182 protein-coding genes and 6 pseudogenes are annotated in these 186948 nt (G+C 72.0%); 93 read left to right on the plus strand and 95 right to left on the minus strand.

What is annotated here, in order from left to right; translation table 11 throughout:
* The first annotated feature begins 66 nt into the window (after positions 1-66).
* Both ACZ7DY_RS04100 and ACZ7DY_RS04105 read left to right on the plus strand, forming a co-directional pair.
* Entirely contained in the window at positions 67-876 is an 810-nt protein-coding gene (locus ACZ7DY_RS04100; protein WP_471129674.1) for a class I SAM-dependent methyltransferase, read from the plus strand.
* Between the two features lie 217 nt (positions 877-1093).
* The gene (locus tag ACZ7DY_RS04105; protein ID WP_471129676.1) at positions 1094-2293 is read left to right on the plus strand and encodes an acyl-CoA dehydrogenase family protein; all 1200 of its coding nucleotides are present in this window, start codon (positions 1094-1096) and stop codon (positions 2291-2293) included.
* Between the two features lie 39 nt (positions 2294-2332).
* Here ACZ7DY_RS04105 and ACZ7DY_RS04110 read toward each other — a convergent pair whose 3' ends face one another.
* Entirely contained in the window at positions 2333-3079 is a 747-nt protein-coding gene (locus ACZ7DY_RS04110; RefSeq protein WP_471130224.1) for a hypothetical protein, read from the minus strand.
* Between the two features lie 165 nt (positions 3080-3244).
* Here ACZ7DY_RS04110 and ACZ7DY_RS04115 point away from each other — a divergent pair, with 165 nt between their 5' ends.
* The 8 genes from ACZ7DY_RS04115 to ACZ7DY_RS04150 all read left to right on the plus strand — a co-directional run bounded on the left by ACZ7DY_RS04115 (position 3245) and on the right by ACZ7DY_RS04150 (position 12140).
* Complete coding sequence (locus ACZ7DY_RS04115) at positions 3245-3532, plus strand: hypothetical protein (RefSeq protein ID WP_471129679.1); 288 nt, start codon at positions 3245-3247, stop codon at positions 3530-3532.
* Positions 3533-3698: 166 nt separating this feature from the next.
* Positions 3699-3857 carry a DUF5993 family protein gene (locus tag ACZ7DY_RS04120; RefSeq protein ID WP_471129681.1) on the plus strand — a complete coding sequence of 53 codons (159 nt, stop codon included), beginning with the start codon at positions 3699-3701 and terminating at the stop codon, positions 3855-3857.
* A gap of 13 nt (positions 3858-3870) precedes the next feature.
* Positions 3871-4476, plus strand: a complete 606-nt coding sequence (locus ACZ7DY_RS04125) for a disulfide bond formation protein B (RefSeq protein ID WP_471129684.1) — start codon at positions 3871-3873, stop codon at positions 4474-4476.
* Positions 4477-4569: 93 nt separating this feature from the next.
* Positions 4570-5508: an oxygenase MpaB family protein gene (locus tag ACZ7DY_RS04130; protein WP_471129687.1), complete on the plus strand. Its 939-nt coding sequence runs from the start codon at positions 4570-4572 to the stop codon at positions 5506-5508.
* Positions 5490-7727 carry a serine/threonine-protein kinase gene (locus tag ACZ7DY_RS04135; RefSeq protein ID WP_471129689.1) on the plus strand — a complete coding sequence of 746 codons (2238 nt, stop codon included), beginning with the start codon at positions 5490-5492 and terminating at the stop codon, positions 7725-7727. The genes ACZ7DY_RS04130 and ACZ7DY_RS04135 overlap by 19 nt, the downstream gene beginning before the upstream one ends.
* Positions 7728-7821: 94 nt before the next feature.
* Positions 7822-9372, plus strand: coding sequence for a phytoene desaturase family protein (locus ACZ7DY_RS04140; RefSeq protein WP_471129691.1), 1551 nt, complete (start codon positions 7822-7824; stop codon positions 9370-9372).
* Between the two features lie 93 nt (positions 9373-9465).
* A complete protein-coding gene (locus ACZ7DY_RS04145) occupies positions 9466-10593 on the plus strand; it encodes a nitronate monooxygenase (RefSeq protein WP_471129694.1) in 1128 nt (375 codons plus the stop codon).
* A complete protein-coding gene (locus tag ACZ7DY_RS04150; protein ID WP_471129695.1) occupies positions 10590-12140 on the plus strand; it encodes an acyl-CoA synthetase in 1551 nt (516 codons plus the stop codon). Before ACZ7DY_RS04145 ends, ACZ7DY_RS04150 begins: the two co-directional genes overlap by 4 nt.
* Positions 12141-12223: 83 nt before the next feature.
* Here ACZ7DY_RS04150 and ACZ7DY_RS04155 read toward each other — a convergent pair whose 3' ends face one another.
* Both ACZ7DY_RS04155 and ACZ7DY_RS04160 read right to left on the minus strand, forming a co-directional pair.
* The gene (locus ACZ7DY_RS04155; protein ID WP_471129697.1) at positions 12224-14632 is read right to left on the minus strand and encodes a penicillin acylase family protein; all 2409 of its coding nucleotides are present in this window, start codon (positions 14630-14632) and stop codon (positions 12224-12226) included.
* A gap of 230 nt (positions 14633-14862) precedes the next feature.
* The gene (locus ACZ7DY_RS04160; RefSeq protein ID WP_471129699.1) at positions 14863-15228 is read right to left on the minus strand and encodes a helix-turn-helix transcriptional regulator; all 366 of its coding nucleotides are present in this window, start codon (positions 15226-15228) and stop codon (positions 14863-14865) included.
* A gap of 252 nt (positions 15229-15480) precedes the next feature.
* On the opposite strand from ACZ7DY_RS04160, the gene ACZ7DY_RS04165 reads away from it, so the two are divergent.
* The gene (locus ACZ7DY_RS04165) at positions 15481-16206 is read left to right on the plus strand and encodes an ANTAR domain-containing protein (protein WP_471129702.1); all 726 of its coding nucleotides are present in this window, start codon (positions 15481-15483) and stop codon (positions 16204-16206) included.
* A gap of 32 nt (positions 16207-16238) precedes the next feature.
* On the opposite strand, the gene ACZ7DY_RS04170 is transcribed toward ACZ7DY_RS04165, so the two are convergent.
* Positions 16239-17030: a sigma-70 family RNA polymerase sigma factor gene (locus ACZ7DY_RS04170; RefSeq protein WP_471129705.1), complete on the minus strand. Its 792-nt coding sequence runs from the start codon at positions 17028-17030 to the stop codon at positions 16239-16241.
* A gap of 174 nt (positions 17031-17204) precedes the next feature.
* On the opposite strand from ACZ7DY_RS04170, the gene ACZ7DY_RS04175 reads away from it, so the two are divergent.
* A complete protein-coding gene (locus tag ACZ7DY_RS04175) occupies positions 17205-17972 on the plus strand; it encodes an SDR family oxidoreductase (RefSeq protein WP_471129707.1) in 768 nt (255 codons plus the stop codon).
* Between the two features lie 36 nt (positions 17973-18008).
* Here ACZ7DY_RS04175 and paaK read toward each other — a convergent pair whose 3' ends face one another.
* Entirely contained in the window at positions 18009-19301 is a 1293-nt protein-coding gene (gene paaK / locus ACZ7DY_RS04180) for a phenylacetate--CoA ligase PaaK (RefSeq protein ID WP_471129710.1), read from the minus strand.
* 201 nt (positions 19302-19502) lie between these two features.
* Between paaK and ACZ7DY_RS04185 the strand changes: the two are divergent.
* Both ACZ7DY_RS04185 and ACZ7DY_RS04190 read left to right on the plus strand, forming a co-directional pair.
* Positions 19503-20336 (plus strand): annotated as a pseudogene (locus ACZ7DY_RS04185) (alpha/beta fold hydrolase); the annotation flags it as partial.
* A gap of 150 nt (positions 20337-20486) precedes the next feature.
* The gene (locus ACZ7DY_RS04190; RefSeq protein WP_471129713.1) at positions 20487-21113 is read left to right on the plus strand and encodes a chorismate mutase; all 627 of its coding nucleotides are present in this window, start codon (positions 20487-20489) and stop codon (positions 21111-21113) included.
* Here ACZ7DY_RS04190 and yczE read toward each other — a convergent pair.
* A complete protein-coding gene (yczE, locus tag ACZ7DY_RS04195; protein WP_471129716.1) occupies positions 21096-21755 on the minus strand; it encodes a membrane protein YczE in 660 nt (219 codons plus the stop codon). The two genes, ACZ7DY_RS04190 and yczE, sit on opposite strands and share 18 nt — an antisense overlap.
* A gap of 151 nt (positions 21756-21906) precedes the next feature.
* Here yczE and yczR point away from each other — a divergent pair, with 151 nt between their 5' ends.
* The 3 genes from yczR (at position 21907) to ACZ7DY_RS04210 (ending at position 24809) form a co-directional block, all read left to right on the plus strand.
* Entirely contained in the window at positions 21907-23397 is a 1491-nt protein-coding gene (yczR, locus tag ACZ7DY_RS04200; RefSeq protein ID WP_471129718.1) for a MocR-like transcription factor YczR, read from the plus strand.
* Positions 23398-23584: 187 nt separating this feature from the next.
* The gene (locus tag ACZ7DY_RS04205; protein ID WP_471130227.1) at positions 23585-24517 is read left to right on the plus strand and encodes a LysR family transcriptional regulator; all 933 of its coding nucleotides are present in this window, start codon (positions 23585-23587) and stop codon (positions 24515-24517) included.
* Positions 24518-24644: 127 nt separating this feature from the next.
* A complete protein-coding gene (locus ACZ7DY_RS04210; RefSeq protein ID WP_471129721.1) occupies positions 24645-24809 on the plus strand; it encodes a hypothetical protein in 165 nt (54 codons plus the stop codon).
* Positions 24810-24832: 23 nt separating this feature from the next.
* Here the strand turns inward: ACZ7DY_RS04210 and ACZ7DY_RS04215 are convergent, their stop codons facing one another.
* Complete coding sequence (locus ACZ7DY_RS04215) at positions 24833-26446, minus strand: acyl-CoA synthetase (protein ID WP_471129723.1); 1614 nt, start codon at positions 26444-26446, stop codon at positions 24833-24835.
* Positions 26447-26656: 210 nt separating this feature from the next.
* On the opposite strand from ACZ7DY_RS04215, the gene ACZ7DY_RS04220 reads away from it, so the two are divergent.
* The 6 genes from ACZ7DY_RS04220 (at position 26657) to ACZ7DY_RS04245 (ending at position 32293) form a co-directional block, all read left to right on the plus strand.
* Positions 26657-27457 carry a crotonase/enoyl-CoA hydratase family protein gene (locus ACZ7DY_RS04220; RefSeq protein ID WP_471129726.1) on the plus strand — a complete coding sequence of 267 codons (801 nt, stop codon included), beginning with the start codon at positions 26657-26659 and terminating at the stop codon, positions 27455-27457.
* Between the two features lie 70 nt (positions 27458-27527).
* Positions 27528-28532, plus strand: a complete 1005-nt coding sequence (locus ACZ7DY_RS04225) for a Zn-ribbon domain-containing OB-fold protein (RefSeq protein WP_471129728.1) — start codon at positions 27528-27530, stop codon at positions 28530-28532.
* Positions 28533-29612, plus strand: coding sequence for a thiolase domain-containing protein (locus ACZ7DY_RS04230; RefSeq protein ID WP_471129731.1), 1080 nt, complete (start codon positions 28533-28535; stop codon positions 29610-29612).
* A complete protein-coding gene (locus ACZ7DY_RS04235) occupies positions 29609-30787 on the plus strand; it encodes a thiolase domain-containing protein (RefSeq protein WP_471129733.1) in 1179 nt (392 codons plus the stop codon). The genes ACZ7DY_RS04230 and ACZ7DY_RS04235 overlap by 4 nt, the downstream gene beginning before the upstream one ends.
* A gap of 108 nt (positions 30788-30895) precedes the next feature.
* Complete coding sequence (locus ACZ7DY_RS04240; RefSeq protein ID WP_471129735.1) at positions 30896-31138, plus strand: DUF397 domain-containing protein; 243 nt, start codon at positions 30896-30898, stop codon at positions 31136-31138.
* A 174-nt stretch (positions 31139-31312) separates the two neighbouring features.
* The gene (locus ACZ7DY_RS04245) at positions 31313-32293 is read left to right on the plus strand and encodes a universal stress protein (protein ID WP_471129737.1); all 981 of its coding nucleotides are present in this window, start codon (positions 31313-31315) and stop codon (positions 32291-32293) included.
* A gap of 13 nt (positions 32294-32306) precedes the next feature.
* Here the strand turns inward: ACZ7DY_RS04245 and ACZ7DY_RS04250 are convergent, their stop codons facing one another.
* Positions 32307-33032 carry a leucine-rich repeat domain-containing protein gene (locus ACZ7DY_RS04250; protein WP_471129739.1) on the minus strand — a complete coding sequence of 242 codons (726 nt, stop codon included), beginning with the start codon at positions 33030-33032 and terminating at the stop codon, positions 32307-32309.
* A 187-nt stretch (positions 33033-33219) separates the two neighbouring features.
* On the opposite strand from ACZ7DY_RS04250, the gene ACZ7DY_RS04255 reads away from it, so the two are divergent.
* Both ACZ7DY_RS04255 and ACZ7DY_RS04260 read left to right on the plus strand, forming a co-directional pair.
* A complete protein-coding gene (locus ACZ7DY_RS04255) occupies positions 33220-33720 on the plus strand; it encodes a hypothetical protein (RefSeq protein ID WP_471129741.1) in 501 nt (166 codons plus the stop codon).
* 160 nt (positions 33721-33880) lie between these two features.
* A pseudogene (locus ACZ7DY_RS04260) lies at positions 33881-34018 on the plus strand (hypothetical protein); the annotation flags it as partial.
* Positions 34019-34117: 99 nt separating this feature from the next.
* On the opposite strand, the gene ACZ7DY_RS04265 reads toward ACZ7DY_RS04260, so the two are convergent.
* The 5 genes from ACZ7DY_RS04265 to ACZ7DY_RS04285 all read right to left on the minus strand — a co-directional run bounded on the left by ACZ7DY_RS04265 (position 34118) and on the right by ACZ7DY_RS04285 (position 39161).
* On the minus strand, positions 34118-36109 hold the full coding sequence (locus tag ACZ7DY_RS04265; protein ID WP_471129744.1) for an N-acetylmuramoyl-L-alanine amidase: 1992 nt from the start codon (positions 36107-36109) through the stop codon (positions 34118-34120).
* Between the two features lie 229 nt (positions 36110-36338).
* A complete protein-coding gene (locus ACZ7DY_RS04270) occupies positions 36339-36563 on the minus strand; it encodes a hypothetical protein (RefSeq protein ID WP_471129745.1) in 225 nt (74 codons plus the stop codon).
* A gap of 211 nt (positions 36564-36774) precedes the next feature.
* Entirely contained in the window at positions 36775-37047 is a 273-nt protein-coding gene (locus tag ACZ7DY_RS04275) for a hypothetical protein (RefSeq protein ID WP_471129748.1), read from the minus strand.
* Positions 37034-37891, minus strand: a complete 858-nt coding sequence (locus ACZ7DY_RS04280; RefSeq protein ID WP_471129750.1) for a 2-phosphosulfolactate phosphatase — start codon at positions 37889-37891, stop codon at positions 37034-37036. The genes ACZ7DY_RS04275 and ACZ7DY_RS04280 overlap by 14 nt, the downstream gene beginning before the upstream one ends.
* A gap of 37 nt (positions 37892-37928) precedes the next feature.
* Positions 37929-39161 carry an MFS transporter gene (locus ACZ7DY_RS04285; RefSeq protein ID WP_471129753.1) on the minus strand — a complete coding sequence of 411 codons (1233 nt, stop codon included), beginning with the start codon at positions 39159-39161 and terminating at the stop codon, positions 37929-37931.
* 261 nt (positions 39162-39422) lie between these two features.
* Here ACZ7DY_RS04285 and ACZ7DY_RS04290 point away from each other — a divergent pair, with 261 nt between their 5' ends.
* Entirely contained in the window at positions 39423-39908 is a 486-nt protein-coding gene (locus tag ACZ7DY_RS04290; RefSeq protein WP_471129755.1) for a winged helix-turn-helix transcriptional regulator, read from the plus strand.
* 42 nt (positions 39909-39950) lie between these two features.
* Here the strand turns inward: ACZ7DY_RS04290 and ACZ7DY_RS04295 are convergent, their stop codons facing one another.
* Positions 39951-40793: an alpha/beta fold hydrolase gene (locus tag ACZ7DY_RS04295; RefSeq protein WP_471129758.1), complete on the minus strand. Its 843-nt coding sequence runs from the start codon at positions 40791-40793 to the stop codon at positions 39951-39953.
* A gap of 232 nt (positions 40794-41025) precedes the next feature.
* Positions 41026-42045, minus strand: a complete 1020-nt coding sequence (locus ACZ7DY_RS04300) for a dihydrodipicolinate synthase family protein (protein ID WP_471129761.1) — start codon at positions 42043-42045, stop codon at positions 41026-41028.
* A gap of 70 nt (positions 42046-42115) precedes the next feature.
* Between ACZ7DY_RS04300 and ACZ7DY_RS04305 the strand changes: the two genes are divergently transcribed.
* The gene (locus ACZ7DY_RS04305) at positions 42116-43063 is read left to right on the plus strand and encodes a LysR substrate-binding domain-containing protein (protein WP_471129763.1); all 948 of its coding nucleotides are present in this window, start codon (positions 42116-42118) and stop codon (positions 43061-43063) included.
* 44 nt (positions 43064-43107) lie between these two features.
* Here ACZ7DY_RS04305 and ACZ7DY_RS04310 read toward each other — a convergent pair.
* A pseudogene (locus ACZ7DY_RS04310) lies at positions 43108-43587 on the minus strand (cytidine/deoxycytidylate deaminase family protein); the annotation flags it as partial.
* 366 nt (positions 43588-43953) lie between these two features.
* Between ACZ7DY_RS04310 and ACZ7DY_RS04315 the strand changes: the two are divergent.
* A complete protein-coding gene (locus ACZ7DY_RS04315; protein ID WP_471129766.1) occupies positions 43954-44541 on the plus strand; it encodes a hypothetical protein in 588 nt (195 codons plus the stop codon).
* 34 nt (positions 44542-44575) lie between these two features.
* On the opposite strand, the gene ACZ7DY_RS04320 is transcribed toward ACZ7DY_RS04315, so the two are convergent.
* Positions 44576-45295, minus strand: a complete 720-nt coding sequence (locus ACZ7DY_RS04320) for a TetR/AcrR family transcriptional regulator (protein WP_471129769.1) — start codon at positions 45293-45295, stop codon at positions 44576-44578.
* 147 nt (positions 45296-45442) lie between these two features.
* Here ACZ7DY_RS04320 and ACZ7DY_RS04325 point away from each other — a divergent pair, with 147 nt between their 5' ends.
* The 4 genes from ACZ7DY_RS04325 (at position 45443) to ACZ7DY_RS04340 (ending at position 50497) form a co-directional block, all read left to right on the plus strand.
* Positions 45443-46933 carry an APC family permease gene (locus ACZ7DY_RS04325; RefSeq protein WP_471129772.1) on the plus strand — a complete coding sequence of 497 codons (1491 nt, stop codon included), beginning with the start codon at positions 45443-45445 and terminating at the stop codon, positions 46931-46933.
* A 58-nt stretch (positions 46934-46991) separates the two neighbouring features.
* The gene (locus ACZ7DY_RS04330) at positions 46992-48644 is read left to right on the plus strand and encodes an amidohydrolase (protein ID WP_471129775.1); all 1653 of its coding nucleotides are present in this window, start codon (positions 46992-46994) and stop codon (positions 48642-48644) included.
* A 106-nt stretch (positions 48645-48750) separates the two neighbouring features.
* The gene (locus ACZ7DY_RS04335) at positions 48751-49815 is read left to right on the plus strand and encodes a sodium:calcium antiporter (RefSeq protein ID WP_471129778.1); all 1065 of its coding nucleotides are present in this window, start codon (positions 48751-48753) and stop codon (positions 49813-49815) included.
* A gap of 76 nt (positions 49816-49891) precedes the next feature.
* Entirely contained in the window at positions 49892-50497 is a 606-nt protein-coding gene (locus tag ACZ7DY_RS04340) for a dihydrofolate reductase family protein (protein WP_471129781.1), read from the plus strand.
* A 277-nt stretch (positions 50498-50774) separates the two neighbouring features.
* Here the strand turns inward: ACZ7DY_RS04340 and ACZ7DY_RS04345 are convergent, their stop codons facing one another.
* Positions 50775-51992, minus strand: a complete 1218-nt coding sequence (locus tag ACZ7DY_RS04345) for an erythromycin esterase family protein (protein WP_471129783.1) — start codon at positions 51990-51992, stop codon at positions 50775-50777.
* A gap of 58 nt (positions 51993-52050) precedes the next feature.
* On the opposite strand from ACZ7DY_RS04345, the gene ACZ7DY_RS04350 reads away from it, so the two are divergent.
* From ACZ7DY_RS04350 to ACZ7DY_RS04365, 4 genes are all read left to right on the plus strand, one after another.
* A complete protein-coding gene (locus ACZ7DY_RS04350) occupies positions 52051-52803 on the plus strand; it encodes a TioE family transcriptional regulator (RefSeq protein WP_471129785.1) in 753 nt (250 codons plus the stop codon).
* Between the two features lie 205 nt (positions 52804-53008).
* A complete protein-coding gene (locus tag ACZ7DY_RS04355; protein WP_471129788.1) occupies positions 53009-53287 on the plus strand; it encodes a polyprenyl synthetase in 279 nt (92 codons plus the stop codon).
* A complete protein-coding gene (locus tag ACZ7DY_RS04360; protein WP_471129791.1) occupies positions 53277-54332 on the plus strand; it encodes a polyprenyl synthetase family protein in 1056 nt (351 codons plus the stop codon). The genes ACZ7DY_RS04355 and ACZ7DY_RS04360 overlap by 11 nt, the downstream gene beginning before the upstream one ends.
* 73 nt (positions 54333-54405) lie before the next feature.
* Positions 54406-55569: an oxygenase MpaB family protein gene (locus ACZ7DY_RS04365; RefSeq protein ID WP_471129793.1), complete on the plus strand. Its 1164-nt coding sequence runs from the start codon at positions 54406-54408 to the stop codon at positions 55567-55569.
* A 14-nt stretch (positions 55570-55583) separates the two neighbouring features.
* On the opposite strand, the gene ACZ7DY_RS04370 is transcribed toward ACZ7DY_RS04365, so the two are convergent.
* The 5 genes from ACZ7DY_RS04370 to ACZ7DY_RS04390 form a co-directional block, all read right to left on the minus strand.
* A complete protein-coding gene (locus tag ACZ7DY_RS04370) occupies positions 55584-56525 on the minus strand; it encodes an MBL fold metallo-hydrolase (protein ID WP_471129796.1) in 942 nt (313 codons plus the stop codon).
* 74 nt (positions 56526-56599) lie between these two features.
* The gene (locus ACZ7DY_RS04375; protein ID WP_471129799.1) at positions 56600-57004 is read right to left on the minus strand and encodes a RidA family protein; all 405 of its coding nucleotides are present in this window, start codon (positions 57002-57004) and stop codon (positions 56600-56602) included.
* Between the two features lie 53 nt (positions 57005-57057).
* On the minus strand, positions 57058-57417 hold the full coding sequence (locus tag ACZ7DY_RS04380; RefSeq protein ID WP_471129800.1) for an STAS domain-containing protein: 360 nt from the start codon (positions 57415-57417) through the stop codon (positions 57058-57060).
* Positions 57414-58766, minus strand: coding sequence for a PP2C family protein-serine/threonine phosphatase (locus ACZ7DY_RS04385; RefSeq protein ID WP_471130229.1), 1353 nt, complete (start codon positions 58764-58766; stop codon positions 57414-57416). The genes ACZ7DY_RS04380 and ACZ7DY_RS04385 overlap by 4 nt, the downstream gene beginning before the upstream one ends.
* Entirely contained in the window at positions 58766-59575 is an 810-nt protein-coding gene (locus ACZ7DY_RS04390; protein WP_471129802.1) for an alpha/beta fold hydrolase, read from the minus strand. Before ACZ7DY_RS04390 ends, ACZ7DY_RS04385 begins: the two co-directional genes overlap by 1 nt.
* Before the next feature lie 141 nt (positions 59576-59716).
* Here ACZ7DY_RS04390 and ACZ7DY_RS04395 point away from each other — a divergent pair, with 141 nt between their 5' ends.
* The 3 genes from ACZ7DY_RS04395 (at position 59717) to ACZ7DY_RS04405 (ending at position 61605) form a co-directional block, all read left to right on the plus strand.
* Complete coding sequence (locus ACZ7DY_RS04395; RefSeq protein WP_471129805.1) at positions 59717-60166, plus strand: VOC family protein; 450 nt, start codon at positions 59717-59719, stop codon at positions 60164-60166.
* Positions 60167-60334: 168 nt separating this feature from the next.
* Positions 60335-60853, plus strand: a complete 519-nt coding sequence (locus ACZ7DY_RS04400; protein ID WP_471129807.1) for a methanogen output domain 1-containing protein — start codon at positions 60335-60337, stop codon at positions 60851-60853.
* Positions 60850-61605, plus strand: a complete 756-nt coding sequence (locus ACZ7DY_RS04405) for a PAS domain-containing protein (RefSeq protein ID WP_471129810.1) — start codon at positions 60850-60852, stop codon at positions 61603-61605. Before ACZ7DY_RS04400 ends, ACZ7DY_RS04405 begins: the two co-directional genes overlap by 4 nt.
* A gap of 77 nt (positions 61606-61682) precedes the next feature.
* Here ACZ7DY_RS04405 and ACZ7DY_RS04410 read toward each other — a convergent pair whose 3' ends face one another.
* The gene (locus tag ACZ7DY_RS04410; RefSeq protein WP_471129813.1) at positions 61683-62870 is read right to left on the minus strand and encodes an aminoglycoside phosphotransferase family protein; all 1188 of its coding nucleotides are present in this window, start codon (positions 62868-62870) and stop codon (positions 61683-61685) included.
* A 234-nt stretch (positions 62871-63104) separates the two neighbouring features.
* Between ACZ7DY_RS04410 and ACZ7DY_RS04415 the strand changes: the two genes are divergently transcribed.
* Entirely contained in the window at positions 63105-64598 is a 1494-nt protein-coding gene (locus ACZ7DY_RS04415) for a DNA-binding protein NsdB (RefSeq protein WP_471129816.1), read from the plus strand.
* Positions 64599-64602: 4 nt separating this feature from the next.
* On the opposite strand, the gene ACZ7DY_RS04420 is transcribed toward ACZ7DY_RS04415, so the two are convergent.
* The 8 genes and pseudogenes from ACZ7DY_RS04420 to ACZ7DY_RS04455 all read right to left on the minus strand — a co-directional run bounded on the left by ACZ7DY_RS04420 (position 64603) and on the right by ACZ7DY_RS04455 (position 71587).
* Positions 64603-66021 carry a PP2C family protein-serine/threonine phosphatase gene (locus ACZ7DY_RS04420; protein ID WP_471129818.1) on the minus strand — a complete coding sequence of 473 codons (1419 nt, stop codon included), beginning with the start codon at positions 66019-66021 and terminating at the stop codon, positions 64603-64605.
* 406 nt (positions 66022-66427) lie between these two features.
* Positions 66428-67072 carry a LuxR C-terminal-related transcriptional regulator gene (locus ACZ7DY_RS04425; protein WP_471129820.1) on the minus strand — a complete coding sequence of 215 codons (645 nt, stop codon included), beginning with the start codon at positions 67070-67072 and terminating at the stop codon, positions 66428-66430.
* 12 nt (positions 67073-67084) lie between these two features.
* A complete protein-coding gene (locus ACZ7DY_RS04430; protein ID WP_471129823.1) occupies positions 67085-68446 on the minus strand; it encodes a sensor histidine kinase in 1362 nt (453 codons plus the stop codon).
* 15 nt (positions 68447-68461) lie between these two features.
* Positions 68462-69289: an ABC transporter permease subunit gene (locus ACZ7DY_RS04435; protein ID WP_471129826.1), complete on the minus strand. Its 828-nt coding sequence runs from the start codon at positions 69287-69289 to the stop codon at positions 68462-68464.
* Positions 69290-69372: 83 nt separating this feature from the next.
* Positions 69373-70011 (minus strand): annotated as a pseudogene (locus ACZ7DY_RS04440) (ABC transporter ATP-binding protein); the annotation flags it as partial.
* Between the two features lie 158 nt (positions 70012-70169).
* The gene (locus tag ACZ7DY_RS04445; RefSeq protein ID WP_471130232.1) at positions 70170-70565 is read right to left on the minus strand and encodes an iron chaperone; all 396 of its coding nucleotides are present in this window, start codon (positions 70563-70565) and stop codon (positions 70170-70172) included.
* A 186-nt stretch (positions 70566-70751) separates the two neighbouring features.
* Complete coding sequence (locus tag ACZ7DY_RS04450; RefSeq protein WP_471129829.1) at positions 70752-71201, minus strand: pyridoxamine 5'-phosphate oxidase family protein; 450 nt, start codon at positions 71199-71201, stop codon at positions 70752-70754.
* Between the two features lie 29 nt (positions 71202-71230).
* Positions 71231-71587, minus strand: coding sequence for a VOC family protein (locus ACZ7DY_RS04455; protein ID WP_471129833.1), 357 nt, complete (start codon positions 71585-71587; stop codon positions 71231-71233).
* Between the two features lie 146 nt (positions 71588-71733).
* Between ACZ7DY_RS04455 and ACZ7DY_RS04460 the strand changes: the two genes are divergently transcribed.
* The 4 genes from ACZ7DY_RS04460 to ligD all read left to right on the plus strand — a co-directional run bounded on the left by ACZ7DY_RS04460 (position 71734) and on the right by ligD (position 77764).
* The gene (locus ACZ7DY_RS04460) at positions 71734-74541 is read left to right on the plus strand and encodes an ATP-binding protein (protein WP_471129835.1); all 2808 of its coding nucleotides are present in this window, start codon (positions 71734-71736) and stop codon (positions 74539-74541) included.
* A gap of 279 nt (positions 74542-74820) precedes the next feature.
* Positions 74821-75951 (plus strand): FAD-dependent oxidoreductase, encoded by a 1131-nt coding sequence (locus ACZ7DY_RS04465; RefSeq protein ID WP_471129837.1) that lies wholly within the window; start codon positions 74821-74823, stop codon positions 75949-75951.
* 184 nt (positions 75952-76135) lie between these two features.
* Positions 76136-76687 carry a hypothetical protein gene (locus tag ACZ7DY_RS04470; protein WP_471129840.1) on the plus strand — a complete coding sequence of 184 codons (552 nt, stop codon included), beginning with the start codon at positions 76136-76138 and terminating at the stop codon, positions 76685-76687.
* Between the two features lie 129 nt (positions 76688-76816).
* Positions 76817-77764: a non-homologous end-joining DNA ligase gene (ligD, locus tag ACZ7DY_RS04475; protein WP_471129843.1), complete on the plus strand. Its 948-nt coding sequence runs from the start codon at positions 76817-76819 to the stop codon at positions 77762-77764.
* Positions 77765-77818: 54 nt separating this feature from the next.
* Here ligD and ACZ7DY_RS04480 read toward each other — a convergent pair whose 3' ends face one another.
* Positions 77819-78247: a hypothetical protein gene (locus tag ACZ7DY_RS04480; RefSeq protein ID WP_471129845.1), complete on the minus strand. Its 429-nt coding sequence runs from the start codon at positions 78245-78247 to the stop codon at positions 77819-77821.
* A gap of 247 nt (positions 78248-78494) precedes the next feature.
* Here ACZ7DY_RS04480 and ACZ7DY_RS04485 point away from each other — a divergent pair, with 247 nt between their 5' ends.
* Entirely contained in the window at positions 78495-82244 is a 3750-nt protein-coding gene (locus tag ACZ7DY_RS04485; protein WP_471129848.1) for an nSTAND1 domain-containing NTPase, read from the plus strand.
* 143 nt (positions 82245-82387) lie between these two features.
* Here ACZ7DY_RS04485 and ACZ7DY_RS04490 read toward each other — a convergent pair whose 3' ends face one another.
* Positions 82388-82939, minus strand: coding sequence for an RBBP9/YdeN family alpha/beta hydrolase (locus ACZ7DY_RS04490; RefSeq protein ID WP_471129851.1), 552 nt, complete (start codon positions 82937-82939; stop codon positions 82388-82390).
* A 123-nt stretch (positions 82940-83062) separates the two neighbouring features.
* Here ACZ7DY_RS04490 and ACZ7DY_RS04495 point away from each other — a divergent pair, with 123 nt between their 5' ends.
* Positions 83063-83551 carry an Lrp/AsnC family transcriptional regulator gene (locus ACZ7DY_RS04495; RefSeq protein WP_471129854.1) on the plus strand — a complete coding sequence of 163 codons (489 nt, stop codon included), beginning with the start codon at positions 83063-83065 and terminating at the stop codon, positions 83549-83551.
* A gap of 77 nt (positions 83552-83628) precedes the next feature.
* Here the strand turns inward: ACZ7DY_RS04495 and ACZ7DY_RS04500 are convergent, their stop codons facing one another.
* A complete protein-coding gene (locus tag ACZ7DY_RS04500; protein WP_471129857.1) occupies positions 83629-84129 on the minus strand; it encodes a YfbM family protein in 501 nt (166 codons plus the stop codon).
* A gap of 94 nt (positions 84130-84223) precedes the next feature.
* Positions 84224-84427 (minus strand): annotated as a pseudogene (locus ACZ7DY_RS04505) (AraC family transcriptional regulator); the annotation flags it as partial.
* Positions 84428-84753: 326 nt separating this feature from the next.
* On the opposite strand from ACZ7DY_RS04505, the gene ACZ7DY_RS04510 reads away from it, so the two are divergent.
* Both ACZ7DY_RS04510 and ACZ7DY_RS04515 read left to right on the plus strand, forming a co-directional pair.
* Positions 84754-85221 carry a DUF2269 family protein gene (locus tag ACZ7DY_RS04510; protein ID WP_471129859.1) on the plus strand — a complete coding sequence of 156 codons (468 nt, stop codon included), beginning with the start codon at positions 84754-84756 and terminating at the stop codon, positions 85219-85221.
* A gap of 2 nt (positions 85222-85223) precedes the next feature.
* Positions 85224-85520 carry a DUF3817 domain-containing protein gene (locus tag ACZ7DY_RS04515; protein ID WP_471129861.1) on the plus strand — a complete coding sequence of 99 codons (297 nt, stop codon included), beginning with the start codon at positions 85224-85226 and terminating at the stop codon, positions 85518-85520.
* A 127-nt stretch (positions 85521-85647) separates the two neighbouring features.
* Here the strand turns inward: ACZ7DY_RS04515 and ACZ7DY_RS04520 are convergent, their stop codons facing one another.
* Entirely contained in the window at positions 85648-86082 is a 435-nt protein-coding gene (locus ACZ7DY_RS04520; RefSeq protein ID WP_471129864.1) for an Rrf2 family transcriptional regulator, read from the minus strand.
* Between the two features lie 123 nt (positions 86083-86205).
* Here ACZ7DY_RS04520 and ACZ7DY_RS04525 point away from each other — a divergent pair, with 123 nt between their 5' ends.
* The gene (locus ACZ7DY_RS04525) at positions 86206-86961 is read left to right on the plus strand and encodes an SDR family NAD(P)-dependent oxidoreductase (protein ID WP_471129867.1); all 756 of its coding nucleotides are present in this window, start codon (positions 86206-86208) and stop codon (positions 86959-86961) included.
* An 84-nt stretch (positions 86962-87045) separates the two neighbouring features.
* Here the strand turns inward: ACZ7DY_RS04525 and ACZ7DY_RS04530 are convergent, their stop codons facing one another.
* Positions 87046-87780 carry an alpha/beta fold hydrolase gene (locus ACZ7DY_RS04530; protein ID WP_471129870.1) on the minus strand — a complete coding sequence of 245 codons (735 nt, stop codon included), beginning with the start codon at positions 87778-87780 and terminating at the stop codon, positions 87046-87048.
* A gap of 178 nt (positions 87781-87958) precedes the next feature.
* Here ACZ7DY_RS04530 and ACZ7DY_RS04535 point away from each other — a divergent pair, with 178 nt between their 5' ends.
* A complete protein-coding gene (locus ACZ7DY_RS04535; RefSeq protein WP_471129873.1) occupies positions 87959-88594 on the plus strand; it encodes a nucleoside deaminase in 636 nt (211 codons plus the stop codon).
* A gap of 106 nt (positions 88595-88700) precedes the next feature.
* Here the strand turns inward: ACZ7DY_RS04535 and ACZ7DY_RS04540 are convergent, their stop codons facing one another.
* The 5 genes and pseudogenes from ACZ7DY_RS04540 to hemC all read right to left on the minus strand — a co-directional run bounded on the left by ACZ7DY_RS04540 (position 88701) and on the right by hemC (position 93375).
* Complete coding sequence (locus ACZ7DY_RS04540) at positions 88701-89267, minus strand: type 1 glutamine amidotransferase domain-containing protein (protein WP_471129875.1); 567 nt, start codon at positions 89265-89267, stop codon at positions 88701-88703.
* 520 nt (positions 89268-89787) lie between these two features.
* Positions 89788-90081 (minus strand): annotated as a pseudogene (locus ACZ7DY_RS04545) (response regulator); the annotation flags it as partial.
* Positions 90082-90243: 162 nt separating this feature from the next.
* A complete protein-coding gene (locus ACZ7DY_RS04550; RefSeq protein ID WP_471129877.1) occupies positions 90244-91467 on the minus strand; it encodes an acyltransferase family protein in 1224 nt (407 codons plus the stop codon).
* 3 nt (positions 91468-91470) lie between these two features.
* Positions 91471-92280: an SGNH/GDSL hydrolase family protein gene (locus ACZ7DY_RS04555; RefSeq protein ID WP_471129878.1), complete on the minus strand. Its 810-nt coding sequence runs from the start codon at positions 92278-92280 to the stop codon at positions 91471-91473.
* A 159-nt stretch (positions 92281-92439) separates the two neighbouring features.
* The gene (gene hemC, locus ACZ7DY_RS04560; RefSeq protein WP_471129881.1) at positions 92440-93375 is read right to left on the minus strand and encodes a hydroxymethylbilane synthase; all 936 of its coding nucleotides are present in this window, start codon (positions 93373-93375) and stop codon (positions 92440-92442) included.
* Between the two features lie 263 nt (positions 93376-93638).
* Between hemC and ACZ7DY_RS04565 the strand changes: the two genes are divergently transcribed.
* Positions 93639-94115 (plus strand): GNAT family N-acetyltransferase, encoded by a 477-nt coding sequence (locus ACZ7DY_RS04565; protein ID WP_471129883.1) that lies wholly within the window; start codon positions 93639-93641, stop codon positions 94113-94115.
* A 27-nt stretch (positions 94116-94142) separates the two neighbouring features.
* Here the strand turns inward: ACZ7DY_RS04565 and ACZ7DY_RS04570 are convergent, their stop codons facing one another.
* The 4 genes from ACZ7DY_RS04570 to ACZ7DY_RS04585 form a co-directional block, all read right to left on the minus strand.
* Positions 94143-95675, minus strand: coding sequence for an MFS transporter (locus tag ACZ7DY_RS04570; protein WP_471129886.1), 1533 nt, complete (start codon positions 95673-95675; stop codon positions 94143-94145).
* Positions 95676-95686: 11 nt separating this feature from the next.
* Complete coding sequence (locus tag ACZ7DY_RS04575) at positions 95687-97210, minus strand: MFS transporter (RefSeq protein ID WP_471129889.1); 1524 nt, start codon at positions 97208-97210, stop codon at positions 95687-95689.
* A 132-nt stretch (positions 97211-97342) separates the two neighbouring features.
* Positions 97343-97948 (minus strand): sigma-70 family RNA polymerase sigma factor, encoded by a 606-nt coding sequence (locus tag ACZ7DY_RS04580; protein ID WP_471129892.1) that lies wholly within the window; start codon positions 97946-97948, stop codon positions 97343-97345.
* 116 nt (positions 97949-98064) lie between these two features.
* On the minus strand, positions 98065-98772 hold the full coding sequence (locus ACZ7DY_RS04585; RefSeq protein WP_471129894.1) for a hypothetical protein: 708 nt from the start codon (positions 98770-98772) through the stop codon (positions 98065-98067).
* Positions 98773-99028: 256 nt separating this feature from the next.
* Between ACZ7DY_RS04585 and ACZ7DY_RS04590 the strand changes: the two genes are divergently transcribed.
* Positions 99029-99877 carry an alpha/beta fold hydrolase gene (locus ACZ7DY_RS04590; RefSeq protein ID WP_471129896.1) on the plus strand — a complete coding sequence of 283 codons (849 nt, stop codon included), beginning with the start codon at positions 99029-99031 and terminating at the stop codon, positions 99875-99877.
* A 58-nt stretch (positions 99878-99935) separates the two neighbouring features.
* On the opposite strand, the gene ACZ7DY_RS04595 is transcribed toward ACZ7DY_RS04590, so the two are convergent.
* From ACZ7DY_RS04595 to ACZ7DY_RS04625, 7 genes are all read right to left on the minus strand, one after another.
* A complete protein-coding gene (locus tag ACZ7DY_RS04595) occupies positions 99936-101210 on the minus strand; it encodes a cation:proton antiporter (protein ID WP_471129898.1) in 1275 nt (424 codons plus the stop codon).
* Between the two features lie 4 nt (positions 101211-101214).
* Complete coding sequence (locus ACZ7DY_RS04600) at positions 101215-101700, minus strand: cation:proton antiporter regulatory subunit (protein WP_471129901.1); 486 nt, start codon at positions 101698-101700, stop codon at positions 101215-101217.
* A 110-nt stretch (positions 101701-101810) separates the two neighbouring features.
* The gene (locus ACZ7DY_RS04605; protein WP_471129903.1) at positions 101811-102197 is read right to left on the minus strand and encodes a hypothetical protein; all 387 of its coding nucleotides are present in this window, start codon (positions 102195-102197) and stop codon (positions 101811-101813) included.
* 140 nt (positions 102198-102337) lie between these two features.
* Positions 102338-103882, minus strand: a complete 1545-nt coding sequence (locus tag ACZ7DY_RS04610; RefSeq protein WP_471129906.1) for an ATP-dependent DNA ligase — start codon at positions 103880-103882, stop codon at positions 102338-102340.
* Positions 103883-103965: 83 nt separating this feature from the next.
* Positions 103966-104940 carry a GNAT family N-acetyltransferase gene (locus tag ACZ7DY_RS04615; RefSeq protein WP_471129908.1) on the minus strand — a complete coding sequence of 325 codons (975 nt, stop codon included), beginning with the start codon at positions 104938-104940 and terminating at the stop codon, positions 103966-103968.
* A 64-nt stretch (positions 104941-105004) separates the two neighbouring features.
* Positions 105005-105523: a cupin domain-containing protein gene (locus tag ACZ7DY_RS04620; RefSeq protein WP_471129911.1), complete on the minus strand. Its 519-nt coding sequence runs from the start codon at positions 105521-105523 to the stop codon at positions 105005-105007.
* A 361-nt stretch (positions 105524-105884) separates the two neighbouring features.
* Positions 105885-106028 (minus strand): hypothetical protein, encoded by a 144-nt coding sequence (locus ACZ7DY_RS04625; protein ID WP_471129914.1) that lies wholly within the window; start codon positions 106026-106028, stop codon positions 105885-105887.
* Positions 106029-106260: 232 nt separating this feature from the next.
* Here ACZ7DY_RS04625 and ACZ7DY_RS04630 point away from each other — a divergent pair, with 232 nt between their 5' ends.
* Positions 106261-106674, plus strand: coding sequence for an SsgA family sporulation/cell division regulator (locus tag ACZ7DY_RS04630; protein ID WP_471129917.1), 414 nt, complete (start codon positions 106261-106263; stop codon positions 106672-106674).
* Positions 106675-106706: 32 nt separating this feature from the next.
* On the opposite strand, the gene ACZ7DY_RS04635 is transcribed toward ACZ7DY_RS04630, so the two are convergent.
* The 6 genes from ACZ7DY_RS04635 to ACZ7DY_RS04660 all read right to left on the minus strand — a co-directional run bounded on the left by ACZ7DY_RS04635 (position 106707) and on the right by ACZ7DY_RS04660 (position 111551).
* Positions 106707-107723: a Gfo/Idh/MocA family protein gene (locus tag ACZ7DY_RS04635; protein WP_471129919.1), complete on the minus strand. Its 1017-nt coding sequence runs from the start codon at positions 107721-107723 to the stop codon at positions 106707-106709.
* Between the two features lie 22 nt (positions 107724-107745).
* Complete coding sequence (locus ACZ7DY_RS04640; protein WP_471129921.1) at positions 107746-108948, minus strand: D-alanyl-D-alanine carboxypeptidase family protein; 1203 nt, start codon at positions 108946-108948, stop codon at positions 107746-107748.
* Between the two features lie 200 nt (positions 108949-109148).
* Positions 109149-109874, minus strand: a complete 726-nt coding sequence (locus ACZ7DY_RS04645; RefSeq protein ID WP_471129924.1) for an alpha/beta hydrolase — start codon at positions 109872-109874, stop codon at positions 109149-109151.
* A 112-nt stretch (positions 109875-109986) separates the two neighbouring features.
* Positions 109987-110151 carry a hypothetical protein gene (locus tag ACZ7DY_RS04650; RefSeq protein WP_471129926.1) on the minus strand — a complete coding sequence of 55 codons (165 nt, stop codon included), beginning with the start codon at positions 110149-110151 and terminating at the stop codon, positions 109987-109989.
* A 107-nt stretch (positions 110152-110258) separates the two neighbouring features.
* Positions 110259-110747, minus strand: a complete 489-nt coding sequence (locus tag ACZ7DY_RS04655; protein ID WP_471129929.1) for a glutathione peroxidase — start codon at positions 110745-110747, stop codon at positions 110259-110261.
* A 27-nt stretch (positions 110748-110774) separates the two neighbouring features.
* Positions 110775-111551 carry an ABC transporter permease gene (locus ACZ7DY_RS04660; protein ID WP_471129931.1) on the minus strand — a complete coding sequence of 259 codons (777 nt, stop codon included), beginning with the start codon at positions 111549-111551 and terminating at the stop codon, positions 110775-110777.
* A gap of 208 nt (positions 111552-111759) precedes the next feature.
* Between ACZ7DY_RS04660 and ACZ7DY_RS04665 the strand changes: the two genes are divergently transcribed.
* The 3 genes from ACZ7DY_RS04665 to ACZ7DY_RS04675 all read left to right on the plus strand — a co-directional run bounded on the left by ACZ7DY_RS04665 (position 111760) and on the right by ACZ7DY_RS04675 (position 114358).
* Positions 111760-112845 (plus strand): S-(hydroxymethyl)mycothiol dehydrogenase, encoded by a 1086-nt coding sequence (locus ACZ7DY_RS04665; protein ID WP_471129934.1) that lies wholly within the window; start codon positions 111760-111762, stop codon positions 112843-112845.
* Complete coding sequence (locus tag ACZ7DY_RS04670; RefSeq protein WP_471129936.1) at positions 112845-113501, plus strand: MBL fold metallo-hydrolase; 657 nt, start codon at positions 112845-112847, stop codon at positions 113499-113501. The genes ACZ7DY_RS04665 and ACZ7DY_RS04670 overlap by 1 nt, the downstream gene beginning before the upstream one ends.
* 143 nt (positions 113502-113644) lie before the next feature.
* Positions 113645-114358, plus strand: coding sequence for a DUF2470 domain-containing protein (locus ACZ7DY_RS04675; protein WP_471129939.1), 714 nt, complete (start codon positions 113645-113647; stop codon positions 114356-114358).
* On the opposite strand, the gene ACZ7DY_RS04680 is transcribed toward ACZ7DY_RS04675, so the two are convergent.
* The gene (locus ACZ7DY_RS04680) at positions 114323-114610 is read right to left on the minus strand and encodes a DUF1232 domain-containing protein (protein ID WP_471129941.1); all 288 of its coding nucleotides are present in this window, start codon (positions 114608-114610) and stop codon (positions 114323-114325) included. The genes ACZ7DY_RS04675 and ACZ7DY_RS04680 overlap by 36 nt on opposite strands.
* 54 nt (positions 114611-114664) lie before the next feature.
* Here ACZ7DY_RS04680 and ACZ7DY_RS04685 point away from each other — a divergent pair, with 54 nt between their 5' ends.
* Positions 114665-115267, plus strand: coding sequence for a cysteine hydrolase family protein (locus ACZ7DY_RS04685; RefSeq protein WP_471129944.1), 603 nt, complete (start codon positions 114665-114667; stop codon positions 115265-115267).
* On the opposite strand, the gene ACZ7DY_RS04690 is transcribed toward ACZ7DY_RS04685, so the two are convergent.
* Both ACZ7DY_RS04690 and ACZ7DY_RS04695 read right to left on the minus strand, forming a co-directional pair.
* Positions 115254-116660, minus strand: a complete 1407-nt coding sequence (locus ACZ7DY_RS04690) for an ankyrin repeat domain-containing protein (RefSeq protein WP_471129946.1) — start codon at positions 116658-116660, stop codon at positions 115254-115256. The two genes, ACZ7DY_RS04685 and ACZ7DY_RS04690, sit on opposite strands and share 14 nt — an antisense overlap.
* A 104-nt stretch (positions 116661-116764) precedes the next feature.
* A complete protein-coding gene (locus ACZ7DY_RS04695) occupies positions 116765-117565 on the minus strand; it encodes an inositol monophosphatase family protein (protein WP_471129948.1) in 801 nt (266 codons plus the stop codon).
* 119 nt (positions 117566-117684) lie between these two features.
* On the opposite strand from ACZ7DY_RS04695, the gene ACZ7DY_RS04700 reads away from it, so the two are divergent.
* Positions 117685-118458, plus strand: coding sequence for an SDR family NAD(P)-dependent oxidoreductase (locus tag ACZ7DY_RS04700; RefSeq protein ID WP_471129951.1), 774 nt, complete (start codon positions 117685-117687; stop codon positions 118456-118458).
* Between the two features lie 35 nt (positions 118459-118493).
* Here the strand turns inward: ACZ7DY_RS04700 and ACZ7DY_RS04705 are convergent, their stop codons facing one another.
* Entirely contained in the window at positions 118494-119723 is a 1230-nt protein-coding gene (locus ACZ7DY_RS04705) for a lactonase family protein (protein WP_471129954.1), read from the minus strand.
* Positions 119724-120127: 404 nt separating this feature from the next.
* Between ACZ7DY_RS04705 and ACZ7DY_RS04710 the strand changes: the two genes are divergently transcribed.
* The 5 genes from ACZ7DY_RS04710 (at position 120128) to ACZ7DY_RS04730 (ending at position 123757) form a co-directional block, all read left to right on the plus strand.
* Entirely contained in the window at positions 120128-120760 is a 633-nt protein-coding gene (locus ACZ7DY_RS04710; protein ID WP_471130234.1) for a TNT domain-containing protein, read from the plus strand.
* 84 nt (positions 120761-120844) lie between these two features.
* A complete protein-coding gene (locus ACZ7DY_RS04715; RefSeq protein ID WP_471129957.1) occupies positions 120845-121078 on the plus strand; it encodes a hypothetical protein in 234 nt (77 codons plus the stop codon).
* Positions 121079-121159: 81 nt separating this feature from the next.
* The gene (locus tag ACZ7DY_RS04720) at positions 121160-122086 is read left to right on the plus strand and encodes a TipAS antibiotic-recognition domain-containing protein (protein WP_471129962.1); all 927 of its coding nucleotides are present in this window, start codon (positions 121160-121162) and stop codon (positions 122084-122086) included.
* Positions 122083-123294: a glycosyltransferase gene (locus ACZ7DY_RS04725; RefSeq protein ID WP_471129965.1), complete on the plus strand. Its 1212-nt coding sequence runs from the start codon at positions 122083-122085 to the stop codon at positions 123292-123294. The genes ACZ7DY_RS04720 and ACZ7DY_RS04725 overlap by 4 nt, the downstream gene beginning before the upstream one ends.
* Positions 123295-123439: 145 nt before the next feature.
* A complete protein-coding gene (locus tag ACZ7DY_RS04730) occupies positions 123440-123757 on the plus strand; it encodes a hypothetical protein (protein ID WP_471129968.1) in 318 nt (105 codons plus the stop codon).
* 42 nt (positions 123758-123799) lie between these two features.
* Here ACZ7DY_RS04730 and ACZ7DY_RS04735 read toward each other — a convergent pair whose 3' ends face one another.
* From ACZ7DY_RS04735 to ACZ7DY_RS04745, 3 genes are all read right to left on the minus strand, one after another.
* Positions 123800-124816, minus strand: a complete 1017-nt coding sequence (locus ACZ7DY_RS04735; protein ID WP_471129971.1) for a glutathione S-transferase family protein — start codon at positions 124814-124816, stop codon at positions 123800-123802.
* Positions 124813-125112, minus strand: a complete 300-nt coding sequence (locus ACZ7DY_RS04740; protein ID WP_471129974.1) for a hypothetical protein — start codon at positions 125110-125112, stop codon at positions 124813-124815. The genes ACZ7DY_RS04735 and ACZ7DY_RS04740 overlap by 4 nt, the downstream gene beginning before the upstream one ends.
* 85 nt (positions 125113-125197) lie before the next feature.
* The gene (locus ACZ7DY_RS04745) at positions 125198-126697 is read right to left on the minus strand and encodes a cytochrome P450 (RefSeq protein WP_471129977.1); all 1500 of its coding nucleotides are present in this window, start codon (positions 126695-126697) and stop codon (positions 125198-125200) included.
* 108 nt (positions 126698-126805) lie between these two features.
* On the opposite strand from ACZ7DY_RS04745, the gene ACZ7DY_RS04750 reads away from it, so the two are divergent.
* Positions 126806-127414, plus strand: a complete 609-nt coding sequence (locus ACZ7DY_RS04750) for a TetR/AcrR family transcriptional regulator (RefSeq protein ID WP_471129980.1) — start codon at positions 126806-126808, stop codon at positions 127412-127414.
* A 36-nt stretch (positions 127415-127450) separates the two neighbouring features.
* On the opposite strand, the gene ACZ7DY_RS04755 is transcribed toward ACZ7DY_RS04750, so the two are convergent.
* A complete protein-coding gene (locus ACZ7DY_RS04755) occupies positions 127451-128932 on the minus strand; it encodes a hypothetical protein (RefSeq protein ID WP_471129983.1) in 1482 nt (493 codons plus the stop codon).
* 33 nt (positions 128933-128965) lie between these two features.
* Positions 128966-129919 carry an aldo/keto reductase gene (locus ACZ7DY_RS04760; RefSeq protein WP_471129986.1) on the minus strand — a complete coding sequence of 318 codons (954 nt, stop codon included), beginning with the start codon at positions 129917-129919 and terminating at the stop codon, positions 128966-128968.
* A gap of 157 nt (positions 129920-130076) precedes the next feature.
* Here ACZ7DY_RS04760 and ACZ7DY_RS04765 point away from each other — a divergent pair, with 157 nt between their 5' ends.
* On the plus strand, positions 130077-130895 hold the full coding sequence (locus tag ACZ7DY_RS04765) for a DUF1963 domain-containing protein (protein ID WP_471129989.1): 819 nt from the start codon (positions 130077-130079) through the stop codon (positions 130893-130895).
* Position 130896: 1 nt separating this feature from the next.
* Entirely contained in the window at positions 130897-132498 is a 1602-nt protein-coding gene (gene murJ / locus ACZ7DY_RS04770) for a murein biosynthesis integral membrane protein MurJ (protein ID WP_471129992.1), read from the plus strand.
* Positions 132499-132532: 34 nt separating this feature from the next.
* Here the strand turns inward: murJ and ACZ7DY_RS04775 are convergent, their stop codons facing one another.
* From ACZ7DY_RS04775 to ACZ7DY_RS04790, 4 genes are read right to left on the minus strand one after another with little or no spacing between them, the layout of a single operon-like run.
* Positions 132533-133921: a GH1 family beta-glucosidase gene (locus ACZ7DY_RS04775; RefSeq protein ID WP_471129995.1), complete on the minus strand. Its 1389-nt coding sequence runs from the start codon at positions 133919-133921 to the stop codon at positions 132533-132535.
* A gap of 29 nt (positions 133922-133950) precedes the next feature.
* Positions 133951-134853, minus strand: a complete 903-nt coding sequence (locus tag ACZ7DY_RS04780; protein WP_471129998.1) for a carbohydrate ABC transporter permease — start codon at positions 134851-134853, stop codon at positions 133951-133953.
* Positions 134846-135841 (minus strand): carbohydrate ABC transporter permease, encoded by a 996-nt coding sequence (locus ACZ7DY_RS04785; RefSeq protein WP_471130001.1) that lies wholly within the window; start codon positions 135839-135841, stop codon positions 134846-134848. Before ACZ7DY_RS04785 ends, ACZ7DY_RS04780 begins: the two co-directional genes overlap by 8 nt.
* 10 nt (positions 135842-135851) lie before the next feature.
* The gene (locus ACZ7DY_RS04790) at positions 135852-137171 is read right to left on the minus strand and encodes an ABC transporter substrate-binding protein (RefSeq protein ID WP_471130004.1); all 1320 of its coding nucleotides are present in this window, start codon (positions 137169-137171) and stop codon (positions 135852-135854) included.
* Between the two features lie 175 nt (positions 137172-137346).
* On the opposite strand from ACZ7DY_RS04790, the gene ACZ7DY_RS04795 reads away from it, so the two are divergent.
* Entirely contained in the window at positions 137347-138675 is a 1329-nt protein-coding gene (locus ACZ7DY_RS04795) for an ROK family protein (RefSeq protein WP_471130006.1), read from the plus strand.
* A gap of 49 nt (positions 138676-138724) precedes the next feature.
* On the opposite strand, the gene ACZ7DY_RS04800 is transcribed toward ACZ7DY_RS04795, so the two are convergent.
* The 3 genes from ACZ7DY_RS04800 to ACZ7DY_RS04810 form a co-directional block, all read right to left on the minus strand.
* Positions 138725-139699 (minus strand): epimerase, encoded by a 975-nt coding sequence (locus tag ACZ7DY_RS04800; RefSeq protein ID WP_471130008.1) that lies wholly within the window; start codon positions 139697-139699, stop codon positions 138725-138727.
* A 143-nt stretch (positions 139700-139842) separates the two neighbouring features.
* A complete protein-coding gene (locus ACZ7DY_RS04805; protein WP_471130011.1) occupies positions 139843-142032 on the minus strand; it encodes an ATP-binding protein in 2190 nt (729 codons plus the stop codon).
* A gap of 225 nt (positions 142033-142257) precedes the next feature.
* Entirely contained in the window at positions 142258-143052 is a 795-nt protein-coding gene (locus ACZ7DY_RS04810) for an SDR family oxidoreductase (RefSeq protein WP_471130013.1), read from the minus strand.
* Between the two features lie 173 nt (positions 143053-143225).
* Between ACZ7DY_RS04810 and ACZ7DY_RS04815 the strand changes: the two genes are divergently transcribed.
* Positions 143226-145127, plus strand: a complete 1902-nt coding sequence (locus ACZ7DY_RS04815) for an ABC transporter ATP-binding protein (RefSeq protein WP_471130015.1) — start codon at positions 143226-143228, stop codon at positions 145125-145127.
* Positions 145128-145273: 146 nt separating this feature from the next.
* The gene (locus ACZ7DY_RS04820) at positions 145274-146086 is read left to right on the plus strand and encodes a maleylpyruvate isomerase family mycothiol-dependent enzyme (RefSeq protein ID WP_471130017.1); all 813 of its coding nucleotides are present in this window, start codon (positions 145274-145276) and stop codon (positions 146084-146086) included.
* A 36-nt stretch (positions 146087-146122) separates the two neighbouring features.
* On the opposite strand, the gene ACZ7DY_RS04825 is transcribed toward ACZ7DY_RS04820, so the two are convergent.
* Positions 146123-146506 carry a VOC family protein gene (locus ACZ7DY_RS04825; protein WP_471130020.1) on the minus strand — a complete coding sequence of 128 codons (384 nt, stop codon included), beginning with the start codon at positions 146504-146506 and terminating at the stop codon, positions 146123-146125.
* Positions 146503-146838 (minus strand): ArsR/SmtB family transcription factor, encoded by a 336-nt coding sequence (locus tag ACZ7DY_RS04830; protein WP_471130023.1) that lies wholly within the window; start codon positions 146836-146838, stop codon positions 146503-146505. Before ACZ7DY_RS04830 ends, ACZ7DY_RS04825 begins: the two co-directional genes overlap by 4 nt.
* A 237-nt stretch (positions 146839-147075) precedes the next feature.
* Between ACZ7DY_RS04830 and ACZ7DY_RS04835 the strand changes: the two genes are divergently transcribed.
* Together ACZ7DY_RS04835 and ACZ7DY_RS04840 are read left to right on the plus strand one after the other, a co-directional pair.
* Positions 147076-150330 (plus strand): PLL family lectin, encoded by a 3255-nt coding sequence (locus ACZ7DY_RS04835; protein WP_471130025.1) that lies wholly within the window; start codon positions 147076-147078, stop codon positions 150328-150330.
* A 102-nt stretch (positions 150331-150432) separates the two neighbouring features.
* The gene (locus ACZ7DY_RS04840; protein WP_471130027.1) at positions 150433-150642 is read left to right on the plus strand and encodes a hypothetical protein; all 210 of its coding nucleotides are present in this window, start codon (positions 150433-150435) and stop codon (positions 150640-150642) included.
* A gap of 67 nt (positions 150643-150709) precedes the next feature.
* On the opposite strand, the gene ACZ7DY_RS04845 is transcribed toward ACZ7DY_RS04840, so the two are convergent.
* Positions 150710-151315 carry a flavodoxin family protein gene (locus tag ACZ7DY_RS04845; protein ID WP_471130030.1) on the minus strand — a complete coding sequence of 202 codons (606 nt, stop codon included), beginning with the start codon at positions 151313-151315 and terminating at the stop codon, positions 150710-150712.
* A gap of 109 nt (positions 151316-151424) precedes the next feature.
* Positions 151425-152315 carry a PhzF family phenazine biosynthesis protein gene (locus tag ACZ7DY_RS04850; protein WP_471130032.1) on the minus strand — a complete coding sequence of 297 codons (891 nt, stop codon included), beginning with the start codon at positions 152313-152315 and terminating at the stop codon, positions 151425-151427.
* Positions 152316-152461: 146 nt separating this feature from the next.
* Between ACZ7DY_RS04850 and ACZ7DY_RS04855 the strand changes: the two genes are divergently transcribed.
* The 3 genes from ACZ7DY_RS04855 to ACZ7DY_RS04865 all read left to right on the plus strand — a co-directional run bounded on the left by ACZ7DY_RS04855 (position 152462) and on the right by ACZ7DY_RS04865 (position 157396).
* On the plus strand, positions 152462-153280 hold the full coding sequence (locus ACZ7DY_RS04855) for an ArsR/SmtB family transcription factor (protein WP_471130035.1): 819 nt from the start codon (positions 152462-152464) through the stop codon (positions 153278-153280).
* Positions 153281-153724: 444 nt separating this feature from the next.
* Positions 153725-155821, plus strand: coding sequence for an elongation factor G (gene fusA / locus ACZ7DY_RS04860; protein WP_471130037.1), 2097 nt, complete (start codon positions 153725-153727; stop codon positions 155819-155821).
* Positions 155822-156106: 285 nt separating this feature from the next.
* Positions 156107-157396 (plus strand): serine hydrolase domain-containing protein, encoded by a 1290-nt coding sequence (locus tag ACZ7DY_RS04865; RefSeq protein WP_471130040.1) that lies wholly within the window; start codon positions 156107-156109, stop codon positions 157394-157396.
* A gap of 187 nt (positions 157397-157583) precedes the next feature.
* Here the strand turns inward: ACZ7DY_RS04865 and ACZ7DY_RS04870 are convergent, their stop codons facing one another.
* Positions 157584-158456, minus strand: coding sequence for a helix-turn-helix transcriptional regulator (locus ACZ7DY_RS04870; protein WP_471130043.1), 873 nt, complete (start codon positions 158454-158456; stop codon positions 157584-157586).
* Between the two features lie 109 nt (positions 158457-158565).
* Here ACZ7DY_RS04870 and ACZ7DY_RS04875 point away from each other — a divergent pair, with 109 nt between their 5' ends.
* The gene (locus ACZ7DY_RS04875; protein WP_471130046.1) at positions 158566-159303 is read left to right on the plus strand and encodes an SDR family oxidoreductase; all 738 of its coding nucleotides are present in this window, start codon (positions 158566-158568) and stop codon (positions 159301-159303) included.
* Positions 159304-159352: 49 nt separating this feature from the next.
* Here the strand turns inward: ACZ7DY_RS04875 and ACZ7DY_RS04880 are convergent, their stop codons facing one another.
* On the minus strand, positions 159353-159967 hold the full coding sequence (locus tag ACZ7DY_RS04880; RefSeq protein WP_471130048.1) for a TetR/AcrR family transcriptional regulator: 615 nt from the start codon (positions 159965-159967) through the stop codon (positions 159353-159355).
* 109 nt (positions 159968-160076) lie between these two features.
* Here ACZ7DY_RS04880 and ACZ7DY_RS04885 point away from each other — a divergent pair, with 109 nt between their 5' ends.
* Positions 160077-160337: a hypothetical protein gene (locus ACZ7DY_RS04885; RefSeq protein ID WP_471130050.1), complete on the plus strand. Its 261-nt coding sequence runs from the start codon at positions 160077-160079 to the stop codon at positions 160335-160337.
* A gap of 182 nt (positions 160338-160519) precedes the next feature.
* Here ACZ7DY_RS04885 and ACZ7DY_RS04890 read toward each other — a convergent pair whose 3' ends face one another.
* Both ACZ7DY_RS04890 and ACZ7DY_RS04895 read right to left on the minus strand, forming a co-directional pair.
* Positions 160520-160945 carry a tautomerase family protein gene (locus ACZ7DY_RS04890; protein ID WP_471130052.1) on the minus strand — a complete coding sequence of 142 codons (426 nt, stop codon included), beginning with the start codon at positions 160943-160945 and terminating at the stop codon, positions 160520-160522.
* Between the two features lie 35 nt (positions 160946-160980).
* The gene (locus ACZ7DY_RS04895; RefSeq protein WP_471130055.1) at positions 160981-161682 is read right to left on the minus strand and encodes an SDR family oxidoreductase; all 702 of its coding nucleotides are present in this window, start codon (positions 161680-161682) and stop codon (positions 160981-160983) included.
* 94 nt (positions 161683-161776) lie between these two features.
* On the opposite strand from ACZ7DY_RS04895, the gene ACZ7DY_RS04900 reads away from it, so the two are divergent.
* The 3 genes from ACZ7DY_RS04900 (at position 161777) to ACZ7DY_RS04910 (ending at position 163997) form a co-directional block, all read left to right on the plus strand.
* Positions 161777-162265 carry a winged helix-turn-helix transcriptional regulator gene (locus ACZ7DY_RS04900; protein WP_471130058.1) on the plus strand — a complete coding sequence of 163 codons (489 nt, stop codon included), beginning with the start codon at positions 161777-161779 and terminating at the stop codon, positions 162263-162265.
* A gap of 241 nt (positions 162266-162506) precedes the next feature.
* Positions 162507-163403 (plus strand): MBL fold metallo-hydrolase, encoded by an 897-nt coding sequence (locus ACZ7DY_RS04905; protein ID WP_471130059.1) that lies wholly within the window; start codon positions 162507-162509, stop codon positions 163401-163403.
* 66 nt (positions 163404-163469) lie between these two features.
* Positions 163470-163997 carry a ferredoxin gene (locus tag ACZ7DY_RS04910; RefSeq protein WP_471130062.1) on the plus strand — a complete coding sequence of 176 codons (528 nt, stop codon included), beginning with the start codon at positions 163470-163472 and terminating at the stop codon, positions 163995-163997.
* A 137-nt stretch (positions 163998-164134) separates the two neighbouring features.
* On the opposite strand, the gene ACZ7DY_RS04915 is transcribed toward ACZ7DY_RS04910, so the two are convergent.
* A complete protein-coding gene (locus ACZ7DY_RS04915; RefSeq protein WP_471130064.1) occupies positions 164135-164686 on the minus strand; it encodes a GNAT family N-acetyltransferase in 552 nt (183 codons plus the stop codon).
* 448 nt (positions 164687-165134) lie between these two features.
* On the opposite strand from ACZ7DY_RS04915, the gene ACZ7DY_RS04920 reads away from it, so the two are divergent.
* From ACZ7DY_RS04920 to ACZ7DY_RS04945, 6 genes are all read left to right on the plus strand, one after another.
* Positions 165135-165998, plus strand: coding sequence for an aldo/keto reductase (locus ACZ7DY_RS04920; protein ID WP_471130067.1), 864 nt, complete (start codon positions 165135-165137; stop codon positions 165996-165998).
* Between the two features lie 91 nt (positions 165999-166089).
* Complete coding sequence (locus tag ACZ7DY_RS04925; RefSeq protein ID WP_471130069.1) at positions 166090-167001, plus strand: aminoglycoside phosphotransferase family protein; 912 nt, start codon at positions 166090-166092, stop codon at positions 166999-167001.
* A gap of 12 nt (positions 167002-167013) precedes the next feature.
* A complete protein-coding gene (locus tag ACZ7DY_RS04930) occupies positions 167014-167364 on the plus strand; it encodes a hypothetical protein (protein WP_471130072.1) in 351 nt (116 codons plus the stop codon).
* Positions 167365-167536: 172 nt separating this feature from the next.
* Positions 167537-168400, plus strand: a complete 864-nt coding sequence (locus tag ACZ7DY_RS04935; RefSeq protein WP_471130075.1) for a substrate-binding domain-containing protein — start codon at positions 167537-167539, stop codon at positions 168398-168400.
* Positions 168401-168459: 59 nt separating this feature from the next.
* Complete coding sequence (locus tag ACZ7DY_RS04940) at positions 168460-168789, plus strand: DUF952 domain-containing protein (RefSeq protein ID WP_471130078.1); 330 nt, start codon at positions 168460-168462, stop codon at positions 168787-168789.
* 157 nt (positions 168790-168946) lie between these two features.
* Complete coding sequence (locus ACZ7DY_RS04945; protein ID WP_471130081.1) at positions 168947-169540, plus strand: hypothetical protein; 594 nt, start codon at positions 168947-168949, stop codon at positions 169538-169540.
* 42 nt (positions 169541-169582) lie between these two features.
* Here the strand turns inward: ACZ7DY_RS04945 and ACZ7DY_RS04950 are convergent, their stop codons facing one another.
* Positions 169583-170161, minus strand: coding sequence for a CGNR zinc finger domain-containing protein (locus tag ACZ7DY_RS04950; protein WP_471130083.1), 579 nt, complete (start codon positions 170159-170161; stop codon positions 169583-169585).
* A gap of 141 nt (positions 170162-170302) precedes the next feature.
* Here ACZ7DY_RS04950 and ACZ7DY_RS04955 point away from each other — a divergent pair, with 141 nt between their 5' ends.
* Complete coding sequence (locus ACZ7DY_RS04955) at positions 170303-171475, plus strand: epoxide hydrolase family protein (protein WP_471130085.1); 1173 nt, start codon at positions 170303-170305, stop codon at positions 171473-171475.
* A 90-nt stretch (positions 171476-171565) separates the two neighbouring features.
* Complete coding sequence (locus ACZ7DY_RS04960; RefSeq protein ID WP_471130087.1) at positions 171566-172291, plus strand: MgtC/SapB family protein; 726 nt, start codon at positions 171566-171568, stop codon at positions 172289-172291.
* Between the two features lie 112 nt (positions 172292-172403).
* On the opposite strand, the gene ACZ7DY_RS04965 is transcribed toward ACZ7DY_RS04960, so the two are convergent.
* The 4 genes from ACZ7DY_RS04965 to ACZ7DY_RS04980 all read right to left on the minus strand — a co-directional run bounded on the left by ACZ7DY_RS04965 (position 172404) and on the right by ACZ7DY_RS04980 (position 176707).
* Positions 172404-173123, minus strand: a complete 720-nt coding sequence (locus ACZ7DY_RS04965; RefSeq protein ID WP_471130090.1) for a helix-turn-helix transcriptional regulator — start codon at positions 173121-173123, stop codon at positions 172404-172406.
* The gene (locus ACZ7DY_RS04970) at positions 173120-174124 is read right to left on the minus strand and encodes an alpha/beta hydrolase (RefSeq protein ID WP_471130093.1); all 1005 of its coding nucleotides are present in this window, start codon (positions 174122-174124) and stop codon (positions 173120-173122) included. The genes ACZ7DY_RS04965 and ACZ7DY_RS04970 overlap by 4 nt, the downstream gene beginning before the upstream one ends.
* A 169-nt stretch (positions 174125-174293) precedes the next feature.
* Positions 174294-175322 carry a tetratricopeptide repeat protein gene (locus ACZ7DY_RS04975; protein WP_471130094.1) on the minus strand — a complete coding sequence of 343 codons (1029 nt, stop codon included), beginning with the start codon at positions 175320-175322 and terminating at the stop codon, positions 174294-174296.
* Positions 175323-175501: 179 nt separating this feature from the next.
* Positions 175502-176707, minus strand: coding sequence for a hypothetical protein (locus tag ACZ7DY_RS04980; protein WP_471130096.1), 1206 nt, complete (start codon positions 176705-176707; stop codon positions 175502-175504).
* A 254-nt stretch (positions 176708-176961) separates the two neighbouring features.
* Between ACZ7DY_RS04980 and ACZ7DY_RS04985 the strand changes: the two genes are divergently transcribed.
* Positions 176962-178929, plus strand: coding sequence for a M13 family metallopeptidase (locus ACZ7DY_RS04985; protein ID WP_471130098.1), 1968 nt, complete (start codon positions 176962-176964; stop codon positions 178927-178929).
* A 90-nt stretch (positions 178930-179019) separates the two neighbouring features.
* Here ACZ7DY_RS04985 and ACZ7DY_RS04990 read toward each other — a convergent pair whose 3' ends face one another.
* Complete coding sequence (locus tag ACZ7DY_RS04990) at positions 179020-179778, minus strand: PIG-L deacetylase family protein (protein ID WP_471130237.1); 759 nt, start codon at positions 179776-179778, stop codon at positions 179020-179022.
* Between the two features lie 132 nt (positions 179779-179910).
* Here ACZ7DY_RS04990 and ACZ7DY_RS04995 point away from each other — a divergent pair, with 132 nt between their 5' ends.
* Positions 179911-180585: a DNA alkylation repair protein gene (locus ACZ7DY_RS04995; protein ID WP_471130100.1), complete on the plus strand. Its 675-nt coding sequence runs from the start codon at positions 179911-179913 to the stop codon at positions 180583-180585.
* Between the two features lie 47 nt (positions 180586-180632).
* Here the strand turns inward: ACZ7DY_RS04995 and ACZ7DY_RS05000 are convergent, their stop codons facing one another.
* Entirely contained in the window at positions 180633-181250 is a 618-nt protein-coding gene (locus ACZ7DY_RS05000; protein WP_471130101.1) for a TetR/AcrR family transcriptional regulator, read from the minus strand.
* Positions 181251-181385: 135 nt separating this feature from the next.
* Here ACZ7DY_RS05000 and ACZ7DY_RS05005 point away from each other — a divergent pair, with 135 nt between their 5' ends.
* The 3 genes from ACZ7DY_RS05005 to ACZ7DY_RS05015 all read left to right on the plus strand — a co-directional run bounded on the left by ACZ7DY_RS05005 (position 181386) and on the right by ACZ7DY_RS05015 (position 184287).
* Entirely contained in the window at positions 181386-181892 is a 507-nt protein-coding gene (locus tag ACZ7DY_RS05005) for a nuclear transport factor 2 family protein (protein ID WP_471130104.1), read from the plus strand.
* A gap of 23 nt (positions 181893-181915) precedes the next feature.
* Positions 181916-182761, plus strand: coding sequence for an SDR family oxidoreductase (locus ACZ7DY_RS05010; RefSeq protein WP_471130106.1), 846 nt, complete (start codon positions 181916-181918; stop codon positions 182759-182761).
* Positions 182762-182931: 170 nt separating this feature from the next.
* On the plus strand, positions 182932-184287 hold the full coding sequence (locus ACZ7DY_RS05015; RefSeq protein WP_471130108.1) for a phosphatase PAP2 family protein: 1356 nt from the start codon (positions 182932-182934) through the stop codon (positions 184285-184287).
* A 46-nt stretch (positions 184288-184333) separates the two neighbouring features.
* Here the strand turns inward: ACZ7DY_RS05015 and ACZ7DY_RS05020 are convergent, their stop codons facing one another.
* Complete coding sequence (locus ACZ7DY_RS05020; RefSeq protein ID WP_471130111.1) at positions 184334-185425, minus strand: alpha/beta fold hydrolase; 1092 nt, start codon at positions 185423-185425, stop codon at positions 184334-184336.
* A gap of 129 nt (positions 185426-185554) precedes the next feature.
* On the opposite strand from ACZ7DY_RS05020, the gene ACZ7DY_RS05025 reads away from it, so the two are divergent.
* The gene (locus tag ACZ7DY_RS05025; RefSeq protein ID WP_471130113.1) at positions 185555-186127 is read left to right on the plus strand and encodes a helix-turn-helix domain-containing protein; all 573 of its coding nucleotides are present in this window, start codon (positions 185555-185557) and stop codon (positions 186125-186127) included.
* A 33-nt stretch (positions 186128-186160) separates the two neighbouring features.
* On the opposite strand, the gene ACZ7DY_RS05030 is transcribed toward ACZ7DY_RS05025, so the two are convergent.
* Positions 186161-186526 (minus strand): hypothetical protein, encoded by a 366-nt coding sequence (locus ACZ7DY_RS05030; protein ID WP_471130116.1) that lies wholly within the window; start codon positions 186524-186526, stop codon positions 186161-186163.
* A gap of 5 nt (positions 186527-186531) precedes the next feature.
* Positions 186532-186948, minus strand: a 417-nt coding sequence (locus tag ACZ7DY_RS05035; protein ID WP_471130119.1) for a cbb3-type cytochrome c oxidase subunit I, incomplete at its 5' end; no start/stop codon positions are given.

Here is a 186948-nt window from a genome sequence, read left to right on the forward strand (position 1 = left end):
TGGTTGGAGTCACCGGACAGAGAGACCTGATTGACATAGTGGGCAAGCGCCCACTACGGTCAATCCATGGTGAATGGGAAGCTCGGCGGCGAACTCCATCAACAGCGAAGCGTGGCCGAGGCGTATGGCGTGGACGCCGAACGCTACGACCGGACTCGACCGTCCTATCCAGATGATTTGGTGAATCGAGTCAAGTCGTCATGCCCCGGCGTCGACCTCTTGAATGTCGGCGCAGGAACGGGAATTGAGGCACGTCAATTCCAGGCGGCCGGGTGTTCGGTGCTCGGCGTGGAACCGGACGCGCGCATGGCGGAATTCGCGCGCAGCCGTGGAACCGAAATCGAAATCGCGCGCTTCGAGGAATGGGATCCGGCGGGACGTCGCTTCGACGGCCTGATCTCGGGACAGGCGTGGCACTGGGTGGACCCCGTGGTGGGAGCCGAGAAGGCGGCGTCGGTACTGCGCCCCGGTGGACGGTTCGCCGCCTTCTGGAACGTCTCGGAACCCCCCGCGGAGGTCCGCGAGGCCTTCGGGAAGATCTACACCGAGGTGGTGCCGGACGCACTGGCCACCCGCGCCTACAGCATGCCGCCTCCGCCGACGAACAACTCCCCGCTGCTCACCAAGACCACGGAAGGCATCGTCCGGTCCGGCGTCTTCAGCGAGCCCGAGCAGTGGCAGTTCGAGTGGGAGTACGTCTACAGCGAGGACGAGTGGCTGGACCAGGTGCCCACGCTGGGGGACCACGGTCAGTTCCCGCCCGGGAAGCTGGAAAAGGTACTGGCGGGTGTTGCCGACGCCGTCGACGCCATGGGCGGCAGCTTCAAGATGAAGTACACGGCGGTCGTGGTGACCGCGACGCTCCCCACATCCTGAACGCAGCGCCACGGCCGGCTGTGCCCTCAACTGCCCGGCGTCGACTCCGCCTTGCGCGGAGTTTGGCGCCGGGCAGTTGCTGCGTGAAGACCCGGCGGACGGAGGTCTCCGTCGGCCGTCGTCGCCATTCCCAATTTCTGAAACGGGTTCTACTGTGTGCGCCGTCGGATCCGGGACCGGACCGAGCAGTGCCCAAGTGCGTAGACCTGGAGGGGCCGTGCACCTCGAATACACGCCTGAGCAGCAGCAGTTGCGCACCGAGCTGCGCGCGTACTTCGCCGAGCTGGTGCCGGACAACGCCTACGCCCGCTACGGCGAACCAGCCGCCCAGAAACGGTTCTACCGAGAGACCGTCCGTCGCCTCGGCGCGGACGGCTGGCTCGGCGTGGGCTGGCCGAAGGAGTACGGGGGGCGCGGGCTCTCGCCCATGGAGCAGTTCATCTTCTTCGACGAGGCGGCGCAGGCGGGCGTCCCGCTGCCCCTGATGGCGCTCAACACCGTGGGCCCGACGATCATGCAGTTCGGGACGGACGAGCAGAAGGCCTACTTCCTGCCGCGGATCCTCTCCGGCGAACTCGACTTCGCCATCGGCTACAGCGAACCCGACGCCGGTACGGACCTCGCCTCCCTGAAGACGAAGGCCGTCCGAGAGGGCGACGAGGAAACCGGTCACTACACGGTCAACGGGCAGAAGATCTGGACCACCAACGGCGACACCGCGGACTGGGTCTGGCTGGCCGTCCGTACCGCAGACCCGGAACCAGGCGTCCCGCCGCACAAGGGCATCACCATCCTGCTGGTCCCGACGAGCGACCCCGGCTACTCCTGCACCGTCATCAACACCCTGGCCTCGCACGACACCACCGCCAGCTACTACGAGAACGTCCGCGTCCCCGTCTCGCGCCGCGTCGGCGAGGAGAACAAGGGCTGGCGCCTGATCACCAATCAGCTCAACCACGAGCGCGTCACGCTCGCCGCCCACGGCACCATGGCGATCCGCGCCTTCCACGACGTGCAGCGCTGGGCCATGGACACCAAGCTGGCCGACGGCCGTCGCGTCATCGACCTCGGCTGGGTCCGGCAGCGCCTGGCGCAGACCCACACGAAACTCGACGCGATGAAGCTCCTCAACTGGCAGATGGTGAACGCCGTCCAGGAAGGCACCCTCACCCCGCAGGACGCCTCGGCCGTCAAGGTGTACGGCTCCGAGGCGCGCAGGGACGCGTACGCCTGGCTCATGGAGATCGTCGGCGCGGCCGGCGCCCTGAAGGAGGGCTCGGCGGGCGCGGTGCTCCACGGCGAACTGGAGCGGGGCTACCGCTCGGCCGTGATCTTCACGTTCGGCGGCGGCAACAACGAGATCCAGCGCGAGATCATCTCCTGGATCGGCCTGGGAATGCCCCGCGTCCGCCGCTAGGCCGCTTCGATTGGATCATCAATGCGCCAGGCGGGCGGCTCAGGCGCAGGAGCGGAGCGCGTCGTCCCAGGCACCAGGGCTGCGGTAGTGGTTCTTGTGCCCGGCGGCAAGTACGTGGCGCAGTTCGGCGACGTGCCGGGTGTCCGTGGGGAGATCCAGCCGTTCCAGGATGGTCAGTGCGGCAGCCGGCTCCAGGTCGCCGTAGACGTCGTGGAAGCTCGCCAGAAGGCCGCGGAAGAGGGCCGGGTGCAGGGCAGGAAGCCGCATGGCGGTGCGGTACGTCGGTTCCTTCACCGTCCAGCGCACCGGTCCCGAAGACTCCAGGACCCGACGGGCCCGGCGCAGCAGGGCTTCCGATCGCTCGGCCACCACCCGGTCGATGTCGTTACCGAGGACCTCGGCGAAGGCCGTCGCAGACGTGGCGTGGTCCTCGAACCAGTCCACCCACAGCGAGTAGGTGACGGCCTCGGCGTCCCGGTCCGCCTCCAGTCGCCGACGGTAGCCGTCCCACAGCACGTCGGCCGGCAGGGAGCTCTGCGCGTCCTCATGCGCGAACCGGATCTCGCACGTGACCCAGTACTCGTCGAGAAGGTCGAGCAGCCCAAAGGCCAACCTCACCTGGTCGGCCGCGTCCAGGTTTTCGGCGAACACATCACTGGCCCAGGAGTGCGCCACCTCGTTCGCGGTGAGCAACACTTCCGGCTTCTCATCGCTCACCCACCCGTCGCGCACCTGCCTGACGCCCTGATCGGCCAGCCACCGCCGCGCTGCCTCCTCGGCCCGCATCTCCACCCGGGCAGTATGACAAGCCTCGCAATCCGGCGACATGGCCGCCTGCTGCGGCCTGCCCGAAAAGCGATGCTGCCTGGTCGGCCACCGGGTATCTCTTCCTGTGGCGTCCCCCGACCCGCACGGACATCCCGCACGGACACCCCGCACGGAAGGCTCACCGTGAACGCTCCCACGCCGGCCCGCCGCTCCGTCGGCCTGGCAATCGGTGCCGTGCTTGTCGTCGTCATCGCGGGCGTCGTCGTCATGGTCGCGCTCGCCGTGTTCGGTGGCAGCGGCACGCCCGACTCCGAATCGCCCCATCCGGCTTCTGCCCGGCCGACCGAGTCGGTCGACGCCCCGAAGACGAACGGGCCGAGCACGGGCCCATCGCCCGAGGCGAGTTGCCTGCTCTACGACTTCGAGTGCCAGGCCGAAGGCGGCTCCGGCGTCATCTCTCCTACTGGTTAACCGCCTCGCCGTCGTCGCCTTCCAACTCCTGGCGGTAGGTACGCAGGTGTCGCCCAGCGCGGTCAGGGCCGTGACATCACCTACCGCCGGCTCCGCGCCGGCGCAAATGGCGGAGGGGTGCGCGTGCCGCGGGGAGTGGCCCGGGCCGTCGCTCTAATCTGCCGCCGTGGACACGCTGATCCTGCTCCTCATCCTCGCCGGGCTGCTCTCCGTCGCCTTGGACCGGCCGCGCGGCTGGACCGTAGGGCTGCTGCTGGCCTCGACGGTGGCCGCGCTGCTGATGTTCAACCACCACGTGACCGACTCGCTCGGCTACTCCTACTGATGGGCGCCGCGTCATGAGCAACCTCAGCAACCCCTCCGCAACCGCCGCCCACGGCCGCCCGAGCAACCGCATCGGTTTCCTTCTCGCGCACCTCTTCGTCCTCGCGTACTGCGGGATCCTCCTCACCAGCCTCGGGTTCCAGACCATCGACGGCGACATGCCCTGCCCGCTCTGCGTGGTGCAGCGCATGGCCATGCTGCTGTGTGCGGGCTCGGCGGCCTACGTCGTGGTGCGGTCCCGGTCGGGGGAGATCAGCAAGGTCGACTACATGACGGGGTACGGCCTCGCCACCGTCTCCGCCGTCGCCGGCATGGTCATGGCCGCACGTCAGGTGATGCTGCACCTCGACGACAAGAAGGGGTATGGGCCCGCCGTCCTCGGCCTGCACATGTACACCTGGGCCCTGGTGACCTTCCTCGTCGTCATCGTGTTCTGCGCGCTCAGCTTCGTCTTCGCGCCGCACCTCATCCCGAGGGGAGTCACGTACGGGATCGCCTCCAGGGCCACCGTATGGCTCGTGGTCGTCATCGCCGCGGTGATCGCCGTGCTGACCTTCGCGGAGGAGGGCTTCCACTTCACGCTGCCCGACGACCCGCAACGTTACGAGCTCTTCGGCTGAGGGCGGGGCGGCAGCTGGTGTCGGACGGCACATCGTGGTCAGACTGGAAAGCCAGTAGCCGGCCCCCATCCACGCCCCCAGGAGATGGTCCCCATGCCCGAGCACATATCCGCGCCCGACCCCGGGCTCTTCGGGCCGGACTCGGTGACCTGGCAGGCCCACTCCGACCCCATGATGTGGGTCGCGGGCATCCGCGCCCTCTACCTCCAGGCCCTCCACCCCCGCGCGGTCCGCGGCGTCATGGAGAATTCGGACTTCCGCAAGGACGCGTGGGGCCGCCTCATGCGTACCGCCCACTTCGTGGGGACCACGACCTACGGCACGACCGAGCGGGCCGAGAAGGCGGGCGCCCGGGTGCGGAAGATCCATACGATGCTCAAGGCCACCGACCCGGAGACGGGGGAGCGCTACGGCGTGGACGAGCCCGGACTGCTCCTGTGGGTGCACTGCGCGGAGATCGACTCCTACCTCCACGTCGTACGCCGCTCGGGGTTCCGCCTCACCGACGCGCAGGCCGACCGGTACGTCGACGAACACCGCCAGAGTGCCCGCCTGGTGGGGCTCGACCCGGCCGACGTTCCCGCTTCGACGGCCGAACTCGCCGCCTACTTCGAGAAGGTGCGGCCCGAGCTGTCCGCCGGAGCCGACGCCCGCGCCGTCGACGACTTCCTGCGGCGCCCGCCGACGCACCCCCTCCTCGTCCCGGCGCGCGCCCTGCTGTGGCGGCGCGTGGCCGATCTGGCCTACGCCTCCCTGCCGCCGTACGCCCATGAGCTGTACGGCAGGCCCGCCCCACCCCCCGCTTCCGTCACCCGCCGCCTCGTCCTCACCGGCACCCTGCTGCGCACCGTGCCCGCGCGTGTGCGCTGGCAACTTCCGCCCAAACACATCCTCAGCGCCATGGCCAGACTCGGGCCCGGCAGCCGCCCGGCCCCGTACAAACTCCACAGACGGGACGCCATACTGGACGGGCCGGGGAGGGCGCAGCGAGGCAACGGGGGCGACAGCGGGAGATGGCGGACACCAGGCTGATCCAGGGCCGTTACCGGCTCCTGGATCTGATCGGCCGTGGCGGCATGGGCGAGGTGTGGCGGGCGCGCGACGAATCGCTCGGCCGCCGGGTCGCCGTCAAATGCCTCAAGCCGATGGGGCCCCAGCACGACCAGTCCTTCACGCGCGTGCTGCGCGAGCGCTTCCGGCGCGAGGCGCGCGTCGCGGCGGCGCTCCAGCACCGCGGCGTCACCGTCGTCCACGACTTCGGCGAGCACGAGGGCGTGCTGTACCTGGTGATGGAGCTCCTCGAAGGCCGCAATCTCAGCCAGCTCCTGGAGGACAACAAGCAGCACCCCCTGCCGGTCGCCGATGTCGTGGAGATCGCCGACCAGGTCGCCGCGGCCCTCGCGTACACCCATGAACAGGGCATCGTGCACCGGGACCTGAAGCCGGCGAACATCATGTGGCTCGCCGACGGCACGGTGAAGATCTGCGACTTCGGCATCGCCCGCCTCGGCGCGGACATCGGCTTCACCTCGCGCCTGACCGGCACGGGCATCGCGATGGGCACACCGCACTACATGTCGCCCGAGCAGATCAGCGGCGACCCCGTCGACCAGCGCAGCGACCTGTACTCCCTCGGCTGCGTGCTCTACGAGATCGCCACCGGCGCCCCGCCCTTCGACCTGGAGGACGCCTGGGCCGTCCTGGTCGGACACCGCGACACCGAGCCCGAACCGCCCCGCGGACACCGCGGCGAACTCCCCGGTTACTTCGACCGGATCATCCTCGACCTGCTCGCCAAGGAGCCCGACGACAGGCCGCGCGACGCCCGGGAGATCTGCCGCCGCGTCGCCGAGGGCCGCGGTTCGGTCGCGTACGTACCGACCGTCGCCACGTCACCCCTGCGGGCCCCCGGGCAACTGCCGTCCCACGAGCCGCGCCTGCCCGCCTGGACCCGCGGCATGACCACCGGACACAAGGCGAGCGGCGCCTCCGTGCTGCGCGCCACCCCTCCCGACGCGGCCGCGGGCCTGACCGGCGAGTGGATACCGCGCGCCGACGCGCGCCGGGCCGCGGCCGAGCGCCCGGCCGAACGCCCCGTGCCACCACCGGAGGTGGTCGCCGCTCTCACCAGCCGGCACAACGCCGGACTCAGCCTGGGACGGCTGGGCCGCTGGGCCGAGGCGGGGGAGGTGCACCGCGCCGTCGCCGCCGAGCGGGAGTACGCCCTCGGCCCCGACCACCCGGACACGCTCGCCAGCCGGTACGAGGTGGGCTTCACCCTCTCCCGCACCGGCCGCGCCGCCGACGCGCTGCGCGAGTACGGCCGCGTCGCGAAGGGGCGGGAGCGCACGCTCGGCCCCGAGCACCCGGAGACGCTCGCCGCCCGCCAGGAGATGGCGTACGTACTGGGCCAGCTCGGGCGGCACTTCGAGGCGCACCAGACGTACACCTCGGTGCTCGCCGCCCGGGAGCGGACGGCGGGACCCGACCACCCCGACACCTTGCGCTGCCGCCACAACCTCGCGTACAACCTGAGCCGTCTCGGCCGTCTCGAGGACTCCTACCGGCTGGCCGAGGAGGTGGCGGCGGCCCGCTCCCGGGTGCTCGGCCCGAGCCATCCGGACACGCTCGTCACACGGTACGAAGTGGCGTACGCGCTGGGTCAGTTGGGGCGCTGGCACGAGGCCCTGCAGACCTACCGCGAGGTCGCCGAAGCGCGGACGCGGGCCCTCGGCGCCGACCATCCCGACACCCTCGCCGCCCGCTACGAGGTCGGCATCAGCCTCGGCAGGCTTGGCCGCAGCGGGGAGGCGCTGGAGCTGTACCGCGAGCTGATCGACGACCGCACCCGCGTCAACGGACCCGCCGACCCCGAGACGCTGCGGGCACGGCACGGCCTCGGCGTGAACCTCGGACGGCAGAACCGCTGGGAGGAGGCGCTCGCGGAGGCGCGGGACGTGTGCGCCATCCGCGAGCGGGTGCTGGGCCCCGACCACCCGGACACCCTGGTGAGCCGCCGCGAGGTCGCGGTGGGCCTCGGCTGGCTCGGACGGTGGGCGGATGCGCTCGCCGAGTACCGCAGGGTCGCCGCGGCCCGCGAGCAGGTCCTCGGCGCCGACCACCCCGACGCGCTCGCCAGCCGCAACGACGAGGCGCACTGCCTGGAACAGCTGGGGCGCGGCACGGAGGCCGTCGAGCTGTACCGCCGCGTCGCGGCACTCCGCCAGAGGTGGGCCACCGGCGGGCACTGAGCGGTGCCCGCCGCATGCCCTGAGCGGCCGTCCCCGGCGCCACGCCTGCCGCCGACACGCCCCTCGACCCCGCGCCACCGTGCTAGGAAGAGCCATGCCTGATCGCGATGCGTACGATGCCGTCATCGTCGGTGGTGGCCACAACGGTCTTGTCGCCGCCGCCTATCTCGCCCGCGCCGGACGGTCCGTGCTGCTCCTCGAGCGGCTCCCCGCGACCGGTGGTGCCGCCGTCTCCAGCAGGCCCTTCCCCGGGGTCGACGCACGGCTCTCCCGCTACTCGTACCTCGTCAGCCTCCTGCCCAAGAAGATCGTCCGGGACCTCGACCTGAACTTCCGCGTGCGCACCCGCACCGTCTCCTCGTACACCCCGGCCGAGCGGGCGGGCCGCCCCACCGGACTGCTCGTCGGCGGTGGCGAGGCCCGCACCCGGCAGGCGTTCGCGCGGCTCACCGGTGGCCACCGCGAGTACGAGTCCTGGCGCGCCTTCTACGCCATGACCGCGGAGGTCGCCCGCCGCGTCTTCCCCACCCTCACCGAACCCCTGCCGAGCCGCGCCGAGCTGCGCGCCCGCGTCGACGACGCCACCGCCTGGCGCACCCTCTTCGAGGAGCCGATCGGCGCCGCGATCGAGGAGCACTTCGACGACGACCTGGTGCGCGGCGTGGTCCTCACCGACGCCCTCATCGGCACGTTCGCCGACGCCCACGACCCCTCCCTGCGCCAGAACCGCTGCTTCCTGTACCACGTCATCGGCGGCGGGACCGGCGACTGGAACGTGCCCGTCGGCGGCATGGGCGCACTCACCGGCGCCATCGCCGACACGGCCCGGATGGCGGGCGCGCGGCTGCGCACCGGCTGCGAGGTGACGCGGATCGCCACCGACGGGCAGCACGCCGAGGTGACCTACGTGACGGAGGACGGCGAGCGGACGGCCGCAGCCCGCCACGTCCTGGTCAACGCGTCCCCGCAGGCTCTCGCCGATCTCCTCGGCGACGCACCGCCCCCGCCGGCCGAGGGCGCCCAGCTCAAGGTCAACATGCTGCTCAAGCGGCTGCCGAGGCTGCGCGACACCTCCGTCGACCCGCGCGAGGCCTTCGCCGGGACGTTCCACATCGCCGAGGGGTACGGGGAGCTGGCGGCCGCGTACGCCCAGGCCGCCGCCGGCACGCTGCCCGCCGCGCCGCCCTCCGAGATCTACTGCCACTCGCTCACCGACCCGACGATCCTCGCCCCCGACCTCGTCGAGAGCGGCCACCAGACGCTCACCCTCTTCGGACTGCACACGCCCGCCCGGCTCTTCGCCCGGGACAACGACGCCGCACGCGCCGAACTCCTCAAGGCCACCCTCGCCCGGCTCGACGCGCACCTCGCCGAGCCGATCGCCGACTGCCTGGCACTCGACTCCGACGGCCGCCCCTGCATCGAGGCGAAGACCCCGCTCGACCTGGAACGCGACCTGCGCCTGCCGGGCGGCCACATCTTCCACGGCGACCTCTCCTTCCCCCACGCCCAGGAGGGCGCGGGGCGTTGGGGCGTGGAGACCCGGCACGCCAACGTCCTGCTGTGCGGCGCGGGCGCGGTGCGCGGCGGCGGCGTCAGCGGCATCCCGGGCCACAACGCCGCGATGGCGGCACTGGACGCCTGACCGGCCGTACGCCCCGGCCGTATGGGGGCATCCATCTGACACTGCATCAGAAAGTCTCTTCCCTCGTACAGGCCGCTGCGGCATCCTGCGCCCATGCAGACGGAGTTGAGCAAGAGACTGGGGATCGAGCACGCCATCTTCGGCTTCACGCCCTTTCCCGCGGTGGCCGCCGCCATCAGCAGGGCGGGCGGGTTCGGGGTGCTCGGCGCGGTCCGCTACACGGCGCCGCAGGAGCTGGCCACGGACCTCGACTGGGTCCAGGAGCACGTCGACGGCAGACCCTACGGGCTCGACGTCGTCATGCCCGCGAAGAAGGCCGAGGCCAAGGACGGGCAGCCGCTCACGGAGGCCGACGTCGAGGCGATGATCCCCGAGGGGCACCGGCAGTTCGTCAGGGAAACCCTCGCCAAACACGGCGTGCCCGAGCTCGACGAGGGCGAGGAGTCCGGCTGGCGCATCACCGGCTGGATGGAACAGGTCGCCCGCAGCCAGCTCGACGTCGCCTTCGACTACCCGATCAGACTCCTCGCCAACGCGCTCGGCTCGCCGCCCGCCGACGTGATCCGGCGCGCCCACGACCACGACATCCTCGTCGCCGCCCTCGCCGGCAGCGCCCGGCACGCGCGCAAACACGCGGAGGCCGGCATCGACGTCGTCGTCGCCCAGGGGTACGAGGCGGGCGGCCACACCGGCGAGATCGCCTCCATGGTGCTCACGCCCGAAGTCGTCGACGCCGTCTCCCCCCTGCCGGTACTCGCCGCCGGGGGCATCGGCAGCGGCCGGCAGGTCGCGGCCGCGCTCGCGCTCGGCGCCCAGGGCGTCTGGCTCGGCTCCCTGTGGCTCACCACCACGGAGGCCGACCTCCACTCGGCCGCCCTCACCCGGAAACTGCTCGCCGCCGGTTCCGGCGACACGGTCCGCTCCCGTGCCCTGACCGGCAAACCCGCCCGCCAGCTCCGCACGGAGTGGACCGACGCCTGGGACGACCCCCAGGGGCCAGGGCCGCTGCCGATGCCGCTGCAAGGGCTCCTTGTCGCCGAGGCCGTCTCGCGCATCCAGAAGTACGAGGTGCCGGAGCTGCTCGGCACCCCGGTCGGACAGATCGTCGGCCGGATGAACAGCGAACGCAGCGTCCAGGCCGTCTTCGACGATCTCACGCGCGGCTTCGAGAAGGCCGTCGACCGTGTCATCCGCATCGCGGAAAGGGGAAGTCAGTCGTGAGCACACCCCCCAACGGCTTCTGGGCCCAGGCCACGGCCGACCCGGGCCGCACCGTCCTCGTGGCGCCCGGCGGTGAGGAGTGGACGGCGGGCCGGCTGCACGGTGAGGTCAACCAGCTGGTGCACGGGCTGCGCGCCGCCGGCCTGGAGCGCGGCGACGCGTTCGCCGTCGTGCTGCCCAACGGCACCGAGTTCCTCACCGCGTATCTGGCCGCCTCCCAGGCCGGCTTCTACCTCGTCCCCGTCAACCACCACCTGGTCGGGCCCGAGATCGCCTGGATCGTCGCCGACTCAGGCGCCAAGGTGCTGATCGCCCACGAGCGGTACGCCGACGCCGCGGTGGCGGCGGCCGACGAGGCGGGCCTCCCGGCGAGCCACCGCTACGCCGTCGGCGACGTGCACGGCTTCCGCCCGTACCGTCAACTCCTGGACGGGCAGAGCGAGTCGGTGCCCGCCGACCGCACGCTCGGCTGGGTCATGAACTACACGTCGGGCACCACGGGGCGGCCGCGCGGCATCCGGCGCCCGCTCTCCGGCAAGCTCCCCGAGGAGTCCTACCTGGGCGGCTTCCTCGGCATCTTCGGCATCAAGCCCTTCGACGGCAACGTCCACCTGGTGTGTTCACCGCTCTACCACACCGCCGTGCTCCAGTTCGCGGGCGCCGCCCTGCACATCGGCCACCCGCTGGTCATCATGGACAAGTGGACGCCCGAGGAGATGCTCCGCCTCATCGACGCGCACAAGTGCACGCACACCCACATGGTCCCGACCCAGTTCCACCGCCTGCTCGCGCTCCCGGACGCCACGAAGGCCGCCTACGACGTCTCCTCGATGCGGCACGCCATCCACGGCGCCGCGCCCTGCCCCGACCACGTCAAGCGCGCCATGATCGAGTGGTGGGGAGAGTGTGTCGAGGAGTACTACGCGGCCAGCGAGGGCGGCGGCGCGTTCGCCACCGCGCAGGAGTGGCTGAAGAAGCCGGGCACGGTCGGAAAGGCCTGGCCCATCAGCGAGTTGGCCGTCTTCGACGACGACGGCAACCGGCTGCCGCCCGGCGAGCTCGGCACCGTCTACATGAAGATGTCGACCGGCGGATTCTCGTACCACAAGGACGAGACGAAGACGAGGAAGAACCGCATCGGGGACTTCTTCACCGTCGGTGACCTCGGCCTCCTCGACGAGGACGGGTACCTCTTCCTGCGTGACCGCAAGATAGACATGATCATCTCCGGTGGGGTCAACATCTACCCCGCGGAGATCGAGTCCGCCCTCCTCACCCACCCCGCCGTCGCGGACGCCGCCGCCTTCGGGATCCCGCACGACGAGTGGGGCGAGGAGGTCAAGGCCGTCGTCGAGGTGGCCGAAGGGTGGAGCGCCGACGATGCGCTCGCCGCCGAGATCCTGGCCCACTGCGAGCGCCGGCTCGCCGGCTACAAGCGGCCGAAGAGCGTCGACTTCATCGGGACGATGCCGCGCGACCCGAACGGCAAGCTGTACAAGCGGCGGCTGCGCGAACCGTATTGGGAGGGACGCGACCGCGCCGTGTGACATCCGGGGAGCCGGGGCCGGGGGAGTCGCGGCGGGCACGGGAGCCGTCACACGCCCCCGTGCCCGCCGCCGGACGCGGGCGCTCAGCGGCGCTCGCGCACCCGCACCACCTTCAGCGCCGGATCGCCGAGGATCTCCTTCTCACAGAAGCGCGATGTCACCCACCGCTCTTTCGCGTACAGCTTCGTCTGGTCGCTGTAGTGCGCCGAGTTGGGGTTGGAGGACTGGGAGTACGACAGGAGCGTGCGCGCCTCCGGGCAGGCGCCGCCGTCCCAGCCGACGGCCTGGATGTGGCTCGATCCGTGCACGACCTCGGTGTAGCCCTCGCCGGCGTCCCAGTCGGCCTCGATCTTGTTCCAGACGCCGAGGGACTCCGTGCCGCCGGAGACGGGCAGGCGCTCGCCGCCGCGCACCACGTACTGGTTGGCGCCCAGCGGGGCGTCCAGGGCGATGTTCGCCGCGGTCAGCTCCCGCACCGCGTCGGCCAGCGCGGTCCTGAACCCCGGCAGCGCGGTGTCGAGGGTGTTCGGGGTGCGCACCGGGTCGGCCGCCGAGAACGGCACCTTCCAGAGCTGCGCGTTGGGGACGGCCGCCGTCAGCTTCCGCCAGAAGCGGTCGAAGAGCAGGGCGCCGCGGCTCCCGCTGTCCATGCTGTGGTCCCAGCGGGCCAGCACCCGGCAGGCCCCGGACACGTCGACCGCCTTGCCGTCACTGCCCGTCGCCGTCCCGCCCGGCAGGGCCGCGCAGGCCTTCGCCGTGTCGTCCGCGGCGAGGTCCGCCGCGGGGACACGGTTGGCGAACTGCCGGCGCTGCAGGTCGCGGACGGTCAGGCCGCCCTTCTCCGCCATCGCCGACACGTCCTCGATGGCCCCGCGCGTACGCATCGAGCGCTGGGTGCCGATCGTGCCGAAGACCCGTTCATAACCGGTGACCGGCCGGTCGGCGTTGGTCAGCCAGGCGCTGTCGTTGGAGTTCTCCGCGTAGGGGGCGTCCTTCACGGTGGGCATCCGGGAGGGCCCGAAGGTGCCGGGCTGCACCGCGTCCTTGTCCGCGCCGAGGTCGCATGCCCGGCGCGAGCCGTCGAGGACGGCGACACCCGACGCCGGGTAGGTGACCTTGCCGAGGGCGGTGCTGCAGCGTTGCGCCAGGTCGTCGGTGATCCGGGGGAGCACCTGGGACTGGGTGAGCAGCGAGTGGCCGTGGCGGTCGGCGGCGACGGTGTTCACCCACGGCAGTCCCTGGGTGTCGCGCAGGGCCTTCAGGACGCCCGCGGTGGAGCGCGCCTTGCCGAAGCCGAGATCGGTGTCACTGCCGCGCAGGTTCACGGCGTTGGGGTCGTTCAGCGCGTACGCCGTGGTCGAGGACCAGGGGAGCGGGAGCTGGGGGCCGAGTCCGGTGACGACCGGGCCGTAACGAGTCCACCACTGGGTGCGGGTGACCGCGGCACCGTCCTTGACGGGCACCGTGACCGTGCGCTTGGTCATCTTCCGCCGCTCGCCGTCCACCAGATAGGTGGTCGGGTCGGCCGGGTCCAGGGTGAGCTGGTGCAGATTGAGGGTGACGCCGGTCGCCACCGTGTGGCTCCACGCCACATCGCCGTTGAAGCCGATGTTGACGACGCTCGTGCCGAGCAACGAGCCGCCGGAGACGTTCAGTTCGCCGGGAATGGTCTGCTGCGACTGCCAGAAGCGGCGGCCGCCGTGCCAGGGGTAGTGCGGATTGCCGAGCAGCAGCCCCCTGCCGTTCGCGGTGGTCTCTCCGCTGAACGCGACGGCGTTGGACCCCATGTCGGCGTCCTGCGCGGAGAACAGCTCGCGGGCCGCCTTCGCCGTGCGCCGCGGGTCGGGCGCGCGGTGGTCGGTGGCCGTGGCCGGTGGCGTGGCGGCCGTGATGCCGTCGATGCCGCGCCCCTGCCCGCCGAGCACCTGCACGGCGTAACCCTGGCTCGCCACGTCCAGCACGGTGATGGGGCGCACCCAGGCGGCCTTCGCGCACGCCGGGTCGGTGATGCGGTTCTGCTTGAGCCACGCGTTGTACCCGGCCGCGAAACCGCGCATGAGTTCCTTGGTCCGCCGTCCGGGGCCGGCGGGTGCGGGTTTCGCCAGGAGCTTCTGCACGGTCCGGGCCTCTCGTACGCCGCGGAAGTACAGGTCGCTGCCGAGGTTGGTGGAGGCGGACGACAGCGCCCCGCCGGGGGAGGCGTCGGCGCCGAAGTAGCGGGAGCGTTCGCCGCGGACGGTCACGTAGCCGTCGGCGAGCGTGCACACCTGATCGGCGGCCTGTGCCCAGCCGGTCCCGAAGCCGAGGTTCTCGTAATCCTTGGCACGTATGTGCGGAATGCCGTACTCGGTGTAGCGGATGGTGGCGTGCAGGCCGCCGTCGGACGGGTGGGCGTCCCGGGGCGCGGCTCCCGCGCCGGTCGACGGCAGCAGGGCCGCCGCCGTCAATAGGGCGATTCCCGCGGCCGCCCGGCCTCTTGTGCGGATGCGCATCGTGCCTCCCAACTGGAGTGAGGGAAGGAGCGGTTGAGCGTACCAAGCGGTCGGTCACTTTCGTGGTCGCTTGGTCACCGCGGTGGTGCGCGGGGAGGCTGTCGGGGCGGCGCGGAAACCGGACTCATCGCCGGTGCGAGAAGAACCCCGCCGATGGCGAGGTCCTGGGAAGAGAGCTGCGGGACCGCTTCGGCACGGACTGGCGTGCGGGGCGGTCCCGGTGGCAGGGGTCAGGCTCTGGCGTGGTGTCGCTCGCCGTTCTCGGGCGAGCCGGTGTCCGACGGCTCCGCGCGGTCGGCTTCGTCCCGGACCAGCAGGGAGAGCAGCGAGGCCACGGCCAGACCGGACTCGGCGGGGTGGCGGAGCACCTTACTGGGGTCGATGCGGTACGTGTTGGTACGTCCCTCCCTGGTGTGGGAGAGGTAACCATCCTGCTCGAGGTCGGCGATGATCTTCTGGACAGCCCGCTCCGTCAGCCGGCAATGGGCTGCGATGTCGCGGATCCGGGCGTTGTGGTTGTCGGCAATGGCCGCCAGCACTCTGGCGTGATTGGTCAGAAACGTCCATCCGGTGTGTGGCTCGGGCACTCCATCCATGCGCCAACTCTAGGACGAGACATACGCGATTTCAAAAACACGTACGTTAGTTCCGGTATTAGTTGACGTATGTGGGGGGTTGCGGGCAGCCTAGGGGCGGCGATAGGCGCAACTAGAGGAGAGGTCATGCCGGAGCCCGCGTTCTCTCGGGAGTCCTCTACGGGGGGCGGAGATCATCATGGCCGCACATCAGTGCCCTTGCCGTCCCCTCCGCCATCCCTGCCACCGCCGCAGCGGAGCGGCAGGGAGCCGGTGCGCGCCCGGGCGAGGGTCGTCCTGCGGGGCGACCTCGACCTCGACACCGCCCGACGGCTGCGCCCCGAGCTGTACGACACCCTCAGCCAGGCACCCGGCGGCATCGACCTGGACCTGGCGGACGTGGACTTCTGCGACTGCTCCGGCCTCAACCTCCTGCTCCGCCTCCGCCACCACGCCGTGAAGCAGGGCAAGACCATCGCCATTGCCGCCGGCAGCCCTGCGGTGGAGCGGCTGTTCGAGCTGACCGGGACCCGTGGGTTGTTCGCGCGCCCGGGCCAGGAACGCGACCAGGGCCCGCAGGACCCCGCCGAGGCCCCCGCCACCCACGAGGCCGCCCGGGAACCGGACGGCGAGGCCGCCCGCGTCGATGCGCACGCCGGCGCCCTCGAAGCGGACGACGCGTCGGAACCGGGCGAGGACTCCGTCCAGGGGCTGCGCACCGTGGTGGCCCAGTTGCGCCGGGCCATGCAGACGCGGCCGACCATCGACCTCGCCCGGGGCATCCTCATGTCCTCCTTCAGCCTGAGCCCCGAGGCGGCGTGGGAGGTCCTGGTCACGGCCTCGCAGAACACCAACACCAAGCTGCACCTGCTGGCCCGGGACGTCGTGGGCGCCGTGCACGGCGGCGCCCTGCCCGACGGCGTACGCAAGCAACTGGAGGCCGCGATCGCCAAGGCGAACGGGTCGGCGCCCGTGCCGTCGCCGCCCCCGTCCCCTTGACCGGCGGCCTCCGCGACGGGGCCGTGCCGGCGTCAGCGGACCACCGTGGCCGGGCGCTTCACGCGTGACGGCTTCCTGGGCCGGCGCACGTGACAGAGGCCGACCGCACAGCTGCTCCCGCGATGCTCCGTCCGCGTGTCGTCGCCCTCCGTCTCCAGGGCGGCCACGTCCGGCGCCAGGATGTCGAGCAGACGCTGCAAGTCGCCGGTGGCGACCGCCTGTTGGAAGGCGTGGAAGGCGATCCGGGCCTCGTCCCTGGTGACGGGGGAGCACGGTCGGCGCGCGGCGACGTGGGACCGCGCCCGGTGGGCGATCTGGCGGACGGTGACGGGGTTCTTGCCGACGGCCCCGGCGATCACGTCGTAATCCACGTCGAACACCTCGCGCAGCACGAACACCGCACGTTCGGTCGGCGCCAGCGTCTCGAGGACCAGCAGCATCGCCATCGAGACGCTCTCGGTGAACTCCACCCCCTCGGCGACGTCGGGCGCGACCAGTGACGGCTCCGGCAGCCACGGCCCGACGTAGGCCTCCTTGCGGCGGCCCAGCGCGCGCAGCCGGTCCAGCGCCAGGCGCGTGACGATCCGCACCAGGTAGGCGCGTCTGTCCCGCACCGTGTCGAGTTCGACCCTGGCCCAGCGCAGCCAGGCCTCCTGCAGTACGTCCTCGGCGTCGGTGACCGAACCGAGCATCTCGTGGGCGACGGTGAACAACAGGTTGCGATGGAGCAGGAACACCTCGGTGCCGGGGTCCACGGACCCCGGCGGGTCGGCACGGGCGACCGTCTCGGCCGTACCCGCGTCTCGTTCCCTGCCTGCTCTCATGTCCGGCTCCCGCCTGCTCGTCCCCAGTGCTGCCACATGCACAAGACCTCGCGGCCCCACCGTTCTGTGACACATGCGCCGTGATGCGCGTCACACAGGTCTCCTGTCACAGGGTTCAGGGGGGCGACGTCTGATGTTCATCAGGGGCGCGGCGTGGAGAGAAGGGCACGGAAAATGGGCAGCAGCAAGTTCGCGGTGGCGGGAGCAACGGGGCGTCTGGGACGCCATGTTGTCGACGTCCTGACCGAACGGGGGCACGAGGTCGTTCCGATGTCCCGGGCCCACGGCGTGGACATCATCACCGGCAAGGGCCTGGCGGACGCCCTCACCGGAGTCGACATCATCCTCGACGTCGCCTCGTGGCACTCCCTCGACCAGCAGGAGGCGACGGAGTTCTTCGGCACCGCGACCCGCAACCTCCACGAGGCGGGCCGGGAGGCCGGGGTCGGCCAGGTCGTCGCCGTGTCCGTCATCGGCGTCGACGGCTCCACCGTCGGGTTCGGCGTCGCCCAGCAGGTGCACGAGCTGGCCAATCTGTGCGGCGTCCTGCCCGCCCGCATCCTGCGGGCCGCGCAGTTCCACGAGTTCGTCGGGCAGCTCCTGGACTGGCAGCACGGCGACGTCGCCTACATCCCGACCTGGCCGAGCCAGCTCGTGGCCGCCCGCACCGTGGCCGAGGCGATGGTCGACCTGGCCACCGACCCCGACGTGCCGGACCAGCCGGACCCCCGGGCGGCGTTCCCCGAGATCGCCGGGCCCCGCGAGGAGACCCTGGCCGGAGCGGCGAAACTCCTCGGCGCCCGCCGCAACATCGAGGTCGTCGCCGTCGACCAGTCCGCCGACTCCGACGTCGGGGCGGCCGCCAGGGGCTGCCTCCTGCCCAGCGCACACGCCAAACTCGCCGGACCCACCTTCCAGGAGTGGCTCGACGCCCAGCCGTGACGCGCGCGGACCGGGGCGGTCCTCCCGACCGCCCACTCAGTCCCGCAGATCCACGATCCGTTTGAACTTGCCCACCGACCGCTCCAGCGTCTCCGGATCGACGATCTCCACACCCACCGAGACCCCGATGCCGTCCTTCACCGCCGCCGCGATCTCCCGGGCCGCCGCGTCGCGCCGAGTGGACGGCGTGTCCGCACGGGCCTCGGCCCGCACCGTCAGGGCGTCCATACGGCCCTCGCGCGTCAGCCGCAGCTGGAAGTGCGGGGCGATCCCGAGGGTGCGCAGCACGATCTCCTCGATCTGGGTGGGGAAGAGATTCACGCCGCGCAGGATCACCATGTCGTCGCTGCGGCCCGTCACCTTCTCCATCCGGCGGAAGATCCGTGCTGTGCCGGGCAGGAGCCGCGTCAGGTCACGCGTGCGATACCGGATCAGCGGCATGGCCTCCTTCGTCAGCGCGGTGAAGACCAGCTCGCCGTGGTCACCGTCCGGCAGCGCCTCCCCCGTGATCGGATCCACCACCTCGGGGTAGAAGTGGTCCTCCCAGATGTGCAGCCCGTCCTTGGTCTCCACGCACTCCTGCGCGACCCCGGGACCGATCACCTCCGAGAGCCCATAGATGTCCACGGCGTCGATCGCGCACCGCTCCTCGATCTCCCGCCGCATCTCCTCGGACCACGGCTCCGCGCCGAAGATGCCGACCCGCAGCGACGTCGTACGGGGGTCCACGCCCTGCCGCTCGAACTCCTCCAACAGGGTGAGCATGTACGAAGGCGTCACCATGATGATCTCGGGGCGCAGGTCCTGGATCAGCCGCACCTGCCGCGCCGTCATGCCACCGGACGCGGGGATCACCGTGCACCCGAGGCGCTCCGCGCCGTAGTGCGCGCCCAGACCGCCGGTGAACAACCCGTACCCGTACGCCACATGGACCTTGTCGCCGGGCCTGCCGCCCGCGGCGCGGATCGAGCGCGCCACCACGTCCGCCCACATGGAGAGGTCCTGCTCCGTATAACCGACGAGCGTCGGCTGCCCCGTCGTACCGCTGGAGGCGTGCAGCCGGCGCACCTCCGACTGCTCCACCGCGAACATGCCGTACGGGTAGTTGGCCCGCAGGTCGTCCTTGGTCGTGAAGGGGAAGCGCGCGAGGTCGCCGAGGGAGCGGCAGTCGTCGGGGCGCAGCCCAGCCTTGTCGAAGGCCGCCCGGTAGAACGGGACGTTCTCGTACGCGTGCAGCAGGGTGTCCTGGAGGCGTTCCAGCTGCAGGGCCCCGAGCTCCCGGGGGCCGAGCCGTTCCGCCGCGTCGAGCAGTGGCGGCCTACGCGTCATAAGGAGTGCTCCCGTCCTGAACGGGCGACCGATCATTCGGTCGTCGATCTTCTGTCGAGCTCAGTAATCCAGGCCCCGCAGTGGGCGTCAAGAGATCGAACGCGGCGGCTTCCAGCTGGGGCGAAGGGGCATGGGCCAGGGTCATGGGCCACACCCGTAAGGCGTTGCCGGGACGGGTGACCGGATGTGATGATCACTGCCATGCCGACATTCAGCGCGTACGACGGGACAGAGCTCGCCTACCACGAGAAGGGGGAGGGCGAGCCGCTGCTCTGCCTCCCGGGCGGCCCCATGCGCGCGTCGGTCTACCTCGGCGACCTCGGCGGCCTGGCCGCGCACCGCCGCCTGATCCTGCTCGACCTGCGCGGCACGGGCGACTCCGCGGTGCCGGACGACCCGGCGACGTACCGCTGCGACCGGCTCGTCGACGACGTCGAGGCGCTGCGCGAACACCTCGGGCTCGACCAGGTCGACGTTCTCGGCCACTCCGCGGGCGGCGACCTCGCCACGCTGTACGCCGCCCGCCACCCGAAGCGGATCCGCACCCTCGTCCTCGTCACCCCCGCCACGCTCGCCGTGGGCGGCGTCGTCACCGACGAGGACCGCAGCGAGGCGGCCGCCCTGCGCAAGGATGAGCCCTGGTACCCGGCGGTGGAGACCGCGCTGCGGGAGATCGCGGCGGGCGGCGCGCCCAGCGCGGGCTGGGAGGTCATCGGCCCGCTCCTGTACGGCCGTTGGGATGCGCGGGCACAGGCCCACCGGGACGCGAGCGCCTCCCAGAAGAACGCGGCGGCCTCCGAGGCGTACTACGGCGAGGCCTCCTTCGACCCGCCCGCGACCCGTGCCGCTCTCACGGCCGTGACCGCTCCCGTCCTCGTGCTCGCGGGCGCCTACGACGGTGGCCCCAACCCCGTCCGGGCCGCAGCGCTCGCGGAGCTGTTCCCGGGCGGCGTCTGCCAAGTGCAGCCGGGCGGCGGCCACTTCCCGTGGCTCGACGACCCGGAGTGGTTCGTGCGGCGGGTGGCGGGGTTCCTCGCGCAGGACTGACGGGCCGCCGGGCGGTGCGCAGTTGGTGAGGAGTGTCCGGCGCGCGGTGCAGGTGGCATGCGGCGTCCTGCTCGTACGATGACCGCCGACCGTGCCCGTTCACCGGACGTCCGTCATCGAACCTTTGGGGGAACCGTCGTGCGCCTCGCCACTCCCGCCTCCCGCCTGCTCGCCACCGGCGCGCTGACCGCCGCCCTCCTCGCCGGAGCCGGCACCAGCGCCGCGACGCCCGCGCACCCCGTCCCCGCGCAGCCCGCCCACGCCACCGCGACCGAGGGCCCCTACGCCCAACTGCGCCCCCTCGTCGCCCTTTCCGCGCAGCGCCTGGCCACCGCGGACCTCGTCGCCGCGGCCAAGTACGGCACGGACAGCCCCATCGACGATCCGGCCCGCGAGCGTCAGGTCCTGGAGGCGGTGGCCGCACAGGCGGCCGAGGCGGGCGCCGACCCGGCGGCGACCGTACGCATCTTCCGCGACCAGATCGAGGCCAACAAGCTCGTCCAGCGCGGGCTGTTCCGCCGCTGGGACGCCGACCCTTCCCAGGCGCCGACCCGGCGGCCCGACCTCGGCGAGGTCCGCAAGGAGATCAACCGCGTCAACGGCGAACTGGTGCGGGCCATCGCCGCCTCGCCGGACGCGCGGAACGCCCCGTACTGCGGGGGAGTGCTGACGGCGGCAGCCGTGCACGTGCGGTACGCGGACCGGCTCGACGCCCTGCACTCCGCCGCTCTGCGCCGGGCGCTGCCGTCAGTCTGCGCGCACTGACACCCGCGCCGTGTCGCGCGGGCTCCGGCAGGCGAACCGGGGCAGGAAGTACTGGGTGACGGCGCCGACCGCGACGGCGTACAGCACCGTGCCGACGCCCACCGTCCCGCCGAGGAGCCCGCCCACGACCAGTACCGCCACCTCGATGACGGTGCGGACCCGCCGCAGCGACCACCCGGTCACGGCGGCCGCGCCGGTCATCAGTCCGTCGCGGGGCCCGGGGCCGAAGCGGGCGCCGACGTAGACGGCGACGGAGAGGCCGTTGAGGACGACACCGCCCGCGAGGAGGCCGGCACGGGCGGGCAGGCCGAGCCCTTCGGGCAGGACGAGCAGCCCGAGGTCCGACGAGGCGGCCAGGACGACGATGTTGGCGAAGGTGCCGAACGTCGGCCGCTGCTTCAGCGGTATCCACAGCAGCAGGACGAGCACACCGAGAACGGCGCTGATCGCGCCGAAACTGAGCGGGGTACGGCGCTCGACACCCTCGTACAGAACGCTCCACGGGTTCACGCCGAGCGAGGCACGGACGAGGAGGGAGAGGCTGAACCCGTAGAGGGCGAGACCGAGCAGGAGCTGCGGCAGACGTCTCAAGGGACGCTCGTGGAAAGGGATGTACGAGATGGGCGGGGTGTCCTGCCGCATGAACTGCTGCCTCCGTGCCGGTGTACGAGCGCGCGCCTCGAAGGCCGCCGCGCGGTGAAGCCGAGGTCGCGTGGGCAGGCCTTCAAAGCCATTGCGGCCACTCTGTAGAGTCGATTGGCCCGGAAAACACAGCCAATCCCAGGAGAATGGTGTGGTCGACGCAGACACCTCACGGTCCGTGAGCGAGGCGGCAGGACGCACCGACCGGACTCTGGGCGCCCGGCGGCTCGCCGCGATGCTGCCTGACCCGGCCGGAATGCGGCCCGCCTACCGCCACCTCGCCCAGGCGATCGGCGCACTGATCCTGGACGGACGCATCGCCCTGCACGTGCGGCTCCCCGCCGAACGCGAGCTGGCCGCCGCCCTCGACACCAGCCGAACCACCGTCACCGCCGTCTATGACCTGCTGCGCGAGAACGGATTCGCGCACAGCAGGCAGGGCGCCGGCACCTGGACGGCGCTCCCCGAAGGCCGGGCCCCCAGCGGCGTACGGCGGCTCCTCGGGGCCGAGGACACCGCGATCGACCTGGCCAGGGCCGCCCCCGGCCTGCCGCCGCACGAACTCACCGACGCCCTCACCCGCATCACCCCACACCTGGCGGCGCACGCGCACACCCCCGGCTACCACCCCTACGGCCTGCCCGAACTCCGGGCCGCCATCGCCGAGCGCTTCACCCGGCGGGGCCTGGCCACCGTGCCCGAGCAGATCCTCGTCACCTCCGGCGCCCAGCACGCGCTCACCCTCGCACTCGGCCTTCTCTGCTCCGCGGGCGACCGTGCCCTGGCCGAGAACCCCTCGTATCCGAACGCCTTGGAGGCCATGCGCCGCGCCCGGCTGCGCACGCTGCCGGTGCCGGTCGGCGACGAAGGCTGGGACATCGGCATCGTCGAGTCCGCCTTCCGGGAGTCGGTGCCCCGACTCGCCTACCTGATCGCCGACTTCCACAACCCGACGGGCTGCCTCATGCCCGATGACGAGCGGGGCCGGGTCCTCCGCGCCGCCCGGGGGTCCGGGTCCTGGGTCGTCGTCGACGAGACCCTCGCCGAGCTCGCTCTCGACGTGCCCGCGCCACCGCCCATGGCCGCGCACGCCACCCCCGGCGACGCGGGCCGGCTCATCACCGTGGGCTCCATGAGCAAGACGCACTGGGCGGGCCTGCGCATCGGCTGGCTGCGGGCCCCCGCGCGGCTCGTCACCGAACTCGCGGGACAGCGCGTCGCCACCGACATGGGCGGCTCGGTCCTCGACCAGCTACTGGCCCTGGACCTCCTCGACCGGGCCGACGACCTGCTGCCCGCCCGCCTGGAACAGCTGCGCGCGGGCCGCGCCGCGCTCGCCGCGGCACTGACCGAACACCTCCCCGACTGGAAGTGGCGGCTGCCCCCGGGCGGTCTGTCGCTCTGGGTGGACCTGGGCGCGCCGGTCGCGTCGGCGTTGGCCGAAGGGGCGCTCCGGCACGGGGTACGGATCGAGAGCGGTTCCTGTTTCGCCACGGACCCCGGCGTCTTCGAACAGCGCCTGCGCATTCCGTACACGGTCGCGCCGGACACCTTGCGGGAGGCGGTGCGCCGCATGGCGGCCGCGCTCGCGGACGGCCTCTCGGCCGAACCTGTTGGGGGGCGTGCGCGCTGGGTGGCTTGAGGTGGGGGCGGTGTACGGCCCCTTCCCGGCCGGCGCGGCGGGCTTCTCGGCAGGTCGTGGGGGTGTCGCACGGCGTCGGCGCCGGCCCCTCCACTCTCGTCGCGACCTAGTTCCGCCACAATGCAACTTCCGGCATACGGCCGTTGCCCCGGACGTGAAATCGCAGTTCAGGAGCTCGACATTGTCTCTGGACCTCAATCTGCTGCGCGTGTTGGACGCCCTGCTCCAGGAGAACAGCGTGACCCGCGCGGCCGAGCGGCTCGGCACCTCGCCCGCCGCCGTCAGCCGTACGCTGGCCAGGCTGCGCCGCATCGTCGGCGATCCGCTGCTGGTCCGGGCCGGACAGGGCATGGTGCCGACGCCGCGCGCGCTGGAACTCCGCGGCGAGGTGAGCGCGCTGCTGCGCGGCTGCGACGACGTACTGCGGCCCGGCGCCGGTTTCGACGCCGTCCACCTGCGCCGCACGTTCACCGTGCAGGCCACCGACGTGCTCCTGGCGGGGCTCGCCGGGACCCTGATGGAACGGATACGGGCCGAGGCCCCGCACGTGGACGTCGTCTTCCTGCCGGAGACGATGGAGGGCGGCCCCGGGCTGCGGCAGGGCTCGGTCGACGTCGAGCTGGGCTCGCTCGGGCACCTGGACCCGGAGATCCGCACGCGCGAGCTGATGCGGATGACGCTCGTCGCCGTCGCGCGCGTCGGACATCCCCTCTTCGACGGGCCGATCGACGCGCGCCGCTTCGCCGCGGCCGACCACATCGGCATCTCCCGGCGCGGCAGACGCCGGGGCCCCATCGACACCGCACTCGCCGAGCTCGGCCTGCGGCGCCGGACCGCCGTCGTCGTGCCCAGCCACACGAGTGCGATGGTGCTGGCCCGGGACACCGACCTGGTCGCGCTCACCCCGGACGGCTGGCTCCAGGACACCATCGCGGCGCTCGGCCTGCGTACGTTCCCCATCCCTCTCGACCTGGACCCCATCGACCTGGGAATGGCCTGGCACCCCCGCAACTCCTCCGACCCGGGCCACCGCTGGTTCCGCGACCACTTGGCGGCGGCCTCAACTGAGGTTGTGGGCACGGATTTCGACCGCGAGCGCGGGGCACAGTCATCTCCATGACCCGGGACGGGAAGACCTGCTTCTACCGCGCCGACGCGTTCGGTTGCGTCGTCGCCGAAGGTGTACGGGGCGCCGCTCGCGAGGAACTCACATGACCGGGGCCCGGCATCCAGGGCTTCGTCGGGCGATGGTCCAACTGCTCCTCGTCCTGCTCGCCCTCTACCTCGTCTGGTTCGCCGTCTCCTACTTCTCGGGCGGCTCCCTCGGGGCCTCCCTGACCGCGCCCCTCATGCTCCTGGCGCCCGGAGCCGGGATGGCGGTCATCCGCTACAAGCGGTTCAAGCCGCGATAGGACCGGGACCCGCGCCCAGCCAGCTACCCTCCCGCCGCCACCGACTTCGCCCACCGGTAGTCCGCCTTGCCGCTCGGTGAGCGTTGGATGTGGTCGGTGAAGACCACGGCGCGTGGGATCTTGTATCCGGCAAGGCGTTCCCGGCAGTGGGCCTGGACCGCCGCGAGGTCCAGTGGGGATGCGTCGGCGCGGAGTTGGATGACCGCGGCGACCCGGTTGCCCCACCGTTCGTCCGGTACGCCGGCGACCAGCGCGTCGTAGACGTCCGGGTGGGACTTGAGGGCCTGCTCGACCTCTTCCGGGTACACCTTCTCGCCGCCCGTGTTGATGCACTGCGAGCCGCGTCCGAGCACGGTGACGATCCCGTCCTCGTCGACCGTCGCCATGTCGCCGAGCAGCACCCAGCGTTCGTCGTCCCTCTGGAAGAATGTCTCGGCGGTCTTGGCCGGGTCGTTGTAGTAGCCGAGCGGCACGTGGCCGCGCTGGGCGAGGCGGCCGGGTTCTCCCACCGGGACCGGTTCGTGCGTCGCCGGATCGACCACCTGGGTCCGCTCGTTGACCTCCAGACGGAAGCCCTTCTCCGGGCCCGAGTCGTCCGTCGCCCTGCCGTTGGAACCCGACTCCGAGGAGCCGAAGTTGTTGAGGAGCAGGACGTTCGGCACGAGTTCCTGGAACTGGGCGCGCACCGTCTCCGACATGATCGCGCCGGACGAGGAGACGCTGAACAGCGAGGACAGGTCGGTGCCCGCGAGGGGGCCGCGCAGCGCGTCGATGAGCGGCCTGAGCATCGCGTCGCCGACCAGCGAGACGCTGGACACCTTCTCCTTCTCGATGGTCCGCAGTACCTCTTCGGGGACGTACTTGCGGTGCAGGGCCACCCGCTGCCCGTAGTTGAAGGCGATGAACGACGTCAGCGTCGACGTGCCGTGCATCAGCGGGGGAGTGGGGAAGAACGTCAGCCCCGGGCCGCCCGCCGCGACACGCTCCGCCAGCTCCTCGGGCCGCTTCACCGGCTCTCCCGTCGGCTCGCCGCCGAAGAGCCCCGCGAAGAACAGGTCCTCCTGGCGCCACATGACGCCTTTCGGCATGCCGGTCGTGCCGCCGGTGTAGATGATGAACAGGTCGTCGCCCGAGCGCGGGCCGAACCCCCGCTCCGGCGAACCCGCCGCCTCCGCGTCGGCGAAGGCCACCGCGTCGAGCGGGGGCGCGTCCGCGGGGGGCGCCCCCACCCGTATCAGGTGCCGCAGCTTCTCCGTGCGCGGCAGCGCGGCGGCGACCCGGCCGGTGAACTCGGCGTCGAAGACGAGCGCCGCGAGGTCCGCGTCGCGGTAGAGGTAGATCAACTCCTCTTCCACGTAACGGTAGTTGACGTTGACGGGCACCAGGCGGGCCTTGAGGCAGCCGAGGACGGTCTGCAGGTATTCGACGCCGTTGTACAGGTGCAGGCCCAGGTGTTCGCCGGGCTCCAGGCCGCTGTCGATGAGGTGGTGGGCGATGCGGTTGGCGGCCGCGTCGAGTTCCGCGTAGGTCAGGCGGTGCTCCGCGCCCGTACCGGGGTGGTCGATGTAGACGAGCGCCTCTCGGTCGGGGACCACGTCGACGACCGACTCGAACAGGTCGGCAAGGTTGTACTCCACCGCACTCCTCCTGACCCCGGTGCCCACAGTCATCTCTGGCCTGGCGGTCATCAGAGCAGAGCCGCCACCAAGTGGGAAGGGCCCCCGCCCAACAAAACTGACTGACTGTCAGAAAACTATTGAACTGGCTCCCCGGCTACTGCAACCTGTTCCAGGTCCGGCGGCGACAGCCCGGCCGCCCGCCGGCCGTCGATGGAGGGAGCACGGCACATGGGTGGCACCGAACACCTCTCCGTGCGGCGCGAAGGCGCCACACTGATACTGACGCTGAACAGGCCCGAGGCGAAGAACGCGCTGTCCCTCACGATGCTCGTGGGCCTCTACGACGGCTGGCTCGCGGCCGACGAGGACGACGAGATCCGCTCCATCGTGCTCACCGGCGCCGGCGGAGCCTTCTGCGCGGGCATGGACCTCAAGGCCCTGGCGGGCAAGGGAATGGCGGGGGAGCGGTACAGGGACCGGCTCGCGGCCGACCCCGACCTGCACTGGAAGGCGATGCTGCGGCACCACCGCCCCCGCAAACCCGTCATCGCGGCCGTCGAGGGCTACTGCGTCGCGGGTGGCACGGAGATCCTGCAGGGCACGGACATCCGCGTGGCGGGGGAGTCGGCGACCTTCGGTCTCTTCGAGGTCAGGCGCGGGCTCTTCCCCATCGGCGGCTCAACCGTGCGCCTCCCCCGGCAGATCCCCCGTACCCACGCCCTCGAAATGCTGCTCACCGGACGCCCCTACTCGGCCGCCGAGGCCGCTTCCATCGGACTCGTCGGACACGTCGTCCCGGACGGCACCGCGCTGGAGAAGGCCCTCGTCATCGCCGAGCAGATCAACGCGTGCGGACCGCTCGCCGTCGAGGCGGTCAAGGCCTCCGTGTACGAGACCGCCGAGATGACCGAGACGGAGGGACTGGCCGCCGAACTGAAGCGGGGGTGGCCGGTGTTCGACACGGCCGACGCGAAGGAGGGCTCCAGAGCCTTCGCGGAGAAGCGGGCTCCTGTCTTCCGCCGGGCGTAGCCGCGGACGGCACGGTGCCCCGCGCACCCCACCGGACGCCCCGGGTCTCTACCGAAACGGAGTTCTGCCCATGACATCCGCTCCCTCCCCGGAGGTGCTGCGCGCGCCTCTCGTCGTCGAGTTCCCCTTCACCCGCTCCCTCGGGCCCGTGCAGAGCGCTTTCCTCACCGGGCTGCGCGAGCGCGCCGTGCTCGGCGTCAGGACCGGCGACGGCCGCACGCTCGTCCCGCCCGTCGAGTACGACCCGGTGACCGCCGAGGAGATATGCGACCTGGTCGAGGTCGACACGACCGGCACCGTCACCACTTGGGCCTGGAACCACGAGCCCCGCCGCGGCCAGCCCCTGACGACCCCCTTCGCCTGGGTCCTTGTCAGGCTCGACGGCGCCGACACCGCCCTGCTCCACGCCCTCGACGCACCGGGCCCGGAGGCCGTGCGCACCGGCATGCGGGTCAAGATCCGCTGGGCGGCCGAACGCGTCGGCGCCATCACGGACATCGCCTGCTTCGAGCCGTACGAAGGCGAGGGCGAAGGCGTAGGCGTGGGCGTGGGCCAAGTCCAAGGCGGCGGCGAGACGGTCCGGCCGCAGCCGCACCGCGGCGAGTTCGCGGAGCCCGTCACCGGAATCGTCGCGGCCGCGCGGCTCGACTACACCTACTCGCCCGGGCGCGCCCAGTCCGCCTACATCCACGCCCTCTCCGAGCGCAGGACCGTCGGCGAGCGCTGCCCGTCCTGCCACAAGGTGTACGTACCGCCCCGCGGCGCCTGCCCGACCTGCGGCGTCGCCACGACCGACCGGGTCGAGGTCGGACCGCGCGGAACGGTCACCACGTACTGCATCGTCAACATCAAGGCGAAGAACCTCGACATCGAAGTCCCGTACGTCTACGCGCACATCGCCCTCGACGGCGCCGACCTCGCCCTGCACGCCCGCATCGCGGGCATCCCCTACGACCAGGTCCGCATGGGCCTGCGCGTCGAACCCGTATGGACCGAGGGCGGCCGCTACCCCGACCACTACCGGCCCACCGGCGAGCCCGACGCCGACTACGACACGTACAAGGAGCTGGTGTAGATGGCGCCCGACAAGCCGTCCGTGATGCGGCCCGCCCGCGACGTCGCCATCGTCGCCTTCGGGCAGAGCGACCACCTCCGCACCTCCGACGAGCTCTCCGAGGTCGAGATGCTCATGCCGGTGCTGCACGAGGTCCTCGCCGCGACCGGTCTGAGGACCAGCGACATCGGCTTCACCTGCTCCGGCTCCTCGGACTACCTCGCCGGCCGGGCCTTCTCCTTCACGATGGCGCTCGACGGGGTGGGCGCCTGGCCGCCGATCTCCGAGTCACACGTAGAGATGGACGGCGCCTGGGCGCTGTACGAGGCTTGGGTGAAGCTGCAGACCGGCGAGGCCGACACCGCGCTCGTCTACTCCTACGGCAAGTCCTCGCCGGGGTCCGTCCGCGACGTGCTGACCCGTCAGCTCGACCCGTACTACGTGGCCCCGCTCTGGCCCGACTCCGTGGCGCTCGCCGCGCTCCAGGCGCAGGCGCTGATCGACGCGGGGGAGACCGACGAGCCCGCCCTCGCCGGGGTGGCGAGCCGCAGCCGCGCCGACGCGTCCGCCAACCCCCACGCGCAGCTGCGCGGAGCGGTCGAGCAGGGCGAGTACGCCGTACGTCCGCTGCGCACCGGCGACTGCCCGCCGATCGGCGACGGCGCCGCCGCCGTGATCCTCGCGGCCGGGGAGCGGGCCCGCGAGCTGTGCGAACGGCCGGCCTGGATCCGCGGCATCGACCACCGCATCGAGGCGCACGCCCTCGGGGTGCGCGACCTCACCGACTCGCCGTCCACGCGTCTGGCCGCCGAACGCGCGGGCGTCTTCGAACGGCCCGTCGACACGGCCGAGTTGCACGCGCCCTTCACCTCGCAGGAGGTCGTCCTGCGCAAGGCCCTGCGCCTCGGTGACGACGTCACCGTGAACCCGTCCGGCGGCGCGCTCGCCGCCAACCCGGTCATGGCCGCCGGACTCATCCGGCTCGGCGAGGCCGCCGCCCGCATCCACCGGGGCGCGTCGGACCGGGCCGTCGCCCATGCCACGTCCGGACCCTGCCTCCAGCAGAACCTGGTGGCCGTCCTGGAAGGAGACGCCCGATGAGCCGAGCGCCGGGCAAGGAGCCGGTCGCCGTCGTGGGGATCGGCCAGACCAAGCACGTGGCCGCACGGCATGACGTGTCGATCGCGGGGCTGGTCCGCGAGGCGGCCCACAGCGCCCTGGCGGACGCGGAGTTGACCTGGGCCGACATCGACGCCGTCGTCATCGGCAAGGCGCCCGACTTCTTCGAGGGCGTCATGATGCCGGAGCTGTACCTCGCCGACGCGCTCGGCGCCGTCGGCAAACCCATGCTCCGCGTCCACACGGCGGGCTCCGTGGGCGGCTCCACGGCGCTGGTCGCCGCCAACCTCGTCGCGGGCCGCGTCCACGGCACCGTCCTGACCCTCGCCTTCGAGAAGCAGTCGGAATCGAACGCGATGTGGGGCCTGTCGCTGCCCATCCCCTTCCAGCAGCCGCTGCTCGCCGGCGCGGGCGGCTTCTTCGCCCCGCACGTGCGCGCGTACATGCGGCGTACCGGCGCCCCCGACTCGGTCGGCTCGCTCGTGGCGTACAAGGACCGTCGCAACGCCCTGAAGAATCCCTTCGCGCACCTCCACGAGGAGGACATCACCCTGGAGAAGGTGCAGGCGTCGCCGATGCTCTGGGACCCGATCCGCTACTCCGAGACCTGCCCGTCCTCGGACGGCGCCTGCGCAATGGTCCTGACCGACCGTGCGGGCGCGGCCCGTTCGCCCCGGCCGCCCGCATGGATGCACGGCGGCGCGATGCGCAGCGAACCGACGCTCTTCGCCGGGAAGGACTTCGTCTCCCCGCAGGCGGGCAAGGACTGCGCGGCCGACGTCTACCGGCAGGCCGGCATCGCGGACCCGCGGCGGGAGATCGACGCCGTCGAGATGTACGTGCCGTTCTCCTGGTACGAGCCGATGTGGCTGGAGAACCTCGGCTTCGCGGCGGAGGGTGAGGGGTGGAAACTCACCGAGTCCGGCGTGACGGAACTGGACGGTGACCTTCCGGTGAACATGTCCGGCGGCGTCCTCTCCACCAACCCCATCGGCGCGTCCGGCATGATCCGCTTCGCCGAAGCGGCACTTCAGGTGCGCGGCCAGGCCGGTGAACATCAAGTGGACGGCGCGCGGCGGGCGCTCGGACACGCGTACGGAGGCGGTTCGCAGTTCTTCGCCATGTGGCTGGTCGGAGCCGAACCGCCCACCACCTGACGGCGCCCGTCCGGCCGGCCGGCCCACGGCCCTTCCGTCGCGGCCTGTCCGGCGCCCGGAGCGAAAGCTAGGCTGGCGCCGGACGACGCATTCGGGAGGAGCACGGACGTGGCCGACAGCACCACTCAGCAGCACCCGCTCGCGGGCTGGAACAAGCCGGAGCTCGACCTCAGCACGGCGGACTGGCGATCCAGCAGCGAAGGGCGAGGAGACGTGGAGATCGCCTTCGTCGAGGGTTTCGTCGCGATGCGCAACGGCGGGCGCCCGGAGAGCCCTTCCCTGATCTTCACCCCGGCGGAGTGGGGGGCCTTCGTCCACGGCGCCCGCGCGGGCGAGTTCGACCTGACGTAGAGCGGCGCCCTCCCGCAGGGCGTTGACGCGGCACATGGTCCGGCCGTCACCCCACGGTGACGGCCGGACCACGTGCTGTCGGGCGCCCGCCGCACGCCCGGTGGTCTTTCGGCCCTGTCGATCACGTGACCTTCGACTCTCCCCGCGCCGCACGCACTGCACGAGGCTGAGGTCATGAGCAGCCAACCGGACAGCAGGGTGGACGGCGAGTCCGCGGACGGCGCCGGGCCCGCACCAGAGGCCGCCCCCGTCGTCGCGGCCGTCGACGGTTCGGCGGGCAGCGACCGCGCCCTGGAGTGGGCGGTCGGCGCCGCCCGGTCGCGCGGTGTGCCGCTGCGCATCGTGCACGTACGCGGATACGACGTCCCGCTCGTCGACGGACCCTTCGCCTCGGTGGTGGAGCGCACCGAGAACGATCCGGTGCTCGACCGCGTGCGCACGTCCCTCGTCGGCCGCGCCGACCTGCCCGAGCTCGCATTCGTCACCGTGGACGGCAGCCCGGGACGCGAGCTGCCCCGGCTCGGCGCAGGGGCGGACCTCCTGGTCCTCGGTTCGCGCGGCAGGGGCGGCTTCGCCAGCCTGCTGCTCGGCTCGAACGGCCTGGCCTGCGCACGGGAGGCGGCCTGCCCGGTGGTGGTCGTGCCGCGCCCACCGGCCGGTACGGGACCGGGGGCGCCCGGCGCTGCCGGGGCAGCGACGCCGGACACGGGGCCCCGCGTGGTCCTCGGGCTCTCGGCGCCCGCGCCGGACGAGCACTCCGTCGCGTTCGCCTTCGCCGAGGCCGCGCGCCGCGACGCCCGGCTCCAGGTGGTCGCCGCCTATCCGTGGCCCGTCCTCAGCTCCACGCCGACCGGCGAATTCGTGATGCGGGCCGTCGCGGACCAGGAGACGGAGCGGGAGTACGGAGAGCTCGTCGACGCGCTGCTCGCTCCGTACCGTCAGCGGTACGCGACCGTGCCGGTGGACGTGGCCGTCGCGCCGGGCGACGCTGCCCGACTCCTCGTGGAGGCCTCGCACGCGGCCGACCTCGTGGTGGTGGGCCGCCACCGGCGCCGACTGGCACCGGGCCGCATCCTGGGCTCCGTCACCCACGCCGTACTGCTGCACGCGGGCTGCCCGGTGGCGGTGGTGCCACCCGAGCCCGGCCCTTCCTGAGAGCGGGCGGGCGTCAGCGGAGCACCACGCAGCCCTTCGCGTCGAGGGCCCGCAGCAGACCCTCGCCCACCCGCACGTCGTTCCAGCGCAGATCCAGCTTCTCCAGGGCGGGCAACTCCACTACCCAGTCGGGGAGTTCACCGATGCGGTTGGCGCGCAGGTCCAGGCGGCGCAGGAGCGGCAGACCGCGCAACGCCGGGGGCACGGCGGCGAAGGCGTTCTCGCGCAGCTCCAGTTCCCGCAGCTCGGTGAGGCGGCTCACGGCCGCGGGCAACTCGGTCAGACGGTTGCCGCGCAGCCACAGTTCGCGCAGCGCGGTCAGTGACCCGATCGTCTCCGGCAGGCGGGTCAACTCGTTGTGCTGGGCGCGCAGTTCTGTCAGGCCGCTGAGTCCACCGAGGGTGTCCGGGAGCGCGGTGAGGCGGTTCTCGCCGACGTTGAGGTAGGCGAGCCGGCTCAGTCTGCCGAGGGAGGCGGGCAGTTCGGTGAGTTCGTTGTCGTGGAGATAGAGGAAGCGGCTGAGCCCCGTGAGCTCGCCGATCTCCTCGGGGACCTCGCGCAGTCGGTTGTGGCCGAGATCGAGGGTGTGCAGGTTCCTGAGCCCGCCGATGCGGCCGGGCAGGTCGGTGAGCGCGTTGTCGGGGAGGAGCAGGACCTCCAGGCGCGGGTGGTCCCACACCTCGTCCGGCAGGCGTCCGAGACCGCCGCGCCAGTAGTTCAGTACGGATGTGTGGGGCACTGGGGTCACTGAGGTCACCGAGGAGCTCCGCCGTCGAGGGTTTGCGTCACCATGATCCCCGCACCGGCGGGACGCCCGGGCCCGGGTGCGGCGTGACCGCTTTGTGGCTGGTCGCGCCGTTCCCGGCGCCCCCCGGCGTGGCCCGCCCCCGCGTCGGCACGGCCCCGGGGCCACGTACCATGGGCGCATGTCCTTCCTCCGCCGCCGCAGCTCCGCCACTCCCGCGGGCCCGGACTTCGACGTCCTGGCCATGGACCCCGGTGACTGGCCCGGCAATCTCGGCGCGGGCCTGCTGCCCGCCCCCGACGGCAGCTGCCAGGGCGTCTTCCTGCGGTACGACCTGTTCGGCGGCCGTGGCCCCGCGATGATCATCGGCAACCTCCCCGAGGGCTCGCCCGCCCGCGAGACCGCCGACGACGAGGTCCCCTTCGAGGTGGCCCAGCTGCTCCTGGCCCTGGAGAACGACGAGGACATCACCGTCGTCTCCACCGAGGACGTCCCGGTGATGCAGGGCGACAACCTCCTCATCGTGCGCCGCCTCAAGCTCTCCGAGAGCCGGATCTCCTGCGTGCAGTTCGACCGCAGTGACAACGTCCTGGTGACCATCGCCGCCTGGGACCGGCCGATCACCGACGACCTGTACGCGCTCCTGAAGCCGCTGCCCGCCGAGCTCTTCCAGCAGGGCTGACAGCGCCGAAGGGCCGCGGCGGGCGCCCGCCGAAGCCTCTCCGTGGCTCGCAGCGGCTCTCAGTGGTGCGGCCGCGCCGGCCGGGGGTGGTGGCGGTTATGGCCCGCGGCGGGTCCGTCTCGGCTGTCACCGGAGAACGGACGCGCTCGACCTCGACCTCGGGCAGGGCCTCGCCACCGTCGCGTACGGCAGGGAACAAGCCCGTCATCACCGGGAGTTCTTCGCGTCGTACCTCGATGGGGTGATCGTCGGCCGGCTCTCCGCAGCAGCCTGTTCAAGGGTGGCGAACGGACGGTGAAGGTGCGCGCGGGCCGCGTTCACGTCTTCGACTGAGCCCGGCACGGGTCGGGCCCGGCTCCGCCCGTAAGCGGACCCGGGCCCGACCGTCACGCCGGCGTCACGAAGCCGAGCCCACCACCTTCACGTCGGCGGCCCGCACATAACCGATCCGGTGCCCGTACTGGATCACGTAGTACATGTCATTGCCGCGCACCACCCGGTGCGGCGCGGTGTCGAACGTCGGGGCGTAGAAGTACTCGCCCGGCACCTTGTCGCCGATCGCGTACTTCTGACCCGCGAGGATCTTGTACGGCAGCGGGGAGACCGCCTGCACCGGCACGCCCGCCGGATAGGCCTCTTTCTCCGGGTACGCGCGCCCGTACACGGGGATCTCGCTCGCGCCGGGCTTCGGCGTCACCACCGGGCCCCTCGCGTCGACCGCGGTGGGCTGCTTGGCCGGGTTCTTGAACCAGGCCTTCTGGCCGAGGTACCAGACGGCCGTCCAGTCGCCCTTGCGGTCGGCGACCGCGTACCGCTGCCCGGTGGAGAGCCGCGCACCCGTGTCGTTCACGTCGATCGTCGAGTCCTGACCACCGGGACGCCTGCCGATGTCCTTGATCAGCGGCGCGTCATCGCGCGGCTCGGTGTGGACCCGCACCGCGGCCGAGCCGTGCGGCACGCACTTCTCGCCCGGCTTGACGCAACCTGTGTACTCCGGCCGGTTCTTGGCGTAGTCGGGCGCCACCGTGACCAGCCCGCCGCTCCGGTCGGCGGTGGGGTGGAACGGCTTGCCGAGCAGCGTGAAGTAGTGCTGCCAGTCCCAGTACGGGCCCGGGTCCGTGTGCATCCCGGGGATCGACGACGCCACGGTGCCCTGGACGTTGTCGTGCCCGAGGATGTGCTGGCGGTCCAGCGGGATGCCGTACTTCTTGGCGAGGTACTTCACCAGCCGCGCCGAGCTGCGGTACATCGCCTCCGTGTACCAGGTGTCCGGCGCGGTGAGGAACCCCTCGTGCTCCAGGCCGATCGACTTGGAGTTCACGTACCAGTTTCCGGCGTGCCAGGCGACGTCCTTCGCCTTCACGTGCTGGGCGATGTGACCGTCGGTGGAGCGCAGGGTGTAGTGCCACGACACGTAGGTGGGGTCCTGCACCAGCTTCAAGACACCCTCCCACCTGCCCTCGGTGTCATGGATGACGATCGAGTCGATGCTCTGGCTCTTCGGCCGGTCGGCCAGGTCGTGGTTGCCGTAGTCCGGATTGCCCTGGGGGTCCTTGAACTCCTCGTACGGAGCCGGGATCCACTCGCACGACACGGTCCTCGGGCACTCGGTCTCACCCGCCGGGGCCTTGCGCAGGCCCATGTGCCGCAGCTGAACGGCGTCGGGCCGCAGCCCCGGCACCGGCGCGAGCGTCACACGCTGCCCGGCGTCCGTGGTGCGCCGCTCGCCGTCACGCATCACGGCGAACACGTCGTTGGCGTACGTGGCGGCGGTGGCCTGGTCGTCCGCGCCGGAGAACCGGGCGATCGCGCCGTACCAGTCGGCGGGGTCGGCGCTCAGCGGCTTGCCGAGCTTCCGCTGGGCCGCCGCGAGCAGCGCCGCGCCGCCCTCGATGTTCGCGGCCGGATCGGTGCGCAGCTCCCGGGCGGACCGCCCGCTGAGCTCGGCCGCGCGCGGCAACGTCGTGAGCCGAGCGGGGAGTCGGCGCTCGTCCGGCACCTTGGTGGTGGGCGGTGCGGCCGGACGGGAGGTGTCGCCGCGCGGGTCCTCTGTCCCCTCGCCGTGGTGCGGGGCGGAGGCCAGGGCGGTGCGCGCGTCGGTGAGGTGCATGGGGCCGTAGCCGCCGGTGACGCTGGGCGCGCCGCCGTGGGCGTCCCAGCGCGACTGCAGGTACGAGACGCCGAGCAGCACGCTCTGCGGCACGTGGTACTCGGTGGCGGCGGCCGCGAAGGCTCCTTGCAGCCCTGCCGCGGAAACCGGTCGGGGAACGCCCGACGACGGAGCCGCGCCGAGCAGCGGCACCAGCAGACCCGCGGACGCCAGGGCGCCCGCCGTCCTGATGGTGCGTCTGCGCGCGGACGAGGTCGGGGCGGTGGCGGATCCTCGCAATGCAGCCTCCTGGGACTCCTGGAGCGATGAAGTGTGACGGGGCGTGCGGGGCCGGGCGTGCGTCAGTGGTACCGGCTGGCCGACGATCCGTCAATCATGCCCAGGGCAACGGATTTCCCATGTCAGCGCGGGTTCCGGCGGGTCAGGGGCGGGTTTTCGCCAGGGACGGCCCCACCGCCTGCGATGCGTCAGTGGAGTGGACCAATGAGTGGTGGGGTGATCGGGGGAATCACCTGTTCGGGGGAGGGGCGGAGGGGTGGGGGGAGTGGGCACGGGTGAGGCTGGCGTGGCGGCCGGACTGGGCGGAGAGCATTGGGCTGAGAGCACTCGACTGGGCGTCCGTGCCGGGTGCCGGCTCCATGCGGGGCCAGTTGGCGAGGTCGCGCAGCAGCTGCGGGTCGTGGGGCGCGACGACCACGGCGGCCGTCACTTCGTGGACCGGCGTCGGCGACAAGTGGTCGGGTCGACGCGTCGAGCAGGACCAGACCGGGCCGCCCGGCCATCGCCAACGCCAGGCCGAGACGCCGCGGCCGCCCCTGCGACAACCGCTCGACCGGAGTGTCCATCGCCGCACGGTCCAGCAGCCCGAGCACGCCGAGCGGGACCGGGACTGCGGTTGCTGATGAGGCTCAACGGTGCTCCGCAGCTACCAGTGCCGCCCTCCTTCACGGCACGTCGCCGGACCAGTCGAACCGGCGCGGATCGCCCCGGCGCGGCTGATACGTCGCCCGCCCACCGGCGCCGAACCGTCCCAGTTCGGTCGGCAGGGTGGCACCTGTGTCGATCTCTTCCCTCGTCCAGCCGGTGACGTCGAGCAGCAGCCCGTCCAACGGGCCGCCGACGAGTTCGACGTACCGCTGTCCCGGTCGCGGACCCGGGTGTTCGTGATCCTGGCCGTACACACGGCCGCGCAGCAGCTGCTCGTCATCGCTGTCCATGCCCACCAGCGTCCCAGCCACCACTGACATCGGGCCGTGCCCGGGACGGCGCCACGGCACCGTCCCCCGGACCGCTCCCCGTGCCGCTCCCCACGTCGCTGAACGCCCCGTCGACGAGCAGCGGCACGACGGCGCAGGTGTCCAGTTCGGTGGCCACGGCGACGTCCTCGGGAAAGCCACCGGAGATGAGTTCCTGCCCGGAGGAGCAGGCGCGCACGGCGCCACCGACGTCCGCGACCGACCGGAAACCGGCGGCGGTGACGGCGGCCTCCGGCGAGAGCGCGTCGTCACCGAGTCGCGCCTCCATCGCGGAGATGACGGCCCCGGCGCCGAGCAGGTCCTCCAGAGCGGGCCGCAGACTTCCGTCGGGCCAGCGCTCCCCGGCGGCGATCACAGCGACGGGATGCGCGGGCGTACCGTATCCACGCGCAACGAGCCACTGCGCCACGGTAGTTGCATTGCGCAGAGCCGCCGCCATCACCGATGCCCCACCTGCGGACGCGGCGATCGTCGAACCGTTGGGCGAGGGGAGCACCAAGCGGGGAATACGGGGCGCGCGGCGCAAGGCGGCGGGTGACAGCGACCATGGCGAGGTCCGGCCGACCATCCTGCGCCCCACGGCCAGCTCGGCCCCCTTCTGCCGTGCGAACTCCGCGGCACTCTCATCACGCCACCGATAGGGAAAGACACACGTCCCGGCCTCGACGGCCACGGTCACCGCGGTGGTGAAGGACAACACATCCACGACCACAAGACACCCCACACCCCCCGCGACCACCTCGCCCCCGACGACCCCCCACTCAAACCGCACCCCATACCCTGCTTGCCTGCACCAGTCGCCCATGGGGCGATCCTGGCGGCACGCTGCCCCCGCTGGGGCATCATTTCGAGGCCGGCGTCGGCGTCGTGGGTGTGTGGCGGGTGCGGGTCCATAGGGTGAGGGCCAGGCAGCTGAATGTGGCTCCCAGGGTGCATACGGCGGGCCAACCGGCCAGTGTGTACAGGGTGGTTGCGGCGAGGGCGCCGGTGGCGCTGCCGAGTGAGTAGAAGACCATGTAGCCGCCGATCAGCCGGCTGCCCGCGGCCGGGTGCAGTGCGTAGATCAGGGTCTGGTTGGTGACATGGACCGCTTGCACCGCGAGGTCGAGGAGGATCACTCCGACGATCAGGGCCCAGAGGGAGCTGCGGGTGAAGGCCAACGGGAGCCATGACGCCGTGAGCAGGGCCAGGGCGATGCCCGTCGTCCTGCGGGAGAGTCCTCGGTCGTTCAGGCGGCCCGCCAGGGTGGCGGCCAGCGCGCCGACGGCGCCGATCAGTCCCAGCGCGCCGATCGCGCTGTGGGAGAAGAAGTACGGGGCTTCGCTGAGCGGCAGCGCGACGCTGCTCCACAAGGTGCTGAACGCGGCGAAGATCAGCAGACCGAACAGGGCCCTGAGCCGCAACAGCCGCTCCTGTGCGAACAGGGTGACCGTGGACCGCAGGAGCTGGCCGTAGCGGAGGGTGTTGGCGGGCGCGGCCTCGGGGCGCGGCAGTACGCGGTGGAGGATCAGGGCGAGCAGCGCGGTCAGCGACGCGGAGGCGACGTACACGGAGCGCCAGCCCGCGAGGTCGGCCAGGAGGCCGGAGACCGTCCGGGCGAGCAGGATTCCGACCACCACCCCGCTGGTCACCAGGCCGACGACCCTCCCGCGCCCCGCCGCCGGCGCCAGCGACGCGGCGAAGGCCACCAGGGTCTGGGTGACGACCGCGAGGAGCCCCGTCGCCGCCATGCCCGCGAGCAGCATCACCGCGGTGCGGGCGGTGGCCACGACGGTCAGTGCCACCACCAGGAGCAGCAGCTGACCCACGATGAGCCGTCGGCGGTCGACCACGTCGCCCAGCGGGACGAGGAAGAAGAGCCCCAGGCCGTATCCGACCTGCGTGAGTGTGACCACGCTGCCGAGGAGTGCCGGGCTCAGCGCGAGATCCCGGCCGATCGTCACCAGCAGCGGCTGTGAGAAATAGACGTTCGCCACCGCGGCACCGCAGGCGACGGCAAACAGGAGGACGACGCCCCGGGAGAGGCCGGGGAGGTCTTCCTTCCCGTGATCGGCCCCGGGTCCTCCTTCGACCACTCCTCCGGCCCCGGGTCCTCCTTCGACCACTCCTCCGGCCCCGGGTCCTCCTTCGACCACTCCTCCGGCCCCTCCTCCGATCACTTCCGCTGGTCGCGTCACGGCCTCACCGTCGCCGGACATGGGCACCCCTCCGATCATGTGGTTCCGTAAGCAGGTTGGTTGCAACTTGCCACCAGGCTGTCGGCGTGACGGTAGTCCGTGTTGGTAGCATGTTGCAACCAGTGCTTGTGGGTGTCAGGGGAAGTGAGGGGCTGCGCCATGGTGACGAGGACGCGTTTCGACGACAGTGACTGTCCTGTCGCGCGCTCGGTGGACGCGATCGGTGACTGGTGGTCCCTGCTGATCGTGCGGGACGCCTTCGACGGCAGTCGGCGCTTCGGGGAGTTCCAGCGCAGCCTCGGCGTCGCGAAGAACATCCTCACCACGCGACTGCGGAATCTGGTCGCGGGCGGTGTCCTCGAGTCCGTCCCCGCATCGGACGGCAGTGCCTACCGCGAGTACGTACTGACCCCGAAGGGCAAAGCCCTCTTCCCGGTCATCGTGGCCCTCCGGCAGTGGGGCGAGCAGAACTTCTTCGCGCCCGGCGAACCGCACTCGGAACTGGTCGACCGGCGGCAGGGAGACCCCCTGCGCCCCCTGGAAGTCCTGTCCGCCGACGGACGCCGGGTGGACCCGGACGACACCATCGTCCACAAGGTCGACCCCGCCGGCCCGGCTGACCCGACCGTAGTCCGTAGCCCGTAGCCCGTAGCCCTCGGACCGAGTCGGAGGGCCGGGCTCCGCGCGCTAGCCGAGCGCGAGCATCGCCTCCGCGACCTCGCCCGCCGCCGCGTCGGGCATCGCGGTCGCGGCCTCTTCGAGGATCAGCAGCCGCGCCCCGGGGATCTCCCGCGCGATCGCCTCGCCGTTGCCGACAGGGAAGAACCGGTCGTGGCGGCCGTGGACGACGAGCGTGGGGACGTCGATCTCGGGCAGCCGCTCACGCCACCGCGGTGCGCAGTCGATCCTGGAGAAGACCATGCCCCGCTGGTTGGCCATCTGGATCGCGGGGGAGGTGCCGGGCGTACGGTCCCAGATTCGCGCGGCCCTCGTACGCGCGGCGGCGGGGTCGTCGCCGAGGATCTCCGCCCCGGTTGCGGCGAATTCCACCACGGCCGCACGGCTGGCCCAGTCGGGCATCGGATGTGAGAACAGCCTGCCCATCGTCGCCTGGTCGTGGTCGGGCAGGTCGTCGTCGGGGGGTCCTGGCGCGACCGGGCGGGTGCCCGCCAGGGTGAGTGCCGAGAACGTTCCCGGGTGGTCGAGCGCGGCCGCCTGGGCGACCATCCCGCCGACGCCGATCCCCGCGAGGTGCGCGGGTCCGGAACCGAGTGCGCGGGCCAGGGCGGCCGCGTCGGCGGCGAGGTCGCGCAGGGTGTAGCCGGGCGCCTCCGGGTCCACCGTCGTCGACTCGCCGCTGTCACGGAGGTCGTAGCGGACCGCGCGGCGCCCGCCGGCCGCGAGACGTTCGCAGAGCGCGTCGGGCCAGGAGAGCATGGTGGTCCCGCCGGCGAGCAGGACGAGTGGCGCGTCGTCGTCGCCGAAGGACTCGATGCCCAGGGCGACGCCATTGACGTTGACAGTGGTCACCCGAGCACCGTACCCACCGGCCGAGCCGGACGCGCGGCCTCCGTGCCCACCGGCCGGTTTGGACGCGCGGCCTCCGTATCCACCGGCCGAGCCGTGCGCGCGCCCCGCATGACCCGCCTCAGCAGGCGAGGCCCCGGCTCCAATGTCAACGTCGGCCCTCCGGTACCGCCCCGCATCCAGGTTCGCGGGCCGGCCTCCCTCCCCCGCCGGCCTCCCTCCCCCTCCGCCCCCCTCAGACCGAAGCTCCCTCCCGTACACCCCCGTCGGCGAGGAGCGTCGCCCCTCGGACCGCGTCGGGCGAGGCCGCCAGCAGTGGCATCCGGACGGCCGGGCTGGGGATGCGCCCCTGCGCGTGCAGCACCCCCTTGATCACCGTCGGGTTCGGTTCGGTGAAGAGGGCCGAGGACAGCCGGGACAGCTCGGCGCCGAGTCTGCGGGCCGGGACGCCGGAGCCGTCGCGCCACAACGCGATCAGTTCGGCGTAGTCGGCCGTACGCAGATTGGCCGAGGCGATGATTCCGCCGTGGGCGCCCGCCGCGACGAGGGGCGAGATGACGACGTCGTCGCCGCCGAGCACGGCGAAACCGGGCGGGGGAGAGGCGAGCAGCTCCACCGTCGTCGCGTCGATCGCGCCCGTCGCGTGCTTGATCCCGACGACCCCCGGTATGCGGGCGAGCGCCTTGATCGCCTCGATGCCGAGCGTCTGCCCCGTGCGGTACGGGATGTCGTACACGATCAGAGGTACGCCACCGTGCTCGTCCAGCGCGGCGAAGTGCGCCAGCGTCCCCGCCTCGCCGGGCCGGATGTACGGCGGCGCGGGAACCAGCGCCGCTGCCACGTCACCGCCGGCCGCGAGCTCCCGCAGCGACTCGATGGCGGCGACGGTGTCATTGGTGCCGACCCCGACGATCAGCGGCGCCCCGTGCGCGCGGCAGGCGGCCGCGCAGACGCGTACCACCGTCCGCTGCTCCTCCGCGGTGAGCGTGGCCGTCTCCGCGGTGGTGCCGAGGGCGACGAGGCCGGCGGCCCCGGCCGACAGGGCCTCGTCGGCGAGCCGGGCCAGCGCGTCGGGGGCCAGGCGCAGGTCGTCCGTGAACGGCGTCACCAGGGGGACGTAGAGACCGTCGAAGGTCGGACCGGGCCAGGGGGCCGGGCCGGGCCCGAAGAGCGGGTCGGTGTCGATGTCGAAGGCCGCGTCGGGCTCGAAGATCGGGGCGGGGTCGATCGGGCTGGGCTTCGGGCTGGGCTTCATGCTCCCACCCTGGCGCAGGGGACCCGGTAGATCCATTTCTGATTTCTACCCTCATGCCTAAGCTGAACTAATGATTGATGTTCGTCGTCTCTCCCTGCTCCGCGAGCTCGACCGGCGGGGCACGATCGCGGCCGTGGCCGAGGCGCTGTCCTTCACCGCGTCCGCCGTCTCCCAGCAGCTCGGCGTACTGGAACGGGAAGCGGGCGTTCCGCTGTTGGAACGCAGCGGCAGGCGGGTGGTCCTCACGCCCGCCGGGCGCTCCCTCGTCGTACACGCCGACGCCGTGCTCCAACGCCTGGAGCTGGCCGTCGCCGAACTGGCCGGAGCGCGGGAGGGCATCGGCGGCCCGCTGCGCATCGGGACCTACCCCTCGGGCGGTCACAGCATCGTGCCCGCCGCACTGGCCGAGCTGGCCCGGCGGCATCCCGCACTGGAGCCGATGGTGCAGGAGATCGACTCCGCCCGCGTCTCCGACGGCCTGCGGGCCGGCGAGCTCGACGTGGCGCTCGTCCACGACTACGACTTCGTTCCCGCCTCACCGGACACCACCGTGGACGAGGTGCCTCTGCTGGAAGAGCCGATGTACCTCGTCACCCACCCGGAGATCACGGACCCCGGTGGCGGCGACACGCTGGCGGAGCTGCTCGGCCCGTACGCCGAGGCGCCATGGACCACGGCGCGGGAGGGCACGACGGGTCACGCGATGGCGGTACGCGCATGCCAGGCGGCCGGGTTCCAGCCGAGGATCCGCCACCAGGTCAACGACTTCCGCACGGTGCTCGCCCTGGCCGCTGCGGGACAGGGCGCCGGGCTGGTGCCGGAGATGGCCACCGAGCCCCGGTTCGCGGGGGCGGTCCTGACCAAGCTGCCGCTCTTCCGCCGCTCGAAGGTCGCTTTCCGGGCGGGCGGCGGTACGCATCCGGCGATCGCCGCTTTCGTGGACGCGGCGCGGACGGCGGTGAGCGACCTGACCGCTCCGGAGAGCGAGGGCACGACGGGTACGACCTCGCCGCGCTGACGGTCATCGGCCGTAGCAGGCAGGTTAGCGGCGGGCGTCTCCGCCTACAGCAGATGGGCGTTGGGCGCCTTCGCCGCGTCGGCGTACTCGGGCAGCTCTACGACGGTGATGTCGTCCCCCAGGCACCCGTTGTCGCGGGCATCGGTGCTGCCGTCCGTGCCGCGAACCGCGGCGTCGGGCTCGCGCCAGGCGGTGACCAGCCGCCGGATGCCGGACCGCCGGACCAGCTCGGCACAGGGGCGGGGCCGGGAGGCGCGCTCCGCGCACGGTTCCAGGGAGCTGTAGAGCGTGGCCGTGGCCAGACGAGGGTCGTCCGGGGCGAGTTTGGCGAGGACGACCTCCTCGGCGTGGTGATGCGGGTCGGTCTCCCGGGCGTGGCCACGCGCGAGTTCGGTGCCGTCCTCGGCGACGACGACCGCGCCCGCGCTGAACTCCGTCCCGGAGGGCGGGCAGTCGGTGGCGAGCTGGCAGGCGACCGCGAGCCAGGCGCCGTCGGCGACGGTGGTCCGGTCGCCGGGGCCGGGCTGTCCGCAGGCGGCGGGGGAGCGGTTGTTCACAGGTCCTGGTCTCCTCGGGGCTGTACCGCAGACGTATCACGTCGTCCGGCCTGATCCATGTCTTCGCCTGATCCATGTCTTCGGCGGGTATGTCCGGCGGGCGGGTCGTCGATCGGATCGCGCGCCGGCAAGGTCCGTCGGCCACCTCTCGCACGGCGGCGCCCCCTCCCTCCCGGGCTTCCTCTGCTTCCAGGCTTCCCTGCTGCTCCGTTCCGCCTCGCTCGGCGCGTCCCTCCGGACCATCGACGTACCCCCTGCGACGCCGGGTACTCACCCGCCGACTGAGTACGAGAGCGGTGTCGCCCGGTGCGGGCCGCCTGCTGGGATGGGCCCATGACGACGACGCACGCTCCCGCCCCGCACCCCCCGGTCCGCGCGAGGCTCCGCCGACGCCACACCAGGGCGCTGCTCGCCGGTGGCGCGGTGGTGCTGGTCTCGGCCCTCACCCAGGGCTGTGCGGCCGGGCCGGTGATGTCGGAGACGGAGTTCCGCGAGCACCTGAGGTTCACGGAAGAGGCGGGCGAGAGCGCGGTACGGACCCTGCACATGGACCCCGACGCCATCGTGGACGAACACGAGATGGCCAACTCGTCCTGCGTGGACGACTTCGGGACCGACTCCGAAGGCGTCACCCGTGATCAGCCGAGCGTCACCTGGGCGCCCGACTTCGCGAACCGTGCCGCGTACGACGCGGCGCTCGAGACGCTCCGCAAGGACTGGTCGGCGAAGGGGCTGACGGTGAAGGACATACCGGCCCCGGAGCAGGGGCGGCCCGGGGCAGGTCTGCCCGGCATCCGGACGACGACGGAAGACCACGACATCACGCTGTCGTTCCGGCCCAACTGGTACACGGGGGAGCCGATGCTGCACGCCGACGGCGGATGCGTACGGCACCGGGGGCTCCTGGTCACGTGGGAGTGAGGGGGAGGGGCGGCAGCGCATGCGTGCGCCGAGGTCAGTCGACCGTACGCGCCCTCGTCCGCCCCGTCGCCTCCGCTTCCAGCGCCATCAGCAGGAGATCCAGCGCCCGTTCGAAGGAACTGCCCTGCATCAGGGGCAACTCCCGCTGCACGGACGCCAGATGGGGGTACTCGTCCGCGTCCAGTGACTGATAGGCGTCCGTCCACGCCGCCTCGTCCGCCGCCCGCTGCTGCGGCGCCAGCGCCAGATGCGCGGCGTCGAGCGCCGCGTGCCCCAACGCGGTGTCCACGAACGCGGCGTAGTGCCGTACCGCTTCCGCTTTGTCGAAGCCGGCGCCGAGCAGCAGGCCGATGCCGGTGTTCACGGCCCGGAATTCGTTGATCCGGCGGGTCACCCGGTAGGCGGCCATCGTCGCGATCCGGGGGTGCGCGCGATAGCCGCGGTGGATGCGGCGGCCCATCTCGCGAAGCCCCGCCACCCAGTCGTCGCCCGGCTCGAAGCCCGCCATCGCCTCGCCGATGAGCTGATCGGCGATGGCCAGGAGCAGGTCGTCCGTGTGGTGGAAGTAGCGGTAGATGGCGCTCGGGTCGCAGTCGAGCGCCGCGCCGAGGCGGCGCACGCTGAGCGCGTTGGGGCCCTGCTGTCCGACCAGGCGCAGGGCGCAGTCGACGATCAGTTTCTCCGAGAGCACCACTCCGGATCTGGTGGGTCTGCGCCGTCGTCGCTCCGCAGGAACCCTGCCGGTCTCGGCCATGTCCGCCGCCCTTCCCGCCTGACACTGGCGGTCCGTCGCCCTCGTTCCCGGCCCTCGCTCGCCCTTATGACAACACCATTGACTTAAAATTGGCAAGCAGGTTTGCTCATGCCTCCCTCGCCCTCCCACGGTCACAGGAGCATGCCCATGAGTGCCTCAGCGAAGAGCGGTCCCCCGGCTCTGCCACGCTCGCTCGGCGTCATCGACGGCGTCGCGCTCGCCGCCTCCAACACCGCGGCGACCACCAGTCTCGGCATCGGCATGGGCACGCTCGCGGCGACCGTGGGCGCCCAGGCGCCGGCGATCCTGCTCGTCGCGTTCGTGCCGATGCTGGGCATCGCCGCCGCGTACGCCCGGTTGAGCCGGGACGAGCCCGACATGGGCTCCGGCTACACCTGGGTCGGCAAGTCGCTCGGGCCGTGGCTCGGGTTCCTCACCGGCTGGGTCACGCTGGTCGGCACCGTCATCTTCATGGCGTACACCAGCGCGGTGACCGGCTCCGTGGTGCTCCAGTTCGGCCGGAAGGCCGGGCTGCGCGAAGTGCTCGGCATCCGTCTGGACCCCAACTCGACGGGTTTCAGCACCGCCGTCGGCCTGCTCGTCCTGGCGGCCGTCACCGTCACCGCAGTGACCGGTGTGCGCAAGGCGACGCGCTTCCAGACCGGACTCCTCGTCTTCGAGTACGCGGTGCTCCTGATCTTCTGCGGCCTGGCCCTCACCCAGGGGGATCACGCCTTCCAGTGGTCGTGGCTGAACCCCTTCGCCATCGCCGACGGCACGGCGTTCGCCCAGGGGCTGGTGCTCGCGGTGTTCTTCTTCTGGGGCTGGGACGCGGCGTTCAGCGTCGCCGAGGAGACGAAGGACGTACGGGATGTGGGCCGCGGCGGGTTCATCGCGCTGTTCTCGATGCTCGCGCTCTTCCTGTACGGATCGGTCGCCTTCCAGCGGGAGTTGAGCCTCCCGGAGCTGATCGCCGAGGGGCCGCAGGGACTGACCCACCTCGGCGGGAAACTGGCGGACGAGCCGTGGGCGAGCCTGCCGCTGCTCGCCCTCATGTGCTCCGCGGTGGCGTCCCTCCAGTCCACCGTCATCCCCACCGCCCGCGGCCTGCTCGCCATGGGACGGGACCGGACGATGGGGCCGGTGTGGAGCCGGATCAGCCCCCGCTTCGGCTCCCCGGCGATCGGCACGGTCCTCGTCACCGTGATCGCCGCCGCGGTCGCGGTGCTCGCCCTCGCCATCCCCAGGCTGAACGAGATGATCCTCACCGCCGTCAACTCCATCGGCCTGATCGTGGCCCTCTACTACGGCCTGACGGCACTCGCCTGCGCGGTGCGCTTCCGCGCCCTGCTGCGGACCCGCCCCGCGCAGGCGCTGCACGCCGTCGTCGCCCCCACCGCGGCCGGACTCGTCCTGCTCGGCATGGGCGGCTACCTCGGCTACTCCTACCTGACCATGAGCGACCACTTCGAACTCAGCCCGGACAACGGCTGGTTCATGCTGGCGGTGCCCACGGCCATCGTCGTCTCCGGCCTGGTGATGGCGGCGTGGGCGAAGTACGGGCGCCGCTCGCCCTACTTCGCGTCCGACAGGACCCCGCAGAGCACGGCCGGGCGGACCGCACCCGAAACCGTGTGACGCCACCGCTCGACCCAGCCCCCCCCGACAGACCCCCGAAACCGCAAGGAGCCGTTCCATGCCCGACGCCGCCCCCGCCGACCTCGTCCTCACCGGCGGTCCGGTCCACACCACGTCCCCCGCACGGCACCGCGCCACCTCGGTCGCCGTGCGCGGCGAGCGCATCGTCGCCGTCGGCCACGACGAGGTGCGCGAGCTCATCGGCCCGCGCACCGAAGTCGTCAACCTAGAAGGCAAGTTGCTGGTACCCGGCTTTCAGGACGCGCACGTGCACCCGGTCGGGGGCGGCCTGGAAATGGGCCAGTGCGATCTGAGCGGCACGACGTCCCTGACGGAGTATCGGCGACTGATCGACGATTACGCCCGCGCCCACCCGGAAGCCGAATGGATCACCGGTGGCGGCTGGGCCATGGAGGCGTTTCCCGGCGGCCTGCCCACCGCGACGGAACTCGACGCGCTGGTGCCCGACCGCCCCGTCTACCTGGTCAATCGCGACCATCACGGCGCCTGGGTCAACTCCCTTGCCCTGGAACGAGCGGGCATCGACGCCGGGACACCCGACCCGGCGGACGGCCGCATAGAACGCGAGGCGGACGGCGCGCCCACGGGCATGCTCCAGGAGGGCGCGGCCAACCTGGTCGGCCGCCTGCTCCCGCCGGTCACCCTGGAGGAGAAGATCACCGGCCTGCTGCGCGCCCAGGCCTACCTGCACTCGCTCGGCGTCACGGCCTGGCAGGACGCCCTGCTCGGCGAGCACGCCAATCTGACCGACGCTACCGATGCCTATCTCGCGACGGCGGACGACGGACGGCTGACCGCGCGGGTGGTCGGCGCCCTGTGGTGGGACCGGGCACGCGGCACCGAGCAGATCGAGGAACTGGTCGCCAGGCGTGCGGCGGGCAGCCGGGGCCGGCTCACCTGCCCCAGCGTCAAGATCATGCAGGACGGGGTGGCGGAGAACGGCACGGCGGCGCTGCTCGGCCCCTACCTGGACGGCTGCGGCTGCGCGTCGGACAACAGCGGCATCAGCTTCGTACCGCCCGAGGCGCTGAAACGGTACGTCACCGAGCTCGACGCGCACGGCTTCCAGGTGCACTTCCACGCGCTCGGCGACCGGGCCGTCCGTGAAGCCCTCGACGCGGTCGAGGCGGCACGGAACGCCAACGGCTTCACCGACACCCGGCCGCACCTGGCCCACCTGCAAGTGGTGCATCCCGAAGACATCGGCCGCTTCCGGCAGTTGGGGGCGAGCGCCAACATGCAGCCGCTGTGGGCGGCGCACGAGCCGCAGATGGACGACCTGACGATCCCGTTCCTGGGGCCGGAGCGCAGCGGGTGGCAGTACCCGTTCGGGGCGCTGCTGCGCGCGGGGGCCACCCTCGCGGCGGGCAGCGACTGGCCGGTGTCGAGCCCCGACCCGCTCCAGGGCATCCATGTCGCCGTCAACCGGGTGCTGCCCGACGCGCCGGAGGGCACCGAGGCGTTCCTGCCCGGGCAGCGGATCGACCTGGGCGCCGCGCTGGCCGCGTACACGGCGGGCAGCGCCCACGTGAACCACCTGGACGCGGTGACCGGCACGATCGCGCCCGGATACCTCGCCGACTTCGCGGTGCTTGACCGCGATCCGTTCGCCGCGCCGACGGACGAGATCGCGGCCACGAGGGTGGAGCAGACCTTCGTCGGAGGGCAGCGCGTGTACGCGGCGGACTGAGCCGGGCGCGCCGGTGTGCGCCGCGGCGCCTGTCAGCAGCACCGTTTGACCATTCCATGGGCCGGCCTATGCCGGCTCACTACCTCCTTCGGGTAGACGGCGCCCCATGGGATCTTTGAGTTCGCCGGTGCTGCTGATGTTGTTCATGGCCAGTGCGGCCGTCATCTGGTACGCGGGCATCAAGCTGTCCGACACCACCGATGTCCTGGCGGAACGTCTCCATCTGGGGGGTGCCCTCGGCGGGCTCATCCTGTTGGCGATCGCGACCAACCTGCCGGAGATCGCCATCACCGTCTCGGCCGCGATGGCCGGCCAGCTGGACGTCGCCGTCGGCAACATACTCGGCGGCATCGCCATCCAGACCGTCGTCCTTGCCGTCCTGGACGCGGCCGGGGTCCGTCCCCGCGCGTCGCTGACCCGCCTGGCCGCCAGCCTGCAGCTGGTGCTCGAAGGCGCGCTCGTGGTGGTGATCCTGGCCGTGGTCGTCATGGGCACCCAGCTCTCGCCCGGCCTGCACGCCGCGCGTCTGGCCCCGGCGTCGGTGGCGATCGCCGCGCTGTGGGCGATCGGCCTGGTGCTGCTGAACCGGGCGGGCCGGGGCCTGCCCTGGCGGGAGGGCGGTGACGCCCCGGACACCCAGCCCGAGCCGCGCGGCCACTCCCGCGGGAAGAAGGAAAAGGCCGCCACCGACCAGGGGGTCGGCACCCGCGGTGCCGCACTCGTCTTCGCGGCGGCGGCGCTGGCGACGCTGGTGGCGGGTGTGGTCATCGAACGCAGCGGCGAGGAGTTCTTCGCCCGGCAAGGGCTGAGCGGTGTGCTGTTCGGCGCGACCGTCCTGGCCGCGGCCACCTCCCTGCCCGAGGTCAGCACCGGACTGACCTCCACGAAGCTGGGCGACTACCAGCTCGCCATCAGCGACATCTTCGGCGGCAACGCCTTCCTGCCCGTCCTGTTCCTCCTGGCCACCGTCATCTCCGGCGAGCCCGTCCTGCCGGCCGCGCACGACACCGACATCTACCTGACCGCGCTCGGCATCGTCCTCACCGTCATCTACATGGCGGGGCTCATCTTCCGCCCCCGCCGCCTGTACGCGCGCATGGGCATCGACAGCGTCGCCGCCGTCGTCGTCTACGTGATCGGCATCGCGGGCCTGGCAACCATCGCCACGTGAACCTCCCCGGGTGAGAGGGTCCGCCGATGAGTTTCCGGCCGCCGCGTGGTCTACCCGTCAACGAAGGGAGCACACCATGCGCAAGATCATCGTTTGTACGTTCCTGACGCTCGACGGCGTCATGCAGGCACCGGGCGGTCCGGACGAGGACACGGCGAGCGGCTTCGAGCACGGGGGCTGGCAGAAAGCGGTGACCGACGACGAGGTCGGCGCGGCCATCGCGGGCTGGTACCAGCACTCGGACGCGATGCTGCTCGGCCGCAAGACGTACGAGATCTTCGCGTCGTACTGGCCGACCGCCGATCCCGCCAACCCCTTCACCGAGCGGATGAACAGCACCCGCAAGTACGTGGCGTCCCGGACGCTGACGTCCCTCGCGTGGCAGAACTCCACGCTGCTTGAGGGCGACATCAGCGAAGCCCTGCGCGAGCTGAAGGCATCCGACGGCGGCGACATCACCGTCGTCGGCAGCGGGGATCTCGCCCAGACCCTCATCCGGCACGACCTCGTCGACGAGTACCGGCTGACCATCCACCCGGTGATCATCGGCACCGGCAAGCGGCTCTTCGCCGACGGGGCGATCCCCACCGCGCTGGAGCCGGTAAGCGTCTCGACGACGAAGGGCGGCACCGTCCTAGGCGTCTACCGGCCCAGCGGCAAGCCCAGTTACGACAGTTACTAGAGCCTGTCTCCGGGACCATGAAATGTGATCGCCAGCCCACGGCGAGTGGTTGAAGCAGCTCATATCCCGACAGTTGCTTCTGGTGGCCGGGCGCCAGGTGCCTCTGGTCGGTGGTGTCTACCTCGCCCCCCGGATGCCCGCCGAAGAACTTGACCGGCTGCTCTCCACCGATCCGTATGTCCTCAAGGGTGTCGCCTCGCACAGCGTCGTGGAGTTCACCCCGCTGCTGGTCGCGGCAGCGCAGACGTATGCCCTCTCGACCTCCGGCACGGCCCGGTTACCTCCGCGTGACGTCCTTGACGAAGACGACGCCGTCGCACTCCGCCAGGCGGGCCGGATCCAGTGGCGCGTAGCCGAACCAGGGGGAGACGCGGAGCGCGGGCCGCGTCTCCTCCGAGACCGCGGCCAACTCCGTGCCACCAAGGACGCAGCGGTCCTCGGGGAGCGCGTACAGGAGGCCTTCGACGGTGTCCGGCGGGGGCGTGCCCACCCCCTGGTGCCGAATCGTGCCGAGCGCCGTGGCCACGAAGGCGTACGCGTCGCCGAGCCGGCCGCTCACCAGCGCCCCGGCACCCCACCACTCGACCGGATCCCCACCCATCCGCATCGCGCTCTTCGACCGCTGGAGGTGGGCGTTCTGGGCGTGGACGAGCGCCGGTCCCCGGTCGGCGAGGGCGAGGATGTTGTGGGCCATCATCTGGTCCCGCGCGCCGACCAGCCGCGCCATGCGCGCCGGTGAGGTGTCGGCCATCCAGTGGTGGTAGCGCAGCAGACCGGTCGCGGTGCGCCCGTACAGGCGCGCGCGGTCCCAGTCGTCCCGCGAGGACACCGCCCTCAGGTGCGGCGCCTGCTGGTCGAGCAGTGCCACCAGGTCGTCGGCGAGCAGCCGCAACCGGCCGGCCTCGGCGGACCGCCCCACGGACCGCGACGGATCCATCATCACGGCGGGGTCGGTCCACCGTTCGTCGGCGCCGAGCAGTCCGTCGAGGGTCTCCGCGGCGCACGGGAGCAGCTCCGCGTCCACCCGGTCCGCGAGGAAACCGTGGAGTGCGGTGAGGGCTTGTCGGGGGCTCGCCGCGTGGGTGATCTCCAGGGGGCCGTCGAAGCCGGCGAAGCGGAGCCGCTCGGGGGCGGGCCGGCCGGCCCGGTCGGCGCGGACGTTGTACGCGCGCATCCAGCGCACCAGCTCGCGGTTGGCGGTGGAGGCGCCCCAGCCGTGGCTGATCCCCCGCTCCATGACGTCGTCGAGGGTGCCGGTGCCCGAGGTGACGTAGTCGTCGACCCTCATCCCCATGAGGCAGTCGCTCTCGATCGCGATCGTCCGGTACCCCTCCTCCTCCACGAGCTGCCGGAAGAGTTCGTTGCGGAGTTCGAGCAGGGCGTCCTCGCCGTGGGTCGGCTCGCCCAGGGCGAGGAGCCGGGGCCGCGCGGGAAACAGCTCCATGACGGCGGCGGCGTCGACGGTACGGGTGATCTGCTTGAGGTCGGTAGCCATGCCTTCGACGCTATCGTTGAACCCTCTGTGGAGACTTTGCCGCGATACGGTCGCCTCCATGGGGAAAAACCTTCAAAGCCGGGAGCGGCTGAGACCCGTCGACCTGGCGCGCGAGCACGGTCTGTCCACGCAGGCGATCAGGAATTATGAGGAGGCCGGCATCCTCCCGGACGCCGACCGCACCCCCCACGGCTACCGCGCCTACACCCCCCTGCACGCCGGCGCCCTGCGCGCCTTCCTCGCCCTCGTGCCGGGCCACGGCCACCGGACGGCGACGTCGATCATGCGAGCGGTCAACCGGGGCGAGGTGGACGAGGCGTTCCGCCACATCGACGAGAGCCACGCCCAACTCCTCGACGACCGGCACACCCTGCGAGCCGTGGAAGACGCCCTCCGCGACCTGGCGCCCGACACGACGCACGACCGGCCGGGCACACGCCCCGGGCCCGCCGCCGCGCCGGGAGCCGACCCCGCGTTCATCGGTCCCCTGGCGCGCAGACTCGGCATCCGCCCCGCCACCCTGCGCAAATGGGAGCGCGCCGGGCTGGTGAGCCCCCGACGCGACCCGCGCACCGGCTACCGCGTCTACGACGAGTCCGACGTGCGCGACGCCCGGCTCGCCCACCAACTCAGGCGCGGCGGATACCTGTTGGAGCAGATCGCCCCGCTGATCGCACACGTGCGGGCGGCGGGCGGGCTCGAACCGTTGGAGGAGGCGCTGAGCGACTGGCACAAACGGCTCTCGGCCCGCGGGCGGGCCATGCTGGCCGGGGCCGCCGAGCTGGAGACGTACCTCCGCATGCGCGGCTGAGCCACCTGCGCCCTGGATGCGGCTCCGTTCACCCACCGGCGGGGGAAAAGGCGGCGGCGAGCACATCCGCGCCCGTGATCCGTACAACCAAGCGAGGTGATCACTCGATCGTGACTTCCTCCTCTCTGTGGTCCCGCGCGCGGTGATCCTGGGGAGGACGGCGCTCACCGGCGTCGCCCTGGAGTGGTGTGGGTGGGGGAGTGCCATGACGCAAGAGACCGGTCGCGGCGGGGGCCCGGACGAGCGTGCCGTCCTGCTGGTGGCGGGGATGGCCGACCTGGCGGTGAGCACGCTGGGTGCGGTGCTCGGGACGGTGCGGGGGCTGCTTCGCCGCTCGGACGCCGCCGAGATGGTGTCGGACGCAGAGCACGAATTGCTGGCGCGCGGACGCCTGGCGCTCGACCGGTACGCCGCCGCGCCCCCGGCCCACCTGGAAGTCCTCGCCCGACAGGCCCTGGCCCGGCGGGCCCGCGATGACCACTGACCGGTGGGAGCCGGCCGCGTTCAAGGCGCGCGTCGACGGGGTGTTGCAGCCGTTCGTCGCCGAGGAAGCGGACCGGTTCGCGGAGATCGACGAGGCGCTCCTGCCGGTGGCCGGGCAGCTGACCGCCGCGGTCGCGGACGGCAAACGCCTGCGCGCGGCGTTCTGCTACTGGGGCTGGCGGGCCGTGGGGCAACCGGACAGCGACGTGCTGGTGCGGGCCGCGGCCGCCATGGAGCTGGTGCACGCCGCCGCCGTCGTGCACGACGACCTCATCGACGACAGCGCGCTGCGGCACGGCCGCCCGACCGCGCATGTCGCCCTGCGCGGTGCCGTCCGCGGCCGACCGCGCGCCGTCGCCGCCGCCCGGTCGTTGGCGATGCTGGTGGGGGACCTGCTGGTGGGGCTTGCCGGGCAGCTCTTCACGACCAGTGGTCTGCCGGCCGCGTATCTGGCCCGCGCCCGCCCGCTCTGGTCCGTGCTGGCACGGGAGTTGATCGCGGGGGAGTGCCTGGAGATCCTCCGCACCGGGGCCGAGCCGGACACCGCGGCCTCACTGAAGGTGATCCGGTACAAGACCGCCAAGTACACCGTCGAGCAACCCCTGCTCATCGGCGGCGCCTTGGCGGGAGCCTGCGGACGGCTGCGCGAGGGGTACTCCGCCTACGGTCTGCCGCTGGGCGAGGCGTTCCAGCTGCGGGACGACCTGCTCGGCCTGTTCGGAGACCCGGAGCGCACCGGGAAGGCCAACGCCGACGACGTATGCGGCCACCGGCCCACCGCTCTGCTGGCGGAGACCTGGCGCCTCGCCGGAGACGACGACCGGCTCCGGCTCCGTGGCCTCCTGGGCCGCCGCGACCTGGACGCCGACGGTCTGCGCGCGGTGCGCGAGGTGATGCGCCGGCTGAAGACGCCCGACCGCGTCGAGGGCATGATCACCGCGCGCGTCGGCGAAGCGCTCGACGCCCTGCACGAGTTGAACGTCCCACCGCCCGCCGCCGCTGCCCTGACCGAGCTGGCGCACTCGGCGGCCGCCCGCCACTCCTGACCCACCCGAAGACGCGTCCCGGGTGACCCGCCCGCCACGTACACCACCCCCGTGAAAGACAAGGAACTCCGCCATGACCTACACCGACGCGTCGATGGACGCGCTCAGGGGAGCCGGGGATGAACTCGCCGACGCCACCGTCGCCACGCTCTTCGCACGCGGAGAGGTCGGCAAGTTCAACACCCTGATGCGGTACGTCTCCACGGCGGGCGCGCCCCTGCCGGACGGGCTGCCCGACGTCGCCCGGGAGTACCTGCGGGCCACGAGCGTCCCCCCGGCCTGGGTCGACTGGGAGGAGATGGAGAAGGCCCGGCTGTTCTTCATCGACAACAACGTGCACATCTCCACCGCCCTGTCCTTCGCCTCCATGCCCGCCTGCTACGTCGTCCCGCACGTGGCGAAGCTCCTTTCGACCACCCACGGACTGCGGTACCCCTCCAAACGGATGGCGGAGACCGGCCAGTTCACCGTCTACCTCATGCGGCCGGACGCCTTCGAGGCCGGCGGCCGGTTCATCCCCGCAGCCCAGAAGGTGCGGCTGCTGCACGCCTCGATCCGCCACCATCTGAAGCGGGAGAAACGCTGGGACACCGAAGCACTCGGGACGCCGATCTGTCAGGAGGACATGATCGGCGGCCAGATGTTCTTCTCCCTGCTGGTCCTCGACAGCCTGCACCGCCTCGGCATCCACATGTCGACGGAGGGCGCGGAGGCGTACTACTACGCCTGGCGCGTGGTCGGCGCCATGCTCGGCGTCGACCAGGAGGCCGTGCCCGAAACGCTCGACGAGGCCCGCCACTTCCTGGACCTGTACATGCTGCGGCACATGGGCCCCTCGGCGGAGGGCGTGGAGCTGACCCGGCAACTGATCGACCTCTACGAAGAGGTCGTGCCCGGCACCTTCCTCGACCCCCTCGTCTCCGCGCTCATCCGCCACCTGACCGGCGACACCTGCGCCGACTGGCTCCACGTCCCCCGCACCCCCTGGGACACCGTCGTCAAGGCCGTGCCCCACCTGCTCGGCGTCCTGGAGACCATCGAGGACCGCTCACCCCTCGGCGCCCGGGTCCTGGACCGGCTCGGACATCTGACCGCGATCCTCGAACTCTCCTCCCTCACCCGCGGCCGCGTCATGCACTACGCCATCCCCGAGCAGCTCAAGAAGGAGTACGGCGTCCCCGACACGGCCGCCCGCACCCGCCGTTGGACCCCACCCGCCCCCACGGTCGCCCACTGACCCCCCGGCGGGTGCTAGCGGTACGTCCAGGCCGCCGCCTGACCGGCGAGTTCGAGCACGGTGGGAGCGGTGGTGCCGCCGAGGTGGCCGTACTCGACCGCGATCACTATCAAGAGGCGCTCGGGCAGGCCCAGATGGGGGTAGAAGTCCCGCTGGATCAAGTCGTCCATCGCCTTCTCCGCGGACATCCCGGCCTCGAACCGCAGCCGTACCTCGCGCTGCACCGTCCGCAGGTAGACCAGGTGCTCCTCGAGCCCCGCCTGGTCCGTCGGGCGGCCGTGGCCGGGGATGACGACCCGCGGATCGAAGCCGAGGACGAGTTCGCAGGCGTCGATGATGTTCTGCAGCGGACCGGCCCAGTGCGGCGGGTGGTCGCCGTGGAAGAAGATGTCGCCGGTGCAGACGACGTCCCCGACGCGGGCCACCAGGTCCCCGACGTGGTGGGCCGGCCCCACTTCGTGCAGCTCGACCTCCAGGTCGCCCACGGCGAACGTGTGCCGGCCGGAGAACGTCCGCGTCGGCGGGGCCAGCCGGGCCGACGCGAAGTCGAAGACGCCGAAGTGCTCGCGCAGATACCGGCCCAACGGGGCGTCGGCGGGCGCCTGGTGCACCAGCGCGTGCATCTCCTGCGGCGTCGGCTCGTGGTGGAGATGGTCGTACCCGGCACGCGTGGCGATGATCTCGGCGTCGGGGAACAGATAGTTGCCGAAGGTGTGGTCGCCGTTCGCGTGCGTATTGACCACGGTTCCCACGGTGCGTTCGCCGAGATGGGGGCGGGCCGCGGCGATCATCGCCTCGGTCAGCGGCCCGTCGTACGGGGTGTCGATGACGGCCGCGTCGGGGCCGGAGATGATCCACAGACAATTCGCGTAGCCCCAGAGGCCGGTGCCCTCGGGCGCCCACAGATGCAGTCCTTCGGCGCCGGGTACCGCGGTGAGCTGGGTAGGGAGGTTCATGGGCGCATTGTGTCCGACCCCGGCACGGCACCGGGCAACGGGGTCGGACACACGTACGCACCGCGGCGTAGGCCCTACGGGCGGACGGCCACCGCGTCCACCTCGAACAGCATGCCCGGAAGCGCGAGCGAGGCCACACCGCTCAGGGTCTGCGCCGGAAGCCGCTCGCCGAAGCGGGCGTGCACGACCTTGCCCAACTCCTCCAGCTTCGCCATGTCGTGGTCGACGATGAACGTCCCGAGCCGCACCACGTGCTCGAAACCGAGCCCCACCGCTTCGAGCGCGGACCCCAACCGGTCGAAGGCCAGCTCCACTTGGTCGGCGAAGGGACCCGCCACCGGGCTTCCGGTGGCGTCGGACGCGTACTGCCCGGCGATGAAGACGAGTTCACCGGAGGCCGAGACGGCGTGGCTGTAACCGAACGGGGTCGGGTCGTGGAGGGCGGTCGGATTGGTGATCGTGCGCTGATCATTCGTCATGTCAGCTGCAACATCACGACGAGTCCCGTCCATTCCGGCCTGGGCGCGATATGTCAGTCCGTCGCCGGATTCCAGGTGGCCTCCGCGGCCTCGACCGTGGGGTACGCGGGGAAGACCTCCTCCAGGCCCGCGATGCGCAAGACGCGGTGGACGCGGTCGGGCACCGCGGCAAGCACGATGGCCGCGTCCGCGGCCAGGGCGTGGTTGCGGGCGGCGATCAGGACGGTGATGCCGGTCGAGTCGCAGAACGTGAGACCGCCGAGATCGAGGACGAGTCGCCGGCCGGGACGCAGGTCGAGCCCGCGGAGTGAGGCCCGCGCGTCCGGGGCGGTGCGGTGGTCCAGCTCGCCGGTGAGCGCCATGACCGGGCCGGCCGGGGTGTCACGGATGTGGACGGTGAGTAGCCGGGTCACTGCTGCTCTTCACTGGTGGGTCTCACCGGCGTCGCTCCGGGGTCGGGGGAGGGGGCGGGGACGGGCACGTTGATGGCGAGGACGGCGGTGTCGTCGTCCACCCCGGTGCCGAAGGAGTCGAGGAGTTCGCGGACGGCGGCGATCGTCTCCGTGGCGGTGGCGGGTGCCTGCGCGCGGGCGAAGTCGAGGAGGGCTTCGTCGCCGTAGCGCTCGCCCGAACGCTCGCCGGCGCGGGTGCGCGCGGTGTGGGCCTCGGTGAGGCCGTCGGTGTACAGCAGCAGAGTGTCGCCGGCCTCAAGACGGACCGTCGTGGTGGCGATGTGCGCGTTCGGCAGGACACCGATGAGCTGGCCCCCGGGCGTCGGCAGGTAGTCGGCGGTGCCGTCGGCCCGCAGCAGTACCGCGGCCGGATGCCCGCCGCTGGCCAGCGTCACGCGGAACGCGCCGTCGTCGCCCTCCGGGGTCATGAGACCGAAGATGACGGTGCAGTAACGCGGGTCGGTCCCGTTGTACTCGTGGTTGAGGACGGTGTTGAGATTGCTCAGCACGGCCGCCGGATCCGGGTCGTAGACCGCGGCCGCCCGCAGGGTGTAGCGGGCGAGCGAGGTGATGGCGGCAGCGGCGGCGCCCTTGCCGCAGACGTCGCCGAGGAAGAGCCCCCATGTGCCGGCGGCCAGCGGGAACAGGTCGTAGAAGTCTCCGCCGACCTCATCGGCCGAAGCGACGTGGTAGTACGCGGCGACGTCCAGGCCGGGCACGTTCGCCAGGGTCGGCGGCAGCAGCGTCCGCTGCAGCGTGGCATTGAGGCGCTGCAGGCGTTCCCGCTCCCGCTCGGCCTCCTGGCGGGCGCGCAGCAGCTCCTTCTCGTAGGTGCGGCGGTCGCGGGCGTCGAAGACGGTGGTACGGATCAGCAGCGGCTGGCCGTCGCTGCCCGTCTTCACCACGGAGGTGACCAGGACGGGAAGGCGGGTGCCGTCGACGGCCTTGAGTTCCAGGGCGATCCCGCTGATCTCGCCCTGCATGCGCAGCAGCGGCGCGAAGTGGGTCTCGTGGTACAGCCGTCCGCCGACGGTCAGCAGGTCGGAGAAGTGCTTGCGGCCCACCAGGTCGTCGCGCTCGTACCCGAGCCAGTCCAGCAGCGTGGCGTTGACCTTGGCGATCTGGCCGTCCAGCAGGGTGGACAGGTAACCGCACGGGGCGTGCTCGTACAGGTCCTCCGCACTGTCCTCCAACAGCGCGGAGAACTGCGCCTGTTGACGGTCCCGCTCCCGCTCCGGGTCCCGCTCCCGGTCTCGCTTGGGGTCCCGGTCCGGGTCCTGGCCGTCCGCCTCCTCGCCGGTCTCGCACATCATCTGGCGGCACCCGCGAACGCGGCGATGACCGCGGCGGTCTCCTCCGGCGCGGAGAGCTGGGGGCAGTGGCCCGTCGCGTTCAGGGTCACCAGCCGGCTGCCGGGGATCTGGGCCTGCACGAACGCGCCGACCTCGGGCGGAGCGATCGCGTCACTGGAGCACTGGGCGACCAGCGTCGGCACGGGGACCCGGGCGAGGTCCGCGCGGTTGTCGGAGAGAAAGGTCACGCGCGCGAAGACACGCGCGATGTCCGGGTCGGTGCGGCAGAAGCTGTTGGTGAGCTCCTCGCCCAGCTCGGGGCGTTCCGGATTGCCCATGATGACCGGTGCCATGGCACCCGACCAGCCCAGGTAGTTCGCCTCCAGGGAGTCAAGGAGCTCATCGATGTCCTCGGCGCTGAAACCGCCCCGGTAGCCGGTGGACGGATCGTCGATGAAGCACGGGGAGGGCGCGAGCAGCACCAGCCCGGCGAAAAGTTCCGGTTTCCTCGCCGCGGCAAGCACTCCCACCATGGCGCTCACCGAATGGCCGACGAACGTCACGGGTCCGAGCGCCAACTCGTCGCAGATCTCCAGGACATCGTCGACGTACCCGTCGAGGGAGGAGTAGCGCTCCCGGCTCCACGCCGCCAGATCCGAACGCCCCGCGCCCACGTAATCGAAGACGACGACCCGGAAGTCGCGTTCCAGGACCGGCACGACCAGGCGCCACATGTTCTGGTCGCATCCGAACCCGTGCGCGAGCATCAGCACGGGTCCGTCGGCTCGCCCGGTCACCGTGACGTGGTTCCTGCTTCGTACATCCATACGGTCCATCCTTACAGACGCAGAGGTCAGAGGCCGCCCGGGCACGGTGGAGACGAGCGCCGGAGGCTCCCGACGGCTGCCGGCACCGGTCCCACCTCCGGCACCCTGTCCCTCCCGGGCGCCGTGTTCGATCATGGGGGGATGACTGCCTTCTACCACGTCTGCTTCGTCGTCCCCGACATCGAGCAGGCGATGCGGGACTTCCGGCGGTCCGCCGGGGTCGAGTGGAGCGAACCGGTCGCCGACCGGCTCGGCGGATGGGACTACCGCATCGTCTTCAGCGCCGGCGGGCCGCCGTTCATCGAACTCATCGAGGGGCCCGCGGGCAGCCCCTGGGACGCGACACAGGGGGCCCGCTTCGACCACATGGGCTTCTGGTCCGGCGATGTCCGGCGAGGTTCCCGGCGCCTGGAGGACGAGGGCCTGCCCGCCGACTTCTCCGGCTGCCCCTACGGCCGCCCGTTCGCCTATCACCGCATGGACAGCATCGGGGCACGCGTCGAACTCGTCGACATCAGCAGGCAGGCCGCCTTCCTCGACGCCTGGCACCCGGGCGGGGCACCGATGCCCGCCATCGACGAGGACAGATGACAGTCACCCCCGACTCCAGGGGGACGGCAGCGGGGCATGCGTCCGGGAACCCGTCCCGGCGGCGCCACCCTGGCCAAACCGGTCGACAAGACCTATCACGGCACGCAATCATGAGGTGACACAAGGTGAGGCCGTGCGTCGGTCGGTCGCACCGCGAGAGGGCTCCCCGTGGAACCATCAGAAGCAGACATCGTCCTCGACCGCGATGTGTTCATGCGGAGTCTCATCCGCGAACTGGCCCGCGTGCTCGAGGACGTGGTCGGCCTCGAGGAGGCGGCGGGATACGTCAGCCTCGTCAGCCAGACCATCGGCGGTGACCTCAACCGCCAGTACGCAAAGGCGCTCTCCGTCGACCGGCTCGACCGGGCGCAGGTCGCCCAGGTCATGGTCGACCTCAAGGGACGACTCGGCGGCGACTTCTTCGTCCTGGAGGAGAACGACCACCGCATCGTCCTCGGCAACCGCGTCTGCCCCTTCGGCGAGAAGGTCGTCGGCCGGCCCTCGATGTGCATGATGACGTCGAACATCTTCGGGACCATCGCCGCGGAGAACCTCGGCTACGCCCGCGTGGAGCTGGACAGGACCATCGCGCGGTGGGACGTGGGCTGCCGGGTCGTCGTCCACCTCCGCCCGCCCCGCGACGCGGACCAGAGCACGGGCCGTGAGTACTACGGCGACCTGCAGTGACCCGCGACGAAGCACTGATCCTCTTCCGGAAGATCACCGGCCTGCTCACGGAGCCGGTGCTGCTCGTCTCCGCCGACGCCCGGACCTTGGCGGCGAACCCCGCGGCGGCCCGGCTGCTCCCCGGCGTCGAGGACGGGCCGTCCCTGAGCTCCCTGGTCTCCGAGTCCGCCGCCGAGGTCGACGCACGCATCCGGCAGTGGCTGCGGACCGGCCACCCGACACCGGCCGGCCTCACCCTGCACGGCTACGACGGGTTGCGGGTGCGCTGCCGCTGCTTCGGCGCCCGCGCGCAGTGGCTGGCCGCCCCCACCGTCCACCTGCGGGCCGTCCGCATCGACCCCGGCGACCGCTTCCTGACGCTCAAGGAGCGGGTCAACGCCCTGGACCGCGAGCGCACGCTCCGCTTCCGCGCCACCGAGGACCGCCACGCGCTCACCAGCTCACTGGCCGCCGTCCACACCAGACTCGACCGCCTGCACGCGCTCATCGCGGAGCTCGGCACGGCCACCACCGCGGACGGTGTCGTTGGGGTGGTGGCCAAGCACGTCCCGCCGGTCCTCGGCTGCACCCGAGCAGATCTGCACCTCGCCCCGCCGAACCCGGCCCCCGCCCTCCTCCACGTCCAGATCCCCCCGCACGCCGTCCTCGCCCTCACCACGGACAGCACGCCCCCGCCCGAGCACCTGGAATCGGTGACGACGCTGATCGGCGGCGCGCTCAGGAGCGCCGGTGTCATACTCCCGCCGTCATAGTCCCCGGGAAGTCGCCAGAGGCATACGGAAGTCCGCGGTGCGCCCCTGTCCAAAGCGCACCGCGGACTTCTTTCCCCTCAGCGAGTGCCGACCGCCGCCCGGACGGCCCGGCGGGCCATCTGGCAGTCGTCGTGCAGCCGCCGCAGCAGCAGCCGCTGTTCCTCGCCGGACGGCGCGACACCGGGATGGGCCGGGCCCAGTGCCGTCGGGGCCGAGTCGTGCATCGAACGCTGCACGGCCGATTCGTACGTGCGGATCTCGCGGGTCAGGACCAGCATCAGGTTCACCAGGAACGCGTCGCGCGCCGCCGGACCCGCGGCCTGCGCCAGCTGGCTGATCTCGCGCCGGGCCACCGGGGCGTCACCGAGGACCGCCCAGAGCGTCGCCAGGTCGTACCCCGGCAGGTACCAGCCCGCGTGCTCCCAGTCGACCAGTACGGGACCGGCGGGCGAGAGGAGGATGTTCGACAGCAGGGCGTCGCCGTGGCAGAACTGCCACATCGCCTGGGAGCCGCCGCCCTGGTGCCCGGCCGAGTGGGCGATGCCGTGCAGCAGCTTCTGCAGGTCACCCATGTCACGGTCCGTCAGCAGGCCCAGCTCGTGGAAGCGGGAGATCCGCCGTCCGTAGTCCAGTGGCTTGCCGAACATCTCGGCGGGCGGCCGCCACTGGTTGAGGCGGCAGACGGAGCCCAGCGCAGCCCGGAGGTCAGCCCGGGGCGGGGACTCGATGGGGTGCCTGAGCAGGGCAGCCACCCGTCCCGGCATCCGTTCGATCACCAGCGTGCAGTCGTCGGGGTCGGCCGCGATGAGCCGCGGCGCCCGCACAGGCGGCCGGTGCCGGACGAACGAGCGGTAGGCCGCTATTTCGTGCCGGATCCGCTCGGCCCACACCGGTGAGTGATCGAGCAGGCACTTGGCGACGGCGGTGCCACGCCCCGCCGTGCCGATGAGCAGTACGGTGCGGCCGCTCCTGCGGAGCACCTGCACCGGGTTGAACTCGGGGCAGATCCGGTGCACCGAAGCAATCGCGGTGCGCAGTTGCGCCCCCTGGGGGCCGGACAAGTCGAGTCTCCCGCTGAGCGGTTGCGCGCCGGCACCCGCGACGCGGGGCACGCGGCCTGCGCCCAGCGGTGTGCCGGCGGGACGCACCGGCTCCAGGTAGGGGCCGTTCCCCGCGGAGGGGGGCATCTCGCGGCTCCGGTGGACCGGGGGGCGCGGGCGCAGCGGCCGGGGCGGGGCGGACACGGAGGACGATGCTGCGTACATGGGCGATACAGATCCCTTCGTGTGCCTGTGAATTGCGTGCGCCTCCCGGCCCGACCGCTTCGGGAGCACCCTGGGGAGTGCCTTGCGGCGACCGGGTCGGGGTGGCGCATTCCTACCTGACACCCGTTCTCCCCTGGCACACCATGTGGCGCACCCTGGCGAACCCTGGCGAATAGTCGCTCAGCAACTGACAGGCGGTTACTGTCAACTCAGCCGAGAACCTGGGGGCTTGACGTGAACGGACAACCCAACACCCGCCTGTCGGACCTGTTCGGCCTGGCCGGCTGGTCCAAGGGGGAGCTCGCGAGACTGGTGAACCGGCAGGCGGCGGCCATGGGCCACCCCCAACTGGCCACGGACACCTCGCGGGTGCGGCGGTGGATCGACATGGGAGAGATCCCGCGCGATCCGGTGCCTCGGGTGCTGGCTGTTCTGTTCACCGAGCGTCTCGGCCGTGTCGTGACCACTGAGGATCTAGGTCTGGTCCGGCACGGGCGCGCAGGGAAGCGGCGTGGCGACGGGAGTGTGGAGCACCCCGACGGCGTGCCATGGGCGCCCGAGCGGACGGCCGCGGTCCTCACCGAATTCACGGGAATGGACCTCATGCTCAACCGACGCGGCTTGGTGGGCGCGGGCGCTGCGCTTGCCGCAGGCTCCGCACTCAGCAGCGCCATGCACGACTGGCTGCACACCGATCCGGCCCTGGCGGCCGACGCCCCCCACATCGAGGATCCCCTGCACGCCGACCCCGCCGGGTTCGACCGCTATGAGGCCGCCCCCATCGGGTCCCAGGAGATCGAGGAACTGGAGCGCTCCGTCGAAGTGTTCCGCGCGTGGGACGCGGCCCGCGGCGGCGGGCTGCAGCGCAAGGCCGTGGTGGGCCAGCTCAACGAAGTGGGCGGCATGCTCGCCTACCGTCACCCCGACCATCTCCAGCGGCGCCTGTGGGGCGTCGCCGCCAACCTCGCGGTGCTCGCCGGGTGGATGTCGCACGACGTCGGCCTGGAGCCCACGGCGCAGAAGTACTTCGTCATCGCCGCGCACGCGGCCCGTGAGGGCGGCGACCGCCCCCGGGCCGGGGAGGCGCTCTCCCGGGCGGCGCGCCAGATGGTGCACCTCGGCAAGCCGGACGACGCCCTCGACCTGATGAAGCTCGCCCAGTCGGGCGCGGGCGACGAGGCGCTGCCCCGCACCCGGGCGATGCTGTACACCATCGAGGCGTGGGCGCACGCGTCGATGGGGCGCGGCCAGGCGATGCGGCGCACGCTCGGCATCGCCGAGGACCTCTTCGTGTCGGACAAGGGGGATGTGCCGCCACCGAGCTGGATGCAGATGTTCGACGAGGCGGATCTGCACGGCATGCAGGCCCTGGCCTACCGCACCCTCGCCGACCACGACTCGTCCGCGGCGAACGTCGCGCAGCGGCACGCGAAGGAGGCGATCGAGCTGCGGGCCAAGAACCGCGACCGGTCGCAGATCTTCGACTACATCTCGCTCGCCTCCGCCTGCTTCATCGCCGACGACCCCGAACAGGCCGACAGGTACGCCCGGTTGGCGCTGGTGTCGATGCGGGCCAACTCCTCACACCGCACCTGGGACCGGCTGCGCGAGATGTACCGGCTGACGGCGCAGTACGCCGGTTACCCGAAGATCCAGGATCTCCGTGAGGAGATCAAGCTGGCCCTGCCGAAGAGCCGCAGGGGGGCGGGAAGGACGGCGAGGGCGTAGCCAGTCAGATCCGCGCCACCAACAGGCAGGCGTCGTCCTCGCGCGGGGCCTCGCCGACCACCTCGACGACGGCCCGCACGCACTCCTGCGCTGTACACGCTCCGGTGAACCGGGAGGCGAGGGAGAGCAGCAGGCCCGTCGCCGTGTCCCTGTCGCGCCGTGGCACCAGGCCGTCGGTGTGGAGCAGCAGCAGGTCTCCGGGGCGTAGCTGCTCGTCGGCCTGCTCGTAGGTCGCCCCGGAGGTGGCACCGAGGAGTACGCCGTGGGGTGGTGTCAGCGCGCGTCCCGTCCCGTCGCGGAACAGCAGAGGGGCGGGGTGGCCGGCCTGCGCCCAGCTGAGCCGGCGCGTGGCGGGGTCGTAGCGGCAGCAGATGGCGCTGCCCAGGGCGGGCTGGACGGTGGCGTCCAGTAACTGGTTGAGCCAGCCCATGAGACGGCCGGGCGGGGCGCCGGCGACCGCCATGCCGCGCAGCGCGCCGAGCAGCATGGCCATGCCGGAGGTGACGGTGACGCCGTGGCCGGTGAGGTCGCCGACGCTCAACAGGGCCTGGCCCTCGGGCAGTTCCATCGCGTCGTACCAGTCGCCGCCGATGAGCGTGCTGGTGGAGGAGGGGAGGTAGTGGGCGGCGAGGTCGAGCCGGCCGGGGCCGGCGTGCGGGAACCGCAGTGAGCTGCGCCAGGGCGGCAGGACCGCCTCCTGTAATTCGATCGCGAGGCGCTGCTCGGTCTGTGCGATGTCGCGCCGGCGCCGCAGGCTCTCCCGGCTCTCGCGCACGACGCGCTGGCTGCGGCGCAGTTCGCTGACGTCCCGCACGACGGCCCACATGGAGGACGTGGAGCCGTCGGTGGCGAGGACCGGCTCCCCCATCATGTGCACCTGGCGCACCTGCCCGTCGTGCCGCACGATGCGGAACTCGCCGTCGATTGGCTTTCCGTCGACGAGGCAGTCCGTGACCATCGCGGTCAGCAAGGGCTGGTCCTCGGGGTGCACCAGGGAGGGGAGTTCGTCGAGGGAGAGCGGGGGAGCGGCCGGGTCGCGGCCGAGGATCTGGTAGAGCTCGGCGGACCAGGTGGCCTCGTCGGTGAGGAGGTTCCACTCCGCGCTGCCGACGCGGCTCAGGAGTGATCCGCGACGCGGCTCCGTGATTTCCGGGGCGGTAGGTGCCGCGGGCTCCCCGCCGGCCCGCGGCGGGCCGTCCCGCAACTGTGCCAGGTGCTCGTCGAGGTCGTTGAGCTGATGCACCGCCAGGTCGCAGAGGGCTCGCTGCCAGCGCCCCTCGGGGTCGCCGTGCTCGGTGACGGCTTCGCGCCGTACGGCGTCGACCTCGCCGCGGAGCCGGCGCGTCTGCGAGATCAGCGCGTCGACCGTGCCGCGCTCGGGCGGCTGGGCGGCTGCGTGGTCCGCGAAGACATGGGGCGGCATGAGGTGCTCCGGTGGAGGTGCGGTGCGACCAGCTTGGCGGGTGGTGGACCGCTAACGACTTTCGCACAGCGCGCCGTGGCCCGTAAGGGATTTGGCAACACCCGATGCGGTGGTGCTTACGGCATATGCCTATGTCCTGCGGATACGTGGACGGGGGCCGGAAGTCCAGTGTGAGGTGGTGAAGAGTTCGTGCGGATTACGGGCGGAACGTGGTGCTCCGGTGGGGGAAGCGGGGGCGGGTGACGGCCGCGTGCTCCACGCCGGGGTGAGAGGCCCCGGGGCGGCGCCGGTCCGCGGCCTCGGGGGCATGTTCCCGCACGGGTTCCCTGCCGCGTGCGGGCCCGCAACTCCCGGCAGAACGGCGGGAATTGGCCCCTGAACACCTTGGTGGAGTGCAGGCGCCGCTTCAGGACCGCAGGTAGTGGATGACCGCGAGGACCCGGCGGTTGTGGTCGTGCGAGGCGGGCAGACCGAGCTTGTCGAAGACCGCCGCCACATGCTTCTCCACCGTGCCCGGCGAGACGAAGAGCGCCTGGGCGATGGCGGCGTTCGAGCGGCCCTCCGCCATCAGCGAGAGCACCTCGCGCTCCCGCCCGGTGAGCGGCGCCAGTTCGGCCGCGCGGTGCCCCGCCCCCGCCAGCTGCGTGACCACCTCCGGGTCGAGCGCGGTGCCGCCCGCCGCCACCCGCTCCAGCGCGTCCGTGAACTCCGCGACGTTCGCCACCCGGTCCTTGAGCAGATACCCGACGCCCGCGGAGCCCGCCGCCAGCAACCGCGTGGCGTACTTCGTCTCCACGTACTGCGAGAAGAGCAGCACGCCGGTGCCGGGATGGGCGCCGCGGATGTCGATGGCGGCGCGCAGCCCCTCGTCCGTGTGGGTCGGCGGCATCCGGATGTCGACCACCGTGACGTCGGGGCGGTGCGTGGCGACCGCCGCGCGCAGGGCGTCCGCGTCGCCCACGGCGGCACAGATCTCATGGCCGCGCTCGGCGAGCATCTGGGCCAGCAATTCCCGCAGTACGGCGGCATCCTCGGCGATCACGACACGCATGGGCGCATGCTCTCACGCACGCAGCGGCAGCTCGACGGTGACCGCCGTCGGACCGCCCTCCGGACTGCGGACGTCGATGCGACCGTCGACCGTGCGGACGCGCTGGGCGAGCCCCGTCAGACCGCTGCCCGCCCCGGCCTGGGCACCGCCGCGGCCGTCGTCGGTCACCCGCAGCCTCAGCAACCCGTCCCGCTGCGTCACGCCCATCGTGGCCCGGCTCGCCCCGCTGTGCTTGATGACGTTCGTCAGCAGCTCGGCGGCGCAGAAGTACGCGATGGTCTCGATCGCCGGGGTGGGGCGCACCGGCACGTCCGCCGACAGCTCGACCGGCACCGTGCTGCGGGCGGTGAGCGTGGCGAGCGCGTCGGGCAGGCCCTCGTCGAGGGCGGGCGGATGGATGCCGCGCGCCAGGTCGCGGAGTTCGGTGAGCGCCTCTGTGGCATTGCGGTGCGCGCCCTCGACGAGCTGGCGCAGACGAGCCGTGTCCAGCGGCTGCCCGTCGTCGTCGAGCCGCTCCTTGATCATGTCCAGGCCCATGGCCACGGCGACCAGCCGGACCTGCGCCCCGTCGTGCAGATCGCGCTCGACCCGGCGCAGCAGCGCCACCGAGTCGTCGACGGCCAGCGCGCGCGTCTCCTCCAGGTCGCGTACGCGCACCGCCAGCCGGCCAGGACCGAGCAGCGCCCGGACGAGCCCGCGGTCGCCCTCGGCGACGAGGTGCGTCACCCAGGGCGCGCACAGCAGGGTGGCGACACCGATGAGGGCGACGAGCCAGGTCTCCGCGAAGGTGTCCGCGTGCAGCCCGCCGAAGGGGATCGGCGTCAGCACCGGCATGCCCTCGGCGTCACCGGCCGCGGGCCGCTGCCCGAAGACGCCCCACCGCAGCGGTGCGATGAGATTGACCAGGCCGGTCACCCACCACAGGACGGCGTACGCGCCGAGCGCTCCCACCGGCAACTTCGCCAGGACATAACCTGCCGCCCGCCAACCGGTGCCGTCCCGCAGCCGCGCGTCGAGACGCCCCACGAAGCCCTCGCCCTTCGGCACCGGCGGCGGTACGGCCGTCCGTTCCCCGAGGAACGTGGCGGCCAGCCCGCGGTGCAGGGAGCCCAGCGCGCGGGCGAGTCCGAGCCCCCCGATGAGCAGCAGCGCCCCCACCACCGCGAGGACCAGCGAGGCGGTGAGACCGGCGCCGAGCAGCAGGACGACCGCGAGGACCGTCCCGCCCGCGAGGCCCAGCGGAAAACCGATCAGGCAGTACGCGGTTTCCGCCCATGCCCGCCGGGTGAACGGGGTGGCGGCGAGGGCGCGGATCAGTTCCGTGCCGCCCCGCGGCCGGCGGGCGGCCGGGTGAAGAATCTCCTGCTCATGCATGGTGTCAGTGTCCTGTCATGCGTCCCTGCGGGCCAGCAGATGCCCGCCCACCGCGAGTACGCCCGCCGTGTAGAGGCACAGCAGGGCGAACCCGGCCCACGGCGAGAGGACACCGGCCACCGGTTTGGCGACGGCGAGCGAGTTCGCCGCGATGATGGTCGGGAAGAACTTGGCGACCGTCGTCCCCGAGACGCCGCCGATCACCGCGGGCAGCACGAACGTGACCCCGACGAGCACCGCCACGGCGCTCGCGGTGTGCCGGGTGATGGCGCCCAGACCGATACCGATGAGCCCGATCATGGCGAGGTACGCGCCGGACATCAGCGCCGCCCGCAGCACCCCGGCGTCACCGAGCGCCGGTCGCGGCACCCCCGCGCCGAGTGCCGCCCGCCCCGCCAGGAACGTCACGAAGGCGACCACCTCCCCGACCACCAGGGCGATCCCGCCGTACACGGCCGCCTTGGCGGTCAGGACCAGGCGCCGGTCGGGGACGGCGGCGAGCGTGGCCCGGATCGAGCCGGACGCGTACTCGCCGGTGACGACCAGGACGCCGAGGACACCGATCACCAGTTGTCCGACGGCCACCCCGGCGAGCACGTTGTTCGTCGGGTCGAAGGCGTCGGCCTTGCCGGGGCCCGGCGCCTTCGTGTTGGCCATCGTCACCATGCCGATCGCCACCATGGCGCCGATCACGAGCAGCAGGGACCAGAGCGTGGACCGCAGACTCCGCAGCTTGATCCACTCCATGCGGGCCGCGTGCGTGAAGCCGTACCGTCCGGCAGGAATCCGCGCGTCGCGCCGCCAGACGGGCGCAGGGCCGGGCGCAGGGCTCGCCGTACTCATCGGGACACCCCTTCCTGGGAGGTGTGGGAGGTGGCGGTGAGGGCGAAGAAGGCCTCCTCCAAGGAGCGCCCCTGTGCGGTGAGTTCACGCACGGACGAGTCGGCGAGCAGCCTGCCCTGCCCGATCACCACCAAGTGGTCTGCGGTGAGCGCCATTTCCGCGATCAGATGGCTGGAGAGCAGCACGGTGCGGCCCTCCGCCGCCAGGGACTTCATCAACTCCCTGATCCAGCGCACCCCCTCCGGGTCCAGGCCGTTGACCGGCTCGTCGAAGAGCAGCACACCCGGATCGCCGAGCAGCGCCGCGGCGACGCCGAGCCGCTGTGCCATCCCCAGCGAGTACGTCCCCGCCCGCCGGCCCGCGACGTGGCCGAGCCCGACGGACCCGAGGACCTCGTCGACGCGGGTGCGCGGGATGCCCCCGGCGGCGGCCAGCATCGTCAGGTGCTGGGCGCCCGTGCGGCCGGGGTGGAACGTACGGGCCTCCAGGAGGGCGCCGACCTCGCGGGCGGGCCAGCGCAGCCCGGCGTAAGGCACCCCGTGGATGCGGGCGTGACCGGCGTCCGGCCGGTCCAGGCCCATGATCATGCGCATCGTGGTCGACTTCCCCGACCCGTTCGGTCCGAGGAAGCCGGTCACGGCCCCCGGCAGCACGTCGAAGCTCAGTGCGTCGACGGCGACATGGGTCCCGTACCGCTTGGTGAGCCCTAGGGCCTCGATCATCACAACTCCCTGACGTGCGCCGGACATGGTCACCGGCTTCACGCTAGGGCGCGGGCGCATCCCGCCGGAACGTGGCTTTCCTCCGTCTGTACTGGGGGTTTTCCCCCACACCGGCCACGGCACGGAGGAGAGTCACGCGACCCCGGCCGCCACGCCGCTCAGCCCACCGCCCGCTCGACGAGCGCGGCGATCCGCGCCTCCACCTCCGGTGTCACCTCGGTCAGGGCGAAACCGGCCGCCCACATCGGGCCGTCGTCCAGCTTGGCCTGGTCGCTGAAGCCGAGCGTCGCGTAGCGCGCCTTGAACTTCTCGGCACTCTGGAAGAAGCAGACGACCTTGCCGTCGAGGGCGTAGGCGGGCATCCCGTACCAGAGCTTCGGCGCGAGGACGGGGGCGTTCTCGGTGATCACGGCGTGGATGCGTTCGGCCATGACGCGGTCCGACTCCTGCATCTCGGCGATCTTCGCGAGGACGTCCCGCACCGCCTCCGCCGCCTTCTCCTCGCGGGACGTGCGGCGCGCCGCCTTCTTGAGCTCCTGGGCGTGGTCCTTCATCGCGGCCCGTTCGGCTGACGAGAAGCCCTCGTGCGGGGCGCGGGCGGAGTCGGGGCTGGTGCTGGTGCTTGTGTTGGTGTTGGTGCTGGTGCTGGTGCTGGTGCTGGTCATGGGTTCATGCTCCTTCGGGTGGGCTCGGGGTCTGGTCGGGGTGGGCTCGGGGTGTCTGGTGCGTCCGGCCCGATGTCACGTACGCCAGCGGCCGTCACGCATCAGGTCGCGGTCGCGCAATTCGTTGACCTCGCGCCAGGCCTGGACGCGATCAGGGGTGATGCGGAACCAGCGGTACGACGTGGTCAGCGCCGTCGGGTCGAAGCCGGTGCGCTCGACGAAGCGGCGGACGGTCCGGGCCGGCAACGCGTCGATGGGCAGCGACGTGACGTCGCCGTCGATCATCGTGACGTCACGGGTGGGGCCGAGGGCGAGCCGGGCCCTGCGCGTGGCGGTGAGGTTCCGGCCCGTCGGGCTGTCGGCAGGCGTGGCCACCAGGAGGGTCTCGCCGTCCCAGTCGAAGGAGAGCGGCACCAGATAGGGCGTGCCGTCCGCCGACGCCGTGGCCACCCAGGCGTCGACGTCCTCGGTCAGCCGCCGCTCGGTGTCCGCACGGCGCCGGTCACGGGTTCGGGGTTCTGCCATCGTCTCCACGGTCGCTTCTCCCGTTGTTCTCAGCGGTCCTGGAGGAGCCCGATGAGGTTGCCGTCGGGGTCGATGAGGGTGGCGACCAGGCGACCGCCGCCGACGTCGCTCGGGGAGTCCTTCACCGTGGCTCCGGCGGCCGTCATCTCGGCGACTTTCGCCGCGATGTCGGCCACGTGCCAGTGGGCCAGCGGCGAGGTCAGTCCCTGCGGCCCGCCGCCCGGCAGGAGGCCGATGTGCTGGCCGGCCGCCTCGAACCCGACGTAGTAGGTGTCGTCGACCTGCGGCGGGACACCGAGCAGCGCGGCATAGACCGCCTTGGCCCGGGCGAGGTCGGAGACGGGGTGCAGCACGGTCTTGATTCCCTGGGTGGCGGACCCTGACATGGTCATCTCCTGGTGTCTTGTGGTGTGTTCGCGCTGTTCGTTCGCTGTGGTCGAAGCCTCTCCCAGCGGGGGTACGGACCGCCTCCGTGCTCACCACGGAACGCACCACGGAGAGCAGTACGGAGGGCACTACGGATAATGAGTCGGTGTCCACACCAGAGATCTCGTCCCGGGAAGCCGAAGTGCTCGCCTTGCTCGGGGAGCACCTCAGCAACGCGGAGATCGCCGCCCGGCTGTTCATCTCCGTACGGACGGTCGAGTCGCACGTCTCCGCGCTGCTGCGCAAGTCGGGGATGCCGGACCGGCGGGCGCTCTCCCGGCACGCCTCCGAGCGCGCCCGTACGGGGGCCGGACGGACGCGCCCGGCCCCCGCGCTGCCCGCGCCCCTGACGGCCTTCGTCGGCCGGGTGCGGGAACGCGCCGAACTCGCCGCGGCGGTGACGGAGCGTCGGCTGGTGACGGCGGTGGGCCTGGGCGGGGTGGGCAAGTCGCGGCTCGCCCTCGCGGTCGCGGAGGAGGCGGCAGCGGACTTCGCCGACGGGGTGTGGTTCGTCGACCTGGTCCCGGTCACCGATCCGGGGCGGGTCGGGGCGGCGGTCGCGGCGGCCGTCGGCGTGGGCGAGCAGCCCGGACGCGGCATCGACGACGCGGTGGTGGCCGCGCTGGCGGGCCATCGCGCCCTGCTGATCCTCGACAACTGCGAGCACGTGCTCGACGGTGTGGCGCCGTTCCTGGAGCGTCTTCTCGTGGCCTGCCCCGGGGTTCGGGTGCTGGCGACCAGCAGGGCCCGGCTGATGGTGCCGTTCGAATGGGTCTTCCCGGTCCCGCCGCTCTCGCGGGTCGGCGGCGGCTCATCGGAGGCGGTCGCGCTGTTCATGGAGCGCGCGGCGGCGGTCGGCCGGGCACCCGTTGCGGCCGAACGCGAGCAGGTCGCCGCCCTGTGCGAACGGCTCGACGGCATGGCGCTCGCCATCGAACTCGCCGCCGCGCGGTGGTCCACCCTCGGCCTGGACGGCCTGACGGCCGGCCTCTCCGACCAGCTGCGGATCCTGGCGGGCGGCCCCCGGGCGGACGGCAGGCACCGTTCGGTGCGGGCGGTCCTCGACTGGAGCCACGACCTGCTCGAACCGCGGGACCGGGTGCTGCTGCGCCGGCTCTCGGTGTTCATGGCGCCGTTCACCGCGGAGGCGGCGGCCGAGGTGGCCGGGTTCGCGACGCTCGAACCGGCCGCCGTCGCCGACGGGCTGGGCAGACTCGCCGAACAGAGCCTGCTCGCCGTGACCCCTTCGGCGACCGGCACCCGCTACCACGCCCTGGAGACCATCCGCCAGTACGGGACGGAGCGGCTCGCCGAGGCCGACGAGACGGCGGACGTCCGCGCCCGGCACGTGAGCTGGTGCCTGACCGGCGCGGCCCACCTCGCCGCCGCGGGCGGAGCCGACTGGCGCGAACGGTTCGACGCGGTGGCGGAGGACTTCCGCGCCGCCCTCGGCTGGGCGGCCGACCGCCCCGAGCGGCGCGCGGACGCCCACCGGCTCGCCCTCGCCCTCGCCGGACTGACCTTCACCCGCAACCTGCTGGGCGAGGCACAGCAGCGGTACGAGCAGGCGGCCGGAGTCGCCGAGGACGCGGCGGCCGAAGCGCGGGCGCTGCGCCATGCCGCCGGCGTGGCGGGTTGCCGGAGACTGGGCGACGACATGTTCCGCCTGCACCGGGCGGCGGCAAAGGCCGCCCGCCGGGCCGGGGACGACGCGGGTGCCGGCCGCGACCTGGCGACCGCCGCGACCGTCGCGTACCGCTTCTCCACCTCCCTCGCGCGGATACCGCCGGTGGACGAGGTGGCCGCCCTGCTCGTACGGGCACGGGAACTGGCGGGGGACGACCCCGCGGCCGTGGCGGCCGTCGCGCTGGCCGAGGCCGCCGTGATCAGCGACGCGTTCGGCGCGATCCAGGGAGACGCCGACAACACCGTCCAGGAAACCGTCGAGAGAGCCGAACACGCCGTCCGGCTCGCCCGGCTCGCGGCCGACCCGGTGGCGGAGTCCGCCGCCCTCGACGGGCTCTCCGGCGCGCGGAGTTGGGCCGGTGACGCCTTCGCCGTGGCGGACGCCGCCCGGCGCCGCGTCGACGTCCTGGCATCGGTGCCGTCCACTCCCGCCGGTACGCACGAGGTGGCGGACGCCCTCGCGATGGCGGCCGGCACCGCGCTCGGCGTGGGCGAACTGCCCGCCGCCCGGCGGTGGGGCGAGCAGCTCGCCGACCATCCGCTGCTGGCCGAGGCGGGCCACCACGCCACGGCCTGGGTGCTGGCCGCGGATGCCTTCGCGGGCCGCGCCGACGACGTACTCAACCGCAGTGTGCGGTTCCTCGACGCGTGGGAGCGGAGCGGCCGCCAGCGGTCGCTCTCCCTCGGCGCCGCCGCCGCGTCCGTCGCCATGGTCCACGGCCTGCGCGGGGACCACGAGGCGCGGGCCGCCTGGCTCGTGACCGTCGACAGGGCGGACGGCGTCCCGGAACACCGGCACGGTTACGGCGCGGTGTTCGACGCCACGGTCCTGCTCCACCAGGGCGACGCCGAGGCGGCCTTCGAGCGGGTCGCGCCGGCGCCGGACGAGGTGTGGAAGTGGGTGTGCTGGATCTGGCTGCACTGGTACGTGGGGCTCCGCGCGGAGGCGGCGGTCCTCACCGGCCACGCCTCGGCCCGGGACCGGATCGCCGCCGCGCGGGAGGTGGTCGCGGGGAACCCGGTCGTCACCGCGCAGGTCGACCGGGCCGAGGCACTCCTCGACGGTGACCTGCCCCGACTCCTCGCCACCGCGAAGGCCTTCGAGGCGGCGGGCTCCCCCTACCAGTCGGCCCGCACGCTGCTGCTCGCGGGAGCCGACCACGCGGCGGCCGGGGCGGCGGGGCTGGTGGAACTGGGTCTGACGGCGGTGGCTCCGCGGCAGCCCTAGGAGCGGCGCGGAGCCGGTCCTCGGCCTCGGCCCCGCCCCCGTCCGGCAGGCGCGCGGCCAGTGCGTGATGTGTCGGTGCGTCGGTGCGTCGGTCGCCCACAGCCTCTGTCGGCCCGCTGTCGGCTCCGTGTCGGCCTCCTGTCGGCGGGGCCTGGCACCTTTCCAGAAGTCCGGTCGGGTCGTCCGCCCGGCAGACGGACGTACGGCCCACACAGGACCCCGCACGCCCCAGGGACGCAGGTCCGGGAGACACGGAACCCCCAGAACGAGGGAAGCACCATGATCACAGACGTCACGATCGTCGGCGCCGGACTCGGCGGCCTGATTCTCGCCCGCGTCCTGCACGTCCACGGCATCTCCGCCACGGTCTACGAGGCGGAAGCCTCCCCGGCGGCCCGCGCCCAGGGCGGAATGCTCGACATCCACGACTACAACGGCCAACTGGCCCTGCGTGCAGCAGGATTGATGGACGAGTTCCACGGTCTCATCCTGGAGGGCCGCCAGGCGATGCGGGTCCTCGACCGGGACGGAGCCGTCCTGTTCGACGTGCCCGACGACGGGACCGGCGGGCGCCCGGAAGTACAGCGCGGCGAGCTGCGACGACTCCTGCTCGACTCGCTTCCGCCCGGCACGGTTCGCTGGGGTCACAAGGTCAGTGGCGCCCGCGCCCTGGGCGGCGGGCGCCACGAGGTGGCCTTCGCCGACGGCGCCACCGTCACCACCGATCTGCTGGTCGGCGCCGACGGGGCATGGTCCCGGGTGCGTCCACTGCTCAGCGACGCGGTGCCCGAGTACACCGGCAGGGCGTTCGTCGAGACGTACCTGTTCGACGGCGACACCCGGCATCCGGTCACCGCGAAGGCGGTCGGCGGCGGGGCGATGTTCGCGCTGGCCCCCGGCAAGGGCATCCAGGCCCACCGGGAACGCGGCGACACCCTGCACACCTACGTGGCGCTGACCGGGACCCGGGAGTGGTTCGCCGCCATCGACTTCACCGACGCCGACGCGGCCACCCGGCGGATCGCGCGGGAGTTCGACGGCTGGGCGCCCGAACTCACCGCCCTGATCACCGACAGCGACACCGCGCCGGTCCTGCGCCTCCACCACGTGCTGCCGGTCGGCCACCGCTGGGACCGGGTGCCGGGGGTGACGCTGCTCGGTGATGCCGCGCACCTGGCGGTCCCGAACGGCGAAGGCGCCAACCTGGCCATGCTCGACGGCGCCGAGCTCGGCAAGGCCGTCGCCGGACACCCCGACGACGTCGAGGCCGCTCTCGACGAGTACGAGCAGGCGATGTTCCCCCGCGGCGGAGAGGCCGCGGCCGACGGCACGCGCCTTCATGAGCTCCTCTTCGGCGACGACGCGCCGCACGGCCTGATAGCGGCCTTCGTCGAAGACGGGACCCACTGAGGAGCCTGCCGCTCGGTGAAGCGATCATGGAATCAAGCAGTCAGCCGTGTTCCTCCGTCGCCGACCCGGCCGGCGGGTGACCGGCCCGGTCTTCTTCCCAGGAGTGCACCCCGTGTCAGCGCCTCAGCATGTTGCCCGCCCCACGCGTCCGGACGCCCCCGCGTCTGGGTGGAGGGGCACGGCCGTGTGCGCCACGGTCCTGGCGGCCGCGCTCGCGCTCGGCGCACCGCAATTCGGCCCCGCCTCCGCCGCCCGCGCCGCCGAACCCGCCCACAGCGCCGCGTCGCACACCGGGCAAGGCGTCACCGCGCCCGCCGCGGCGACGGTCTCGGAAGGGCAGGTCAAGGAGGTGGCGGCGGGCGGTGTCCTCACCTATCCGAGCGTCACCAGCTGCCTGACCGTCACCGTACGGCTGCGGGACGGCGGTTTGGTGGGTGCGCACGCCAGCCTCTTCCAGGTCCCCGGTGAACTGCGGTCCGATCAGATCCTGGCCGCGCTGAAGAGGCTCGTCGCAAGCCGTCCCGTGAGCGCGGTCGAGGTCAAGGGGGCGGTGGGCGCCTGGCACCCGAGCTACTTCACCAAGGCGATCGAGGGTTACGGGGAGGGTGAGCAGGTGCCTGTCCCGCAGGGCCCGGACGTGGACGGTCTCGCCCGGCAGGTCGCGCGGGGGCTCGGCCTGCCGCAGACCCTGGTGACGGTCGAGGACGTCCCCGACGGGGACCAGATCGTCACCTGAGGGCACGGCGGCCATCGCCCGAGGGGCCCGGCCCGGGCCAAGCCCCTCCGCCGAGTGTGTGGGGCCGACCGGGCGAGATGGGCGGCCACCGCGCATGAACGCCCCCGTTTGGGGCGAGGGCTGACAACCATGGCCACTCTGCCGCGCCTCGCCCCCATGCTCGCCACCCCGGGCTCGCTGCCGCCCGTACGCACCGAACAGCTGTGGAGCGCGGAGACCAAGTACGACGGGCAGCGCGCGCTGGTGTACCTGCCCGGCGACCGGACCATGGTCATCCGCTCGCGCTCGGGCGCGGACATCACCGCCGCGTACCCCGAACTCCACGGTCTGGCGGAGGTCATCGGTGACGTACCGGCCGTGCTCGACGGGGAGATCGTCGTCCTCGACGAGGCGGGGCGCCCGGACTTCGAACGGCTCCAGCCGAGGATGGGGCTGGCCGGCTCCCCGGCGAAGGCGGGCCGCCTCGCGGCCCGGGACCCGGTGCATCTGGTCCTGTTCGACGTGGTGTTCCTGGCCGGCCGGGACCTGACCCGCCTCCCGTACACCCGGCGCCGGAGCACTCTGGAGGAGCTGGTGGCGGCAGGACCACGCTGGTCGGTTCCCGGCGCGGTCACCGGACACGGCCGGCAGACCCTGGAATTCGCCCGCGAACACGGCCTGGAAGGCATCGTGCTCAAACGGCTCGATTCGGTGTACGAACCCGGCCGGCGGTCACCGCACTGGATCAAGATCAGGAACGTCCGCACCCTGGACGTGGTCATCGGCGGCTGGCTGCCCGGCCAGGGACGTCTCACCGGACTGCCGGGCGCGGTCCTCGTCGGGCAGACCCAGGACGGAGTCCTGGCGTACCGCGGCAGCGTCGGCACGGGGTGGAACGAGCGCGAACGCGCCGAACTCGCCCACCTGTTGGGCATCGCGGCGATGGACGAGTGCCCCTTCACCCCCGCCCCCGCGGTGCCCGGCGCGCGCTGGGTCCTGCCGCGCCTGGTCGCCGAGGTCCGCTACACCGCCCTCACCCGGGCCGGCCTGCTGCGCCACCCGGTCTGGCACCGACTCCGCCCGGACCTCGCGCCCTAGGCCGCCCTGGGGGCTGTCCCCGCCAGGGCGGCGGGGACAGCCGTGAAGCAGCTGTCAGGCTGCGACCCACCCTGTCTTGAGGGCGCTGGAGTTGGGGAAGTCCAGGTAGAAGTAGACACCGTCGTTGAAGTCTGTGCCCAGGACGGTCCACTTGGCGGCCTTCGCCGTGACCCAGCCCTTGCAGACCTTGTTGTCGGGGTTTCGATTCTTGAGGTAGCACAGCTTCATCTTCGTGTCCCGGTCCGGCTTGACCTGGATGTCCGTACACCGGTTGGTGGTCACGTAGTAACCGTCGCCCTGGGGCGCGTAGTTGTAGCCGTCGTACGACCAATCGCCGTTCAGGCAGGATGAGGCGACCGACGCATGTCCCGCCGACGCGGCGGTCGAGTCCTCGGACGGTGCGGCTGTCGCGGCCCCGCCGAGGATCCCGGCGGCGAGGACGCTCGCCGCGAGCGTGGTGGTGAGCTTCGTACGAGTGAGCACAGTGGCTCTCCTTCTGGTGCTCGATCACGGATGTTCGGTCACGGAGGCCCCTCGGGGCGTCCCGTGACCGATTCCACCGGCCTTCGGATTGTTCGTCAGCCCTGGTCCGAGGTGCTGAACAATCCTGTCGGCGGGGCGCTCGGGCCCGCTTGTGGCGGGCGGACGGCGTCCCTTGGCCGAGACCCGCCTTCTCGTCCGTGGTGGGGTTCCGTAGGTTGAGCCCGTAGATCATGAGGGGGATGGGGCGGTGGGGCGCAGGGAGAAACCGGTGGACCCGGAGGCGGGGCCGGTCCAGCGATTCGCGTGCGAGCTGCGCCGACTGCGGCAGGAAGCCGGTGGGTTGTCGTACCGTGCGATGGCCCGGCGCACCGGGTATTCGGTCACCGTGCTCTCCCAGGCGGCGGCCGGGGAGCGGCTGCCGTCGCTCCCGGTCCTCCTCGCGTACGTGACCGCCTGTGGCGCCGACACGGCTTCGTGGGAGCGGCGTTGGAAGGAGGCCGAGTGCGCGGATGCCGAGCGGCTCCCGTCGGCTGAGGAGGGGCAAGGGCCGTACCAGGGCCTGATGCGCTTCGAGGCCTCCGATCACGAGCGGTTCTTCGGCCGGAAGCGGCTCGTGGACGATCTGAGTGACGTGCTCCGCACGCATCGGTGCGCCGCGCTCGTGGGCCCCTCCGGGAGCGGCAAGTCCTCTCTGCTGCGTGCCGGACTGATCCCCCACCTCCAGCGGACGACGGACCCTCTCCTGCGCCCCGCCGCACTGCGTGTTCTCACGCCCGGCGAACATCCCGTACGCACCCACGGCGAGGTGCTCGCGCCCGCGTCGGGGAGCGGCGACACGTGGCTGGTCGTCGACCAGTTCGAGGAGGTGTTCACCCTCTGCCAGGACTCCGATGAGCGCGCCGCCTTCATGGAGCTGCTGCTGAGCGCGGATGCCCCGGAGAGCCGGCTGCGCGTGGTCCTGGGTATCCGCGCCGACTTCTACGGCCGGTGTCTCCAGCACCCCGGCCTCGTACCTGTGTTGCGCCGGGCGAGCGTGCCGATCGGCCCGATGAGCCCGCAGGAACTGCGGGAAACGGTCGTCAAGCCCGCCGCCACACAGGGTCTGATCGTGGAGCGGGCGTTGACCGCCCGGCTCGTCGAGGAGGTCACCGACGAGCCGGGCGGTCTGCCACTGCTTTCCCACGTCCTGCTGGAGACTTGGCGCCGACGCCGCGGCCGCACCCTGACGATGAGCGCCTACGAGGCCGCGGGAGGGCTGCACGGCGCCATCGCCCAGACCGCGGAGGACCTGTACGCCGCGCTCTCGTCGGATCAGCGCGTCGTCGCCCGCAGGATCCTGTTGCGACTGATCACCCCGGGACAGGGGGTGCCGGACACTCGCTGCCCGGTGAACCGCTCCGCCCTGGAGAGGCCGGGCGTCGACGGGGACGAGACCCGCACGGTCCTGGACCGGCTGGCGCGCGCTCGGTTGATCACGCTCGACGAGGAGACCGTCGATCTCGCCCATGAGGCTCTGATCACGGCCTGGCCCCGGCTGCGCGGCTGGCTTGACGAGGACCGGGAACGGCTGCTCCTGCACGGTCGCCTCCGGCAGGACACACAGACGTGGCAGGAGCTGGGCCGCGACTCCGGGTCCCTGTACCGAGGCGTGCGGCTGGCCGAGGCGGAGGAGGCGTTCGGGCCCGGAACGGCGGAAGCCGAACTCACCTCCGCGGAGGCCGCGTTCCTGGCGGCCGGGCGGGCCGCGCGTGCGCGCGAACACCGGCGTCGGCGGAGCTCGGCGGCCGTCCTGGCCGTACTTGTGGTGCTGGCCTTGGTGGCGGGTGTGGTGGCCTGGCAGCAGAACCGTGCGGGCGACCAGCGTCATGCGGAGGCCGCCTCCCGCCGCCTGGCGTCGCTGGCGGAGAACATGCGTGCCACCGACCCCCGGACGGCCCTGCGGTTGAGCGCGGCGGCGTGGCGCATCAAGCCCACGGATGAGGCGAGAGCAGCGGTGCTGGGGGCGACGGCGCAGCGCGAGCAGGACGCGTTCGCCGTCCCGGGCGGGCGGCCCGACGACATGGTCCTGCTCAGCGGGGACGGACAGACGATGATCGCGACCTCGCGAACCGGAGACCGGGTGAGGGGCTGGGACGTGGACAGCCACCGGCGCACCGGCGGCTTCCGCCTGTCCGAGGGGGAGATGCCGGTGGGGCTCACCCCGGACGGACGGCGGGTGTTGATGCAGGGGGACCATGGACTGCGCGTCCGTGATCTGGCGTCCGGCAAGCCGATGGGTGGGCCCATGGCTCCCTCCCGCGAGAGAGCGCTCTTCTCCTCCACCCCCAGTGGACGCACGGCGCTGGCGGAGGACAGCACACGGGTGGAGCTGTGGGACCTGCGGCGAGGACGCAGGGCATTCCTGCACGAAGGCGACGACCTCCAATACGTGACCGTCAGCGGAGACGACCGCTACCTGGCCCTGTGTGACGGGGACTCACTGGAGGTGTGGGACATCGGCTCACGGCGCCGACTGCGCACCCTGCGTACGGCGGCACTGTCCCGTGCCGCCTGCGGTGGCGAGTCGGAACTGCGCTTCGGTCCGGAGAACGACAGGCTGCTGCTGGTGGGAGAGGACATACGCGGCTACGACCTCGCCACAGGCAGGAAGGTGCTCGACGTCGAGCACAAGCGAACGCTGAGCGATCTCGCGTTCAGCTCGGACGGGCGCCTCGCCGCCACCGTCGACAGCGAGGCGATCACCCTGTGGCGGGTCCTGGCGGACAGATACGAGATCGTGCACCGGTACCGCCTCTCCGGCGAGTCTGTCGGGAATCTGCGGCTGGACCCCGGACACCGGGTGATCCGCTATCTGGAGGAAGACCGTGGTGCGAACGCGGCCGTGCGGACGCTGTCCCTGGGCGAGACAGCCGCCGACTGGGAGCGAACACCCTCTCTGGGGACAGCCTTCAGCCCGGACGGCAGGAAGATCGTCACAGCTCGCGAGAACGGCGGGCGCGTGCGATTCGAGGTGCGGCCCACCGCCGGCGGTGGACGGCCTGTGGCGCTTCCGCCGGCCGACTGCGACACGAGCGGGACCTCCTTGTGCTGGGTCCTGTTGGCTTTCAGCGGCGACGGCCGGACGCTGGCATACGGTGCCGCCGCCCTGGACGCGGAGGACGAGCACCTCCTTCTGCGCCCCCAGCGGATAAGAGTGTGGGACCTGCGGGCGAACCGCAGGCGCGCGGAGCTCACCTTCGGTGCGAAGGGACAGGCCGCCCAGTCGATCGCGCTGAATCCCGACGGCACGTCCCTGCTCGCGTTGCGCCAGGACCCCGAGCCCGCCCTGGTGACCTGGGACGTACGGGACGGCAGCAAGGCGGTTCGGCCGGTGTGGGGCGACGACGCCTTTGAGGTCGTGGCTCGTATCCTCACGAGCCCCGGGAGCGGCGTCATGGCGACGCGGCCGGACGGACTACGCCTCGCCACCACCTTCGGCACCGTATTCGCCCTGCCCTCAGGTCGCATGACCGAGGACGCCAGTGCGTCCCTGAGTACCGGCGTAGCCCTGGCCTACCCGCCCGACGGCGAGCGGCTCGCAGTGGGTGAAAGTACCGGCCGGGTGACCCTGTACGACGACGACATGCGGCGTGTGGCTTCTCTCGCCGGGACGCTTTCGGGGCTGGACAGCGGGTTGGAATCCGCGGATGCCCTGGCCTACTCCCACGATGGCAGGACCCTCGCCGTCGGCGGCGACGAGGGCACCGTCCGTCTCTGGGACACCGCCTCCGGCCGCCCCCTGGGCGGCCCGCTGCCCACCGCCGACGACGCCGTCACGGCGGTCGCTTTCAGCAAGGACGGGAACGTTCTCGTGGCCGGGAAACATGTGCCCCTCAGCTCGTACGCCATCGACCCCGACCACGCCACCGACACCGTCTGCGAACGGGCCCGCGGCGGCCTGTCCCGCACCGCCTGGAAGACATACATCCCGGACATGCCGTACCGCGACGTCTGCTGAGGCGGTCGGGTCGCCGAGGCGTTTCCGGCGACGGCAATGCCGTCTTCCGCAGGCCGACGGGTCAGGTACAGGGCCCCTGGTCCATCAGCGTGCAGCCCCTGGAACCCTGGGGACCGTCCGGCAGACCGCCGCCCGCGCCCGCCTCAGCCATCCACGAGCGGACGGAGCAGTTCCGTGCCCTCGGGCCAGTCGCCCAGGCCGCTCTCCGTATTGAGGTGGCCGTGGCTCCCGATGGGATGGTGGGACGCGCCCCACGCGTGGGCGAAGGCGACGGAGGTCGCTGTGTCGCAGTACGGGTCGTCGTCGCTCGCCACCACCAGGGCCGGGCACGGCAGGGCCCGCGCCGACAGATCCGTGAAGGTGGGGGCCGCCTGCCGGGGGAAGGCCGTACCCCCGGGGTCCGGCGGCGCCACCAGAAAGGCCGCCACGGCCCCGGGGAGCGGACGCGTCCGCTCCAGCCACTCGGCCGCCGCCCAGCAGCCGAGGCTGTGCGCCACCAGCACCACTCGTGCGTCCCGCCGGGAGGCCGTCTCGTACGCGGACTGCACGGCCGCCACCCAGTCCGGCAGGTCGGGCCGTTCCCACGACGCGGGCGCGATCCGGACCGCCGACATGCCCCACCGCTTCTCCCACCGGCTCTGCCAGTGCCCCTCGTTGGACCCGCCGATCCCAGGGGTGACGACGTACGCGACCATCACCTACCGTCCTTCCAATCGTGGCCCTCCCCGTCCGCGGGCCGGCCCTGGGGCGATTCTCGATGGACCAGTGGGCACGGCCGGGCCCAGCAAGTGATCTCAAGGAAAGTGGGGGCGACGACGATGGAATCACTCGACGACATCGACCGGGTGATAGTGGAGCTGCTCCAGGCGGACGGCCGGCTCTCCGGGGCCGAGGTGGGCCGCCGTGTCGGGCTCTCACAGTCGGCCGCCGGTGCGCGCATCCAGCGCCTGGAGAAGAGCGGGATCATCACCGGGTACCGCGCGGTCGTCGCCCCTGCCGCGATCGGGCTCAACATCCACGCCGTCATCCGCCTGCGCACCAGCCACGCGCAGCTGTCCGGAGCGCTCGCCCTCGCAGCCCGCATCCCCGAGGTGGTCTCCACCCTCCGAGTGACGGGCGAGGACTGCCTGCTCTTCGACGTGCACTGCCCCCACGCCGAACGCCTCGAGCAGGTGGTGGACTCCCTGGCCCGCTACGGTCCGGTCACCACCTCCCTCGTACTCCGCAGCTATCCCCCCAAGCCACTGCCGACGGAGCCCTTTTCGGGGCTGGGGGCGGGGGAGCACGGCCGACTCAACCGCAAGTAGCGCCAAGCTGGTTGGTGTCGCTCGTCCATGACCGTTTGTCAGCTCGCCGTTTAACGTCCGGGCAGGCGGGACGGTCCTCAGTCGAGCCAGATCATCATGGCGTGGCCATCAGAGGCCGCGGCGTGGAAGAACTCCGTCAGAGGGGTGAACAGATCTCGGGCCCAGCCCAGCGATGCCGGCGAGTCCCAGATCTGGGGGTAGATCTCGGCTGCGGCGAGTTCGGAGTGATCGACGCCTTGGATCAGCTGGTCGTAGGTCATCTGTGCCAGTGTGTCGGCGGCCAGCCGTACACGGTCAGCAGTCACGTATCGCGGCGGCCCGTAGCCCCAGTCATCGGCCGCGGCGAAGGGCTCCTCCCCATGCACGATGTCCACCGGGAACACCGAACGCTTCAGCAGGAAATCCAGCAGGTGCCAGGTCTTGTGCGTGGTGAAGTGACGAGCCTCGGCCGGTGTCGTCTCCCTTTCTTCCTGGGCGTCCTGGATCTCCTCGGCGAGGTCCAGAGCCCACTCGGGATCCTTCAAGGCTCGGGTCAGTTCTTCGGGTGTGACGCGCAGGTACTCGCCGTTCATGCTCATGGGCGGCAGCTTATGGAGAGGCTCTGACAGCGGATCCGGTTGCTCATCACGTGCGGCGCGGTTTGGTGCCGACCTTGCGGTGGTGCCGGCGGCAGAGCGCGTCGCGGACGGCATCGGCGAGCGGGGCCGTGATGTCGGCGGTGCCGGGAACGATGATCGTGTCCGCGGGACCGAGACCGTCCAGTCCCCAGGGCACGCGCATCGTGAAGGTGCCGGCATCGATCTCCGGCCGCTCGGCGCAGACGCGGATGTCGAAGGGGATCACCTGGTCCAGAGTCAGGATGGCGACGGTGTGCATGGCAGGAAGGTGTCTGTCCTCCGGCTTCTCTTTAAGGGCCTCGGGGGTGCTGTTTCCACGCTTACAGCAGGTCAGAAGCCTGTCGGTCTGCCTGGCGTTATTTCGTTGGAAGGTGGCACCAATGCCACTTGGGGGTGGGGTGGCGCCCGCCTAGCGTCGGGAACGACTCCGGCACGGGCCGGATGACACCACCCGCGAAGGACCTTCTCCGTGCATGCCCAGCTCATTTCGTACGTCGACTTCGACCCGCTCGACGTCATCGCCCCCGATGAAGTACTGAACGCCGGCCGACGCCGTGCCGTCCCGGCGGTCGCGGGCCACTGACGATGACGAAACTTCTCCTCTCCCTGCACGTCCTGGCGGCCGTACTGGCCATCGGGCCGGTCACGGTCGCCGCGAGCATGTTCCCCAAGGCGCTGCGCCGCGCGCACAGCGTCCACGGCGGGCCCGAGGCCCTCGTCGACCTGCGCACCTTGCACCGCATCTGCCGCGTCTACGCCGGCATCGGCATCGCGGTTCCTCTCTTCGGATTCGCCACGGCCAGCAGCCTGGACGTCCTGGGCAGCGGATGGCTGATCACCTCGATCGTCCTGACCGCCCTGGCCGCCGCCGTCCTCGGCCTGCTGATCCTGCCCGCCCAGGAGAGCGCCCTCACCGCAGCTCAGGCCCCCGACCCCCGCCCCGACGGCCACCCCGCCGCCCGGCTCGCCATGCTCACCGGCGTCTTCAACCTGCTGTGGGCGACCGTCACCGTCCTGATGATCGTCCGCCCCGGATCCACCACGGGAGCCTGACCATGCACCCACGCCCCCTGCGCATCGCGGCGCACGTCGAACTCATCTCGCTCATCGTCATGTTGGGCAATCTCGCCACCGCCCACCTCAAGCCGTTCTCCTCCGTGATGGGCCCCACCCACGGCTGCGCCTACCTGTTCGTCGTGATCGCGACCTGGCGCCTGTCGTCGGCCACGGGCGCCACCAAAGCCGTTGCCGTCATTCCCGGCATCGGCGGTCTCCTCGCGCTACGGCGGCTCCGCCCCGTCGCCGACACCGACCGACCCGCCAAGGATCCGGTGCTTGTCACCGAGGAGTGAGGCGAGGCAGCGGCGTGGACGGCCCCCGGATGTGGGCGCCGTCCACGCACGCGCGGAACCAGTGGGGTTCACCGGCCGCGTTGGGCTCAGAGGGGGATCTTGGTGATGTCAGGGCGTCACGGAGAGGCTAGCGAGGTGCCGCGAGTACGTCCCGGAGTACGTTCTCGAGCGTGACGCGGGCCAGCTCGTGTCGCACGGTCTCCTCGATGCCCTCGTAGATGCTCTGCATGGCCGGCTGGATGCCGTGACCCACCACGCAGCCCTGGTCCGGGGTGGCGCGGTGCATGGCGAACAGCGGGCCGGGTTCCACTGCCTCGTACACGTCGAGCAGGGTCATCGACTCCAGCTCGCGCGCCAGCGACCAGCCCGCGCCCACGCCCCGCCGGGACTCTACGAGCCCGGCCCTGCGCAGCTCGCCGAGCAACCGCCTGATCACCACGGGATTGGTGTTCGCGCTCGTCGCGATCTGCTCGGAGGTGGCGACCTCATGGCCCTGGCGCTGATAGAGACCGATCCAGGCCAGCGCGTGGGCGGCGATGGTCAGCCTGCTGTTGGCGCTCATGGGCTCCTCCTCTCGACCACGACGCTTCATGATACGGCAGTCGTAACAGCAGAGGTTGCATCCGTCTGTCGTAACAATTAATGTTGCGACAGCCGGAAAGGGTCAATCAACGAGGTGAGAAGAATGAGCAAGCCACTCACGGGCAAGGTCGCCCTGGTCACCGGGGGATCGCGCGGACTGGGAGCCGCGACCGTACGGCTGCTGGCCCAGCAGGGCGCTGACGTCGCCTTCACCTACGTCAGCTCCGAGAAGCAGGCGCAGGCCGTCGTCGACGAGGTGCACGGCACGGGAGCCAAGGCGGTCGCCTTCCGGTCCGACCAGGCGGACACGAGCCGGGCGCCGGCGCTGATCGACGACGTGGTCGCACACTTCGGCGGCCTGGACATCCTCGTCAACAACGCGGCGATCTCGGTGGAGCAGGGCCGCACGGTGGACGACCCGGACGCCGACACCGCCGCACTGGACCGGATGCACGCCACCAACTACCTCGGCGTGATCGCCGTCATCCGGGCCGCCTCCCGAGTGCTGCGCGCGGGCGGCCGCATCATCACGGTGAGTTCCGGACTGGGCTCCCGGGTCGGCGTCCCGGGAGTCGCCGACTACGCGGCGACCAAGTCAGGCATCGAGAGGTACACCATGGGGGTCGCACGGGACCTCGGGCCCCGCGACATCACGGCCAACGTCGTGGAAGCCGGGCTGATGGACAGCGCCATGCAGCCGCCGGACCCCGAGACCCTCAAGGCCCTGCTCAGCTCGCTGTCCCTGCAACGCATGGGGCACCCCGACGAAATCGCCGCCGCGATCGCCTTCCTGGCGAGCCCCGCCGCGTCGTACGTCACGGGCGCGGTGCTGGACGCCCACGGCGGCTACAACGCCTGAACCCGAGCCCCTGCCGCGCGCCCCGAAGGACATCGCGTCTTCGGGGCGCGCACCGCCGGCGACCCGCGTGTGCGTTGGTACGCCTCACGAAGCCGCGCGAAGAAAGGTGTCGAGCCGGTCGATGAAACCGGGCGCCGCGGCGACGAAGTGTCCGGCGCCCGGGCATACGGCACGCTCGCCGTCGAGTGCGACCGCGACGGCGTCGCAGATCCGCTCGTGGGCGGCCGCGTGGTCCCCCGACGCGACGAGCACCGGGACGCGGGCCCGGCGGATGAGGTCGAGCCGTGGACGAGCCCGGCTGGGGAGCCGGGCTCCGTGCGCCCGGTCGACGCCGGCGGCCACATGAGGCGGCAGCGGGCCGTCGTCGACGGGGGCGCCCGCGAGGCGCAGGAACTCCCGCAGTTCGGCGGGGTCCGTGCCCATTCCGTGGGTGAGGACCGCGTCGCCGAGGCGTTCGAGCCGCACCACGTCGGGATCGTCCGGGACGAGGAAGGTGAGGGGCGGCTCGATCAGGGTGAGCGAACGCACGCTGTCCGGTGTGGCCGCCACCGCGGCCAACGCCCCGAGGGTGCCGTAGGAGTGGGCGACGACGTGCGGACGGCCGGCGAGCAGCGGTGCCAGGTCCAGGGCGTCCACCTCGTGGTCCTGACCTGCCCGGGGCGTCGGACTCGGCGGATAGCCGCGCCGATGGACGTACGCCAGCGTCCAGCGGTCGGCCAGCGCGGACAGAGCGTCCCACGTCGTTCGCGGGCCGGCGCCCCCGTGCACGAGCAGGACCTCCGGCCCCGAGCCGACGCGCACCACCACGACTTCGTCCACGGAGCGAGAGCATAACGGCGCGCGCCGCGTTCGGTGTTGCGGAAACGCCGTGGGCGTACGTCTCACCGGCCCCCCTAACACCCCTGACCCCGCAGGGGAGTTGAATACTGGGATGAGTGCCGCGCTATACCGCCGGCGAGGGCCGCCCGCCCAGCCGCGGCGCAAAGGGGGACGAGCCGTGACAGGGAAAGACACCCCCGCGCTCCCGGCGCTCTGGCGGGAGCCCTTCGAGCTGGCCTGGGAAACGTTCAGGGTGGGCAGCCGCCCCGTCGGCGCCGTGTTGCTCGACGCCCGCGGCAGGATGGTGGCGCGCGGGCGCAACCGCAGCCAGGAGCCGACCGCCCCGCCGGGACAGCTCGCCGGGGCCGCCATCGCGCACGCCGAGGTCAACGTCCTGGCCCAACTGCCGAGCGGGAGGCGGTACGCGGACCACCGGCTCCTCACCACGCTGGAACCCTGCCTCCTGTGCAGCGGCGCCCTCCTCCACGCCCACGTCGGCACCGTGCTGTACGCGGCGCCCGACCCCATGTGGCGCGGCATCGAGCGGATTCCGTCCGTCGGCGGTGCCATCGCGGCGCGCTGGCCTCGGCGCGAGGGCCCGGCGCCGGGGCCGCTCGCGGTCTTCGGCGGCATGCTGATGCACCTCTGGAGCCTCCGCCAGGGTGTGCCACCAGGGGCGGGTGGGTCAGGAGATGACGACGGGGCGCTCGCGCTGGCCCGTCACTGTCTGGAGATCCCTGCGTTCCTGGACCTCGGAACGGCGGAGGCCGCGTACCGGCTCGCCCTGCGGGTGATCGCGGACGGCGGGCCGTAGCGGCTGCTGCGGTGAACGCGACGGTGGCCGGGAGACACGGAGTCTCCCGGCCACCGTCGCTACCTGCGCCGGGCCGCCAAGCGACGCAGGAAGGCGCCGCGGTCCGTCAGCCTGCCGCGGCGAGCGTCGTGCCGATCTCGCGGAGGAAGTCGTCCAGGTCGCCGGGGTTGCGGGAAGTGATGAGGTCCCAGTCGTTGGCGCCGCAGTGCATCACGGACTTGTCGACCCAGGTGCCCTTGGCGTTGCGGATGTCCGTGGCGACCGAGGCGTACGAGGTGAGGGTCTTGCCCTCCAGGACGTCGGCCTCCACCAGCAGCCACGGTCCGTGGCAGATCGCGGCGATCGTGCGGCCGGACTCCGCGAAGGAGCGGACCATCGATACGGCGGTCTCCTCCAGCCGCAGGGAGTCGGCGTTGACCGTGCCTCCCGGTACCAGCAGCAGGTCGTACGAGGACGCGTCGGCGTCGGCGAGCTTGAGGTCGGGCTGCACGGTCTTGCCCGGGTCCTTGTCGCCGACGAGGGTGCGGATCTCCTCACCCGAGACGGCGGCCACGTCGACGTGCGCGCCCCGCTCCCGCAGGTGTTCCACCGGCACCACCAGCTCGTCCTGCTCGACTCCGTAGTTGGTGACGATCGCCAGAACGCGGTGGCCGTTCAGTGTGTTCTCCGCCATGACGGTGCCTTTCCTCTGGTGCTGTGCCGTGCTGTGCCGTGTTTTGGTGCGGTGCGATGGCCGCAGTGCCCGTTCGAAGTCGATCGAACGCTCCGGTACCCCTCTTCAGCATGAGCACACGCCGGGGCGCCGCCAGACGAAGGCGGCGACCGGAGTAACCGGCACAGGAGTCGGGTGCCCCGGGTGCCCGGAGGGATTCGGGACCAAAGGCCCGAATTCACATCTCGTACGGCGTTCCGTCCCGGCTCCTCTCGTACGGAGTCCTGTCCGGCCCGGCTCCCGCCCCGGTGCCCCTCCCGCGTCACGCCGTACCGAGCGGCTGCGCGTTGCCGTCGTTGTCGCAGTGCACGGTCCACGGGCGGTCGGAGCGGACGAGGTTCTCGTGGAAGCGGATCTGCACGGTGGTGGGCGGCCCCGCGCCCGGCACGTCGGCGTGGGCGGCGGTGCTGGCGAGCTGACTGACGGCGGGGACCTGGAGATCCTTGACGGTCACCGGGAGGTAGACGTCGACCGCGTCGGTGTAGTCGTCCGCGCCCGCCTCCAGGCCCACGACCAGATCGATGTCGTCGCCCCGCGCGGAGAGGATGATGATCGGCAGCTGCCGGGTCTCCCGGATGCGGCGGCACACCTCCAGGCCGGACATGCCCGGCAGCATCAGGTCGAGCAGGACGAGATCGGGGCGGAACCGCTCGAGGGTGAGCAGGCCGGTCTCACCGCTCGCCGCCACCTCCGGCTCGTGACCCCGCCGACGCAACGCCGGCGACACCCCTTTCTGCACCGCGGGATCGTCCTCGATCAGCAGAACTCGTGCCATGGCGATGTGCTTTCTCCGGGTAGGTGTCGGGGCCGGCGGGGACCGGCGTCGGGCCGTCTCGTCGCTCCCCGTCCTCTTCGTCCCTCTCTTCGGGCACCGTGATTTTTGATCTTCGCCCACTTTCTGGATGTTTGTCGTTCCTCGTGCCGTCCCGGTCCGCGCTCAGCCACCGGCGTCGAGCTGTGTGACGTCCACCGATCCGACCCCTGTCCGGGGCTCGGGGACGGCGGCCCACAGGGCGGCCAGCGCGGCGAACACGGCCACGAGCGCGAGGGCGCCGCGGCGGCCGTGTGCCCAGCGGGCGCGGAAGCGGACGGGATCCTCCACCAGGTACTTGGAGAGCGCCGCGGCCGCCACGGAGACGGCGATGACGAGCGCGGTACGGTCCCAGCCCGTCCGCCCGAGGCGCTCCTCGCCCAGCAGTACGTAGACGGGCCAGTGCCACAGGTAGAGGCTGTAGGAGATCGCGCCGAACCAGCGCAGCGGCGCCCAGCCGAGGACACGCCCGACGGGGCCGTCCGGGGCCTGGGCTAGGCAGCCGATGAGCAGGGCGGCGGCCAGCGCGTGCAGGAACAGTCCGCCGCGGAAGAGGGAGGGGGCCTCCTGGCCGTCGGCCAGGATCCAGTAGGCCGCGATGGCGCACGCCGCCACCACCGCCGCCCGGGACGCGACCCGGGTGCCCCACCGCTCCAGGAGGCGGGTCGCCGGCCCGGTGGCCATCAGCGCGCCGAGCAGCAGCGAGAGGGCGGGCGTGTCCGTGCCCTCGTACACCCGCGTGGTGTCGACGGGATCGGTCAGGGCGATCATGAGCCCCAGCGAGACCAGCGCCCCGACGGCGGCCACGACGGCGACCCGCCCGCCGCCCCCGCCGCGCCGGCGCCGGCCCCAGGTGAGCAGGCACAGCACCGGCGGCCAGACGAGGTAGAACTGCTCCTCCACCGCGATGCTCCACAAGTGGCTGAACACCCTGGTGTCGGCGGCGTCCCAGTAGCCGACCTGATCGGCGATGAAGTGCCAGTTCACGAGGTTGCCAAGCACCCAGGGGGTGTCGTCGAGGCCGAACCGCAGCAGGGTCGCCGAGCCGAGGCCCCACACCAGCAGCAGGGTCCCGGCGACCGCCACGGCGAGCGCGGGCAGCAGGCGGCGGGCGCGCCGGCCCCAGAAGGCGACCAGGTCGACGCGGCCGTCCCGGGCCGCCTCCTTCAGGAGCAGGCCGGTGATCAGGAACCCGGACAGGACGAAGAAGAGGTCCACCCCGAGGAAGCCGCCGCCGAACCGGCCCGCGTGGAAGAACAGCACACCCAGGACGGCCAGGCCGCGCAGGCCGTCCAGGGGTGCGATACGGCGCCCGACCGGGGCGGGCGCGCACGATGGGGTCGTGGACATGGGCTACTTGCAGCCCAGCGGACCGTAGACCTTGTCACCGGTCCAGGCGCCGGTGGCCCACTGGTCGGCCGGGGCGGGCGTGAAGGAGTACATCCGGCCCAGCTCCTTGGTCAGCCACTGCGCGAAGGCGGCCGAACCCTGCTGGCAGGAGTGGATGCCGTCCTTGCTGCGCTGCGCCTTCTTCGCGGTGCTGTCGGTCCCCCACAGGGCGGCGGAGTCCAGGAGGTGGACCTTGTCCGCATGGTCGGCGGCGACCTTCCGGGCCGACTCCGGGGCCGTCTTGATCTCCGCCTCGTGCGGCTTGTAGAAGTCGTCGATCTTGAAGGGCGGCGGCGTGACGATGACGAGTTCGGCGCCCGCGTCCTCGACGGTCTCGGCGAGCTTCTCGTAGGCGGCGCGCTGCTCGGCCGGCTTGCCCCAGTCGTACGTGGTGATCTGGTACGCCACGACGTCCGGCTTGACGGACTTGAGTTTTCCGGGGAGCTGCTCCCAGGTGGTTTTCGCGATCTCACCGATGACGCCGCCGCCCCCGTCGGCGGCCATCGACGTGAAGGACGCGCCGCCGGCCTTCAGGGCCGCGCCGAGCGCCGGGGCCTCGGCGCCGGCGATGGAGTCGCCCATCCACAGGACCGTGGGCGTGTCGATGTTCTTGTCGCTCTTGCCGGGGGACTTCTCGGCGTCGGAGCCGGACTTGCCGCCGCCACCGCACGCCGTCAGGCCGACGAGGCCGATCGTCGCGAGGAGGGCGAGGGCGGCGGTGCGCCGCCGGGAGGGGTGCCGGTGGCTCGGGGAGGGGGTGTTCTCACTGTTCATGCCCTCCAGCAGAGCCCCTGAAGCCGCAGGTCAGGGGCTCTGTCATCGTTTCATCACGGAGCGGGAGAGCTCCCGTCACACGCGGCGAGCGGCACGGTCACGCAAGGGCGCTGCCCGGCGCGGAACGGCCGCAGCGGGATGTACGTAAAGGCGTACGGGTCAGTGGGCGATGCCGTCGATCAGGTCCCTGGCCCCCTGGCGCAGCAGCGCGACGGCCACGGAGGTGCCGAGCGTGGCGGGGTCGAGCGGGCCCGCCCACTCGTGGGCGTTGAGCACCGTCTTTCCGTCGGGGGTGAACACACAGGCCCGCAGCGACAGGTCGCCGCCCCGCTCCGAACGCGCGTACCCGGCGATCGGCGAATTGCAGTGCCCCTGCAGGACGTGCAGGAACATGCGCTCGGCGGTCGCCTCCCGCCACGCGTCCGTGTCGCCGAGATCCGTCACGGCGTCGATCGTCGCGGTGTCGTCCTCGCGGCACTGCAGGGCGAGGATGCCCGCCCCGATCGGCGGGCACATCGTCTCCACCGACAGGATCTCGCTGGCCAGCTCGGGGCGGCCGATCCGGTCCAGGCCCGACTGGGCGAGCAGCAGCGCGTCGGCGTCACCGGCGGCGAGCTTCTCCAGCCGCCGGCCCGCGTTGCCGCGCATCGGCACGCACTCCAGATCAGGGTGGGATGCCGCCAGTTGGGCGACACGGCGGACGGATGAGGTGCCGATACGGGTGCCCGGGGGCAGCTCGTCGAGGGTCAGCCCGCCGGGGTGGATGAGCGCGTCCCTGATGTCGTCCCGCTTGAGGAACGCGGCGAACGTGGTGCCCGCGGGGAGCGGCCGGTCCGCGGGCACGTCCTTGACGCAGTGCACCGCGAGGTCCGCGTCACCGGCGAGCAGCGCGGCGTCGACCTCCTTGGTGAAGGCCCCCTTGCCGCCGAGCGCCGCGAGGTCGCCCATCCAGCGGTCCCCCGAGGTGGTGACCGGCACGACCTCGGTGCGGATGCCGGGATGCAGCGCGGCGAGTTCGGCGCGGACGCGCTCCACCTGGGCGAGCGCCATGGGGGAGGAGCGGGAGACGATGCGGATGAGCTCAGGAACGGACATGCGCTCCACGATAAGGGCTTCACAGGGGTGCGCCGGACAGGCGTCCAACAGATCAAAACACCACAGCAACTTGCGAGTTGGTGCCGCCGGGCGGTCAGGGCGCGCGCGGGCGGCCGGACCGGCGCGCGGCGGACGACCGCCGCCGGGGCGGCCCCCCGGCCCGCGGGAGCGCCGTTCCCCGGCATGCGGGACCAACGGCCGCCTCATAGCGTGAGACGCACGCGGCCGCGGCCCGGCGCCGCGCCCGCCCTCTGGGAGGCCCCATGTCCACCCCCGCCACGCCGGACCGTCCCACGTCGATCGTCCCCGAACCGATGACGGCCACCCATCTGGCCGACGTCCTCGCCCTGGGCCGGCGGGTCTACGACACGTCCGTGAAGCCGTACACGTCTTGGTCGCTCTCGGCCATCGCCCGGCACATGGACAGCGAGGCCTCCGCCTGCTGGGTCGCGCTGGACGGCGACCGGCGCCTGGCCGGATTCGTGCTCGGCTCGATGGGCTTCGACCAGCGCCCCGACTGGGGCAACCTGGAATGGATCGCGAGCGCCCCCGAGTACCAGGGACAGGGCATCGCTAGCCGCCTCGTGAAGGCCTGCTGCGCCACGCTCACGGAAGCCGGGGCGAGCGCCGTGGTGACCGACGTCGAGTCACGTAACACCGCGTCGGCCGCGCTGATGCGGCGCAACGGCTTCGAGGAGACCGTGTCGGTGACCCTCTTCGTGCGCGAGACACCCGGGTAGCGCTTCCGTGCCGGGTCGGCGCCGCCCTCACTCCCCGGCGCGCCCGCCCGGCTCCAGCGGCGGCGACTCCACGCCCAGACAGGTCCTGCACCGCGGTTCGTTGCCGTGGTCACCGTGCCAGGCCGCCGGAGTCGGCCGCACGAACACCGCGGCCGCCGCCGACGCGAGGACGAAGAGGCCCGCGCAGCCCACGGCGGCCTTCCCGAACGCCGTGTCGAGCGCGCCCGCGTCCGCGTACGCGGAGCCGGACAGGCCGACCGCGAGGGGAAGCCCCGCCACGACGAGCAACTGCGCGATCCGCGCCGCCGTGTTGTTGACGCCGCTGGCGAGCCCCGCGCGACTCGCGTCCACCGAGGCGAGCACGGTCGCCGTGAGCGGTGCCACGAACAGACTCATGCCGACGCCCAGGACGACCACCGCGGGCAGCACCTCGGTGACGTACGCGGCACCCGGGCGGACCCGCAGCATCAGCAGCACTCCGGCGGCCGCCACCAGCGGCCCCGCCACGAGCGGCAGCCGCGGGCCGAGGCGCCGCGCCAGATCACCGGCGGACGCGGAGAGGAGCAGCATCAGGACGGTGATCGGCAGCGTCGCCGTGCCCGCCTCCAGCGCGTCGTACCCGAGGGTCGTCTGCAACTGCACCGGCAGCATGAACAGGATGCCGCCGATGGCCGAGTACAGGCACAGCGTCATCACGTTGGCCGCGGTGAACAGGCGCGAGCGGAACAGTTCGAGGGGCAGCATCGGGTGTTCTCCCCGGCGCTCGACCAGGACGAAGACGACACCCGCCGCAAGGCCGAGAAGACCCGGCAGGAGCGTGCCGGCCGGTGAGGCGTCGCCGGACGCGCCGATGAGCGCGAAGCTGACGCCCGCGAGGAACAGCGCGGCCAGACACGCTCCGCGCACGTCGAACGGCTGCCGGGACGCGGCCTCGTCGCGGCTCTCCGGCACGTGACGCACCGCGAACAGCACCAGCGCGGCCAGCGGGACGTTGATCAGGAAGATCCACCGCCAGCCCGGCCCGTCGATCAGCCAGCCGCCGAGGAACGGCCCCACCGCACCGGCCACACCGCCGAGCCCCGACCACGCGCCCACCGCGCGCGCCTGGTCGGCGGGGCGGTACGAGGCGCGCACGAGCGCCAGGGAACCGGGGGTGAGCAGCGCGCCCCCGATGCCCTGCAGCGCCCGGGCCGCGATCAGTGTCCCGGCGTCCTGCGCGAGCCCGCAGAGCGCGGACGCCGCCGCGAACCAGACCACGCCGATGACGAGGGTGCGGCGCCGTCCGACGCGGTCGCCGAGCGCCCCGCCGAGCAGGAGCAGCGCCGAGAGAGTGAGCATGTAGGCGTTGACGACCCACTGCAGGGCGGAGATCGACGTCCCGAGGTCCCTGCCGAGCGTCGGCAGGGCGACGTTGACGACGGTCCCGTCGAGCAGCGCCATGCCCGAGGCGAGCACCGCGCACGCCAGGATCCAGCGGCCGCGGGCCGAGGCGAGCGCGACACCGCCTTCGCCGCCCGCCGCCCGGGCCTCGCCCGGTGCCGGAACCCGGCTCGACGTCACCGTCCCACCCCCTACATGTGGACCGCGCCGCTGTCCGTGTCCCTGGGCACCGGCGCACCTCTGCGATAGAGGATCACGGTAACTAGCAGGCCGACCACGAAGAAGAGCGCCGACCACCAGTACGCGGTCGAGTACGACTGCATCGCCGCGTCGGCCCGCACCCGGGGCGTCGGCTTCCGGCCCACCAGGTAGTTGGAGGCCGCCGTGGTGGCCAGCGTGTTGAGCAGGGCCGTGCCGATCGAACCGCCCACCTGCTGGCTGGTGTTGACCATCGCGGAGGCCACGCCCGCGTCATGGGCCGCGACACCGGCCGTCGCCATGCTCATCGCCGGGGCGAAGACGAGACCCAGACCGAGGCCGGCGACGAGCAGCGGCGGCAGCACGTGGGCCGCGTACCCACTGCTCACGTCGAGCGCCGTGAGCCAGGCCATGCCGGCGGCCGCGAGCCCCATGCCCAGCGGCACGACGGGCTTCGCACCAACCCGGGGCACCAGGTTGTTGGTGGTCACCACCGAGGCCACCACCATCACCGCGACCATCGGAAGGAAGGCGAGCCCGGTCTTGACCGGCGTGTACTCCAGGATCTGCTGGAGGTAGTACGTGAGGAACAGGAACACCCCGAACATGCCCGCGCCCGAGATGAACATCGCGAGGAACGAGGCCGCGCGGTCCCGGTCGAGGACGACCCGCGGGGGCAGCAGCGGATGCGCCGCGCGGGACTGCCACCATCCGAACGCCGAGACAAGGACCGCGCCGGCCACCAGGAAGCCCCAGGTCAGCACCGAACCCCAGGCGTGCGTCTCGGCGTTGGAGAAGCCGTAGACGATGCAGAAGAGGCCGGCCGACACCAGGACGGTGCCGGGCACGTCCAGCTTGGGCCGGTCCGGGGGAGCGCCGGGGTGCAGCAGGCGCGCGCCGCCGATCATCGCGGCCACGGCGAAGGCGAGGTTCACGTACAGGCACCAGCGCCAGTTCAGATACTCGGTCAGCACGCCGCCGAGCAGCAGGCCCACCGCGCCGCCCGCGCCCGCGATCGCGCCGTAGATGCCGAAGGCCTTGGCGCGCTCGCGGGGGTCGGTGAAGGTGGTCGTGAGCAGGGAGAGCGCGGCGGGCGCGAGGAGCGCGCCGAAGACGCCCTGCAGCGCGCGGGCCGCCACCAGCATCGAGAAGCTGTTCGCCGCGCCGCCGATCGCGGAGGCGACCGCGAAGCCGGCCAGACCCGCGAGGAAGACGACCTTGCGCCCCACCAGGTCGGCGATGCGGCCGCCGAGCAGCAGCAGGGAGCCGAAGGCGAGCGCGTACGCGGTGACGACCCACTGGCGGTTGCCGTCGGTGAAGCCGAGGTCGCGCTGGGCCGAGGGCAGCGCGATGTTCACGATCGTCGCGTCGAGCACCACCATGAGCTGGGCGATGCCGATCACCGCGAGGATCAGCCAGCGGTGTTCGTGACGTCCGCCTCCGGTGTGCGCGACGGTCGCCGGAGAGCCCGTCTCGCGGGCGGGATCCGGCGCGGACACACCCTCTGACGTGGGCATGGCTTCACGGTCCATGGTGGCCTCCAGACACCCCCGCCCCACGCTAAACGCACTGATCGGGTGACGCGACCGGGGATCCCCCCGCCCCCGCTCCGGGGCCCCGCGAGAGGCCCCGGAGCGGCCGGGGACCAGCTATCCGGCCCGGTCCGCGGCGAGCAGCTGCTCGCTCACCCGCGCGCGGGCGCGGGCCACCCGCGAACGCACGGTGCCGACCGGGCAGCCCGCCGCGTCGGCCGCGTCCGCGTACGGCAGTCCGGCGAGCTGGGTCAGGACGAACGCCTCGCGGCGCGGCGCGTCGAGGCGCTCCAGGAGGTCGCGCAGGACCACGCCCTCCTCGAAACCGGGCAGGCCGCGCGGCTGGGCCCGCTCGGCGGCCGCCTGCCAGTCACCGGTGTCGGCGATCCGCGGCCGGGCCGCCGCCGAGCGGAATCGGTCGGCGACGGTGCGCCGCGCGATGGCGAGCAGCCAGGTGCGGGCCGCGGAGCGGGCGGCGTAGCCGTGCAGCGAGGTGAGGGCCCGCAGGTACGTCTCCTGGGTGAGGTCGTCGGCGCCGTGCAGATCGCCGCTGAGGTGGGCCACGAACCGCCAGACGTCGCGCCGGGTGGCTTGCACGAACTGTTCCAGCGCCTGGGCGTCACCGTCGCGGGCCGCGAGCGCCCAGCGGGTGATGAGTTCGTCGCGGTCCGGGTCTCCGCCGGGCCGTGAGCGCGGAAAGGCGGGGGTCAGGGCAGGGGTCATCGCAGAAGGTCCTTCGGTGAAAGGAGTTCGAGGAACGGCGCGGGCGCGCGGCGGGGTGGTGCCCCGCGTACGCGAACGCCGAAGATCCGCCCGGCACCGAGGGGGTGCGGGCGGTGTCAGGAACAGGCCGGCAGGACCGGCGGACCTCTGCGTGATACGGCGTACTGGAGGAGGACCCCGCGCAGTCGCGGCACGGGTACGAGCGCGCCGACGTGCGGCGGAGTGGGGGGCAGGGCGGTGACCAGGACCGCGAGGACGAGCCGCAGCGGCACGAACACGGCCGCGGCCAGGGCCCGTCCGGTACGGAAGGCGGCGGCCTCGCCGCGCCACAGCCACAGCGCGCAGATCAGCGCGGCGACGACGTGGGCGAGGAACATGCCGGTGCCGCTGTGCCCGAAGACGGACATGATCCAGTGGGAGGCACCCTCGTCCGGCATGCCCGCGGAGTGCGGCGAACCGCCGGACAGGTGGTCCATATGAGACATGTGGTCCATGTGGCTCATGCCGTCACCGCCGTGACGCGGCGTCACGGAGGCGTGCGGAGGCCCGCCTCGGCCCGGCGGTACACCCATCCGCTGCGCCAGCGCGAACAGTTCGTGCAGGCCCAGCTGTGCCGCGACGGTGGCGCCCGTGACGGCCGCCGCCCCGCGCTCGCGTCCGGTCAGCCACCAGGCCGCGGCGGTCGTGGCGCCGAACGCGTACCCGACCGCCCACCAGGGCAGTGCCGCACCGGACATGAGCGCGTGCCCCAGGGCCGTCGTCACCACGCAGACGGCCGCGAACATCGCGGCTCGTGCGAGGCGGAACGCGGGCCCTGAGGTCATGGGGAGCATCGTGCCAGGCGGCGTCGGTGGCGGGGGCGGCGAGTCCGCGAGATGCCCGAAATGCACCGCACTGCCCCGAATGTGCCCCTGCCTAGCGCGTCATGTGACGAAGGCGGAGGTGGCATCCCCTTGACGCGCTGTGTGCACAGCGAAAACGATCTCATCCAGCGGTCGGCATTGCCGAACCGCGTTCGTATTCGTGTTTGCGTTCGTGTTCGTGTTCGCGGAACAAGTCGCCCAACATTGGGGAACCACCATGCACCTGCGTCACACCGTGCGGTCCTGGCTGACCGCCGCGGCCGTCCTCACCCTCGGAGTCGTGGGCCTCGCCGCGCCCGCCCATGCCTCCGCCGCCGGCTCCGCGCCGATGTCGGCCCTGGACATACCGCCCCGAGGCGCCAACGACTGGTCGTGCAAGCCGGATGCGGCACACCCGCAGCCGGTGGTCCTGGTCAACGGCACGTTCAAGCTGATGGCCGAGAACTGGGCCACGCTCTCACCGAGGCTGAAGAGAGCGGGCTACTGCGTCTTCGCGTTCAACTACGGCAAGCTGGCGACCGCCCCGGTCCCGCGGTCGGCCGCCGAACTGGCGGACTTCGTCGAGGCGGTGCGCGGCGCCACGGGGGCGGCGAAGGTCGACCTCGTGGGGCACAGCCAGGGCGGGATGATGCCCCGCTACTACGTGAAGTTCCTCGGCGGCGCCGGAAAGGTCGACGACCTGGTCGGCATCGTGCCGTCCAACCACGGCACCGCCAACCCCCTGGCCGGACCGCTGGGCGACATCGCCTGCCCGGCCTGCACCGACCAGATGACGGACTCCGCCCTGCTGAAGAAGCTCAACGACGGGACCGAGACGCCCGCCGGACCCGACTACACGGTCCTCACGACGCGGCACGACGAGATCGTGATCCCGTACACCAGCGCCCTGTTGAAGGGCCCGAAGGAGTACGCCACCAACGTCGTCGTGCAGGACCGCTGCCCCTTCGACCCGTTCCTGCACGACCAGGCGACGAAGGACCCGGTCGTCGCCCAGTGGGTCCTGAACGCGCTGGGCCGCAAGGGCCCCGCGGACCCGGACTTCGAGCCCCGGTGCGCCGGCCGCTGAGCCGGCGCACCGAGGCGTGATCATCGTGATCATTACGAGGCGAGGGCGAAGGGCCGCCTCACGAGCGGTCGGCGACGTCCCGTCCGCCGAGGGGCTCGGCCGGTTCGACCGGTTCGATCGTCTCCTGGGGTACCGGCACCTGCGCGGTGCCGGCCCCGGCGGCCGTGCCGTTCCGTCCGGCCAGCCCGCCCACGTACGCCGCGACGGGCTGCGCGTAACGGGCGGTCAGCGGGCCGACGATCACGAGGATCAGGACGTACGCCGTGGCCAGCGGTCCGAGCGACGGTTCGATGCCCGCGGCGACCGCGAGCCCGGCGATGACGATGGAGAACTCGCCGCGCGCCACCAGCGCGCCGCCCGCCCGCCAGCGGCCCTTGACCGATATGCCCGCCCGCCGGGCCGCCCAGTAACCGGTCGCGATCTTCGTCAATGCGGTGACGACGGCGAGCGCGAGGGCGGGCAGCAGCACCGGAGGAATGCTCGCCGGATCGGTGTGCAGTCCGAAGAAGACGAAGAAGACGGCCGCGAACAGGTCCCGCAGGGGCGCCAGCAGCGTGTGCGCGCCCTCGGCGACCTCACCGGAGAGTGCGATGCCGACCAGGAAGGCGCCCACGGCCGCGGAGACCTGTAGTTGCTGGGCGATGCCCGCGACCAGGATGGTCAGCCCGAGCACCACCAGGAGCAGCTTCTCCGGGTCGTCGCTGGAGACGAACCGCGAGATGAGCCGCCCGTACCGCACGGCGATGAAGAGGACGAGGCCCGCGGCGCCGAGCGCGATGGCGAGCGTGAGGCTGCCCGCCGCCCAGCCGACCCCGGCCAGCAGCGCGGTGATGATGGGCAGGTAGACGGCCATCGCGAGATCCTCGAGCACCAGGATGCTGAGGATGACCGGCGTCTCGCGGTTGCCGAGCCGTCCGAGGTCGCCAAGGACCTTGGCGATGACGCCGGACGACGAGATCCAGGTGACACCGGCGAGTACGACGGCGGCGACCGGACCCCAGCCCATCAGGAGCGCGGCGAGGGCGCCGGGCAGGGCGTTGAGGGTGCAGTCGACCAGGCCGGCCGGGTACTGCGTCTTGAGGTTGCCGACGAGGTCGCTCGCCGTGTACTCGAGCCCGAGCATCAGCAGCAGCAGGATGACGCCGATCTCCGCGCCGATGGCGACGAACTCCTCGCTCGCCCCGAGCGGCAGCAGTCCGCCCTCGCCGAACGCGAGTCCGGCGAGGAGGTAGAGCGGGATCGGCGAGAACTGGAACCGGCCCGCGAAACGGCCGAGCAGTCCGAGCGCGAGGATGATCGCGCCGAACTCGATGAGGAAGACAGCTGAATGCACGCGGTCACTCCCGCCCGAGTATCGTCGCGGCCGTCTCCACGCCTTCGCGCGTCCCGATCACGATGAGGGTGTCCCCGCCCGCGAGGCGGAAGTCCGGGGTGGGCGACGGAATGGCGTCGGCCCTGCGGAGCACCGCCACGATCGAGACGCCCGTCTCGGTCCGCATCCGGGTCTCGCCGAGCTGCCGCCCGTTCCAGTGCGACGTGGCCGACAGCAGGATGCGCTCGGCGACCAGTCCCAGGTCGGTGGTGTGCAGCAGGTTCGGGCTGTGGTGCGACGGCATCAGCGCGTCGATCAGCGCGTCCGCCTCGCCCGAACTCAACCGCATCGACAGCGCGCAGGCGTCCGGGTCGTCGGACCGGTAGGCGCTCAGCGTCCTGGCCCCGTCCCGGTGCGCGACCACCGAGAGGCGTTGCTGTTCTCGGGTGGTCAGGTCGTACCGGATGCCGATGCCTGGAAGCGGCGTACGGCTGAGGCGTGATGCGGGCACAGCTTCTCCCCTTGCGCGATAGGTGTTTTCCCCCGGGTGTCACCCTATCGGGGCCAAGGATTGGCAAAATCCCCGCCACGTGGCGTGCGGAACGGACGGTCGTCGGACGGTCAGTCGGTGAGGGTGACGCACGGAAGCCCGACGCTCGCCCCGCCGCGGAAGCCCTCGGCGCAGAGCCGGGTGCCCGCGGGGAAGTGCCGCTGCGGGTACGCCTGATCCCGGTACGTCCTGAACTTGGCGACATCCTCGACCTTCGTGTGGGCGCTCCAGCCGGTGGTGGTCCACACGCGGGCGCTGATGCGGTTGGGCTGGTTGGTGTTGACGACCGACACCTCGACCCGGCCCAGATAGGTCCCGGAGTCGTAGGTCTCGATACAGACCGAGTGGTTGCACCACTTGCCGTCGGCCACCGCCGAGGGGCCCGTGGCGACGAGACAGCCGAGCGCGGCGGCGACCGCGCCGATTCCCGCGGCGAACTTCCTGGTGATGTCCTGCATGGCGAGCGACCCTCGACTCTTCTTCACGGACCCGTGACGGGCAGCGGATCCTGTCGGTTGGTGTCCTGCGGGCCGGCGGTCCGCCGCCGTGGCGACCTCCGCGCGACCCCGCGCGGACCAACGCGACACAAGATCAAGAGTTACGCCGGGCCCGGCCCGCCCCGCAGGACCGTCTCGACCGTGTCCGCCTCCTCGGGAGACTTGTCCTCGCGGTAGCGCACCACCCGCGCGAACCGGAGCGTGACGCCCGCCGGATAGCGGGTGGACTTCTGGAGGCCGTCGTAGGCGATCTCCACGACGAGCTCGGGGCGCACCGTCACGACGTAACCGCTGCTGTCGACCGCCAGTTCCTGAAGGCGCTCGGTCTGCCAGGCGAGCATCGCGTCCGTCATCCCCTTGAAGGTCTTGCCCAGCATGGCGAACGTGCCGTCGGGCCGCCGCGCGCCCAGGTGCAGGTTGGAGAGCTTGCCGGTGCGGCGGCCGTGACCCCATTCGGCCGCCAGGACCACCAGGTCCAGGGTGTGCACGGGCTTGACCTTCAGCCAGGAGGCACCCCGGCGGCCCGCCTTGTAGGGCGCGTCGAGCGCCTTCAGGACGACACCCTCGTGGCCGCGCCCCAGCGTCGCCTCGAAGAACTCCTGCGCCTCGCCGCGCTGCCGCTCGTCCTCCGGATCCGGCACCAGGGCCCGCCGGACGCGCATCGGCTCGGGAACCAGGGCCGCCAGCTCGGCGTGGCGGTCGCCGAACGGCAGGTCGAGCAGGTCACGGCCGGCCACGGACAGGGCGTCGAAGAAGACGGGGGACAGGGGCAGCCCGGTCGCGGCCGCGGACACGTCGACGCGGGACCCGACACGGCCGGCGATCTCCTGGAACGGGCGCGGCCGCCCGTCGCCGTCCAGCGCGATCACCTCGCCGTCCAGGATGAAATGAGTCCCGTCGAGACCGAGCGCCGCCTCGGTCAGCTCGGGCAGCCGGTCGGTGATGTCGTCGAGGGTGCGGGTGTAGACGCGGACGTCGTCGCCGTTCCTGTGGACCTGCACCCGGATGCCGTCGAGCTTCTCCTCGACCGCGCACGGGCCCAGCTTGTCGATGCCCTCCGCCACCGACGCGGCGCTGTGCGCCAGCATCGGCTGGACGGGACTGCCCACCGTGAGCCGGAAGTCGTCCAGCGCCTGCGCGCCGCGCGCCAGCAGCGCCTGGGCGACGGGGCTCACCGAACCCGCGAGCATCACCGAGCGCCGTACGGCGTCCGCCGGGGTCTCCGTCGCGAGCGCGAGTCCCTCGACGGCCACCGCGTCCAGCGCGCCCTGCCGCACCTCGCCGGTGAGCAGCCCGAAGAGGAACCGCTGCTCGTCGGCGGTGGCGGCCCCCATCAACTCGCCGACCAGGCGCTTCCGTTCGGCCTGCGACCCGGGGCCGGAGACCGCGCCGATCGCCGTGAGCGCCTCGTCCACTCCGCGCACGGTCAGCGTCGGTTCGTCGGCCGGTGGCCCCGCCTCCTTCAGCGTGCTCCAGCCGATGCCGAGCCGCCCCTGGGGCAGCCGGCCCGCCAGATAGGGGATGGCGACGGGCACGTCGTCGGGCTCGGCCGCCCGGAACAACTCGGCGAGCAGCGCGATCTTCTTGGACCGCGCGGAGGTGGCGGCCACTTCTTTGGAGACGTGTGCGAGCCGGGCGAGCAACATGAGCCCATCCTGCACCGGGGCCGGGCGCGACGCATGGGCGGACGGGGGCGCGCCGACCCGGGCGGGGCCGGGGACGCGGCGCCTCAGGTGGCGGACAGGACGAGACGGCGGCCGCGGGCACGGTATCCGGCGCGTTCGAAGGCGGCGGCCATCGGCGTGTTGGCCAGATCGGTGTCGGCGCGGATCAGAGGTGCGTCCGTCTCGGTGACCAGGAGGCGGGTGGCCTCGGCGAGGAGGTCGTCCGCGTACCCGTGACCGCGTTGCTCGGGGAGTACGCCGAGGTATCCGATCACCGGGCAGGTCTCGTTGCGCGAGGGCAGCACGAAACCCACGATCTCGCCCTGTGGCGTCCGGGCCACCCGCCACCAGGAGCGTTCCCCGGGCATGTCGTCCCGGTAGAAGGCGACGTCGCCCCGCGCCTGCGCCTCGGCCCCGATCCGTGCCGCCTCCTTGCGGGAGGAGACGTCCAACGTGCCCGCGAGCACGCGCCGGAACAGGTCGACGAAGACCTCGTCGTCCGGTTCCGCGCGGCAGCGCACACGCTCCGAGGCCGCCGGGACCCCCGCTCCGGGCAGACCGGGCCGCGGCGTCCACTCGTAACGCGCCCGTTCCACCTCCACGCCGAGCCCGGCCCGCCGCGCCGCCTCCCGGCGCCAGCCCAGGGCCGCGGCGATGTCGGGGCGCTCGCGCCAGTCCACGGGCAGGAAGACGTGGTGCTCCGGCGGCGCGGCGAGCCCCTCGGCCGCGAACCGCGTGTGCGCGGCGGTGAGCAACCCGGCGGCCACCGCGGCCCGCCCCTCGCCCGCTCCGACCGAGTCGTGCACGAAGAGACCATCCAGCGCGCCGGGGCCGGCCGCTCCGGGACTTCCCCACCACACGCCGACCGCGCGCACCGCACCGTCGTCGGCGTCCTCGGCCAGCCACGTCCACTCGGGCCGGTACTGGCCGTCGGCGAGCCGGGACCGGTACGTGTCCGCCGTGAGGTCACAGGCCGGGTCGGCGGCGATGAGGGGGAGGAAACGGTCGAGGTCCGACTCGACCGCGGGACGGAAGATCATGGGCCGGGCATCCTGTCCTCGCGCTGCGATGTGTCGTCCTCCCTCTCGTCCGCACTCTCGGTCCTCACCCCGCCTCGGGCGTGAAGTCCTCGGTGAAGTAACTGTCGTGCCGGATCCGGAACTCCTTGAGCTCCTCGGGACCGCGCTGCGCCACCTCCGCCACCTGCTCGAAGTACTCCTCGCGCGGCGCGCCCGGGGAGAAGAGCATGAGCATAAACGTGGGTTCGTCGGTCACGTTCTTGAAAGCATGCAGTCCGCCCACCGGGACGTACAGGAAATCACCCGCTCGCCCGGTCACCCACTTCTCCCCGTTGTAGAGCTCCAGTTCGCCGGAGAGGATGTAGAAGGACTCGGACATCGCCCTGTGGAAGTGCGTCTTGGCGCCTGCGGACCGGGGCGCCAACTCCGACTTGTACAGGCCGAATTCACCGCCTGTCGACTCGTGGGTGGCGAGGTAATGGGTGGCTCCGCCGGGCGAGGAGATCTCCGGCGGGGTGTCGGCCGGCCGGAAGGACGCGTTCACCTCACCCCCGGTGCCGTGGTAGCGGGGCTCGGGGTACGAGAGGCGAGGCGGGTAGGACATGACGCGCTCCTTCGGTGGGTCTCCGCCGGTCGGCTCTGTGTGCCGGGGCGGACCTGCACGGGCATCGTGTCTCGCGGGCACGGGAGGCGGCATCGGGCCGACGACTGATCTCCGGCGGACCCACGGGCCGAGGCGCGGCCGACGGAGACCTAGGACCTTAGGCCGAGCTCCGCAGCAGCTGCTTCGGCAGATCGCCGAAGAGTGCGCCGGCGGCGCCGGGTACCCAAACGGAACCGGAAGCCGGGGTCGGGCGGCGTCTCCCGGCCCTCGGGGCGCCGACCGACCGTCGCCGCCAGGTGACGCACGGTGGTCACCAGATACGCGGGTACGTTCTCGGTCTCACGCCCCCGGACAGGTGCCGTCAGACGCGGAAGTGGGCCGCGACAACGAGGTCCTCGGCGACCCTGGCGTTGGCGGTGAGTGCGCGGGCGTACGCCAACAGGTGTGGCTGTTGTTGCTCGACGACACGCGTGTATTCGCTCGTGGTGGGCACCCGGACGGGCATGGCGGTCGGATCCGCGGCTCCGCCGGGAGGCCCGGCGGAGCCGCGGCCATGTCGGATGGGACGTCGGCGGGGACGTCGGGCGCGGTCCGACTCACGGAAGGTGAGTGATGCAGGTCACATCGATCTATTGGCGTGTTGGCGTAATGACACCCCTTTGGCCCGGGTCGTAAGGGCACAGGAGTCCCCGGAAGCGGAACGCCGAGTACTGCAACATCAGAAGTGGAGCCCGACCATGGCCGTCACCCTCGAAGAGCCCACCCGCGCCCGTCTCGTCACCCCCGAGGGTCGTGAGCGTGCCCTGGCCGTGGTCCTGCGCTACTCGACGGAGGACCCGCTGGCCATCCAGATGACCTTCCCCTCGGAGGCGTCGCTCGACGGTGCCGAGGTCACCTGGATCTTCGCCCGCCAGCTCCTCGAGGAGGGACTCGGCAGTCCGGCGGGCAGCGGTGACGTGCACATCTGGCCGTGCGGCCGGGCCCGGACGGTCATGGAGTTCCACTCGCACCAGGGGCTCGCCCTGGTGCAGTTCGACACGATCGTGTTGCGCCGCTTCCTGGTCCGGTCGTACGGCGTGGTGCCCGCCGACGACGAGGGCGAGGGTCTGGATCTGGACACCGGGCTCTCGCGCCTGCTCGGCGGCGTATGAGCCACCTCCCGGCGTGCGGGAGACCGTGACGGTCATCCGGCCCGGTACAGCGCCGGCCGGTCGGCCATTTCCACCGTGGTCCGCGTCCCGCTGTCCAGCGCCGCGACGCCGGCCTCGGCGACGGCCGCCGCCGCGTACCCGTCCCACGCGCTCGGACCGGTGACCCGGCCCTCCCTGGCTGCGGCCACCCAGGCCCGTACCTCACGGTCGTACGCGTCGGCGAACCGCACCAAATAGTCCTGGGCGACTTGCTCGTGGGCCCGGCCCCCTGACCGCACGACCATCGTGTGCGCGTCGCCCAGCCGGGCGCTGCCGCGCTCGCAGACGGCCTCGCATCCCACCTCGTAGCCGAAGCCGCAGTTGACGAAGACCTCCACGTCGACGACGGCGCCCCCGGACGTCTCGAAGAGGACCAGCTGTGGGTCGAGCAGGCCCGGCGGTGCGTCCGCCGACGGCGTCGGCCGGATCACCGTCACCGCGGTGATCTCCTGGCCGAGCAGCCAGCGCGCCGCGTCGATCTCGTGCGAGACGGAGCTGCTGATCAGCATCGGGGAGGTGAAGTGCGGGGGAGAGGAAACGTTGCGGTGGCGGCAGTGCAGGAGCAGCGGACGCCCCAGGTCTCCGGTGTCGAGGAGGGACTTCAGGGCCGCGTACTCGGGGTCGTACCGCCGCATGAAGCCCACCTGGATCAGCCTGCGCCCCAGCCGCGCCTCCGCCTCCACCACCCTGAGGGCCGAGACCGGGTCGGGGGTGAGCGGCTTCTCGCAGAGCACCGGCAGACCGCGCTCGCACGCCGCGAGCAGAGCCTCTTCGTGCGCGTCCTCCGGCGAGGCCACCAGGACCGCTTCCACGCCGGGAGCGTTCAGTGCCGCCAGAGGATCCCGGTGCACGAAGATGCCGTCGCGCCCGGCCGCCGCCTCGGCCCGCCCCGCGTCGGGGTCCGCGACTGCGACGACGCGGGCGCCGCCCACGGTCCCGCCGATCCTCCGTACGTGGTGGGCGCCCATGTGACCCGCGCCGAGTACCGCCACCCCCAGCAGACCGTCCACTCTTCACCCTCCCGGTATCCGCTCAGTCGACGCCGTCCCCCGCGCCTGTGCGCCGGGCCACCGTAGCCGCCCGGCGCCGGCGGATCACCAGGACGCCGCCCGTGAGCAGGACGACCGCGCCGGAGGCGACCAACAGCATCGCGGGCCACTCGGAGCCGCCGGAGTCCGCGCTCGGCGCGGCCTTCCCGCCCGCGTGCGCGGGCTCGGGCGCCGCGCGGTCCTCCTTCGGCGGCAGCAGCGAGCCGACCGGCCGCACCTTGCCGGCCGCCGCGAAGCCCCAGTCCAGCAGGGACCTCGCCTCCTCGTACACGGCGCGCCCGCCGCCCCCCTGGGGGTTCATCACCGTCACGACGAGGGTGCGCCCATCGCGCTGGGCGGCACTGATCAGGGTGGAACCCGCGTGGCTGGTGTAGCCGTTCTTGACGCCCAGCAGGCCCGGATAGGGCGAGACGCCGTCGGCGCCGGTCAGCAGCCGGTTGGTGTTCTGGATCGGGTACGACCAGCCGCCCGCGGGGAACCGCGCGACACGCGTGGAGCAGTAACGGGCGAACTGAGGGTCGGCGAGTCCCGCCCTGCCGAAGACGGCCAGGTCGTACGCGGACGAGACCTGACCGGGGGCGTCGTAGCCGTCGGGCGAGACGACGTGGGTGTCCCTGGCGCCGAGCTCGCGGGCCTTCGCGCGCATCTCCTGCACGGTCTTCTCCAGGCCGCCGTTGAGCCCCGCGAGCACGTGCACGGCGTCGTTGCCGGAGCTGAGGAAGACGCCGCGCCACAGGTCGGCGACCCGGTAGGCGCGGCCGGTGGCCACCCCGACCATGCTGCTGCCCTCCCCGACCTCGTCCAGCTCGTGATCGGCGACGACGTGGCGCATGTCGGCGTCCAGGTGGGGGAGCGCCGTCAGGGCGAAGAGGGATTTGAGGGTCGAGGCGGGCGGCAGCTGCCGGTGCGCGTCCCGCGCGGCGAGCACCTCCCCCGTACCGGCGTCCGCCACCACCCAGGCGAGGGCCGACACCCCGGCGGGCAGGCCGGGAGCGTTGGGGCCGGGCCTGACCTGGACGCCGGGGCGGTCGAGGAGGGCGGACGAGTAGACGGGCACGGGCCGCGGCGGAGCGGGCTCGGCCGGCACCTCGGTGGCCGCGGCGGGTGAGGACAGGAGGACCAGAGTCCCGAGCGCGAGGGCGGCCGTGCGTACGGAGAAGGGGCGCGAAAGGTACCTGATGACCATTCAGTCACCGTATGAGCGCTGCTGGAGGTCCGCAGATCGGCTTGGTCCGGCTGGTGGTGTCCCCGTGCGGGGCAAGGGTCGTGCCGGGGTCGGACGCAGGTTTCACCTCGTCACTTCGCCTGCCGTCTATGGCGTGTACGGGGACTGGTCCCGGCCTCCGAGGCGGGCTCGAACGGGGCCGGGAGTTCGGGGCGCGGGGGTCAGCCGACCTCGAGGAGGAGCCCGGCGAGCTCGGCGGGCATGGTGATCATGCAGTCGTGGCCGGTCGGCAGCTCCCACACCTGGGCCGGGTCGCCGTTGGGCTGGACCGCGGGGACGGGACGCTGCGTGATGCCCTCCGGAACGCCGACGACGCAGTGGATGTGCGTCCGGGGCACCGCGTCCAGGGCCGGGTCGTCGAGCCGTACCGGCTGCGTGAGACAGCGCACCGGCTGATCCGACAGCATCGTCCGCAGCCGGGCGATGTCCGCCGGATCGGTGACCCCGAAGAGGCCGGCGGGCGGCGGCAGCTCCGGGGGCGGGGGAATGCGCCAGCCGCTCTCGGACCGCGTGCCCAGATCGATCAGGACCTGGCTGAGCGGGATGACGTCGACCGCGGTCTCGCCGTCCCGCGGGACCATCGCGTCCACGTAGACCAGATGGGCGATGCGGTCGGGGAGGCGGTTGGCCGCGGCCGAGACGACCAGTCCGGCGTAACTGTGCCCCACGAGCACGACGTCGGTGAGGTCCTGCCCGGTGATGAGCCCGACGATGTCGTCGACGTGCGTGTCGAGTCCCACTTCGGGGCTCAGCAGATGCTTCTTGTCGCCGTAGCCGGTCAGCGACGGCGCGATCACCCGGTGCCCGGCGGCCTCCAGGAAGGGAACCACGCGGTCCCAGCACCGCCCGCTGTGCCAGGCACCGTGGACCAGTAGATACGTCGACATGTCTCCCGCTCCGTCCATCCGTACGTGCCGGCGTAAACGTCAGGCAGCACGCCAGTGCGGCGCCCGCACACGACGAGTACCGCCAGCGCGATCACCGCGCACACCGCGTTGCTCACCAGGTCGACCGTCGAGGAGCGGCAGGCCACCCGTACAGCGGTGCGAGCACGACGCCCGGACCGAACTCGGCGACCGTGAGGTTGCCCAGCAGGAACTCGCCGACGAACGGCGCCAGCAAGAAGAGCGCGAGAGCGGGGCCGAACCGTCCGGTGGAAGCCATGCTCCGACGCCAGGCGGCACGGCCCCGCCCGCGGATCGCCCGAAAGTCGGCCCGCGGCGGACCGAAGTCGCCGCGGGCCCCGACTTCCGGATGCCGGGCCGCCGAGGTCAGGCCGGCAGGTGCTTCTCCACGGCGGCCACGAGCTCGGGGGCGTCGGGCTCGGTCTGCGGCGAGAAGCGGGCCACGACGTTGCCCGCGGGGTCGATCAGGAACTTCTCGAAGTTCCAGCGGATGTCGCCGGTGTGGCCCTCCGCGTCCGCCGTACCGACGAGCCTCTCGTACAGCGGGTGCCGGCCGGCGCCGTTGACCTCGACCTTTTCCGTCATCGGGAAGGTCACGCCGTACGTCGCCGAACAGAACTCGGCGATCTCCTCGGAGGTGCCGGGCTCCTGGCCCATGAACTGGTTGCAGGGCACGCCGAGGACGCTGAACCCGCGGGACGCGTACTGCTCGTGGAGGCGCTCAAGGCCCGCGTACTGCGGGGTGAGACCGCACTTGGAGGCGACGTTGACGACGAGGACGGCCTTGCCCTCGTACTGGCGCAGGTCGGCGGGGCCGCCGCGCAGGGAGCCGATTTCTACTTCGTGGACAGACATGGTCCCCGAGCCTACGCCGTGCCCGGCTCACGCCTCGCGGTGCAGTCTGCCCCGGGCGACCAGTTCCACGGTGAGGGCCACCGCGACCGCCTGGACCGCCATCAGGGCGATCAGCACGAAGAGCTGCACGGCGCCGGCGAGCACGGGGGAGGCGCCGCCGAGGAGCATGCCGACGAACGCGCCGGGAAGCGTGACGAGACCCACCGTGCGGGTCTGGTCGAGACCGGGCAGCAGCGCGTCCGACGCGGCCGGGCGGATCACCTCCAGACGGGCGTCGCGGTCGGCGAGGCCCAGGGCGATGCCCGCCTCGAACTCGCCGAACCGGGTCTGGAGTTCGTCCAGACCGCGACGGCCCGCGAGGACCGTGGCGGTCAGCGCCCCGCCGATGAGGATGCCCGCCACCGGGATCATCGCCACGCCCCGTACGGGCAGAAGGCCGGCGAGGGCCAGCCCGGTCACCACCGGTACGACCGGGCCCGCGATCGGCAGCACCGTCCACCACCAGGTGCCGTTGGGCGTGACGCGCCGGCCCGCGGTGCGCACGGCCACGGCGACCATCAGGAGCAGGAACCCGAACATGGCCGGCAGGTGGTGCACGACCCAGCCGATCACCAGGGAGACGACGGCCAGTTGAGCGGTGGCGCGCACTCCGGCGACCAGGATCTCGCGCGCCCTGCCGCGCGAGCCGTCGGGGGTGAGCCGGCAGACGGCCGCCGCTGCCGCGGCGATGAGCAGCAGCGCGAGCAGCGCCACGGCGAGCGCGGTGTTGACCGGCAGGAGGGCCTGGGCGGCGAGGTTGAGCACGGGCACACCCTAGATCGCGCGGCCCGCCGGTCCGGCACGCCCGGGCCACGTTCCCCGGCGCGTCCCGCCGCCATCCGGTTCCGCGAAGGGGTGGAGGAAGCGCCGGTGTCCGTGCTCTGCTCGTGGCGGAGAGGGGACCGCCGTGCCGGGGTGCCCGACCTGTAACGATGGGGTGGGTAAGACGTGCAGCGAAAGAAGGGCTGAAGTCATGGCGCAGCAGGTGCAGGGCGTGATCGCACGCGCGAAGGGCGAGCCGGTGCGGATCGAGACGATCACCGTCCCTGATCCGGGGCCGGGGGAGGCCGTGGTGAAGATCCAGGCGTGCGGGGTCTGCCACACCGACCTGCACTACCGCGAGGGCGGGATCAACGACGACTTCCCGTTCCTGCTCGGTCACGAGGCGGCGGGCGTCGTGGAGTCGGTCGGCGACGGCGTCACCGAGGTCGCGCCCGGCGACTTCGTGATCCTCAACTGGCGTGCGGTGTGCGGCCAGTGCCGCGCGTGTCTGCGCGGCCGCCCCCAGTACTGCTTCGACACGCACAACGCGCGGCAGAAGATGACCCTCGCCGACGGCACCGAGCTCTCGCCCGCGCTCGGCATCGGCGCCTTCGCGGAGAAGACACTCGTCGCCGCCGGACAGTGCACCAAGGTGGACCCGGAGGCCTCGCCCGCCGCGGCCGGGCTCCTGGGCTGCGGAGTGATGGCGGGCATCGGCGCCGCCATCAACACCGGCGGCGTCGGCCGGGGCGACTCCGTCGCGGTCATCGGCTGCGGCGGCGTCGGCAACGCCGCGGTGGTGGGGGCCCGCCTGGCGGGCGCCGCGCGGATCATCGCCGTCGACATCGACGACAAGAAGCTGGAGACGGCGAAGGGCCTCGGCGCCACGCACACGGTCAACTCCCGCTCCGCCGACCCCGTCGAGGCGGTGCGCGAGCTGACCGGCGGCCATGGGGCCGACGTCGTCATCGAGGCGGTCGGCCGCCCGGAGACGTACGAGCAGGCCTTCTACGCCCGCGACCTGGCGGGCACGGTCGTCCTCGTCGGCGTCCCCACCCCGGAGATGAAGATCGAGCTGCCGCTGCTCGACGTCTTCGGGCGCGGCGGCGCGCTCAAGTCGAGCTGGTACGGGGACTGTCTGCCCTCCCGCGACTTCCCGATGCTCATCGACCTCTACCGGCAGGGGCGCCTGGACCTGGACGCGTTCGTCACGGAGACCATCGCCCTTCAGGACGTGGAGAAGGCGTTCGAGCGCATGCACCACGGCGACGTGCTCCGTTCGGTGGTGATGTTCTGATGGCGGCCGAGGCCACGCCGGACGCGCGGGGGACGCGTATCGACCACCTCGTCACGTCCGGGACGTTCTCCCTGGACGGCGGCACCTGGGAGGTCGACAACAACGTATGGATCGTCGGCGACGACAGCGAGTGCGTCGTCATCGACGCCGCGCACGACGCCGACGCCATCGCGGCCGCGGTGGGGGAGCGCCGGCTCGTCGCGATCATCTGCACGCACGCCCACGACGACCACATCGACGCGGCGCCCGCCCTCGCCGACCGCACGGGCGCGCCGATCCTGCTGCATCCCGCCGACGCGGAGCTGTGGAAGCGGACGCACCCCGACCGCGCCCCGGACGGCGAGCTCGCGGACGGTCAGGAACTCGCCGTCGCGGGCGCCGTCCTGAAGGTGCTGCACACGCCCGGCCACTGCCACGGCGCGGTCAGCCTGCACGCCCCCGCGCTCGGCACCGTCTTCACCGGCGACACCCTCTTCGCCGGCGGGCCCGGCGCGACGGGCCGTTCCTTCAGCGACTTCCCGACGATCGTGGAGTCCATCAGGGAGCGGCTGTTGACGCTGCCGCCGGCGACGGTGGTGCGCACCGGGCACGGCGACAGCACCACGGTCGGTGCCGAGGCGCCGCACCTGGAGGAGTGGATCGCCAGGGGGCACTGACCGCTCTGTGCCGACCGGCCGACGCAGGTGACGGCGTACTCCTCATGGCCTCGCGTGGTCCGCCGCGCGGGGCCATGAGGCGTACTGGCCCCGTTCCGCAATCTCAGATAAGTTAGGCAAGGCTTACCTAATGGAGGTTGAGGATGGCTGTCCGTCAGAGCAGCACGATCGTGCCCACAGCGGCGGCACGCGCCCGTTCGGTGCTCGCCACCGCATGGTCCTGCGCGGTGACCACCGAGATCGGCAGGGACGAACTCGTGGGCGCGCACAGCGTCACCGAGGACGGCAGGCTCCGGCTCTCGCCGCCCGACGACAGCGCGCTGGCCGCGGCTCTCATCTGCGCGCCCCGCGGCGAGCCGTCCACCCTGATCGAGTTCGCGGACGTCGCGCCCGTACCGCTCAGGGACCGGATCCGCGCCCGGCTCTGGCTCTCCGGCTCACTGACGTACGACGGCGACGACCTCATCTTCGAGCCGACCTGCGCCGTGCTGCAGGACTCCACAGGGGAGCGCCAGGGCGTCGAGCTCGACGAACTCGCCCTGACCGTGCCCGATCCGCTCGCCGAGGCGGAGTCGCGCCTGCTCACCCACCTCGCCGACGCCCACCCCGACGCCGTCGAGCAGCTCACCCGCCTCATCAGCCCGGAAAGCCTCCAGGGCGTGGTGCGGGTCCGCCCGCTCGCCGTCGACCGGCACGGGATCTCGCTGCGGCTCGAACGCGCCCGCGGCCAGGCCGACGTCCGCCTCCCGTTCCACCAGCTCGTCGAGGACGTCACGCAGGTGACGGAGTGCATGCACGCACTTCTGATGAAGGCCCGTCTCTCAACCGTGCGGCGCGGACGGCCCGTCGGAGGCTGACCGCATCGATCTGAGGGCCAGCACCAGCACCCCGATGTCGTCGAGGAAGACCGGATCCGGCAGCAGGTCGGTGGGGAGCACCAGGTAGGCGACCGCCGCCCAGAACACCCACTGCCGCTCGACGGGAAGCCCGGCTCTGCGCAGGTCGCGCCGGGTCCGGACGAGCCGTACGAGCAGGACGACCGCGACGGCGAGCGTCGCGGCGACCAGCACGGCGGCGCCGACGAGCAGTGCGGTCAGGTCCGTGTTCATACCCCTGTACGTTAATCAATTCGGCGCCCGGCGTCCCGCAGGCATGATGGCGGGATGACGCAGTCGATACCCGCAGGGCACACCCCGCCCCACCCGTCCGTCGAGCCCGTCCAGGCGCTGATCGTCGTCGACGTGCAGTCCGCCTTCGTCACCGGTGACGGTGCCGTACCAGAGGACCGGCGGCTCCTGGACGCGGTGGAAGGGCTGCTGTCCCGGGCGCGCGAGCACGGCGCGCTCGTCGTCCAGTTGCAGAATGACGGGGACCCCGGCACTCCCGACGAGCCGGGCACCCCCGGATGGCGGCTTCACCTGCCCGTCGACACCGGCCGCGGCGAGGTCGTCCTGCGCAAGACCGTGGACGACGGCTTCGAGGAGACCGGGCTCGAGGAACTCCTGCGCGACGCCGGCGTGAAGGCGCTCGCCGTCTGCGGCGTGATGTCGGAGATGTGCGTGAGCGCCACGGCGCGCACCGCGCTGGAGCTGGGCTTCCGCGTCGTCCTGCCGCACGACGCGCACGCCACGTACGACATTCCCGCCGCCGAGGGCATCAGCGACGTGGTGCCGGCGGCGACGGTCTCGCGGGTGGCGGAGTGGGCCCTCGGCGACACCGTGGAGATCGTCGCCAGGGCGGCCGACGTGGGCTTCACGCGTCCGTAGCGGCCGCCGGATCCCGGGAGAGGTCCGCCGACTCCTCTGACGGCGTGCCGGCGCCGGCCTCTTCCCGGCGCCACCTCCAGCGCCACAGCGCGTTGAGCCGGTGGTCCTCCTCGAACCCCGGACCGAGCTCCCCGACACGCTCGTACGCTGCCTCCGTCCCGGGGTCGTCGCGCCGGGCAAGGCCCCAGGCGGCCTCCAGGCGCACGAGCTGGTCGTCCTCGTCGAGCATCGCCCACAGCGCGTCCGACACGGCGGGGGAGTGGTCACGGGAGCCCGCCAGTATGACGGTCGCCCGGCGCCGCTCGGCGGCGTCGGGACTTTCGAGGAGCGCCAGCGTGGCCCGGGTGAGCTCCGGGAGCAGTACGTCGTCGTGGACAGCGACCTCGCAGGCCCGGACCCGGACCTCGGAGTCCGGGTCACGCATGAGGGTGAGTACGGCCTGCCTGACCGTCGTCGAGCGCAGCCCGTCGGCGAGGAAGGTGTCGGGTACCTCGCGGCGTACACGCGGGTCGGGATGGCCGACGTGGCGGAGGCCGACGGCCTCCTGGCCGGGATGGTCGTACTCGGTGAGGGAGGCGAGGACCTTGGCGAGCAGCCCGCTGTCCGTCTCCTCGGTGGCCCAGGTGACCAGCAGCTCGCCCTCCTTCTCGCCATAGGAGGGGCGGCCGGGGTCGACGAACGACCGCAGGCGCAAGTAGTCCGCGACGAACCGGCGGTGCGCCGGCTCCGGGTGGTGGCGGTGGGCCACCACGGCGGACCAGGTCTCGTCGCTGGGGCGCCTGGCGAGGGTCCAGCCGACGGCCTGCCAGTCGACATGTTCGTCGTCGGGCTCCCGTACGGCGCGGGCGATCAGCTCGTCGACGGGCGTCAGGATGCGGAAGGCCCACTCCAGCGTCGTCAGGATGGCGCCGTGCCCGGCCCGTACGACGAGTCCGCCGAGCGAGACCTGCTCGACCCAGTCGTACGTGTCGTCCACGACGCGGCACGTGACCGCCGGGCCCGTCGCGCCGGTCCTGCGCCGCAACTCCTCGGCGGCGCCCGTCTCGTACCAGCCGCGGGCCAGCGCGACGAGCCGCTCGCGGGCGTCCTGGGGCAGGCGCAGCCGGGGCTCGTCGCCCAGCACGGCGGTGAAGACGGCGGGCGAGCCGCCGTCGATGGCCCGCCACAGCGGTGTGGTGCCGTCCGGGAGCGGCCGGTCGGGGTCGGCCCCGCCCTCCACCAGCGCTTCGGCGACCACCGCGTCGTACGCGGCCACCGCGGCGCACAGCACCGGCAGGCCCGCCGCGTCCAGCGCGTCCGGATCGGCGCCCGAGCCCAGCAGGGCACGCACCGCCCCCGCGTCCCCCGCCCGCACCGCCGCCACGAGCCGCGCGTCGAGTCCCTCGTCGCCCATTCCCCGCCCCCCTTGGTCCGGATGTCACGGTACGTGCGGTGCTCAGGGCATCCGAGTCCGCACCCCTGCCCGGCGCATGCCGGAGCCGTCGTGGCGCGCGGCCGTCACTGCCCGAGGTCGCGGATCACCGACATCAGGAGGTCGTGCGTCCCGGCGTCCGCCGCCGCCACGAGTCCCCGGCCACCCTCGCCGACCGGGGCGCCGTCGATCCCGGTGACCACACACCCCGCGGCCCTGCACAGGGCGATGCCCGCGGCGAAGTGCACACTGCCGGACAGGTCCCCGCCATCGGTGACGTACGCGGCCCGCTTGCCGGCCGCGACCCAGGCGAGGGCCAGCGTCGTGGACACCACCCGGGGCCGGAACCGCTCGACGAACAGGGGATGGGCCAGCAGCTCCACGCCGCGGAAGCCGGGCGCGCCCGGGAACGGCGGATCCAGATTGACGTCCACGAGAGCGGTGGCGGGCGTGGGGACCGCCACGGCGTCGACCCCGTTCCGCCGCACCCGGGCGCTCACGCCGTCCGTGTGGAAGACCTCCCCGCCGAACGGGTCGGCCACCGCGGCCGGTCCGTCCCGCAGCGCGACGTTGACGGCCACCAGCATGTTCCCCACGGCGTAGTTGAGGGTGCCGCACAACGGGTCCACCAGCCACTGGCGCGCGGCACCGGCGGCCCCGCTCCGTCCGCCCTCCTCACCGAGCACCGCGTCATCGGGGCGTGCGGCACGGATGACGTCGAGGATCGCCTTCTCGGCCGCCACGTCGGCGGCGGTCGCGAAGTCACCGCCGCCCTTGTCGATCCGGCCGAGCGTCTGCCCGTACAGGCCGCGCACCACGTCCGCGCCCGCGAGCGCCGCGGCTATCGCGACCTCTGTGTCGTCCGCTCCCGCGGAGGAAGTGATCATGCCGCGCAGGATACCGAGAGACCGTTCGCGTGCCTCCCCGTCGTCGCACTCCCGCACTGTGGGAGATCTCATGATCACGGAGGGGTGCGGACCGCGGCCGCAGGGGCTTTACTCACGCCATGACCGAAACGAATGGACTGCTGGCCGGCAAGGCCGTCATGATCACGGGTGCGTCGAGCGGGATCGGTGAGGCGGCCGCCCGCCTGTTCGCCGCGGAGGGGGCGGCGGTCCTGCTGATGGCCCGCCGCGCGGACAGGCTCGACCAACTCGCCCGGGAGATCAACGAATCGGGCGGCAAAGCGGCGATCAGCGTGGGCGACGTGTCGGTCGCCGAGGACGTGCAGCGCGCCGTCGACGCGACGCGCGAGCACTTCGGCGCCCTGGACGCGGCGTTCAACAACGCGGGTTACGCGGGCGACCAACTGGCGCCCCTGCACGAGCTCGACCAGACGGTCTTCGACCGCACGATGGACGTGAACGTCCGCGGTACCTGGAACTGCCTGCGCTCCCAGATCCCCGTGATGCTGAAGGCCGGGAAGGGCGCCATCGTCAACACGGCGAGCACCGCCGCCATGGTGGCGACCGGCGCGCCGGTGCCCTACGTCGCCGCGAAGCACGCCGTGCTCGGCATGACCAGGGCGGCCGCGGCCGAGTACGCGGCACACGACATCCGCATCAACACCCTCGTCGTCGGGACCACCCGCACGGAGATGATCAGCCAGGTGGTGGAGGCGCGCCCGGAGCTGGAGCAGGCCTTCGTCGCCCGCCAGATGCAGAAGCGCATGGCGGAGCCGGTCGAGGTCGCCCAGGCGGCGCTGTGGCTCTGCAGCGACCGTGCCTCGTTCTCGACGGGTACGGCGCTGGCGGTGGACGGCGGACTGACCTCCAACTGACGGACGCCCGGCCGGTCGGCGGACGACGGGTGCGGTCAGAGCGGCAGCGCGCACACCGCGACGGGCGCCGCGAACGGCTCGCCCACGCGCCGGAGTTCACCGCTGTCCCCGTCGACCCGGAAGGCGCTCACCGAGCTCGACTTCTGGTTGGCGGTGAACAGCAGCCGCTGCGAGGGTGAGAAGGCGAGCTGCCGGGGGAAGTCGCCGCCGACCGGAACCGTGTTCAGGAGCCGCAGCCGGGCGCCGCCGCCCTCGATCGCGTACCGGGTGATGCTGTTGTGGCCGCGGTTGGCCAGGAAGGCGAAGCGTCCTTCGCGCGTCACCACGATCTGCGCCGGGTAGCTGGTGCCACCGCCGGTGCCCGTCGACTGCGGCCTGCCCGGCGTGAGGCGGCCGGTGGCCGGGTCGTACGCGCAGACGACGACGGTGTCGTCCAACTCGTCGGCGAGGTACGCGTACCGCCCCGACGGGTGGAAGGTGAGGTGGCGGGGGCCCGCGCCCGGCCGCAGGCGGGCCTGCGCGACGCGGCGGAGGGTGCCCGCCTTCTCGTCGAGGCGGTAGGTGTAGACGGTGTCGTTGCCGAGGTCGACGGCGAGGATGTGGCGGCCGTCCGGGGCCGTGCTGATCTGGTGGGCGTGCGGACCTTCCTGGCCGGGTCCCGGTGGCGGCGCGGAGTGGGTGACCAGATCGGTCCGCTCGCCCAGCGCGCCGGAGTCGCCGATGGGGTGGACGGCCACGCTGCCGGAGAGGTAGTTCGCGCTGAGCAGCCAGCGCCCGCCGGGATGCACGGAGAGGTGGCAGGGCCCTGCGCCCCCGGTGCTACGGGTGCCGAGGACCTTGTGTCCCCCGTCGGGGGAGAGGGCGACGGCGGTGACGCCTCCCTTCGCGCGTTCGTCGACGGCGAAGAGCGTGCGGCCGGAGGGGTGCAGCGCCAGGTAGGACGGGTCGGGGACACCGGTGATCGTGCCGGTCCCCGTGATGTGCCCCGTCTCCTCGTCGTACGTCGCCATGCCGATGCCCCGGCCGCCGCCCTCCTGCGAGGTGTACGTCCCGAGGAACAGGCGCCGTTCGCGGCGCGGGCGTTCGGCGGCGGAGGAGACGGCGCTCCGCCGGGGGCGGTCGGTGCGCTCCGGCTCCTGTCGGCCCGGCGAGGAGCAGGCCGAGGAGACCACGCCCGCGACGGCCGCCCCCGCGAGCGTGCCGATGAACCGCCGCCGCCCAGCGGCGCCCCCGGAACCCGTGGCCGGCTGTGCTCCGCTGTTCATGCCTGCACCTCGTGCGTCGGTGATGACGGATGTGGCAGCCACAGTGCCTCGTCTTCGAGGGAACGGACAAGAGGTGCCCGTACCGGCGCGGCGCACGGCGGGAGGGCGCGCCACCGGCATGGGTCCCGGCTTCCCGACCCGTCACCCGCGCGTGGCTTCGGCGCGCCTGTTTTCAGCCAACCGAGGGCAGTTCGCGCGAAGCGTCGACCACCGAGAGCGACGCTCCTTATACGGTGTGCGAGCGGCCGATGTGGGTCGCGGAGGCCGCAGGAAGTCACGAGAAATGCGGGACGGCCGGTACGGATGTGCCGATCGCCCGCACACGCATGAGGAGTTGCTGAGTGGACCACAGCCGTGTGATCCGGATCCGTACCGTCCTGGCCGCGCTCGGCGTCGCCGGCGCGATGGCGGCCGCCCCCGCCGCGAGCACCGCGGCCTCCGCCGCACCCGCACCCCCGGTGGGCGCCGCCGCGGCCCACGAACCGTGCACGGGAGAGTTCCACGGTGACGCCCGCCTCGGCCCGGCCTGGCTCCCCGGGAAGTGGCAGCGGCCCGTCGGACCGCTCCTGAAGAACTGGAAGCGGACGGGCAAGCTGTCGCCCAAGGCCTTCCTGAAGAAGTACTGGGAGGGCCCGGCCGACACCGGCAGCTGGAAGTACCCGCCCAACGACGGCTTCCGCACCGTCAAGGGCAAGGTCGACAAGCATCCGGAACTGCTGGAGCGGGGCGAGGAGCTGGACCGCTTCGGCTCGGAGTACGGCGGGTACCTCGCGCCCGTCGGCGACGCCTACGCCAAGCGCGCCCTGCCCCCGCAGAACCTCAACACCCGGGACGCCGCCTTCGCCTGTGACTACCGCGTCTACAAGGTCAGCAAGTCCTTCCGCGTCTGGCAGGGCGGCATCGCCCCGTGGTTCGAGCAGCCCGGCGGCGGGCAGCAGATCAAGCTGGACCCGGGCTTCCTGAACCCGGGCGAGGGGCAGCGGCTCAACGTGAAATGGCTGCTGGACCACGGCTACCTGAAGCCGGCGAACCACTAGCGGACCGGCCTCTCCTGCCGGTCGTTGTCGTCGAGAGCGGACGCGGGGAGGGGCCGACCTGAAGAGGCGGAGAGGACGTACCCCTTGGACATCCGGGAAGCGGCGGCGGCCCTGCGCGCCGCCCACGTGGCCGACGGCTACTACTGGATCGAGGGCGTCCACGAACCGGCCCCCACGCCCACCGACTTCGTCTACCTGCGCGGTACCGGCGACGGGGCGTGGGAGGTCGGCACGTACGAACGGGGCGCGCACCACCCCCTCGCGCGGCATACGGACGAGGCGGCCGCCTGCGCCCACCTGCTGCGCCAGCTGACCTGACGCCGCACGGACGCGCACCGCGTTGACCCTCACGTCACGTCAGGGCGCAGGCTGTGCCTCGACGAAAGGCGAGGTAGGTCCATGAGTTACACCGTCGGTCAGGTCGCCGGCTTCGCGGGAATCACCGTGCGCACCCTCCACCACTACGACCGCGCGGGGCTGCTCACGCCCGGCGGGCGCAGCCCCAGCGGCTACCGCCTGTACGACGACGCCGATCTGGCCCGGCTGCAGCAGATCCTCTTCTACCGCGAGCTCGGCTTCGCCCTCGACGAGATAGCCGAGATCCTGGCCGACCCGCAGGCCGACGCCCTCGGCCGGCTGAAGGCCAGACGCCGGGCGCTGCGCGAGCAGATCGACAGGCTGGAGCGGTTGGTGGAGGTCGCCGAGCGGGCCATGGAGGTGCAGCAGACCGGGGTCGACCTCAGCCCCCGGGAACGGTTCGAGGTGTTCGGCGAGATCACCTTCGACCTGAGCTACGCCACCGAGGCCGAACTCAAATGGCAGGACAGCGTGGGCCACCGGACGGCCATGGAGAGCGCCGCAGCGCACTCCAAGGAGGACTGGGCGCGGCTCATGGAGGAGGCCGCCCGGTGGCGGGACGAACTGCTCGCCGCCTTCGACGCCGGAGAACCACCGCAGGGCGAGCGGGCGAGGGAGCTGGCGGAGGAGCACCGTCGGTACATCGCCCGCTGGTTCACCCCGTGCCCGCCCGAGATGCACCTGCGCATCGCGGACGACTTCGTCGACGACCCGCGCGCCTTCGCCCTCGTAGTGCCGCCGTCTCAGCAGCGGCCGGGGCTAGCCGCATATCTGCGGACGGCGGTACGGGCCAACGCGGGGCACCGGACCGGGGCGGGCTCCGGGGCTCGACGTGAGCCTGAGGTCGACCCTCACGCTGAACCTGAGGTTGAGGGTGACGTCGATCCGGGGCCCGGCACCTACCCGGCCGCCGAGAACGGCCCGGCCCCGCGGACCGCACCCCGCACGGCCCCCGAGGGGACCCGGTGACGCGCATCCTGATCGCCGCGGCCGGCTCATACGGCGATGTCGCCCCCTACACCGGCCTCGGACACCGGCTCCGCGAGGCCGGACTCGACGTCGCCCTCGCCACCCATGCCCCCTTCGCGCCGCTCGTCGAGGCAGCCGGCCTGCGCTTCCGTGAACTGCCCGCCGATACGGAGGCCCGGCCGCGTACAGGTGGACGCAAGGAGCTCATGCGGACGGCCGCGGCCTTCGTGCGCGAGCTGGGAGGCGGCCTCGTCGACGCGGCCGTACGCGGCGCCGATCTGCTCGTCCTCTCCACCACCACCGCACCGCTCGGCTGGCAGGTGGCCGAGGCCATGAGCATCCCGGCTCTCGGCGCTTACCTCCAACCCACGCACCCCACCCGCGCCTTCCCGCCCGTCGTCGGCACCACGCGGTCACTCGGCGGCTTCGGCAACCGCGCGCTCGGCCGTTTCTCCCTGCGCATGGTCGACCGCGTCTACGCCGACGCCGTACGCGACCTGCGTATCCGCCTCTCGCTGCCCGCCGCGACACCGGGCGAGGTCCGCGCCCGGCAGGAGCGGGCCGGGTGGCCGGTGGCGCACGGATTCAGCCCGGCCGTGGTGCCGAGGCCCGCGGACTGGCGCGAGGGGCTCGACGTCGTCGGCTACTGGTGGCCCTTCCACGAGCCCGCCGCCGCTCTGCCGCCCGATCTCGACGACTTCCTGCGGGCCGGCCCGCGCCCCGTCTTCATCGGCTTCGGCAGCATGGCGGCCGGCGACGGCGAACGGCTCGGCGAGATCGCGGTGACGGCGCTGCGCGCGGCCGGGCTGCGGGGCGTGTTCCAGGCGGGGCGGGCCGGCCTCGCCGCCTCCGGTGACGACGTCCTGACGGTCGGCGAAGTGCCGCACGCCCTGCTCTTTCCCCGGGTGGCGGCCGTGGTGCACCACGCGGGCGCCGGAACCTCGGCGGCGGCGCTGCGCGCGGGGGTCCCCGCCGTCCCCGTACCGGTCACCGCGGACCAGCCGTTCTGGGCCGCCCGCCTCGCCGCCCTCGGCGCGGCGACCGACCCCGTCCCGTTCAAGGACCTCACCGCCCCTCGTCTGGCGGAGGCGCTCGGCCGCGCGGTCCACGAACCGGCGTACGGGCGAACCGCCGCGCACCTCGCCCGCACCCTGGCCGCGGAGGACGGTCCGGGCGAGGTGCTGAAGGCGATCGAACGGCTGCTGTAACGTTCTCCGCCCGTGAACTTCTCGCCTCGCTCGACGGGTTGAGTACGCGCGTGGCGCTCGCCCGGCGGGAAGGCGACGCGCCCGCGTAGCCCGAGCGGCCGACTGGCGAGGCGGCCCCGCCGGTCAGCGTGGAAGAGTTCCAGGCATGACCGAAGCGTACCTGTACATGGCAAACCCCCGGATCACGGTCCTCGGCGTACAACCCGGGCATCCGCCGTTCCGCATCGTGGAGATCGACGGCGAGGTCGTCGGCAAGGCGAAGACCGTCACCGACGTCCTGGACGCGGCCGCGATGGCGGGCATCACCGTGCACGACCTCGACGACCCGGACGCGGTGCGGTGGGTCGGCGGTGACAAGTTCACCTGGCAGCCGGAGAAGGAGCCGTGGCCGGAGCGGGCCGGGGAGCGGTTCGTGGATCCGGCCCAGGGGCCGCTCGCCGACCCGGGTGGCGCGACGGGCTGACGGACGGGCTGACCTGTGGGCTGACCGGCGGGCCGCGGGTGATCAGGCCCGCCCGGTGGTCGGGACCTCCTCCCCGGAGGGCACCGGCCCCGGCGGTGTGCCGTCGCCGAAGGGCCGGCCGCCCAGCTCCTCGCGGTGATGCGGTGTCAGCCACTCGGAGAGGTCGGGGCCCAGCGGCACGATCGCCGTCGGGTTGATGCCCGTGTGCACCTGGTAGTAGTGCCGCTTGATGTGGTCGAAGTCGATGGTGTCGCCGAACCCCGGGGTCTGGAACAGATCCCGGGCGTACGCCCACAGCACCCGGTCCTCGGTCAGCTTCCTGCGGTTGCACTTGAAGTGGCCGTGGTAGACGGCGTCGAACCGCACCAGCGTGCTGAAGAGGCGGATGTCCGCCTCCGTGAGGGTGTCGCCGACGAGATAGCGCCGGCTCGCGAGGCGCTCGGAGGTCAGCTCCAGGCGGCGGAACACGTCCCCGTACGCCGTCTCGTACGTGGCCTGGTCCGGGGCGAAGCCCGCGCGGTACACGCCGTTGTTGACGTCGCGGAAGATGCCCTCCATCACCGCGTCGATCTCGTCGCGCAGCGGTTCGGGATACAGGTCGGGGGCGCCCTCGCGGTGCAGGCCCGTCCACTCCGTGGCGAAGTCCAGGGTGATCTGCTGGAAGTCGTTCGTCACCAGCTTGCCGCTCGGCACGTCCACGATCGCCGGGACGCTGACGCCACCGGGATAGCCGGTCTCACGCGCCTCGTACGCCTCACTGAGGAAGCGGATGCCGAGGACCGGGTCGCGGTCGTCGGCGTCCAGCGTGAACCGCCAGCTCCGGTCGTCCTGGATGGGGTCGGTGACGGCCAGGGAGATGGCGCTCTCCAGGCCGAGGAGCCGCCGGGACACCAGGGCACGGCCCGCCCACGGGCAGGCCCGGCTCACCACCAGGCGGTACCGGCCCGCCTCGACGGGCCAGCCGTCCGCGCCGTCCTTGGTGATGCGGTCCGCGAAGTGGCTCTTGGAACGCTTGAACTCCTTGTGGCCGTACGAGGCGTTTCCTTCTTCCGCGCTCATGACTGGCTCCCTTCTCGCGCGCAGGACCGGCTCACCGGCACCCGCTCGGAACGGCCGTGCCCGCCGCCTCCAGGGGGCGGCGCGAGGTCGTAGATGCGGTCGATGAGCACCGCCTCATTGCCCGCGAGGCCCGCGCGGCGCAGCGCTTCGTCGGCCTCCGCGATCGGCCCCGCGAGCAGCGTCGCCGCGGCCGCGGGGGAGACCGACGCGGAGTCGGAGAGCGCGGCGCGTGCCGTGTGCAGCAGACGCAAGCAGGCCTGGGCGGCGAGCAGTTCCTCGGACGTCGTGCCGGTCATTGAGAGCGACTCCTCTGCGCTGAGTGGCGTGTACGGCATCGCGATGCCACCCTCCACTCTCGCGCACGGGTCTGACAACGGCGCCCTAGGCGGTCCGGGCGCGGCGGGTGAGCCGCAGCGTGAGGCCGTCCGGCATCAGGGTGAGCCGCTCGGCTATGCGCAGCCGGTAGGCGGGGTCGGCGTGCAGGTCGTAGCGGCGCAGCAGCAGGCCGAGCACCAAGGTCGCCTCGTGCAGCGCGAACTGACGTCCGATACACGCCCGCGCGCCGGTGCCGAACGGCTTGAAGACGTGGGCGGGGCGGGCGCGTACCGCCGAAGGGGCGAACCGGTCGGGGTCGAACTCCTCCGGACGCTCCCCCCACGCCGCCGGATCGCGGTGCAGCATGGTCGCGAGGACCAGCGCCCAGGCGCCCCGGCGCATCGGATGCACACCCCCGAGAACGGTGTCCTCGCGGGCCTCGCGGGCGAACCCGGGTGCCGTCGGCCACAACCGCAGCGATTCGTCGAGCACCCGGCGCACGTAACGCAACTTGGCCACCTGCTCGTAGGCGGGCTCTGTCTCGGCGCCCCAGACCTCGTCGACCTCCGCCCGCGCGCGGGCGAGCACATCCGGGTGGCGCGACAAGTAGTGCAGCGCGAACGACAGGGCACCGGAGGTCGTCTCGTGCCCGGCGACCAGGAACGTGATGACCTGGCGGCGGATGTTCTCCGGAGTGAGCCGTTCGCCGGTCTCGGGGTGGGCCACCTCCAGCATGCGGTCGAGCAGGTCGCCGCCGCCGGGCCCGGACGCGGCGCGGCGGGCGGCGACCACCGCGTCGACGGTGCGGTTGAGGTAGGCCATGTCGGCGTCGTTGCGCCGGTCGGCGCCGCGCAGCAGCAGCGGGGAGAGCAGGGGCGGTACGACGTTGCGCCGCTGCGCGTGGGAGAGCGTGCCGACCATCGCCGAGACGAAGGGGTGGGGCGCGGAGCGCTCGAAGGAGCCGAAGTCGTGGCCGAAGCCGGTGCGGGCGATCGTCTCAAGGGTCAGCTTCGTCATGTCGCCCGGCACGTCCACGGCCCGGCCCGCGGCCTCCCGGTCGTCCCAGCGGGCCGTCAACTGCCGTGCCACGTCCAGCATCAGCGGGTGGTAGCCCGCCATCGCCTCGCGGCTGAAACCGGGGGCGAGGATGTCGTGCGCCAGCTGCCAGTTGGGCTCGTGGTTGTACGCCGTGAAGAGCCCGTCGCCCGCCACCGGCCGGAGGTTGGCGACGCCGAGGCCCACGTGTTTGGCGAACCGCGACTCGTCGGCCAGGTCCGCGGCGAGCCCGGCGCCCCACACGAAGACGAACTCCTTGCCGAACGCCTTGCGCCGGAAGATGGGGCCGAGCCTGGCCGCCATCTTCATCGAATCCTGCAGCGGGGTGCGGATGTTGGCGCCCAGGATGTCGCCCAGCAGCGGCAGCCGGTGCGGAGGGTGGGGTATCCGGTGCAGCTCGGGCCAGCCGAGCTCGGCGCTGCGGAACCCCTTCCGGAGCGGCCCGTCCTGCCCGGACCCGCCCCGGTCCTCCGGCTTCTTTGCCGCCGCTGACCTCGTCGTCTGCGCCATGTGCCCATCTCCCTTGTCCGACGGGCCCGTTGGGCCTGTTGTACGTGGATTCAACAGGAGTTCCCAGTCTGGTACCGCTATTGAATTCGCGTCAAGTAAGGTGCCTGCATGGCCGCGAATCCCCAGGAGCGCACCCGCCGCAGACTGAGCACCGAAGAGCGGCGTGAGCAGCTGCTTTCGGTCGGGGCGCGGCTCTTCGCGCAGAAGCCCTACGACGACGTGTGGATCGAGCGGGTCGCGGAGATCGCCGGCGTCTCGCGGGGTCTCCTGTACCACTACTTCCCGACCAAACGGGACTTCTTCGCCGCTGTCGTGCGCCGCGAGAGCGAGCGCATGCTGCGGCTGACGGCGGCCGAACCGGGCCTGCCGGTACGGGAGCAGATCAGCACCGGACTCGACGCGTTCCTCGGCTACGTCGAGAGCCACGCGCAGGGCTTCCGCGCCTTCCACCGCGCCGAGGCCGCGGGAGACCCGCTGGTCCGCGAGGTCTACCGCAACGGCCTCGCCGCCCAGGAGCGGCAGATCCTGGCGGCCCTCGCCGCGGATCCGGGCGGCGCGGACATCACCCAGGACCTGCCCGCGCTGCGCCTGGCCGTGCGGGGCTGGCTCGCGTTCATGGTGGCGGTCTGCCTTGAGTGGCTGGAGGAGCCGGACCTGTCGAGGGAGCAGGTGCGGGATTTGTGTGCCAAGGCCCTGCTCGGGGCGATCACGCGCTGAGGCGGGGCCTTGAGGCCCGCTCCGTAGCTGTCCGGCTCAGCGGTCGACGCCCGCGAGGTCGAGGAGCCGGTGCATGAGCTCGGCGGGCAGCGCCGGATGGTGGGCGGCCGCTCGCGCCAGGGCGGTGACGCCGAGCAGTTCCACGACGCGCGGGACGGGCAGCCTGGGGTCCTCCGCCGCGCGGCGGCGCACCATGTCGTCCGGGTCGCGGGTGAGCCGGTCGACGAGTTCCGGCGTGGCCGTCGGGTCGAAGAGGGCCGCGTAGCGCAGCCGGGGGTTCGGGTCGTCGGCGAACCGGGCGAGGCCGGGGCGCGCGAAGTTGCGCCGGTGGGCCAGGGCGCCCCAGCTCAGCCCGTCCCAGTCGGCGAACATCTCCACGAGCAGCTCGTGTGGGGCGTGGTCGTTCTCGCACAGCATCAGCCTGACGAAGTAGTCGTCGTCGCCCGCCAGGCGCTCGATCACCTCGGCGGGCAGCTCGGGCGCTTGCGTGACACCTCGGCGCAGCAGCACATGGCTGGAGGCGGCGATCTCCTTCAACGCCTCAAGGTCGTCGAAGCGTTCGCGCACCCAGTCCGGTACCGGAAAGCGGCCCGGAGGCACGGTGTAGTCGATCGCGGCCCGCTGCTCCTCGGTGACGTCCGCGCGCAGGGAGACGGCCAGCCGCACCGAGGGCTCGGGATCGGCGGCCAAGGAGAGGGCGAGCCCGGTGGGAACGCGGGGATTCACGGCGGCCCCGTGCCGGAGGGACGTCTCCTGGTGGGCGACCAGGAACGCGGCGAGTTCCGCGTCCACCGGCGAGGTGGACGCGGCATCGCGCCGCCGCCGCTCGTCCGTCTCGGCCTGGAACTCCTCGATCGTCGTCGGCAGCGGCGGTTCGACGAAGGTGGCGCGTGCGACGGCGGCCCGCACCTCCGGGGCGGGGTCGGCCTCAATCGCGGCCCGGACATCGGGGCGCAGCCTGGGCCAGCTCCAGGCGTTGACGGCGACCGCCCGGACGCGGGGCTCCGGGTCCTCCGCCAGCGCGAGCCGCGTCCTGGCCGGCAGACCGCGCAGCCCGGCGGCGAGACGGCGCAGCCGGGCGTCGGGGCCGGTGGCGAGCCGTACCGACACCTCGGCCGGCAGTTCACGGTCGTACTCGCCGGCCATCACCACCGCGACCCGCCGCACCTTGGGGTCCGGGTCCTCGGCGAGCACGGCGAGGTCGGCCGGAGACAGGCATGGATTCTCGGCGAGGATCTCGCGGACCCGCGGGCTCGGATGCCGGAGAGCCGCCCGTACCGCCGCCGGGGGCAACTGGTGGTAGCGCAGCCAGAATTCGGCTCCGGGCGGCGCGTCGAGCGTGAACAGGCGCCGCAGTACGTCGTCCGGTGCCGCGCTGTTCACGGCGAGGCCGGCCAACCACTCCGCGTGCAGGGCGGTGTCGGCCCCGAGCGACCGCAGCGCCGCCGCGCGGACGGCGTCCGGCACCTCGATCACGCCGAACGCCGCCAGGGTCGGTTGCTGCTTCTCGGGTGCCATGGGGTGATCTTCTCAGGACCGTGCGAACCTTCGTCAGAGAACGGCGGGGACCGACCGTGCGGCGTCGAGCCGCGCGATCTGTTCCACGCTCAGTTCCAGCTCCACTGCCTCCAGGGCCTCGTCCAGCTGGGCCGTCCCGCTCACGCCGACCAGCGGAATGATCCGGGGGGAGCCCTGCAGCATCCAGGCGTAGACCACTTGTCCGGGAGTGGCCCCGCTCTCGGCCGCGACATCCCCCAGCACCTTGAGCGCGGAGTCCGTGCCGGCGTGCCGGTACTCCTCCGGGACCGGTTTGCCGCCCGCGTAGGCGCCGTTGAGGAGCGCGCTGTAGGCCAGGACGGTCAGGTCCGGCTGGCCGGCGGCGTAGCCGGACATCGGCTCGTCCAGGGCGACCTGGTAGTCGAAGTCCGCGTCGGGCGCCGGGTTCAGGTAGGTGTGCCGCTGCTGGAGGGCAGTGAAGGCCGGCAGGTTCGCCTCGCGGGCGATGTCCCGGGCCCGTTCGAGGCGCCGTACGCCCTGATTGCTCATGCCGATCTGCCCCACCACACCGTCGGTCACCAGCTGCGCGAAGGCTCCGACGCTCTCCTCCAAGGGGGTTGCCGGATCGTCGATGTGCCCGTACAGGAGGTCGAGCTTGTCGCGGCCGAGGCGGCCCAGGCTTCCTTCGACCGCCGTGCGGACGGCCCGCTGTGACAGGCCTTCCCGGTTGGCGGGCCACTCGCCGGGGCCCGCGGGCAGGGCACCGATCTTGGTGGCGACCGTCACCTCGTCGCCGATGCCCCGCTCGGCGAGCCAGCGGCCCACCAGCCGCTCGCTGTCCCCGCCGTCGCTGCCGTCGCGCCAGAAGCAGTAGCAGTTGGCCGTGTCGATGAAGGTGCCGCCCCGCTCGACGAACCGGTCGAGCAGCGCGAAGGACGTGGCGTCGTCCACCGCCGTGCCGAACGGCAGCGTGCCGAGGCACAGGACGGATACACGGCGAGAGCCCATGGTGCGGTAACGCAAGTCGATCCCCTCCCACGAAGACCACCGGGGAGCCGGCGGCGCCCAGATGCTCGCACTTGGAGCGCACTGCAAGGCAAGGGCCCGGCTGTCCACGCGCCGGCGGCCGAACTCCTCGTCACGGGAGCGTGCGAAGATCAAATGCATGGAATTCGAACCCGACGTCGACGTGCGGCGGCTCTGCGTCGAGCGGTTGGGGGAGCGCGCGGGCACCGATCTGGCGGCCCTCGCCCGCCCCGGCTTCCGCCTCGAAGCACTCAGGGGCGGCAGAAGAGCGACGGGCCGCTGCCGTCTCGGTGGCCCGGACCTCCTTGAACCGGGCGCTGCCTGGCCCGAGTTCGAGGGCGTCCCGCTCTCCCTGTACGCCGTCATCGACGTGCGCGCCGCCATCGGCACCGGCGCACCCTCGCCCTGGCCGGACGCCGGACCGCCCGGACGCCCGCCCGGTCTGCTCAACTTCTTCCACCTCGACCCTGACCTGCCGTACGAGCGCCTGCGGAGCCTGGACACCTCGGCCCCCGCCGCCTGCCGGGTCGTCCCCGCCGACCCCGCGCGAGCGGTCGACCGCCCCGCCCCGCACCCCGCAAGGAGCTACCCGGCACGCGCCCTGCACGCCGCGCCCGTCACCACGCTGCCCGACTGCTGGGACGTGCCGGGCCACGCCATCGCGTACGACAAGGACGCCCACTGGGGAGCCGCCGCGCTGCTCCTTGACGTGTTCGACGGAATCGACGGCAACAACTCCGGCGGCCACCAGGCCTTCGGCTGGCCCGGGCTGTCCCACGCGACCCCCGTCCTGACGGACGCCGGTGACGAGCCGTACGTGCACCTGCTGCAACTCCAGGGCGACGAGGAGCTCGGCTGGGGGTGGGGCGACGCCGGCACCCTGTACTTCCTCATACCCGAAAGCGCCCTGCGCGAAGGCGACTTCACCCGCGCCGAACCCCACGTGAGGTGCTGCTGACATGGCGACGCTCGCACGCTCCTCCCTCCTGATGGCCTTCGGCACCGTGATCTCCCGCGCCACCGGCCTGATCCGGCAGGTCCTCCAGGGCGCCGCCCTGGGCACCGGCCTCCTCGCCGGCACGTACAACACCGCCAACACCGTGCCCACCAGCCTCTACACCCTGCTGATCGGCGGCGCCCTGAACGCCGTCCTGGTGCCCCAGCTGGTCCGCGCCCGCGCCACCGACGACGACGGCGGGAAAGCCTTCGAACAGCGCCTGATCACCCTGGTCGTCTGCGTCCTCGGCATCGGCACCGCCCTCGCCGTGTGGGCGGCCCCACAGATCGTCGCCCTCTACATGCGGGACACCGCACAGAACCACGAGGCGTTCCGACTCACCGTGGTCTTCGCCCGGTTCCTGCTGCCGCAGATCTTCTTCTACGGGCTCTTCGGCATCCTCGGACAGGTCCTGAACGCCCGCGAGAAGTTCGGCGCGATGATGTGGACCCCGGTCCTCAACAACGTCGTGCTCGTCACCATGTTCGGCGCCTACCTCGGGCTGATGACGGTCCCCGGCGACGTGCACGACATCACCGCCGCCCAGGTCCGGCTCCTCGGCATCGGCACCACCATCGGCATCGCCCTGCAGTCCCTCGCCCTCCTGCCGTACGTGCACGCCGCCGGGGTGCGCTTCCGCCCGCGCTTCGACTGGCGCGGCACCGGCCTCGGCAAGAGCGCCCGGGCCGCCCGCTGGACCCTGCTGCTCGTCCTCGCCAACCAGGTCGCGCTGACCGTCGTCACCAACTTCGCCAACGCCGCCGACCGCAGCCTGCCGAAGGAAGGCGTCGGCTACACGGCGTACACGTACGCCCAGACCATCTGGCTGCTGCCGCAGTCCATCGTCACCGTCTCACTGGTGACCGCGCTGCTGCCCCGGATGAGCCGGGCCGCCGCGGAGGGCCGCACGGCCGACCTGCGCGAGGAACTCTCCCGCGCCCTGCGCGTCACCGGCACGGTGATCGTGCCCGCCGGGTTCTTCTTCCTCGCCTTCGGGCCGCAGACCGCCGAACTGCTCTTCGCGCACGGCGCGTCCGACGCCGCCGCCACCCGGCCCCTCGGCCACATGCTGCAGGCGTTCGGCCTCGGCCTCATCCCCTTCTCCGCGCAGTACCTCCTGCTCCGCGGTTTCTACGCCCATGAGGACACCCGCACCCCGTTCTGGATGGCGCTCTGGGTGGCCGGCGTCAACATCGCCCTGGCGGGCGCCTGCCACCTGCTGCTGCCCGCACGCTGGGCCGTCACCGGCATGGCCGCCGCCTACACCCTCTCGTACGCGGTCGGGCTGCTGCTCACCGCACGGCTGCTGCGCCGCCGGCTCGGCGGCCGCATCGACGGGCGCCGACTGGTCCGCACCTACGGCAAGTTGATCCTCGCCTCCGCCCTGGCCGGCGCGCTCGGCTGGGCCGCCGCCCGCGGGGGTGCCCAGCTGACGCAGGCGGGGACGGCGGCGACCGCCCTGGCACTGCTGGCCGGCGGGCTCACGATGGTCGCGGGTTATCTCGCCCTCGCCCGGCTGCTGCGCATAGCGGAGGTGCGCATGCTGCCCGGCCTGCGGCGCTGAGGCCGGGCAGCGGTCGCGTACGACGGGCCGCCGCTCAGGCGGCCCGGGCGGCCCGGTGGCGGTGGGCGCGGACCAGGTCCGCGTAGTGGCGGCCACTGCTCTTCACCGTGCGGCGCTGGGTGGCGTAGTCGACGTGCACCAGACCGAAGCGCTTGTCGTAGCCGTACGCCCACTCGAAGTTGTCCAGGAGCGACCACGCGAAGTACCCGGCCAGCGGGGCGCCCCGGCGGACGGCGCGGGCGCACGCCGCCAGGTGCTCGCGCAGGTACCGGGTGCGCTCCGCGTCGTCGACCGTGCCGTCGGCGCGGACCACGTCGGGGTAGGCCGAGCCGTTCTCGGTGACGTACAGCCTGCGCGCCCCGTACTCCTCGGTCAGCCGCATCAGCAGACTCTCCAGGCCGCCCGCGTCGATCTCCCAGCCCATGCCGGTGTGCGGCACCTCGGGCCTGTACACCTGCCGGGCGAACGGCGCCGGGCCCGCCGGATCGTCGGCGACGACCGCAGGGAAGTAGTAGTTGAGCCCCAGCCAGTCCAGCGGCTGTGCGATCGTCGCCGGGTCGCCGGCCCGCTCCGGCAGGTCGACGCCGTACACCTCCCGCATGTCGGCGGGGAAGCCGAGCCCGTGCAGCGGGTCGAGCCACCAGCGGTTGGTGTGCCCGTCCGCGCGCCGGGCCGCGGCGATGTCCTGTGTCCGGTCGGAGGCCGGCCGCACCGGGGAGAGGTTGTTGACGATGCCGACCTGCGCGCCGGGCGCCGCCGTGCGGATCGCCTGCGTGGCAAGGCCGTGGCCGAGCAGCAGGTGGTAGGAGGCGCGGACGGCGGCCGTGAGGTCCCGCAGACCCGGCGCCATGCGGCCCTCCAGGTGGCCGATCCAGGCGGAGCACAGCGGCTCGTTGAGCGTGGCCCAGTGCGTGACCCGGTCGCCGAGCCGCTCGGCCACCACGGAGGCGTACGCCGCGAAGTGCTCGGCGGTCTCGCGCCGGGGCCAGCCCCCGCGGTCCTGCAGCGCCTGCGGCAGATCCCAGTGGTACACCGTCGCGCTCGGCGTGATGCCCGCCGCCAGGAGCGCGTCGACGAGCCGGTCGTAGAAGTCGAGCCCCGCCGCGTTGACCGGCCCGTCACCGCCCGGCACGATACGCGGCCAGGCGAGCGAGAAGCGGTAGGCGTCGACGCCCAGCTCCCGCATCAGCGCGATGTCCTCGGGCCAGCGGTGGTAGTGGTCGCAGGCCACGTCACCGGTGTCGCCGCCGTCGACCGCGCCGGGGACCCGCGCGAAGGTGTCCCAGATCGAGGGCGCGCGGCCGTCCTCGGCGACGGCGCCCTCGATCTGGTACGCCGAGGTGGCCACACCCCACGCGAAGTCCCGCGGCAGCGCGGCGAGGTCCGGGGACGAGGGGTCGGTCAGGGCGGAGGGGTCGGACACGGAGATCCTTTCGGCAGGTGCGGGGAGGGTCACTTGACGGCTCCCGCGGTGAGTCCGGCGACGAGATAGCGCTGCAGGAGCAGGAACCCGGCGACGACGGGGACGCTCACGACGAGCGAGGCGGCCATGACCTGGTTCCAGTACACGTCGTTCTGGGTCGCGTAGCCCTGCAGGCCCACGGCGAGGGTGCGGGTTGTCTCGTTGGTCATGACGGAGGCGAAGAGCACTTCTCCCCAGGCGGTCATGAAGGCGTAGACGGCGACCGCGACGATGCCGGGTATCGCGGCGGGCACCACGACACGGAACAGCGCGCCCAGCGGGCCGCAGCCGTCGACCAGCGCCGCCTCGTCCAGCTCCCGCGGCACCGAGTCGAAGTAGCCGATCAGCATCCAGATGGAGAAGGGCAGCGAGAACGTCAGGTAGGTGAGGATGAGCCCGGCCCGCGAGCCGAACAGCGCGATGCCCGTCGCGTTGCCCACGTTGACGTAGATGAGGAAGAGCGGCAGCAGGAAGAGGATGCCCGGGAACATCTGCGTCGACAGGACGGTCACGGTGAACACCCGCTTGCCGCGGAAGCGGTACCGGCTGACCGCGTACGCCGCGAACACCGCGATGACCACCGAACAGAGCGTCGCCGCGCCCGCCACGATCAGCGAGTTCATGAAGTAGTCCGCCAGCGGCACCGTCTTCCAGATGTCGAGGTACGGGCGGACGGTGAACCCGCTCGGCATCCAGCGGAAGGACCCGGAGACATCCTGCAGCGGCTTCAGCGAACTGCTGACCATGACGTACACGGGCAGCAGGACGAAGCCGGTCAGCAGGGTCAGGAAGACGCGCCGCGCCCACAGGAAGGAGCGCGGGGGCGCGCCCGGCGAGCGGGCGGGGCGGGACGCCGGGCGGGACGGGGCGCCCGCGGCCAGGGTCTCAGACATCGGCGGTCATCCTTCCCCGCGAGGTGACCAGCAGATAGCCGGCCGTCACCAGGAGCAGGAAGAGCAGCAGCAGGACCGACATGGCGGAGCCCGTGCCGAAGTTCCAGGTGACGAACGACGACTGGTAGATGTGGATGGAGATGAGGTCCGCCGCCTCGGGCGCCGACTTGCCGAACAGGACGTACGGCGTGTTGAAGTCGTTGAACGTCCACAGGAACAGCACCAGGACGAGGACTTGGTTCACCGGGCGCAGCGACGGCAGCGTGATGCGCCGCACCTGCTGCCACACGCCGGCGCCGTCGATCGACGCAGCCTCGTACAGCTCCTTGGGAATGTTCTGCAGCCCGGCCATGACGATCAGGAAGGCGAACGGCCAGCCCTTCCACACCGAGACGGTCAGCAGCGCGATGAAGCTGTTGTCGCCGATCAGCCAGAACGGCGGGCTGTCGGTGAGCCCCAGTTGGTCGTGGACGACGTGGTTGATCAGTCCCGTGTCGCGCTGGAACATGAACGACCAGGTGATGACGGCGGCGTACACCGGCAGCGCGTACGGCACCAGGAAGACGGCGCGCAGCAGGCCGCGGCCGCGGAAGTTCTCCTGGAGGAAGACGGCGGCCGCCGTGCCGATCAGCCAGCACAGGCCCACGGAGAGGACGGTGAACACGACGGTGACGAGGAACGAGTGCAGCAGCGCCTCGCCGACCGGGGCGTCGAAGTCCACCGCCAGCTCGTAGTTGTCCATGCCGTTCCAGGGCGCGGCCCCCCAGTCGCGGATGAAGAACTGGGTGAGCTCCTTGAAGCTCATCGCGATGCCGACGGCCATCGGCACGAGATGGACGACGAGTTCGAGGAGCAGGGCGGGAAGCAGCAGGAGGTAGGGGAGCGAGACGCGGCGCAGCCGGGCGGGCAGCCGCAGCCGCGGCGCGCGCCCGTCTCCGGGCGGCGCGGCCAGCTCCTTGGGCGGCGGTGGGGTGGTGAGCGTGGTCATGGGACGGCTCTCAGCTCTTCGGCATCTGCTGTTGTGCCTTGGACAGTTCTGCCCTCACGGATGCCGTGGAGACCGGCCTGCCGGCCGCGGCGTCTGCGAAGAGGTTCTTGATGGCCGTGCCGACCGACGTCTCGAACTGCGACTCGTCGGGGACCTGTGGCAGGGGGGCGGCGCTCTTGCGGAGCGTGTCGCGCAGCACGGCCGTGTCGGCGCGGTCGAAGGCGGGGTCCCGCTGCGCGGCCTTGACCGGCGGGATCGCCCCGTACGCCTTGTTGAGCAGGGTCTGTTCGGCGTCGCTCGTCATGAACTTCACGAACTTGCGCGCGCCGTCGAGGTTGTCGGTGTTCTTGAACACGGCCATGTTGATGCCCGCCACCATCGAGTTGACCTGGCGGTCCGCGCCCGGCTCACCGGACGGCACGGGGACCGGGGCGACGCCCCACTCGTCGGGCTTCATGCCCTGGGCCTCGAACGTCGTCGCGGCGGCCTGCCACAGCACCATCGCGGTCTTGCCCTGCGCGAAGTCCCGCAGCGACTGGTTCTGCGCGTACTCGGCGTTCCCCGGCGCGATGATCTTGTCCTTGGCCATGAAGTCGACGTACTGCTTCACGGCCGCCACCGCGCCGTGCGAGGTGAAGGTCGGCCTGCCCTGCGCGTCGAAGAAGTCCGCGCCGTGCTGCTTGCCGAGGGCGAAGGCCTGGTGGATGTTGTTGACCAGGTTCGAACCCTCGGCCCCCAGCGCCCACTTGCCGCCCTTGGAGATCTTCTTGCCCGCGGCGACCAACTCCGCCCAGGTGGCCGGGGGTTTACTGACCCCCGCTGCCTTGAACATCGCCTTGTTGTAGTAGAGGGCGTACGACAGCGAGTACAGCGGTACGGCCGCCGGGTCCTTGCCCGCGGCGCCGGTGGAGCCGAGCGCGGCGTCCACGAAGCGGTCCTTGCCCCCGATCGCCGCGAAGTTCTTCGCGTCCCAGGGCAGCAGGGCGCCGGTGGCCTGGAGCGAGGACGACCAGGTGTTGCCGATGTTGAGGACGTCGGGGCCCTGGCCCGAAGTGGTCGCCGCCAGGATCCGGTTGAGCAGGTCGGACCAGGGGACCACCTCCAGCTTGACCTTGATCCCCGTCCGCTCCTCGAACTTCTTCAGCTCGGGAGCGAGGATCTTCTTGTCCGCCGAGACGCTCGGCCCCTGGTTGGACGCCCAGTACGTCAGCGTCTTGGGCGAGGCGTTGCTGCCCTCGCCGCCGGCGGTCCCGCCGCCGCAGGCCGTCAGGGTGGCACCGGTGAGAGCGGTCACGGTGGCAAGTGCTGCCACGGCTCGGAGTCTGCGCATGGCGGATCCGTCCCCTTCGTGGTTGATGGCACAGGGAGTGAGAACAGGCATGAGAGCGCGCCGAGTTCGGCGTCTGAACGAATTCACGACTTAATTTAGGACGTGAGTTAAAACCTGAGAGATAGTCGCGTCAAGAGGTGGCGCACCGGTATGTTGCCGAGCGGAGAGGAGCCACATGGCCGAGCGGAGCAGCAGAACGGTGCGCGACCTGCGCGTGGGCAACCGCGCCTCGGTACTGCAACGGTTGTATTTCGGCGGCCCGATGAGCCGGCAGGCGCTCGGACCCGCGACCGGACTCAGTTCGGGTTCCGTGAGCAACGTCGTCGCCGAACTCACCGCGGACGGCCTCCTTGAGGAGGCGGGCAGCGTCGAATCAGACGGCGGCCGCCCGCGCACCCTGCTGCGCGTCGCGCCGTCGAGCGGCCGCCTCATCGGAGTGGATGTGGGGGAGACCCGCGTCCGCGTGGAGGCCTTCGACCTGGCGCTGACCGAACTGGCCCGCACCGAAAGGCCGTTGACGGATTCCGGCTACGACGTGCAGACGATCGTCCGCCACATCGGGGAAGGCGTGGCCGAGGTGGTGGCGGAAGCCGGCATCGAACCGGACGCCGCGTACGGCTCTCTCATCGGCGTGGGCGTGGGCGTCCCCGGCATCGTCGACCGCGAGGGTTCGGACGGCACGGTGGTGCACGGCCAGACCATCGGCTGGGACGCGGTCCCCCTCGAACGCATGCTCCGCGACACCGTCGAACTCCCCCCGGACACCGCCTACTTCGTCGACAACGGCGCCCGCGCCCTGGGTCAGGCCGAGATGTGGTTCGGCGGTGGCCGCGGCGCGCGGGACGCGGCGATCGTGCTGATCGGCTCCGGGGTCGGCGCCTGCGTCGTCACGGGCGGCGTCATCCACGGCGGCGCGTCCGGCGCGCCCGCCGAGTGGGGCCACCTGACCGTGCGCGTCCGCGGCAGACGCTGCCGTTGCGGCGCGCGCGGCTGCCTGGAGGCGTACGCGGGTGCCGAGGCGCTCCTGGCGCGCTGGCAGGAGGAGGGCGGCCTGCTGCCGCCCGGCGCGGACGAGGAGACCGGTGTCAGCGCGCTGCTTGCGGCCGCCCACCCAGGGGACGGCGCCGCGCCGGACCCGGTGGCCGCGGCCGTGCTCGACGAGACCGCCGAGTACCTCGGCGCGGGCATCTCGGACCTCGTCAACCTCTTCGGCCCCGAGAGGGTCCTCGTCGGCGGCTGGGCGGGCCTCCAGCTGGGCCCGCACCTGCTGCCCGCCATCCGGGAGTACGCCGACGCGTACGCGCTCCGCCACCCGGCCGCCCGCGCCACCGTCACCCTCGGCCAACTCGGCCCGGACGCCGTCACCGTGGGCGCCGCGACGCTGCCCCTCGCCGACTTCTTCACCCGCGGCGGCCGCCGCCGCACGGCCCCGCCCCGCACGGAGGCCTCGACACCGGCGGTGCCGGACTGGCAGGTGGTGCTTGAGGGGCGTGGGGCGCGCTGAACGGGCCGGCCGGACACCGGAACCGCGCGCGAGGCGGAGACGGACGCGCTCAGGAACGGGCCGACGTCCGTCGGGAACGGGACCGCTCGCCGCGAACCCGTCGTACGAGGTCGGCCGCCGCCGGCGGCCAGGCGCCCTGCTCGAAGGTGAACCCGGCGTCCCGCAGCCGCCCGGGCACCACCCGGCGGCTCTTCAGGAGCAGTTCGGTGTCGGAGCGGAGAACGTAGGCGCCGACTTCGGCCATCCACCGCGTCGCGGGCAGCCCGACCGGCATGCCCTGGACGCCGCGCAGCACCCGCATGAACTCCCGGTGCGGCAGCGGCCCGGGAGCCGCGAGGTTGACGGCCCCGGCGATGTCGTCCCGCGCGATCAGGAACTCCACGGCACGGACGAAGTCACGGTCGTGGATCCAGGACACGTACTGGGCGCCGCCCGCGACCGGTCCGCCGAGGCCGAGCCGCGTCAGCCACAGCAGGTGGTCGAAGACGCCGCCGCGGTCGGGGCTCATCACCATGGCCGACCGCAGGGCCACCTTCCGCGTCCGCGGCGTCGCGGCCCGCTCCTGCTCCCGCTCCCAGTTTTTGGCGATCTCGACGCTGTAGGCCCAGTAGCCGGGGACTCCCGGCTCCTCTCCGCCGATCACGCCGGTGGTCTCGTCGTTCGGCGCGTCGAAACGGTGGGCGTAGACGGTGGCGGTGCTCATCTGGAGCCAGATCCGGGGCGGCTTCCCGGCGGCGCCGATCGCCTCGCCCACGACGCGTGCGGAGTCCACGCGCGAGTCCATCATGGCGCGGAGGTTCTCGTCGGTGTAGCGGCAGCTGACACTGCGGCCCGCGAGATTGACGACGACGTCACTGCCGTCGATCACCTCGGCCCAGGGGCCGAGCGTCCGGCCGTCCCAGGCGACTTCGCCGTCGCGCGCCGGGCGCCTGGTCAGCACCACGACCTCGTGGCCCGCGGCGGTCAGCGCACGGCGGAGCACACCGCCCACCTGGCCGGTCCCTCCCGGCAGCACGATCTTCACTCGCCCTCCCCGTGACGCCCGATCTCGTACGGCGAGCGTACGACCTGCCCGTACGGCCGCGGACGGCGGTAGGGCCGTCGGCCGAGCGGGCCGGTCGGCGCACGTCGGGCGTGGCCCACCGGCCGAGGCCTCAGGGCCGGGCCTCAGGGCGGGGCCACGCCGTCCCGGTCACCGCCCTGGCGCGGCGGCCTGGCCTGTGGGGTGAGCCCGGCCGGGCCCGCCTCGATGTCCGCGATCAGCCGGTGGATCAGCGAGACGCCGGGCGGCACCGCCACGGCCGGGCCCGTCTCCGGGACGCCACCACCGAACGCGCCGCCCCCCTCCGCCACCACCGCTCTCGCACCCCGCGCGGCCCCCGCCACCCCGAGAGCACCGGCGAGGGCCTTGTGGGCCCGCCGCCAGGCCCGGCTGCGGCGTCCGCGCGCATGGTCGACGAGCGCCTGCGCGTACTGCGTCATGGAGCGGGTCCAGAGATCGTGACGTGGCTGCGGGCCCGCCGACGCCCGCCGCACACTGCGCCGGGCGTCCGCAGGCCGGACCCGGGCCTGCGCCACGGCCAGCAGCGCCCAGCTGGCGGCCGCGGCCGGACCGTGCTCGGCGTGTACAGGGACGGTCTCGGCGGCCTCCCGCAGATGGGCGATGGCCCGCTCCGTCCTGCCGTCCTCCAGGGCGAGCGCCCCCAGCACGTGCGAGACCCGCCCGACGGTGGCGTCATCGCCCGTGAGCACGCCCACGCGCCATGCGCGGCCGAGGAGTTCGAGGGCGTCCGGGGCGCCGGTCGCCACCGCGAGCCACCCGGCCAGCCACAGCGCCTGCGCGCGCACGCGGGTGTCGGAGCGGACGAGCGGCAGCAGCCGGCCGAGCACCGCGCGCCCCTCCTCGGCACGGCCGCAGAGCGCCCACCAGAACCACAGGTCGACGGCGAGCGCCAGCGACGACTGGCCGGTGCCGACCGGCTCCCGGGCCAGGGCGGCACGCAGGTCGGTCTCCTCGTCGCGGACGAGCGCGACGGCCCGCTTGTGCATCCCGGTGCTCCACAAGTGGTGGGCGGTGGAGGCGACATGGGCGTACCAGTACAGGTGGCGGCTGACGGCCGACGCGGTCTCCCCGGCGGACTGGAGCCGCTCGGCGCCGAACCCGCGGGCCGCGGCAGGCAGCCGGTAGCGCGGGGCGAGCACCCCGCCGGGATCGCGCACCGGCTCCAGGACCGAGGCGAGGGCGAGACGGACCAGCGCGGGCGGCACGTCCTGGGGGCCGAGCCCGCCGCCGGAGCACACGTAGGCGGCCGCGTCCTCGTCGAACTCCCCGCTGAACACGCTCAGTCGGGCCCACACGGTGCGCTCCGCCGTACCGCACAGGGCGTACCCCGCGCCGATGGCCGCACGCAGCGAACGGTGCCGGCGCAGCGACGCGTCCGCCGCGCCCAGCCAGCCCTGCGCGGACTCCAGCATCCGGGCCAACTGTGCCAGCGGATACTTCGCCGCCTGCGCGGCGGCGAGCTCGACGGCCAGCGGTACGCCTTCGAGCCGCCGGCAGATGGTGCCGGCCAGCCGCAGCTCCTCGGGGTGGTGGCCGTGCGCACCGGCGCGACGCCCGGGCGGGGCGCAGTCGTCGCCGTGGATTCCCGCGCGGAGCCGGGCGGCACGAGCCCGCTCCAGGAACAGCGTCACGGCAGGTGCCGTGGCGGACCCCGGGCCGTCGTCGGCGCCCATGTGAACCCCGGTGCCGCACGGCACATCGGTTCCGGGCCGGACGCCGCCGTCGTCTGCCGTGACCTCCAGCGGACCGAGCCGCAGCACCGCCTCGTCGCCGAGGCCCAGGGGGTGCCGCCCCGTGGTCAGGACCCGCACCCCCGGGGCCGCGTCGAGCAGCGCCCGTACGAGCCGGACACACTCCGCGCGCACCGGGTCGACGTCGTCGAGGACCAGCAGCAGCCGCCGTGGTCCAAGCCGCTCGACCAGCGCCGCGACCCCGACGGCCGCCCCGCACGCCCCGGCGCGCCCCGTGCCCACCGCGTCGCACGCCTCGTCCCCGTTCCCGTCGTCCATCGCCTCGGCCACCGTCTCCGCGACCGACCGCCGCCGCACGGGGGAGGCGTCCCACCAGCGAGCCCGCACGACACCGTCCGGCAGCGAACCGCCCACCGCGGCGGCCGCGTGCTCGGCGAGCAGGCTCTTGCCGACCCCCGCACCGCCGACGACCGTGACCAGCCTGCCCTGGGCGAGCATCCTGCGGAGCGCCGCCAGCTCCCCGGCCCGCCCGATCAGGCCACCGGCACCTCGCCCCGACCACTGCGGCCGTCCCGCGTCCTCGCCGCGACCTCGTCCTCGCACACCCATCCACTTCCGCTCGCGTCCTCCACCGCCGCGAGCCTCTGCCCGCCCTACGGCGCCGGCCCTCCGCAGAATCGTCACTGCACCGAACTCGACGGACCGTTCAACTCCGCCGCGGCGCCCGGGGTAGTGAAGCGCCGGACGAATCATGCGGGGCAGCGACTCCTCGCTATCCAGTACGGGTGAGACCTGACCGGCTGAGGACGGGACCTGGAGGTGGACGACCTACGCGGTGGTGGCGATGCCGCCGTCGACGGGGATCACGGCGCCCGTGACGTACGCGCCGGCCCGGCCGGCGAGGAAGACGGCCACACCCGCCATGTCGTCGTCGCGGCCGATCCGGCGGAGTGGGGCCGACGCCGCGATCGCCTCGCCGTACTCGTCGAGGGTCGCGGCCATCATCATCGACGGGAACGGTCCCGGCGCCACGGCGTTCACGGTGACGTGCTGCGGTCCCAGTTCCTTGGCGAGCACCCTGGTGAGCTGATGCAAGGCGGCCTTGCTGCTGGAGTACGAGTAGTTGGGCCGCTGGGGGATGTGGATGGCGGCGATGCTGCCGATGTTGATGATCCGCGCGGGGTCGTCGGTGGTGCCTGCCCCGCGCAGTGCGGGCAGCAACGCCTGGACCAGCCAGAACGGCGCCTTCAGGTTGAGGTCGACGACCGTGTCCCAGGCCGCGTCCGGGAACGTCTCCAGCGGCTCGTCCCACATGGCGCCCGCGTTGTTGACGAGGATGTCGAGCCGCTCCGAGTCGGCGGTGACCAGGTCGGACAGGCGCCGACACTCGTCGTGGCGGGACAGGTCGGCGGGGATGGCCCGCACCTCACCGAATGGGGACAGCTGTTCCTGCGCCTGAGCACACGCTTCCGCGTCGCGTGAGCTGATGACCACGCGGACGCCCGCCTGGAGAAGGCCACGCGCGATCATCATTCCGATGCCTCGGGTACCGCCGGTGACGAGCGCGCGCTTTCCGCGCAGATCGAAGAGTTCCGCGTGCGTGGTGAATCGGTTGTCTGCCACTTGCCGCCTTTTTCGGTTGGTCGTGCGGGATGGTGCGCCGACACGCATTGGGTGTTGGGCCCGGCTGTTTGGACGCTATGGCCCTGGAGTGCACTCCAAGCAAGCGGCCAGAGACGGACGACGGACCGGCGCGCCCAGTCAGGTGGATCACCGCCCACCGCGTCCTGCCAGACGTGACCGAAGCAGCACGCCCCGCAGGACCCCCATCAGGATCCGCCCCGAGCCCCGCCCCGGGACCCGAGCCGGGCCTCTCGCGCGGCAGAACGGAACCCGCCATCGGGCCCGCGCCGAAGGGCGCAGGGAAGCCCGAACGGCTGCCCGCCAAGGAGACCTGGCGCGCCCTGTACCGGCACTTCCGGCCGCATCGCGGAGCCGTCGCGCTGGGCGCGTTCCTCACACTGATCGGCTCGGCCACCGGGCTCGCGCAGCCGCTCGCCGCCAAGTCGCTCGTGGACCGGCTCGGTGGAGACGACTCCATCACGGGCGTCCTGGTGCTCCTGACCGCCCTGGTGGTGCTCGGCACCGCGATCGAGTCCGTCGGCGCGTACGTCCTGGAACGCACCGCCGAGTCCGTGGTGCTCGCGGCGCGGCGCACCCTGATCGGCCGGCTGCTGCGGCTGCGCCTCGCGGAGGTGGAGCGGACCCAGCCGGGCGACCTGATGTCCCGCGTCACCTCGGACACGACACTGCTGCGGGCCGTCACCACCCAGTCCGTGGTGTCCGCCGCCTCCGGCGGCCTCACCTTCCTCGCGACGATCGTGATGATGGGGCTGATGGACCCGGTGCTGCTCGGCGTGACGCTGGGCGTGATCGTGTTGATCGGCGGCGCGGTGGGGCTCGTCATGCCCAGGATCTCGCGGGCGACGCAGCGGGCGCAGGAGGCGGTGGGCACCATATCGACCGCTCTGGAGCGGGCGTTCGGCGCCTTCAGGACGGTGAAGGCCTCCGGCGCCGAGCAGCGTGAGGCCGCTGCGGTGGAGGCGGCCGCGAAGGATGCGTGGCGGCACGGGGTGCGCTCGGCGAAGTGGCAGTCCATCGCCTGGAGTTCGGTCGGCCTCGCGGTGCAGGTGTCGTTCCTCGCGGTGCTCGGGATCGGTGGCGCGCGCGTCGCGTCGGGGGCGATATCCGTCTCGACGCTGGTGGCCTTCCTGCTCTTCCTCTTCTATCTGATCGACCCGGTGTCGCGCCTGGTCGAGGCGGCTTCGCAGTACCAGGTGGGCTCGGCGGCGATCGCCCGGATCGTGCAGGCGGAACGCCTGGAGACGGAAGAGACGGAGCAGACGGAAGCGAGCGACGGGGAGCGGGAGACGGTGAGGGCCGAGCCCGGCGGCGGTCCGGCCTCCGTGACCTTCGATGCCGTGACGTTCCGCTACCGCGACGACCTCCCGTACGTCCACCACGGTGTGACCTTCGACGTGCCGGGACCGGGCATGACGGCGTTCGTCGGGCCGTCGGGAGCGGGCAAGACCACCGTGTTCGGCCTGATCGAGCGGTTCTACGAGGCGACGGGCGGCCGGATCCTCGTCGACGGCAGGGACGTACAGGAGTGGCCGCTGGCCGAACTGCGCGCCGCCATCGGCTATGTGGAGCAGGACGCCCCCGTCCTCGCGGGCACCCTGCGCGAGAACCTTCGCTTCGCGGCGCCGGACGCCACCGACGCGGAACTCCACGACGTGCTGGTGCGCGCCCGCCTCGACGCCGTGGTCGAGCGGTTGCCGGAGGGCCTGGAGACGGTCGTCGGACACCGCGGCTCCAAACTCTCCGGCGGCGAGCGGCAACGGGTGGCGATCGCCAGGGCGCTGCTGAGGAAACCGCGCCTGCTCCTCCTCGACGAGGCGACCTCCCAACTGGACGCGGTCAACGAACTCGCGCTGCGGGACGTGGTCGCCGAGGTGTCCCGCGAGGTCACCGTCCTCGTGGTCGCCCACCGCCTGTCGACGGTGACCCTGGCGGACCGGATCGTGGTGATGGACGCGGGAAGGGTACGGGCGGTGGGTACGCACACCGAACTGGTGGCCGCGGACCCGCTGTACGGAGAGCTGGCGGCGACCCAGTTCCTGGCGACCCCGGCATGACCGGCGGCGCGGAGGCCCCCCGGCCCGCAAGCACCCCGGAACCCGCCCGCCGATGGTCCGGGCCTGCGCGCACGGCGACCCCTTCCGTTCTCACCAGCCCCTGGTTCGTGCCCAGTTCGCTGCGGTCCGTGGTCTACCGTGACGACATGACGCGTCCGAACCCCAGAGCGGTCCACGACCGCTATGCCGACCGAATCATCGACCAGACGGCCCAGTTGACCGCCGTCGTCGCCGGCGCCGCGGCCGGCGCGCCGGTGCCGGGATGCCCCGGCTGGACCCTCGCCCACCTGCTGCGCCACGTCGGCGGTACGCACCGCTGGGCCGAGACGGTGGTCAGCACCCGGGCCACCGGGCCGGTCCCCGACGAGCAGGTCAACGACGTCACGCCCGAGGCGGACGACGACATCCCCGGGCTCTCCGCCTGGCTCACGGAAGGGGCCGCCCGGTTCGCGGCCACGCTGCGCGAGGCGGGCCCGGACGTCGCGGTGTGGACGGTGGCCCCGGGCGGCACGCCTCTCTTCTGGGCCCGCCGCATGACGTACGAGACCGTCGTCCACCGCTTCGACGCGACAGCGGCGGTCGGCGGGACCTACACCCTGGCCGCGGACGTCGCCCTGGACGGTCTCGACGAGTGGATGGAGTTCAGCACCCTGCCCCAGGCCTACGAGTCCGAGGCCGCGCACCGCGCGCTGCTCGGCCCCGGCCGTACGCTCCATGTGCACGCGACGGACGCCCCGGAAGGGACGGGGGAGTGGCTGATCGACCTCACCGAGGCCCCGATCACCTGGACCCACGCACACAAGAAGGCGACCACCGCCGTACGCGGCTCCCTCACCGACCTCCTCCTGCTGCTGTACCAGCGCCGCACGCCGACCCCCGCCGACGGCATCGAAGTCCTGGGCGACGAGGCGCTGTTCACCGATTGGGTGTGGGGCGCGGGCCACTGGCTGCGACGCTGAGCGGCGCCCGCGTGCGGCCCGGCGGGGAGAGGTCTCCTAGCTGTCCATGATCTGGATCAGGTTGCCGCAGGTGTCGTCGAGGACCGCGACGGTGACCGAGTCCATCTGCGCCGGTTCCTGGGTGAAGCGCACACCGAGACCGCGCAGCCGGTCGAACTCGGCCTGCACGTCGTCCACGGTGAAGGCGGCGGCCGGGATGCCGTCCTCGACGAGCGCCGTCTTGTACGGCTTCACCGCGGGGTGGCCGTCCGGCTCCAAGAGCAGCTCGGTCCCGTCGGGGTCCTCCGGTGACACGACGGTCAGCCAGCGGTCCTCGCCCATCGGGACCTCCTGCTTCTTCTGGAAGCCCAGCACGTCCGTGTAGAAGCGCAGGGCCTTCTCCTGGTCGTCGACGAAGACGCTGGTCAGGTTGATCTTCATGGGGTGTCCTCCGGCGCCTTCTCGGCGATTTCCTCGGATATGTCGGGACGTGGCGCGGGCGTGGGCCTGAGCCAGCGGGTCACGATGTGTTCGAGGGGTTCGGTGGTCAGATCGTGGAATTTGCAGCGGCCCTCGCGCCGCGAGCGGACCAGGCCCGCTGATTCCAGTACGGCCAGATGCTGGCTGATCGCCTGGCGGGACAGGCTCACACCGTGCTTGCTCACCAGTCGCGCGCAGATCTCGAACAGCGTCTGGCCGTCCCGTTCCGCCAGCTCGTCGAGGATGCGCCGGCGGGTGGGGTCGGCCAGGGCCTTGAAGACATCATCGGTCACGTCCCCACGATAGGCAAGTAACGACTTGCCTATCAAGAGAAGGGGACGAGACGGGCCCCCACTGGTGCCCCGGCGCAGCTCCGGCGCATCCGCGGCGCGCGCCGGAGCACGGCGCCCGGCCGCGCAACCGGAGCGGACGAATGGCGGGAAGTGGCGCGTGTGGTGCGCGGCGGGCGGTGGGAACGTACCCGGACGACGTCCACGGCGGACGCGTGGGCACGGGGACGGAGAACACCGATGGCCGATCCGCTGACCGACGCGCAGCAAGAGGTGCAGAAGTACCGCGACCTGCTGCGCGACAACCCGCAGTCCCCCGAGCGGAACGCCTGGCGCAACGCGCTGGCGTGGGCACTGTGCGACCGGCTGGCTCCGCTGCTCAGGCCGATTCGCCCCGACGACGCCGCGGCCGCCGCCCGTGAGGGCATCGGGATCACCCGGGAGCTGCTGGCGGAGAACGCCTTCCCGCAGTCGCGCCAGGGCTTCGCCAAGCGGATCGCGGAGGCCGCAGGGTACCTGCCGGCCGCCGAGGCGGTGACGGCCACCGAGGCCTCCGTCGCGGTGTACCGGGAGCTGTCCGACGCCCACCCCGACGACACCGAGCAACTCGCCTGGCTCTCCTGGGCGCTGGCCGGCCGGCTCGCCCCCCGTCAGGCGGCGGCGGGACAGACCGCCGCCGCGGCGGCCTCCGCGCGCGAAGCCGTGGCGATCACCCGGCGGTTCCTTGCGGCGCCCACCCTGCCGCCGAACGCGGACGGGCACGCCCGGCTGATCGCCGAGGTCGCCCGCTACCTCCCGGACGCCGAGGCCGTCCCCGCGATCGAGACCGCCGTCGGCGTGTTCCGGCGGCTCGCCGACGTCGAGCCAGGCGACCTGCGGCGCAAGGACGCGCTCGCGGACGTGCTTGCGGGCCGGCTGGCACCCCGCCAGGCGGCACTGGGCCGGACCGATCCCGCGGCGGTGTCCGCCCGCGAGGCGATCACCCTCACCAAGACCGTCGTCGAGGACCCCGCCGTGGCGGGGAACCTCGCCGGATACGGGCGGCGCGTGCTGATGGTGGCGCAGTACCTGCCGGAGGAGGAGATGCTCCAGGCCACCGAGTACGCCATCGGCCTCTACCGCAGGGCCGCGCACCGGGACCCGTACAACCTGGGTCTCAACCGCGACCTCGTGTGGGCGATGGGCATCTGGGCCGACCGGCTGGAACGGGCCGGGCGGCGCGCCGCCGCGGCGGCCGTGCGCGCCGACGCCGACAAGGCCGCCCGCAACGGCGAGCGCAGCCTCGCCGGGCAGGACGTCCGCTTCCCGCCGCGCACCGCGCTCTCCGTCGTCTCGCGCCACGTCGAGCACCTCGACGCGTTCGCGGTGGGCGAGGACGGACGGGTGTGGAGCGTGTGGTGGAACCACCTCTGGCAGGACTACTTCACGCTCGGCTCGAAGACCTTCCCGCCGGGCACCACGGTCTGCGCGGTGGCCCGCGACACCGACTACATGGACGTGTTCACCGTGGACGGCGACGGGCGGCTGTGCAACGCCTGGTGGTCGGCGGACGGCGGATGGCGGACGGAGTGGCCGCCGATCCGGGGCGGCGGCGTCTTCCCCGCCCTCACCCCGGCGACCGCGCTGAGCCGCAACTCCGACCTCATGGACGTGTGGCTGGTCGGCGCCGACGGCGTGCTCAACGGCGTGTGGTGGAACGGCGAGTGGAAGAACTGGTACACCCTGCCCGGCCCGGTGTTCCCGCAGCGCGCCCCCATCACCGCGCTCACCCGCGACGACGACCACATGGACGTCTGGGGCATCGACGTGCACGGCGCGGTCTGGGGCATCGGGTGGAACGGCGACTGGGACACCCGTAACTGGACCCGGATCGGGGACCGCGCCTTCCCCGTCGGCAGCCGGATCGCCGCCGCCTCACGGGACAGCGACAAGCTGGAGATCTGGGTCCTCGACGAACACGGCGCCGTGTGGGGGAACTGGTGGGACGACGGATGGCACGACTGGTACACCATCCCCGGCATGAACTTCCCGCCGGGCACCCCGCTCACCGGGCTCAGCCGCCACGACGGTTCCCATCTGGAGGTGTACGGGGTCGGCGCCGACGGACACGTGTGGCTCGCCTGGTTCGACGGCGACAACTGGATCCACCCCGTCGAGGGCGCCGAGCCGCGCCACTGGTTCCGACTGGGCGAGGACCGCGACACGTTCCCGCAGGCCGCCCCGCTGGCACCAGTGGTCCGCCACCTGACGGGACCGCCCCTGAACCTGACCACCATGGAACTCTTCGGGGTCGGCACGGACGCCGGCATCCACACCGCCATGTGGCTCCAGAACTGGCGCCGCTGGTACCGGGTCCCCGTCCCCGTGGTGCGGTTCCAGCAGCGCATCGAGAGCGGCGGCCTCGCGGCGCTCGGCGGCTGGGCCGGGGTGAACATCTGCGTCGACGGCAGCGTCCAGTGGTACGGGCACGCGCACGACAGCAGCGACATCGACGGCTACGACTTCGGCGTCGCGTTCTACGTCAAGGGCGAGAAGCGGATGATCGCCGTCTCCCACGACGGGGACGTCTCGCCGAGCCACGACGACACGTGGTGGGAGGAGATCCACCCGCCCAACACCTACGTCCTGGCGGCGCTCTCCGAGTTCCTCGGCGCCCAGGACCACATGAACATGCAGTACACCAGCCACATCGGCCAGACGCTGGAGGGCCTGGTCTCGTTCGCGCTGAAATGGTTCGTCGGGGACCTGACCGGACCGACCGGCGTCGTCGTCTTCCTGGGCGTGGAGATCGGCTCGATCATCTCCACGGGTTCACTGGCGGGCGGCGCGGTCGTCATGCAGGACGTGCTGTGGATGGCGGGCCCCGCCAACTCCCTGCTCGCGCTGGGCGCAGCGGCGATCGTCGAGTTCGCCTACAAGGAAAGGGAGTTGCCGAAGGACACGTACGACCTCGTCAACACGCACGTCTTCGGCGGCACGCTCCCGGGACACGACAAGCTCCGCCTGACCAACGTGATCGGGGCGGAGGGCCGGCCGTTCACCATGCCCGCCCCCAAGGACGGCATGATCCTGGTCAACATGGGCGAGGCCGGCTACCAGGACCCGGTCAACTTCCAGGTGGGCGGCGTCGGCGCCACCCAGGTCGCCACCATCCCGTACGGGACCCTCGTCCACGAACTCACGCACGCCTGGCAGATCGCCCACAGCGGCATGGAGGTCTCGCTGCTGGTGAACTCCCTCTCCGCCGTCCTGCAGGGCAAGGACTCGTACCGGTACGGCCCGGCGGGCCCCGACTACGCGAGCGGCTTCACCACCGAGGGCCAGGCACAGATCGTCTCCGACTGGTTCAACAAGTTCGCCCGGCACGACGTGCCGGCGACGCCGACCACCCCGTCGAGGATCGAGGCACGCTTCGAGCAACTGACCCTCAACGCGGCGGTGTCGGACCCCTACTTCCGGTACATCCACGACAACATCCGCACGGGAGACTACTGAGCCGGGCAGTGCCACGAAGGGGCTGTACGGGCGGTGGTCCGAGGGGGCCCCGCGGGCGGCGTGACGGCGCGCCGACGTGATCGTTTGCAGCGTATGAACTCCATGAAGCGTGCTCTCGTCGCCGTATCGCTCCTCACCGCGCCCGTGGCGCTCGCCACCCCCGCCGTCGCGGGCGAGGCCAACCCCCCGCTGGGCAAGACCCTCCAGCAGGGCCTGAGCCAGTCCAACGACATCCTGATCGGAAAGGATTCCAGCGTGGCCCAGCAGGTCGCGTCGTCCGCGGTCGAGGCGCTGCACAGCGCACTGAACTGAGACGACATCCCGGCCCCGTGCCGCACCGATCGCGACCGGTGCGGCACGGGGCCGTCGTACGCCGTCCCTACTGGGCGGGGACCTGGTAGGGGGCGTCCTGCAGCAGGCGGGCCAGATGCACCGTGTTCGCCACGAGGGTCCGCGTGGTGGACGCGACGGCGTCGGGCGTCTCGTCGAGGTCCTGGTAGTCGGTGCCCTGCATGGCCTCGCCCACCCAGTAGGTCACGGCGCCCGGCGCGAGGGAGAAGCCGACGTCGTTGAGGCCCTGGAAGACGTCGGCGCTCACCTTGTGGGCGCCGTCCTCGTTGCCCACCACCGCCACGGCCGCCACCTTCCCGTAGTACAACGGGCGTCCCTGGTCGTCGGTCTCGGAGGAGTCGGCGTTCAGGCGCTCGAGGACACGCTGGCAGACGCTCGACGGGTGGCCGAGCCAGATCGGGGTGGCCACCAGCAGGATGTCGGCCCCGAGGACCTTCTCCCGCAGCGCCGGCCACGCGTCGCCGTCACCCATGTCGACCTCGATACCGGGCTTCACGTCGTGGTCGGCGACCCGTACGGTCTCCACGGTCACCTTCCGCTTCGCCAGCTCGGCCAGGACCTGCCCCGCCAGCTTCTCGCTGCTCGACTCGGAGGGGGAGGGGGACAGGGTGCAGACGAGTGCCAGAGCGCGCACGGTGACTCCTTTCATCGGTTCCACAGGGGTAAGCGGCAGAGAGACCTCCAGTCCCCTTGATCGTCACCCGTGAAACATCACCGGGCACGCGCACGCGCCCGTGGCCGCGCTACCGGCCGTCGGCCGCCGGGATCCGGGCCCCCGTACCGCTCACCCGGACGCGCGCGTCACCGGCGCGCAACCCGACGTGCAGGACGCCCGGACGGCCCATGTCCGCGCCCTGGTGCAGGACGAGGTCGGCGTCCTCGGCGACCAGCCCCAGTTCCCGCAGGTACGCGCCGAACGCGGCGGCCGCCGCTCCCGTGGCCGGATCCTCGACCACCCCTCCGACGGGGAAGGGATCGCGGACGTGGAAGACCGTCGCCGACTCGCGCCACACCAGCTGCACCGTGGTGAGGTCCAGAGCGGTCATGAACTTCCTCAGCCGCTCGAAGTCGTAGGAGAGGTCGGCAAGGCGTGAGCGCGTCGAGGCGGCCACGATCAGATGGCGGGCCCCGGCGTAGCCGATCCGCGGCGGAAAGGCCGGGTCCAGGTCGGCCGCCGACCAGCCGAGTGCCGCGAGCGCCTCGTCGACGTCCTCGGCGGACACGTCGAGGACCGCGGGCTCGACGCTGGTGAGCGTCGCGAGCAGGGTGCCGTCCGGGGCCTCGGTCACCGACACCGGGACGGTCCCGGCCCGGGTGGCGAGGACCAGGTCGCCGGCCCCGTGCCGCTCCGCGTGGGCGACGGCGGTGGCGATCGTGGCATGCCCGCAGAAGGAGACCTCGGCCTTGGGCGAGAAGTAGCGGACGGTGTAGGCGCGCTCCCGGCCGGCGAGCTCCGCCGGAGGCGCGGTGAGGAAGGCGGTCTCGCTGTACCCGAGCTCGGCGGCGATCGCCAGCTGCTCGTCGTCGGTGAGCCCCGTGGCGTCGAGGACGACTCCGGCGGGGTTGCCGCCCGCGGGGTCGGCGGAGAAGGCGGTGTAGCGGAGGATCTCGGGGCCGCGCTGCTGTGTCGTCATGTCAGTCGTCCATCTCTGGGGCTGCGGAGGGGCGGTGGGGTGGTGGTTCGGTGTTGCGGTGGTTCGGTGGCGATGAGAAGATCATCCATGCCGGACACTTCGCTGTCCGACGAAGTGTGGTTGTCACAGGGTTCTGGGGTGGGTCCATGCAGAGCGCGAGCCGTCCGGGTGGCGGGAGAACGACGAGCGACGACAAGTGGGCCCACGGTGACGGGGAGCCGCTCAAGCACCAGGCCGACATCGCCCGCGCGGCGGCCCTCATCGCCGACCCGTCACGGGCCCGCATCCTCAAGTGCCTGGGCGACGGCCGCGCCCTGCCCGCGAGCGCCCTGGCGGGCGAGGCGGCGATCGGCGCCGCCACCGCGAGCGCGCACCTGGCCAAGCTCGTCGAGGGCGGACTCCTCGCCGTCGAACGACGGGGAAGGCACCGTTACTACCGGCTCACCGGGCCGGATGTGAGCGCCGCCCTGGAGTGCCTTGCCGTGATCGCGCCGCCCCTGCCCGTCACTTCGCTCAAACAGAGCAACCGGGCCGGCGCCCTGCGCCGGGCCCGCTCCTGCTACGACCACCTCGCCGGGCAGCTCGGCGTGGCCATCATGCGCGGCCTGTTGGAGCGTGGCGTACTCATCGGACACGACGGCATCCACCGGGCCGCCGAAGCCGTGCGTGACCGGCCGTCGTCGTACGGGCACGACGTCCGGTACCGACTCACGTCCACGGGCCGCACGACCCTCGCCGGACTCGGCGTCGACTGTGACCGCCTCCCGCCGCGCCGCCCCGCGATCCGCTACTGCGTCGACTGGAGCGAGCACCAGCACCATCTCGCCGGAGGGCTCGGGGCGGTGCTCACCGCCCGGCTGTTCGCGCTGGACTGGGTGCGGTGGGGGCCGAGCCCACGGGTCGTACGCCTGACCGCCGCGGGCGCCGACGGACTCGAACGGACCCTCGGCGTCACTGTGTCGTAGCCGTGCGCGACGAGGAAAATCCCGTGCTCACCTGCGCCGGATTCAATAAGCTCAAGGAAGTTCCGCCCCCAGGGGCAACGGCCGCCTCGGCGCGGCCGGTTGGGACGTGCACCGTGACGAGTAAGAGCGATGAGAGAGGGGAACGGCCGTGCGGCACCGCAGCGCTGATGTCGTTCCTCCGTCACGGTTCGAGGTGATCCTGGTGTCTTCCCGCCCCGGGCGCCGGCTGCGCGGCCGGCCCCGGACTTCCTGACGACACCAGAGCGGCCGTTTTCCGCACCCAAGTGGCGGCTTCCTGCCCGGAGTTGCTGACTCGGGCGCGTCCGTCCACCGCCCCCCCGCACGGGTTTTCCGTGCCGGTGTGCGGGCCGTGACGGCCCGCTCCCGCTCTGTCGTCGGGCATCGCGCCGACCCGATTCCGTATCACCCGGAAAGGCCGAGGCCGTGCGTACGCACCTGCACCGTCGCCCCACCACCACCCTGACCGCCGTCCGCAACCTGGGCATCCTCGCCCACGTCGACGCCGGCAAGACCACCGTCACCGAGCGCATCCTGTATCTGACGGGCACCACCCACAAACGGGGCGAGGTCCACGACGGTACGACCGTCACCGACTTCGACGCCCAGGAACGCGACCGTGGCATCACCATCTTCGCCGCGGCCGTCAGCTGCACCTGGGACGGCCACCGGATCAACCTGATCGACACCCCCGGCCACGTCGACTTCTCCGACGAGGTCGAACGCTCCCTGCGGGTGCTCGACGGCGCCATCGCCGTGTTCGACGGCGTCGCCGGAGTCGAGCCGCAGAGCGAGTCGGTGTGGCGGCAGGCCGACCGGCACGGCGTCCCGCGCATCGCCTTCGTCAACAAGCTGGACCGGGCGGGCGCCGATCTCGACGCGGCGGTCGCGTCGATCCGGGACCGGCTGCACGCCGTACCGCTGGTCGTCCAGTTGCCGATCGGGCAGGAGGACGGCTTCATCGGAGTGGTGGACCTGCTGCGCATGCGCGCGCTCACCTGGACCGGCGACGGCGACGGCGCCACGGAGGGTCCGGTCCCCGCGGAGCTGCGCGAGGAGGCGCGGCGACGCCGGCGACTGCTCGACGAGACCGTGGCGGAGCTGCATCCGGCGGCCTTCGACGAGTTCTGCGCGGGCGCGGCCCTGTCGGCGGAGACCCTCTCGGCGGCCCTGCGCGACCTGACGCGTACGGGTGAGGGCGTCGTGGTGCTCTGCGGGTCGGCCTACCGCAACCGTGGCATCGAACCGTTGCTGGAGGCAGTGGTGGCGTACCTTCCGTCGCCGCTGGACGTGCCCGCCGTACGAGGCACCGCGGACGGTGCGGAACAGGAACGGCCCGCCGACCCGCAAGCGCCGTTCGCGGCCCTGGCGTTCAAGGTCAGCTCGACCGCCACGGGACGTCTGACGTATTTGCGGATCTACTCCGGGACGCTCCGGAAGGGGGAGACGGTATGGGATGCGGGCGCGCGGCGCGGCGAACGCGTCGGGCGGATCCTGCGGGTGCAGGCCGACCGGCAGAGCGACATGGAGCTGGCGCTGGCCGGCGACATCGTCGCGGTGATCGGCCCGAAGCACACCCGGGCCGGCACCACGCTGTGCGCGCCCTCGGCTCCGCTGGTGCTCGAACCACCCACGGCGGCGGTACCCGTGGTCTCGGTGGCGGTCGAGGCGAGGCGCAACTCCGACACCGGTCGCCTGGTCACGGCGCTGGCCCGGCTGGTCGAGGAGGACCCGTCGCTGACGGTCAGGACCGATGCCGAGACCGGCCAGACGGTCGTGTCCGGCATGGGCGAACTGCATCTGGAGGTGGCCATGGAGAAGATCCGCCTGGCCACCGGTGTCGCGGTCGACGTGGGCCGGCCCCAGGTGGCGTATCGGGAGACACTCGTGCGCGGCCTGACCGGTTTCACGTACCGGCACGTCAAACAGGACGGTGGCGCAGGGCAGTTCGCCCACGTGGTCATCGACGTGGCACCGCTGGGTGCCGACGAGGCGTCGGACGGCCGCGAGGCCGCCCGTGCGACGGACTTCGTCTTCGCGTCGTCCGTCGTCGGGGGCCGGGTGCCCCGGGAGTACGTCCGGGCGGTCGAGGCCGGATGCCGGGACGCCCTGGCGGACGGTCCGCTCGCCGGACACCCGGTGACCGGGGTGCGGGTCACGCTCACCGACGGTTCGACGCACCCGAAGGACTCGTCGGAGATGGCGTTCCGCACGGCCGGCCGGTTCGCGCTGCGTGACGCCCTGCGCGCCTGCACGATGGCGCTGCTCGAACCGGTGGCCGAGGTCACGGCCACCGTGCCGGACGACGCCGTGGGCGGGGTGCTGGGTGACCTGGCCGCCCGGCGTGGTCGGGTGACCGGTTCGACCGCGCGGGGCGGCACGGCGGTGGTCACCGCGACGGTGCCGCTGGCCGAACTCTTCGGGTACGCGACGTCGTTGCGCAGCCGGACGCGGGGCAGGGGTTCCTTCACGACCCGGCCCGCCGGGTACGCGGCGGCGCCGTCGGCCGCGGCTGCCCGCTAGTCCCCTCCGGCCCTCACCCTCCACGGGTGGGGGCCGGACCGCTGCCCCGCGCGGGTGGTTGAGGCGTGCGGTGGAAGCGTGGGGTTGAAGCGTGCGGTGGTGGGGTTCTCTGCATCTTCCGTCAGGGGGGCTCCTCCATGGCCGAGAGGCACCCTCCCATGGGTCAATGATCTTGAGGAGGCACTGTTGCCCTGCTGCCTCTTCGGAGCCTTAACTCTTGCTGTTTGTGTGCGAGTTGAGCGTTGAGCACCACCGAAGCCATTCGTGCGATGGAAGGTCACTGCCATGACACAGCTGCGAAATTCCGTATGTGAAGCCGAAGCCGAAATCAAAACCGAAGCCGAGATCGAAGCCGGCGTGGGCCCGGCCGGCGCGCGGACCCGCTCCACCTCCACGCCCCGCCGAAAGGCCGCCCTCGGCTCCATGGCGGCGGTCGCCTTGGCGACCGTCGTGACACTGGCCGCTCCGGCCTCGGCCGCGTGGGCGGCGCAGCCCGACCGCGGCGCGGCCGGCTACGGGAGAGCGGAACTCCAGCGCGACCTGGACGACATCGTCCGCAAGGACCACGTGGTCGGCACGCAGGCCACGCTCGTGAACGGAGAGCACCGCACCTCCGCGCGGAGCGGAACCGCCGAGCTGGGCACCGGCCGACCGATGCCGGGCCAGGGGTACTTCCGGATGGGCAGCAACACGAAGACCTTCGTCTCCACCGTCGTCCTGCAACTGGTGGCCGAAGGCCGCATACGCCTCGACGACTCCGTCGACCGGTGGCTGCCCGGTGTGGTCGAGGGCAACGGGAACGACGGCAGGCGCATCACCGTACGGCAGCTCCTCCAGCACACCAGCGGCCTGCCGGACTACGACGACAGCCTGCCCATCAACGACGAGGCCGGGTTCAGGAAACACCGCTTCGACCGCTACGAGCCGCGCGACCTGGTCGACCTGGCCCTCAAGAACCCGCCGCTCTTCGAGCCCGGCAAGGGCTGGAGCTACTCCAACACCGGCTACATCCTGGCCGGAATGATCATCGAGAAGGTGACGGGACGGCACTGGAGCGACGAGGTCCAGGACCGGATCATCGAACCCCTCGGTCTCCGGCACACGTTCTCGGCGGGCGAGCGCACCGGTCTGCCCCGGCCGCACGCCAAGGCATACCAGCAGTTCAAGCCCGGCGGGCGCCTGGTCGACAGCACGGACGTCAGCATGACGTGGGGTGATTCGGCGGGCGACCTCATCACCACCTCGAACGACCTCTCGCGTTTCTGGCAGGGCCTCCTCGGCGGCAAGCTGCTCGGACCGAAGGAGATGGCGCAGATGCTCAAGACGGTGCCGGCCCACCTGGAGGGCGACAAGATGGACCGTGAGATGGGCCTCGGCATCTTCTGGACCCGACTCAGCTGCGGGGGCGGCTACTGGGGCCACGGCGGGACGACCCTCGGCCACCTCAACGCCAACGGCTTCGTCGACAAGGGCAAGAAGGGAGTCATCGTGATGCGGTCGACCAACCTCGCGACCGAAGACCGCGACGACCGGACGGACCAGCTCATCGACACCGCCTTGTGCGCGAAGAAGTGAGAGAGCTTCGGGCCCAACCTGGCGGCGACGGCGCTGAGCAGTCCAGCGACGACAACTGACAGGACCGCTCAGGTCGATCGGTGTCGATCAGTGTTGATCGATCCTTCCGGACCCGGCCGACGGCGGAGCCACACCCCGGCAGCCCGGTCGCTCGGGCCGGCTGCCGGGGCGTCGCGGCGCCCCGGGCTCAGCCGCCGCCGGCCGCGCCCCGCACTTCTCCCTGGGCCCGGCCGGGCCCGCCGGGCCCGCCGGGCCCGCCGGTCCCGCCGTCCGACTCCGCGTAGATGACCAGCGTCTGCTCCGGCTGCCCGGCCACGTGGAAGGCGGTGTAGGCATACGTGACCACGCCGCGCCCCGGCGGTCGCAGCCGCTTGTGTCCGCCCCTGCGCTGTTCGACATCGAACCGCGGCCACCACGCCCGCACTTCGGGGCTGCCGAGGTGAAGTTCCTCGACCAGCCGTGCGTACCGGGGGTCGCCCGGATGGGCGCCGGCGAGGGTGCGGACCCGGGCGAGCAGCCCCTGCGCCTCGGATTCCCAGTCGACCAGGACCTCCCGGGCCACGGGTTCGAGGAAGACCCAGCGGGCGAAGTTGGGCGGCCGGTCCGCGCCGGTGTTCAGGCGCGGGAACACCTCTTCGGCGGCGCGGTTGTGACTGAGTACGTCGTAGGTGCCGTCGATGACGTACGCGGGATGCGGCTGAAGCAGCAGGGGGACGGCCGCGACTTCGGCGGAGAGCGATTCCGGCTCGGGCGCCCCGGCCGCGGGGGCGCGTCCGGCGAGCCGTAGCAAGTGGTCGTGCTCGTGCGGGGCAAGGCGCAGGGCGACGGCGATCGCGTCGAGGACCTGGTCCGATACCCGGATGTCCCGCCCCTGTTCGAGATACGTGTACCAGGTCGCGCTCACTCCGGCGAGCAGGGCCAGCTCCTCCCGCCGCAGCCCGGGCGTCCGGCGCCGCCGCGTCGACGGCAGACCCACCTCGCGAGGCGTGATCCGCTCCCGGCGGCTGCGCAGGAACGCTCCCAGCTCCGAACGCCTCTCCGGCTCCGGCGTCCCTGCCATGAGTACCACCTCTGATTCCAGAATAAATGCGCTCTGGATACCAGGTTAAGCACGCTCCAGACTGGCGGTGAAGCAGGGCGAAGAACGACACCACCGAGGAGCGCGACGCATGACAGGCATCACGGGCAAGGTCGTGGCCATCACGGGAGCCGGCAGCGGCATCGGCGAGGCGACCGCACTACTCCTGGCGGAACGGGGCGCGCGGCTCGTCCTCGGCGCCCGCCGCACCGAACGCCTCGAGGAACTGGCCGGGCGGATCGTGGACGCGGGCGGCGAAGCCGTCCACCTGCGTACGGACGTGACCCGTGGCGACGATCTGCACGCCCTGGTCGCGCTCGCCAAGGAACGATTCGGTCGCCTCGACGTCCTGGTGAGCAATGCGGGGGTGGGCACCGTCTCGCCCCTCGACGACCTGCGGACCGACGAGTGGGACCACATGGTCGACGTCAACATCAAGGGCCTGCTGCACGGCATCGGCGCGGCGCTGCCGGTCTTCCGTGCCCAGGGCGGCGGCCAGTTCGTCGTGACCGCGTCCACCGCGGCGTACCGCGTCGTACCGACGATGGCCGTGTACGCGGGGACGAAGGTCGCGGTCCGGGCCATCTGCGAGGGGCTGCGCCAGGAGGCCGGGTCCGCGCTGCGGGTGACCACCGTCTCGCCAGGCGTGACGCACACCGGCTTCGCCGACGCGTCGAGCAACGAAAGGGTCCGCGCGGACATCGCGCGGATGCGTGATGGAATCGCCATTCCCCCGGCTTCGATCGCACGGGCCATCGCATTCGCCGTCGAGCAGCCCGCCGACGTCGACGTCAACGAGATCGTCGTACGCCCGACAGCCCAGAGCTGACCGGATCAGGCAGCGGCGGGGACGGGGCCGACGCGACTGGAGCCGAGGGTCAATTGCGGTCGGTCCTGTCGTCCAGCAGGTGGTCGATGTGTCGTTGCAGGGTGGCCAGAGCGGTGTCCGGTGAGTGGTGGCCCGCCACGACGTGGACCGTGAGGCCGTCGGCCAGGGCGAGGAGCGTGTGTGCTTCGCGCTCGGGGTCGAGGTGCTGAGGAAATTCCTCGGTGTCCTGGCCGTAGCGGATGAGCCACGTGATGAGGTCGTGAACCTTGGCATACGTGTCGTGCAGGACGGCGGCCAGTTTCTCGCTGACAGGGGCGTGGGCGACGAAGGCCAGCCAGACGTGGGCCTGTGTCTTCGACGCCTCATCCAGCAGGGCGATTCCGGCCAAGGTGTGGGACAGCAGGGTCGACGCCGCTTGGGGGGTGGAGGTGGCGGCGATGCGCTGGTTGGCGCGTGAGCCGACCTGTTGGGAGATGTGCTCCAGCGCGAAGAGCAGCATGTCCTCCTTGGTGCGGAAGCACCGCTGGACAGCCCCCATGGAGACGTTGGCCTGGGCGGCGACGTCACGGAGGCTGACTGCCTCCATGCCCGAGCGCGCGATCAGCGTGCAGACCGCGTCGGCGATCTGTCGGCGCCGGGTCTCGTAGTCGACCTGCCTGGGCACGGTACACCCCTTCCCGGATTCCGATGCACTTGCATCATATCGGAGACGCCTGCACGATGTGATGCGAGTGCATCGGAACGATGCGCGGACATCGGGAGGGAAGCTCGGCATGGCGAATCAGCTCAAGAGGTCCAACAGCAGCTCAGATCAGGGACTGTTGTGGTTGTTCGGCGCCATCCTCGTCATCCAGGGTTTCGGCTCGGCCATCACGGAGGCCGGTTGGGATACGAGCTTCGGCGTCGCCGGCCTCTTGCGGGCCGCTCATCTGCCCGAGTGGACAATCCTCTTGGTCGGCTTCGCGGGATTGGTCTTGCTTGTGATGGCGGCGCGCCGTCACCACCGGAGGAGGCGGGCGGAGCGTCGTCCATGAGAGGTGGGCGGGCCCGCCGGTGAGCGGTCGATGCCGGATCGACGTCGATCCGGCATCGACCGTGAGACAGCCCAGGTGCGTTCGCTCGTGCCTGCCGCACCACCCGAAATGAAGCGGGCCCGGAAGCCTGCACGGCTGCGCGGGCGCTGACGCCGCCGAGGGACGCGCCGCTGCCGGTCCGGTCAGTAGGTGGACGCCGAGTTCTGCTCGGCCCACTTCTTCTCGGCGTCGGAGCCTCCTGGCGGCGGCACGATTCCGTTGATCATCCAGAGGTCCTCGCTGGTCTCATCGACATGGAACTCCCAGTGCAACCCCGCGTGCTCTTCGAGGTGGGGCTGCAACATGCCCTTGATCCACTGGGCGGTCCTGCGGCGGGTCTCCTGGTCGGGATTGCGCCGGGCGATGTGGTCGATGGCGATCCGGACCCCGACCGGGGTGGGTACCCCGCCGACGTAGAAGTCCTCGGGGCGGGTTTCGTGGAACAGCGTGACCACGTAGAACCGGGGCAGCCCGACCTTTTCGTAGTGGTCGGCGATGCGGGAGGCTAGTTGGTGCTTTTCGTCGTCGGTGAATATTCCGGGGGTGTGGTGAATGGACCACAGTGGCATGGCGGTTCGTACTCCTTGGGTGATGGGACGAGATGTCAGCCGGCGGCGGAGAAGGTCAGGTGCTCCACGGGGCCGGAGAGCGCTGCTTTGACGGCGACGGTGACGTCGTCGGCGAGCACTTCCGTGTCCCCGGCCTCGAGGCCGTCGACGATTCGCGCGGCGATCTCGGTGGGTGTGGCCTTCGGCCGTTCGAGGGCGGAGACCATGTCGGTGTCGATGAATCCGGCGTGCACGCCGACGACCTGGGTGTTCTGGGGCACCAGTTCGAGTCGGAGTGAGTTCGTGACAGACCACGCCGCGGCCTTGGACGCCCCGTAGGCGCCGCTGCCGGCCAGCCAGGACAGCACGGAGTGCATGTTCACGAGTGCGCCCCCGCCGTTGGCGGCCAGGATCGGCGCGAAAGCTCGCGCCACCCGCAGAGGCCCGAAGACGTTGACGTCGAATGTCTCGGTGGCGTTCTCGACGTCACCCGTCAGCAATGCGGCCGGCAGCAGGACGCCGGCGTTGTTGAACACGATCTCGGCGTCGCCGGCGACCTCCGCGAGGGCGGCGACCGACTCCGTCGAGCGGACCTCGAGCTCGGCGGTGACCACCTCCGGGCGATCGTCGGCATATGCCGAGCGCGCGGTGGAGTACACCTTTCGCGCCCCGCGCGCCAGCAGCTCGTCCACCAGCGCCGCGCCGAGCCCCCGTCGCCCGCCCGTCACCACGGCCACTTTGCCCGCTACTGCAACCACAGCACCCCTCCACTTGAAACCTGAGTAACGATGTCGTTAGCGAGATAGAAGCACGCCGCCACTGAGTAACGCAAGCGTTAGTTACAATGGCGGCATGGCGATGGAGTTCGAGGAGCGGCTGCGCGACCGGGATGCCTGGTCGATCGGTGACGGGTGCTCGGCGGAGCGGGTATTGGACCTGCTGAGCACCAAGACGGTGTTCCTGGTGGTCCGCGAATGCTTCTACGGCACAACCAGGTTCGAGGACTTCGTGGCGCGGATCGGGAGCTCCGCACCCGCGGTGTCGCGGGCGCTCAAACAGCTGGAGTCCGCACGGGTCGTCGCGCGCGTCCCCTATCGGGAACCGGGCAGGCGAGCCCGGGACGAGTACCGGTTGACCGAGGCCGGGGAGGATCTGCTGCCGGTGTTTCTGTCGCTGATGCAGTGGGGTGACAAGCACCTGCAGGACGGCCGTCCGCCCCTGTCGTTCGTCGAGACCGGCACCGGCCGTGCGATGCGGGTCCGCGTGACCGCCGATCCGGCGCCGGAGGCGACGTCCGACGAGATCGAGATCCGGCTGAACCCTGCCTGGCGGGGGGACTAGGGGTCTGGTTCAGCCCCATGTCGTGTTTGAGCTCGTGGTAGTCGTGCTCGATGCGCCGGTGGAGATCGGCGTACGGAGATTGCCGTACATCACATGTTTGACATGTACGCATCACGAAATATACATGTCTGGCAGAGACCCTCCACCCCCCAGAAACAAGTGCCGGCCCCCCTTCTCCTTCTGACCGGGCCCGGGTTACTCCTGAAGAGAGATGAGACCCCCCGCAGAAGGCGAGTCCGACGTGAACGACCCGACCCCCCTGCCCTTGACCACCGGCTGGTCCGTGGACGACCGCTGCACCAACTGCGACGTCGCCCGGCAACTCGCGCCCGACCTGGTCCGCGAGGTCGGGCACCGTTCGGAGGTCGTGCGCCAGCCCCGCGACGCCGCGGAGGAACGCCGGCTGTACGCCGCTGCGTTCGCCTGCCATACCCGCTCCATCCGGCCCGCCTCCGGGCGCCTGGACGAGACGCGCGACCCCTTTCCCTTGCCCGTGGACGACACCGTCCTGTTCTGCGGGCACAACTCCCAGCGCACCGCGGGTGCCAACGCCTATCTGCTGCGCCGTCCCTCGGGGAACCTGCTGATGGTGGACACGCCCCGCTGGAGTACATCGCTGGCCGCGCGGTACGAGGCGATCGGGCCCGTCACCGACGTGCTCCTCACCCACCGGGATCACGCGGCGCACGGCCAGAGGTACGCCGACCGCTTCGGGGCCCGGCTGTGGATCCACGAAGGCGATTTGGACGCATCGCCCGACGCCGACCGCGTCCTGCGCGGCACGGACGCCGTCGAGGTCGCCGACGGCGTCACCGCCCACCCGCTGCCCGGCCACACCAAAGGCAGCGTCCTGTATGTCGCCGACGAGCGGTACTGCTTCAGCGGGGACAGCTTCTACTGGTCGCGGTCGACGGGTGACATCGAGGTGGCCGACAGCGTGACGTGGTACTCCATCGAGGAACTGGCCGCCTCACTGGCCCGCACGGCCGAACGGCTCCGCTTCACGTGGCTGCTGCCCGGCCACGGCGACCGGAAGCACCTGCCCGCCGCCGAAATGGCGCGGCGCATGCGGGCGTTGACGACCCGAACGGCGACGCTGCGACCCCGCCCCGTGGACTTCACCGCCCTGCGCTGGTGAGAGCCTGTGCCGGCCAGGCCCTGAGTGCTGGGCAGCGGCGACACGCCCCGCCGCTAACCTTCCCGCGTGGACCTCTACTTCGACCCCGTCCCTCTGCTCGACCAAGGGCGTGGAGCGTTCATGGGGCGGTGGTCGGAGCGGAAGTGGCTCAACGTGCCCGGGCCGTTCTACGGGGCCGGGACCGACAACTGCGGCACGGGCCGTATACACGCCCCCGGGCTCGTGCTCTACGAGGCCGACCACCTCACCGAATACGTGTATCGGCAGCCCCGGACGCCGGAAGAACTCCAGCGGCTGGTCGACGCGGCAGAAGCCGAGGCCTTCTCCGGCTACGGCTGTGACGGCGACCTCCACTGGACGCCGGAAGCGGTCCGAGAATGGTGGCGGGACAGAGGGCGGATCAGGGAGTACTTGGCGGATCGGCGAGCCGATTGGGAGGCCGACGATGCGAAGGCGGAACAGGGTGTGGCCGCAAGCACCCTGGAGTATGCCGCCTACCTCGACGGCGCTCTGGAGGCGCACCTCCGCGTGTATCTCTTCTGGCTCGAGGAGCGACGCTCTCCCACGGTCGCAGACCGACTGCCGCAGCTCTGACGGCTGCGACAGCATCTGTTGATCAGGCACTCGATCTCATTGTTCGGTGCTTGTACGCGGCGCGATCAAAGGCAGGTGAAGCGCAATACCGGCGCCTGGACCGCGTGGGGACGTCTTGGCCGCCAGGCCCAAGACGTTCATACGAGGGCGTGTCCCTCTGCGCGGCCCCCCGCCGCTGTGTCGAGGAAGATCCACTGGTCGTGTGGCAGGTCGGCGGGGGCCGGTGGTGGGACCGGGCGGGTTTCCTCGTGCCAGGCGGACCCCACGGCCGCAGTGGCGATGCCGCGCCAGAAACGAGCGGCTCCCGCGTTCGCCTCCTGGAAGGCGATGGCCCAGGCGCCGGGCCGGGAGCGCAGCAGTTCGAGAGCGGCCAGTCGGCCGACGCCGCGCCTGCGCAGCGCCCGTACGACGAAGAACGCGGCGATGGAGGTCGCCCCATCGGGCATCGGACGGGTCAGGACGAACCCGCCGGGCACCGTGCCGTGCTGGATCAGCAGGGCCTCTCGCCCCGGTTCCTCGAAGAACAGGGGCAGCCTGCTGAACCCGAACGTTCCGTCGGCCGAAGGGAGATGGCCCAGGAACTCCGACATGTCGTGACGGTACAGCTGCGCCAATCGCTCGACGACCGGCCTCAGTTCGGCGGAGGCGTGGCGGAGGGTGATGGGCGCGGAATCCTTGATCGAGTCCATCGGGTGAGTCTCGCACGCACGGCGCGGCACCAGGCTCGGGGCGACCGACCGCGAAACGACCGTGAGCCGATCGCGAACCGGCCCCGAACCGGCCCCGAACCGGACTCGTGTCACTACCGAGGCCGCCTCCGCGTCCGCCCGGCAGGCGCCGTACCGGAGCGCGGGCCACAGTGGATCTACCGATGTACGAGAGCACCCGAGGGAGCGAAATGCGCCACGGCGACCAGCGTGAGGAAGAGCGAGGCCCACCGCCGACCGTACCCGGCTGACGTCAAGCGCAGCGGTAGGCCGATGGCCCAGCGGATCGGCGGGCTCAGGAGTGGCCCCGCCCCCCGGGGCGACCTGGACGTCCACCCCCGGTACACGCCCCCGCCCCCTCCGCTCTCCCGAAGATCACCCGAACGGCCCTGACCTGGCAGAAAAAAGGAAGCACGCGTAAGGAAACGCCATGGAGCACGTCACCCTGAACAACGGTATCGAGATGCCGATTCTCGGTTTCGGCGTCTATCTCCCGCCGGAGGAGACCGAGAAGGCCGTCTCCGAGGCCCTCGCGGCCGGCTACCGGCTGCTCGACACCGCTGCCGCCTACGGCAACGAGGAGGCCGCGGGGCGTGCGATCAAGAACAGTGGCATTCCGCGCGAGGACCTGTTCATCACCACGAAGCTCTGGGTCCAGGGAGCCCCCGCCGAGGAGAACACCCGGCGCGCCTTCGAGGCGTCGCTGACCAGGCTGGGCCTGGACCACCTCGACCTGTACCTGATGCACCAGCCCTACGGGGACGTGTACGGGCAGTGGCGCGCCATGGAGACCCTCTACCGCGAGGGGCGCGTCGGCGCGATCGGCGTCGCCAACTTCTACCCAGACCGGCTGGTCGACCTCGTCGTCAACAACGACATCACGCCCGCGGTCAACCAGATCGAGACCCACCCCTTCTTCCAGCGCGCCGCCGACCTGGAGGTCATGCGGCAGCACGGCGTACAGCCCCAGTCGTGGGGCGGCTTCGCCGAGGGCAGGGACGAGCTCTTCTCCGAGCCGCTGCTGAGCGAGATCGCCAGACAGTACGGGAAGTCGGTGCCGCAGATCGTGCTGCGCTGGCTGACCCAGCGCAGCATCGTCGCGACCCCCAAGTCGGTCCGCGCCGAACGCATGGCGGAGAACATCGACATCTTCGACTTCGAGCTCTCCGACCACCAGATGGCCCAGATCACCACGCTCGACACCGGCGAACCGCAGTTCTTCGACCACCACGACCCGGAGACGGTCACATGGCTCGCGCGCCGACGCCTCACCGGTGACGGCGTGAGTGCGTGACGGAGCAACGGCATAACTGACGGAGCGACGGCGTGAGGGTGTGACGAGAATTTCGTTGCCCTGCGTTCCCGCCGGACGTGATGATCTACGAATGGTCCCGACACCCGCACCGGACGGCCGCGCCGGCATCGACGCGGCTCTCGTCACGCGTCTCCTCGCCGCCCAGTTCCCGCAGTGGAGCCACCTGCCCGTGACGCCGGTCGAGGTCGACGGCTGGGACAACCGGACCTACCGCCTCGGCGACGACAAGACGGTCCGGCTCCCCACGGCCGCCGGATACGTGCCCGCCGTGGACAAGGAGAACGACTGGCTGCCGCGCCTCGCGCCCGCCCTGCCCGTCGCGGTGCCGACGGTGCTCGCCAAGGGCGAGCCGGGGGAGGGGTATCCCCATCCGTGGTCGGTGCGCGGCTGGCTGCCCGGGGAGACGGTGACGCATGAACGTGTCGACGACATGCGGCAGTTCGCCGTATCGGTGGCCGACTTCCTGCTGGCGCTCCAGCGCTGTGACACCACGGGCGCCCCGCTCGCCGGGGAGCACAGTTGGTTCCGCGGCGCGCCGCCCGCCCATTACGACGCCGAGACCCGCCGCTGCCTCACCGCTCTGGAAGGCCGCGTCGACACCGACCGGGCCGCCGCCGTGTGGGAGGCCGCGCTGGCGGCCGAATGGCGCGGGGCGCCCGTGTGGTTCCACGGTGACATCGCCGAAGGCAATCTCCTGGTGGAGGGCGGCAAGCTGACCGCTGTCATCGACTTCGGCACGTCGGGCGTGGGCGACCCGGCCTGCGACCTGGTGGCGGCTTGGGTGCTGTTCGACGGCGAGAGCCGCGAGGAATTCCGCAGGGCCGTCGGCCAGGACGAGGGAACCTGGGCACGTGCCAGGGGCTGGGCGCTCTGGAAGGCGCTGCTGGTGCTCTCCGAGTCCATCGATTCCGACGAGAGACGGGCCGAGCGCAACCGCCGCATCATCGACGCCGTCCTGGCCGATCACGACCGCTTCAACTGAGGGGATCCCGCTATGTCTTCCGTGCTTCTTGTCGGTTACGACCCACATGCGATACCCGGCGTCGACGGGGATGCGCTGCGCGCGGCACTCGACGCGGAAATGGCCAGGTTCGGGGAGTACGGCATCGAAGCGGCCATGACCCTGGTCGTGTTCGATGAATCGGCCGAGTCCACCCTCGTGACGTCACTGACGGAACGCCCGTGGGACGTCGTGGTGATCGGTGGGGGGATCCGCAAGGCCGAGCCGCTGCTCCCCCTCTTCGAGCAGCTCGTGAACCTGATCCGCCGTCATGCCCCGCAGGCGGCCATCGCGTTCAACACGAGCGGCGGGGACACCGTCGAGGCGGCCAGACGGTGGCTCTGAGGTCCGCCGTCCCGTCACGGTCGGCGCCGCGAGCGGAGCCGAGTGAAACCCGCCCGCGGGCGAGCGCAAGCCCCCGTGTACCGAGGGGCGCGCCCGGGCAGGTAGCAGCGGGACGGCCACGGCAGGGAACAGGCCATGGCACGGGACGGGACGTCAGGAGGGGTCGGACATCATGGCACAAGACATGTACGGGGGCTGGGAGTTCACCGACGACCGGGGCCACTCGGTGAGGACCGCGCACCGCCCGTCCCGGCTGGTCGCCTACGTGCCCACGGGCGCGGCACTCCATGACCACGGCATACGTCCCGCAGGGCTCTTCGGCTCCGCACACGACGACCCGGCCCTGCCGGACCCGGCCAAGGCGGGCACCCTCCCCCTGACGGACATCCCCTACTTCGGTGCCGGCTCCGCGCTCGACCTGGACGCCCTCGTCGCCGCCGGCCCCGACCTGGTCGTGGCACTCACCTACGGCGGCGGTCAGGTCTACGGCATCGACCCCGAGGCGGCCAAACACCTGGAGGAGCAGGTCCCCCTCGTCGTCCTCGACGTCGGCGGCGGCCGCAGCCTCGCCGGGATCCGGGAACGCCTCACCGAGCTCGCCCGGAGCCTGGGTGCGGCCGCGCGTCCCGAAGCGGACGCCGAACTCGCCGCCGCAGAGGCGCGGTTGAGTGCCGCGGCCGCCGGGTCCGCGCGGCCCCGCGTGCTCGCCCTCTCCCCGGCCGGGTCGGACTCCGTCCACCTGGCGAGGCCGTACGCCTGGCCCGACCTCGCCGCGCTCGCCGGCTTCGGCGTCGGCCTCGTGGATCCGGCGCCAGGGAAGGGCGCCAACTGGTCCACCACCGACTGGAGCGAGGCGGCCGCGCTTGAGCCGGACCTGGTCCTCACCGACGTGCGCGGCAACGCCGCCCCGTTGGGTGAAGTCTTCGGACCGGGTGTCCCCGTCCTCCCGTGGAACCCCGAACTGCCGCCCAGCGCGCAGGAGCACGCACGCTTCCTCACCGCCGTCGCCGAAGCCCTGGAGGCGGCACAGCCCTGACGGCCCGACCTGGCCTGCCTTCGTACGTCAGCGCAGTTGGCGAGGCGTACCGTTGAGTCATGACTCGACTGCTGCACATCACCGAGCGCGCCCTGTGGGACGCCGCGAGGGAGGCCGGGACGTACGAGATGTCGACCCGCGGAAAGACCCTGGAGGACGTGGGCTTCATCCACTGCTCGCTTGCGGAGCAGCTTCAGGGCGTCGCCGATTTCCTGTACGGGGAGTACGAGGGCCCCGCCGAACTGGTGGTCCTCGCCATCGACAGCGAGCGTCTGACCGCACCGGTGCGCTTCGAGTCCGTGGAGCCGGGAGGTGCTGAATTCCCGCACATCTACGGCCCGTTGCCCGTGGACGCGGTGACGGAGGTCGTTCCCTGGCCGACCGCCTGACCGGACCTACTGCCTGACCGGACCGACCGTGCCCGCCCGCGATCCAGGTGGTCCGCCGGGCCTCGCGGCGGGGGAGGGGCTTCTATGATCGCCGGGATGTGTGCGGGCGCGGACTGCGGTCTGTCGGGCGTCGCGCTGTTCGACGGGAGGCGGGGCTGTGGGGCAGACCTGGGGTGCGCTGGCGGTGGCGGTCGTCGGTGTGGTCGGCACGTTGGGCGCGGCCCTGGTGACGCAGAGCAGGGCCGACCGTCTCAAGCGCCACGAACTCGAGGCGATGGCCCGCCAGCAGCGTGAGGACAGGGCCCATGCCGAACAGGTGAGGCGGACGGAAACGCGCGCCGCGGCCCATCGTGAACTGACCGACCTCCGACGGTCCTGTTACATCTCCCTCAACACCACGGCACGCCAATATCAGACCGCGCAGATCAACCTGCTGCACGCGCTGCGGGCCCGGGACCAAGCGGAGATCCAGGTCTGTGTCGAGCAGCTCGAAGAGCGACGCCTGGCCCTGCGCGACAGCTACGCGGAAGCCCAGATGATCGTGCCCGCCGCCGTGCTGACGGACGCCGGCGCGGCGAACCATCAGCTCAACAACACGTACGGGTTGCTGAAACGCCTGCTGGCAAGCGGTCATCCGGATGACGACCGACTCGACGCCGTGGAACACGAGACGGACATGTCGTGGGCGCTCCTGTCCGACTTGCGGGGTTCGATGCGCGGCGATCTCGGCGTGGACGAGGCCTCTGAGTAACAGCGGCCGCAGCGCACCTGGCCGTGCCGCCGCGAGCTCCGATCACTCTCCCGATTTCTTCAGGCTCTTGCTCTTGTTGGCATGGAAGCGTGCCTTTTTCTGACGATTTCCGCATGTGTTCATGTCGCACCATTTGCGAGTACGGCTCTGGCTGGTGTCGAAGAACGCGGCCCGGCAGGTCGGCGAGGTGCACAAGGCCAGCTTTCCGTCCCGCTCGCCGGCGATGATGTCGATCGCGTCGGCGGCGATGACGCTCAGGGCGTCTTCCACGCACGTCGGCGAGCTGAGCCGCCATTGCCGCGTGCCCTCGGGCGTCAGGACGGCCGCCGCCCGTCCCTGAACGCTGCGGTCATTGATGACCTGGACAGCGGACGCCGGAAGAGGGTCTTGGATCGCGGCCGCCGTCAGGGCGGCATGCATCGATTCCCGCAGTTGCCGGGCGAGTTCGAGCTGGGCGGGTGTGCAGGACTCTGTGGCGAGACCGTTCACCGCCAGCCAGTCGACGAGTCGCTGCGGCGTCGGGATGCGCTCCACGGCGTCGCCGCAACGCTCCGTCAGGGTCGCCGTGAAGCTGGTCGCCAGCACCTTGCCGAGGCGGAATTCAGGGAACCGGGCATGCATGGAACCACCTTAGCCGGTTGCGCCCGGGCGTCGGGACGCGTTAGAACCGTCTAAGACGGTTCGCGAGCGGCCGAGCCGTGCTGCGCCGAGCCGTGCCGTGCCGTGCCGTGCCGTGCCGCTCCACGATGTCCAGGAGGCCTCATGTCCGGTGACGTGCAAGCGTTTGAAGCCCACGCAACTGACGCCGAACTCGACGATCTGCGCGCCCGGCTGGCCGCGGCCCGGCTACCGGAAGCCGAGACGGTCCAGCACGCCGCGCCCGGCCCCGGCCGTTGGGCGCAGGGCGTTCCTCTCGCCGACCTCGCCGACGTCGTGGAGTACTGGCGGACGGAGTACGACTGGCGGACGTTCGAGGCGCGCCTTCACCGGATCGGCCAGTTCCGTACGACCATCGATGCTCTGGGAATCCACTTCCTGCACCGCCGATCCACCCGCGCGGATGCCACTCCTCTGCTCATGACCCACGGCTGGCCGGGAAGCGTCGCCGAGTTCACCGACGTGGTGGACGAGCTGGCGGACCCCGCGGACGCGGACGCGCCCGCCTTCCACGTCGTGGCCCCTTCGCTGCCGGGCTTCGGCTACGGCGACAAGCCGGCCACCACCGGATGGGGAACCGAGAAGATCGCCGCCGCATGGGTGGAGCTGATGCGAAGGCTCGGCTACGGCAAGTTCCTGGCCCACGGCGGCGACTGGGGCGGGAACATCACCACGGTCCTCGGCGGCAGGTTCCCTGCGCACGTCCTCGGCATCCACTCGACGTTCGCGGAGGCGCCGCCCGGCCTGACGACGGACGGCCTGACGCCGACCGAGCGCAGGTGGACCGAGGAGACCCGCGATTTCTGGCAGAACCGCGCGGCGTACGCGAAGCAGCAGGCGACCCGCCCGCAGACCATCGGCTACTCGCTCGTCGACTCGCCGGTGGGGCTACTGGCCTGGATCCTCGACAAGTTCGCCGAGTGGACGGACACGGAGGACAGCCCGTTCGAGGCGATCCCGATGGACCGCATCCTGGACGACGTCACCCTTTACTGGCTGACGCGCACCGGCGCGTCGGCGGCCCGCATCTATTACGAGAGCCACAACTCTCTCGACCCGGAACTCCGGGTGGACGTCCCGTCGGCGATCACGATGTACCCCCGAGACATCGAGAAGTGTCCGCGCGGCTGGGCCCAGGAGCGCTACCGCAAGATCGTCCGCTGGAACTCTGCCGAAACGGGCGGACACTTCCCGTCACTGGAGGTCCCGGAGTATTTCGTCAAGGACCTGCAGGAGGGGCTGGGGGCGGTGTTGGGTCGATGGCCTCGAACCTGCTGATCTGACGGCGGAACACCCGGCCCCTAACCAGGTAACAGCCGACCGGAGTGGAACAATTGGGGCATGTTGTCCACCGGTCATGCCTTGCAGATGAGTACCGCCCCCCTCTTCGATACCGGCGCGGGGCAGGGGGCCCGCCAATTCACCGAGCTCGGGCTCGCCCTCGTGCTGTCGTTGCTCATCGGAGTGGAGCGTGAGGCGCGGCAGAAGAGTGCCGGCATGCGTACGCACACCTTGGTCGGCGTGGGCAGCGCGCTGTTCATGGAAGTCTCCATCCACGGCTTCGGCGCCGCCGAGGGCCTCTCGGGGGTCTCGCTCGATCCGTCCCGGGTGGCCGCCCAGATCGTCTCCGGCATCGGCTTCATCGGCGGCGGACTGATCTTCGTCAAGCGCGATGCCGTGCAGGGGCTCACCACGGCGGCGACCATCTGGCTCGCCTGTGGCGTCGGCATGGCGTGCGGCGGTGGGCTTCCGCTGCTCGCCGCCGGGGCCACCGCCGTGCACTTCCTCGTGGTGCGCGGCTTCCCGCACCTGATGGACCGCCTGCCCCTCAAGCCCCGGCCCAGGGCGCTGGACCTCACCGTCGAGTACGAGACCTCCCACGGACTTCTGGGTCGGGTACTGGAGTTGACGACCAGCTCGGGCTTCCGGGTGGACGCGGTGAGCGTGGCACGCGACGAGACGTCGCAGGGCCGGGCGTCGGCACGGCTCAGGCTGGAGGGCACGGCGGAGGCCAACCGTCTGGTGGCGGAGCTCGCACGGATGGACGGTGTCAGAGAGGTCGACCTGGGGGCGGCGACGAACGCCACGGAATGATGGGCGGGTGGCGGCCCGGCCGTTCAGGGTGCGTCTGAGGCGTCTGGGATGTCTGGGACGTCTGCGGTGTCTGCCCTGTCTGAGGTGTCTCAGGATCGCCCCGGTCCGTTGTTCAGGGCCGCGCCGCCAGTGACGCCAGCGTCGGGGGCGCCCCCGCCTCCGCCGCCCTGGAGCCGCGCAGGAGTTCGGTCAGGTCGTGCGGCCGGGCCGGCTCGGTGGTCGCGGTCGCCGCCCGGATACGGTCGAGGCGGAAGCCCCGCCCGGCCTGCCGTCCGCGGCACCAGGCGATGACGTACCAACGGCCGCCGGCCGTCAGGAGACCGGCCGGCTCGACCTCGCGTTCACTCTCGCCTCCTGCCGCGTCGACGTAGGACAGACGTAGCACCGTGTGGGCCGCGAGGGCCTGTTCCACAGCGGCGCGGACCGAGGAGTCGGCGGGCGACGGCAGCGCGACGATCCGGGTGGCCAGTTCCCGTGCCGCTGCCGTGGCGGGCCCTGGCATCGCGGCCGCGATCTTCTGCGCCGCCGTACGGGCCGCACCGGCGTACGGCGTGGCCGCGTCGACCGCGGCGAGGGCGACCGCAAGCGCGGCGGCCTCCGCCGCGGTGAAGCGGATCGGGGGCAGGGTCATCGCCGGGTCGATCGACCAGCCCCCGCCCCGACCTGGCGAGGTGCGCACGGGCACCTCGGTCTCCAACAGGGCCTGGAGATCACGCTGCACCGTCCGCGTACTGACCTCGAACCGCGCCGCGAGCGCGCCCACTGTCAGCGGTCGCGGCGCAGCCGCGCGCAACTCCTCCACCAGGGCGTAGAGCCGAGCCGTGCGGTTCATGCCGGTGACGCCGTCCCCGCCGTCGAGAGGAACTCCCGCTCGCGCCGCTTCTCCCGCTCCGTGACGGTCAGCGGGAACAAGGTGAACCCGTGCATGGCTCCGGCGACGACCCCCAGCCGCACGGGCGCGCCCGCCGCCCGCCACCGCTGGGCCAGGAACAGGGAGTCGTCCATGAGCGGATCCTCCGTGCCGACCACGATCCGGGCCGGCGGCAGACCGGTGAGGTCGGCGAAGAGCGGCGAGAGGTCGGGGTCCCGGCGCCGCTCCGCCCCCATGCCCGGAGTGAACAGCTCGTACGTGCGCCGCAGCGTCTCGGTGTTGCTCAGGAGAGGCCTGGCGCCGAACGCTCGTTGGCTCGGCGTCATCGACAGGTCGTAGGGGCCGAAGAGCAGTTGGGCCGCCCGGAACGCACCGGAGATGCCGTACCGGTCGCGCAGCCGCAGCAGCGCCACCACCGCGAGGTGCGCGCCCGCCGACTCGCCGCCGATCAGCAGCCGTTCCGTACCGAACTCGGCGACGGCGTGCTCCACCAGCCACCGCGCGGCCGTCTCGCAGTCGTCGGGGCCCGCGGGATAGGGGTGTTCGGGCGCGAGACGGTAGTCCACGCTCACCACGGCCAGCCGTGTCTGCTCGGCGAGCAGCCAGAGCCTCTCGTCCTGACCGTCCGCGGAACCGAAGGACCAGCCGCCGCCGTGGAAGTGCAGGTACACGCCGTCCACCCGGTCCGGCACGAAAACGCGTACCTTCACGCCGTTCTCGACCTCTCTCGCCCCGCCCCGGGTTCCCTTCGTCCCGCCCTCGATCCGGCGGTCCCTGCCGTGCGGCAGCCTCACCGGGGGCGTGTCACCGCCCAGCCGGTTGCGCCGCAGCGCGGCCATGCGGGCCGCGTCCTGCCTCTCGTCCCGAGCGGGTCTGCTCGCGGCCGCTGCCTCGAACCGCTCGTTGAACGCGAGGGTTTCGGCGAGACAGTCCGTGTCGGTGAGGTCATCTGTGATCGTCATGCCGCCCACGGTCGCAGTCGTCCGCGACAGCCCCCTGTCACCCTTACCGCGTGACCCGCGTCACGCCCCGGCCCCGGCCACGTCCTCGGGCCGCCCGCCCCCCCCGGCACCCTGCTCGGCAGCAGGATCCGCCGTGGTCCGAAGGGCACGGTCGGGGTCCGTATCACCCTCACACGCTGAGGGCGGGCTCCATCTCGTCACGGAAAGCGGCGACCGCGTCACGGGCGTGCCGCAGCCCCATCCGCTCGAAATCCGCGTCCAGCAGGGCCAGTTCGGCGAACGTGGCCTCCCGTGCGACGGACCCGAGACGCGCCCGGCACTTGGCCAGGCCGAGTCGGGACAGGGCGGCACCCCGCGGCTCGCCCATCGCGTCGAACTCCGCCAGGGCGAGCGCGTACGTCCGCTCCGCCGCCGCGAGGCGCCCGGCGCGGAACAGGACGTTGCCGCGCATCTTGTGGTTGTAGGCCAGTGCGCTCGCCAGATCCATCGCCTCGCACACTTCCTCCGCCTCGGAGAGCAGGGCCAGCGCTCGGTCGGTCTCGCCGCGCAGGGACAGTACGTCCGCCACGCCACGGAGCGACCAGGCGCGGCCCCGCGCGTCATCCGCGGCGGTGGAGATCCGCGCCGCCTCATCGAACAGCTCCAGAGCCTTCGCGTGGTCCCCGCGGTTGCGGTGCATCTGCGCGATCCCCGTCATCGCCCAGACCATGTGCCGTGCCTCGCCGTGGGCCCGCCCCTGCTCGAGGAGTTCCTCGTGGAGCGCGGCGACGGCCGCGTAATCGCCTTGGATGCGCCCGGTCTCGGCGAGGCCCGCCAGCGCGTACCCGTGCGCGAGACGGTCGCCGCTGCCCGCGGCGAGCCGCACCGAGTGCGCGAGCAGCCGCCGGGCGAGCCGCAGCGCCCCGCACTGGCGTGCCAGCGTGCCGCCGCTCCACAGCGCCCAGGCCATGGCGCCGGGGTCGTCGGCGGCGCGGGCGCTGCGGTAGCTCTGGCGCCAGGCGGTGCCCGCGTCGTCGACCCGGCCGAGCCGGCGGTTCGCCTCGGCGAGCGCGAGGGCGGCGCGGGCCCGCTCGGCCGCGCCGTCCGCCCGGGAGAGCGCGCGCCCCGCCGTGGCGCGCACCTCTTCGTAGGAGGAATTCACGGTCAGCTCCGAGCCCAGCTCACCCTGGTACTCCGGGGCGAATGCCTTGACGTACATGGATCCGCGGCCTCTCGATCGTTCGCCGACATCACGTGATCAAGAAGCTATGAGCCGGGCCCGGGGCGGCGAATCCCTCCCGGTGCGGGTCATCGCGTACGACTCGAGTGCTACCGACGGGGCTCGTGATCAACCTCGAGACGTACGGGACGAACCGGGAAGAGAGGTGCGCGCGGCCGTCAGGAGGCGGGCCGCTCCTGCTGGGCGGTGGCCGCCTTCAGGGTGGCGAGGCAGGCGCCGATGGCCTGTTGCAGGTCTTCGAGGCGCCGCACCATGTCGTCCTCGTAGATGTCGTCGAGGTCGTCCACGTCGTCGAACGTCAGCTCCTCGAAGACCTTCGTCGCCTTCTGCAGGCTGCTGTAGAACTTCGCGCGCCGCTCCTGCACCCGGAGCTCTGGGTCGCTCTGGACGGTCTGCGCGACCATGTCCCGCACCGTGTCGTACGCCTCGCGCGCCCACTCGCCGGACTCCTCGCCGTCGTCCAGCTCGTCGATGAGGGACAGGTGCCGCTCGGCCTCCTCGCGCAGCTCCGCAGGCGCCTCGATCACCTGCCCGGCAGCCGTTTTGACCTGGCCGTTCTCCACGATCTGGCGGACGTATCCGACCCGGTCGCCCGCCTTCGCCTCGGCCGCCACGGCCTTCTTCAGGTCGTCGGCCCGCACGATGTCACGGACCAGCTCGGTGCGCAGCGCCGGATCCTCGCCGAGGCGGTCCATCAGCGCCTTGCGCGCCGCCTCCGCGGTGCCGGGGTCGGCGAGGATCGCGGCCCGCAGCGCGGTGGGGTTCTCGGCGACCTCCAGGGCCTTCGTGGGGCGGATGCCCTCGGCCTCGGCCGCCTCGGAGATCGCCTCGCCGCGCCGGCTGAGGGCGCTGGAGCGGGCGGTGTAGTACGACAACCAGACGTCGGCGTCGGGGAGTTCGACCTCCATGCCGGGGGAGAGGGCCTCGAAGTGCGGCACCATGCCGTCGTCGGCGGCCTTGTCCCAGGCCTTGTAGTAGCGCATGACGCGGTCGGCCGAGCAGCCGGCCATCTCCGCGAACGCCTTGGCCGACACCTTCGACGTCTCGCCGGCGCTCTGCCCGCCCGGCCGCACGCTGCGGGCGACCTTGAGGCCGAAGGCCCAGCCACCGGTGCGGGCGTAGGCCCCGAAATCGCGGGCGTCCGTGGCGACCAGGGCCGCCGCGTCGGCGTCGGACGCGGGCGGGGTCACCTCGGAGGCTGCGGGCGCCTCCGGGGACGGTGTGGACTCCGCGGACGGTGTGGACTCCGGGGACCACTCGGGCGCCGCGGACCACTCGGGTTCGGGGGACCACATGGCCTCCTCGGGCGCGGCGGCCGCCTCGGAGGCGGTGGCGTCCTCGGACGGGGAGAAGGCGACGATCACGGATGATCTCCTGGGTGTCACGGGCGTACGAAGGTTGACGCGATACTTTATCGCTCCTAATGGGATGTTTTGCGCGAGAGTTGAGGTGCCGCCGTCCGGCTGCCCGACCGCCCGACCCCCGGGACGTGCACCGTGATCCTTCGCGCCCCGGGAGGCCCACCGGAGCCTCCCGGGCGGGTCCGCCCTGCTCGGGCCGCCCCCCCCCGTCCGCGCCACCCGTCGTGCGGAGACGGCCGCTCGCATAGGCTGCCCGGATGAGCATTCTGGATGACGCCCGACCGGGCATGAACCCCGAGATCCGACCGCAGGACGACCTCTTCGGCCACGTCAACGGCGCCTGGCTGGACACCGAGAAGATCCCCGAGGACCGCTCCAGCTGGGGTCCCTTCGTGCAGCTGGCCGACACCGCGGAGCAGCAGGTCAAGACGATCATCCAGGAGCTGGCGGAGAAGGCCGCGGCCGACCCGGGCGCGGCCTCCGAGGACGCCCGGAAGATCGCCGCCCTGTACGCCTCCTTCATGGACGAGGAGACCATCGCCGCCCGTGGCCTCGCCCCGGCGCAGCCCTTGATCGACGAGGTCGCGGGCCTGCGGGACACCCGGGAGCTCGCCTCCTTCCTCGGCCGCTTCGAGCGGGTCGGCGGCTCCGGCCTCTTCGGCTCGTACATCGACTCGGACGACCGTGACTCCGACCGCTACCTCTTCAACATCCTCCAGGGCGGCCTGGGGCTGCCCGACGAGTCGTACTACCGCGAGGAGAAGTTCGCCGAGATCCGCGAGAAGTACCTCGCCCACCTCACCGAGCTCCTCACTCTCGGCAAGCACGCGGACGCCGCCGGTGCCGCGCGGACCGTCCTCGCCCTGGAGACGAAGCTCGCGGCCGGGCACTGGGAGCGGGCCGAGACCCGTGACGTCCAGAAGACGTACAACCTCACCACGCTCGACGAATTGACCGGACTGGCACCGGAGTTCGACTGGCGCGGCTTCATCGCGGGCCTCGGCGGCTCGGACGCCACCATCGCGGAGACCTGCGTCCGCCAGCCCTCCTACCTCAGCCACCTCTCCGGGATCCTCGCCGAGGTGCCGATCGAGCAGTGGCGCGACTGGGCGCTGACGCGCGTGCTGCGCGCCTGCGCGCCGTACCTGTCGGACGAGTTCGTGCGGAACAACTTCGAATTCTACGGCCGCACCCTCAACGGCACCCCGGAGCTGCGCGTCCGCTGGAAGCGCGCCGTGGCCTTCGTCGAGGGAGCCATGGGCGAGGCCGTCGGCAAGGAGTACGTGGCGCGCCACTTCCCGCCGTCCTCCAAGGCGAAGATGGACGACCTCGTCGCCAACCTCCTCGAGGCCTACCGCCAGTCGATCGCCCGCCTGGACTGGATGACCGACGAGACGAAGGAACGGGCCTACGAGAAGCTCGCCACGTTCCGCCCCAAGATCGGCTACCCCGACACCTTCCGCGACTACTCCGCGCTAGAGGTGTCCGCCGACGACCTGCTCGCCAACGCCTGGGCGGCGGCCGCGTTCGAGACCGACCGGCAGGTCGCCAAGATCGGCTCGCCCGTCGACCGCGACGAGTGGCTGATGCTGCCGCAGACGGTCAACGCGTACTACAACCCGGGGACCAACGAGATCTGCTTCCCGGCGGGCATCCTGCAGAAGCCGTTCTTCGCCCCCGACGCCGACCCGGCGGAGAACTACGGCGGCATCGGCTCGGTCATCGGTCACGAGATCGGCCACGGCTTCGACGACCAGGGCGCCCAGTACGACGGCAAGGGCAACCTCAACGACTGGTGGACCGCCGCCGACAAGACCGCGTTCGAGGCGAAGTCGAAGTCGCTCATCAAGCAGTACGACGCCTTCTCGCCCCGCAACCTCCCCGGAGAGTTCGTCAACGGCTCGCTCACGGTCGGCGAGAACATCGGCGACCTGGGCGGTCTGACCATCGGGCACACCGCGTACCTGATCTCGCTCGACGGGGCGCCGATGCCCGAGAAGGACGGCCTGACCGGCTCGCAGCGGCTCTTCATGAACTGGGCCTACTGCTGGCGCACCAAGCGGCGCAAGGAGCAGGAGCAGCAGTACCTCACGATCGACCCGCACTCGCCGCCGGAGTTCCGCGCCAACATCGTCCGCAACCTCGACGAGTTCCACGAGGCGTTCGGCACGGCGGAGGGCGACGGCCTCTGGCTCGACCCGGCGGAGCGCGTCCGGATCTGGTGACGGACGCGGCATGCGGTGATGTACGCGGGGGCCCCGGGACCGTTGTCCCGCGGGCGCCCCTGCCCCGTGCGACGGCGCCGTACGGCCTGCTCAGGCGGTGAGTTCCCCCTGCGGCCCCGGCACCGGGCGGGTGTCGTGACGGATGTACCACTCCGTGCCGAACAACCGCTCCCTGACCTCCGGGGGAAGACCCGCCACCAGGCCGGGCAGGGCACCCCGCTCCACCTCGCTGCGGTGAGCCAGCACGGCGGCGACCTTCCGCTCCAGCCAGGCACGGACGTCGACCGTCGCGGTGACCCATTCGTCGGGGACGCGGTACACCGCCTTGTGCGCGCCGGCCAGATCCCCGAGCGCGGCCACGGCCGAATCCGGGTACGCGGCGAGGTAGAGGGCGCTGGGCCGCCAGGGCGCTCCGGCGTCCGGGTAGAGCTGCCCGAGTCCGGCCGCGTGGGTGGCGAGCGCGGTGATCCGGTGGGTGTGCACGTGGTCCGGGTGGCCGGTCGGCCCGCCGTACGCGTCGTGGGTGACCACGATCCGCGGGCGGAACTCCCGGATGTGCGCGACCAGCCGCCGTACCGCCTCGTCGAGGGGCGCGTCACACAGCCGCGGCTCACCGGGGGCCGACTCCGGGACGCGCGCGTCGGCGTAGCCGAGCAGCCGGGGCGCGCCCGCGCCGAGGATGCGCAGTGCCTCGGCCAGCTCTCCGGCGCGGTGGGTGCCCTCGGCCCAGGTCGCTGTGACCACGGCGGTGCGGTCGCCCGCGTCCGCGTGCCGGGCGAGCACGCCGCCGGCGGACAGGGACTCGTCGTCCGGGTGGGCGAAGACCGCCAGCAGACCGGGCGCATCCACCATGACCAGAACTCTCCCTCGCGACGACGGCGACGTACTTCATGGTGCACCGGCGGCCCAGGGCGCATGACCGGGCGACCCGGCTCACCCGCGATAGCGTGGCGGGTGCGCTCCAGTGAACAGGAGGCCGGGATGACCGACCAGATGACGGTGGCCGAGGTCATGGCCGAGCTGGCCGGGTTCGAGGACCCGAAGATCCGCCGGGCGAACGAGAAGCGCGGCGACGATCACGGCGTGAACCTCGGCAAGCTGCGCGCGCTCGCGAAGCGCCTGAAGACACAGCACGAGCTCGCGTGCCGCCTCTGGGAGACGGGCGACACGGCCGCGAGACTCCTGGCGACGCTGATCTGCCGGCCCAAGGCGTTCGAGCGTGACGAGCTGGACCGCATGGTGCGCGAGGCGCGCGCACCCAAAGTGCACGACTGGCTCGTGAACCACGTGGCGAAGAAGAGCCCGCACCGCGAAGAGCTGCGCCTGGCCTGGTCCGCGGATCCGGATCCCGTGGTCGCGAGCGCCGGCTGGGCGCTGACCGCCGACCGCGTGGCGAAGAGCCCGGACGGTCTCGACCACACGGCGCTTCTCGACGTCATCGAGGCGGAGATGAAGGACGCACCGGACCGCCTGCAGTGGGCGATGAACCACTGCCTGGCGCAGATCGGCATCGAGGACGCCGGGCACCGCGCCCGCGCCATCGACATCGGCGAGCGCCTGGAGGTGCTCAAGAACTACCCGACGCCTCCGGGATGCACGTCCCCGTTCGCGCCCACCTGGATCACCGAGATCGTGCGCTGGCGGGATGCCTCGTAGGTGGGCACCCCCCCAGCTCCCCCCCCCGGTACCCGCTTGCCTCCCCCTCAGCCCCTGCCGTGCCTCCGCGTCGTGGTGTCGCCATCGCCCCTCAGGATCGCTCGTGCGAGGGCGGCCACCCCGTCGTGGATCTGTCGCGGCGGGGTCCCGTTCGTGCGCAGATGCTCGATGAGGTCGCTGCGCACGGCGGCCAGCAGGGCGTGCGCGAGGAAGTCGGCGTCCCGCTCGCCGCGGGCCTCCGTGAGCAGCGCGGTGAGCTCGGTGTGCCACAGCGCGTAGGTGTCGTTGTGATAGGGGCTGCCGCTGCCCGCGTTCTCCAGGGCCAGCATGAGCGGCCGGGTCTCCAGTTTCAGGCCGAGCAGGGCGTCGAGGAGGGCGAGGGCACGCTCGTCGGCGGGGGCGCCGGGGCCGAGGGGCGGTGGCCCGGAGACGACGTCGGCCCGCAGCTGTTCGGTGCGGCGCTCCACCAGCGCCTTGACCAGCCCGACGCGGTCGCCGAAGCGGCGGAAGAGGGTGCCCTTGCCGACCCCGGCGGCGGCCGCGATGTCGTCCATCGACACCCGCTCGGGATCGCCGCGCTCGACGAACAGCCGCTCGGCGGCGGTCAGTACGGCTTCTCGGTTGCGCTGGGCGTCGGCCCGCTCCTTGCGCGGGGGTGGTGCCACGGTGCCTCCACTGGTGTACGGAACGGCTGCGGGAACGGCCGACTGGAAAATCGGACCGCTAGTCCGTATCGTTGATGCGGACCGCCGGTCCGCATATTAGCGCGGGCCGGACCATAGCCGTGGAAGGGCACCACCATGTCGACCGCGACCACCCGGAACGCCGCTCCGGCCACACCCGAAGAAGTCTTCCGCCGGAGCGTGGACCTGCTTCTGGCGGGGGACTTCGACGGCTGGGTCGAACTCTGGGCCGACGACGGCGTCTTCGAGTTCCCCTTCGCCCCGCCCGGCGCCCCGCGCCGCCTCGACGGCAAGCAGGCGGTCCGCGCCTATATGGCCGCGTACCCCGACGTCCTGGATCTCGTCGCGATCCCGCACGTCGAGATCCACCACACCCGAGACCCCGACGTCGTCATCGTCGAGATGTGTTCCGAGGGGCGGTCGGTGAGCACGGGGCGGGAGTTCGAGATGTCGTACGTCGCCGTCGTCACCGTCCGGGACGGGCTGATCACCCACTACCGCGACTACTGGAACCCGCTGACCGCGCTGGAGATCGCCGAAGGAACCGACGCCCCGTTCACGGGACGCGCCAACGCTTCGTTCAGGGGAGACGCCGACGCCCCGTTCGCAGGAGGCGCCGAATGACCGGCAGTGGAGGGACGATTCTCGTGACAGGGGGCACCGGCAAGACCGGCAGCCGCGTCGCCGAGCGCCTGGTCGCGGCGGGCCGGCCGGTCCGTGCGGCCAGCCGGCACCCGAAGCCCGGTCCCGGCCCCGGCCCCGGCCGCGAGGCGGTCCGCTTCGACTGGGACGATCCCGCGACCCACGGCCCGGCCCTCGACGGCGTGCGCGGGGTCTACCTCGTACCGCCCACCGCCGCCCCCGACCCCGCCGCGTACCTGCTCCCGTTCCTGGACCGGGCGCTCCGTGCCGGGGTCGAGCGGGTGGTGCTGCTGGGGGCGTCGGCCATCGCGGAGACCGACGACGGGCTGGGGGAGGTCTACCGCGCGGTGCGTGCCCGCCTCCCGCAGTGGGCGGTGCTCAGGCCGTCCTGGTTCATGCAGAACTTCACCGGCGACCACCCGCACGCCGACAGCATCTGCCGGAACGGCGAGATCGTCACAGCCACGGGCGACGGTCGCGTCGCGTTCGTCGACGCCGACGACATCGCCGAGGTCGGCGTGCGGGCCCTGACGGATGAGCGTCCGCACAACACCGCGCACCTGATCACCGGCCCCGAGGCGCTGAGCTACGCCGACGTCGCCGGGGTGCTCTCCCGCGTCACAGGCCGTACGGTCCGGCACCGCCCGGTCTCCCGGGCGGCGATGGCGGACCGCCTGACCGCCACGGGCATGCCACCGGCCTTCGCCGAACTCCTCGCGGGGATGGACGAGGCGATCGCGGCGGGCGCGGAGGACCGCACGAGCCCTGCCGTTCACCGGGTCACCGGCCGCGCGCCCACCTCGTTCGCCGACTTCGCCGCGGCGCACGCCGCCGACTTGATGCCCGGCTGAGGCTGTGCGCTCCACCGGCCGGTCGCGCCGGGGATGTGTGTGGATGTCCGAGGTCGCCCCGCGCCCGCCGCGGCGGCGGTGGCATGATCGGATCTCGACGAGTTCGGCCTCCACCACCATCCACATAACTAACAAATCGGTCAAAGTAATTGATATCCAAAGCCTCGCGGGTGTTTTCGCGAATAGACTCCAGCGCCAATTCCGCCACGGGCCGCCGGTCACGGGTACTCCTGTGGACCGTGGCGACCGTGGTGGCCCTCGGGTTCCTCATCGCGCTGGAGATCGCCGCGCGTCACTACGGCGGCGAGCCGGGGCCGATCGCCAACCAGGCGCGAGAGGTGATTTTCCCGCCCAAACCAGGACCGCTCTACGGCGGCCTGGCATTGACGATGGTGGTACTCACCTGGCGGCAACGCTTCATCGCGGCCGGCGCCGCGATCGGCATCGACGCCGCCTTCGTCCTGGTGCGGTGGGCCGTCGGGGCCGAGGTCCCGGAGGACCACTTCTTCGGCAACGGCGCCCTGTGGGTGATGCTGGGCTGCGGGATCATCGCGCTCACGCGCCGCACCGGCGCGGAACGCGTCCTGCTGCTGAAGGGCGTCGGCCTCGGTCTGCTGCTGGTGGCCGGCCGCAAGGCCGGCGACACCTGGCTGCTCATCACGGCGAAGACCCACCCGACGGTCCTCGACCCGTACGTGGCGACCGCCGACCACGCCCTCGGCAACCCATCCTGGGTGGCGGGCCGGATACTCAGGGCCACCGACCCGATCGGCACGCACCTCCTCGACCTCGTCTACGCCCAACTCGCCGTGGCCGCGATCATCGTCGCGCTCTACCAGCTGCGCAACGTGGCGGCCGAACGCCGCTTCCCGCGCCACCACCTGGTGCGCACCTTCCTGGTCATAGGCCTCCTCGGGCCCGGCATCTACATGATCTTCCCGGCGGTCGGGCCGATCTTCGCCTACGGCCCCGGCACCTCCGGCACCGGCGGCGTGGAGTGGGCGGTGGCCGACCTGTGGCCGCACACACCACCGCCGCTCGGCCTCCCGCACCCCGTCCCGTACGACGGCATCACACCCCGCAACTGCGTGCCCAGCCTGCACACCGCCTGGGCCACCGCGATCTTCATCCACTCCCGCAAGGGCCCGAGGCTTCTGCGGTACGCGGGGACGTTCTGGCTGGCCGCCACGCTCGGCGCGACGCTGGGCTTCGGCTACCACTACGGCGTCGACCTCATCGCCGGAGTCGTGTTCGCCCTCACGATCGAGGCGGGTCTGCGCGCGTTCGACCGCGGCTGGGACCGCTCGGGGATCCAACTGGTCGCCTACGGCACGACGGTCTTCGCCGCACTCCTTGTCTCCTACCGCTACCTGCCGATGGAGATGGCCCGGCATCCGTGGGCGTTCGGCCCCCTTCTCCTGCTGGCGATGGCCTCGGTGATCTACGGCTACGTACGCACCACCAGGCTGTGGGAGCCGAAGTCCCCGCTGGCCCAGCCACCGGAACCGCAGCCCGCACTGGTCTGATCCTGAGACGGGCGAAGCCTCCCGCCTATGCAGGGCCTCGGTGCCGTCACTTGCCGGTGAACGTGAGGATCTCGCGCGTCACGGCCCCGGGGTTCTCCTCCGCCAGCCAGTGCCCCGAGTCGGGGATCTCGACGGCACGCGTGACGTTGGGCAGCATCGGCGTCAGGGTCGGCCGGGTGGCGGCGAGGGAACCCTTCGCCGTCAGGAGCAGCGTCGGGGTGCGCGCGGGCGTCGCCGCGTCGTTGTCGCGCTCGTCCTCGTCCAGGTTCCGGTAGAGCTCGAATCCCGCGTGCAGGACGTCCGGACGACTGTAAGTGCGGACGTACTCCTTGGTCTCCGCGTCGGTGAAGGGAGGCTCGGTCCGCGTACCGCCGAAGGCCGCACCGCCGTAGGCGACCTGTGTGGAGAACTCCGTGACGTACTCGCGCACGTCGTTCCGGTCGTCGACGAGTTTCTCGGGAATGGCCGGCTGGCTGTTGAAGGCCATGTGCCAGGAGAAGGTCCGGTACCGGTCGGCGGGAAGCGTGCGCCCGGGGAGCGGATAGTCCATGTGCACGTAGGAGTTCACCTGGCCCGGGAACTGCGAGACGTACTGGGCCCCCACTCCGGCGCCGAGGTCGTGGGCCACCAGGTCGAAGCGGTCGACCCCGATGCGGTTGCGCAGCAGGCCGTGGACGTAGCGGGCCAGCGTCTTCTTGTCGTAACCGGTCGGGCTTCCCTGGCTGTCGCCGAGGCCGGGAAGGTCGAGCGCGTACACGGTGTGGTGCTCGGCGAGGGCCGGCATGATCTTCCGCCACTCGTACCAGGTCTGCGGCCACCCGTGCAGCAGTACCAGTGCGGGGCCCTTGCCGCCCGTCACGTAATGCATGCGCACGCCGCGAACCGTCGCGAACCTGTGCTCGAACGTCGCGTTGAACTCCCGGTCGTGCTTCGTCGCCGCGTCGTACGCCGAAGTCCCAGGGCCGGCCGCCTTGGCTGCGGCTATACGGGCGGCGGGAGGCGCCGCCACCGCGCTTCCGTCGAGCGCGGCCCCTCCCACCGTGCTGCCCACGGCCAGCGAGACGGTCAGGGCGCCCGCTCCGAGAAGCAGACGTCGGCGGCGCGGGTGTTCGTGTTCGTTGCTTCGCGTCACTGTCATGGTGCGATCTTGAGGCGGGCTCTTGCGGAACCTCACACCTTTTTGCAGGGTTGCAAAAAGGTGCCCGACTGACCGGCCCGGACGGGGTTCGAGGAGTTTCGAGCGGTTCCGAGAGAAAGGGCCGGCCCAGTGACGGAAGACCAAGCGGTACTGCAGAACGTCGGGCCGCGGCTGCGGGGCTTCCGCAAGGCGCTCGGCCTGACCCTCGCCGCCCTGTCGGAGCGGACAGGCCTCACCCAGAGCACGATCTCCAGGCTCGAACGCGGCCACGTCCGCCCGACGCTGGAACAACTCCTGCCGCTCGCGCGTGCCTACGCCGTGCCGCTCGACGACCTCGTCGCCGCACCGCCGACCGGCGACCCGCGGGTCCACCTCCGCCCCTTCCACAAGGACGGGCTCACCTTCGTGCCGCTGGGAATGAAGACGGGCGGCATGCGCGCGTACAAGGTGATCTACCCTCCGCTCTCGCAGCTGCCGCCGCCGCGGTTCCACACGCATCCCGGCCGGGAGTGGCTGTACGTGCTGCGCGGGGCCGTCCAACTCGTCCTGACCGGCACCCGCACGGACCTGACGGCCGGCGAAGCGGCGGAGTTCGCCACCGACGTCCCGCACTGGATCGGCAACGCCAGGGACGACCTGCCCGCAGAGGCCATCGCCATCTACGGGCAACAAGGCGAACGAGTGCACGTGACGGACGTCTGACAGGTCGTCCGGGGCGTACGGCGAAACCGGCCGCTACAGGACGACGCGGCCTGTGGCCAGCACCACGACCACGACCGGGACCACGACCGTCAGGGCGAGCGCGACGCACAGCAGGGTCCGGGCGAGGAGCCGTCGGCGCAGGGCGCGGTACGCGTCCTCGTACTCGGCGCGCAACTGGTGCCCGCGGCGGGCGATGTGCTGCCAGCCGTGCCGGGTCAGCGACAGGTGGTCCTCGGTGTAGAGCCGCTCCACTTCGGCGCGCTGCGTGTCGGTCAGCCAGGGGAGTCGGCGCGAGAAGCGCTCGGCCGCCGTGCGGCCCTCGGCACGGGCGGCCTCGACGAGGAGATGGCCCTCGACGTCGTTGATGAAGTCCCGTACGTCCAGGGCGTGATCGTCCATCGCCGTCATCGCAGGGCCCGCTGCTCGGCCGCCGCGATCTCGGGGTGGTGCAGGTCGAACGCCGGCGATTCCGAGCGGATGCGCGGCAGGGACTCGAAGTTGTGGCGGGGTGGTGGGCAGGAGGTCGCCCACTCCAGTGAACGGCCGTAACCCCACGGGTCGTCGACCTCGATCTTCTTGCCGTACTTGGCGGTCTTCCAGATGTTGTAGAAGAACGGCAGGAAGGAGAGGCCGAGGAGGAAGGAGAAGATCGTCGAGACCGTGTTGAGCGTGGTGAAGCCCTCCACCGCCAGATAGTCGGGGACCCGGCGGAGCATTCCGCCCGTGCCCAGCCAGTGCTGGACGAGGAAGGTGCCGTGGAAGCCGATGAAGAGCGTCCAGAAGGTGATCTTGCCCAGGCGCTCGTCGAGCATCTTGCCGGT

It is taken from the genome of Streptomyces sp. NPDC037013 (genome assembly GCF_055607265.1).

What these genes read in the sequence shown, in the direction of transcription:
- ACZ7DY_RS04100 (WP_471129674.1), top strand. Translation starts at nt 67, where the DNA reads ATGGTGAATGGGAAGCTCGGCGGCGAACTCCATCAACAGCGAAGCGTG.
- ACZ7DY_RS04110 (WP_471130224.1), bottom strand. Translation starts at nt 3,079, where the DNA reads ATGCGGGCCGAGGAGGCAGCGCGGCGGTGGCTGGCCGATCAGGGCGTC.
- ACZ7DY_RS04125 (WP_471129684.1), top strand. Translation starts at nt 3,871, where the DNA reads ATGAGCAACCTCAGCAACCCCTCCGCAACCGCCGCCCACGGCCGCCCG.
- ACZ7DY_RS04130 (WP_471129687.1), top strand. Translation starts at nt 4,570, where the DNA reads ATGCCCGAGCACATATCCGCGCCCGACCCCGGGCTCTTCGGGCCGGAC.
- ACZ7DY_RS04135 (WP_471129689.1), top strand. Translation starts at nt 5,490, where the DNA reads ATGGCGGACACCAGGCTGATCCAGGGCCGTTACCGGCTCCTGGATCTG.
- ACZ7DY_RS04140 (WP_471129691.1), top strand. Translation starts at nt 7,822, where the DNA reads ATGCCTGATCGCGATGCGTACGATGCCGTCATCGTCGGTGGTGGCCAC.
- ACZ7DY_RS04145 (WP_471129694.1), top strand. Translation starts at nt 9,466, where the DNA reads ATGCAGACGGAGTTGAGCAAGAGACTGGGGATCGAGCACGCCATCTTC.
- ACZ7DY_RS04155 (WP_471129697.1), bottom strand. Translation starts at nt 14,632, where the DNA reads ATGCGCATCCGCACAAGAGGCCGGGCGGCCGCGGGAATCGCCCTATTG.
- ACZ7DY_RS04160 (WP_471129699.1), bottom strand. Translation starts at nt 15,228, where the DNA reads ATGGATGGAGTGCCCGAGCCACACACCGGATGGACGTTTCTGACCAAT.
- ACZ7DY_RS04170 (WP_471129705.1), bottom strand. Translation starts at nt 17,030, where the DNA reads ATGAGAGCAGGCAGGGAACGAGACGCGGGTACGGCCGAGACGGTCGCC.
- ACZ7DY_RS04175 (WP_471129707.1), top strand. Translation starts at nt 17,205, where the DNA reads ATGGGCAGCAGCAAGTTCGCGGTGGCGGGAGCAACGGGGCGTCTGGGA.
- paaK (WP_471129710.1), bottom strand. Translation starts at nt 19,301, where the DNA reads ATGACGCGTAGGCCGCCACTGCTCGACGCGGCGGAACGGCTCGGCCCC.
- yczE (WP_471129716.1), bottom strand. Translation starts at nt 21,755, where the DNA reads ATGCGGCAGGACACCCCGCCCATCTCGTACATCCCTTTCCACGAGCGT.
- ACZ7DY_RS04210 (WP_471129721.1), top strand. Translation starts at nt 24,645, where the DNA reads ATGGTCCAACTGCTCCTCGTCCTGCTCGCCCTCTACCTCGTCTGGTTC.
- ACZ7DY_RS04220 (WP_471129726.1), top strand. Translation starts at nt 26,657, where the DNA reads ATGGGTGGCACCGAACACCTCTCCGTGCGGCGCGAAGGCGCCACACTG.
- ACZ7DY_RS04225 (WP_471129728.1), top strand. Translation starts at nt 27,528, where the DNA reads ATGACATCCGCTCCCTCCCCGGAGGTGCTGCGCGCGCCTCTCGTCGTC.
- ACZ7DY_RS04230 (WP_471129731.1), top strand. Translation starts at nt 28,533, where the DNA reads ATGGCGCCCGACAAGCCGTCCGTGATGCGGCCCGCCCGCGACGTCGCC.
- ACZ7DY_RS04235 (WP_471129733.1), top strand. Translation starts at nt 29,609, where the DNA reads ATGAGCCGAGCGCCGGGCAAGGAGCCGGTCGCCGTCGTGGGGATCGGC.
- ACZ7DY_RS04245 (WP_471129737.1), top strand. Translation starts at nt 31,313, where the DNA reads ATGAGCAGCCAACCGGACAGCAGGGTGGACGGCGAGTCCGCGGACGGC.
- ACZ7DY_RS04255 (WP_471129741.1), top strand. Translation starts at nt 33,220, where the DNA reads ATGTCCTTCCTCCGCCGCCGCAGCTCCGCCACTCCCGCGGGCCCGGAC.
- ACZ7DY_RS04275 (WP_471129748.1), bottom strand. Translation starts at nt 37,047, where the DNA reads ATGGACAGCGATGACGAGCAGCTGCTGCGCGGCCGTGTGTACGGCCAG.
- ACZ7DY_RS04280 (WP_471129750.1), bottom strand. Translation starts at nt 37,891, where the DNA reads ATGGGCGACTGGTGCAGGCAAGCAGGGTATGGGGTGCGGTTTGAGTGG.
- ACZ7DY_RS04290 (WP_471129755.1), top strand. Translation starts at nt 39,423, where the DNA reads ATGGTGACGAGGACGCGTTTCGACGACAGTGACTGTCCTGTCGCGCGC.
- ACZ7DY_RS04300 (WP_471129761.1), bottom strand. Translation starts at nt 42,045, where the DNA reads ATGAAGCCCAGCCCGAAGCCCAGCCCGATCGACCCCGCCCCGATCTTC.
- ACZ7DY_RS04305 (WP_471129763.1), top strand. Translation starts at nt 42,116, where the DNA reads ATGATTGATGTTCGTCGTCTCTCCCTGCTCCGCGAGCTCGACCGGCGG.
- ACZ7DY_RS04315 (WP_471129766.1), top strand. Translation starts at nt 43,954, where the DNA reads ATGACGACGACGCACGCTCCCGCCCCGCACCCCCCGGTCCGCGCGAGG.
- ACZ7DY_RS04320 (WP_471129769.1), bottom strand. Translation starts at nt 45,295, where the DNA reads ATGGCCGAGACCGGCAGGGTTCCTGCGGAGCGACGACGGCGCAGACCC.
- ACZ7DY_RS04325 (WP_471129772.1), top strand. Translation starts at nt 45,443, where the DNA reads ATGAGTGCCTCAGCGAAGAGCGGTCCCCCGGCTCTGCCACGCTCGCTC.
- ACZ7DY_RS04330 (WP_471129775.1), top strand. Translation starts at nt 46,992, where the DNA reads ATGCCCGACGCCGCCCCCGCCGACCTCGTCCTCACCGGCGGTCCGGTC.
- ACZ7DY_RS04335 (WP_471129778.1), top strand. Translation starts at nt 48,751, where the DNA reads ATGGGATCTTTGAGTTCGCCGGTGCTGCTGATGTTGTTCATGGCCAGT.
- ACZ7DY_RS04340 (WP_471129781.1), top strand. Translation starts at nt 49,892, where the DNA reads ATGCGCAAGATCATCGTTTGTACGTTCCTGACGCTCGACGGCGTCATG.
- ACZ7DY_RS04345 (WP_471129783.1), bottom strand. Translation starts at nt 51,992, where the DNA reads ATGGCTACCGACCTCAAGCAGATCACCCGTACCGTCGACGCCGCCGCC.
- ACZ7DY_RS04350 (WP_471129785.1), top strand. Translation starts at nt 52,051, where the DNA reads ATGGGGAAAAACCTTCAAAGCCGGGAGCGGCTGAGACCCGTCGACCTG.
- ACZ7DY_RS04355 (WP_471129788.1), top strand. Translation starts at nt 53,009, where the DNA reads ATGACGCAAGAGACCGGTCGCGGCGGGGGCCCGGACGAGCGTGCCGTC.
- ACZ7DY_RS04360 (WP_471129791.1), top strand. Translation starts at nt 53,277, where the DNA reads ATGACCACTGACCGGTGGGAGCCGGCCGCGTTCAAGGCGCGCGTCGAC.
- ACZ7DY_RS04365 (WP_471129793.1), top strand. Translation starts at nt 54,406, where the DNA reads ATGACCTACACCGACGCGTCGATGGACGCGCTCAGGGGAGCCGGGGAT.
- ACZ7DY_RS04370 (WP_471129796.1), bottom strand. Translation starts at nt 56,525, where the DNA reads ATGAACCTCCCTACCCAGCTCACCGCGGTACCCGGCGCCGAAGGACTG.
- ACZ7DY_RS04375 (WP_471129799.1), bottom strand. Translation starts at nt 57,004, where the DNA reads ATGACGAATGATCAGCGCACGATCACCAATCCGACCGCCCTCCACGAC.
- ACZ7DY_RS04385 (WP_471130229.1), bottom strand. Translation starts at nt 58,766, where the DNA reads ATGTGCGAGACCGGCGAGGAGGCGGACGGCCAGGACCCGGACCGGGAC.
- ACZ7DY_RS04390 (WP_471129802.1), bottom strand. Translation starts at nt 59,575, where the DNA reads ATGGATGTACGAAGCAGGAACCACGTCACGGTGACCGGGCGAGCCGAC.
- ACZ7DY_RS04395 (WP_471129805.1), top strand. Translation starts at nt 59,717, where the DNA reads ATGACTGCCTTCTACCACGTCTGCTTCGTCGTCCCCGACATCGAGCAG.
- ACZ7DY_RS04410 (WP_471129813.1), bottom strand. Translation starts at nt 62,870, where the DNA reads ATGTACGCAGCATCGTCCTCCGTGTCCGCCCCGCCCCGGCCGCTGCGC.
- ACZ7DY_RS04420 (WP_471129818.1), bottom strand. Translation starts at nt 66,021, where the DNA reads ATGCCGCCCCATGTCTTCGCGGACCACGCAGCCGCCCAGCCGCCCGAG.
- ACZ7DY_RS04425 (WP_471129820.1), bottom strand. Translation starts at nt 67,072, where the DNA reads ATGCGTGTCGTGATCGCCGAGGATGCCGCCGTACTGCGGGAATTGCTG.
- ACZ7DY_RS04430 (WP_471129823.1), bottom strand. Translation starts at nt 68,446, where the DNA reads ATGCATGAGCAGGAGATTCTTCACCCGGCCGCCCGCCGGCCGCGGGGC.
- ACZ7DY_RS04435 (WP_471129826.1), bottom strand. Translation starts at nt 69,289, where the DNA reads ATGAGTACGGCGAGCCCTGCGCCCGGCCCTGCGCCCGTCTGGCGGCGC.
- ACZ7DY_RS04445 (WP_471130232.1), bottom strand. Translation starts at nt 70,565, where the DNA reads ATGAAGGACCACGCCCAGGAGCTCAAGAAGGCGGCGCGCCGCACGTCC.
- ACZ7DY_RS04450 (WP_471129829.1), bottom strand. Translation starts at nt 71,201, where the DNA reads ATGGCAGAACCCCGAACCCGTGACCGGCGCCGTGCGGACACCGAGCGG.
- ACZ7DY_RS04455 (WP_471129833.1), bottom strand. Translation starts at nt 71,587, where the DNA reads ATGTCAGGGTCCGCCACCCAGGGAATCAAGACCGTGCTGCACCCCGTC.
- ACZ7DY_RS04465 (WP_471129837.1), top strand. Translation starts at nt 74,821, where the DNA reads ATGATCACAGACGTCACGATCGTCGGCGCCGGACTCGGCGGCCTGATT.
- ligD (WP_471129843.1), top strand. Translation starts at nt 76,817, where the DNA reads ATGGCCACTCTGCCGCGCCTCGCCCCCATGCTCGCCACCCCGGGCTCG.
- ACZ7DY_RS04490 (WP_471129851.1), bottom strand. Translation starts at nt 82,939, where the DNA reads ATGGTCGCGTACGTCGTCACCCCTGGGATCGGCGGGTCCAACGAGGGG.
- ACZ7DY_RS04495 (WP_471129854.1), top strand. Translation starts at nt 83,063, where the DNA reads ATGGAATCACTCGACGACATCGACCGGGTGATAGTGGAGCTGCTCCAG.
- ACZ7DY_RS04500 (WP_471129857.1), bottom strand. Translation starts at nt 84,129, where the DNA reads ATGAGCATGAACGGCGAGTACCTGCGCGTCACACCCGAAGAACTGACC.
- ACZ7DY_RS04510 (WP_471129859.1), top strand. Translation starts at nt 84,754, where the DNA reads ATGACGAAACTTCTCCTCTCCCTGCACGTCCTGGCGGCCGTACTGGCC.
- ACZ7DY_RS04515 (WP_471129861.1), top strand. Translation starts at nt 85,224, where the DNA reads ATGCACCCACGCCCCCTGCGCATCGCGGCGCACGTCGAACTCATCTCG.
- ACZ7DY_RS04520 (WP_471129864.1), bottom strand. Translation starts at nt 86,082, where the DNA reads ATGAGCGCCAACAGCAGGCTGACCATCGCCGCCCACGCGCTGGCCTGG.
- ACZ7DY_RS04525 (WP_471129867.1), top strand. Translation starts at nt 86,206, where the DNA reads ATGAGCAAGCCACTCACGGGCAAGGTCGCCCTGGTCACCGGGGGATCG.
- ACZ7DY_RS04540 (WP_471129875.1), bottom strand. Translation starts at nt 89,267, where the DNA reads ATGGCGGAGAACACACTGAACGGCCACCGCGTTCTGGCGATCGTCACC.
- ACZ7DY_RS04550 (WP_471129877.1), bottom strand. Translation starts at nt 91,467, where the DNA reads ATGTCCACGACCCCATCGTGCGCGCCCGCCCCGGTCGGGCGCCGTATC.
- ACZ7DY_RS04555 (WP_471129878.1), bottom strand. Translation starts at nt 92,280, where the DNA reads ATGAACAGTGAGAACACCCCCTCCCCGAGCCACCGGCACCCCTCCCGG.
- hemC (WP_471129881.1), bottom strand. Translation starts at nt 93,375, where the DNA reads ATGTCCGTTCCTGAGCTCATCCGCATCGTCTCCCGCTCCTCCCCCATG.
- ACZ7DY_RS04565 (WP_471129883.1), top strand. Translation starts at nt 93,639, where the DNA reads ATGTCCACCCCCGCCACGCCGGACCGTCCCACGTCGATCGTCCCCGAA.
- ACZ7DY_RS04575 (WP_471129889.1), bottom strand. Translation starts at nt 97,210, where the DNA reads ATGCCCACGTCAGAGGGTGTGTCCGCGCCGGATCCCGCCCGCGAGACG.
- ACZ7DY_RS04580 (WP_471129892.1), bottom strand. Translation starts at nt 97,948, where the DNA reads ATGACCCCTGCCCTGACCCCCGCCTTTCCGCGCTCACGGCCCGGCGGA.
- ACZ7DY_RS04585 (WP_471129894.1), bottom strand. Translation starts at nt 98,772, where the DNA reads ATGACCTCAGGGCCCGCGTTCCGCCTCGCACGAGCCGCGATGTTCGCG.
- ACZ7DY_RS04590 (WP_471129896.1), top strand. Translation starts at nt 99,029, where the DNA reads ATGCACCTGCGTCACACCGTGCGGTCCTGGCTGACCGCCGCGGCCGTC.
- ACZ7DY_RS04605 (WP_471129903.1), bottom strand. Translation starts at nt 102,197, where the DNA reads ATGCAGGACATCACCAGGAAGTTCGCCGCGGGAATCGGCGCGGTCGCC.
- ACZ7DY_RS04610 (WP_471129906.1), bottom strand. Translation starts at nt 103,882, where the DNA reads ATGTTGCTCGCCCGGCTCGCACACGTCTCCAAAGAAGTGGCCGCCACC.
- ACZ7DY_RS04615 (WP_471129908.1), bottom strand. Translation starts at nt 104,940, where the DNA reads ATGATCTTCCGTCCCGCGGTCGAGTCGGACCTCGACCGTTTCCTCCCC.
- ACZ7DY_RS04620 (WP_471129911.1), bottom strand. Translation starts at nt 105,523, where the DNA reads ATGTCCTACCCGCCTCGCCTCTCGTACCCCGAGCCCCGCTACCACGGC.
- ACZ7DY_RS04625 (WP_471129914.1), bottom strand. Translation starts at nt 106,028, where the DNA reads ATGCCCGTCCGGGTGCCCACCACGAGCGAATACACGCGTGTCGTCGAG.
- ACZ7DY_RS04630 (WP_471129917.1), top strand. Translation starts at nt 106,261, where the DNA reads ATGGCCGTCACCCTCGAAGAGCCCACCCGCGCCCGTCTCGTCACCCCC.
- ACZ7DY_RS04640 (WP_471129921.1), bottom strand. Translation starts at nt 108,948, where the DNA reads ATGGTCATCAGGTACCTTTCGCGCCCCTTCTCCGTACGCACGGCCGCC.
- ACZ7DY_RS04645 (WP_471129924.1), bottom strand. Translation starts at nt 109,874, where the DNA reads ATGTCGACGTATCTACTGGTCCACGGTGCCTGGCACAGCGGGCGGTGC.
- ACZ7DY_RS04650 (WP_471129926.1), bottom strand. Translation starts at nt 110,151, where the DNA reads ATGGCTTCCACCGGACGGTTCGGCCCCGCTCTCGCGCTCTTCTTGCTG.
- ACZ7DY_RS04655 (WP_471129929.1), bottom strand. Translation starts at nt 110,747, where the DNA reads ATGTCTGTCCACGAAGTAGAAATCGGCTCCCTGCGCGGCGGCCCCGCC.
- ACZ7DY_RS04665 (WP_471129934.1), top strand. Translation starts at nt 111,760, where the DNA reads ATGGCGCAGCAGGTGCAGGGCGTGATCGCACGCGCGAAGGGCGAGCCG.
- ACZ7DY_RS04670 (WP_471129936.1), top strand. Translation starts at nt 112,845, where the DNA reads ATGGCGGCCGAGGCCACGCCGGACGCGCGGGGGACGCGTATCGACCAC.
- ACZ7DY_RS04675 (WP_471129939.1), top strand. Translation starts at nt 113,645, where the DNA reads ATGGCTGTCCGTCAGAGCAGCACGATCGTGCCCACAGCGGCGGCACGC.
- ACZ7DY_RS04680 (WP_471129941.1), bottom strand. Translation starts at nt 114,610, where the DNA reads ATGAACACGGACCTGACCGCACTGCTCGTCGGCGCCGCCGTGCTGGTC.
- ACZ7DY_RS04685 (WP_471129944.1), top strand. Translation starts at nt 114,665, where the DNA reads ATGACGCAGTCGATACCCGCAGGGCACACCCCGCCCCACCCGTCCGTC.
- ACZ7DY_RS04690 (WP_471129946.1), bottom strand. Translation starts at nt 116,660, where the DNA reads ATGGGCGACGAGGGACTCGACGCGCGGCTCGTGGCGGCGGTGCGGGCG.
- ACZ7DY_RS04695 (WP_471129948.1), bottom strand. Translation starts at nt 117,565, where the DNA reads ATGATCACTTCCTCCGCGGGAGCGGACGACACAGAGGTCGCGATAGCC.
- ACZ7DY_RS04700 (WP_471129951.1), top strand. Translation starts at nt 117,685, where the DNA reads ATGACCGAAACGAATGGACTGCTGGCCGGCAAGGCCGTCATGATCACG.
- ACZ7DY_RS04705 (WP_471129954.1), bottom strand. Translation starts at nt 119,723, where the DNA reads ATGAACAGCGGAGCACAGCCGGCCACGGGTTCCGGGGGCGCCGCTGGG.
- ACZ7DY_RS04710 (WP_471130234.1), top strand. Translation starts at nt 120,128, where the DNA reads ATGGCGGCCGCCCCCGCCGCGAGCACCGCGGCCTCCGCCGCACCCGCA.
- ACZ7DY_RS04720 (WP_471129962.1), top strand. Translation starts at nt 121,160, where the DNA reads ATGAGTTACACCGTCGGTCAGGTCGCCGGCTTCGCGGGAATCACCGTG.
- ACZ7DY_RS04730 (WP_471129968.1), top strand. Translation starts at nt 123,440, where the DNA reads ATGACCGAAGCGTACCTGTACATGGCAAACCCCCGGATCACGGTCCTC.
- ACZ7DY_RS04735 (WP_471129971.1), bottom strand. Translation starts at nt 124,816, where the DNA reads ATGAGCGCGGAAGAAGGAAACGCCTCGTACGGCCACAAGGAGTTCAAG.
- ACZ7DY_RS04740 (WP_471129974.1), bottom strand. Translation starts at nt 125,112, where the DNA reads ATGACCGGCACGACGTCCGAGGAACTGCTCGCCGCCCAGGCCTGCTTG.
- ACZ7DY_RS04745 (WP_471129977.1), bottom strand. Translation starts at nt 126,697, where the DNA reads ATGGCGCAGACGACGAGGTCAGCGGCGGCAAAGAAGCCGGAGGACCGG.
- ACZ7DY_RS04750 (WP_471129980.1), top strand. Translation starts at nt 126,806, where the DNA reads ATGGCCGCGAATCCCCAGGAGCGCACCCGCCGCAGACTGAGCACCGAA.
- ACZ7DY_RS04755 (WP_471129983.1), bottom strand. Translation starts at nt 128,932, where the DNA reads ATGGCACCCGAGAAGCAGCAACCGACCCTGGCGGCGTTCGGCGTGATC.
- ACZ7DY_RS04760 (WP_471129986.1), bottom strand. Translation starts at nt 129,919, where the DNA reads ATGGGCTCTCGCCGTGTATCCGTCCTGTGCCTCGGCACGCTGCCGTTC.
- ACZ7DY_RS04765 (WP_471129989.1), top strand. Translation starts at nt 130,077, where the DNA reads ATGGAATTCGAACCCGACGTCGACGTGCGGCGGCTCTGCGTCGAGCGG.
- murJ (WP_471129992.1), top strand. Translation starts at nt 130,897, where the DNA reads ATGGCGACGCTCGCACGCTCCTCCCTCCTGATGGCCTTCGGCACCGTG.
- ACZ7DY_RS04780 (WP_471129998.1), bottom strand. Translation starts at nt 134,853, where the DNA reads ATGTCTGAGACCCTGGCCGCGGGCGCCCCGTCCCGCCCGGCGTCCCGC.
- ACZ7DY_RS04785 (WP_471130001.1), bottom strand. Translation starts at nt 135,841, where the DNA reads ATGACCACGCTCACCACCCCACCGCCGCCCAAGGAGCTGGCCGCGCCG.
- ACZ7DY_RS04790 (WP_471130004.1), bottom strand. Translation starts at nt 137,171, where the DNA reads ATGCGCAGACTCCGAGCCGTGGCAGCACTTGCCACCGTGACCGCTCTC.
- ACZ7DY_RS04795 (WP_471130006.1), top strand. Translation starts at nt 137,347, where the DNA reads ATGGCCGAGCGGAGCAGCAGAACGGTGCGCGACCTGCGCGTGGGCAAC.
- ACZ7DY_RS04820 (WP_471130017.1), top strand. Translation starts at nt 145,274, where the DNA reads ATGACGCGTCCGAACCCCAGAGCGGTCCACGACCGCTATGCCGACCGA.
- ACZ7DY_RS04825 (WP_471130020.1), bottom strand. Translation starts at nt 146,506, where the DNA reads ATGAAGATCAACCTGACCAGCGTCTTCGTCGACGACCAGGAGAAGGCC.
- ACZ7DY_RS04835 (WP_471130025.1), top strand. Translation starts at nt 147,076, where the DNA reads ATGGCCGATCCGCTGACCGACGCGCAGCAAGAGGTGCAGAAGTACCGC.
- ACZ7DY_RS04840 (WP_471130027.1), top strand. Translation starts at nt 150,433, where the DNA reads ATGAAGCGTGCTCTCGTCGCCGTATCGCTCCTCACCGCGCCCGTGGCG.
- ACZ7DY_RS04850 (WP_471130032.1), bottom strand. Translation starts at nt 152,315, where the DNA reads ATGACGACACAGCAGCGCGGCCCCGAGATCCTCCGCTACACCGCCTTC.
- ACZ7DY_RS04855 (WP_471130035.1), top strand. Translation starts at nt 152,462, where the DNA reads ATGCAGAGCGCGAGCCGTCCGGGTGGCGGGAGAACGACGAGCGACGAC.
- ACZ7DY_RS04865 (WP_471130040.1), top strand. Translation starts at nt 156,107, where the DNA reads ATGACACAGCTGCGAAATTCCGTATGTGAAGCCGAAGCCGAAATCAAA.
- ACZ7DY_RS04870 (WP_471130043.1), bottom strand. Translation starts at nt 158,456, where the DNA reads ATGGCAGGGACGCCGGAGCCGGAGAGGCGTTCGGAGCTGGGAGCGTTC.
- ACZ7DY_RS04875 (WP_471130046.1), top strand. Translation starts at nt 158,566, where the DNA reads ATGACAGGCATCACGGGCAAGGTCGTGGCCATCACGGGAGCCGGCAGC.
- ACZ7DY_RS04885 (WP_471130050.1), top strand. Translation starts at nt 160,077, where the DNA reads ATGGCGAATCAGCTCAAGAGGTCCAACAGCAGCTCAGATCAGGGACTG.
- ACZ7DY_RS04890 (WP_471130052.1), bottom strand. Translation starts at nt 160,945, where the DNA reads ATGCCACTGTGGTCCATTCACCACACCCCCGGAATATTCACCGACGAC.
- ACZ7DY_RS04900 (WP_471130058.1), top strand. Translation starts at nt 161,777, where the DNA reads ATGGCGATGGAGTTCGAGGAGCGGCTGCGCGACCGGGATGCCTGGTCG.
- ACZ7DY_RS04915 (WP_471130064.1), bottom strand. Translation starts at nt 164,686, where the DNA reads ATGGACTCGATCAAGGATTCCGCGCCCATCACCCTCCGCCACGCCTCC.
- ACZ7DY_RS04920 (WP_471130067.1), top strand. Translation starts at nt 165,135, where the DNA reads ATGGAGCACGTCACCCTGAACAACGGTATCGAGATGCCGATTCTCGGT.
- ACZ7DY_RS04925 (WP_471130069.1), top strand. Translation starts at nt 166,090, where the DNA reads ATGGTCCCGACACCCGCACCGGACGGCCGCGCCGGCATCGACGCGGCT.
- ACZ7DY_RS04930 (WP_471130072.1), top strand. Translation starts at nt 167,014, where the DNA reads ATGTCTTCCGTGCTTCTTGTCGGTTACGACCCACATGCGATACCCGGC.
- ACZ7DY_RS04935 (WP_471130075.1), top strand. Translation starts at nt 167,537, where the DNA reads ATGGCACAAGACATGTACGGGGGCTGGGAGTTCACCGACGACCGGGGC.
- ACZ7DY_RS04940 (WP_471130078.1), top strand. Translation starts at nt 168,460, where the DNA reads ATGACTCGACTGCTGCACATCACCGAGCGCGCCCTGTGGGACGCCGCG.
- ACZ7DY_RS04950 (WP_471130083.1), bottom strand. Translation starts at nt 170,161, where the DNA reads ATGCATGCCCGGTTCCCTGAATTCCGCCTCGGCAAGGTGCTGGCGACC.
- ACZ7DY_RS04955 (WP_471130085.1), top strand. Translation starts at nt 170,303, where the DNA reads ATGTCCGGTGACGTGCAAGCGTTTGAAGCCCACGCAACTGACGCCGAA.
- ACZ7DY_RS04960 (WP_471130087.1), top strand. Translation starts at nt 171,566, where the DNA reads ATGAGTACCGCCCCCCTCTTCGATACCGGCGCGGGGCAGGGGGCCCGC.
- ACZ7DY_RS04965 (WP_471130090.1), bottom strand. Translation starts at nt 173,123, where the DNA reads ATGAACCGCACGGCTCGGCTCTACGCCCTGGTGGAGGAGTTGCGCGCG.
- ACZ7DY_RS04970 (WP_471130093.1), bottom strand. Translation starts at nt 174,124, where the DNA reads ATGACGATCACAGATGACCTCACCGACACGGACTGTCTCGCCGAAACC.
- ACZ7DY_RS04975 (WP_471130094.1), bottom strand. Translation starts at nt 175,322, where the DNA reads ATGTACGTCAAGGCATTCGCCCCGGAGTACCAGGGTGAGCTGGGCTCG.
- ACZ7DY_RS04985 (WP_471130098.1), top strand. Translation starts at nt 176,962, where the DNA reads ATGAGCATTCTGGATGACGCCCGACCGGGCATGAACCCCGAGATCCGA.
- ACZ7DY_RS04995 (WP_471130100.1), top strand. Translation starts at nt 179,911, where the DNA reads ATGACCGACCAGATGACGGTGGCCGAGGTCATGGCCGAGCTGGCCGGG.
- ACZ7DY_RS05005 (WP_471130104.1), top strand. Translation starts at nt 181,386, where the DNA reads ATGTCGACCGCGACCACCCGGAACGCCGCTCCGGCCACACCCGAAGAA.
- ACZ7DY_RS05020 (WP_471130111.1), bottom strand. Translation starts at nt 185,425, where the DNA reads ATGACAGTGACGCGAAGCAACGAACACGAACACCCGCGCCGCCGACGT.
- ACZ7DY_RS05030 (WP_471130116.1), bottom strand. Translation starts at nt 186,526, where the DNA reads ATGGACGATCACGCCCTGGACGTACGGGACTTCATCAACGACGTCGAG.